The organism is Vibrio ishigakensis, from assembly GCF_024347675.1.
Taxonomy (GTDB): Bacteria; Pseudomonadota; Gammaproteobacteria; order Enterobacterales; family Vibrionaceae; genus Vibrio; species Vibrio ishigakensis.
In genome coordinates, this window is the sequence record NZ_AP024882.1 from 345,471 (window position 1) to 576,156 (window position 230,686).

Annotated in this window: 211 protein-coding genes and 4 riboswitches (2 of these 215 only partly in view); of the genes, 103 read left to right on the forward strand and 108 right to left on the reverse strand. The window is 46.2% G+C overall.

The window, feature by feature from the left end; genetic code table 11:
* A protein-coding gene (locus Pcarn_RS15440) for a type II secretion system protein (RefSeq protein WP_261836813.1) crosses the window boundary here: on the forward strand, positions 1-143 show its end. Its footprint begins 391 nt before the window's first position; 143 of the gene's 534 nt are visible here — the last part of the coding sequence; its start codon lies beyond the left edge, outside the window; its stop codon occupies positions 141-143.
* Positions 144-198: 55 nt separating this feature from the next.
* On the opposite strand, the gene Pcarn_RS15445 is transcribed toward Pcarn_RS15440, so the two are convergent.
* Positions 199-1,314 (reverse strand): hypothetical protein, encoded by a 1,116-nt coding sequence (locus tag Pcarn_RS15445; protein WP_261836814.1) that lies wholly within the window; start codon positions 1,312-1,314, stop codon positions 199-201.
* Between the two features lie 17 nt (positions 1,315-1,331).
* Positions 1,332-1,416, reverse strand: a riboswitch (cyclic di-GMP riboswitch).
* Between the two features lie 9 nt (positions 1,417-1,425).
* Positions 1,426-1,510: riboswitch (cyclic di-GMP riboswitch) on the reverse strand.
* Positions 1,511-1,785: 275 nt separating this feature from the next.
* Here Pcarn_RS15445 and Pcarn_RS15450 point away from each other — a divergent pair.
* The 6 genes from Pcarn_RS15450 to Pcarn_RS15475 all read left to right on the forward strand — a co-directional run bounded on the left by Pcarn_RS15450 (position 1,786) and on the right by Pcarn_RS15475 (position 7,194).
* On the forward strand, positions 1,786-2,151 hold the full coding sequence (locus tag Pcarn_RS15450; RefSeq protein ID WP_261836815.1) for a hypothetical protein: 366 nt from the start codon (positions 1,786-1,788) through the stop codon (positions 2,149-2,151).
* Between the two features lie 300 nt (positions 2,152-2,451).
* On the forward strand, positions 2,452-2,958 hold the full coding sequence (locus Pcarn_RS15455) for a hypothetical protein (protein ID WP_261836816.1): 507 nt from the start codon (positions 2,452-2,454) through the stop codon (positions 2,956-2,958).
* 128 nt (positions 2,959-3,086) lie between these two features.
* Positions 3,087-4,874, forward strand: a complete 1,788-nt coding sequence (gene secD / locus Pcarn_RS15460; RefSeq protein ID WP_261836817.1) for a protein translocase subunit SecD — start codon at positions 3,087-3,089, stop codon at positions 4,872-4,874.
* A gap of 2 nt (positions 4,875-4,876) precedes the next feature.
* Positions 4,877-5,779 carry a protein translocase subunit SecF gene (secF, locus tag Pcarn_RS15465; RefSeq protein ID WP_261836818.1) on the forward strand — a complete coding sequence of 301 codons (903 nt, stop codon included), beginning with the start codon at positions 4,877-4,879 and terminating at the stop codon, positions 5,777-5,779.
* Positions 5,776-6,867, forward strand: a complete 1,092-nt coding sequence (locus Pcarn_RS15470; protein WP_261836819.1) for a calcium:proton antiporter — start codon at positions 5,776-5,778, stop codon at positions 6,865-6,867. The genes secF and Pcarn_RS15470 overlap by 4 nt, the downstream gene beginning before the upstream one ends.
* A 3-nt stretch (positions 6,868-6,870) precedes the next feature.
* The gene (locus tag Pcarn_RS15475) at positions 6,871-7,194 is read left to right on the forward strand and encodes a hypothetical protein (RefSeq protein ID WP_261836820.1); all 324 of its coding nucleotides are present in this window, start codon (positions 6,871-6,873) and stop codon (positions 7,192-7,194) included.
* Between the two features lie 44 nt (positions 7,195-7,238).
* On the opposite strand, the gene Pcarn_RS15480 is transcribed toward Pcarn_RS15475, so the two are convergent.
* Complete coding sequence (locus Pcarn_RS15480; protein ID WP_261836821.1) at positions 7,239-7,937, reverse strand: SDR family oxidoreductase; 699 nt, start codon at positions 7,935-7,937, stop codon at positions 7,239-7,241.
* A 315-nt stretch (positions 7,938-8,252) separates the two neighbouring features.
* Here Pcarn_RS15480 and Pcarn_RS15485 point away from each other — a divergent pair, with 315 nt between their 5' ends.
* Positions 8,253-8,762 carry a hypothetical protein gene (locus Pcarn_RS15485; protein WP_261836822.1) on the forward strand — a complete coding sequence of 170 codons (510 nt, stop codon included), beginning with the start codon at positions 8,253-8,255 and terminating at the stop codon, positions 8,760-8,762.
* Positions 8,763-8,798: 36 nt separating this feature from the next.
* Here the strand turns inward: Pcarn_RS15485 and Pcarn_RS15490 are convergent, their stop codons facing one another.
* The 3 genes from Pcarn_RS15490 to Pcarn_RS15500 are packed head-to-tail and all read right to left on the reverse strand — an operon-like array spanning position 8,799 to position 11,016.
* Positions 8,799-9,170: an HPF/RaiA family ribosome-associated protein gene (locus tag Pcarn_RS15490; protein ID WP_261836823.1), complete on the reverse strand. Its 372-nt coding sequence runs from the start codon at positions 9,168-9,170 to the stop codon at positions 8,799-8,801.
* Positions 9,160-10,497: an outer membrane channel protein TolC gene (gene tolC, locus Pcarn_RS15495; protein WP_261836824.1), complete on the reverse strand. Its 1,338-nt coding sequence runs from the start codon at positions 10,495-10,497 to the stop codon at positions 9,160-9,162. Before tolC ends, Pcarn_RS15490 begins: the two co-directional genes overlap by 11 nt.
* 27 nt (positions 10,498-10,524) lie before the next feature.
* Positions 10,525-11,016 carry a sigma factor-like helix-turn-helix DNA-binding protein gene (locus tag Pcarn_RS15500; protein WP_261836825.1) on the reverse strand — a complete coding sequence of 164 codons (492 nt, stop codon included), beginning with the start codon at positions 11,014-11,016 and terminating at the stop codon, positions 10,525-10,527.
* A 290-nt stretch (positions 11,017-11,306) separates the two neighbouring features.
* Between Pcarn_RS15500 and Pcarn_RS15505 the strand changes: the two genes are divergently transcribed.
* The gene (locus Pcarn_RS15505; protein ID WP_261836826.1) at positions 11,307-11,711 is read left to right on the forward strand and encodes a glycine zipper family protein; all 405 of its coding nucleotides are present in this window, start codon (positions 11,307-11,309) and stop codon (positions 11,709-11,711) included.
* Between the two features lie 77 nt (positions 11,712-11,788).
* Here the strand turns inward: Pcarn_RS15505 and Pcarn_RS15510 are convergent, their stop codons facing one another.
* The 3 genes from Pcarn_RS15510 to Pcarn_RS15520 all read right to left on the reverse strand — a co-directional run bounded on the left by Pcarn_RS15510 (position 11,789) and on the right by Pcarn_RS15520 (position 15,384).
* Positions 11,789-13,351: a winged helix-turn-helix domain-containing protein gene (locus Pcarn_RS15510; RefSeq protein ID WP_261836827.1), complete on the reverse strand. Its 1,563-nt coding sequence runs from the start codon at positions 13,349-13,351 to the stop codon at positions 11,789-11,791.
* A 110-nt stretch (positions 13,352-13,461) separates the two neighbouring features.
* Complete coding sequence (locus Pcarn_RS15515; protein WP_261836828.1) at positions 13,462-15,060, reverse strand: bifunctional aspartate transaminase/aspartate 4-decarboxylase; 1,599 nt, start codon at positions 15,058-15,060, stop codon at positions 13,462-13,464.
* Between the two features lie 51 nt (positions 15,061-15,111).
* Entirely contained in the window at positions 15,112-15,384 is a 273-nt protein-coding gene (locus Pcarn_RS15520) for a hypothetical protein (RefSeq protein ID WP_261836829.1), read from the reverse strand.
* A 233-nt stretch (positions 15,385-15,617) separates the two neighbouring features.
* On the opposite strand from Pcarn_RS15520, the gene Pcarn_RS15525 reads away from it, so the two are divergent.
* From Pcarn_RS15525 to Pcarn_RS15535, 3 genes are read left to right on the forward strand one after another with little or no spacing between them, the layout of a single operon-like run.
* Positions 15,618-16,718: an efflux RND transporter periplasmic adaptor subunit gene (locus tag Pcarn_RS15525; RefSeq protein ID WP_261836830.1), complete on the forward strand. Its 1,101-nt coding sequence runs from the start codon at positions 15,618-15,620 to the stop codon at positions 16,716-16,718.
* Between the two features lie 12 nt (positions 16,719-16,730).
* A complete protein-coding gene (locus Pcarn_RS15530; RefSeq protein WP_261836831.1) occupies positions 16,731-19,775 on the forward strand; it encodes an efflux RND transporter permease subunit in 3,045 nt (1,014 codons plus the stop codon).
* Between the two features lie 4 nt (positions 19,776-19,779).
* On the forward strand, positions 19,780-20,445 hold the full coding sequence (locus tag Pcarn_RS15535) for a MaoC family dehydratase (RefSeq protein ID WP_261836832.1): 666 nt from the start codon (positions 19,780-19,782) through the stop codon (positions 20,443-20,445).
* A gap of 34 nt (positions 20,446-20,479) precedes the next feature.
* On the opposite strand, the gene Pcarn_RS15540 is transcribed toward Pcarn_RS15535, so the two are convergent.
* A complete protein-coding gene (locus Pcarn_RS15540; RefSeq protein WP_261836833.1) occupies positions 20,480-21,130 on the reverse strand; it encodes a potassium channel family protein in 651 nt (216 codons plus the stop codon).
* 115 nt (positions 21,131-21,245) lie between these two features.
* Here Pcarn_RS15540 and Pcarn_RS15545 point away from each other — a divergent pair, with 115 nt between their 5' ends.
* The 3 genes from Pcarn_RS15545 (at position 21,246) to Pcarn_RS15555 (ending at position 25,795) form a co-directional block, all read left to right on the forward strand.
* The gene (locus tag Pcarn_RS15545; RefSeq protein WP_261836834.1) at positions 21,246-22,463 is read left to right on the forward strand and encodes a patatin-like phospholipase family protein; all 1,218 of its coding nucleotides are present in this window, start codon (positions 21,246-21,248) and stop codon (positions 22,461-22,463) included.
* Positions 22,464-22,489: 26 nt separating this feature from the next.
* Positions 22,490-23,824 carry an MFS transporter gene (locus Pcarn_RS15550; protein ID WP_261836835.1) on the forward strand — a complete coding sequence of 445 codons (1,335 nt, stop codon included), beginning with the start codon at positions 22,490-22,492 and terminating at the stop codon, positions 23,822-23,824.
* Positions 23,825-24,034: 210 nt separating this feature from the next.
* Positions 24,035-25,795 (forward strand): ABC transporter ATP-binding protein/permease, encoded by a 1,761-nt coding sequence (locus tag Pcarn_RS15555; RefSeq protein WP_261836836.1) that lies wholly within the window; start codon positions 24,035-24,037, stop codon positions 25,793-25,795.
* Here Pcarn_RS15555 and Pcarn_RS15560 read toward each other — a convergent pair.
* Entirely contained in the window at positions 25,787-26,560 is a 774-nt protein-coding gene (locus tag Pcarn_RS15560; RefSeq protein ID WP_261836837.1) for a sulfite exporter TauE/SafE family protein, read from the reverse strand. The two genes, Pcarn_RS15555 and Pcarn_RS15560, sit on opposite strands and share 9 nt — an antisense overlap.
* Before the next feature lie 20 nt (positions 26,561-26,580).
* Positions 26,581-27,135 (reverse strand): GNAT family N-acetyltransferase, encoded by a 555-nt coding sequence (locus Pcarn_RS15565; protein ID WP_261836838.1) that lies wholly within the window; start codon positions 27,133-27,135, stop codon positions 26,581-26,583.
* Positions 27,136-27,327: 192 nt separating this feature from the next.
* Here Pcarn_RS15565 and Pcarn_RS15570 point away from each other — a divergent pair, with 192 nt between their 5' ends.
* The gene (locus tag Pcarn_RS15570; protein WP_261836839.1) at positions 27,328-27,579 is read left to right on the forward strand and encodes a DUF3081 domain-containing protein; all 252 of its coding nucleotides are present in this window, start codon (positions 27,328-27,330) and stop codon (positions 27,577-27,579) included.
* 78 nt (positions 27,580-27,657) lie between these two features.
* On the opposite strand, the gene pdxY is transcribed toward Pcarn_RS15570, so the two are convergent.
* From pdxY to Pcarn_RS15595, 5 genes are all read right to left on the reverse strand, one after another.
* Positions 27,658-28,515: a pyridoxal kinase PdxY gene (gene pdxY / locus Pcarn_RS15575; RefSeq protein ID WP_261836840.1), complete on the reverse strand. Its 858-nt coding sequence runs from the start codon at positions 28,513-28,515 to the stop codon at positions 27,658-27,660.
* A 29-nt stretch (positions 28,516-28,544) separates the two neighbouring features.
* Positions 28,545-29,528: a phospholipase A gene (locus Pcarn_RS15580; protein ID WP_261836841.1), complete on the reverse strand. Its 984-nt coding sequence runs from the start codon at positions 29,526-29,528 to the stop codon at positions 28,545-28,547.
* 10 nt (positions 29,529-29,538) lie between these two features.
* Positions 29,539-30,198, reverse strand: coding sequence for a DUF3313 domain-containing protein (locus tag Pcarn_RS15585; RefSeq protein WP_261836842.1), 660 nt, complete (start codon positions 30,196-30,198; stop codon positions 29,539-29,541).
* A 389-nt stretch (positions 30,199-30,587) separates the two neighbouring features.
* Positions 30,588-32,411, reverse strand: a complete 1,824-nt coding sequence (locus tag Pcarn_RS15590) for an FUSC family protein (RefSeq protein ID WP_261836843.1) — start codon at positions 32,409-32,411, stop codon at positions 30,588-30,590.
* The gene (locus tag Pcarn_RS15595) at positions 32,408-33,259 is read right to left on the reverse strand and encodes an efflux RND transporter periplasmic adaptor subunit (protein ID WP_261836844.1); all 852 of its coding nucleotides are present in this window, start codon (positions 33,257-33,259) and stop codon (positions 32,408-32,410) included. Before Pcarn_RS15595 ends, Pcarn_RS15590 begins: the two co-directional genes overlap by 4 nt.
* A gap of 902 nt (positions 33,260-34,161) precedes the next feature.
* Between Pcarn_RS15595 and Pcarn_RS15600 the strand changes: the two genes are divergently transcribed.
* The 4 genes from Pcarn_RS15600 (at position 34,162) to Pcarn_RS15615 (ending at position 39,557) form a co-directional block, all read left to right on the forward strand.
* Positions 34,162-35,547 (forward strand): glutamate decarboxylase, encoded by a 1,386-nt coding sequence (locus Pcarn_RS15600; protein WP_261836845.1) that lies wholly within the window; start codon positions 34,162-34,164, stop codon positions 35,545-35,547.
* A gap of 131 nt (positions 35,548-35,678) precedes the next feature.
* Positions 35,679-37,562, forward strand: coding sequence for an aspartate-alanine antiporter (gene aspT, locus Pcarn_RS15605; protein ID WP_261836846.1), 1,884 nt, complete (start codon positions 35,679-35,681; stop codon positions 37,560-37,562).
* Positions 37,563-38,184: 622 nt separating this feature from the next.
* Positions 38,185-38,796, forward strand: coding sequence for a hypothetical protein (locus Pcarn_RS15610; RefSeq protein WP_261836847.1), 612 nt, complete (start codon positions 38,185-38,187; stop codon positions 38,794-38,796).
* Between the two features lie 131 nt (positions 38,797-38,927).
* Positions 38,928-39,557, forward strand: coding sequence for a hypothetical protein (locus tag Pcarn_RS15615; protein ID WP_261836848.1), 630 nt, complete (start codon positions 38,928-38,930; stop codon positions 39,555-39,557).
* 232 nt (positions 39,558-39,789) lie between these two features.
* Here Pcarn_RS15615 and Pcarn_RS15620 read toward each other — a convergent pair whose 3' ends face one another.
* Entirely contained in the window at positions 39,790-40,365 is a 576-nt protein-coding gene (locus Pcarn_RS15620) for a sugar O-acetyltransferase (protein ID WP_261836849.1), read from the reverse strand.
* 155 nt (positions 40,366-40,520) lie between these two features.
* Here Pcarn_RS15620 and Pcarn_RS15625 point away from each other — a divergent pair, with 155 nt between their 5' ends.
* From Pcarn_RS15625 to Pcarn_RS15640, 4 genes are all read left to right on the forward strand, one after another.
* Positions 40,521-41,372, forward strand: a complete 852-nt coding sequence (locus Pcarn_RS15625) for a GNAT family N-acetyltransferase (protein ID WP_261836850.1) — start codon at positions 40,521-40,523, stop codon at positions 41,370-41,372.
* A gap of 100 nt (positions 41,373-41,472) precedes the next feature.
* The gene (locus Pcarn_RS15630) at positions 41,473-41,823 is read left to right on the forward strand and encodes a VF_A0006 family four-cysteine protein (RefSeq protein WP_261836851.1); all 351 of its coding nucleotides are present in this window, start codon (positions 41,473-41,475) and stop codon (positions 41,821-41,823) included.
* Positions 41,824-41,904: 81 nt separating this feature from the next.
* A complete protein-coding gene (locus Pcarn_RS15635) occupies positions 41,905-42,384 on the forward strand; it encodes a peroxiredoxin (protein WP_261836852.1) in 480 nt (159 codons plus the stop codon).
* Between the two features lie 239 nt (positions 42,385-42,623).
* Positions 42,624-43,463, forward strand: a complete 840-nt coding sequence (locus tag Pcarn_RS15640) for a class I SAM-dependent methyltransferase (protein WP_261836853.1) — start codon at positions 42,624-42,626, stop codon at positions 43,461-43,463.
* Between the two features lie 39 nt (positions 43,464-43,502).
* Here Pcarn_RS15640 and Pcarn_RS15645 read toward each other — a convergent pair whose 3' ends face one another.
* Positions 43,503-44,942 (reverse strand): PepSY-associated TM helix domain-containing protein, encoded by a 1,440-nt coding sequence (locus tag Pcarn_RS15645; RefSeq protein ID WP_261836854.1) that lies wholly within the window; start codon positions 44,940-44,942, stop codon positions 43,503-43,505.
* Positions 44,943-45,007: 65 nt separating this feature from the next.
* On the reverse strand, positions 45,008-45,334 hold the full coding sequence (locus tag Pcarn_RS15650; RefSeq protein WP_261837347.1) for a hypothetical protein: 327 nt from the start codon (positions 45,332-45,334) through the stop codon (positions 45,008-45,010).
* 255 nt (positions 45,335-45,589) lie between these two features.
* Between Pcarn_RS15650 and Pcarn_RS15655 the strand changes: the two genes are divergently transcribed.
* A complete protein-coding gene (locus tag Pcarn_RS15655) occupies positions 45,590-45,853 on the forward strand; it encodes a hypothetical protein (RefSeq protein ID WP_261836855.1) in 264 nt (87 codons plus the stop codon).
* A gap of 56 nt (positions 45,854-45,909) precedes the next feature.
* Here the strand turns inward: Pcarn_RS15655 and Pcarn_RS15660 are convergent, their stop codons facing one another.
* The 4 genes from Pcarn_RS15660 to Pcarn_RS15675 form a co-directional block, all read right to left on the reverse strand.
* The gene (locus Pcarn_RS15660; protein ID WP_261836856.1) at positions 45,910-48,357 is read right to left on the reverse strand and encodes a beta-N-acetylhexosaminidase; all 2,448 of its coding nucleotides are present in this window, start codon (positions 48,355-48,357) and stop codon (positions 45,910-45,912) included.
* A 114-nt stretch (positions 48,358-48,471) separates the two neighbouring features.
* Positions 48,472-49,977, reverse strand: a complete 1,506-nt coding sequence (locus tag Pcarn_RS15665) for a sodium:solute symporter family protein (RefSeq protein WP_261836857.1) — start codon at positions 49,975-49,977, stop codon at positions 48,472-48,474.
* A gap of 213 nt (positions 49,978-50,190) precedes the next feature.
* Positions 50,191-50,583, reverse strand: a complete 393-nt coding sequence (locus tag Pcarn_RS15670; protein ID WP_261836858.1) for a RidA family protein — start codon at positions 50,581-50,583, stop codon at positions 50,191-50,193.
* Positions 50,584-50,661: 78 nt separating this feature from the next.
* On the reverse strand, positions 50,662-52,095 hold the full coding sequence (locus Pcarn_RS15675; RefSeq protein ID WP_261836859.1) for an N-acyl-D-amino-acid deacylase family protein: 1,434 nt from the start codon (positions 52,093-52,095) through the stop codon (positions 50,662-50,664).
* Between the two features lie 177 nt (positions 52,096-52,272).
* On the opposite strand from Pcarn_RS15675, the gene Pcarn_RS15680 reads away from it, so the two are divergent.
* Both Pcarn_RS15680 and Pcarn_RS15685 read left to right on the forward strand, forming a co-directional pair.
* Positions 52,273-53,547: an amino acid deaminase gene (locus Pcarn_RS15680; protein WP_261836860.1), complete on the forward strand. Its 1,275-nt coding sequence runs from the start codon at positions 52,273-52,275 to the stop codon at positions 53,545-53,547.
* Positions 53,548-53,629: 82 nt separating this feature from the next.
* Entirely contained in the window at positions 53,630-54,493 is an 864-nt protein-coding gene (locus Pcarn_RS15685; RefSeq protein ID WP_261836861.1) for a MurR/RpiR family transcriptional regulator, read from the forward strand.
* 61 nt (positions 54,494-54,554) lie between these two features.
* On the opposite strand, the gene Pcarn_RS15690 is transcribed toward Pcarn_RS15685, so the two are convergent.
* Entirely contained in the window at positions 54,555-55,061 is a 507-nt protein-coding gene (locus Pcarn_RS15690; protein ID WP_261836862.1) for a DUF3087 domain-containing protein, read from the reverse strand.
* Positions 55,062-55,740: 679 nt separating this feature from the next.
* Here Pcarn_RS15690 and Pcarn_RS15695 point away from each other — a divergent pair.
* The 3 genes from Pcarn_RS15695 (at position 55,741) to Pcarn_RS15705 (ending at position 58,929) form a co-directional block, all read left to right on the forward strand.
* Entirely contained in the window at positions 55,741-56,262 is a 522-nt protein-coding gene (locus Pcarn_RS15695; protein WP_261836863.1) for a winged helix-turn-helix domain-containing protein, read from the forward strand.
* A 351-nt stretch (positions 56,263-56,613) separates the two neighbouring features.
* Positions 56,614-57,957 (forward strand): flavin monoamine oxidase family protein, encoded by a 1,344-nt coding sequence (locus tag Pcarn_RS15700; protein ID WP_261836864.1) that lies wholly within the window; start codon positions 56,614-56,616, stop codon positions 57,955-57,957.
* 78 nt (positions 57,958-58,035) lie between these two features.
* The gene (locus Pcarn_RS15705; protein ID WP_261836865.1) at positions 58,036-58,929 is read left to right on the forward strand and encodes a helix-turn-helix transcriptional regulator; all 894 of its coding nucleotides are present in this window, start codon (positions 58,036-58,038) and stop codon (positions 58,927-58,929) included.
* 288 nt (positions 58,930-59,217) lie between these two features.
* Here the strand turns inward: Pcarn_RS15705 and Pcarn_RS15710 are convergent, their stop codons facing one another.
* Positions 59,218-60,201, reverse strand: coding sequence for a hypothetical protein (locus Pcarn_RS15710; protein WP_261836866.1), 984 nt, complete (start codon positions 60,199-60,201; stop codon positions 59,218-59,220).
* 321 nt (positions 60,202-60,522) lie between these two features.
* Here Pcarn_RS15710 and Pcarn_RS15715 point away from each other — a divergent pair, with 321 nt between their 5' ends.
* Positions 60,523-61,461 carry a LacI family DNA-binding transcriptional regulator gene (locus tag Pcarn_RS15715; protein ID WP_261837348.1) on the forward strand — a complete coding sequence of 313 codons (939 nt, stop codon included), beginning with the start codon at positions 60,523-60,525 and terminating at the stop codon, positions 61,459-61,461.
* 41 nt (positions 61,462-61,502) lie between these two features.
* Here Pcarn_RS15715 and elbB read toward each other — a convergent pair whose 3' ends face one another.
* Entirely contained in the window at positions 61,503-62,153 is a 651-nt protein-coding gene (gene elbB, locus Pcarn_RS15720) for an isoprenoid biosynthesis glyoxalase ElbB (RefSeq protein ID WP_261836867.1), read from the reverse strand.
* Positions 62,154-62,695: 542 nt separating this feature from the next.
* On the opposite strand from elbB, the gene ascF reads away from it, so the two are divergent.
* The 5 genes from ascF (at position 62,696) to Pcarn_RS15745 (ending at position 68,320) form a co-directional block, all read left to right on the forward strand.
* A complete protein-coding gene (gene ascF, locus Pcarn_RS15725) occupies positions 62,696-64,186 on the forward strand; it encodes a PTS cellobiose/arbutin/salicin transporter subunit IIBC (RefSeq protein WP_261836868.1) in 1,491 nt (496 codons plus the stop codon).
* A gap of 58 nt (positions 64,187-64,244) precedes the next feature.
* Positions 64,245-65,675 (forward strand): 6-phospho-beta-glucosidase, encoded by a 1,431-nt coding sequence (gene ascB, locus Pcarn_RS15730; RefSeq protein WP_261836869.1) that lies wholly within the window; start codon positions 64,245-64,247, stop codon positions 65,673-65,675.
* Between the two features lie 59 nt (positions 65,676-65,734).
* Complete coding sequence (locus Pcarn_RS15735; RefSeq protein WP_261836870.1) at positions 65,735-66,256, forward strand: gluconokinase; 522 nt, start codon at positions 65,735-65,737, stop codon at positions 66,254-66,256.
* A 4-nt stretch (positions 66,257-66,260) separates the two neighbouring features.
* Positions 66,261-68,048, forward strand: coding sequence for a phosphogluconate dehydratase (gene edd, locus Pcarn_RS15740; protein WP_261836871.1), 1,788 nt, complete (start codon positions 66,261-66,263; stop codon positions 68,046-68,048).
* Between the two features lie 101 nt (positions 68,049-68,149).
* Positions 68,150-68,320 (forward strand): hypothetical protein, encoded by a 171-nt coding sequence (locus tag Pcarn_RS15745; protein ID WP_261836872.1) that lies wholly within the window; start codon positions 68,150-68,152, stop codon positions 68,318-68,320.
* 1 nt (position 68,321) lies between these two features.
* Here Pcarn_RS15745 and Pcarn_RS15750 read toward each other — a convergent pair whose 3' ends face one another.
* On the reverse strand, positions 68,322-69,674 hold the full coding sequence (locus Pcarn_RS15750; protein WP_261836873.1) for an MATE family efflux transporter: 1,353 nt from the start codon (positions 69,672-69,674) through the stop codon (positions 68,322-68,324).
* A gap of 76 nt (positions 69,675-69,750) precedes the next feature.
* Positions 69,751-70,599: a helix-turn-helix domain-containing protein gene (locus tag Pcarn_RS15755; protein ID WP_261836874.1), complete on the reverse strand. Its 849-nt coding sequence runs from the start codon at positions 70,597-70,599 to the stop codon at positions 69,751-69,753.
* A gap of 167 nt (positions 70,600-70,766) precedes the next feature.
* Between Pcarn_RS15755 and Pcarn_RS15760 the strand changes: the two genes are divergently transcribed.
* From Pcarn_RS15760 to Pcarn_RS15770, 3 genes are all read left to right on the forward strand, one after another.
* A complete protein-coding gene (locus Pcarn_RS15760) occupies positions 70,767-71,531 on the forward strand; it encodes a hydratase (RefSeq protein WP_261836875.1) in 765 nt (254 codons plus the stop codon).
* A 114-nt stretch (positions 71,532-71,645) separates the two neighbouring features.
* Positions 71,646-72,407 carry a DeoR/GlpR family DNA-binding transcription regulator gene (locus Pcarn_RS15765; protein WP_261836876.1) on the forward strand — a complete coding sequence of 254 codons (762 nt, stop codon included), beginning with the start codon at positions 71,646-71,648 and terminating at the stop codon, positions 72,405-72,407.
* Between the two features lie 87 nt (positions 72,408-72,494).
* Entirely contained in the window at positions 72,495-73,205 is a 711-nt protein-coding gene (locus Pcarn_RS15770; RefSeq protein WP_261836877.1) for a helix-turn-helix transcriptional regulator, read from the forward strand.
* Here the strand turns inward: Pcarn_RS15770 and Pcarn_RS15775 are convergent.
* Positions 73,202-73,825, reverse strand: coding sequence for a hypothetical protein (locus Pcarn_RS15775; RefSeq protein WP_261836878.1), 624 nt, complete (start codon positions 73,823-73,825; stop codon positions 73,202-73,204). The two genes, Pcarn_RS15770 and Pcarn_RS15775, sit on opposite strands and share 4 nt — an antisense overlap.
* A 211-nt stretch (positions 73,826-74,036) precedes the next feature.
* Between Pcarn_RS15775 and Pcarn_RS15780 the strand changes: the two genes are divergently transcribed.
* Positions 74,037-74,687 (forward strand): hypothetical protein, encoded by a 651-nt coding sequence (locus tag Pcarn_RS15780; RefSeq protein ID WP_261836879.1) that lies wholly within the window; start codon positions 74,037-74,039, stop codon positions 74,685-74,687.
* Here Pcarn_RS15780 and Pcarn_RS15785 read toward each other — a convergent pair.
* The 3 genes from Pcarn_RS15785 to Pcarn_RS15795 all read right to left on the reverse strand — a co-directional run bounded on the left by Pcarn_RS15785 (position 74,684) and on the right by Pcarn_RS15795 (position 76,473).
* Positions 74,684-75,499, reverse strand: coding sequence for a nickel transporter (locus Pcarn_RS15785; RefSeq protein ID WP_261836880.1), 816 nt, complete (start codon positions 75,497-75,499; stop codon positions 74,684-74,686). The genes Pcarn_RS15780 and Pcarn_RS15785 overlap by 4 nt on opposite strands.
* Complete coding sequence (locus Pcarn_RS15790; RefSeq protein ID WP_261836881.1) at positions 75,489-76,151, reverse strand: DUF1007 family protein; 663 nt, start codon at positions 76,149-76,151, stop codon at positions 75,489-75,491. The genes Pcarn_RS15785 and Pcarn_RS15790 overlap by 11 nt, the downstream gene beginning before the upstream one ends.
* A gap of 109 nt (positions 76,152-76,260) precedes the next feature.
* Complete coding sequence (locus Pcarn_RS15795; RefSeq protein ID WP_261836882.1) at positions 76,261-76,473, reverse strand: DUF7661 family protein; 213 nt, start codon at positions 76,471-76,473, stop codon at positions 76,261-76,263.
* A gap of 259 nt (positions 76,474-76,732) precedes the next feature.
* Between Pcarn_RS15795 and Pcarn_RS15800 the strand changes: the two genes are divergently transcribed.
* Together Pcarn_RS15800 and Pcarn_RS15805 are read left to right on the forward strand one after the other, a co-directional pair.
* Entirely contained in the window at positions 76,733-78,355 is a 1,623-nt protein-coding gene (locus Pcarn_RS15800) for a phosphoethanolamine transferase (protein WP_261836883.1), read from the forward strand.
* A 189-nt stretch (positions 78,356-78,544) separates the two neighbouring features.
* Positions 78,545-80,002, forward strand: a complete 1,458-nt coding sequence (locus Pcarn_RS15805) for a YfcC family protein (protein WP_261836884.1) — start codon at positions 78,545-78,547, stop codon at positions 80,000-80,002.
* 66 nt (positions 80,003-80,068) lie between these two features.
* On the opposite strand, the gene Pcarn_RS15810 is transcribed toward Pcarn_RS15805, so the two are convergent.
* The 3 genes from Pcarn_RS15810 to Pcarn_RS15820 form a co-directional block, all read right to left on the reverse strand.
* Positions 80,069-80,686: a glutathione S-transferase family protein gene (locus Pcarn_RS15810; protein WP_261836885.1), complete on the reverse strand. Its 618-nt coding sequence runs from the start codon at positions 80,684-80,686 to the stop codon at positions 80,069-80,071.
* Positions 80,687-80,695: 9 nt separating this feature from the next.
* Positions 80,696-81,727: an NADP-dependent oxidoreductase gene (locus tag Pcarn_RS15815; RefSeq protein ID WP_261836886.1), complete on the reverse strand. Its 1,032-nt coding sequence runs from the start codon at positions 81,725-81,727 to the stop codon at positions 80,696-80,698.
* Between the two features lie 80 nt (positions 81,728-81,807).
* Positions 81,808-82,392 carry a TetR/AcrR family transcriptional regulator gene (locus Pcarn_RS15820; RefSeq protein ID WP_261836887.1) on the reverse strand — a complete coding sequence of 195 codons (585 nt, stop codon included), beginning with the start codon at positions 82,390-82,392 and terminating at the stop codon, positions 81,808-81,810.
* Between the two features lie 161 nt (positions 82,393-82,553).
* Between Pcarn_RS15820 and Pcarn_RS15825 the strand changes: the two genes are divergently transcribed.
* A complete protein-coding gene (locus Pcarn_RS15825) occupies positions 82,554-82,850 on the forward strand; it encodes a Dabb family protein (protein ID WP_261836888.1) in 297 nt (98 codons plus the stop codon).
* Positions 82,851-82,967: 117 nt separating this feature from the next.
* Positions 82,968-83,228: a DUF5062 family protein gene (locus Pcarn_RS15830; protein ID WP_261836889.1), complete on the forward strand. Its 261-nt coding sequence runs from the start codon at positions 82,968-82,970 to the stop codon at positions 83,226-83,228.
* 39 nt (positions 83,229-83,267) lie between these two features.
* Here the strand turns inward: Pcarn_RS15830 and Pcarn_RS15835 are convergent, their stop codons facing one another.
* A complete protein-coding gene (locus tag Pcarn_RS15835; protein WP_261836890.1) occupies positions 83,268-84,296 on the reverse strand; it encodes a metal-dependent hydrolase in 1,029 nt (342 codons plus the stop codon).
* 219 nt (positions 84,297-84,515) lie between these two features.
* Between Pcarn_RS15835 and Pcarn_RS15840 the strand changes: the two genes are divergently transcribed.
* The 6 genes from Pcarn_RS15840 (at position 84,516) to Pcarn_RS15865 (ending at position 90,573) form a co-directional block, all read left to right on the forward strand.
* Positions 84,516-84,767, forward strand: coding sequence for a DUF6482 family protein (locus Pcarn_RS15840; RefSeq protein ID WP_261836891.1), 252 nt, complete (start codon positions 84,516-84,518; stop codon positions 84,765-84,767).
* 152 nt (positions 84,768-84,919) lie between these two features.
* Positions 84,920-86,812, forward strand: coding sequence for a BCCT family transporter (locus Pcarn_RS15845; RefSeq protein ID WP_261836892.1), 1,893 nt, complete (start codon positions 84,920-84,922; stop codon positions 86,810-86,812).
* Positions 86,813-86,895: 83 nt separating this feature from the next.
* Positions 86,896-87,408, forward strand: a complete 513-nt coding sequence (locus Pcarn_RS15850; RefSeq protein WP_261836893.1) for a TetR/AcrR family transcriptional regulator — start codon at positions 86,896-86,898, stop codon at positions 87,406-87,408.
* Positions 87,409-87,410: 2 nt separating this feature from the next.
* Entirely contained in the window at positions 87,411-88,457 is a 1,047-nt protein-coding gene (locus Pcarn_RS15855) for an alcohol dehydrogenase family protein (protein WP_261836894.1), read from the forward strand.
* Positions 88,458-88,576: 119 nt separating this feature from the next.
* A complete protein-coding gene (locus Pcarn_RS15860; protein ID WP_261836895.1) occupies positions 88,577-88,999 on the forward strand; it encodes an OsmC family protein in 423 nt (140 codons plus the stop codon).
* A 143-nt stretch (positions 89,000-89,142) separates the two neighbouring features.
* Positions 89,143-90,573, forward strand: coding sequence for an amidohydrolase family protein (locus tag Pcarn_RS15865; RefSeq protein WP_261836896.1), 1,431 nt, complete (start codon positions 89,143-89,145; stop codon positions 90,571-90,573).
* 63 nt (positions 90,574-90,636) lie between these two features.
* Here the strand turns inward: Pcarn_RS15865 and Pcarn_RS15870 are convergent, their stop codons facing one another.
* Entirely contained in the window at positions 90,637-91,776 is a 1,140-nt protein-coding gene (locus tag Pcarn_RS15870; protein WP_261836897.1) for a DUF3541 domain-containing protein, read from the reverse strand.
* Positions 91,777-92,226: 450 nt separating this feature from the next.
* Between Pcarn_RS15870 and Pcarn_RS15875 the strand changes: the two genes are divergently transcribed.
* On the forward strand, positions 92,227-94,383 hold the full coding sequence (locus tag Pcarn_RS15875; RefSeq protein WP_261836898.1) for a heavy metal translocating P-type ATPase: 2,157 nt from the start codon (positions 92,227-92,229) through the stop codon (positions 94,381-94,383).
* A gap of 188 nt (positions 94,384-94,571) precedes the next feature.
* Positions 94,572-96,041: a peptide MFS transporter gene (locus tag Pcarn_RS15880; RefSeq protein ID WP_261836899.1), complete on the forward strand. Its 1,470-nt coding sequence runs from the start codon at positions 94,572-94,574 to the stop codon at positions 96,039-96,041.
* Here Pcarn_RS15880 and Pcarn_RS15885 read toward each other — a convergent pair whose 3' ends face one another.
* Entirely contained in the window at positions 96,042-96,953 is a 912-nt protein-coding gene (locus Pcarn_RS15885) for a LysR family transcriptional regulator (protein WP_261836900.1), read from the reverse strand.
* Between the two features lie 99 nt (positions 96,954-97,052).
* Between Pcarn_RS15885 and Pcarn_RS15890 the strand changes: the two genes are divergently transcribed.
* Complete coding sequence (locus tag Pcarn_RS15890; protein WP_261836901.1) at positions 97,053-97,727, forward strand: type 1 glutamine amidotransferase domain-containing protein; 675 nt, start codon at positions 97,053-97,055, stop codon at positions 97,725-97,727.
* 36 nt (positions 97,728-97,763) lie between these two features.
* On the opposite strand, the gene Pcarn_RS15895 is transcribed toward Pcarn_RS15890, so the two are convergent.
* Positions 97,764-98,144 (reverse strand): nuclear transport factor 2 family protein, encoded by a 381-nt coding sequence (locus tag Pcarn_RS15895; protein WP_261836902.1) that lies wholly within the window; start codon positions 98,142-98,144, stop codon positions 97,764-97,766.
* A 235-nt stretch (positions 98,145-98,379) separates the two neighbouring features.
* Here Pcarn_RS15895 and Pcarn_RS15900 point away from each other — a divergent pair, with 235 nt between their 5' ends.
* Entirely contained in the window at positions 98,380-100,857 is a 2,478-nt protein-coding gene (locus tag Pcarn_RS15900) for a LamG-like jellyroll fold domain-containing protein (protein WP_261836903.1), read from the forward strand.
* Between the two features lie 40 nt (positions 100,858-100,897).
* Complete coding sequence (locus tag Pcarn_RS15905; protein ID WP_261836904.1) at positions 100,898-101,494, forward strand: HupE/UreJ family protein; 597 nt, start codon at positions 100,898-100,900, stop codon at positions 101,492-101,494.
* 61 nt (positions 101,495-101,555) lie between these two features.
* Here the strand turns inward: Pcarn_RS15905 and Pcarn_RS15910 are convergent, their stop codons facing one another.
* Both Pcarn_RS15910 and Pcarn_RS15915 read right to left on the reverse strand, forming a co-directional pair.
* Positions 101,556-101,894, reverse strand: coding sequence for a zinc ribbon domain-containing protein YjdM (locus Pcarn_RS15910; RefSeq protein WP_261836905.1), 339 nt, complete (start codon positions 101,892-101,894; stop codon positions 101,556-101,558).
* A 93-nt stretch (positions 101,895-101,987) separates the two neighbouring features.
* Positions 101,988-102,446, reverse strand: coding sequence for an Lrp/AsnC family transcriptional regulator (locus Pcarn_RS15915; protein WP_261836906.1), 459 nt, complete (start codon positions 102,444-102,446; stop codon positions 101,988-101,990).
* A gap of 142 nt (positions 102,447-102,588) precedes the next feature.
* Here Pcarn_RS15915 and Pcarn_RS15920 point away from each other — a divergent pair, with 142 nt between their 5' ends.
* Positions 102,589-103,188: a LysE family translocator gene (locus Pcarn_RS15920; RefSeq protein WP_261836907.1), complete on the forward strand. Its 600-nt coding sequence runs from the start codon at positions 102,589-102,591 to the stop codon at positions 103,186-103,188.
* Between the two features lie 38 nt (positions 103,189-103,226).
* On the opposite strand, the gene Pcarn_RS15925 is transcribed toward Pcarn_RS15920, so the two are convergent.
* The 6 genes from Pcarn_RS15925 to Pcarn_RS15950 are packed head-to-tail and all read right to left on the reverse strand — an operon-like array spanning position 103,227 to position 108,484.
* On the reverse strand, positions 103,227-103,973 hold the full coding sequence (locus Pcarn_RS15925) for a phosphatase (RefSeq protein ID WP_261836908.1): 747 nt from the start codon (positions 103,971-103,973) through the stop codon (positions 103,227-103,229).
* Between the two features lie 8 nt (positions 103,974-103,981).
* A complete protein-coding gene (locus tag Pcarn_RS15930) occupies positions 103,982-104,716 on the reverse strand; it encodes a nucleoside/nucleotide kinase family protein (protein WP_261836909.1) in 735 nt (244 codons plus the stop codon).
* 8 nt (positions 104,717-104,724) lie between these two features.
* Entirely contained in the window at positions 104,725-105,240 is a 516-nt protein-coding gene (locus Pcarn_RS15935; RefSeq protein WP_261836910.1) for an MltR family transcriptional regulator, read from the reverse strand.
* Positions 105,241-105,293: 53 nt separating this feature from the next.
* Positions 105,294-106,565 carry a zinc-binding dehydrogenase gene (locus Pcarn_RS15940; protein WP_261836911.1) on the reverse strand — a complete coding sequence of 424 codons (1,272 nt, stop codon included), beginning with the start codon at positions 106,563-106,565 and terminating at the stop codon, positions 105,294-105,296.
* Between the two features lie 53 nt (positions 106,566-106,618).
* Positions 106,619-108,013, reverse strand: coding sequence for a PTS mannitol transporter subunit IICB (locus tag Pcarn_RS15945; protein WP_261836912.1), 1,395 nt, complete (start codon positions 108,011-108,013; stop codon positions 106,619-106,621).
* A 27-nt stretch (positions 108,014-108,040) separates the two neighbouring features.
* Positions 108,041-108,484: a PTS sugar transporter subunit IIA gene (locus tag Pcarn_RS15950; protein WP_261836913.1), complete on the reverse strand. Its 444-nt coding sequence runs from the start codon at positions 108,482-108,484 to the stop codon at positions 108,041-108,043.
* Positions 108,485-108,991: 507 nt separating this feature from the next.
* Between Pcarn_RS15950 and Pcarn_RS15955 the strand changes: the two genes are divergently transcribed.
* Positions 108,992-109,195 (forward strand): hypothetical protein, encoded by a 204-nt coding sequence (locus Pcarn_RS15955; protein ID WP_261836914.1) that lies wholly within the window; start codon positions 108,992-108,994, stop codon positions 109,193-109,195.
* 326 nt (positions 109,196-109,521) lie between these two features.
* Here the strand turns inward: Pcarn_RS15955 and Pcarn_RS15960 are convergent, their stop codons facing one another.
* Positions 109,522-110,229, reverse strand: a complete 708-nt coding sequence (locus Pcarn_RS15960) for a M15 family metallopeptidase (protein WP_261836915.1) — start codon at positions 110,227-110,229, stop codon at positions 109,522-109,524.
* Between the two features lie 604 nt (positions 110,230-110,833).
* Here Pcarn_RS15960 and Pcarn_RS15965 point away from each other — a divergent pair.
* Positions 110,834-111,625, forward strand: a complete 792-nt coding sequence (locus Pcarn_RS15965; RefSeq protein ID WP_261836916.1) for an arylamine N-acetyltransferase family protein — start codon at positions 110,834-110,836, stop codon at positions 111,623-111,625.
* Positions 111,626-111,628: 3 nt separating this feature from the next.
* Here the strand turns inward: Pcarn_RS15965 and Pcarn_RS15970 are convergent, their stop codons facing one another.
* Together Pcarn_RS15970 and Pcarn_RS15975 are read right to left on the reverse strand one after the other, a co-directional pair.
* Positions 111,629-112,303 carry an SDR family oxidoreductase gene (locus Pcarn_RS15970; protein ID WP_261836917.1) on the reverse strand — a complete coding sequence of 225 codons (675 nt, stop codon included), beginning with the start codon at positions 112,301-112,303 and terminating at the stop codon, positions 111,629-111,631.
* A gap of 58 nt (positions 112,304-112,361) precedes the next feature.
* A complete protein-coding gene (locus Pcarn_RS15975) occupies positions 112,362-112,535 on the reverse strand; it encodes a hypothetical protein (RefSeq protein WP_261836918.1) in 174 nt (57 codons plus the stop codon).
* A gap of 141 nt (positions 112,536-112,676) precedes the next feature.
* On the opposite strand from Pcarn_RS15975, the gene Pcarn_RS15980 reads away from it, so the two are divergent.
* Positions 112,677-114,437, forward strand: coding sequence for an SgrR family transcriptional regulator (locus tag Pcarn_RS15980; RefSeq protein WP_261836919.1), 1,761 nt, complete (start codon positions 112,677-112,679; stop codon positions 114,435-114,437).
* Positions 114,438-114,561: 124 nt separating this feature from the next.
* Here the strand turns inward: Pcarn_RS15980 and Pcarn_RS15985 are convergent, their stop codons facing one another.
* The 4 genes from Pcarn_RS15985 to Pcarn_RS16000 form a co-directional block, all read right to left on the reverse strand.
* Positions 114,562-114,909, reverse strand: a complete 348-nt coding sequence (locus tag Pcarn_RS15985; RefSeq protein WP_261836920.1) for a DOPA 4,5-dioxygenase family protein — start codon at positions 114,907-114,909, stop codon at positions 114,562-114,564.
* Between the two features lie 77 nt (positions 114,910-114,986).
* Complete coding sequence (locus tag Pcarn_RS15990) at positions 114,987-116,270, reverse strand: diguanylate cyclase domain-containing protein (protein ID WP_261836921.1); 1,284 nt, start codon at positions 116,268-116,270, stop codon at positions 114,987-114,989.
* 27 nt (positions 116,271-116,297) lie between these two features.
* Complete coding sequence (locus Pcarn_RS15995; RefSeq protein WP_261836922.1) at positions 116,298-117,227, reverse strand: Gfo/Idh/MocA family protein; 930 nt, start codon at positions 117,225-117,227, stop codon at positions 116,298-116,300.
* Positions 117,228-118,056: 829 nt separating this feature from the next.
* Positions 118,057-120,711 (reverse strand): beta-N-acetylhexosaminidase, encoded by a 2,655-nt coding sequence (locus Pcarn_RS16000; protein ID WP_261836923.1) that lies wholly within the window; start codon positions 120,709-120,711, stop codon positions 118,057-118,059.
* 417 nt (positions 120,712-121,128) lie between these two features.
* Between Pcarn_RS16000 and Pcarn_RS16005 the strand changes: the two genes are divergently transcribed.
* The gene (locus Pcarn_RS16005; RefSeq protein ID WP_261836924.1) at positions 121,129-122,052 is read left to right on the forward strand and encodes a LysR family transcriptional regulator; all 924 of its coding nucleotides are present in this window, start codon (positions 121,129-121,131) and stop codon (positions 122,050-122,052) included.
* Positions 122,053-122,778: 726 nt separating this feature from the next.
* On the opposite strand, the gene Pcarn_RS16010 is transcribed toward Pcarn_RS16005, so the two are convergent.
* The 3 genes from Pcarn_RS16010 to Pcarn_RS16020 all read right to left on the reverse strand — a co-directional run bounded on the left by Pcarn_RS16010 (position 122,779) and on the right by Pcarn_RS16020 (position 125,507).
* The gene (locus tag Pcarn_RS16010; protein WP_261836925.1) at positions 122,779-123,279 is read right to left on the reverse strand and encodes a hypothetical protein; all 501 of its coding nucleotides are present in this window, start codon (positions 123,277-123,279) and stop codon (positions 122,779-122,781) included.
* 99 nt (positions 123,280-123,378) lie between these two features.
* Positions 123,379-124,542: a patatin-like phospholipase family protein gene (locus Pcarn_RS16015; RefSeq protein ID WP_261836926.1), complete on the reverse strand. Its 1,164-nt coding sequence runs from the start codon at positions 124,540-124,542 to the stop codon at positions 123,379-123,381.
* A gap of 257 nt (positions 124,543-124,799) precedes the next feature.
* Positions 124,800-125,507, reverse strand: a complete 708-nt coding sequence (locus tag Pcarn_RS16020; protein ID WP_261836927.1) for a GntR family transcriptional regulator — start codon at positions 125,505-125,507, stop codon at positions 124,800-124,802.
* A gap of 185 nt (positions 125,508-125,692) precedes the next feature.
* Between Pcarn_RS16020 and Pcarn_RS16025 the strand changes: the two genes are divergently transcribed.
* Positions 125,693-127,018 carry a 6-phospho-alpha-glucosidase gene (locus Pcarn_RS16025; RefSeq protein ID WP_261836928.1) on the forward strand — a complete coding sequence of 442 codons (1,326 nt, stop codon included), beginning with the start codon at positions 125,693-125,695 and terminating at the stop codon, positions 127,016-127,018.
* A gap of 61 nt (positions 127,019-127,079) precedes the next feature.
* Positions 127,080-128,627 carry an alpha-glucoside-specific PTS transporter subunit IIBC gene (locus Pcarn_RS16030; RefSeq protein ID WP_261836929.1) on the forward strand — a complete coding sequence of 516 codons (1,548 nt, stop codon included), beginning with the start codon at positions 127,080-127,082 and terminating at the stop codon, positions 128,625-128,627.
* Positions 128,628-128,672: 45 nt separating this feature from the next.
* Here the strand turns inward: Pcarn_RS16030 and Pcarn_RS16035 are convergent, their stop codons facing one another.
* Positions 128,673-129,542, reverse strand: a complete 870-nt coding sequence (locus Pcarn_RS16035; protein WP_261836930.1) for an AraC family transcriptional regulator — start codon at positions 129,540-129,542, stop codon at positions 128,673-128,675.
* A 163-nt stretch (positions 129,543-129,705) separates the two neighbouring features.
* Here Pcarn_RS16035 and Pcarn_RS16040 point away from each other — a divergent pair, with 163 nt between their 5' ends.
* Positions 129,706-130,671, forward strand: coding sequence for a phytanoyl-CoA dioxygenase family protein (locus tag Pcarn_RS16040; RefSeq protein ID WP_261836931.1), 966 nt, complete (start codon positions 129,706-129,708; stop codon positions 130,669-130,671).
* Between the two features lie 29 nt (positions 130,672-130,700).
* On the opposite strand, the gene Pcarn_RS16045 is transcribed toward Pcarn_RS16040, so the two are convergent.
* Positions 130,701-131,627: a LysR family transcriptional regulator gene (locus tag Pcarn_RS16045; protein ID WP_261836932.1), complete on the reverse strand. Its 927-nt coding sequence runs from the start codon at positions 131,625-131,627 to the stop codon at positions 130,701-130,703.
* Between the two features lie 154 nt (positions 131,628-131,781).
* On the opposite strand from Pcarn_RS16045, the gene Pcarn_RS16050 reads away from it, so the two are divergent.
* The 6 genes from Pcarn_RS16050 to Pcarn_RS16075 all read left to right on the forward strand — a co-directional run bounded on the left by Pcarn_RS16050 (position 131,782) and on the right by Pcarn_RS16075 (position 136,297).
* A complete protein-coding gene (locus Pcarn_RS16050) occupies positions 131,782-132,579 on the forward strand; it encodes a hypothetical protein (RefSeq protein ID WP_390904503.1) in 798 nt (265 codons plus the stop codon).
* A gap of 135 nt (positions 132,580-132,714) precedes the next feature.
* Positions 132,715-134,163, forward strand: coding sequence for a DUF1214 domain-containing protein (locus tag Pcarn_RS16055; protein ID WP_261837350.1), 1,449 nt, complete (start codon positions 132,715-132,717; stop codon positions 134,161-134,163).
* A gap of 423 nt (positions 134,164-134,586) precedes the next feature.
* Complete coding sequence (locus Pcarn_RS16060; RefSeq protein ID WP_261836933.1) at positions 134,587-134,943, forward strand: HdeA family protein; 357 nt, start codon at positions 134,587-134,589, stop codon at positions 134,941-134,943.
* A 9-nt stretch (positions 134,944-134,952) separates the two neighbouring features.
* Positions 134,953-135,450 (forward strand): general stress protein, encoded by a 498-nt coding sequence (locus Pcarn_RS16065; protein WP_261836934.1) that lies wholly within the window; start codon positions 134,953-134,955, stop codon positions 135,448-135,450.
* Positions 135,451-135,464: 14 nt separating this feature from the next.
* On the forward strand, positions 135,465-135,821 hold the full coding sequence (locus tag Pcarn_RS16070) for a hypothetical protein (RefSeq protein WP_261836935.1): 357 nt from the start codon (positions 135,465-135,467) through the stop codon (positions 135,819-135,821).
* A 44-nt stretch (positions 135,822-135,865) separates the two neighbouring features.
* Positions 135,866-136,297, forward strand: coding sequence for a hypothetical protein (locus tag Pcarn_RS16075; RefSeq protein ID WP_261836936.1), 432 nt, complete (start codon positions 135,866-135,868; stop codon positions 136,295-136,297).
* 86 nt (positions 136,298-136,383) lie between these two features.
* Here the strand turns inward: Pcarn_RS16075 and Pcarn_RS16080 are convergent, their stop codons facing one another.
* The 6 genes from Pcarn_RS16080 to Pcarn_RS16105 form a co-directional block, all read right to left on the reverse strand.
* The gene (locus Pcarn_RS16080) at positions 136,384-137,187 is read right to left on the reverse strand and encodes a hypothetical protein (protein ID WP_261836937.1); all 804 of its coding nucleotides are present in this window, start codon (positions 137,185-137,187) and stop codon (positions 136,384-136,386) included.
* Positions 137,188-137,536: 349 nt separating this feature from the next.
* On the reverse strand, positions 137,537-138,745 hold the full coding sequence (locus tag Pcarn_RS16085; RefSeq protein ID WP_261836938.1) for a NupC/NupG family nucleoside CNT transporter: 1,209 nt from the start codon (positions 138,743-138,745) through the stop codon (positions 137,537-137,539).
* 194 nt (positions 138,746-138,939) lie between these two features.
* Positions 138,940-139,878, reverse strand: coding sequence for a LysR family transcriptional regulator (locus tag Pcarn_RS16090; protein WP_261836939.1), 939 nt, complete (start codon positions 139,876-139,878; stop codon positions 138,940-138,942).
* A gap of 315 nt (positions 139,879-140,193) precedes the next feature.
* Entirely contained in the window at positions 140,194-141,285 is a 1,092-nt protein-coding gene (locus tag Pcarn_RS16095; protein WP_261836940.1) for a hypothetical protein, read from the reverse strand.
* An 862-nt stretch (positions 141,286-142,147) separates the two neighbouring features.
* Positions 142,148-142,924 (reverse strand): glycine betaine ABC transporter substrate-binding protein, encoded by a 777-nt coding sequence (locus Pcarn_RS16100; RefSeq protein WP_261836941.1) that lies wholly within the window; start codon positions 142,922-142,924, stop codon positions 142,148-142,150.
* An 87-nt stretch (positions 142,925-143,011) separates the two neighbouring features.
* Positions 143,012-143,302, reverse strand: coding sequence for a putative quinol monooxygenase (locus Pcarn_RS16105; RefSeq protein WP_261836942.1), 291 nt, complete (start codon positions 143,300-143,302; stop codon positions 143,012-143,014).
* A gap of 276 nt (positions 143,303-143,578) precedes the next feature.
* Here Pcarn_RS16105 and Pcarn_RS22145 point away from each other — a divergent pair, with 276 nt between their 5' ends.
* Both Pcarn_RS22145 and Pcarn_RS16115 read left to right on the forward strand, forming a co-directional pair.
* Positions 143,579-144,154, forward strand: coding sequence for a prepilin-type N-terminal cleavage/methylation domain-containing protein (locus Pcarn_RS22145; protein ID WP_315972697.1), 576 nt, complete (start codon positions 143,579-143,581; stop codon positions 144,152-144,154).
* Positions 144,155-144,285: 131 nt separating this feature from the next.
* Positions 144,286-145,236 (forward strand): ATP-grasp domain-containing protein, encoded by a 951-nt coding sequence (locus Pcarn_RS16115; protein WP_261836943.1) that lies wholly within the window; start codon positions 144,286-144,288, stop codon positions 145,234-145,236.
* A gap of 68 nt (positions 145,237-145,304) precedes the next feature.
* Here Pcarn_RS16115 and Pcarn_RS16120 read toward each other — a convergent pair whose 3' ends face one another.
* On the reverse strand, positions 145,305-146,312 hold the full coding sequence (locus Pcarn_RS16120; protein WP_261836944.1) for a linear amide C-N hydrolase: 1,008 nt from the start codon (positions 146,310-146,312) through the stop codon (positions 145,305-145,307).
* A 203-nt stretch (positions 146,313-146,515) separates the two neighbouring features.
* Positions 146,516-147,487, reverse strand: coding sequence for a helix-turn-helix domain-containing protein (locus Pcarn_RS16125; RefSeq protein WP_261836945.1), 972 nt, complete (start codon positions 147,485-147,487; stop codon positions 146,516-146,518).
* Positions 147,488-147,646: 159 nt separating this feature from the next.
* Here Pcarn_RS16125 and Pcarn_RS16130 point away from each other — a divergent pair, with 159 nt between their 5' ends.
* The 3 genes from Pcarn_RS16130 to Pcarn_RS16140 are packed head-to-tail and all read left to right on the forward strand — an operon-like array spanning position 147,647 to position 151,852.
* Complete coding sequence (locus Pcarn_RS16130; RefSeq protein WP_261836946.1) at positions 147,647-148,321, forward strand: ABC transporter ATP-binding protein; 675 nt, start codon at positions 147,647-147,649, stop codon at positions 148,319-148,321.
* A complete protein-coding gene (locus Pcarn_RS16135) occupies positions 148,308-150,779 on the forward strand; it encodes an ABC transporter permease (RefSeq protein ID WP_261836947.1) in 2,472 nt (823 codons plus the stop codon). Before Pcarn_RS16130 ends, Pcarn_RS16135 begins: the two co-directional genes overlap by 14 nt.
* The gene (locus Pcarn_RS16140; protein WP_261836948.1) at positions 150,779-151,852 is read left to right on the forward strand and encodes a lipocalin-like domain-containing protein; all 1,074 of its coding nucleotides are present in this window, start codon (positions 150,779-150,781) and stop codon (positions 151,850-151,852) included. Before Pcarn_RS16135 ends, Pcarn_RS16140 begins: the two co-directional genes overlap by 1 nt.
* Here the strand turns inward: Pcarn_RS16140 and Pcarn_RS16145 are convergent.
* Entirely contained in the window at positions 151,849-152,481 is a 633-nt protein-coding gene (locus tag Pcarn_RS16145; protein WP_261836949.1) for a hypothetical protein, read from the reverse strand. The two genes, Pcarn_RS16140 and Pcarn_RS16145, sit on opposite strands and share 4 nt — an antisense overlap.
* Positions 152,482-152,686: 205 nt before the next feature.
* On the opposite strand from Pcarn_RS16145, the gene Pcarn_RS16150 reads away from it, so the two are divergent.
* The 7 genes from Pcarn_RS16150 to Pcarn_RS16180 all read left to right on the forward strand — a co-directional run bounded on the left by Pcarn_RS16150 (position 152,687) and on the right by Pcarn_RS16180 (position 159,983).
* A complete protein-coding gene (locus tag Pcarn_RS16150; RefSeq protein WP_261836950.1) occupies positions 152,687-154,033 on the forward strand; it encodes a serine hydrolase domain-containing protein in 1,347 nt (448 codons plus the stop codon).
* Positions 154,034-154,037: 4 nt separating this feature from the next.
* On the forward strand, positions 154,038-155,147 hold the full coding sequence (locus Pcarn_RS16155) for a pyridoxal phosphate-dependent aminotransferase (RefSeq protein WP_261836951.1): 1,110 nt from the start codon (positions 154,038-154,040) through the stop codon (positions 155,145-155,147).
* A 406-nt stretch (positions 155,148-155,553) separates the two neighbouring features.
* Positions 155,554-156,132, forward strand: coding sequence for a hypothetical protein (locus Pcarn_RS16160; protein ID WP_261836952.1), 579 nt, complete (start codon positions 155,554-155,556; stop codon positions 156,130-156,132).
* An 87-nt stretch (positions 156,133-156,219) separates the two neighbouring features.
* Positions 156,220-156,585: a copper resistance protein gene (locus Pcarn_RS16165; RefSeq protein ID WP_261836953.1), complete on the forward strand. Its 366-nt coding sequence runs from the start codon at positions 156,220-156,222 to the stop codon at positions 156,583-156,585.
* Positions 156,586-156,637: 52 nt separating this feature from the next.
* Positions 156,638-158,737, forward strand: coding sequence for a protein-disulfide reductase DsbD family protein (locus tag Pcarn_RS16170; RefSeq protein ID WP_261836954.1), 2,100 nt, complete (start codon positions 156,638-156,640; stop codon positions 158,735-158,737).
* The gene (locus Pcarn_RS16175; RefSeq protein ID WP_261836955.1) at positions 158,730-159,236 is read left to right on the forward strand and encodes a protein disulfide oxidoreductase; all 507 of its coding nucleotides are present in this window, start codon (positions 158,730-158,732) and stop codon (positions 159,234-159,236) included. The genes Pcarn_RS16170 and Pcarn_RS16175 overlap by 8 nt, the downstream gene beginning before the upstream one ends.
* 12 nt (positions 159,237-159,248) lie before the next feature.
* Positions 159,249-159,983 (forward strand): DsbA family protein, encoded by a 735-nt coding sequence (locus tag Pcarn_RS16180; protein ID WP_261836956.1) that lies wholly within the window; start codon positions 159,249-159,251, stop codon positions 159,981-159,983.
* A gap of 43 nt (positions 159,984-160,026) precedes the next feature.
* On the opposite strand, the gene Pcarn_RS16185 is transcribed toward Pcarn_RS16180, so the two are convergent.
* Positions 160,027-161,394: a TrkH family potassium uptake protein gene (locus tag Pcarn_RS16185; RefSeq protein WP_261836957.1), complete on the reverse strand. Its 1,368-nt coding sequence runs from the start codon at positions 161,392-161,394 to the stop codon at positions 160,027-160,029.
* Positions 161,391-162,053, reverse strand: a complete 663-nt coding sequence (locus Pcarn_RS16190; protein ID WP_261836958.1) for a potassium channel family protein — start codon at positions 162,051-162,053, stop codon at positions 161,391-161,393. Before Pcarn_RS16190 ends, Pcarn_RS16185 begins: the two co-directional genes overlap by 4 nt.
* A 227-nt stretch (positions 162,054-162,280) precedes the next feature.
* Here Pcarn_RS16190 and Pcarn_RS16195 point away from each other — a divergent pair, with 227 nt between their 5' ends.
* The 4 genes from Pcarn_RS16195 (at position 162,281) to Pcarn_RS16210 (ending at position 165,115) form a co-directional block, all read left to right on the forward strand.
* The gene (locus Pcarn_RS16195; RefSeq protein WP_261836959.1) at positions 162,281-163,591 is read left to right on the forward strand and encodes an alpha/beta hydrolase; all 1,311 of its coding nucleotides are present in this window, start codon (positions 162,281-162,283) and stop codon (positions 163,589-163,591) included.
* A 274-nt stretch (positions 163,592-163,865) separates the two neighbouring features.
* Positions 163,866-164,423, forward strand: a complete 558-nt coding sequence (locus Pcarn_RS16200; RefSeq protein WP_261836960.1) for a VC2662 family protein — start codon at positions 163,866-163,868, stop codon at positions 164,421-164,423.
* A gap of 27 nt (positions 164,424-164,450) precedes the next feature.
* Positions 164,451-164,606 carry a hypothetical protein gene (locus tag Pcarn_RS16205; protein WP_261836961.1) on the forward strand — a complete coding sequence of 52 codons (156 nt, stop codon included), beginning with the start codon at positions 164,451-164,453 and terminating at the stop codon, positions 164,604-164,606.
* A 218-nt stretch (positions 164,607-164,824) separates the two neighbouring features.
* Positions 164,825-165,115: a hypothetical protein gene (locus Pcarn_RS16210; protein ID WP_261836962.1), complete on the forward strand. Its 291-nt coding sequence runs from the start codon at positions 164,825-164,827 to the stop codon at positions 165,113-165,115.
* A 14-nt stretch (positions 165,116-165,129) separates the two neighbouring features.
* Here the strand turns inward: Pcarn_RS16210 and Pcarn_RS16215 are convergent, their stop codons facing one another.
* Positions 165,130-165,354: a TIGR02450 family Trp-rich protein gene (locus Pcarn_RS16215; RefSeq protein ID WP_261836963.1), complete on the reverse strand. Its 225-nt coding sequence runs from the start codon at positions 165,352-165,354 to the stop codon at positions 165,130-165,132.
* A 124-nt stretch (positions 165,355-165,478) separates the two neighbouring features.
* Here Pcarn_RS16215 and napG point away from each other — a divergent pair, with 124 nt between their 5' ends.
* Complete coding sequence (gene napG / locus Pcarn_RS16220; protein ID WP_261836964.1) at positions 165,479-166,213, forward strand: ferredoxin-type protein NapG; 735 nt, start codon at positions 165,479-165,481, stop codon at positions 166,211-166,213.
* Positions 166,213-167,061: a quinol dehydrogenase ferredoxin subunit NapH gene (gene napH / locus Pcarn_RS16225; protein ID WP_261836965.1), complete on the forward strand. Its 849-nt coding sequence runs from the start codon at positions 166,213-166,215 to the stop codon at positions 167,059-167,061. The genes napG and napH overlap by 1 nt, the downstream gene beginning before the upstream one ends.
* Here the strand turns inward: napH and Pcarn_RS16230 are convergent.
* Together Pcarn_RS16230 and Pcarn_RS16235 are read right to left on the reverse strand one after the other, a co-directional pair.
* Positions 167,058-167,471: a DUF3429 domain-containing protein gene (locus tag Pcarn_RS16230; protein WP_261836966.1), complete on the reverse strand. Its 414-nt coding sequence runs from the start codon at positions 167,469-167,471 to the stop codon at positions 167,058-167,060. The genes napH and Pcarn_RS16230 overlap by 4 nt on opposite strands.
* A gap of 39 nt (positions 167,472-167,510) precedes the next feature.
* On the reverse strand, positions 167,511-168,389 hold the full coding sequence (locus Pcarn_RS16235) for a LysR substrate-binding domain-containing protein (RefSeq protein ID WP_261836967.1): 879 nt from the start codon (positions 168,387-168,389) through the stop codon (positions 167,511-167,513).
* Between the two features lie 122 nt (positions 168,390-168,511).
* Here Pcarn_RS16235 and Pcarn_RS16240 point away from each other — a divergent pair, with 122 nt between their 5' ends.
* The gene (locus Pcarn_RS16240; RefSeq protein ID WP_261836968.1) at positions 168,512-169,102 is read left to right on the forward strand and encodes a LysE family translocator; all 591 of its coding nucleotides are present in this window, start codon (positions 168,512-168,514) and stop codon (positions 169,100-169,102) included.
* A gap of 198 nt (positions 169,103-169,300) precedes the next feature.
* Here the strand turns inward: Pcarn_RS16240 and Pcarn_RS16245 are convergent, their stop codons facing one another.
* From Pcarn_RS16245 to Pcarn_RS16290, 10 genes are all read right to left on the reverse strand, one after another.
* Entirely contained in the window at positions 169,301-171,220 is a 1,920-nt protein-coding gene (locus Pcarn_RS16245) for an alpha-amylase family protein (RefSeq protein WP_261836969.1), read from the reverse strand.
* Complete coding sequence (locus tag Pcarn_RS16250) at positions 171,220-172,698, reverse strand: glycoside hydrolase family 32 protein (protein ID WP_261836970.1); 1,479 nt, start codon at positions 172,696-172,698, stop codon at positions 171,220-171,222. Before Pcarn_RS16250 ends, Pcarn_RS16245 begins: the two co-directional genes overlap by 1 nt.
* A 156-nt stretch (positions 172,699-172,854) precedes the next feature.
* A complete protein-coding gene (locus tag Pcarn_RS16255; protein WP_261836971.1) occupies positions 172,855-173,880 on the reverse strand; it encodes an OmpG porin family protein in 1,026 nt (341 codons plus the stop codon).
* A 183-nt stretch (positions 173,881-174,063) separates the two neighbouring features.
* Positions 174,064-175,197 (reverse strand): ABC transporter ATP-binding protein, encoded by a 1,134-nt coding sequence (locus tag Pcarn_RS16260; protein ID WP_261836972.1) that lies wholly within the window; start codon positions 175,195-175,197, stop codon positions 174,064-174,066.
* Positions 175,198-175,300: 103 nt separating this feature from the next.
* Positions 175,301-175,933 carry a beta-phosphoglucomutase gene (pgmB, locus tag Pcarn_RS16265; RefSeq protein WP_261836973.1) on the reverse strand — a complete coding sequence of 211 codons (633 nt, stop codon included), beginning with the start codon at positions 175,931-175,933 and terminating at the stop codon, positions 175,301-175,303.
* Positions 175,926-178,268, reverse strand: a complete 2,343-nt coding sequence (locus Pcarn_RS16270) for a glycoside hydrolase family 65 protein (RefSeq protein ID WP_261836974.1) — start codon at positions 178,266-178,268, stop codon at positions 175,926-175,928. The genes pgmB and Pcarn_RS16270 overlap by 8 nt, the downstream gene beginning before the upstream one ends.
* Before the next feature lie 17 nt (positions 178,269-178,285).
* Positions 178,286-179,704 (reverse strand): carbohydrate ABC transporter permease, encoded by a 1,419-nt coding sequence (locus Pcarn_RS16275; RefSeq protein WP_261836975.1) that lies wholly within the window; start codon positions 179,702-179,704, stop codon positions 178,286-178,288.
* Positions 179,697-180,791 carry a carbohydrate ABC transporter permease gene (locus tag Pcarn_RS16280; RefSeq protein ID WP_261836976.1) on the reverse strand — a complete coding sequence of 365 codons (1,095 nt, stop codon included), beginning with the start codon at positions 180,789-180,791 and terminating at the stop codon, positions 179,697-179,699. The genes Pcarn_RS16275 and Pcarn_RS16280 overlap by 8 nt, the downstream gene beginning before the upstream one ends.
* Positions 180,792-180,799: 8 nt before the next feature.
* Complete coding sequence (locus tag Pcarn_RS16285) at positions 180,800-182,035, reverse strand: extracellular solute-binding protein (RefSeq protein WP_261836977.1); 1,236 nt, start codon at positions 182,033-182,035, stop codon at positions 180,800-180,802.
* Positions 182,036-182,200: 165 nt separating this feature from the next.
* Entirely contained in the window at positions 182,201-183,178 is a 978-nt protein-coding gene (locus Pcarn_RS16290; protein WP_261836978.1) for a LacI family DNA-binding transcriptional regulator, read from the reverse strand.
* 268 nt (positions 183,179-183,446) lie between these two features.
* A riboswitch (purine riboswitch) is annotated at positions 183,447-183,547 on the forward strand.
* A gap of 98 nt (positions 183,548-183,645) precedes the next feature.
* Here Pcarn_RS16290 and Pcarn_RS16295 point away from each other — a divergent pair.
* Together Pcarn_RS16295 and Pcarn_RS16300 are read left to right on the forward strand one after the other, a co-directional pair.
* Positions 183,646-184,650 carry an adenosine deaminase gene (locus Pcarn_RS16295; protein WP_261836979.1) on the forward strand — a complete coding sequence of 335 codons (1,005 nt, stop codon included), beginning with the start codon at positions 183,646-183,648 and terminating at the stop codon, positions 184,648-184,650.
* A 118-nt stretch (positions 184,651-184,768) separates the two neighbouring features.
* The gene (locus Pcarn_RS16300; RefSeq protein WP_261836980.1) at positions 184,769-185,161 is read left to right on the forward strand and encodes a hypothetical protein; all 393 of its coding nucleotides are present in this window, start codon (positions 184,769-184,771) and stop codon (positions 185,159-185,161) included.
* Positions 185,162-185,210: 49 nt separating this feature from the next.
* Here the strand turns inward: Pcarn_RS16300 and leuO are convergent, their stop codons facing one another.
* The 5 genes from leuO to Pcarn_RS16325 all read right to left on the reverse strand — a co-directional run bounded on the left by leuO (position 185,211) and on the right by Pcarn_RS16325 (position 190,935).
* Positions 185,211-186,173 carry a transcriptional regulator LeuO gene (gene leuO, locus Pcarn_RS16305; RefSeq protein WP_261836981.1) on the reverse strand — a complete coding sequence of 321 codons (963 nt, stop codon included), beginning with the start codon at positions 186,171-186,173 and terminating at the stop codon, positions 185,211-185,213.
* 190 nt (positions 186,174-186,363) lie between these two features.
* On the reverse strand, positions 186,364-187,473 hold the full coding sequence (locus tag Pcarn_RS16310) for an ABC transporter permease (RefSeq protein ID WP_261836982.1): 1,110 nt from the start codon (positions 187,471-187,473) through the stop codon (positions 186,364-186,366).
* Positions 187,470-188,585, reverse strand: coding sequence for an ABC transporter permease (locus tag Pcarn_RS16315; RefSeq protein WP_261836983.1), 1,116 nt, complete (start codon positions 188,583-188,585; stop codon positions 187,470-187,472). Before Pcarn_RS16315 ends, Pcarn_RS16310 begins: the two co-directional genes overlap by 4 nt.
* Positions 188,586-188,588: 3 nt before the next feature.
* Positions 188,589-189,569 carry an HlyD family secretion protein gene (locus Pcarn_RS16320; protein ID WP_261836984.1) on the reverse strand — a complete coding sequence of 327 codons (981 nt, stop codon included), beginning with the start codon at positions 189,567-189,569 and terminating at the stop codon, positions 188,589-188,591.
* A 1-nt stretch (position 189,570) separates the two neighbouring features.
* Positions 189,571-190,935, reverse strand: coding sequence for a TolC family protein (locus tag Pcarn_RS16325; protein ID WP_261837292.1), 1,365 nt, complete (start codon positions 190,933-190,935; stop codon positions 189,571-189,573).
* A gap of 278 nt (positions 190,936-191,213) precedes the next feature.
* Between Pcarn_RS16325 and bluB the strand changes: the two genes are divergently transcribed.
* Positions 191,214-191,867, forward strand: coding sequence for a 5,6-dimethylbenzimidazole synthase (gene bluB / locus Pcarn_RS16330; protein WP_261836985.1), 654 nt, complete (start codon positions 191,214-191,216; stop codon positions 191,865-191,867).
* Here bluB and Pcarn_RS16335 read toward each other — a convergent pair.
* The 4 genes from Pcarn_RS16335 to Pcarn_RS16350 all read right to left on the reverse strand — a co-directional run bounded on the left by Pcarn_RS16335 (position 191,864) and on the right by Pcarn_RS16350 (position 194,934).
* Positions 191,864-192,571: a hypothetical protein gene (locus Pcarn_RS16335; protein WP_261836986.1), complete on the reverse strand. Its 708-nt coding sequence runs from the start codon at positions 192,569-192,571 to the stop codon at positions 191,864-191,866. The genes bluB and Pcarn_RS16335 overlap by 4 nt on opposite strands.
* Positions 192,572-192,640: 69 nt before the next feature.
* Positions 192,641-193,300 (reverse strand): hypothetical protein, encoded by a 660-nt coding sequence (locus Pcarn_RS16340; RefSeq protein WP_261836987.1) that lies wholly within the window; start codon positions 193,298-193,300, stop codon positions 192,641-192,643.
* Positions 193,301-193,448: 148 nt separating this feature from the next.
* Positions 193,449-193,850, reverse strand: a complete 402-nt coding sequence (locus Pcarn_RS16345) for a hypothetical protein (protein WP_261836988.1) — start codon at positions 193,848-193,850, stop codon at positions 193,449-193,451.
* Positions 193,837-194,934, reverse strand: a complete 1,098-nt coding sequence (locus Pcarn_RS16350) for an ankyrin repeat domain-containing protein (protein WP_261836989.1) — start codon at positions 194,932-194,934, stop codon at positions 193,837-193,839. Before Pcarn_RS16350 ends, Pcarn_RS16345 begins: the two co-directional genes overlap by 14 nt.
* A gap of 376 nt (positions 194,935-195,310) precedes the next feature.
* Between Pcarn_RS16350 and Pcarn_RS16355 the strand changes: the two genes are divergently transcribed.
* Positions 195,311-197,662: a fatty acid cis/trans isomerase gene (locus tag Pcarn_RS16355; protein WP_261836990.1), complete on the forward strand. Its 2,352-nt coding sequence runs from the start codon at positions 195,311-195,313 to the stop codon at positions 197,660-197,662.
* 82 nt (positions 197,663-197,744) lie between these two features.
* On the opposite strand, the gene Pcarn_RS16360 is transcribed toward Pcarn_RS16355, so the two are convergent.
* The 6 genes from Pcarn_RS16360 to Pcarn_RS16385 all read right to left on the reverse strand — a co-directional run bounded on the left by Pcarn_RS16360 (position 197,745) and on the right by Pcarn_RS16385 (position 201,754).
* The gene (locus tag Pcarn_RS16360; protein ID WP_261836991.1) at positions 197,745-198,059 is read right to left on the reverse strand and encodes a bactofilin family protein; all 315 of its coding nucleotides are present in this window, start codon (positions 198,057-198,059) and stop codon (positions 197,745-197,747) included.
* Positions 198,060-198,067: 8 nt separating this feature from the next.
* On the reverse strand, positions 198,068-199,015 hold the full coding sequence (locus Pcarn_RS16365; RefSeq protein ID WP_261836992.1) for a M23 family metallopeptidase: 948 nt from the start codon (positions 199,013-199,015) through the stop codon (positions 198,068-198,070).
* A 379-nt stretch (positions 199,016-199,394) separates the two neighbouring features.
* Positions 199,395-200,270, reverse strand: a complete 876-nt coding sequence (locus Pcarn_RS16370) for an NAD(P)-dependent oxidoreductase (RefSeq protein ID WP_261836993.1) — start codon at positions 200,268-200,270, stop codon at positions 199,395-199,397.
* A gap of 151 nt (positions 200,271-200,421) precedes the next feature.
* Positions 200,422-201,138, reverse strand: coding sequence for a YebC/PmpR family DNA-binding transcriptional regulator (locus Pcarn_RS16375; protein WP_261836994.1), 717 nt, complete (start codon positions 201,136-201,138; stop codon positions 200,422-200,424).
* Positions 201,139-201,198: 60 nt separating this feature from the next.
* Entirely contained in the window at positions 201,199-201,405 is a 207-nt protein-coding gene (locus Pcarn_RS16380) for a DUF3283 family protein (RefSeq protein ID WP_261836995.1), read from the reverse strand.
* A gap of 151 nt (positions 201,406-201,556) precedes the next feature.
* A complete protein-coding gene (locus Pcarn_RS16385; RefSeq protein ID WP_261836996.1) occupies positions 201,557-201,754 on the reverse strand; it encodes a PA3496 family putative envelope integrity protein in 198 nt (65 codons plus the stop codon).
* A 272-nt stretch (positions 201,755-202,026) separates the two neighbouring features.
* On the opposite strand from Pcarn_RS16385, the gene Pcarn_RS16390 reads away from it, so the two are divergent.
* On the forward strand, positions 202,027-202,515 hold the full coding sequence (locus tag Pcarn_RS16390) for a hypothetical protein (RefSeq protein WP_261836997.1): 489 nt from the start codon (positions 202,027-202,029) through the stop codon (positions 202,513-202,515).
* Here the strand turns inward: Pcarn_RS16390 and Pcarn_RS16395 are convergent, their stop codons facing one another.
* Positions 202,516-204,492 carry a replication initiator protein RctB domain-containing protein gene (locus Pcarn_RS16395; RefSeq protein ID WP_261836998.1) on the reverse strand — a complete coding sequence of 659 codons (1,977 nt, stop codon included), beginning with the start codon at positions 204,490-204,492 and terminating at the stop codon, positions 202,516-202,518.
* 1,406 nt (positions 204,493-205,898) lie between these two features.
* On the opposite strand from Pcarn_RS16395, the gene Pcarn_RS16400 reads away from it, so the two are divergent.
* The 3 genes from Pcarn_RS16400 (at position 205,899) to Pcarn_RS16410 (ending at position 210,263) form a co-directional block, all read left to right on the forward strand.
* Positions 205,899-207,119: an AAA family ATPase gene (locus tag Pcarn_RS16400; protein ID WP_261836999.1), complete on the forward strand. Its 1,221-nt coding sequence runs from the start codon at positions 205,899-205,901 to the stop codon at positions 207,117-207,119.
* Between the two features lie 6 nt (positions 207,120-207,125).
* On the forward strand, positions 207,126-208,100 hold the full coding sequence (locus tag Pcarn_RS16405; RefSeq protein WP_261837000.1) for a ParB/RepB/Spo0J family partition protein: 975 nt from the start codon (positions 207,126-207,128) through the stop codon (positions 208,098-208,100).
* Between the two features lie 129 nt (positions 208,101-208,229).
* Positions 208,230-210,263: a GNAT family N-acetyltransferase gene (locus tag Pcarn_RS16410; protein WP_261837001.1), complete on the forward strand. Its 2,034-nt coding sequence runs from the start codon at positions 208,230-208,232 to the stop codon at positions 210,261-210,263.
* A 632-nt stretch (positions 210,264-210,895) separates the two neighbouring features.
* Here Pcarn_RS16410 and Pcarn_RS16415 read toward each other — a convergent pair.
* Positions 210,896-213,013, reverse strand: coding sequence for a type I secretion system permease/ATPase (locus Pcarn_RS16415; protein ID WP_261837002.1), 2,118 nt, complete (start codon positions 213,011-213,013; stop codon positions 210,896-210,898).
* Between the two features lie 86 nt (positions 213,014-213,099).
* On the reverse strand, positions 213,100-214,491 hold the full coding sequence (locus tag Pcarn_RS16420) for an HlyD family type I secretion periplasmic adaptor subunit (RefSeq protein WP_261837003.1): 1,392 nt from the start codon (positions 214,489-214,491) through the stop codon (positions 213,100-213,102).
* A gap of 267 nt (positions 214,492-214,758) precedes the next feature.
* On the opposite strand from Pcarn_RS16420, the gene pdxH reads away from it, so the two are divergent.
* On the forward strand, positions 214,759-215,394 hold the full coding sequence (pdxH, locus tag Pcarn_RS16425; protein WP_261837004.1) for a pyridoxamine 5'-phosphate oxidase: 636 nt from the start codon (positions 214,759-214,761) through the stop codon (positions 215,392-215,394).
* 58 nt (positions 215,395-215,452) lie between these two features.
* On the opposite strand, the gene Pcarn_RS16430 is transcribed toward pdxH, so the two are convergent.
* Both Pcarn_RS16430 and Pcarn_RS16435 read right to left on the reverse strand, forming a co-directional pair.
* Positions 215,453-216,337: a LysR family transcriptional regulator gene (locus Pcarn_RS16430; protein WP_261837005.1), complete on the reverse strand. Its 885-nt coding sequence runs from the start codon at positions 216,335-216,337 to the stop codon at positions 215,453-215,455.
* Positions 216,338-216,672: 335 nt separating this feature from the next.
* Positions 216,673-218,505, reverse strand: a complete 1,833-nt coding sequence (locus Pcarn_RS16435) for a TonB-dependent receptor domain-containing protein (protein ID WP_261837006.1) — start codon at positions 218,503-218,505, stop codon at positions 216,673-216,675.
* Positions 218,506-218,546: 41 nt separating this feature from the next.
* Positions 218,547-218,744, reverse strand: a riboswitch (cobalamin riboswitch).
* A gap of 259 nt (positions 218,745-219,003) precedes the next feature.
* On the opposite strand from Pcarn_RS16435, the gene putA reads away from it, so the two are divergent.
* From putA to Pcarn_RS16460, 5 genes are all read left to right on the forward strand, one after another.
* Positions 219,004-222,165: a bifunctional proline dehydrogenase/L-glutamate gamma-semialdehyde dehydrogenase PutA gene (putA, locus tag Pcarn_RS16440; protein WP_261837007.1), complete on the forward strand. Its 3,162-nt coding sequence runs from the start codon at positions 219,004-219,006 to the stop codon at positions 222,163-222,165.
* Positions 222,166-222,176: 11 nt separating this feature from the next.
* On the forward strand, positions 222,177-222,872 hold the full coding sequence (locus tag Pcarn_RS16445) for a hypothetical protein (protein ID WP_261837008.1): 696 nt from the start codon (positions 222,177-222,179) through the stop codon (positions 222,870-222,872).
* 164 nt (positions 222,873-223,036) lie between these two features.
* Positions 223,037-224,236, forward strand: a complete 1,200-nt coding sequence (locus Pcarn_RS16450) for an MFS transporter (RefSeq protein WP_261837009.1) — start codon at positions 223,037-223,039, stop codon at positions 224,234-224,236.
* 475 nt (positions 224,237-224,711) lie between these two features.
* Positions 224,712-225,800, forward strand: a complete 1,089-nt coding sequence (locus tag Pcarn_RS16455; RefSeq protein WP_261837010.1) for a patatin-like phospholipase family protein — start codon at positions 224,712-224,714, stop codon at positions 225,798-225,800.
* A gap of 95 nt (positions 225,801-225,895) precedes the next feature.
* Positions 225,896-226,684 (forward strand): ABC transporter permease, encoded by a 789-nt coding sequence (locus tag Pcarn_RS16460; protein WP_261837011.1) that lies wholly within the window; start codon positions 225,896-225,898, stop codon positions 226,682-226,684.
* Here Pcarn_RS16460 and Pcarn_RS16465 read toward each other — a convergent pair.
* The 5 genes from Pcarn_RS16465 to Pcarn_RS16485 all read right to left on the reverse strand — a co-directional run bounded on the left by Pcarn_RS16465 (position 226,674) and on the right by Pcarn_RS16485 (position 230,357).
* Entirely contained in the window at positions 226,674-227,162 is a 489-nt protein-coding gene (locus tag Pcarn_RS16465; protein WP_261837012.1) for a hypothetical protein, read from the reverse strand. The two genes, Pcarn_RS16460 and Pcarn_RS16465, sit on opposite strands and share 11 nt — an antisense overlap.
* Positions 227,163-227,251: 89 nt before the next feature.
* Positions 227,252-227,581 (reverse strand): 2Fe-2S iron-sulfur cluster-binding protein, encoded by a 330-nt coding sequence (locus tag Pcarn_RS16470; RefSeq protein ID WP_261837013.1) that lies wholly within the window; start codon positions 227,579-227,581, stop codon positions 227,252-227,254.
* 122 nt (positions 227,582-227,703) lie between these two features.
* Positions 227,704-228,201 (reverse strand): hypothetical protein, encoded by a 498-nt coding sequence (locus tag Pcarn_RS16475; protein WP_261837014.1) that lies wholly within the window; start codon positions 228,199-228,201, stop codon positions 227,704-227,706.
* A gap of 128 nt (positions 228,202-228,329) precedes the next feature.
* Positions 228,330-229,397 (reverse strand): mechanosensitive ion channel family protein, encoded by a 1,068-nt coding sequence (locus tag Pcarn_RS16480; RefSeq protein ID WP_390904507.1) that lies wholly within the window; start codon positions 229,395-229,397, stop codon positions 228,330-228,332.
* A gap of 30 nt (positions 229,398-229,427) precedes the next feature.
* Positions 229,428-230,357, reverse strand: a complete 930-nt coding sequence (locus Pcarn_RS16485; protein WP_261837016.1) for a LysR family transcriptional regulator — start codon at positions 230,355-230,357, stop codon at positions 229,428-229,430.
* Between the two features lie 111 nt (positions 230,358-230,468).
* Between Pcarn_RS16485 and chrA the strand changes: the two genes are divergently transcribed.
* Positions 230,469-230,686, forward strand: partial view of a chromate efflux transporter gene (gene chrA / locus Pcarn_RS16490; protein ID WP_261837017.1) — the 5' end (the start) only. The gene runs 928 nt beyond the window's last position; only the first 218 of its 1,146 coding nucleotides appear in the window; the start codon lies at positions 230,469-230,471; the stop codon falls past the right edge of the window.

Below are 230,686 nucleotides of genomic sequence, written 5' to 3' on the forward strand. Positions count from 1 at the left end.
AAAACAATCAGAAATCATTTATTCAAGACAATGCTTTATCTCAAGAAGAATGTTATATTTCAATAAGTGTTAGAAAGCATCTGGCAGAACCATTAATTGAATTATCGTGTAAAGGAAATACTAGCGAGTGCTTGTGTCCTTGATTAATAAAGCCGATATTTAAAATATCGGCTTTTTATTTAGTAAATTTCAAATAACTTAACTAGGCGTTCCTGATAAAGCCATTGCAACGTCATTACCTGTAATCATAAGCGTATCCATAGTTGAACCCTTTGCTTTGATCTTCAAGGTGATGCTATCCGAACTCAAACCAACTACAGTCACGCCATCAATACCGTCTTTGGACATCACTTTGGTGATAAGTGTTTTCAACTCATTACCATTTTTGTGCAGCTCCAACTTATGGCCAAACATGCCTTTTAGGGCTGGATTTCCACCAGAGATAAAGATGCTGTTACGCTCATCTGTGTTCCAAATGGCAAATTTGCTCTGACCATCTCCAGTATCAAGAATGCTACCTGAGCCAGTTTCTGAGCCGGTCACTTTTGCAATCACATCCGCTACATAGTCACCCTTAAACAGGATACGCTCATAACGGCCCTCACCTTCGTTTATTGCAACCAAGAAGCTGTTTTTATTCAAGCCAAGTAAGGTAACGCCTTCAATCCCGGCTTGTCCCTTTTTAGGGAACAACAGTGCTTCGAGCAAAGGCTTAACTTCGTAACCTTGGATCTTGGAACCACCAGTAATATCAGCAAACTGCTGGGATACACGCTTAACTGAGTCGCTCTTACCTCCACCGATCCAGATTGAAGATTTGTCTTTAGTCGGATTAAACACTGCGAGGCGAGTTTTATTGTCTTTAATGTTGATATTAGAGCTAACAATGCCACCCATACCACCATCTAAGAGCGCGGTGACATCACTGCCATAAAAGACAACGGTATCTTCAATACCTGTATTCGCGTTTTTGAAAGCTAGGGTAAAAGAGGTGTCGGTTAAGCCTTTCAGAGTCACGCCTTCTACACCGTGCTCTTTAGACCAACCTTTATCAAATAAAACAGCTTCAAGAATCACAGGAATTGTGTGTTTCTTGAGACTGTCTTGACGGAATAGTTCAAAGAACTCTTGAGAGACAAGTCGTACGTTGTCAGCCCCGCCGAAAGCAATCTTGTACATATGGTTGTAATCAACAAACTGTACAGAGGCTGAATCATCCTTAACGTTTACAGAAATATTAGTCGCTGCCGAGGTGGAAAAAGAGATAGCAGAAACTGATGTGGCCACTAGCGCTGACAATAGTTTTAATTTCATTTATTGGAATTTCCATATTCTGCAACCCGGCTATCTCAATTGGCTAGTTTGAGACCCGTGGCTTTCCGTCCCTACCTCGCAATAGGTTTGGCGGGTTAAATTATTCATTTAATTTGCAACCCGGCTATCTCTAGCTCCTTGCCAGAGACCCGCAGCTTTCCGTCCCTATCTCACGACAGGTTTGGCCATTCCCGAATTTACACATTCATCAATTGAATAAATGAATATGCAACGACACGCATTTTAACTTTAACCGCACAAAAATACGTGAAACAGATCACAAAAGAGCAACTACTCTATTTTTATAACCTACTGAATTAAATGAATTATTTACTTTCAGGTACCAACCATAAGCCACAGATATCAAATGTCGCCTAATGACCTATTCAATTATCTAGACTCTGGTAAGCTAGCCCGCGACTGGGAAGTTGATTGACGAAAAGGACCTCAAGGCTCAATCGAGGACTAACAATGACGCTTTCAACCAAGACCAAACTTATCGGCTCACTTGTGTTTGCCACTGCACTCACCGGTTGCACCCAAACTAATGTTGTGCAAACTGCGCCAGCATCTTCTGTGCAAGTTCTTTACTCAGAGCCAAGCTCGCAGAACTATCAAGAGCTGGGACTGATCACTACTACCACCGGACAAACCATCTTCGCAAAGCGCAGCAGCGCCGACATCATTGCCAATATGCAGGGTCAAGCTTCTAAGCTTGGTGCTGACGCCATTATTGTGCGCTCGGTAGTCGAAGGAACTTGGGGTTTACAGGGCGAAGGCACAGGATTTAGCAAAGGATCTGGTGAAGCTCTAGCCATCAAATATCTAGCCGAATAATAAAGATACCCTTCTTACTTGAAGTTGCAAGGGTGTTGGCTGGCGCTCGCTCCCGGAAGGCCGGCCCCGCCCATCACATAGTTTACCTATGCTCAGGGGCTTCGCTCACTTGCCGCCTACCTGCAACTCCAATTACTTTGGGTATAAAAACTGCGATTTTTATTTTTCTTTAGTTTTCAATTAACAGCGACCTGATATGATTAGCTCGCTCTCATGGAAGACCTAACTCTCAAGGATTGAGTATTAAGTTGAGACGCTATTATCTTGAAACACTGGTACAAGCTACTTTTGCTACTGCTTATGTTTACTCACACCGTGAGTGCTGGGCTGTACCCGTTAGATAATGAGAAGTTCTGCTCTGCTCTGCCTCATCTAACCAACAGTGTGGTTACAAAGCACTTGTATTTGGCCGATGAGCCCGCTCAAGACGTGCTTGTCCAGGACGTGCTTGCTGAAAACACTCTTGTTCAAAATGAGCTAAGCAACGGAGCTGGTGAACTGGGCATTCCAGAGAACGAGGAAGGCTCAAGCCTAACCAACCATAGCTCTCACTACTTTATCTCTATCCAACGCAGGATCACCAGCATAGACAGGTGTGCCACCCAAGGGGTCGAGCCTACTTATCATCTGCTGGTCGCTTTTAACCCGCCGCCACTACTAGAACTGGCGATGCAACCCAAACGACCAGTGGCTCAGCAGCTGCATTGGACCAATCAATTAACCGCTCATTCGTCGCGGATATCAGGCTGGAAAGAGTCCAACCTGTTGTATTCGCACATACACGGAAAACCACAACCACTCTCTTAATTCAGTTCATTCCTACATGATTCTTTGCCAAGAATGATGCGCACCCGCTCGCCTTAAGAGCGTGATTCAAGCGCAAAATTTGGCTTGGAAGAGGTAGGCGTATCTAGCTTTTTTATGAGATTTAGGTTTTGAAAAGACCCGCGCCGCGACCAATCAATCGCTATGCCAAATGGAAATATATCGTCCTAATCATCAGTCTGTTGGTGATGACACTCAGCGCCCTGCCATCTGTATTTGGTGAGAAGGCTGCTTTACACATTAACCATAGGCAAAACATCACTTATGCCTCTGATATTCAGAGCTTTTTTAACAATCACAATATTCAGGTATCTAGTATTACCCAGACGGGCACTCAAACCGTCATTACCCTAGCTAACCCTGAGCAACAATTAGAAGCTCAAGCGCTTTTAAAAGAGCAGCTTGATAGCAGTAACACTGTCGCCCTTGCCATGGAGCCAGCCGCGCCTAAGTGGCTGCTCAAAGCGGGTTTCTCTCCTATAACTCTCGGGCTCGACCTAAGAGGTGGTGTTCAGTTCTTGCTGGATGTAGATATGGAGCCTGTCTATCAAGCGCATCGTCAAATGGCAGTCGATGAGATCACTAAGGCCATTGGTGCAGGACGAGCTCGCATCCAAGATGAGACTGTTCAGATAACCTTGCCGCGCAGCCAGGATATGCTCAAAGCCCGCTCTTTGCTTCGCACTCAGTTCGCGCAGTGGGACAGCCGAGTTCGCGACAATATGATCACCTTGAGTCTGCCTGATTCAGAAAAGAGCACCCTGAGAAACCTGACCCTATCGCAGAACATTCAGATCCTGCGCAGTCGTATTGGTGAGTTAGGGATTACTGAAGCGGTAGTGCAGCGTCAGGGCGAAAATCGTATCCGTATTGAGCTACCAGGTGTTCAAGACCCTGCTGCGGCTAAAGATGTAATCGGTGCCACCTCGTCCCTAGCATTTCATGCCATGTCAAACGGCAACATCAGACAAACCCTAACTGTGCCAGACCAGCATGGTCGCCCAGTGCAACTGGCACGCCGCGCTATTTTGGACGGTGAACACATCATAGATGCTCGAGCAGGTATCGGTGATATGGGCTCACCAGAGGTCAACATCTCCCTTGATGCCAATGGCGGTCGCAAGATGAGTGACTTTACCCGCAGCAATATTGGTCAGCCGATGGCAACCCTATATAGCGAGTACAGCCAAGATGAAAATGGCGCAACTCAGCAAAGTAGCGAAGTGATCAGCATAGCTACTATACAGTCGCCTCTGGGCAACCGCTTTCGCATCACGGGTGTGGGCAGTATGCAAGATGCACAAGAGCTAGCACTTCTGCTTCGAGCAGGCTCACTCACAGCGCCTATCTCAATTGTAGAAGAACGCACCATAGGCCCAACTCTCGGGGCAGAGAACGTTAAGAACGGATTTGCAGCCTTGGCCTTGGGGCTCGGTTTGACGCTGGTGTTTATCTCTATCTGGTACAGAAAACTTGGACTGGTGGCCAACCTAGCGCTTCTTGCCAACATGGTGTGCCTGTTTGGATTGATTGCTTTGTTGCCCGGAGCCGTGCTCACCCTACCAGGAATCGCCGGCATGGTACTGACCGTGGGTATGGCGGTGGATACCAATGTGCTTATCTTCGAGCGCATCCGAGACATGATGAAAGAAGGACGCTCCTTTGCTCAGAGTATCGATCGAGGCTTCCAAAGCGCATTCAGCTCTATTTTCGATGCCAACCTAACCACCATGATAGTAGCCATCGCCCTGTATACGCTGGGTAACGGCCCTATTCAAGGTTTTGCTGTGACTCTAGGCTTCGGCCTTCTCACCAGCATGTTTACTGGAATATTTCTCTCAAGAGCCCTGATTAATCTCATCTGGGGCCAAGACAAGAGACGCAATGTAAGGGTGTAATAATGAACATTTCGAACCTTCAACTCACTCGAACTCGGCTGGGAATGTCATTTGTCTCAGCACTGTTATTCGCCCTGTCCCTGATGGTCATCACCCTCAAGGGGTTCAATTGGGGACTGGATTTCACTGGCGGTGTAGTTGCCGAGGTAAGGCTAGAGCAATCACTCTCCCAAGCGGAGATCAAGTTGCATCTTGATCAGAGCATAGGCCAAGAGGTTTCTGTAAACGGCTCCACAGCCCCAGGACTATGGGAGATCCGCTACAACCCAACATACGATACTAACGTTTCTCTTCCCGAGACGCTGGAGTCCCTAGACGCAAGCTATCAGATGATAAGCAGTAGCATCATCGGCCCTCAGGTAGGCCAAGAGATGGTAGAGCAAGGCGGGTTAGCTATCTTAGTCTGTTTGCTCCTCACCATGCTCTACCTTAGCTACCGATTTGAATGGCGATTCGCCCTAGGTGCCTTGGTAGCGTTATTACACGATGTGGTTTTGGTACTCGGCCTGTTCTCTCTGATCCAGATGGAGTTTAACCTCACCATCTTGGCGGCAGTGCTCGCGGTGCTGGGATACTCGCTCAACGACTCCATCATCATTGCAGATAGAGCGCGTGAGCTGTTCAAAGCCAAGCCAAGAGACAAAGCAGACGAGCTGATCAACCAAGCGGTAAGAGCGACATTTTCTCGTACCTTAGTGACCTCAGGTACGACATTGGTAACCGTTTCAAGCCTATGGCTCCTTGGTGGTGCGGCGCTAGAAGGCTTTGCCATCGCCCTAGTGGTGGGCATCGTTTCCGGTACCTGGTCATCTATCTCGATGGGCGTCACCCTACCTCAGTTAGTCGGCGTCAGCCCTGAACATTACAAAGCCAACACACCTGTAGAAGGAGACGCACTTCCATGATGAAAATTGTTAAGAACGAGCTGGTACTTCTTATCGGCGTGTTCACCGTTATCTTATTCAAAGGCTTTGGTGACGGGATACTACTAGGTAATATGGGATCACCTGTCGGTATTTTGCTAACCCTAGTTCTATTTGCAGTGGTCATGAAGGCTATCTTCGCCGTGGTAAGACACTCAGATGCACTGGCGATCAACCTAGGCGACCCTTACGGCACCTTGATCCTGACTCTATCGGTGATCTTGCTTGAAGTGGTGATGATCTCTTCTGTCATGCTAACCGGTGATGAAAACCCTATGCTGGCTCGAGACACCATGTTTGCTGTGGTCATGACGGTAATGAATGGCCTAGTAGGTATCACACTGCTTGTGGGCGGGCTCAAATACCACACCCAAAAGTACAATCTTGATGGTATCAAGTCTTACCTAGTCGCAATTGTGCCTCTGGCATTGCTGTGTTTGGTATTGCCAAACTTTACCAGCGTCGATGCGTCAGGCTCTATGTCAATGGCCATGCTAGTGACTCTAGTGTTTGCGTCTGTGGTTTTGTATGGCCTGTTTCTGTTTATTCAAACTCGCAGTCATACCCACTTCTTTATTGATGAAGATAACGAGGACGAAGAGGAGTTTCACGGCCCTATTCGCAGTAACCTTTATCACTCACTGATGCTGGTAGGTTATCTAGGTGTGGTAATTCTGCTAGCTAAGAGCCTAGCTATTCCAATCGATGCCACGGTGAACCTATTTGGAGCTCCACCAGCATTGGGCGGCCTAATCGTAGCTATCTTGATCCTTGCACCAGAGGCAGTAGGAGCGCTAAAGGCAGCCCTCAACAATCAACTACAGCGCGCGATGAATCTTTTCTTTGGTTCTGTGCTCGCTACCATAGCCCTAACAGTACCTGCGGTTTTACTTATTTCTAACATTATTAACCAGCCACTTATATTAGGATTGGAACCCGCTGAAATGGTGCTACTTGGAACAACCTTATTAGTGGCAAGCGTGAGCTTTAGTAGCGGTCGTACCAACTCGTTAAACGGTGCTACCCACCTAATCCTGTTTATCGCCTATATCATATTGATGTTTGAGTAAGTTATGAAAAGAGTAAAACAACTGGTCGCAGTGGTTATCGCGTGCGCCCTTAGCCCAATCGCTTCTGCCTCTGTGCTTAACGATATTAGCAACGAACAATTGCTGTTCTGTGCCAACGTATCTGGGGTGCACGGAGCATCCATAGAGTCTCGTACCGCGTTTAGAAACTACCTAGTTAGCGAGCGTAGCTACAAGTACTCCAAACTGGTGGATTCAGAGCGGGCATATCTTTCAGGGATGACAGAAGAACAGCAAGAGCAAGCCAGAAAGGCTTATCAAAACCAGTGTGCAGACACGGGTAACCAACTGTTCTTTAAAGGTTATTAAAGGCTTGTAAAAACAGTGAGGCACGTAATAGCGTGCCTCTTTTGTTAGAAGTCGATAGCTTTGCCATCCCGAAAAAAGCCACCTGTCGGTCCATCTTGTGGCAAGGTTGCCGCCCAGACGATGCCTTTAGCACCCTCTTCTACTGGTCTACCACCTGAACCTCCCATATCCGTTGCTACCCAGCCCGGACAAACCGAATTCACCAGAATATTATCTCCCTTCAGTTGAGAAGCGAGCATCAGGGTAAGCGCATTAAGAGAGACCTTGGACAAACTATATGCTGGGGTATTGCCACTCATCGCGCTGAGCGCTCCGGCACCACTACTCACATTCACGATACGGCCATGTTCATTATTTTTTAGAAGAAGAAGAAAAGCCTGAACCATATGCCAAGCACCATAAACATTGGTCTCCATCGCCTCTCGAACAATATCCATATCCGCACTAATTGCACTCTGCCATGTGTCGTAATGAATCGCAGCATTGTTCACCAGTACATCTAAACGACCGAACTCGGTATCTATTTGCTTAGCTAAAGCCTGAATACTCGTTTCACTGGTTACATCAAGTTCCACTGGAAATAGATTCTTATCACCAAGCTCTAGAACTGTTTGCTCCGCACTCTCTTTGGAGCGGGCAGCGACCACCACCTTATAACCAAGACTCGCCAGCTGCGATGCGGTTTCTTTGCCTAATCCTCGATTGGCACCAGTAACTAGTGCTATAGATTGCGCTCTGCTCATTCTGCTAATTCCATCAAACCTTGTTAAGTAAAGATTAGGGGAAATATCGCACTAAAGATTGAATATTCCTGCTCTGACTTTGGCATAAAATTGCGCCTTATCATTACGCTATTCAAGTTTGAAACTTGACGAATATCAAGGTGTTGTAAATCAGCAGTACGTCATCCCCCAAAAGGGTGATGAAAAAATACCGCCTTAAATATTAGTGTGTTAATGAAAGATTGGATTGACACCGATAGTGCCCCCTAGCTCTCCCCTTCCGCTTGGGGGCACGCCCTAGAATTCCAACTAGCAACGTCAAAACTAGGAATAATAATGAAAATTAAAAGAAACGAATTGGCTCTTTATATTGTTGGGCTTGAAGATCGCATGGATGCTATCGCAGCCTGTTACACTGCTTCTGAGATCGCTTGTGGTACCCTTGAATTCTTGGGTATGTCCTTTCACCGTAAAGGCGTTAGAGCAGCCTTTATCAACCCTGAGCTCTCAGTAGATGAGATGCAGTTTGCATGCAAAAACCTGAAGATTAAATTACAGCTCGCTCTGCCAGCTGGAACAGCTGTAAAGTGCTTTGTGGCTCCGGATTATGGGAAAGATATGCAGTTTCCACTGGATATTTCAGAGGATGGGAAGCCTCTGGATAGCTTGCCAACGGCAAGACAACAGCTCCAAGACGGGTACAACGACATAACCCGCTGGGATTATGGCGACTATCTCGGAGCCAAGCCCCCACGTCGACACGGTATGCTTTGTCACAACATCATTAAAGAGCACAGCATACCTGCAGAGATCATCACAGGTGATATCCGTAGCATGGCATACTAAACACAAAACCGAGTCCAATTGGGCTCGGTTTTTCTATTAATAGTATCTAACTCGTTTCACCATTTTTGGGCTGGTCGGATTAAATAACATCCAAAATCGATCCAACTTCTCTCTAATGAATCCTAAGCGCAACTTGGCTTTATGCCTCATCATTTTCTCCTGAAGGCTCAAAAACGCTTCTTCAATAGCATCTTCAAGCTCCCAATCACAGCTGACTATTTTGAAGGTCTGGTCTTGCAGATACAAAGTAAGCGTCACCTGATAGGTATCTTGTGCCGCATCCAAGACCTCGATATCGCATTTCAGTAGCAGGATGAAAACATTGAAGCGATAAAGATACATATGTTCTTCTTGAATTATTGAGCGCAGCTTCGGCGACAAGTCTACGTTATGAGTATTAATCTGCATCTTGAACTCCAGCTGTTGTAATCAAACCCGAATCGATATCAAAGATATCTTGCTCGCTCAGTGTACCCAGCACTTGCTTGAGCTGAATCTGAGACAAGATGTATTGATAGCGCGCATCCGATAGATTCTTCTCCGCTTGGTATAGGTTTTGAGTGCTGTCTAAAACGTCAACAATGGTGCGGGTGCCAACAGCAAAGCCTTGCTCGGTTGCAGTAAGCGCTGATTTAGCCGAAACCACGGACTGCTTGTATGCATCAATGGAACCAATGGAAGAACGGATGTTGTTGTTATATGCCCTAACGTTCTTTTGAACGTCTCGAAAGGTCTCTTCCAACTCCTGACTCGCGACTATGTATTGAAACTCAGCTTGTTTGCCTTCAGAAGTAACACGGCCACCGGAATAGACCGGAAGATCGATACTGATACCCAGATTAAATAGGTTCTCGTCATCATCCATTTTTTGACCAGTCACTGGGTCATTGGGCATGTCATAGTTCTTTTGATAGCTGTAACCTGAAGTAAGGGAGATGGTCGGCAAGTGGCCCGCGTCCGCTAAGGTGATCTGCTCCTTGGCAATGTCCTTTTGGATGCGACCTGCCAGAAGTTGTAAGTTCTCTTTGCTTGCCTGCTGAACCAACTCAGTCGCCGATAGATAAGGCATGGAAGTAGAGAATCTCTCTATGTCCAACACAGAAAGGTCTGATACCTGCTGACCCGTTATGGCTCGCAACTCTTCATATTGGTTCTCTAGGTTATTTACCGCTTGGATCTCTTGAGCTAACACACTGTCATACTGAGCTTTGGCATCTTGCACATCTGTGATCGGCGCCGTACCAACCTCGAACATCTGCTCGGTTTGATGCAGTTGCTTCGCGACCGCCGCCTTCTCAGCGCGCACAAACTCAAGGTCATCACTGGCACGCAGAACGTTAAAGTAGGCTTCAGTTACCTGATAAATCACCGCCTGTTGCGTTGCAGCATAACTCGCATCAACCTGACGAGCATTTTTCTCAGAAATACTCAGTGCTACCCAGCTGCTTCGATCATAGATAGATTGATACAGACCGAGGCTGACATCCGTATTGCTACCGTCAGCTTCATGGCGGTCAGTGTCTTGATAGTTGTAGCCTGCAGTTAGGTCAATTTGAGGTAGCAAGTCGCTACGAGTCGAATTAATTGCCTCAAACGCACTATCACGCTGTGCGGCTGCTTGAAGTAATTGCGGATCGTTTTGCTTTGCTAGGTTATATACCTCACTCAATGAGTCTGCATATACATTTCCACTAATTAACAAAGCAAGTGGCATAAATTTAAGTGTGTTTTTCATTTCAATACCAATAAATATTAATGTTGTTTAAGCCAGGTTTGTTAACGGGACATGCCCTAATAAATTTCTTAATTTCTCGAGAGTACGAACCTCAATCTCATGAATAAATTCAGCATCTAGATTGTGTTTTTTTGACAGGGATTGAATGCTCTCTTTTTCATGGGTCAACCAGCGATGAAAGATGACATCCAGGCTCACGCTATCTAGTTTTTGCAGCGCCAATTTCAGCTCGTCTGAAAGGTAGTCCTTCCAGTTTTTGTCTTCGTGAAGTTCAGTAAATTCGTCTTGGAGAGAGTCCAACGCAACATCTTCTATGTAGCTATGTGAATCAAATTCATCGTCATAGCGATTCGACAATACAGACTCATCATTGAGCTCTGCACTTGAATCAATGAAGGCCTGATTACTAAGGTAATAGTCCTGCTCATTGTTGAAGGTGTTACTCTGATCTACAGCGCCAACGTAATATGAAAGGCTTTCGAAGGTCGCTGATTTATATAGGCACGTTGAAGCTGACATCTCTTCTCCCGTTTGCTCGGTTGCTTAAAAGTGGGGAGAAGTTTATGGGAGGGCGGAAGGTTTGTTATCAGCTGAGCCTAAAGCTACGCTACTCTTTATCTAACTCAATATATTCAATGAGTTACACTGCAATTTTATATTTATTTTATCTACGTTTTATCTGAAAGATAGCCTGTTTGATAAGCAATTTATTCATTGAAAAACTATTATCTAAGCTTTAGTGACACCTTATTACCTAGCTTCTGAATTCCCTTACTCTACCGTTAGTTACTCACACAACAGGTAAAGAAATGAAAAAGCTAACACTGACACTGCTCATGGGCGTAATCCTCGCACCGAGCGCACTTGCGCAAAACCTTATCATCGATACCAAGGGCCTCGACCAAGAGAAATACAGCGCCGATATGTATCAATGCGAACAGCTGAGCGACCAGGTTCAGATGCAACAAACACAGGGCACTGGCAGAACGACGGTAAGGCACATGGGAAGAGCTGCAGCGCTCGGTGCAGGCGCGGGTGCTATTACCGGTGGTTCTGGTACAAAAGGGGCTGAAATCGGCGCAGGGATCGGTCTGGTAACCGGGGTATTAGGAAGCTCTGCAGAGAAGCAAGCCGCAGTGCAAAATTACGATAATCAGAAAGACCAAGTAATGAGAAACTGCATGAAAGAGCGTGGTTATACCATTCTCAACTAATATTGGACACTCAATACAACTAATAAAAAAAGGGCGGAAAAGATTAATCTTTTCCGCCCTTATTTTATTTAAAACAATCAGAGACTACTGTCTTTGACCTTGCTCTTAATATCAGATAAGTCACTGTTAAAAAATAAGACTTCAGAGAGGTTTAACACTAAGGTTGATGACGCCTCAATAACCGCATTGTAGTAAAACTCTTCGGCTGAATCTCGGTTGCCACTCAGTTCAGCGGCTTTACCATTGAGAACATAGAAGAGCACTGTTTTTCTCTGGTGAGGAATTGTCTGCAAAATATTTTTGGCAAGTAAGGCATCATCTTTAGAAAGGGCCATCATCGCCATTGCTTCCATTACCTTTGGTGTGACCTTATTTTGGCTCTCCAGAACAGCAAATTTCTCTGCAGCTTCAGCATTAAGTTTGTTAATGGCTTCAGTGTTGTCGCCTTTGGGATGCAAATAGAGATAGGAAAGATTGTAAATGTAATTGGTTGCAATCACGTATGGATTGTCTGGCGAATGCATCTCCGCCTCTTGGATTAGCTCTAGGGCTCTGCCTTGCGTATGAGCGTGATAAGTAGACGCGTACGCCGTAACTATCGCTTCAATAGCTCCCTCTTCACTTGGTAATTCATCCACATGACTAGCTAGAATCTCTTTATCGATCTCAATATGAAGAGAGTCCAGCAGGTCATCGAGTGAACGCTTTAAAGACGATTTAATTGAGGGGCTGGTTATGTCATATTTTCTATCTAGATGCTTATGCCCAGAGATACGGTTCACGTATTCAATCTCAAGATAAGTCCTGTTTTGGCTAGTACTACTGGCAAATCTAATTTCATGAGCCGCGAATTTCGCTGCTGGACCATTGTATATAATGCGAACATCTTGATAGACCTTTAGTAGGTCTAAAAGTGTTTTTACAACACCTGTTTTAAAATCATCGTAAAGTACTTCTTGCTCAACGATAACATGCACATATCTTGGCTCTAGAGATAGATAACTGGTGGTAACTTCCGGCTCTTCGCTAGCACTGGCTTGCGGTGGTGCTTCATTGACCGCAGTATTTGAGCCTTGCAGATAAAAGCCAATCACAGCTATTAAGGCGAATACAGCAGCAAAACCGAACCATAACTTAGAGTTAGATTTCTTTTCTGGTGCCACTGGAGTTGGCGTCACAGGTGCAGGTGTGGCTTTGTCTTTTACTTCAGGTTCAACCTGAGCTTCTTGAACCGCTTCCGGCTCGGTCTCAACGCTATGAGGCTGTTCCTCTTCTTCGATGACACTCTCAACAGGGCCTTTAGCCGGTTCGATAATTCGTTCAACGGTGGCATCCAGCTTATAGCCACGCTTGGGCACAGTGACTATGTAACCATATGGATGGTTGCCATGTTGTTTTAGGATTTTGCGCAGTTCAAAGATGGCTTGGGTGATCACCTGATCAGAGAGGATAGAGCCATTCCAGACTTCGTTGATAAGCTCGTCTCTAGAAAAGACGATGTCTGGGTTTTCACACAAGAAGTGAAATAGCTTAGAAAGCCTGTTATCGATGACAATGGTCTCCCCATGAAGAATAAACTTATCTTCATAAGGAACGAACAGCCACTCGTCGATTCGAAATTGTACCTTTTGATTCTTCATATACAGCTTATAACCTATTGTATCTAATAAAGAAGTATTGGATAGGATTCAGGTAAATACAAAAAAAACCTCAACCGATTTCTCAGCTGAGGTTTTATCAATGAAATTGCTTATTTAGCGTTCAAAAATAGCTGATAGTAGCCTGCTAGAGTTGTATTTATTGCAGAGGAAATCTCAGCATAAGCCGACTCAGGAAGGTTAGCTAAGGATACGCGTAGTGACCACTCTGGCGCATCAAAACCACCGCCTGGCATCACCACGATGCCGCTCTCTTCAGCAAGACGCACCAAGAAATCCAGTGGCTCATACTCAGCCTTCATCCAGTTAAAGAACTCCTCGCCATGTGCAGAAGCCGCTAGATTCTGGATGTTGATCTCTACGTAATAGAAAGCGCCGCTATCATCGCCCTCTTTAATCGTTGGCTCAGTCAATGCGTTTTCCATTAATGTGCGATAGCGAGAACGAACGATACGCTTGGCGTTCTCTTGATAATCTTTACCGCCCTCTAGCAGTGCTAGTAGAGAGAACAGCGTCATCTGGATCTGCTGCGGTGTAGAGAGGCCCGCAGTGTGGTTTAGGGCAACCGCGCGACTGTCTGCCACGATACGGTCGATAAACTTGATGTTTGCTGGGTCTAAGCTGATACCGCTGTAGCGCTTACTCAGTCTCTCACGTGTATCCTCAGGAAGGTCAGCAATCATGCGATCGAAGTTGTTGTCTTCATTTATCGCAATTACGCCTAGTCGCCAGCCCGTTGCACCAAAGTATTTAGAGTACGAGTAAACCAAGATAGTGTTCTTAGGTGCTAGCATCGCCAGAGAGGTGAACTTGTCAGTAAATGTACCGTAAACATCGTCCGTCAGCAGGATAAGGTCTGGGCGTTCATTGGCGATATCCGCAATCTTCTGCAGTGTTTTATCGTTCAGCTTTACCGATGATGGGTTGCTTGGATTTACCAAGAAGAATGCCTTGATCTTAGGGTCTTTGAGCTTCTCTAACTCACTGTCAGGGATCTGCCAATAGCTTTCCTCTGTAGACATAATCTCAACCTTGTTCAGGTTATAATCTTCTAGCTCAGGCATCTCAAGGTATGGGGTAAATACAGGCGCGCCGATAGCGATTTCATCGCCGCTGTTAAGCAGACGGTTGGTCTTTAGGGTATTGAAGATATACACCATAGCAGCCGTGCCACCCTCAACTGCAAACAGGTTGAAGTGAGAATCCGGTAGATGAGATTTATGACCCATCTCTTGTTCGATGTATTTGCGGGAGATGATTTCGCTATATTTCAGCATGCGGTCAGGCACTGGGTAGTTGTCACCCAAAATACCCTCTACCCATTCATAGATAAGCTCATCAGCATCTAAAAACAGCTCTGTGGTGAGGTAGTTAAAAGCATTGAGTAGAAAACGGATGCCTTCTACCTGCTCGTTGTCTTCACAGAAAGAGAGGAAACGTGCAGAAATGCAATCTTGCTCGCTCACACCACCAAAACCTGGGTATGGAGAAAAGGTAGACTTTGACTCCTGCAATGCGAATAGACCCAGTTGGAAAAAGGCTTCACGAGGTTCAGTAGCTACCCAGTTAGGATTGCCACGACCAGCATTAATCATGGCGTGATCCTTGTTGCTCTGCGCAAGCTTCATCAGGGTGTCTTTCACTTCAAAAGGACTCAGGGTCTCGAGTTTCTTTTCGTCATTACGATTCATTATGTATTCCGGTTAATTGTATTGATTGGACAGTTCAGAAGTGTTCAGCAATTACTTGCTGCTCGTTTTATGGTGCAAACGAGAAGACTTTTTATGGCTGTGCTTTTTATCGTGATGATGCTTGTCATGGTGACCATCAGCATGGTGATTAATCAGGTGCTTATGACCTTCGTTCTTGCCACCGTGCTTTTGGTGTGGATGGGACTGCTGCTTATCTTCAAACTCCAAATGGTCTTTATTGTGTTTGTGTTCTACTTCAGTTCCGTAAACACGCTGCATCTTTTCTGCAGTCGCGTGCTTTGTTTTTTGCATATTGTTTGACATGGATATTGCTCCTCTTGAGTACCCGGATACTTTAAGAGTTCGCAAAATCAGATACATGAATTCCCCATCATAGTTTTATCTTTTATATCTTTATTAACACCTATAAATTACTGATTTTTATGGATTATATTTTCTTTATCGAATATTAGGGATTGATTAGCCAAGGGTTATAACTAAATGTTTGTCTGGCGTTAAATTAGCCGCACTTTTAACGCACACAGTAAGCAAAGGTTATGTCTAAGAAAGCAATATCAATAGTCCTGATACTGGTAATACTGATACTGGTATTCGTATTTGGATTTAACACATTTAAGAATCACATGATCGCCAAGAAACTAGGTGAATATAAAAAGCCACCTGTCGCGATCACCACAGTTATCTCCAAGCAAGAAGACTGGACTAAAACAGTTAAGGCTATTGGTCAGGTTTCATCAAAACAATCCACCCAGGTAACAAGCCAGATTTCGGGTCAGGTAAAAGAGATCCTATTTAAATCAGGACAGCTGGTATCTGAAGGTGATGTGATTGTTCAGCTAGATGACTCTCTATTGCAGGCAAAATACAAAAACCAACTTGCTAAGGTGAAGCTCGCCAAGATTGAACTAAAGAGACAACTAAAGCTTCTTGCAAGCAACAGCACGGCGAGAAACTCGGTAGACAAAGCTCAAGCTCAGTACGACGCACAATCTGCATCCCTTAAATACATTGCCTCTGAAATTAACTTCATGAGCATCAAGGCTCCATTTTCAGGCAAATTGGGCATTCGTACTCTCAACGTGGGTGATTACATCAACCCAGGTTCTCTTATCGTTGACCTAGAAAGCATCAACGACAACTACATAGATATCTCAGTATCAGAAGACTATCAGCCACTGCTGGCAGAAGGTCAAAAGGTCACTTTCAGCAATGACGCTTACCAAGGCAAAACCTTTAACGCGGTTGTGTCTGCTATTCAGCCTGCTTCGGATGAGCAGTCACACAACATCAATGTGCGCGCGAAGGTTCAAGGCGATGGTAACCAACTGGTTAGCGGCATGTATATCAATGCTGAAATCGAACTAAACCAGACAGTTTCAATCATCCCTGTACCGAAAGTAGCTATCTCTTTCTCTCTTTATGGTGACAGCGTTTTCGTTGTGACTAACAAAGATGGCGAGCAAGTAGTAGAGCAAAAACTGGTTGAAGTAGGTCCTCGAAAGGATGACCAAGTGGGCATTCTATCTGGCCTAAAAGCCGGCGATGAGATCGTTACCTCAAATCAACAGCAACTGAAAAAAGATACGGTAGTTAAGGTAAATAACGCTCGTCCTTTCTCAGCATCATTCAAGTCATAAATAGGCATATTCATGAACTTCACTGATATATTCATCAAACGACCGGTTCTGGCGACCGTACTCAGCTTGGTACTGCTTGTACTGGGAATAAAGGCATTTACTGGCCTACAAGTACGTCAATATCCGCAGATTGAAACCGGTGTGATTACAGTCACCACCAACTACCCTGGCGCAAGCTCCACCAGCGTGCAAGGTTATGTTACTCAGCCACTGCAGGCGCAGATCGCACAAGCAGAAGGCATCGATTACATGACCTCTGAGAGTAGCCTAGGTAAATCCCTTATCACGGTAAACCTTAAGCTAGATTATCCGACCGATAAGGCGCTGACAGAGATCCTATCGCTGGTGCAGCAAGTGAAATACCGACTGCCAGCAGGTACTCAAGACCCGAGCATCCTTAAGTCGACCTCACAGTCACCTATCCTCTACGTGTCCTTCTCTTCTGACTCGCTTAAGACTCAGCAGATCTCAGACTACGTGAGTCGTGTGGTTAAGCCAACTTTCTCCACTGTAGATGGTGTATCTAAGATCGACTTGCTGGGTCAGAGTGACTTTGCAATGCGTATCTGGCTGAACCCAACCAAGATGGCAGCTTATGGCATCACTGCATCAGATGTACAAAACGCAATTAAAGGCAGCAACGCAGTAAGTGCTGCGGGTAAGCTAAAGGCCGATTACATCGAGATTGATATCAATGCGCACACAGACGCAGCCTCGGTTGAAGAGTTTAAAAACATTGTACTTAAGAGTGCTAATGGTCAGCTGATCCACCTTGAAGATGTGTCTAACATCGAGCTTGGCGCAAACACCTACGACTCTCGCGTACTGTTTAATGGCGGCAGCTCAATTACGACTGCTATCAGCAACACCTCGACTTCAAACCCGCTGACTGTAGTAAAGGGTTTATATGAAGTGCTGCCATCAATTGTCGACAGCTTGCCACCAGGTATGAAAGCTGAGGTAGTGTATGATTCAACCAAGTTCATCAATAGCTCTATCGAAGAGGTAACTAAGACCCTAGTTGAAGCGGCAGTTATCGTTATCATCGTTATCCTAGCCTTCCTAGGCTCGATGCGCGCGATGATCATTCCGCTAGTAACTATCCCGCTATCGCTTATCGGCTCTATGTTCCTGATGATGGCGATGGGCTTTAGTATCAACCTATTGACCCTGCTAGCCATGGTATTGGCTATCTCGCTGGTAGTAGATGACGCCATCGTTGTGGTAGAGAACACCTTCCGTCATTTGGAAGAAGGTGCATCGCCAATCGACGCGGCAATCAACAGTGCTCGTGAGATTGCTGGTCCAGTTATCTCTATGACCATTACTCTAGCTGCGGTATACGCCCCGATCGGCTTTATGGGTGGCCTAACGGGCAAGCTATTTACTGAGTTTGCCTTTACTCTTGCTGGCTCGGTAATCATCTCTGGCTTTATCGCTCTAACGCTTACACCAATGATGACCTCTAAGATGCTGAACAAGCAGGTACTTGAGGGCGCACTGGTTAAGAAAATCGACAAAGTTATTGCTGGTGTTACTCACAAGTACGAGAAGCTTCTTGCGATCGTTCTAAATAACCGACTGCTAGTTTGGCCTTTGGTTGCAACCTTCTTGGTGTCACTGGTATTTATGTTCACTCACACAGCGAGCGAACTGGCACCTCAAGAAGACCAAGGCGTAGTAATCATGATGGGCCAAGGCCCTTCACAGGCAAACACTGACTATATTGGCCACTTTACCAAGCCACTTGAAGATACTATCCGCAGCTATCCAGAAACTGAGATGTCTCTGATGGTTAATGGCTATCAAAAAGACTCTAAGTTCTTTGGTCTAGGCGTATTGAAGGATTGGGAATCTCGTGATGCATCAGCAAAAGAGATGATGACTCGCTTCCAGAAAGACACCGTGGATTTCCCTGGATTGCAAGTATTCACCATCTCTCCACCGGATCTGCCTGGCACCTCTCAGGGCCTGCCGTTCCAGATGGTCATCAAGACACCCACTGGTAGCTATGAAGAGCTATACCAATATGCTGAGAAGCTAAAAGAGTATGCTGTTACTAGCGGTAAGTTTATCTATGTGCAGAACGATCTAGAGTTCAACAAGCCTCAGGTAGAGATCGCGGTAAACCGAGACAAAGCGGCTCTGATGAACGTGAATGCTCAAGAGGTAGGGAACGTACTGACTCGCTATGTGAGTGAAGGCTTTATCAACTACTTCGCGTTAAATGAGCGTAGCTATCAGGTAATTACTCAAGTAGAACGTGCGGATCGCAGCTCTTGGAATGACATCAACAACTACTATGTGCGCTCAAACAACGGCAAGATGGTACCTCTGTCATCGCTGATTGATATTACCCAAAGCGTACAGCCATCAGCGGTGGACCAATTCCAACAGCTCAACAGCGCAACCATCGAAGCTAAGATGATGCCTGGCGTGAGTATTGGTGAAGCCTATGAAGTGATGCAAAAAGGTGCCGAGCAGATCCTGCCTAGCTCTTACGCTATCGATTCATCAGGTCAGCTACGCCAATACGTGCAAGAAGGTGCATCTCTGGTTTCGACCTTTGCCCTAGCACTTATCATCATCTATCTAGTGTTGGCGGCTCAGTTCGAAAGCTTTAGAGACCCGCTGATAGTACTAACCAGTGTACCGCTTTCTATCTTTGGTGCCATGATCCCGCTGTATCTGGGTATCGATACGCTGAACATCTACACCGAGGTAGGTCTGGTAACCCTGATAGGCCTTATTAGTAAACACGGTATCTTGATTGTAGAGTTTGCCAACCAAATACAGCCTGAGTTTAACGGGGACAAGATTGCAGCGGTTAAGAAAGCGGCAGCTGAGCGTCTTCGTCCGGTACTTATGACTACGGCAGCTATGGTAATCGGCGTTGTACCTCTACTAACAGCCGCTGGTGCGGGCGCACAGAGCCGTTTCTCTATCGGTCTAGTTATCACTGTAGGCATGACAGTAGGTACCCTATTTACGCTATTTGTTGTACCAACCGTGTACACCTTCCTAGCGGATAACCACGCCAAAGCACTAGAGGATTAATAGAATGTTCAATCAACAGATCGCATCGCTAAAGTATTCTCAGTTCAATGCTGGAGTATCTACGCTACTGAAAGGTTATCGAGAAGAAAATGTAAATCACAGCTACTCACAGAGCCTATATCACTCTTGGAACAAGGTGTTTAATCAACCGGCGGTTAATGATGAGGTGGAATCACCGCAGCGCAACACAGTAGATATGAAGCCAGCGGCTAAAGCCTTATTTGACGAGCTCAAAGAGCAAATCGGTGAAGAAATCTTTGTGGGTGAATGGTTCTCTGTGGACCAAGAGCGTATTAACGCCTTTGCTGAGATAACCCAAGACATGCAGTGGATCCACACGGATCCGCAGCGTGCTGAGCAGGAGTCTCCATTTAAGTCGACTATAGCGCACGGTTTTCTAACCATGGCCCTTCTGCCCAAGTTGACCGAGGCAGTGGATCCGGATAAGCCACAATTTCCCACTGCAAAAGTAACGGTAAATATGGGCTTTAACAGTGTTCGCTTCCCATACCCTGTAAAGGTAGGAAGCAACATCCGAGGCAAGTGTAAATTGCTCAGCGTCACCCCAATCAAGAAAGGGTTAGAGATAACCCGTGAGATCAAGGTTGAGATTGAAGGCGTGCGCAGACCTGGCTGTGTGTCTGAGTCCGTGATTAGACTCTATTTCTAAAGCGACAACGGAGCTTAATTTAGCTCCGTTCAAACTACCTTTTGCGTGCGCTCACTAGGCTCGAAACCACAACCGCCATATAGAAAACGCCGGTTATTCCTTGTAGGTAAACCACCACTTGAGCAAGAGGCGTATTGGGGCTGAAGTCCCCATAACCTAAGGTGGTTTGGGTAACGAAGCTAAAGTAGGTCACCACAGAGAAATGCTCTCCCCAGTGGTCCTGCGCAACTATGCCTTTGATGGCTTCAGGGTTGTAGATAATGAGCAGTAAATAAATGGCAGCCCAACCAAGTCCCATAACTAGAAACAGGGCAACAGAGCCGATGAGTTTGTTGTTGTCGACTTGATCAGAAAGCAATATCTGGTGCGCCGTAGCTTGAAACACGCCAACGCAGAACGCCAGTATCAGCACCAACATGATAACACTCAGGTGAGTGTTGTCATAAAAGGAGTGAGCCAAGATAGCAATGGCCATCAACACACTCACTCCAACAAGGTAGATATACCAGCCTCGAGCAAATTTCATGCTCGCGAGGCAAATAATAAAGCTATTTAGGATAAGAGGTTTAAGGAGGAAGTTTAGATGCTCCCCTTCGACCTCTTTTGCCAATGCGCCCATCACAAAGATAAGGATGAGTGAGAGGGTGAAATAGATAAAGTTATTAGATTCGTTGATCGATGCCATGCGCGCTCCGGTCAGCACCTCTTGGGAAAACCTTGTTTATTTTCAAGAGATTAGTACTAAGAAAAGAAGACTTTGAATGCATGTTCAGAGTAGTCACAAATAGACGAGGTTTCCATTGTACAAGTCGTTTCTCTTTTTAATCGCTCTGCTGATGGTGGGTTGCTCGGGCACTCCCCATGATGCTGACACTCGAGTCAACGAATCTAACTATCTGAAGGTCGACATAGGTGTAGCTCAGGATGAAGACGATGAACCATTTCGTTTTTGGGGTGATCGCGTTCCAAAAAATCTAGCTCCGACTAATACAGATGAAAGCCATACCTTTGATCAGACAAAGATAAACCAAATAAAGCAGCAACCCTTTGCTCCTCGGGTCATGGGTGAGCAATTTAATATCTTGGTGCTATCTGGCGGAGGTCCTCGTGGCGCCTTTGGTGCCGGTGTCTTGCTAGGCCTACGTGATAAAGGCGAGCTGCCTGAATACTCAATGATCACAGGAGTCAGCGCAGGTGCCTTGATAGCGCCATTTGTGTTTGCTGGCGGCGATAAGCTGGATCAGCTAAAAGAGGTAATGCTGGGCTTAGATGATGAATCTATGCTAGGTGGCACTAGCTTTTTCCATTTTTTATTCGGCGATGCGCTCTCTGGCGGCGAAAGCTTTTATCAGCTAGTGCAACAAACCTATGACGATGATTTTATAAAGCAAATTGCAGCCCAGTATCGCGCAGGCAAGCGCCTATTTATCGGCACTACCCATTTTGATTCCGGCAGACAGATGATCTGGAATCTAGGGCGAATTGCCAACAGTGATCTGCCAAACAAAAACGACCTGATACATCAGATACTGACCGCGAGCTCATCAATCCCAGGGGTATTTCCACCTCAGTTTATACCGGTTTATTATCAGGGAACGCAGTTTGAAGAGATGCATGTAGATGGTGGACTTTCTAGTCAACTCTTCTTCGATCCTATAGGTTTTGACTATACTTCTTTCGTCAAATCATTAGGTTATGCCGATGCACCGCGTGTTTACACCATTCGAAATGGTCGTGTACAAACCGAGTTTGAGTTTGTGGAAGATGACACCATCAGTCTCGCTGCACGAAGCGTTGATAATCTCATCATGGCTCAAACAAGAGGTGATATCGCTCGAGAGCTCTACATCACCCGCAAAATAGGCGCTGAATTCTATCTCACCTATATTGATGATGATTTTGATAAAAAGCCTCCACAAGGCAAGGTATTCGACAAAGAGTATCTACAATTCCTGTATGAGTATGGCTATAACAAAGCACAACAAGACGATTTCTGGATAAAGGATTTGCCTCTATAACGAGAAGTCCAAAAACAAGGAAGTTCATGACGCTCAAAGAAATTCTAAACATACGTAATGTTCGCGGCTATCTGATCTTTAGAAGCAGTTACTTTGCGCGTTTTTACTATCCGGTATTCACCCTACTCTACCTAGATTACGGTCTGACCCTATCCCAGTTTGCCATGCTAAACGTGGTATGGGCGGCCACCATAGTAATTGCTGAGGTGCCCTCGGGTGCCTTTGCCGATACCTTGGGGCGTAAGAAACTGGTGGTGATGTCTTCCATCATCATGTTTATCGAGATAGCCATGATTGCCTTCGTGCCCACAAGCAATATGCACTTGGTATTTGTGGTCTTCTTAGTCAATCGAGTGCTCAGTGGTTTGGCGATGGCGCTAGCCAGTGGCGCGGATGAGGCGCTGGCCTACGATACCTTGAAAGAACAAGGAAAAGAGGATGTGTGGCCACAGGTTTTGCAGATCCAACTGCGTCTTGCTTCAAGTGTTGGCATCTTTGTCACCCTATTGGGTGCGGCGATGTACGACGTCGACTTTATGGGTAAGGTGTTCCAGTTCCTTGGATTTACTGCTCCAGAAACCACCCAAGACATCATGCGAATTCCTGTCTACGCCACTCTATTGGTAGCATTGGTCGCCATTTATGCGGCCTTTAGTATGGAGGAAGAGAGCAAAACCAAAGCCACAACTGGGGGCAAGGCCGCGAGCAGTATTGAGAGCCTAAAGCTCACCATGAATACTGCAAAATGGGTGCTCTCAACACCCTATGTTCTGTTTATTTTGCTCTACTACAGCTTATTCGAGCACACCTCTCGCATGTTCTTAACCATGAACAGCCAATACTATCGCGCTATCGAAATCCCGATCATCTACATAGGCTTTATCGGCGCTGGGATAAGCGTATTCCAGATCATATTCGCTGGACGAAGTCGTCGATTAGCCGAAAGCATGGCGCCTAGAAAATTCATTATGCTCATGGGTTTAGCCACTATAGTGACTTATTACTTAATAAGTCTTGGCTGGCCAATATTTGGCGTGATACCTGCGCTGATGCTCATCTTCATCATCATGACCATGAATATTTTTATCAGCTATCACCTCAACAAACAGACCGAATCGCACAACAGGGCAACCGTGCTCAGCTTTAAGGGATTGATGTTTAATATGGGCTACGGGCTGATAGGTGTGCTGTATGCCTATTACTACAAACTGGTCTCGCAGGGCTACACCGAAGAAGAAATAGAGCAAGGCATCGATTTTCTCGCTTCGCTGTCGGCATTTACCTATTACTTTGCTTTCTTGTTCATCGTGATCAGCGCTCTGTTCTATTTCAAAGACAGAAAGCGATATTTTAAAACCTAAGCTTGTTCGCCTAGAAATCAAGGCGAACACGTGAGTGCGCAGATTTCGCACAATGCGATGTGTAATGTCCGCAAGTCGCCGTGAAATCTTCCCTGATGGCTCCAGCACGGCTTCCATGCCGTTTAGGCTTGCTTCAGTTACACACAGCATTATGCTTAAAAAACGTTCACCATCTTACCCCGTCCTAGAAATAAGGTTTGTACCCCGTTCATGAGTAGTAAAAACAATAAGAACCTCAGTATCCTTCTTAAGCTCACCACCTTTGTTGCTCCCTACAAATGGCGAGTAGCTGCAGCCTTGTTTGCGCTAGTGGCAACCGCCAGCCTAACCTTATCCGTGGGATATGGGGTACGCATCTTGATTGATGAAGGGTTTGCTCAGCAATCTCTGGTTGAGCTCACCAACGCAATCCAATTTATTGTTGGAATTACCTTATGCATCGCAATCGGCACCTTCTTTCGCTTCTATCTCGTTTCATCGGTAGGCGAGCGAGTCAGTGCTGATATTCGGCTGGCGGTGTTTAACCATGTAATTTCCCTGCACCCTAGTTACTTCGAGACCAATAGCAGCGGCGATATTATGTCGCGCCTCACCACGGACACCACGCTGTTGCAAAGCATTATCGGCTCATCGTTTTCCATGGCGATGCGCAGCGCCCTGATGTGCATCGGCGCTATCATCATGTTGTTTGCCACCAACTTTAAGCTGACCCTGATTGTGCTCGCTTCTGTTCCTTTTGTACTTGTCCCTATCTTGGTTTACGGACGGCGTGTACGTGCCCTATCCCGCCAAAGCCAGGACTCTATGGCAGATGTAGGTAGCTATGCTGGTGAAGCGATAGAACACATTAAAACGGTGCAAAGCTTCAGCTCTGAACAGTTTGAGAAGTCCGCCTTCGCAGTAGAGGTAGAAAAAGCGTTTGAGGTGGGCAGGCAACGGGTCAAACAGCGAGCAATCTTAATATCGGGCGTTATCGTAATCGTGTTCAGCGCCATCGCCGGCATGCTTTGGGTTGGAGGCAGTGATGTTATCAAGGGCGAGATGTCAGCGGGTAACCTTGGGGCATTTGTGTTCTATGCCATAATGGTGGCCTCTTCGATGGCAACCATTTCAGAGGTGCTTGGTGAACTGCAAAGAGCTGCTGGCGCAACCGAGAGATTAGTGGAGATCCTGCAGGTAGAGAGCGATATCAGCGCACCAAGCAATCATAAAGATATCGATACAAACATGCCCGCAGAGGTGGTATTCAAAGGGGTTGATTTCAACTATCCATCTAGGCCAAATCAACCAGCTATCAAAGGTTTAGATCTAACCGCAGAACAAGGCAAGGTGTTAGCTCTGGTTGGCCCATCGGGTGCGGGTAAAACAACCCTATTCGAACTACTGCAACGCTTTTACGACCCTCAGCAGGGTCAGGTATTGTTTGCAGGAGAAGACGTTCGTCAGTTCGACCCAAAAGACCTTCGCAGGCAGATGGCCCTAGTCCCGCAACAGCCAGCCTTGTTCAGTCACGATGTGTTTCACAATATTCGTTACGGAAACCCTGAGGCGACCGATGAACAAGTTATTGAAGCGGCTAAAAAAGCCCATGCCCACGAGTTTATCGAAAAGCTGCCCGACGGCTATCATAGCTTTTTAGGGGAGCGTGGCGTGAGGCTCTCTGGTGGTCAGAAACAACGCATCGCCATTGCCCGCGCAATCTTGAAAGACCCTAAGATCCTACTTTTAGATGAGGCGACCAGTGCTCTGGATAGCGAGAGCGAACACCATGTCCAGCAAGCACTAGAGGCTTTAATGAAAGGACGCACAACGCTGATCATTGCCCATCGTCTATCCACCATTCAGCATGCTGACAAGATTGCGGTGCTCGACGGAGGTGAGCTGGTCGATATTGGCAACCACCAATCATTGATGCAAAGCTGTGAGCTCTATCAGCGATTAGTGGCATTGCAGTTTAAGCACCTAGATTAAATCGCTAATGGCTTGCACAAAGAAGTAAGCCGTTGTGCCTACGCTTATAACGATGACCACCTTACGAATGGTGGCTTGGGAGAGCCGAGTAGACAAGATTGCAGAATAATAGCCACCAACCAAGGCGCCAAGCATCACTACTGTGCCCTCATACCAGGCTATTAAATCGTTGGCGATAAAAATGGCGATAGCAATGATGGAAACAAAGCAAGAAACCAATAGCTTAAGCCCGTTCATCAGGTTGATATTGTTAAACCCAGCCAATACCAGATAGCTCAAGGTAATGATACCAAGGCCTGCATTGAAGAAACCTCCGTAGATGGCCACTAACAGGAATAACACACCTAAGAACGCCAACCACATGTACTCTGTCTTACTGCTTTTAGTGGATAACTTCTTCAGATACCCACCTATTTGGCTTCCATAGATAAACATCAAGGTCGCAAACAACATCAGCCAAGGGATAACATTATTGAACTCCCTCTCTTCAATATTAAGCAGCAGATAGGCACCTATGGAGCCACCAACTAAACTAGCGATTGCAATCAGAACGGCAGTTTTCTTATGGTTCGCCATCTCAGCACGAAAGGCGTAAGCACCACTTAAATAGCCTGCGAAGGATGAGAAGGTATTGGTGGCGTTGGCTGCTATCGGTGGTACGCCAGCAAACACCAGGGCAGGAAAGGTGATAAAGGTGCCGCCACCCGCGATTGAATTAAGCGCTCCGCCAAGAAGCCCGGCTATGAAAAGAAGAAGTATATCCATCGCAATCTATTCAGTGTTCCTTAAAGGACCTGTTCCCTTGTTTTGTTGACGGCAGAACATATGGCTTGCCACTCGGAGCGCAGAACCCCAAATTTCACCGAATCGTAGTAGTGGCCTCGATAGTAGCGAACCTTACGCAACCTCGCCTCTTGTTGAAAGCCAAGTTTAAGGGCTAAGGCCATCATTCGCGGGTTTCCAGACCAGGTAGTCATGCCCACTCGCTCAATAGCATGCGTATCAAACAGATAACTCACCCAAAGGCGAACGGCTCTCGCAGCCACACCTTTGCCCCAAACAGAGGAGTCATAGATAACAACGCCAGCTTCAAGCCAACGTGTCTCCTCACACTCCCAGTAACTGCTAACTGTACCTACAGGAACATCATCCAGTGTGACTAACTGGATATCTTTACCTGAGAGTAGCCTTTTGAAGGTAGAGTTCTTGAACTCATCTAGCGTTGGATGCTGGTAGGGGAAATACGGCCCGTTAAATTCGGTCCACTCTTGATTAGAGGTGACAAGATGATAGACCAGCTCTAGTTCGCTAGGGTGGGCCGGTCTGATTGCTACTGTCATTATGACGCTCTCCTTGTCACTTTGAATCACTGGCTGACATGGTGCCGTTTTTCACACAGCACTTCAATCTACAAGCACTCAAAGCGTGCCCGGCTTATTGTTCCATTCACCTCACAGAGTTTACCCGTCCAATTGGCGCAACTCTGGATTATTATCCATATTTAAAGTGTGGTTATTTGCGAGGGCATCAAGATGAAAAACGATCTAGATTCGAGCAAAGTATTGCAAGCCTATGAGTGTGTGATGAACAACGGCACACCAACAGAGCATGGCAAAATCTACGAAGGCGTTGAGGCGTTTTCTGATTACGACGGCTATAACGTGTTTTTACGAGGAAATGGGGTGGAGCTGAAAGTAGGTTTTCACAACACCTATCATTTGGAATACGACCAAGAACACCTAAGAGATAGCTTTCTGAAAAAAGTGGCGTTTCTCGCCAAGTAGCCTTTTTGCTTGCGGCGTTCAATAAAAAGGGTCTGACTAACATCAGACCCTCGGAAAGCTTGTTGCGTTAGAGAAAGATTAACTCACCTCTTGCACCGCATAGTTAGAGCTCGGCTCCACAAATTCGTCTTGAGCTTTGATGGTCTGAAGCTCCCAAGTTTGAGATTCGTGTGTAACCTTCAATACCCCATAAGCGGCGTTATGCGCATGCTCAAACGCCTGTTTTGGTGATTTACCCTTCACCAGACCTGCGGTGAACAAGCCTGAGATTAAGTCACCTACACCAACCGGTTGTTTAGCGAACTCTAGATGCGGACGCTGAGCTAAATAAACACCATCTTCTGTGGCTAGCATCATAGAGAAGCTTTCATCAGACAATGAGTGAAGATGCTTAACCAGTACCATTTTCGGGCCTTTACTGATGGCATGACGACAGGCAGCAATCGCATCTTCTAGGGTGTTAATTTCCATCCCAGTAAACTGAGTCAGCTCGAACTGATTTGGCACTATCACATCAGCTAGAGACATCAAGCCATTGACCAATTTATCGGTAACTTCCTCTGGCACGATGCAACCCTTTTTCGGGTCCCCCATCACAGGGTCACACACATACAAGGCATTCGGATTGCGCTCCTTTAATTTAGCCACGGCAGCAGCAACTGAGTCACATTGAGCGCCGCTACCTTGATAGCCAGAGACCAAAGCATCACAGTTGGCCAGTTGCTCAATCTTGTCGATGCCTGCAATCAAGTCCGTGATGTCTGAAGAGTCAAATGCACGACCACTCCAGCCCTGCTGATACTGGGTATGGTTAGAAAATTGCACCGTATGGATTGGCCATACTTCCACACCCATTCTCTGCATTGGAAAAACCGCAGAGCTGTTCCCTGCATGGCCAAATACAACATGGGATTGGATAGAGATGATATTCGTCATTGCCTGTTCTCTGTAAAAAGGTTCTTCAATTAAATAAAGTCTGTAAGGAGCACACCAACACCGATGCGCTGTATGTTGTAATTGTAATCAATCAAGCTCTCACCGTAGCCTTGGTAGTACTGCACATAACCTCGTACTTTTTTCAGGTATGGCAGTGGGAAGCTAACCCCCGCTTCAACGCCACCATAGCCAGTATCAAAGTTGTATCGAGCTAAACCGGTGAATTCGAACACACTTAGGTTGTACGCTGCGGTCAACTCATAGTGACCAAGATAGTCTTCAATATCTTTGTTAGCATGATCCATACCACCAGCGGTAATCCAAGGTTGTAGGTACACCATAAAGTCTTTTTCTTCGTAGCCGATACCCGCAAACAATCGGTTCCAGCTGCGACTTAGCTCTTCCGTACGACCGTTGGACTCATGCTCGAAGCCCACACGGGTAAACCAGACGCCCTCGCCCATATCAATAGGAAGCGTAGTCTCATAAAAGAATTCGGGGCGGTAGTTGATGTCACGAAATGGCGAAGAAATCTCTTCAGCATAAGCCTGCAAAAATGACTTCATAGTAAAGCCAAAGTAAATCTCATCATCCTCAAAGAAGACATCGTCAAACATGGAAATCTTAAAGCTGATCTGAAACTTGATCTCTTTGTTATCCAACTTGTCTGCACCATCACCAAACACATCGTCTGTGTACGGTGCCGTATTTATATGGTCCATGTTGGTAATAGGCAAGAAATAGTTTTGCCTATACGAAGTGATGACAAAAGGATTGTCCTCTGACTCCTTCTCCAATTCATGACGCACCGTAGTGTGATGAGTTTTTGTCTCCTGAAGACATGTTTGTTTAATTTCGTCGAGATTATCTTGCTCGACATCCATATGGATTTTACGAAGCAAACAGTTATCAAAAGATTGTTCTTGGCTAGTAGTTTCTTGCGCAAACGCTTGTGAAGCCCCTAAAGCAAGTACCAGCAATAAGGCTTTAGAATGGCGAGCAGATAATTTCATCATTCAGTCCTTACATATAGAGTGTATGAAGAATAAATTCAGCACCCTGCTGAGTAATTTTCTCTACGTCTTTGTCCAGCACCTTGCTGGTGATCTTTGAATGGTCGTTCTCAAGCACGCCATTGTTGTTGATAGCGAATACACGACGAGCCAAGAGATGACCGTCTGCTTTATCATTCACATCCACATCTACAATTAGGCGAACAGAGCGGTCGCGGGTACCAGCTGCTAGTTTCGCTAGGCCAATCGCAGCGCCAACAGGAATGAACTCTCGCACTCGGATATCTTCTTCTAGGTCTTCAACCTTGATGATATTTACATCTACCATTGCTTGTTTTTGGCTAGCGGTATCATGAGGGAACAGCTTGTTAGACTTCTCAGTAAGAGAGGCTTTGATCTCAGCCTCAAATCTTGCGACCACTTCTGGGCTGACTTTGTCTTTGATGCTCTGGCTTAGCTGGATTTTTACATCATCCACAATGACGTTTTGGTATTCGTCAATCTTGTAGTCATCTGATTTCCAAAAGAGACCTTGTTCATCAGATTTATAATCAAGTTCTTGGTATTTGTGGTTGCCATTAAGTAGAGCGAGTTCATCTTTCTCTGGTAGTGCGCTCGCACATCCAGCAAGTGCCGTCGCTATAGCTAGTAGAAGGATTTTGGTTTTCACGTCGATGTTTCCTATTTAGGTTGAGGTTGAAATCGACGGCAAGTATGCAGGGCAAATCTGATTAAGAAATAAACCAAATCACAAGCTTGAGTAACCTTTAAATCTTTTATTTATTGAGGTGGAAGCATGGGCAATAAACTTATAATAAATTTATAAAAACCCATTACTATCAGAGCCTTAATGTGTAGGTGTTGGATTTCTATATGTAATCAGAGTTTGAAAATAGGGCAGAGAAAAAAATACGAAACCAAGCTATCGAATGCGGTTTTAGCCGTTCATTATGTTTTGTATTAGGACAACTCAGTGGCAACCAGTAGCTTGTCTTCCCCAAGCAAACAATTGGAAAACAAAAAGACTCATCCTTTGCAGGATGAGCCATAAATATCAGGTCAAGCATGAAGTAATCTCGACAGAGCGAACCAGTTGTAGTTCACCTCTTCTTTACTCCCAGTTTTATGCTCAATTAAATCCACCAACTTCTGGTTAAGCTTGAGATTTGTCTTTCCATTGTCGATTGACGCGAGCAGCAGTTTACGTTGCTCTTGGTCCAACTCTTCTTCATCCAGAACCCGAGTAAGGGCCTTGGTGTATAAGAGCGTAAATACTGAGTCATCATCCGACTCATCTATTAAGAATGAGTACGATGAAAGAATAAGATTATTGATGTTAATCTTGGTTTTAGTGTTCTTATCTCCATGCTTTAGCCTTTTCACCAAGCGAGTCAGGCGCTTCTTGATTACATCCGCCGTTCTGCGAGATGGCAACACTTGATAAGAGGTCCAAAGAACAAGCAAGCCCACCAGATTCGCCACAACAGAATTTAGGAAATGGGCAAAGTCATAAGATGGTGACGCGGTCAGTGGCACCAAATTACTCCATGAGAATAGCGATACCATAAACACTATCTTCATCAGAGAGCGACTCTGCCAGAACCAGTAGGCCATTGTGTATACGCCGATAAAGCCAGTGATAAACAAGATCACGGGAGAGCCTATCGGCATGACAATGAAGTTAACCAAAAAGGCAAACGCCCCTGCCAAAAACTGAGCATAGATGTTGGTGCTAAATGCTCCCTCAGCCCCTGGCTGAGAGGCATACACCGAACTGATCATGCCCGCCATAATGATGGCACTCATTCCATCTTGCCATTGCAGTTCTATCCACATAAACGAAAGTAAAAAGAGTGCGAGCGTTGCTCTAGCCATATTACTGAGCACGAGGAAGCCATCAGTGAAATTGTTAATATCATCGACATACTTACTCTCGCTGTAATCGTACACAATCTCTTGTTGATTAAAGCTTTGCAGTTGAAGAGCAAAGTCAGCTGAACGCTCCTCAAACAGTTCAAGCAAAGGCCCTGGTGCCAGTTGCCATTTCTCTCGATATTCTGTGTCTAGCTTAAAGCCACTGTCTTCTAACTCCTGCCACGCTGACTGCGACATACCAACGGCATCACCCAGCTTCCTGTACTCAATCGCCTGTACGCCAATATTAATGCAGTCGTAAAAGGTAGCTCGGCTCTTTTCTTTCACACTTTTATCGCTGTGACTGCCATAGATTTCATCATCTACCGCCAGCCACTTCTTACCCACTAGGCTCAAGAATGTGCGTATTAGCTTGGTAACCTTTGAAGCCTCTGAACGGAACAGCTCGGAGATAAACTTTTCTGTTTGCGCCTTAACAAACAACAGCTCACGTTTATCATCCGCATAGGGAATGATGTAGCTCGCCACCATCGACATTAGGATGCCGAACGAAATCCCAATACATCTCAGCTGAACATGGTCAAACAGGTTGGTCATATCCGCTTCTGCTGCAATAGGAAAGCCCACCAGCGAGAGGGTGATACCCACCACGGCAAACATATAGGCTACACGGCGATGAAAGTAAGAAGCGATACCGAGACTAACCACTATGCCGAGGATAATAAAGGCGTTAAACAACCAAGCATCGATCATGGTGGCACTGGCCACGAACAAAACGTAAGCGCCGCCAATAAAGGTGCCAGCCAATCGCGCTACAGATTTTTTGATGCTTGCGCCACGTGTGCCGGTTATTTGGATGATGGCTGCAGTCATCATTGCGGTTCCTGTAGCCTGAGAATCAAACAACAGAGATATCATCCAAGTCAGCAGCACAGCTAAGCAAAAGCGAAATGCAAAGGTCATAGAGTCAGGGTTTGACCACTGTCGAATCCAAGTCATCAACATCATTTGATATCCACTGAAACGGTTGTACCAGCGATCAATCTCTCTCTCGCGATAACCTCTTTAGGGATGCTGATACGAACAGGGACACGCTGAGCCAAACGCACCCAAGGCACGGTTGGGTTAACATTAGAGATCAAGCCCGAACTGTCCGCACTTTGGTCAGAGATAGCACGCCCTACCCCCTCGATTGTTCCATAGAAAGACTCACCTGAAGAGAAAGGATGAACGGTCACTCTATGCCCTTCTTGGATATCTTTGATCTTGGTTTCAGTGAAGTAGGCTTGCACGTAATAGGTGTCACTTTCCACCAGTGCCACAAAGGTTTCACCGGTATTGATAAAATTTCCTTCGCGCTGATTAAGGTTGGTCACATAGCCATTTTTAGGTGCGTAAACCTTGGTTCGGCTTAGGTCTAACTCCGCCTTTTCAAGGTTCACTTTACTCTGCTGAAACTGAGCCTTGTTGGCCTCTACCTGCAGCTTTTCAGAGATAACCTGCTCTTGAGAGATAAGCTTTGCTGGAAGCAGTTTCGAATCTCGTCGATAGACGCTTTGTGATTGCTTAAGCTCTGCCTGTGCTTTTAGCATGGCAAATTTCGCCTGTGACAGGTTATTCCTGTAGTCCGCGTCGTCGATTACAAACAGCAAATCTCCTTCATTCACATACTGATTATCCTGCACCTTGATAGCGACAATCTCCCCCGATACCTTGGGTGAGATCTCTGCTATCTCAACATGGATTTTGGCATCTCGTGTCCATAAAGATTCAGTGTAAGCGGTATAAGATGAGTAACACGTTACGCCCGCACCTAGCACTAGAGCAGCTGGCAGAATAAATTTAAGAACATTCACTTTATTGCACCTGTAATATAAGCAGTTGCCCAGCAATAATTACCACCAGACATAATTCAATGAGAGATGGGTTTACAAAGTTATTTCTTCGTAACAACCCACCTAATAAAAACTTAACAACATATAGTGCAATCAAACTAACTATGACCCACACCATAAAAACTGGGATATACACATGGCCCAACAAAATATGATCACGCATTATTTAGACCTTATTTATTGATTGTTGGCTTTCAGCAGAATAAGTAAATACGTTCCCATCAGATACACTAACCAATATGGCCTGTATCGATAAAAAACTTACAGACAACAGCAATGAACAATTACTGTCTGAAAAAATATGCCCTTGCATGGTTCGACCTCGATATACACCCTGATAAGGAGTCCGCTTGCTTGTTGAGCTAGGCTGCCTCCCATGAAAATCTGCAGAAAATTGTATGCACCACGTCAGATAAAGTACTTAATCGAGCATCATTTATAGATAAAATGCGCTTAGCAAAAACAATCAAACCATTGATTTATTTACATTATATTTTCTTGATGACTGATTTCTGGCGAATGGGAGAGTTGAAGCAGTAGTTTCAATCAATGTGTAGCGAATTGTGTCCAACCCTATGTCTGTCGGGCTTTAGGGAGATGATACTTTGCTAATACTCTTGCAGTATCACAGACCACCACCCTCCCTTTTTCTGCGCGAAGTTCCCATCAAACCTTGGTATCAATCTAGATTTTATCGTTTTAATACAAGGGAATTAACTCATGTATTTTTAAATTATTAACTCTTTATTTTCTAATTATGGAATTGATTTCTAGCTCAGCAATAATTCGTCTCGTCCAAAGCGAGATTGCTTTTACAAACAAGTAATCGCATCTCATTCATTTAAATCATTGTGGAGCTACACATGCTACTTAACGACGTAAACCCTCAGTCAATTGATGATGTATTTGCAGATGAATTGCTAGATTCAACTGTTAATAAGACTACATTTCCTAGTAATGAGTCTAATCCAGATGCAGCTTATCAATTGGTATCTGACGAACTAATTTTAGATGGTAACTCTCGCCAGAACTTGGCTACTTTCTGCCAAACTTGGGTTGACGATAATATCCATAAGATCATGGACGAATGTATCGATAAAAACATGATCGATAAGGATGAATATCCTCAAACTGCTGAGATTGAAAACCGCTGCGTTCACATGCTGGCTGACCTTTGGAATTCACCAGACGCAGAAAACACTATGGGCTGTTCAACAACAGGCTCAAGTGAAGCAGCAATGCTAGGTGGCATGGCAATGAAATGGCGCTGGCGCGAGAAGCGTCGCAAAGAAGGCAAATCTACTGACAAGCCAAACCTTATCTGCGGCCCTGTTCAAGTATGTTGGCACAAGTTTGCTAAATACTGGGACGTTGAACTTCGTGAAATCCCTATGGAAGGCGACCGTCTGCTGATGACTCCTGAAGAGGTTTTAGCGCGCGTTGATGAAAACACCATCGGCGTAGTTCCAACTCTTGGCGTTACCTTTACTTGCCAGTACGAACCAGTAAAAGCAATCGCAGATGCTCTAGACAAGCTAGAAGCAGAAACTGGCCTAGATATCCCAATGCACGTAGATGGCGCGAGCGGCGCATTCATCGCACCCTTCGTTGACCCAGAGCTAGAGTGGGACTTCCGTATTCCTCGCGTTAAGTCTATCAACGCATCTGGTCACAAATATGGTCTAGCACCTCTTGGTGTGGGCTGGGTGGTATTCCGCGAAGCTCAAGACCTTCCAGAAGATCTTATCTTCCGCGTGAACTACCTAGGTGGCGACATGCCAACCTTCGCACTGAACTTCTCTCGCCCTGGTGGTCAGATCGTAGCTCAATACTACAACTTCCTGCGTCTTGGTAAAGAAGGTTACCGTCGTATCCATGAGGCTTGCTACCACTCGGCACAGTACCTATCTGACGAAGTAGAGAAAATGGGCCTATTCGACATCATCTATGACGGTCGTGGCGGTATCCCTGCGATGAGTTTCAGCCTTAAAAAAGATGTAGATGCGGGCTTTAACCTATTCGACCTAAGCGACGCTATCCGTGCTCGCGGCTGGCAAATTGCGGCTTACTCAATGCCGTCAAACCGTGAAGACCTAGTGATCATGCGCATCCTTATTCGTCACGGCGTAAGCCACGACATGGTTGACCTACTGGTTCAAGACCTAAAACGCACTATCGAAAAATTCCAGAAATTCCCGATAGTGAATTCTGTAGATGAAGAGAGCTCAAGCACCTTCAACCACGGTTAATCACATAAGGGGCTAGGTTCTCTAGCCCCACATTCAACTCAGTTAAGCACACCAAAGCCAGCTCGGGCAAAGCCCTGGAGTGAGGGACTTCTTTGGTTTGCAGAAAAGAAACAACTCACTCAGAGGTTAAAATGGCATTTCTTGCAAAGCTATCTCCTTCAAAGTATTTGAAGCAACTATTCTTGAGTTTGCTGGCAGTCTTCATGCTAGCGGGCAACGTCAACCTTGACGCACAACCATCTACTTCTTCTATCAGTTTGTTCAACACAGCTATGGCACAAGAGCAGGCGGTGGCGGATCAACACACGGACACTGCGGTAGTGAAAGCTCCTGCGAAAGCAGAGCCGATGTGGATCGTAAAAGTATTCCGCTCTCACCAAGCTCTGGCTATCTTCGTGACCTTGGGTATAGGTTACTGGCTTGGCGCACTTAAATTTGGCCACTTCAGCCTTGGCGCAGTAACAGGCACCCTAATTGCTGGTGTGCTTATTGGTCAGTTGGATATCTCCATCTCCTCACAGGTTAAATCTGTCTTCTTTACCATGTTCCTGTTTGCGGTGGGTTACGGCGTTGGTCCTCAGTTTGTTCGAGGTGTAGCTAAGAACGGTGCTCCACAGGCAATATTTGCAGTGCTGATTTCACTACTTTGCTTCGCGGTTACCTACGCAGGAGCAAAAATTGCGGGCTACGATGTGGGTCTAGCGGCAGGTCTATGGGCAGGCGCACAAACTATCTCGGCTTCTATTGGTCTTGCTACGGATGCGATTAACTCATCGGGTGCAAGCAATGCTAAAGAGCTTCTTGACCAAATCCCTGTGGCATACGCTATCTGCTACCTGTTCGGTACTATCGGTACTGGCATGATCTTGGCTTACGTAGGCCCAACTCTACTGGGTGTAAACCTAGAAGAAGCGTGTAAAGACTATGAAAAAGAGATGTCTCAAGGCACACCAGAAGAAGGTATCGGCCGTGTTTGGCACCGCACTGAGTCTCGCGTTTATCGAGTGAACGCAGACATCGCGGACTCAACCGTTGCTGAATTCGAGTTCCAACACGATGAAGAGCGTCTGTTTATCGAGAAGATAAAGCGCGACGGCGAGCTTATCGACTTCGATCCAAACACTAGACTGCAAACTCGAGACATCATCGCCCTAACCGGTCACTCAGATGCGCTGGTTCATGCTCAGCAGTATCTGACTGAAGTGGTAGACGAAGAGCTTGAGAATCTACCTCTAGAAACCGTTGACCTAGTGGTAACCAACAAGAAGTTTGCTAACCGTACATTGGTTTCTCTTGCAGAAGAACACTACGCACGTGGCGTATTCCTTAACAAAATCACTCGTGGCGCTGCTAGCCAAGAGGTGCCAATGCTGGCTCAAACTGAGATCCACCGTGGCGATATCCTAAGCATCACAGGTACTAAGACTCATACTGAACGTATGGAGAAAGAGGTTGGTCACGTAGACAGAACCACAACAGAAACCGATATGGTTTGGGTTGGTCTATTCATCGTGGTATTCGGTCTACTAGGTGCACTTGCAGTAAATGTAGATGGCGCGCCAGTAACTCTATCGGTATCCGGTGGCGTGCTAATCGGTGGTCTAGTACTAGGTTGGCTACGCTCAATCCACCCAACCTTTGCGCGACTACCTGAGCCAACACAATGGTTCATGAACTCAGTTGGTCTTAACGTATTCATCGCTATCGTAGGTATCTCAGCAGGCCCAGGTTTTGTGGCAGGCCTTAAGAGTGCAGGCCTAGGTCTGTTCGGCATCGGCGCTGCAGCAACCGCTATCCCAATGCTACTAGCACCACTGATCGGTAAATACATCTTCAAGTTCCACCCAGCAATCAACTTGGGTGTATGTGGCGGCGCCCGCACCAGTACAGCATCAGTTGCTATGGTGGGCGAGAAAGCAAACAGCAACATTCCAATGCTTGGCTACACAGTGCCTTACGCTGTATCCAACACACTGCTTACTCTGATGGGTATGTTTATGGTGTTGTTTTACTAACTGAACACCTTTATAGCTAGAAACAGAAAGGAGCTCATAACGAGCTCCTTTACTTTATTAGGCACCAGCGCTAGTCGAGGGCCGCGAGACAACCTAATTAGTCACCACTTAAACGGTGTTTAATGTAGGCAAAAACACCCACTACAGCCCAGATACAACCAAGCAAAATATACCAATGCGTTGTATCACTTGGCAGTGAAGACAGGAACCAATTCATAACACTTCCCCCAGAAATCTAATAAGACATCACCACAACGACACTGATCTATCGGTATGCTGAAATGAACTGCTTGATTTTAGGTTGTCTGCTCTGGTTTTCGCTTAGTGGTTATTTAGATTTCATGTAGCTTAGATGTTTATAGTGGTGCTTTGGGTGTGTATCCGTAAATCTTTATTTTCCCCAGTGTCTTTTCCTGTTCTAAAGGTAACGTATACGGTTAAAAAAGTGATAGCGGGTGGGCCCGTGTATATGTAAAGCAGGATGCGAAATATGACGTGTATGCTTTATTTTTTAGTAACTTATGGTAGCTTGATTAGATGTTAGGCAAGCCGAGAAGCAAGCAAGTTTGTTATTAAGGATGTTGTCGCTCTGGCTCCCACAATAGTCTATTGGAAGTAATTAATGGATATACATCAGATACTGACAACGGCCTTAAACAAACGCTCTATTTTTCATTCAGAGGCTGATTTTCAGCATCACTTTGCGTGGGAAATCCATAGAGCAGCTAATGCTGAGGTTGATATTCGCTTAGAATTTCCTTTATCGAGCGTTGGTTCAAATCGATGGGAATACTGTGATGTTCTGATTCGAGGCGCGTCAACTATTGGTATTGAACTTAAATATAAAACGAAGAAATTGAGTGTTGATGTTGATTGTGAGCTATTTGAATTAAAGCAACAGGGTGCTCAAGATCTGGGAAGATATGATTTTCTTAAAGATATTTGTCGTTTAGAGTCTTGGTGCGAGCAGCAAAAAATATCAAAAGGTTATGCAATACTGTTAACAAATGATCCAAGCTATTGGTCAATGCCACTGCGGACTAACACTGTCGATAAAGCTTTCCGTTTACATCGTGATGCTTTGCAAGGAGAGCTAAGATGGGACTCATCTGCCTCTAAAGGAACTACTCGAGGGCGAGAAACCAATTTAGTTTTAAAGAACCGCTATTCATTAACTTGGTTTGATACTCCTAGGTTGGGCTTTAGATATTTGTTGGTTGAAGTAGAGCGCTAACAATAAACTCAAACTGGTAGCTAAACCTTAGCATTTTTAGTCCTGTTAGCTTCAGTGTTTACGATGTCTTTGCTTAGTTGGGACGGTTGATTAGCTGCAACTTAGCAAGGAGTTATATATATTGGCTGACTATGAAAAAAAGATCTTCAGAACAGTATCTAGAAGCAATTCGCGAACTTGATAAACAACTTATAAAAACAGTAGGTAAAATAACTCGAGCTAACAATGGAGCTATATATCAAATGGATCTTCTTAGTTCGGCAGTAGTTAACCGATCCTTAGAGTTATCAAAAGGCTTTGAAAGTATGGTTAAAGCCAAGCTGTTTTTATGCGCTGCTCCATTGCTTAGATTACAACTGGATAACTTACTAAGATACTCGGCACTATGGTTAGTAGAAAATCCTGATGCAGTTTGTCTAGATGTACTTGGTGGTAAACCGATTAGAAGGATAAAGGACAAAAATGGTAAAAAGATGACAGACGCTCATCTTGTTTCTGTCCTGTCTAAAGAAACTGAATGGATCTCTTCAGTCTATGAGAAAACTTGTGGTTATGTACACTTTAGCGAAAGTCATTTCCACAAAACCTTATTATCTGCAAAGGGTGACAAAGTAGAAGTGGGTATCGGCGACAAAGCTAAATCAGTCCCTGATTCAGCGCTAGAGGAGGCCTGTGCTGCATATCAGGCTATAACTATCGAATTGTTAAGATATTTGGATGGATGGTTGCTCACGAAACAGTCATACGAACAGTATACCTAACAGAGCATTTAATAGTGGTTCCAGTGTTTAGTATTTTTTATTCCACCGTTGGTTTTTTAAGGTGGTGAAGCTGAGTTTTTTGGAAACATTGCCCGCACCTGATTGTGGCGCTATTTTCACATACTCTAGCCATGCCGTTATATTCTAATTACGTAATATAGTAAGTCAAAGCTTCGGATCGCTTTTGAACTCGTTCTAACCCCATAAGTCGAAAAAGCCAGTATATTTGTGCCTACTCCCTCACTTCCCCTCGCTCATTCTCAAGAATCCGACGAATCAACTTCGCGGGCGTTCCACCATATAAAGAGTCAGGCGGTACATCAGAATTCACCACCGAGTTTGCCGCAATCACTGAGCGCGCGCCTATGGTTACGCCTTGATTGATAACCACATTGCCACCGATCCAAACATCATCTTCCACTACGATAGGCTTGCAGAAGGTTTCCCATCTGCGGCGGGATTCAAAATTCAGAGAGTGGCTCGCGCAATAGAACTGGACGCTTGGGCCTACCAAGACGTTATTGCCGATTGAGATCTTGGCACCGTCTAGCATGACCACGTTCATGTTGAGGAATGTGTTTTCACCAATAAATATGGTCTTACCGAACTCACAGCTAAATGGGGAGCGGATAATGCTTGAGCTTGGCATTGAGCCCATCAGCTGTTGCAAGATGTCGGTGCGCTGTTGGCCATCTATGGTTTGATTTAACTGCTGAAGAAGAACCGCAGCGGTATCTCGGATCTCGTTGATACCTTTATCGCCACCATCAAAATCTTGTCCTTCGAGCATCTTTTCAAATTCGGTCATCTTACTTCCAGTCTTCCTACAAAATACGTCCTGAACTATACCTATAAAATTCCTCACTCAATAGCGATGATGACCCATATTTCATATTAACTCAGGTCTATACTGATATCGGAGACCACCATGGATAGGTCAATCTGACAGTTTAGGGAGAAACCATGAGCGAGCGAACTTACTCAATTCGAACCATGAATCGCGCGGAGATAGACACTGCGGTTGAGTGGGCTGCCAATGAAGGTTGGAACCCCGGGTTAAATGATGCCGATTGCTATTTCATTGCTGACGCCGAGGCTTTTCTCGTGGGTTATCTAGATGATGAACCCATCGCCGTCATCTCAGTGGTCAAATACGATGAGTCATTTGGCTTTCTTGGGTTTTATATCGTTAAGCCTGAGTATCGTGGACAGGGCTATGGGATACAGATCTGGGATGCAGGCATAAAGCGATTATCAGGACTGAATATTGGTCTTGATGGTGTGGTTGATCAGCAAGAGAACTACAAGAAATCTGGCTTTAAATTGGCTTACCGCAACATTCGCTATGAGGGAACGGGCGGTGGCTCAGTTCCTGATAATCCTAACATCGTGGAGCTTTCATCGATTCCCTTCGATACCTTAAATGCCTATGATCAGCCTTTCTTTCCTGCCAACCGAACTGAATTTACTAAGGCATGGATAAGCCAACCAGACAGCCACGCACTAGGTATCATGGCTGAAGACAAACTGGCGGGTTACGGCGTGATTCGACAGTGTCGAAATGGCTACAAGATTGGCCCTCTGTTTGCCGATTCTCCTGAACTCGCAGAACAGATTTTCTTAGCGCTCAAATCAAAGGTCACTGCCTCCAATGCCATCTTCCTTGATACACCAGAGGTCAATCCATCTGCGGTGGCATTGGCAGAGAAATACCAGATGACGAAATCCTTTGAAACGGCTCGTATGTACACTGGTGCGTTTCCAGATCTACCTCTAGAGTGGACCTTTGGCGTTGCTTCCTTTGAGATTGGCTAGGGTCTAATGATTCTGAATATAAGCAATTGCATTCATTTGACATTCAAGATGAAAAAAACAGCTACAAAATCGAATTAACAGTAAATATTAGGAACAGAAGATGCTTCAACTATCGAATATATTTTCTAGCGCAAATCTGTATTTAAAGCGTGTTGGTGTTTACGGACTACTTTCAATTGCCTTCGCACCGGGATTCGCCTATGCCGCAATAGATAAAGAGGCTTATCAGCAATGCATTACCGAAAGCGTTGCGCCCGCTGAAGATTGGTTTTCAGCACAGCCTATCAAGCGAGCCTGCACCGCTTTGTACGACAACTCTTCTATGCTGAGCGACGATGATATCGGTTATTACCAATGCATCATTCAGTACATGCCCACGGCAAACAATAAAGTGGCAGTGAAAGAAATTGAAGATGAGTGCAACGACCAGCACCGCAGCCTTTTCAATTAATCTCTCAATATTCAATTCAACCTAAGATGAATCCAACAATAAGCTAAACTCATCTGTACTAGACGAAACGGAGATTAAAAAATGATTCAGAAAGGACAAACAATTCCTGCGGCAACCCTAAGTGAACTCACTGATGCAGGCATGGTCAATCACAGCACAGATGACTTATTTGCCAATAAACGCGTGGTCCTGTTTGCTGTACCGGGAGCATTCACCCCAACCTGTTCAGAGGCTCACCTGCCAGGATTCGTTGTTCATGCCGATCAAATCAAAGCCGCGGGTATTGATACCATTGCTTGTGTTGCTGTGAACGATGCCTTCGTGATGCACGCATGGGGTGAGGCACAAAATGCCAGCGAGATACTCATGCTAGGTGACGGGGGTGCCAGTTTCACTAAAGCTCTGGGACTTGAGATGGATACGGCCAACTTCGGTGGCATCCGCTCTCAGCGCTATTCCATGGTGGTAGACAATGGTGTAGTCACCCATCTAAATGTCGAGAAGGGTGGTGAATTTGAAGTGAGTAACGCAGAAACCATACTGGGTGCGTTAAAGGCTTAAATAACTTCCAAGGGGTCAGCTTCTGCTGGCCCTTTTTATTTCTATATCCACTGTCCTTATTGCTCGCTTTTGCAATAGCTGATACCTTGCCCCCGATTTCAATTCATTACTAAGGAGGCATCTGCAATGATTCATTCTCAACAAGCTATTTCTACCAAGCGTCCTTACGGCATTTCAAAGAAATAACCTAAGCCGAAAGTAAGGACGACGAACCTAACTTATTGTCGGAATTACAAAAAATGTTCAAAAAAATCGACGAGGCTAGTGCAAAGCCTGTTGTTTGGTCTGCTTATACTGCTGATGTATTGTGGACTGATAGTCATATTGCAAAGCAGATGCTGGCGTTTCATTTAAATCCTGATCTTAGCCTCGCATCTCGCACCGCAGAGTTTATTGATGCATCTGTGGATTGGTTGGTTTCTGAGTTCAACCTGAGTGCAGAATCTAAAACCCTAGACTTCGGTTGCGGTCCTGGCCTTTATACTCAGCGCCTAAAATCTAAAGATGTTGGCACAGTGGTTGGTCTGGATTTCTCACAAAACTCCCTTGAGCACGCAATAGAGCAAGCCAAGGAATCAAAGCTTAATATCGAGTATCACTACGGGAACTACCTTGAGTACAGTGACACTCGTAAGTTCGATTTAATCACCCTGGTGATGTGTGACCTTTGCGCCCTAAACCCAGAGCAACGTGCCATCCTATTAGGCAAGTTCAAATTCCTGCTAGCGCCTAACGGCTCTATTGCACTGGATGTTTACACTACGACTCGCTTTGCCGCACAAACCGAATCTAGAAACATTGAGAAGAACGCCATGGGTGGTTTTTGGAGTGCAGAAGATTACTGGTGTCTGCAATCAAACTTCAAATACGAGCCTGAAATGGTGACCCTAGACAAATACGTCATCTTTGAAGATGAACGAGAGTGGACAGTCTATAACTGGTTACAGCACTTCGACTTAGAAATGCTGGCCAGTGAGCTAGAGCCACACGGCTTAGAGATCAAAGCTAAATATAGCGATCTTAAAGGCAGCCCATTTGCAGGTGGTGACGAGATGGCACTGATCATCGGCCACAAATAAAACAAACATATGGGGCGAACAATCGCCCCATTTTTTGGCTTAGCGAAAGGCCAAGCGTAGCCTCTCTACTCGACTGAACAGCAACCAATCAAGAAGTAGCGCGGCGATAATAGACAAGCCCGCTAACGGAAAAGCGACAGCAATAACTATTAATGTCACTAGACCTGTTTTCCATACTCCCGTTGATTGAAAACGAGGAGGCACGCCAAGTTTGGATGAGCCGCTCGGACGACGTATCCACCACATTACAAAGCCTGTTATCGAGATAACAATAAAGGCTAAGCAGAAGAACACATTCAAGGCTTTATTCCAGATACTCAAGTCGCCCTGATGAAGCGAAGTACCAGCCGCCATGAACTTGGCAAATAGGCTGTAGTCCTCCCAAGTTACATCCACCAGCAAACGTCCTGAATACTGGTCAAAGTGACTGGTTCTGTCTTGTCTTGGGTCGGTCACCTGCCCTGCCATAGAGTTTGCCGAGATAGTAAATACACCTGTCTCAGACTTAGGAAAAAACAGGCTGTATTGCTCAAATCCCATCTGGATTGCACGAACAATTAGCTGGTCGATATCTATGGAATAACTAGAGTTTGACTGAGCTTGCTCATGACCCATTTTACTGTGGTCGTGAGCCTCTTTATCCTCCGAGTGAGGCATTGGCGTTTGCTCTAGGTTCCACGGCATCTCTTCTTCAGCGCCATGATTTAGGCTGGCATGAGTCAGCACAGACTCTGGCTTGGCTCCATAAGCGTAGTAGGTCGGAAAGGTATTCCATGCTTGCACCAGTTTTGCTCCCCATACCCCAGTCCAGGCAAGACCAGAGATAAGAAAAAACAGAAGCACAATGGACAGTGCACCACCTAGGTTGGCATGCAGATCTCGCATCATTATACGAGAGCCACTGTTTAGTCGAACCATGAGAAAGCCTGCTTTAGAAGCATTATCTCGTGGAAGCCAGAGATAGATACCACTGACCAAAAGCAATATTCCCAAGCTGGCAGATACCTCTATCAGATAGTCTCCCCAGTCCCCGATTAGCAAGGTCGCGTGGATGTCGTTGGCTAGGTTATAGATACTGTCGCTTCTGTCTATGGTTCCGAGCACCTCCCCTGTATAAGGGTTTACCGTAGCGAACACTGAGTGACCATCAGGAGATTGGATGGAAAAGCGGTTTGCAAGGTTACTCTCTTTCGCCGGTACAAACTGCGTTACCGAGTGCTGTGGAAAAGCCTGTTTTACCTGATTTAGCTGCTCACTAATTGAGACCATTTTGTCACTTGGTTCTACCTGCAAAATGGATTGATAACGAGCCATTTCAATCTCATCATCAAACAGCATAACCAGCCCCGTAAGACTGAGCATCAACATAAATGGGATAACAAACAGACCAGCATAAAAGTGCCAACGCCAAGTCATGAAATAGAGGGATTTTGCGCGTGACTTATCGCTCACACGCGATGGTGTTGAGTCATTCAACATAGTAATTTCCTTTACCTAGAGATCGTTCTAGCACGACCTAATTCATTGTTATTAATAATTTTTAGTTAGGTAAAAAGAGATGGCGGCGCTCGCGGTGTATGCTGTTCAAACCTAACCGCTAGGCTTGGATGTGAATACTCGCCATCGACCACAAGAGACTGACTTTCCCTCGGAAGGGTTAATTTAAGCTTGTGTTGATGAAAAGATGAGAAATAACTAAACGGACACGGCTTGGCGTGTTGCTGGGTATGTGGATTCGCCTCTTCAATCTGAACTAGCTTGAAGCCGTTCAGGGTACACAGGGATGCCCACACTCCCGCGTTGCTTCCATGGGCATTGATAACAGGCATCAAGGTTACCAGCACCCAACTTAAGGCACTGATAAGCAACATAAATCGATGCTTTGAGTCTGTCAGTCGCACACGCAACACCCTGAAAACAAATTGCCCGCAACCTTAACACTAACTCAACAATTGCGTGTAGTTCTCATATCCATTTTTGTGACACGTAATTCACGTCAGAGAAGGTTGATTAGTCATTATTTTTCAATGAATTACTAGGCAGTGCTCACAATTCCATCAGGATGCATTTGAATACCGTATGCCTGTATGAAAAATTATTAAAGCAACGGTTTTCAGGAGGGAAGCATGGTTGAACAAGGAAACATCTTAGGCGACTTGATAGTCTCTGACAGGTACGAGCTACTTGGTATGTGCACGGGAAACGTGATAGTTCAGCGCAACAGTGTTCTCTACCTGTATGGCATAGTCTCTAAATCCATTACCTTAGAGCCGGGTTCCAAGGCCTTTATTCAAGGTATCGTTGGCGGGGATATTATCAACAATGGTGGGCATTACAGTATCACAGGTAGCGTACTTGGAAACATTATCGAGCCATCAGAGATCGAGTAATTCTGTAAAAGCAAAAAAGCCGAATGTGCAATACATTCGGCTCTGAGTTTTCTTTCTTACTTAAGCTGATTCAACAACTGCTCTGTCGGTCTAACAATCGCCACTATGGTCTCATCTAAGATGATAGCCGCAGCGTCAATCTGCGCTTGGTACGCCTTAGCGTCAGTTTCAGAAAGCTTGTCTCCTGCTTTAGCTACCTCTACTAACTTGAGGCCAAGCTCAGCAATCTCTTTCGCCTTCTCTGCCACTATCACCGTATCAACTGAAGATACGTTATCGGCAAAGATAGGCTTGGATGCGATGGCTGACATCTGTGCTTTTTGATAATGCATTTTGAGCTTATCTAATGCGCTCTCATCACCAGTACCATAAGCTTGAACAAGGTCTTGCATCTCATACACCGCCATACTCTCCACCGGAAGAGCATCTACAAAACGGTTCAGACGCTCATATTGGTTGTATAGCTCACCATGAGGTTCTGTAGAGATCCACTTCTCCCAGTTGCGGGCGTAATACTGAGCCGGCTCGATATAGTTTCCGAGAGTGCGTAGGTCGCCAATATTTTGTCCCTTAGCAATACGCTTAAGAAGCATATCCGCGTCCGCGTGATGACGAAGTCCTACCGAAACCTCAGACCAAGTGTCCATTACTTGCATACGCTTATACATACTGCGCTCATCGGTCAGATTTTGATCCGACCACAGGCGCTCTGCAATAGCGTAGCTACGAGGCCACAGATAGTTTTCAACCGTATAGCTGTCTTTGTTTTCAAGCCAGATGGTGATCTCGCCACCTAGGATAAGCTTCTCTTCATCCTTGTTCAGTACCGCCGGATAGCCGCCGTTTGGCTCAGGGATAACACTGCCTTTAATACTGCTGCTTGCAATCACCTCACCTGTGGTTGGCCAGCGTACATTACCGATTAGCTGATAACTGCCATCAGCAAAGCCTTTATCATCCAGCTTCAGGTTGAATTCGGTATAAGACATGAAGTTGTCGAAGTGGCCTACAAAGCTCTTACCCGGTACATACGACTTAATGAAGATCTCTTCACGAGACTTACCGTTATAGTCACTAAAGGCGCGGAAGCTACCATCTTTCGCTTCAATGATAGTAAGCGTTCCCTTACGTGGGCCACCCTTAGAGCGAGGCTTTAGCCATTGATAGGTAACGAACTTCTCGCCTTCATGCAGTTTGTCGTCTACCGTGATGCCCTTCGGCATAGGGTCATTACGATAGTGGTAGCTGGTCGGTTGAGGCTGATCTAGGTAGTAACCCGTTGAAAGAATACCTGGATATCCCTCTTTGGCTGCGCGACCAATACTGTCTTGGCCGCGCCAACTTTGAATGACGATGGAAGTCGGTAGGTCTTTGTGCCAGATTTCATCCCAGCCAGTCATCTTCTTGCCACGCTCTTCTAGCATCTTCTCGATCTTGACGTTCAAGTAAGATTGCAGACCGCGCTCACCGTCTAGGTTATTGTCTTTAATGAATTTTTGATGCTTTTCACTGTTTATCCATTGGGCGTAATTTGGCTCATCACCACCAATATGGAAGTACTCATCCGGGAATAGCTCTACCATTTCATCGAACACATCGCCCAGCATCTCATAAAGCTCTGGATTTAACGGGTCCATCAGCGGCTCGAATACCCCCCAACCACGCTCTTGCTCGTAGCTTTGCCCCTCACCACCAGACATCAGTCTTGGGTAAGCGTGAGCCACTGCTGAAGAGTGTCCTGGAAGAGAAACCTCTGGGATCACGCGGATACCTAAGTTTCTTGCATACTCTACCAAGTAACGTACTTGATCCTTGGTGTAGTAGTTGCCGTCCGAGGTTTCAGACCACAAACGAGTCCACGAATCCGTCTGAATGCGAATGCCTTGGTCGTCCCAGAAGTGCCAGTGGAAGACGTTCATTTTGGCAGATGCCATAGCGTCCAATTGCCTTAGCAGAACATCAAATTTGATAAAGTGGCGAGAGGTGTCATAAGAGATGCCACGCCAGCGAAAACGGGGTTCATCCACCACTGCAATCGCTGGAATGAAATAGCCGTCTGCTGTGGTGTTCACTAGCTGTAGTATGGTTTCGATACCATGGATAGCACCATATGGGCTAGGTGAGCTCAGGGTGATTTGATTGCCCTTGGTGGTGATCTTATACGACTCAACAGAGTCGATATTTTGAATCTCAGCCTTGGGTGCAGCCTCTATATCAATGATCAGGTTAGCATCTTTAGCATTGTCTACCTGCCAATCTAGGATAGGTACACCCGTTTGGCGCTCTAATCGCTCAATGAAGCGCTTGGCGGTGAACTCTACGCGGTCTGAGTTGAAGCCTTTGATAAATACCTTGAAGTTACCATCAACGGTTACTTGCCCCGATTCAAGCTCGACGCTTTGCGGATATGGCATAAGGTTTAAGTCTGTATTTGGTGCCATTGCAGAGGCCATTGGAGAGATTACTGCACCTGAGATTAGTAGAGATAAGAGTGTTTTTTTCATTATTTACCATCCTTAGGAAGCTACCCGCTCCGGTGAGGAGCACTTTGGGGGATGGAGCGAGTAGATATATAAAAATGGCTCTGGAATGCAGAGCCATTTGAGGGGGAAAGAAGATTAGTTAGCCGCAGCAGGACGCTGTGGTGCGCGCTCTTCAGCTTTCTCTTCAGAAACTTCCATTTCCATAGCCGCGCGCTCTTCATCAAGAATCGCTTTCGCTTGCTCTGGCGTTACTTGGTTAGCTGGAGTCACTAGGCTCACCACTACACCTGCTGTTAGCGCGAACAGGCAAGATGGGATTACAGGGTTACCCCAGAATGCGGTGAAGTCAGCGTTTAGCATTACAGTGAATGAAGCAACCGAAGCACCTACTAGCGTTGCGATAGCGCCTTGCCAGTTGTAACGCTTCCAGAAGCGACCCAACATACCGCACACGAACATGCCTGACATTACGGTTGAGATCATCTTAGTGATGTAGCCGATGATGTCGTTCGAAGTAAGAGCAAACAGTAGCGCCATGCCGATAACAATAACTAGAGCTAGACGAGAGTACTTCAGCATTGACTCTTTCGCTGGAACACGACCCGTGAACATTACGTATACGTCGCGCAGTAGGATAGATACGCCTGCGATAGCATCAGAGCTTGCGCTCGACATAGTTGCCGACAGACCTGCGATAAGAACAATCATGCCGATACCCACTGGCAGAACCGTTGCTGCAATGTATGGGAACGAGAAGTTCGGGTTAGTCAGTGTTGGGTCGATAGCGTGCGCTGCCATACCAATGATTGCTGGAATGATAGAGAAGAAAAGGTATAGAACACCAGAGCCAACGAACGAACGACGGATAGTCGATACGTCTTTACCTGAGTAGATACGCTGACGGAAAGACGGAGTCGCCAGTACGCCTACACCGATTACTACTGCTAGAGATACCGCAGGGATGATGCCCAGTTTTTCAATCGCTAGGAAGCTGGTCGCTGCTGGGTCCATCGCTGAATATAGGTTTTCCATACCGCCGATGTGTTGCACAGACAGCACAGCCATTAGAATGAAGCCAACAAAAAGGATGATAGCTTGAATGGTGTCAGTCCAAACAACCGCTGTGTAACCACCGATAACAACATAGATGGTAAAGGCTGCTGCAATGATGATCTTAGCAAGGTTAAGGTCGATGTCCGCAATCCACGCTAGGTACATACCACCACCTAGAATGTGCGCGCCAAGCCAGCCGATTGAAGCAACAAAGATTAGGATGCCTACTAGGTTCTTAACAATGCGATTCGCACCTACATAGTAAGCAAGCTCTTCACTCATGGTCATAAAGTTCATCTTACGAACTGGAGCGAACCATAGTGCGAGAAGTAGAATACCGATTGCACCGCCGATGCCGTAAAGCGCACCTGCCCAACCGTTAGCATAACCAAAGCCTACAGCGCCCATACTTGAGCCTGTACCCACCATGGTTGCTACTGTGGTACCAAGTACCAAGAATAGTGGAAGGCCGCGGCCACCCAACAAGAAATCTTCGCCTGATTTTTGGTTGCGGGATACAAACCACCCTAGCCAAATAAGAAAGCAGACGTAAACGCCAAATCCAGTTAAAAATAGCGTACTGTTCATGTAGCACCTCTCAGAGACATATTAAATCCATTTAAGAATTTTTTTCTATTTCGTTTTATATTTCAGTTAGTTACTTTATTATTAATACTGCGAAGTAACTTTTTTAATATGTAGGGTTGAGAGTATCCGGAGGATATTAACAATATCCCCTATTTCCAAATACTCTCTAGGTAAATTTTTGTGATATTAAATTGTGATCTATTCCGCGTTTTATTAACGACGGTCTTCGCGATAACAGGTCACATCAACTTCAACTTTTACATCTACCACTAGGTCACAAACCATGCAGATGCGCGCCGGTGGGTTTGCACCGAAGAACTCTTTAAATACCTTGTTAAAAGACTGGAAATAACGCGAGTCAGTAAGAACAACCTTCACATGAACCACGTCTTCAAGGCCGTAACCCGCTTCAGTCATAATGTCGACACAGTTTTGAATAGCTAGGCGAGATTGATCAATGATGCCACCTTCAACGACTTCACCGTCTGTCATTGGCGTTTGACCTGATACATATAGGAAACCACCTGCCTCTGTTGCGCGAGAAAATGGTAGGTGCTGACCACCTGTACCTGTACCACCTTCAACACCGTAACGCTTAATAGTCATTTTTAACTCCAGTTATTTACTTTAAATATTGATATTCTTACCAATATATTTTTTACAGTTAGCTTGGTTAATATTTATTTACTTGCGGTAAATAAACACACCAGAACGATTATTTTTAACTTCACCTTTTTGGTAAGTTAATTGTCCGTTTACAAAGACACTGATAATTCCATCTGCAACTGAAATAGGATTTTCAAAGGTTGCTGTGTCTTTAATACTTTTCGGGTCGAACAGAACTAAATCGGCAAATGCACCGCATTTGATTTCTCCTCGTCCAGATAGGTTGTAACGTTCAGCCGACATGCCCGTCATCTTGTGAATAGCTTCTGGAAGGTCGAACAGCTTTTCATCACGGCAGTAATGGCCTAACACCTTAGGGAAAGTGCCCCACAATCTTGGGTGTGGATGCGGGTCATTCGGCAGACCATCCGAGCCCACCATGGTTAGCTTGTACTTAAGCACACGCTTCACGTCGTCTTCATCCATGCAGTGATACACAGCACCGGCTGGTTGAAGTGCTTTAGCCGCCTCCATCAGTGGCAGGTTCAAATCATCAGCAATGGCTTTAAGTGTCTTGCCTGCATGCTCTGGCATAGACTTCGACCAAGTAATGAAGATGTCGAAGTCATCGGTCACCTGTTTGAGGTCTAAAGTCGAAGAGCTCGCCGAATACGGGTAGCAATCACAAGAAACGTCTTGATGCTTGGAGGTCTTATCCATCAGATCGAGCACCTCTACGGTACGCCCCCAATTGCCAGCACCAGCACATTTCAGGTGAGAGATAACAACAGGCACCTTGGCATACTGACCTGTTTCAAACGCCTCTTCCATCGCACTTAAAATCTCTTCAAACTCAGTGCGCATATGTGTGGTGTAGATACCGCCATGACCAGAAAGCACCTTAGCTAACTGCATCACCTCGTTGGCATTGGCTTGCTTAGCACTGGCATAAGCCAGACCTGAGCTCAAACCCAAAGCACCCTGCTCCATAGCCAGGTCTAGATTGGACTGCATCTTGGCAATCTCTTCTTCTGTCGCAGTGCGCTGCAGATCATCCATCACTTGGTTACGCAGGGTCGTATGCCCAACAAGAGCGGCCACGTTTACGGCAGGCTTAGCCTCTGCCACAGCTTCTGCGTATGCCTTAAAGGTTGGATATTTGAAATCTTCTTGATTACCCAACAGGTTCATCGGATCAGGTGGATCGCCCGCTAGAACCGTTGGTGATGCACTGATACCACAGTTGCCAACAATAACCGTGGTCACGCCTTGGCTTATCTTTGGTAGGCAGTCTGGGTAACGAATTACGTTAGTGTCATCGTGGGTATGTACATCGATAAAACCGGGCGCTAGCGCCATGCCAAAACCTTCAACTAGCTCTGCTGCTGATTCATGGTCGATATGGCCGATCTCAACGATTTTTCCATCTTGGATTGCTACATCAGCGTGAAACGATTGCTCACCTGTGCCATCAAACACTTCTACATTTTTGATTATGGTGTCGAACAACATTTTTCACTCTCTCAACCCGCTGTTTTGATGTGATTATGTTAGAAAAGTGAGCGTCGTTTTTTAGTGACAAAACACACAAACTATTTTAAATTGTGTGATAGTTTCTATCTTGAAACATATAAAAATAAAGCTTATATCATAAAAAACATACACTTAAGCTATGTTAGGAAACAAACAATGAACTCTGTTACTGCCCAAATCGATGTTACTAAGTATCATCAAGATAGTTTCTCACTACTACAAAAAGGCCAAAAAGGGAGAGCTGTTTCACAGTCTGAAAACCAGACTTACAGCCTACCTAAAGAAGAGGTTTCTTTACCCGTCGCGGTTATCAAGCAATCAGCGCTAACTAACAACCTAAATTGGATGCAAAGCTTCGCTGACCATCACCAAGTAAAACTGTGTCCGCACGGCAAAACTGCCATGACTCCTAGCTTCTTTAGTCAACAACTGGCTACTGGCGCATGGGGTATTACGGTTGCAACACCTGCTCAAGCTGAGGTTGCAGCAATGGCTGGCGCTAAACGCATCATCATGGCTAACCAACTGGTGGGTAAGGCCAACATGGCCATCATTGCTGAGCTTATTCGTGATTTTGATGCGGATTTCTACTGCTGCGTCGACTCCCTAGTGAACCTGCACCAACTTGATAGTTACTTCTCAAATTCCGAGCAACAGCTAAACGTACTAATTGAGTTTGGTGTGGAAGGCGGACGCTGTGGTGCACGCTCTGCATCAGAAGTGCTAGAGCTAGCAGAAGCTATTCAAAGCATGCCAGCACTCAAGCTAGGCGGTATCGAACTGTATGAAGGTGTAATTCATGGCGAAGGTGCCGAGCAGCGCATTCGTGATTTTCTTGGTCAGGCACTGAATCTGGTTGAGTCCTTGTCTATGGACGGGCTTATCCAAGGAGAGCCTATCCTTACCGGTGCTGGCTCTGCTTGGTATGACGTTGTAGCAGAATGCCTTTCAAACCTAACCCATTGTCTCGCAATTATTCGCCCAGGTTGCTACGCCATTCACGACACGGGCATCTACTGGGATGCTCAAAGTAAAGTAATGCAACGCGCGCAGGTAAACCAAGGCTATGCGTGCGAACTGGGTGGTGATCTTGAATCTGCACTAGAAGTTTGGGCCTATGTTATCTCTCGCCCTGAAGCCGGAAAGTTGGTTGTGGGCTTAGGTAAGCGTGATGTTGCATTTGATGCTGGATTGCCTATCGCAGAGCGTGGTTACAGAAGCGGCGAGCCTATCTCTGTGGAGGGTTTAGTATCGACTGCGGTGATGGACCAACACACCTTCGTTGAAGTGAATCCGAACAGTGATATTGAAGTGGGTGACATGATAGCATTTTCTACCTCACACCCATGCTTAACCTTTGATAAGTGGCGATATATTGCCATCTGCGATGATGAATATCAGATTACCAACTGGGTAGAAACCTGTTTCTAGACCTTTATAATAGCGTCAGATCTTGGGCTCACGATTTACAGTGTAAAGGTTGAGCCCTCCCTACCGATAAGGATCAGCAACCTTGAGTTTAGAAGTAGACATTATCTCCCAGATCACCGAGCGCTTCCCTGCACTGCGCGAGGCAGAAAAGAAAGTCGCTAAATTGATCGTGGATGATATTAACTTTGCCGCTAACGCCAGCATCACAGAGCTAGCTGAAAGTGCCCAAGTGAGTGAGGCAACCATTACCCGCTTTGCTAAGGCCGTGGGCTGTAGCAATGTTCGAGACATGAAGATAAAGCTGGCTCAAAGCCTAACCGTAGGTCAGCGTTTTATCCTAGAACCTGTCGACCAGACTGGCTATCAAGGCATCTATGAATCTATCAAGCAAAGCTTAGATATCAACCGAAAACTGTTTAAAGAACAAGACGTTGAAACTGCAGTTAGCTGGCTACACAACGCACGTCAGATAATAGCGGTAGGTATGGGTGGCGGCTCAACCATAGCCTCAAAAGAGCTTCAGCATCGCCTGTTCCGCTTGGGCTATCCGGTGGTTGCCTACAATGATGGTTTGCTATCACGCATGGTAGCGGCAACCGCTGATGCCAACGATGTGCTAGTAATGATCTCGGCAACCGGCTATACCCCTGTCATTACCGAAACCGCAGAACTTGCCAAGCAATATGGCATCAAGGTGATTGCAATTACCCCAGATGAAACACCGCTAGCCAAGATTGCGGATATCCTGTTACCAATCAAGCACATGGAAACGGACTTCATCTACAAGCCGTCTGCCTCTCGCTACGCCATGCTGGCTTTAGTGGATGTGATCTCTATGGGTCTAGCGGTAAATCATAAGAACCGCTCCAGAGATAAACTGCGTCGCCTTAAGGTCGCACTGGATTCACACCGTGGTGGCGGTGATCGTCAACCACTTGGGGATTAACACTAAAAAGGGCTCTAAATGAATTTAGAGCCCTTTTCGTAATGTCTGGTGCTGCTGTGCACTAAAACCCTTTCAAAATATCCGAGTGGTAAGCGGCAGTGTCCAACTGCACATCATACTTTTTTGCCCAATCATCCAACTTGTTCTGAGCTTGGTTTAGGCTACTCATAGTTAGGGTGTTATCGTCTAATTCCCAAAGCTGACGGGAACCCTCATAGCTAAATTGAAGTGCAAGCATTGCTTCAGCGTTGCCCTGCTCTGCTGCAGCAAGTAGCTTTCGGTTCTTACGATAAATGAGATTCAGCGCCTGCTTTAAATCCCACACATAAGCGACTTCTTTCATTTTTGGGTGGCTTTTAAACTTAATCAACACAGCAGCCAAAGCAATCGCACTCACGACTACGCCCAATAGGTTCCAGTGGAAGTGGCTTCCTGTTTCAGAAGGGAAAATGAGAATTAGCGACTGAGAAATGGCCAAACTGGCAATGGCAAGGCTAGCAATACAGCCGACAATAACGACCTTTAGGCGTGAACGGTATACTTGCTTGTCGATCTTCTGTAACTGCATCTTTGTCCTTTAGGGTAAAACATTGAGTCAATTGGCTTGAGTGTCAGGGATTATACATTCATCAACAGTCAGAATAAGGGGATGTTGCTGGAAAGCAGACTTTTGTCTGAGAAATTATGACGATCAGGAAAGGCGTGTTAGAGATTTAGGGGCTAAGGCCTGTAGCTCTCTGCTGTTTTTGAAGAGTCGACAGACCGAATTGAAACACGTTTTTGCCCCAAAGTGTGTTTGTCTTATTCAAAAGCTCTCTTTGTTAGTTAAGCAACACAGCTTAGGTTAGCTAATGTCTGTTACGGCTCCAAAAAGGGGACAACTCATGTTAACTAAACCTTGAAATATAAAGTCGACTTTAGGGTTGGTAACTACTCTTTTTCACTAAATCATCCAATACAGCTTTGTCTTCCAAATAACAGCAATTTGGGACACGGTATTTTTTCTTCATTGTTCAATACTAATGCCTGAAAGCGACTAGTTGGTCGCCCAATGTATCTCGTCGAGCGTGGGAGTGGTATATGAATCAGCCCAGATTTATACCGCTTATGGTGGTTGGATGTGTAGGTGGAAAATCAATAATGACGTGTAAGTGTAATGATGAACAGTATATGGAACGCGTTGAATGCTTCATTAATGAGTATGGTTATCCCGAATCGAATTGGTGGTTAAGCTCAGGATTAGAACCATGAAAATTAGATATAATATTGATGACAAATTTGTCTTTGTTCCACAAGATAACACTCTTATTAAAGTGGAGAATAAAAGTCAGCATCTCTCTCTTGGTACAAACGAGACTCGGCTACTTGAGTATTTTGTGGAGCATCGCAATACGACCATTTCACGACATGAGCTGGTCTCAGCACTTTGGAACAATCGAGACGTTTATGTGAACGAATCAAGTCTCAGGCAGTCTGTATCAACATTAAGAAAAGCTCTTGGCGATTCCACTAAGTTACCCAAGTTCATTAAAACCGTACCGAAGGTTGGGTATGAATTCATCGCTATCGCAAACCCTATTTCCTTTGTTTCAAACGAACACAGTTTATTCAGTAAAAATGAACCTAATTTTACTGACAACAGCGTGGTTAAAGGCACACTTACCCCCCCCTATTTAATGCATCATAAACAACTCATTAGAATTGAGGCCTTTGTTCTCTTACTGGTGCTTACTCTTTTAGCCGAGTTACTCTATTGGTTCTCGCAATAAAGAAGACCGCTCTATCACGTGTTGAATCAAATAAGGTTAGGCTCGTAACACATTTTAGTAATGCTGGTACGTGAGTCTAGCCACCCACTAATACACGCCGTGCAATAAGCTTTGCGAGCTTCTTTTCTTTCACATCCTAATGCAACCCATTTTGACAAATTGACTTGGTTTGCCAAAGAACAGCAATTTGGGACACGGTTTTTTTTCTACCTTGTTCAATACTAGTGCCCAAAAGCGACTAGCTGGTTGCCCAATGTATCTCGTCGATTGTAGGAGTCATAAATGAATAGACGCAGATTTTTGGCTCTCTTAGCGGCGAGCCCTTTAGCTGGATGTGTGAGTGCGAGACCAATGAGTGTAGAAAAGTATAATGGTTCAGAGGTGATTGTAATTGGAGCTGGGCTTTCTGGTCTGATAGCAGCAGTAAGACTAATCGAACATGGTGTCAGTGTCACACTGGTTGATAGTGAACCTCGAGTCGGTGGGCGTATTTACTCCGTACCTATCGGAGGTACTCATGCCAACCTTGGTGCGCAGTACGTTTTTGAAAGCGACAACGAATATATGAATAAATATGTGCGACGTGTCGACTGCTTCACTAATGAATACCCTAAGCTATTCGATCCCAATACGGGGAACCATGGCATCCTCTGGAATGGCCAGTTTGTCAAGGATCGCGGCGAGGGCGTTTTTCAGAAACTTCCAATAGGTCGAGAGTCTTTACTGCAATGGGATGAGTCTCTCAAACAAATGGCAAAACACCGTAAAGAGATAATGAAAAGTCGTAATTATGTTTTTGATAAAGAACCTCCTTCACAGCTTTGGTTGGCATTGGATCAAATGTCAGGCTCGGATTATCTGTCTAAATACAACCCAGATGTTGAGGACCTTTTTAATATGATGTTGACCCCTGAAGGAGGTGTTGGTACTTCAGAAACATCGGCCTTGTTGATGGCAGGTTGGTACGGTGGTGAAGAGAAAGGCATGAGTTATTTGGTTGAAGGGGGCAACCAAGAAATGGCAGAAGCCATTGCAAAAGATATCCGTGCCAAAGGTGGGAAAATATCACTCTCAACTAAGATTATCAGCGTGGAAAACGTGGAGGATAAGGTTATTGTGACAACAGAATCGGGGCAAAATTTGTCATCAGACTATGTCATTGTTACCACTCCTGCACCCATCACACGAGGCATTGTTAAAGGATTAAGTGCGGAAAAAGCACAAGCACTTGAAGCGGTAAGCTATGGTGCCAGCATGCAAGTTGCTTTGCATATCAAAGACTATACCAGTGATAAAAAACTCGCGTCTTGTCTTTTCCATAATGAGAAAGTGAATGCATATATGGATCAAACTAGAACACATGAAGACAATGAAACCGTAGTTAGCATAAACATTGCTGGCAGCGAAGCACAAGATTTAGATGACAGTGCTATTCTCAATCGAGTCGCTGAGCCTCTCTCAAAGATACATCCAAATTTTACTCTGGATAAGTCCGTCATTGATTACAAAATAAAGAAATGGCCGCTTGGCATAGCAAGGTTCCCTCCAGGCTTTCTAACCCAGAACATTGATCAAATTAGACTACCGGTTGGTCGTATATATTTCGCAGGTGACTATACCCACAGTCCAGAATTGTCCGGGGCTGCATGGTCTGGTGTCAGAGCCGCAAATGATATCTTGTCTGAGTTGAGCTAAAGGCTCAGGGTTGAAATTAACTGGCTAAGTATTCATAGTGGAATGCAAATAGATTTCGTTACTTTCACTGTGGATACCATGAAACATCCCACATTCAGCATTGTTCCCGAACAAACCCTGTTCGCTACATTGCCTCCTCATCTTCGTCAGCGTTTTGAGGTTGCGCTTGAGCTGATGCATGAGAAGTTGTACGAAAGTTTGTCATGGGAAATGGTTGCAGAAAAAAGTGCTATTTCTCCACACCACTTTCATCGCCAATTTAGCGAACTATTTCAAGAGACACCGGGACACTATTTAAGTCGAATACGGTTGCAGCAAGCGGTTCATCTACTGATGGCTAATAGTCAAACAAAGGTTATTGATATCGCACATAGTTCTGGATACTCGTCATCTCAAGCTCTAGCAAAGGTACTTAAAAGAGAGCTGGGGGTGACCGCAAATGAGATCCGTCTCGCGAGCGCTAATGCAACACCCGATCAAATCTGTGAAATGCTTGATAAGCTCTCACATCCTAGATGTGGCGATAGCTTTGAAAAACATCTGGCGATGTCTATGCCAACAGAGCTGGTTTGGTATGTTGAGCGCGGTGTTAAAGTGATAGAAGTCCAAAACTTTGATTGGGATACCGCATACGAGAAGCTGGGCGATCAAAGTAAAAGACTGCTAACTATAACCCCTATAAAAGGTATAGATAGAGAATGGCGCAATGCATCTATGACTGTGGCAGATTGGGGAGCCCCAACTTACCAACACAACGGTACGATTAAAGAGGGCTACTATCTGTGTTGCGAGGTACTTGTGCTTACTGATGTTGCTTATATCACAGCTATTAAGTCGTTGTTTGAACAGGCCAACAAGCTCAAGTATCAAGTTGATGAATCACGAGACTTGATTGAGATGATGCTCAATGTCCATCATGAGGGAAAAAAAGGGGCTACGTTCTCTTTTCAACTACCAGTTAAAATAGTGTAAGCAATTGGCTTTTTGACAGACTTGGCTGAGGTGCTTCTGAGGCTAAACAAACAGTTACTTTAGAAGAGACTCGATTGGAGTGCTTGCTATCTTTGAGTGCGACTATGGTAGAGTTCTGACTGACTTACAGTAATCCGTTAATTGCTAAATTAGCAAAGTCCATAACACGGAAATGTCCAAAAATGTGTTACTAAAGTAGAGAGATGATGGAAGTAACGACTTTGGAAAGACAAGCAACTATATCTATTTTGTTTAAACATAGTTGCTTGTTGATTTTAAAAATTGAAGTTATTTCACTTCATATCTCAGTAGAACTTCATTATCTAAAACAACATTGGTAGACCAGATAAAGTTTGCTCCTGCGCCGCTGAATTTCTCAATAAAATCCATATAAGACTTCTTATTGTCTACACCAATCTCATCTTCTGAATATTGGGTTGCTTGAGGCCATGAGTTGGAGTCGAAACTTTGCTTCATCCAATCGCTTGGGGTTTCCCAGTGAGCAGCGTACGCATTTTCTCCATTGTCTGTACCTTCAGTGGTGCAGGTTTCAGACAAACGTTTACCATCCACTTCACTCAGGCAGCTTAGGTCGTAGATAGGGGCTGTGTAGAATGTTTGTGCTTGCCAATCGGAGTTGGTTACGGTTCCATCGCTAAAGCTCGCGATAAACCCGCCATCACCAGGGTGAAATGCCTTTCCTCGATTATCTTCGGTACCCAGGCCTAGGTTTTCTTCCCAGTCAATGACCTTGACCGCAATGGTATAAGGCTTGTTAACCTTGAATTTTACGATACTAGAATTGAAGGGAGTGAAGGGAACTGTGTCTACCGCAACCAGTTGACCATTAATGTACAGCTCAAAGTAGTTATCAGCAAAGATATAGCCAGTGATCTCTTCTCCGTCAGCATCTACAACGGCTAAAGGGACTGAGTCTTCATCAACATCTGCAATACTTTGAGGGGTGATGTTGGAGCACTCTTCATACAAGTCCTTCGCTTTCGGCGCAGTAGTAAAGTGGTTATCAGCAGGAACCGTCCATACCTTGCCGTCAGAGCTAGTAATCTCGCCAACACCAGCAACACGACTTCTTCCATTCTCACACTGAAAAAGGTTTTCCTCGATTGTCTTAGCACGCCCTTGAGTGATGCTAGCTGAACCCTTGTAATCACTAATGCCAGTGCTAGCAACCGAGTCAGATGAAGGAGAGCACCCCGCTAAAAATAAGGTTACAGATGAAAGAGCGATAACTTGGCTGTTTTTGATAACCATTGGCGGAGATCCTGTTTGGGTAAGAAGTTTAAGCGTAGTTTTAACCAGAGAGAGGTCAATTCGACTCTCTAAATAAGGTGCGTATTCTGCCCATTAGACTGTAAACGAACGTAAACAGCACGCAATGTTGGGTAAACTTATGCTCTCATCTTGAGCAATTTTAGGAACAGATTCAAAACTACGACTCTCTGCTAGTTTCTGATTGCTATTCCTACCTCATTCGCTAATAATCGAGGCAATGTTACCGTAACACTTAGACGTACTGTGAAGAATAAAAGGACATCTCTGCAAGACATTGCCGACCAAGTTGGCGTAACCAAGATGACGGTGAGTCGCTACCTAAGGGACCCAGAAAAGGTATCGCAAAAGACTCGTGACAAGATTGAAAAGGTCATCACAGAAACCGGCTATATCCCCAATAAAGCCCCTGCTCTGCTCTCGAACTCCAAGAGTTTCGCTATCGGTGTTCTGGTTCCTTCACTCACCAACCAGGTATTCGCAGATGTTATTAGTGGTATCGAAGAGGTCACTGAACCCGCCGGCTATCAGGTGATGTTGGCCCACTACGGCTACTCTCCTGAAGTAGAAGAAAAGCACATCACCTCGCTGCTTTCATATCAAATCGACGGTCTGATCCTATCCGACTTCGAACACACCGAAAGAACGCTCGCCATGATTGAGATGGCAGGTATTCCAACTATTGAAATCATGGGCTCGAGTAAGACTCCTATCCATCAATCTGTCGGCTTTGATAACAAAAAAGCGGGCTATTTGATGACTAAGGCACTTCTAGAAAAGGGGTATAAGCATCCTGTTTATCTTGGTGCTCAGCTCGATAGACGAACCGAGCTAAAGCGCGAAGGCTATCGAGACGCCGTTGAAGAGTTTGGTGTTATGCCAATTGAGATGCTGACCGAAGAAGGCTCCTCTTTCTCTCTAGGACGTGAATTACTGACCAAGACGCTAGAGCAACATCCACAAGCCGACAGCTTCTTCTGCACCAATGACGATATCGCAACTGGGGTTGTGTTTGAGTGCCAGCATCAAGGGATCTCAATACCTGAGCAAATCGCAGTAGCCGGATTCCATGGTCTGGATGTAGGTCAATCACTAGTGCCAAGGCTTGCCAGTGTGGTTACCCCTCGTAAAGAGATAGGCGAAATCGCAGCAAAACAGCTACTACAAAGAATCGAAAGTAAATCGAAGAAAACCGACAACATCTGCCTAGATGTAGAGTTAGATTTTGGAGAAAGCGTCTAGCGTTAACAGGGTCTATAACGGCTTATAGACCCATCTCAATTTTAAAGCTTTTTAGACAAAACACTCAGCGCGCCACTAATACCGGTTTCTAGTTCAACCAGATTGCTTGCCAGCATATAAGCTGGAGTGGTGATCACCTTATTCTCTTCATCCACATGATGCTCAACTGCAGAGCAAGCAATATGCTTAACGCCTGTCGGCTCAAGTGCCTGGATGGTATCGGCATCACTGCCAATGGTCAGAGATACGTTTGGTAGGGATTTGGCCACCAACACAGGAGCGATACACATCGCCAATACCCATTTTCCTTGTCCATGGAAATCGTTGATTGCTTGGCTGATCTCAGGAAGCACACCGTACTCAGCGCCTTTCACTGCAAAATCAGAGAGGTTCTTGGCGGCACCGAAGCCACCCACAAACACCAAGGCATCGAAGTCACTTTGGTTGAGCTTAGCAAGTGACTGGGTATTGCCGCGGCTAACTCTGTTGGATTCTGCCAATACATTACGTTGCTCAGATTCAAACACCTCACCAGTTTGGTGATTTACGACATGAAGTTGAGTGATATCCGGAGCAAATGTTTGGTACTCAATGCCGAGCTTTTCTAATGAGAGCATAGTAATCACACTTTCGTGAAGCTCCGAGCCATCAAATACACCCGAACCTGACAGTACAACTGCGACCTTAGCCATAATGCGTTTCCTTATCTTGTTGTTGGTTTATTCCAATATATGCCTGCTGATAAGAAACATAAATTTTCGATGTGACAATCTGACTGCTGAATAGAGAGTAAACCTCACAATTGTGATCCACTTAAACCTGCGCTACTCATCTCCATTTGCTTTCATTTTTTTAGATATATATGCATCACTCTAACTAAGCTTGAAAACTCGATAAAATACATATCCTGTAACAGTACGCATCCCCTTAAAGCCTTTGTATAGCCTCGTTTTAACGATCCAGATCTCAATTTTTAGATGAATCTCAAAATCCGCTTTATTTTACAAATGTTACTGGTAACTTGTTACCCGTAACTTAGAGCATAACAATCCAACTCTAAGAAAAACTATCGCGAGGTCTCCCCCGAGTCTGGCGAATACAAACAGAAGAAGAATGTCGCCACATGAGTGGCGGTGCGTGAACTCAAAAGTCGGCTATCTGGCTGTGATAGACCGCAAAATGACTTGGCTACAAACGACTTAGCCAACCTCTGCACACTTAGGAGTGATAAAAAATGTCCAACAATTTCAGCGCCCTAGCCAATTCGGTAGTGGAGAAGATGGGTGGAGCGAGCAATGTGATTGCCCTTACCCACTGTATGACCCGCCTGCGTTTTGTTACCAAAGACGAAGCGGGGATCGATGCCGATGCGCTTAAGAAGATCAAGGGTGTTATGGGCGTTGTGCAAAACGGTGACAAGTGCCAGGTTATCGTGGGTAACAATGTGGCTGCGGCATACAAAGAGGTGATGAAACTGCTTAACCTTGATGGTAGTGCAGCAGATGACGCTCCAGCTCCTAAAGTGAAACTGACTCCTAAGGTTATCGGCGCCAAGATGCTTGATGCACTTGTGGGCACCATGTCACCGCTTATCCCTGCCATCATCGGTGGCTCTATGGTTAAGCTTGCGGCCATGCTTCTGCTGATGTTCAACGTTTACGAAGCTGACCACTCGACCATCATCCTACTGAACACCATAGGTGACGGTGCCTTCTTCTTCCTACCTATCATGGTAGCGGCATCGGCAGCGATTAAATTCAAAACCAATATGTCATTGGCCATCGGTATTGCCGGCGTCTTGGTTCACCCTAACTTTATTGACCTGATGGCTCAGGCGGCCGAAGGTAAGCATGTTGACCTATTTGGTATCCCAGTAGAGTCTGTGCGCTACACCTACACCGTTATTCCTGTGCTTATCATGACTTGGATTCAGTCATACATTGAGCGCTGGGTAGATAGCATTACTCCTACCGTGACTAAGAACTTCCTTAAGCCAATGCTTATCGTTCTAATCGCAGCGCCAATCGGCATCCTTCTGGTAGGCCCTATGGGTATCTGGATTGGTACGGCTATCTCTACTCTGGTTTACACCATCCACGGCACTCTAGGCTGGCTAGCAGTAGCTATCATGGGCGCACTATGGCCACTACTTGTACTGACTGGTATGCACCGTGTGTTTACACCAACCATCATCCAAACCATCGCTGAAACTGGTACCGAAGGCATGGTAATGCCATCTGAAATCGGTGCAAACATAGGTATGGGTGGCGCATGTCTAGCGGTAGCTTGGAAGACTCGTAACATCGCTCTTAAACAAACCTCTATGGCAGCAGGTGCATCAGCCCTAATGGCGGGTATCTCAGAGCCAGCACTATACGGCGTATTGGTTCGCTTGAAGCGACCACTCATCGCGACCCTAATCACAGGCTTTATCGTAGGTGGCCTAGCAGGCTATGCGGGCATCGCCAGCCACTCAATGGCCGCACCTAGCCTATTCACCAGCGTGCAGTTTATCGACGTAAACGACCCAATGAGCTTGGTGTGGGTACTTGGCCTAATGGCACTGTCGGTAGTTCTTTCGTTCGTCCTAACCCTAATGCTTGGCTTTGACGATATCCCTAACGAGGAAGAAGACGACATGAACAAGTCTCACAAGAAAGAAGCGGATAAAAAAGAAGAACCAAAGCTTACTGAAGCTCCAGTAGCTGCCAAAGCCACCGCTTAAACATCAAATTATTTAGCCACCTCAGCTTGGGGTGGCTACAAAAAATTAAAGGCACAGCATGTCCAAAACTACATTTCCATCAGATTTCCTTTGGGGTGGCGCAATTGCCGCTAACCAATCAGAGGGTGGCTACCGAGAGGGTGGCAAAGGATTAACCACAGTAGATATGATCCCTTACGGTGAAAACCGCATGCCTATCAAGCTTGGTCAAGTGGACTCGGTTGAGCTAGACCCAAGTGAATACTATCCAAGCCATAACGCTATCGATTTCTATAATCGCTACAAAGAAGACATTGCTCTTCTGGCTGAGATGGGGTTCAAAACCTTCCGTATTTCAATCGCTTGGGCTCGCATCTTCCCGAAAGGTGATGAAGAAACACCAAACCAAGAAGGCATCGACTTCTACCGCTCAGTATTTGAAGAGTGCAAGAAATACGGCATCGAGCCGCTGGTAACCCTGTGCCATTTCGATGTGCCAATGCACCTAGTGAACGAATATGGTTCATGGCGCAGCCGCGAAATGATCACCTTCTTTGAGCGTTATGCCCGTACCTGTTTCGAGGCCTTTGATGGCTTGGTTAAGTACTGGCTAACCTTTAACGAAATCAATATTTTACTGGCTAGCCCATTCTCGGGCGCGGGAATACTCTTCCAAGAGGGCGAGAACCAAGACCAAGTGAAATACCAAGCAGCGCACCATGAACTGGTCGCTAGCGCCTTGGTAACTAAGTTGGCTCATGAGATCAACCCTGAAAACCAAGTGGGCTGTATGCTGGCCGGCGGTAACTTCTACCCATACTCCTGCAAGCCTGAAGATGTTTTCACAGCAATGCAGAAGGACCGTGAGAACCTGTTCTTTATCGATGTTCAGTCACGTGGTTACTACCCTTCTTACGCTCAGCGTGTATTCGATGAGAAAGGTGTCGTTCTCGACATTCGCGAAGAAGACCACGAGATCTTGAAAAATACCGTAGATTTCGTCTCATTTAGCTACTACGCATCTCGCTGCGCATCAGCAGATATGAACGAAGGCAACACCAGCGCTGCTAACGTAGTGAAATCCATAAAGAACCCACACTTGGAAGCAAGTGACTGGGGTTGGGTTATCGACCCATTAGGTCTGCGTATCACGATGAACACCCTGTATGACCGCTACCAGAAGCCTCTGTTCCTGGTTGAAAACGGCCTAGGTGCAAAGGATGTATTGGATGAAAGCGGTCAGGTAAATGATGACTATCGCATCGACTATCTGCGTGCTCACGTACAAGCAATGAAAGAAGCCATCAAGGATGGCGTGCCTCTAATGGGCTTCACGCCTTGGGGCTGTATCGACCTTGTGGCTGCCTCTACCGGTGAAATGAGCAAGCGCTACGGCTTCATCTATGTGGATAGAGACAACCTAGGCAACGGCACCTTAAACCGTATCCCGAAGAAGTCATTCTACTGGTACAAAAAGGTCATCGAGAGCAACGGCGAAGATCTCGATTAATACCGACTATAAGTGCGGCAGAAGCCGCACAATTATTATAAAAATCTCATGAGGGGTTTATGAATAACAACACCGCAGTTTTTATCATTATGGGTGTTTCAAGCACCGGTAAATCGACTGTTGGCGAGATGTTCGCACAGGAGATCCGCGCTAAGTTTATCGATGGCGACGATCTGCATCCTAAAGCGAACGTTCTAAAAATGTCTCAGGGTGAAGCGCTAAACGATCAAGACCGCAATCCTTGGCTAGAAAGAATCCGTGATGCTGCATTTAGCATGGAGATGAAGAACGAGCGTGGCGTGATTGTCTGTTCAGCGCTCAAGAAATGCTACCGCGATAAAATCCGTGAAGGGAACCAAAACGTTATCTTCCTGCACCTTCACGCCGACAAAGCAATCATCGCAGAGCGTATGCAAAATCGTGAAGGGCACTTTATGCCACTGTCACTGCTTGATGATCAGTACGCGACCATGGAAATGCCGACTGATTTAGAGACTAAAACCCATCAGGTGGATGTGTCTAACGACCTCTACGAAGTGGTTTCTGAATGTGTCACCTTAGCGAAGCAATATCTGGATTGAAAGAATGAACAACACAGTTATTCAAGTTACCCTCGACATCATTGAAAGAAGCAAACAGCGTCGTGAAGACTATGTTCAGCGCATGCAAAAACAAGCACAGCACGGACCAAACAGAGGTTCTCTTTCATGCAGTAACATGGCACACACTGTGTCGATCTGTGGTGACCAGCAGCGCGATAAAGTACTTGATTTCACTAAGATTAATCTGGGTATCGTAACGGCATACAACGATATGTTAAGCGCCCACCAGCCTTATGAAACCTATCCTGAACTCATCAAAGAGGTGATGTCTAAGATGGGTCACAGCGCTATGGTTGCGGGTGCCACGCCTGCAATGTGCGACGGTGTTACTCAAGGGCAAGAGGGCATGGATATCTCCATGTACTCACGCGACCTTATCGCCCAGTCCACGGCGGTTGCTCTAAGCCACAATACCTTCGATTGTACGGCGCTTTTGAGCATCTGCGACAAAATTGCACCAGGCCAGTTGATGGGTGCTCTCTCTTTTGGTCACCTGCCTACTTCATTTATTCCAGCCGGCCCAATGTCCTCTGGCATTTCTAATGCTGAAAAGGTCAAAGCAAGACAACAACACGTTGCGGGCGAAATTAATGATAGAGAGCTTCTAGAGAAAGAGTGTGGAGCGTACCACTCACCAGGTACTTGTACCTTCTTTGGCACAGCCAATACCAACCAATTGGTGTTTGAAGCCATGGGTCTAATGCTACCAGGCTCAGCCTTCGTGCCAGTTGGTAGCGAACTCAGACACGCACTGAATATCGCCTCTATCAAGAACATGGTTGCCATCTCTGGTGGTCAAGGGCGTCCGCTGTACAAAGTGGTAGACGAAAAATCTATCGTTAATTCACTGGTGGCTCTTATTGCGTCAGGCGGCAGTACCAATCACACCATTCATATGATAGCGGTAGCCAGAGCGGCGGGTTTGATAGTGACTTGGGATGATCTCGATGCCCTATCAAGCGTCGTACCACTACTGGCACGTGTTTATCCAAACGGCCCCGCTGATATCAACTATTTTGAGCGCGCGGGCGGTGTTCCAGCACTACTGAAAAACCTTTCTGAGCGTGGCTTGATCCATATGGATGCGACGCCGGTGTACGGCACCATGCAGGATTATCTGAAGACGCCAAATCTGGAGAACGGCAAACTGGTTTACTTGCCAATCCACGATAGCCAAGACTCGGATGTGATTGCTCCGCTAGGTAAAAGCTTCAGCGAACAAGGTGGCCTTAAGGTACTGGCCGGTAACCTAGGCCGTGGGGTGATGAAGATCAGCGCGGTTGCTGAAGAGAATCATGTAATCCAAGCACCTGCATTGGTGTTTCATAGCCAACATGATGTGAAGCGTGCCTATGAGGCGGGAGAGCTGGATAGAGACGCAATCGTAGTGGTGAGACATAATGGCCCTGCGGCCAACGGTATGCCTGAGCTTCACATGCTGATGCCAGTTCTTGGCAATGTAATGAAAAAAGGCTTCAAGACAGCGCTTTTGACCGATGGTCGTCTTTCAGGGGCATCAGGTAAGGTACCTGCACTTATTCATATGACACCTGAAGCGCAGCACGGTGGACCTCTATCTAAGGTAGAGAATGGCGACATCATCACCATCAATGGTCAAACCGGTGAAGTAAACGTCGAGCAAGACATCCAGCATAGGGAACAGACTGAGTTTGATCTCGCTTCCCAACACTTCGGTTCTGGTAGAGAGTTGTTCAGCATCTTTAGGCACAATATCTCCAGCGCAGAAGCAGGAGCCACCATCCTAGAGTAACAAAACGCACTTCACTCGAAATAATACGGCGGCGTATAGGGTCTTTATGTTCCATATACGCCGTTTTTGCGTATGAGAGATAAGTTGCCAAGGAGGTAGTTATGAAGTGGATGTTAATAGCTCTAGCAATGGCATTCTCAGGCTCTGTTTTTGCAGGATACGGCACAGGTGGTGTCCCGTCGGTACCCTGCTACATAGACGGAAAATACGAAGGCACCATCCCTATTAACGAGTGCCATCGCATTGGCGGTAAGGTGCCCGGAGAGAAATGACCTAGCCTGCCTTCACCAAATTCAGCGGTTCATCTAGCACCCTGCTTTTATACCCACGAAGCATTACCAAGCTGATAACCGCTGTCACCGTTTCTGCAAACAATATACTCCCCCAAATGCCATTTTCTGGAAAGAAGTATGGCAACACTAGTATGCCCAATGCCACAAACACGAATCCTCGACTTAGCGATATCATGGTCGCCTGTCTAGGGCTAGCCACCGCTTGAAACAGGTTGGCAATAACCATATTCAGCCCCATCAAAGGCACACCAAAGAAGTAGAAAGTAAGGGCTGTTGCAGCCAAGCCCGTCAACTGAGAATTATCACCCAAATAAAGGTTCGCTATCTGAGGAGCTATCAACCAAACAAGGCTCATAAAAACCAAGCCACAACCAATCGCTGACTTAAGCCCGAGCTTTAAAATACTTTGGATGCGTCTAGGCTTACCTGCCCCATGGTTAAAACTAACGATAGGCTGGCACGCTTGCGCTATTCCCACCATGACAAAGAGGGCAAATACACCAATATTAGAAGTCAAACCATACGCTATGATGTAGCTCTCACCGTAATGGTGAAGCAAGGTATAGTTGAACATGAAAATAGTCATTGCCGAGGTGATTTCGATAAAGAAGATAGGTGTGCCTATCCTCAAGATGTCACGACTGCGACCTAGGCCCATCCCCTTAAATGAAAGCTCGAGATTACCCTTTTTATACACGAAGTGGCTTAGCAAAATCAGAGCAATCACTACCTGTGAAATTACCGTCGCATAGGCGGCACCCTTCATACCCCAACCAAACTTGAGTACAAAGAAGTAATCCATAACCAGGTTGCTGATGGCGCCTACAGACATGGCAATAGTGGCAAGTTTAGGGTTGGTGTCGTTGCGCACAAAGCAAGACAGAACCCATGCAAGGGAGTAAAGCACGAACATTTTCAGCAGTACCGAAAGGTACTCATGTGCTAAGGTTGCAATGTTCCCTGTAGCTCCAACCATGCCAATGATTTCATCCAGCCAAAACAAGGCTAGGGTTACAGCAATGGTGGTGAGGATGGCCGTCAGTAGCATTGACTGATTAAACAGTACTTGCCCGGCTTTTTTATTACCCTTGCCTACCTCGATGGACATCATGGCAGCACCACCAATACCCACCATCATAGAAATAGCGGTAAAAATAGAAAAAGCAGGAATGGTGATAGCGATAGCACCCAAGCCATCCGCACCGACACCTTGCCCAATAAACCAAGCATCTCCCATGATATAGAGAGACTTGATCACCATGCCTGTCAGCGCTGGCCAAAGGTACTGGAAAAATGATTTAGATACGGGATCAGTTTTTAGATTAATGCTCATAGTAGAGACTTATCCGCAATAGATTGAATACGGGTATTATCAATACATCGGAAAGCCTAAGTAAGGGATAAACTGCCTATTGTATGGCACTATCTGCACATCGCTCGCGAAACTCCGCCGGAGTCTCTTGCATCTGGCCACGATAAAAGCGGCTAAAATAGGAAGGGTCTTCAAAACCAAGTTCGAACGCTATGGTCTTAATTGTTTTGTTTGAAAAAATCAGATCGCGATTAGCCTCTAGTATCACCCTATCATGAATAAGCTGTGTGACAGTTTTACCCCGTTCGGCTTTGCAGAGCTCATTAAGGCGCTTACTGGTCAATGCCAGAGCATCGGCATAGAACTGGCTTTTTTTCTCTAGCTTATAGTTATCCTCTATCAGCCCTACGAGCTTAGATACCCTAGCATCACGCTCTTCACCAACACCCTGTGAGGGAATACTAAAGCGCACTATATAACGCAAAAAACTGATAATAAGGGATTCGACTAAGTCCCAATCGGACTCTTGTCGCTCACACTCCTCTTTGAGCAAGCCAAATATGGATTCAAGGTGCGTGCTCTGTTCAAGGTAGCAATCAAGATAGGGTACACGGTTATCATGGGTAGCAAATACGCTCTCCACCAACTGAACATTCCTCGGGTTTGCCATCAGAAATCCCGGAGAAAATACCAGTAAACGTACATCCTTTCCCATATAAGCCGAGTTGTGAACCTGGCCAGGAGCTATGGTGAAAAAACGATGGTTCTTGTTCTCATATTCCACAAAATCAATGCTTTGGCTGCCAGAATCATCAAGACACCAAAGTATCTCCCAATACTCATGACGATGAGGTTCTAGAAAGGCTTCATCAGCCTCTTCATGTATCTCTTTAGCCTTGCAAGGCTTTCCCTTCGACAGGTGAACATGCTTAATAAGGTGTTTCATGGGATATTCTTGCTTTTCTCTTTAATGCGCTTTGGAACTACTTGCGAGTCATCAAATCTCACTAACAATAATAGTCTGTTGCTACGGGTCTCAAAAGCACGTGTAGCAGTTTCCCTTATCAATTAATTCTTATATTATCTGGGCAGTTACGATAAAGGTATTACAATATGACTATAGAATTCGCACAAGCTGCTACCGAGCTACTTTCTCGTCGTGTAGCAGGTACTAAAGCCCCTCGCCTAGCAACCGAACAACGTCCAACCAACATTGAACAAGCGCTTCAAGTGCAAGCTGAAATGATCGCTCAGCGTACTGATGTAGTTACGGGCTGGAAATGTCTACAGCCTCTAGCAGAAGACAAGTTCGTGGTAGCGCCTATCTTTGCAGATAGCATCCAAAAAGGCGAAAGCTGCGAGCTATTCAAAGACAACGGCAAGGCCCGCGTTGAGCCTGAAATTGCTTTCATTCTAGGTAAAGACCTGCCAGCAAAAGCAGAGGGTTACACAGAAGCTGAAATCAACGAAGCTATCGGTGCAACTCACATGGCTCTTGAGCTAATGCAAGCACGCTTTGCAGACGACAGCGGCGCTGAGTTCTATGAGAAACTGGCTGACTGCCTAGTAAACCAAGGAATGTTCATTGGTCCAGAGATCGACCGTGAAGTGGCATTCGCTGCCTCTAAAATCGACATCACAGTATCTCAAGGCGAAGCAGTACAGACCTTTGCCGGTGAACACCCAAACACTATGCCAGCTAGCCCAATCTACTGGCTGATTGACTTCATGTCTCGCCGTGGCACGAGCTTCAAAGCAGGTGAAGCCATCATTACTGGCTCATACTGTGGCATCGTTGAGGTAGATTTCGATAAAGCTACCGACATCAAATACACCGGTATTGGTGAGTATCAAGTTACCTTCAACGAGAAGAAGTAGCGGAAACATAAAGAGGGGCTAAAAGCTCCTCTTATTCTTCTAGCACACCCTTTCATTTCCTAATCATAGCTGTTAACGTTTTGTCACTAGTTTGAGATACACCAAAGCACAGCCATGATTCCTTCACAACGCCAATACGAAATGATGAAGCTTATCGATGAGAAAGAGTTCATCAGCATCTCTGAGCTCACCGAGCGTTTCGAAGTATCACATATGACTATCCGTCGCGATATCGAGAAGCTTGAAGCAGAGAGCTTAGTGGAGTCTGTAGTTGGCGGTGTAAAAAAGAGTATGCCAAGTGCCAGTGAGCCACTTCGTCATCAAAAAGAGAAGATTCGCCGCGAGCAAAAGCAAGCTATCGCTCGAGCTGCAGAACCTCTAATCGATACAGCAAAAGTGATTTATCTGGACGCTGGCAGTACCTCTGCTCAGTTGGCGTATCGACTAAAGACTCGCGATGACCTCACTATCCTAACTAACGATCTCGCTATTCTAGAATTCTTCATGACCCATGGCTTGAGTGAGGTCTACAGCACAGGCGGAAAGCTTGATAGAGAGAATGGCTCTTTTGTTGGTCAGCGCGCGGCAGATAGTATCAATCAGTTCAATATCGATCTCGCCTTCATCTCAACTTCTTCTTTCAACAGTAAAGGCCTTGCTACTTCTAACGAGGGGAAAGTAGCTGTTAAACGCGCCGTAGCCGACGTAGCCAATCGCTGTATTCTTCTTGCGGATTCGGATAAATATGGCAATGCTTCGGCTCATCGATGCCTTCCACTGACCACCTTCGAGACCATCATCACCGACTGTGACCTGACAGATACAGACAAAGAAGAGATGGAGATGCACTGCTCTACCGTTATTAGAGCAGAATAATCCTACACTTATTGATCTGAGTGCATATCAAATACATTCACCAAGCTGATAGAATTAAATCAATCAGAAACAATTGGTTACATATGGATGTACCTAGATCAGAAAGGGAAAGACTTTCCACAACTCTCAGTTACCTCACCTATTTGGATTCAAAAAACGATAGAGGCGAGCCTACGCTTCTATGGTGTTGAGCAGGTTGCTTTTTATATCTTCGATGAAGATGAGAACATACAACACGAAATTATCGAGGTGATTGGTACAAATCTCGACATTAGCCCTTGGATACACAATCAAGGCAGCAAGATGCTCGGTTACTTTAAGCATCAAACTCAGCAAGAGATAATAGAATCTCCACAGCGCTGCCGAGTTCTCTCGCATGATCTCAGCCTATATACCGGCGTTGCTGACCTTTGCTACGGTGCTCGAGCAGGTTTCTGTTTGTACTCTATCCTGCCACTAACCAAAACTGCCTTGATGAATATTCAGCAAAGCTGGAAGCTGATCCAAAGTTGGGCAAACTCTTGGGTGTCTCACTATCAGATGCTAGAGCATTGGGAGGCGCTGTATAACAAGAACCATCAAGACAGTCAGTTAACGCGCACCGAGAGCGATATCCTTGAGCTTCTAGTATCTGGACTAAACGGCCCTGAAATAGCCAATCTAAGGTCTGTTTCCAAAGAGACCATTAAAAGCCAGATCAAGAGCATTCTGCATAAGACCCAATGCCGACATCAGAACGAACTAGTAAGTCGATTCTGCTTTGGGCACTGGGTAGCGAGACCTAAACTGGAAAGCTAAGACGCACACTCGCAACTTTCTAAACACTGTGCTTGCTTGGCTCTGTGCTTGAGCGCTTTGGTGCGCACAATCAAAATAGCAAACACTAGGAAATTCACGCCCGTCATAGCGACGGTAAATGACGCCGTCTCTACCGATATAGTATTGAGCACTGCAGTTGCTGCGCCAAAGCGAATACCGTTTAGTAGCCAAGTTGATGGAGTCTCATGACTTGGGTTTATCCAAGCATTTCGAATAGTCGGAATCGAGGCGATAACATTGATGGTAGCGGCCATAAGCGCTGCCACAGCACCACTAGTGAAATACCAGACTGGAATCGCCATCAAGCTAGCTGTAAGGAAAACCTTGTCGCTCTTGGTAGCGTCGGAGGCATTCTTAAAGGTAGAGATTGCGATGATCAGTGCGGACACCGCCCCTATCGCAATCGGAATTAAGCCAATGCCTCCGTGACCCAGCGCCGCAATGGTAATGGAAATACCGCCAATAAGCGCCCAGATAAGCCAGGTATAGAAGTGTGGCTTGATGTTACCGCGCACAGTGTTGAGCACATAGGGAACATAGCTATACACAGTAATAGCGGTAATGATTGCAGTAACGGAGAGCTTGATTGCCGGAGTCATGGTTATTAATTCGGTAAATGAGACCTGCCAAGGTTAACCAAAGCTCAGAAAAAACGCGATAAAGATCACATAGATTCATAACAATCAAAGATTGCATGCATGATCTCAGCTGCTTATTTCCACGCAACATATCAGCTATAGATAGTATTCATTATCTGAACACTATCTAACCCATTACCCTAGGCACACGCTCCACGCTTAGGGTAAATCTATGTCTCGGTTTCTTGTAACCACCTTAATTGCTTCTAGTTTTTGGGTTTCATCTGGCCACGCGTTGGCTAAAAACGACAAACAGACACCAGACATGGCTGATCCAACTGCAGTCTACTCTAGCGTTGGAGCGCACCTCTACACCAATGGTGACCTTGACCTATCCGCAGGCTTCGCATGGGGCAAAAATTTGCTCGGTGTGGAATCTAAAGGCGGATTCGATGCGCTTAACTTTCGCTATGCACACATGAACCTGTGGAACAATCTAGGTGTCTACGCTGAATCCACGATTCAAATGGAAGAGGACTTCGGCTCCACCGCGACTGTCGGAGCAATATCCACACTCAAACTTGGTGACAGGCTAACCTTCTATCCAATACTAACTCTGGGCGGTCTAGAAGTTCGAGAGGATAAATGGATAACCACCACTACATTCGGTGCCTACACCCGCTTCAAATTAGAAAAAGGCTTTTCACTGGGCTTAGATCCTTTTGTCACCTATGGTGAATCGGACTACAACAGCCTGAGTACTGACGTGTTCATAAACTACCAATATAGAAACCATCAAGTCCGACTGGGCTATACAGGCTCGAGTGTGGAGTCGTCGAACTTCGATGGCGAAGGCTACCTTGAGTACAAGATGGCGTTCTAGTTCACTAAGTTAAGTGTCGAGACATCAGCAAACTTAAACAGTACTATGCCTGATGCGATTAGAAGAGCAGACAACAGAAGGGAAACCGACCTTGGCAATTCTTGATGCTCTTGTTCCTGAATAAAAGCCTTGGTCGCCAGCGCCTTATACACGAGAAGTGAGTTAGTGGTCGCCGTCCCAACCGCCATAGTGTATGCACTTACTACACCCAACAGCTCGGCATGGAAAGTATTGGCAAAGAAAAGGACTAAGATCGCACCGGTACAAGGTCTCATGCCGACTAGCAACAACGGCTTCCACGATCCTTTGCTTATTTTTTGCGACAACTTAGAGCTGAACTGCACTAACGCCTGCTTTATCCCAACCAAAATAATCAAGGTAGCGCACGCTTGAGTCAGCACCTTAACGTTATTGGAAAGGCTTAAGGATAATATCTCGGAGAGATAGGTCGCACCAAACACCAACACACATGCCGATGTGGCCTGCAGGGCAGCGACCAGAAGCACCAGCTGTAAACTCTTAAACCGAGAATAGCCGTTAACTAGGCTCATACTGACGATCATCGTCTTACCATGACCGGGGGCTATGGAATGAATCAGTCCGTAGAGAAACGTGGCTAAAAGCAATCCAAATATATAACTCCAGCGGCCTTGTCCTGCATAGAAGAGCGAGGTACTGATGTGTTCCACCAACTCGCGCTGCGCGCTAGACATCTGCATCCACAGCATTGGAAAGTTCTTCCATACTAAGATGCCCAAGATCAGAACTATACCGCCCAATAAGGCTTTTCTGTTTACTCGTTTATTTATCACAGTCAATCACAGCCTTCTGCGTAAATAGTTTGCCTAGTTCATCATCTGGGTCACTATCGACAGCTAGAGACATGGCATAAGCGATCTGCTCCGAGGTAGGCTTAGGCTCAATCACCTTAATATGGCAATTACCCTGATAGTTATCACTGAAGCTCACCTCTGCTCGCTTATCCCAGCTCATATCTATGTAATAGGTTGGATCGAAGATAAACAGGCTCAAATCTGGGGTGTCTAGGCTGACGGGTTCGGCAAGTTCTAACTCGAATTGCAGTCTCATCCTTGGACCTATCATGGAGATCTCACCAATATCTACCTGCTTATAACGAATGGGCTCATCCTTGGTGTAGAAATAGGTGAAGTAGTGCTTATAGAGCAGGTTCTCTAGGATATCCCCTTGCAGCTTGTGAAATACCTCTTTCCGGTTTTGAGGAGTGATTCTCTGCCCTGCAAAGGTATATGCCGTAGTCATAGGGTCGAAAGACCAATCCATGCTGATGGAGACTATTTTGCCGTCTTTAACGTTCAATACACTGTTAGTTGAAACCCAAGAGTGTGGATGGGCAAAGCTTGATGTTGAGAAGACAAGAGCGCATAAAATAGATGCATACCCAATAAACCGGATATGCATCTTACTGAATTTAATAAGAAACATGTTTCAAATGATATAGTGTAACATTACGGTAATTAGTAACCTATTCCGCACTAAAGTTCACTTATTTCTTATCTTGGAGCGGGATTGACTGTTACATAAGTTTGCGAACTTAACTCACCTTAATCACGTTTGGATGCTTAGCAGTAGCCATTTCATGATAGATATCGTCCAGATATCCAGCGAGTTGATCCTCAGTCAATTCTTCAGGGATCACCACATCGTAGACTCGCACTGCCATCCCAACATCGCTGTCGCGAAACAACTGCCATTCGCCCGACTTTCGCAGAACCTTCATTGGGGTGCCAAATACGTTGAATCTCATTGATGATCTCCTTTTTTGCTGAGCTCTTTGAACCTTCTAATAAGCTACTCATATCCCAAAACATATGCAACGCATTGATTTTACAATCAAACCACTAATGCGCTATTTACGACTAAACTTATAGCCCAAGCTCAAAAAACGAACAAACTCATAATAATTTCAATCTAATATTTACTCAGCCACAACCCTGTAGAGAACTGCTACGTTCCCCGCACTTTCAGAGTTGTCACTATCCAAAAACGTTTGGAAAGGGGGGAAAATGCAGTTCTTATTTCGCATGATCACTGGGCAATACCGCTTAGTTTGGATCGTGTCTTTCGTCTACTCAGCACTATTTAACTTTGCCTTTTTTCGAGACTTTACCACCGCTTTTCCGCTAGATGCCGGAAACTGGGGCTTTTTCATCAGCGTTTGCTTCTTCCTTTTTGCTGTTCACATCTTTGTTTTCTCACTTCTTGCTGGACGCCTATTCACTAAGCTCGTGTTGAGTTTGGGTTTCCTAATTGGAGCAAGTGCTGCCTACTTTTCATGGACCTACGGCATAGTGATCGACACCGTTATGCTACAAAACATCCTTGAAACAGATACTGGAGAGGCATTCGGACTCTTTTCCATTGAGCTTGTGGCCGCCATGATTATTGGTGCTCTGCTTCCTATCTATCTGGTTTGGAAAGCACCAGTGGGCTACCAAAACTTCTGGCGAGAGAGCCGTGCGAAACTCTTCTCCATGACCTTTGCACTGCTTATCATTGCCATTGCATTAGTTCCATTTAGCGCTAACTACGCCTCTTTTTTCCGAGAATATAAGCACGTTCGCTACTATTCAGCACCACTTTTCCCTGTTTACTCAGCCGGGAAATACATCGCTAAGGCCAATGCTAAGCCGCACCCGACCGAAGATCAGATGGAAGTAGTCGCGGCTGATGCCAAGGTGGTTCATCCAGATAAAAAGCATGACCTTATTGTCCTTATCGTAGGTGAAACAGGGCGTTGGGATCACTTTGGATTAAACGGATATGAGCGAGATACCAATCCTCGTCTAAGCAAACGTAAGGGCGTCATTAGTTTCACCCATATGACCAGCTGCGGAACTTCAACAGCCGTTTCAGTACCCTGCATGTTCTCATCCGATCCTCGTAGTGACTTTAATGGTGACTCCATCTACTACAAACTGAATGCTCTAGATACCCTAAAGGAGAACAATGTTGCTGTGCTTTGGCGTGATAACAATTCCTCTTCAAAAGGCGTAGCAGAACGCGTTGATTATCAATCATTTAGGTCATCAGATATCAATACCGTCTGTGATCCAGAATGCCGTGACACTGGCATGTTAGTAGGTCTGGATGACTATGTAGAGCAGCACCCAGACCAAGACGTAGTAGTCGTACTCCACGCTTTAGGCAGTCACGGCCCTGAGTATTACAAGCGCTACCCTGCGGCATTTGAGAAGTTCAAGCCAGTGTGTAAAAGCAACCAACTCGCCAGTTGTAGTCATGAAGAGATAGTTAATGCCTATGACAACACCATGCTGTTCAACGACTTCTTTATCGATAAAAGTATCGCTTGGCTGGAGAACTACTCAACTGACTATCACACCGCCCTTTTCTATGTAGCTGACCATGGTGAGTCTCTGGGTGAAAATGATGTTTACCTTCACGGAATGCCTTTCGCTTTCGCGCCAGAAAGCCAAAAGCACGTTGGAGCGATTGCTTGGGTAAATGAAGGTTCAGAGTACAAATATGAGGATGTGGTGAAAAACAAAGACGTTCCTTTCTCACAGGACAACTTCTACTGTTCCGTGCTTTCTTTATTGGACGTTGAAACCAGTATCTGCGGTCACGAACAGTCGGTTTTCTACCCACATACCGAACAAGATCAGTAGTTTATAAGCGAATCAGGCGCCTCAAATAAAAGAGGCGCCTTTTTTACAAATATAGAGAGAATTTCGTACCGTATTTGCACACTTACATCTCGATTAGCTCTTTTTTTGGAATATTTCCTATAGTTCTAGCCATAAATGTGCACTTGGTTGCACCACATTCCCTAAAAATTCATCACTAAAGGAACGAGTATGAGCACCAAAACATCTCGGTTTAAGCTACCCACGGTTTACACCATACTGTTTTTAATCATCGCCCTAGTCGCGGCTATGACTTGGGTAATCCCAGCAGGTAAATACGACTACAAAACCGCAGATACCGGTCAACTTATCAAGGCTGCAGATGTTGCCGACTATTCCGGTGGCGAACGTCTACTACCCGTTCCGGGGTCATACACTGAGCTTGAGTCTTCTCCGCAAGGCGTCGGTGATGTGCTATTAGCACCTATCAAAGGCTTCCACGAATCGGTTGATGTCGCACTTTTCGTTATCATCATTGGTGGCTTCCTAGCTGTGACTATGAGCACAGGTGCCATGGATGCCGGCGTTGCCGCCGTGGTAGATAGATTCAAGGGTCGAGAACAATTTTTAATCCCAATTCTAATGACCCTGTTTGCTATTGGTGGCACCTCATTTGGTATGGCTGAAGAGACAGTCGCCTTTTGGGCCCTGATCATGCCGGTGATGAGCGCTGCAGGGTACGACCGTATGGTTACGGCTGGTGTTATCCTGCTTGGCTCAGGTGTGGGCGTGCTGGCCTCAACGGTAAACCCTTTTGCTACAGGGATCGCATCCCGATTTGCAGGCTTGCCTATCGGTGAGGGCGTAGTGCTCCGCCTTATTATCTGGGCAACGCTGTTGCTTATCGCTATCGTATATGTGATGCGTTACGCCAAGAAAACCAAGGCAGACAAGTCTCAATCTATTCTTGCAGGCATCGAGTTTGATGATGAGTTCAGTAAAGAGCCTCAAACCTTAGAGTTCACTCCAATCCGCAAGCTCACCATGAGTGTGTTCTTCGGTACTTTCTTGGTTATGATCTACGGCGTGATCCCTTGGTCTGATATGGGTATTGAGTTTATCCCAACCCTAGGTTGGTGGTTCGATGAGCTTTCTACCTTGTTCTTCACCGCATCTATCATCATCGCACTGATCAACCGCATGCCTGAGGCGAAATACATAGAGAAGTTTATCGAGGGTGCTCGTGACCTTATCGGTGTTGCACTAGTAGTAGCGGTTGCTCGTGGTATCTATGTGGTTATGGGCGATGGCCAGATCATCGATTCAATCCTGAACTGGTCTGAAGGCATGGTACAGGGGCTAAACGGCGGCGTATTTACCGTGGTGGCTTATGTAGTACACATAGTGCTGGCTTTCTTTATCCCATCCACTTCAGGTCTAGCAACCGTGTCTATGCCACTGATGGGCCCGTTAGCAGATTTCTCAAACGTAAGCCGTGATGTAATGGTAACCGCCTATCAATCGGCATCGGGTTGGATCAACCTATTCGCTCCAACTGCAGGCCACTTAGTCGCGGGGCTTGCTCTAGCAAAAATCCCTTACGACAAATTCCTCAAGTGGGTAATGCCGTTTATCGTTATCGCTTTCTTGGTGACCGCAACACTGCTGTTTGTCGGTGCAACGCTTTAACACTGACCTAAAAAAAGGTGCTCTTATGAGCACCTTTAATTCACCAAGACCTTGTTTCAACAGCGCTTAGCCATACTGCTGTTCAAGCTTTTCTGCTGCGCGATATGCCTCATGGGTGGCCAACTGTTTAGCGTATCTGGCTATATTCTCGTAGCGTTCTAGGATGCCAAAGTTAGCTAGGATATCGATAATAAAGGAGAGCATGATATCCGCACCCGTTAGCTTATCAGCAACCAGATATCGTTTTCCCTCTAGCCTTTGATTCACATAGCTCATGACTTTGTCTATCTCAGCTTCAGCGTAGTCTCCCAGAAAGTTGGTTTCTGCCCCATCTTTGGCCACAAAAAGCTTGAGTAGTAACGGTAGTGCTGCTGAACTCTCTGCAAAATGTAGCCACTGCAAATAATCTAGGTAGTCATCACTTCCTGCCTCAGGAGCCAATGTCTGCGCACCATATTTACTAATCAAGTACTCGGTAATAGCACCAGACTCTGTAATCACCTTGCCATCTTCTTCAACGACAGGTGACTTGCCCAATGGATGCACCGATTTTAACTCTGGCGGAGCGAGAAAAGAGACACTGTCGCGCTGATAAGGACGGATGGTGTATTCAACACCCAGTTCTTCTAGCAGCCAAATAATGCGCTTAGAGCGAGATTGATTTAAGTGATGCAGTGTAATCATGATGAACTCCTATTTAGGCTCATTGGTTTTAATAACCAATTTGCCGAAGTTCTTACCTTCCAACAGTCCAATAAAGGCCTCTGGAGCATTCTCCAGTCCTTCGATTAGGTGCTCACGATAATGGATTTTGCCCTCTGCTAGCCACTTCGACATGTCCGCTGCAAATTCACCATATCTATGTGCGTAATCATCGAAGATAATGAAGCCCTGCATCTTGATACGCTTGATCAGCAATTGCCCCATTAGCATGGATAGGCGATCCGGCCCCTCTGGTAATGACGTCGCATTGTATTGTGAAATCAAACCACATAGAGGAATGCGTGCCCCAGTATTGAGCAGTGGCATCACGGCATCAAACACCTTACCGCCCACATTCTCAAAATAGATATCGATACCTTTATCGCAGGCTTGCGCTAATTGCTGTGCAAAATCATCAGCGGTATGGTCAATACATTCATCAAATCCAAGCTGGTCTTTGGCGTATTGACATTTTTCAGTACCACCAGCTACACCAATGACTCGACAACCTTTCAGCTTACCGATTTGGCCAACCATAGAACCCACAGCGCCAGTTGCAGCTGCAACCACAAGGGTATCTCCTTCCTTTGGCTGACCAATATCAAGAAGTCCCATATAGGCAGTAAAACCAGGCATCCCCATCACACCTAGTGCATAAGAAGGGTATTCAGGTTTTTTACCTAACTTAATCAGTCCCTCACCCGTTGAGATACCGTAATCTTGCCAACCACTGTACGCTAATACCCATTCACCCACTTCAAACTCAGAGTTATTCGATTCGACTACTTGGCAAACCGTTCCTCCCACCATCACTTCATCGATAGCAACTGGATCGGCATAGGATTTCGCATCATTCATACGTCCGCGCATATACGGGTCAAGAGAAAGGTAAACACTGCGAAGCAGTATCTCGCCTTGTTCCGGAGACGGCTGCTCGGCCTCTTCCAAGCGGAAATTAGCTGGCACAGGCGCCCCAACCGGGCGAGAGGCAAGTACAATACGGCGATTAATGGAGTCAGTCATGATAGTCCCTTCAATAAAATTAGACCGGTCGTCTAGTGTGTATTTCAAAAAATCCCGTCTGTATCAAGACGGGAATAAAATCAGTCGCTTAGCAGTGCCTCTGTCACTTCCAAGCAATGTTCTAGGTTTGAGCAATCTTGCGCTAGTTTGTTCAGCAAACTGGCACCCAACCATTGTTGATAGAGTTGACGTGCTAGGGCATCGGCACTCTTAGTACGGATAGAGCCTTCTTGCATGCCTTTCACAATCTGCTGTGACAGTTGTGTAACGATACGCTCTGTACCTTTTGCTAAGGTCATTCGCATAGGCTCGGAAAGATCCGCCACCTCTGCACTCAACTTAACAACAAGACACTTGTTGGCATTGCAAACCCCGTTTTCAGTTTCCAGCCATCGAGAAAAGTACCGAAGCACCTTGTTTCTGCTGCCCAGATTGGGATCAGAAAAAAGGGTATCAACACGCTTCATATAGTTTGAGAAGTACTCACCGATCAGCGCTTCACCAAATTGCTCCTTGGATGCGAAGTAATGATAGAAGGAGCCTTTAGGTACGTCCGCTGCTCTCAACAGCTCAGATAAGCCAACAGCGGTAAAGCCCTTGTTGATGACCAATTGGTAACCAACTTCGAGAATATGCTGTCTTGTGTCTTTAGTTTTTGCATTCATGGAGCAAAGATAAATAAAATTAGACCAGTCGTCTAGTGAATATCATTGCTACTTTAATCAGCACTCTCAGAGACAGCACTCGTCTGCCTTGCGAGCTAGTTGGAACTTGATACTACCGCGTAGTCTGGTGCACAGTAGGCACATATAACAAGGAGAGCACCATGATTCGTCATATTCTACTGATTAAATTTAAAGACCAAACCAGTGAACCGGACATCTCGGAACTTAAAGCTCTATTCGAAGCTATTCCAAGCAAGATAGAGGGTGTTGTGGCGGTGGAATGGGGAGTTAACGATAGCCCCGAGGGTAAAAATAAAGGCTTCACCCACAGTGTTTTGATGACCTTCGCCGATGAGGCCGCTCGCCAACGCTACTTGCCTCACCCTGAACACGACGCCCTAAAAGTTGTGTTTCGTCCTATTCTTGAAGACTTAATTGTGTTGGATTATCAGTTCTAACCTAAAACGCCTGACTGACAAATAGAAGCTTTGTGCCTAAATTGAGACACCTGCCCCCGTGCGATTTTTGTCCCTTGATATACTCAAGAAACATTCTCAAAAGGTGATGGTGACTCAATGTCAAAAACCAACAAGCTCCACAATGAAGATAAGCTGGTCAAGCGAGCCATAGAGGTCGTTTTCAAGTTGGCCAAGATGCAGGGCATAGACCTTCCAGATAGTACAATGCCACTCAAGGTTAAATCAGCTTATCTTTTCTTGGTAGAAGTAAACCAGATCCCACCACTACCAGAGAGCAAGCATGATGGAGCGAGCCTTAAGCACCGCCTCGCGCTTTGGATGCACAGTGCATTGCCAGATGGCGATCCACTGAAATAGAAGATAAAAGTAAGGGGTAGATTCATCTACCCCTTTTCATTATTGGTTATAACTAAGCTCGAGCCGTTGCAGGTTGGCATCAATGCTTTGGTCGCCCTTCAAGCGCTCCCATAATGCACTCAGATGCTCTAAGCCTCGCTCACTTGGATAACGCCAGGTAGAGTCGAGCAATTCCCATTCACCTTTATCGTCTTTCTCCGCAAGAACAAACTGGAACGATAGGCTATCTGCCATACCCAGTCTCAAGTCGGTCACTATCAGAGCATCGTTTTCTTCACGATATTTTAGATAGTTGTGAGAAAAGGCTTTCAAACCTTGTAGGGTTTCAGGCTTTTCCTCCAATGGCCAACTTCCAGTCGGGCGAGAGACGAAATCAATACGGTCGTCTTTGTCTAAGATTGAAGCCAAACCCTCCCAGTATTTACCCTCATCCATGACTACCACCCGCCACAATACGGTATTGAAAGGCGTCGGCATTACGATAACATTCTCACTTGGAAGGTTCTGCGCAGCCAGATTCTCTTGCACTCGCTCAGTAACGCTCTGTTGGGCTGCATACCCCCATACCAAGTACAGAGTAGAGATAAGCACTACCGCCTGGCACCAGCGCCCTCCTCGGCTCCTAGAAAACAGCGCCACACCAATGGCTATAAGCAGAGGTAAAGTGTAGAGGGGGTCAATGATGAAAATATTCCTAAGCTCAAAGTAGCCCTCAAACGGCCACAGCAACTGGGTTCCGTAGGTGGTCATAGCATCGAGTAAGGTGTGTGTGACCAACACGCTGATGGTCAAAAAGAAGACTCGACCCAAAGTCCAAAACGCATCTGGACGAAAGCGACAGTAGATCCAAGAAAGGAGCAGAGCAAAGGGTGGCATTAGTAGCAAGGAATGGGTGAAACCACGATGCTTGATGGTGTTGCTCACCGCATCGCCGTAATCCAACATCACATCTAGATCTGGCAAGGTACCAAGGGCTGCGCCCACGGCTAGCACTTTAGCGTTGCATCGCTTTCCTGCTATCGCACCGGCAACGGTGGCACCCAGTGCTGCTTGAGTAATGGAATCCATATCTGAACTACTTTTGCTCTTTCTCTATGTAAACAAGCTCATAAAAATAAGTGTGAATAATAAGCGCGTCAATCGGTTAACGCCCCTTATCGACCATCTTTACTTTGTTTTACGCTTTGCCTCTTCCGAAAATCCAATTCAAACAAAATTCTAATTTTTGTGATCTCTGATTTATGTAAAGCGTAATAACAAAGGTTTGGAACAATAGAGGAACGAGCCATGGAACTGCTAGTTGAATCATTGGAAGGGGATATCTATCTTGCTTACCAAGTGCAAGGCGATTCAAAGACGCCATTTCTCGACCACAACAGCAAGCCAATGCGCTTTCACAGCCTAGAGCAGATTCGGTCACATTGTGAGGGCACCACCTTTCAGTCTGCATCCTTGAGACAAAACACCGCCTATGACGAAATGTGTGGCTCCAACTCTATGGGTTCCAACATCATGGTAATAGACCTTAACTGGTACTAACCGCATCCTTTGCGTTCTTAGTGTCTGTTTGACGAGTCCCCTGCGACTCGTCTTTTTTTGGTTTGTATTTATCCTCACGACAAAAAAGTAGATTTGTTGTTGGCAACCCAAATCTCCATATTGAGCTCAGATTAATTATTGAGCTCTTTTATATGCAAAAGCACTTCTCACTGATAGACAAGCCAACCTTTTTTGGCGCTCTATTCTTGTTACTTAGCGTGGTCTTTCCCCTCGTGCTGTTCCCAGAGCAGGGGGCAGAGTGGATCAGCGTGGGTAAGACCTTTATGACCGACAAACTCGGGGTTCTGTACCTGTCTCTAGGTATCGCTGCCATCTTGTTTATGCTGTATGTCATCTTTAGTGATATGGGGCAGATCAAGCTGGGTGAAATTGATGAAGAGCCTGAATTTAATACCTCCTCTTGGGCTGCCATGCTGTTCTGTGGTGGTATCGGTGCCAGCATCCTGTATTGGGGTGGCATCGAGTGGGCTTACTATTATCAGTCGCCTCCGTTCCAACTAGAGCCTGGCAGTGAAGAAGCGATCCGCTGGGCGGCAACCTATGGTCTATTCCATTGGGGGCCTATCGCTTGGTCTATCTACCTAGTACCTGCACTTCCAATTGCCTATTTCTACTATGTGCGCAAACAACCTGTGCTGAAAATCTCGAGCGCCCTTATGCCGGTGCTTGGTGAGAAACGTGCTAGTGGCGGTATGGGTAAGTTCGTCGATGTGTTGTTTGTGTTTGGTATGCTGGGCGGCGCTGCCACCAGCCTTGGCTTGGCTGCACCTCTTATCAACGGTGGCTTACACCATATCTTCGGTATCCCAAACAACACCTTAAGTCAGGTAGGTGTACTGCTATTGTGTACCGCGATATTCGGCTATTCCGCCTACGCTGGTCTGGAAAAAGGCATCAAGTTTCTCAGTAACATCAACTTCTGGGGAGCCATGGGGTTGCTTGCGTTTGTGTTTTGCGCAGGGCCGAGCGTATTCATGCTAGAGACTGGCCTCGACTCTATTGGCCGTATGCTGTCGAACTTCTTTGTGATGGCGACATGGGCTGAACCTTTCGGTGGTTATGGGGAGTTCACAGACACCCATTTCCCACAAGACTGGACCATCTTCTATTGGGCATGGTGGCTAGTGTTCGCTCCATGTATGGGGCTATTCGTAGCTCGTATTTCTCGCGGACGAACCATAAAGCAAATGGTGGTGGGCTCTATTTTTTATGGCTCACTAGGGTGTTTCATGTTCTTCATCATCCTTGGCAACTATGGCCTGTCGCTGCAGTTAACAGGAGAGCTTGATGTTATCAGCATATTGAATGCGCAAGGTGCGCCGACAGCCATCTTCGCTATCTTGGATACCCTACCTATGAGCACTATCGTGGTAGGCGTGTTCACTCTGCTGTGCATCATTTTCACCGCAACATCGTTTGACTCCATCTCCTACATCTTGGCGTCTGTGGTGCAAAACAATGTTAGTGAGGAACCGATGCGCTGGAACCGTTTGTTCTGGGCATTCACCCTTTCCTTCCTACCGACAGTGTTGATGTTTGTAGGCGGATTATCGACCTTGCAAACCGCAGCCATCGTCGGTGGTCTTCCACTGTTGATTATCTCGGTAATGCTGATGGTTTCGTTTGTGCGTGCGGCAAGTTTGGATATTCGTCATCAGAAAGAGTATGAAGAGCCAACGATCAATATAGAGGAACTGCCTGATATCGACCCTTGGTCAGCAGAAGGCATGGCCTTTGCCAAGTTTGAACGCTTCAAAGACTTGGCTCAGCAAGCGGCGGAAGAAGAGCGTGAAGCCATGAGTGCGCTGATGTCTCTGCGTAAAGAGATACGCGCTTTTGCCCTAGAACATAAAGATGAGGCAGAGATGGCGGTCAAATTATTGCCGGAAGATCTGCAACTAGAACTGCAACGACTGACCGAGGCTCTGCTTGCAGCGAAAGAGAAAAAGGTAACGCTTTCAGATCAGGTTCAGGAATCTCGAGCCGAGTTTGATAGCTTGATGCTGGCAATAGCGGCAAGCTAACAGCTTTATAGTTTGATATTGACTAGGTAGAACAAACGCTCTACCCTAAAAAGTAGAATGAACGCTCTACCTGGTTAATGTCTATGCTAAAACAACAAATCGCCTCTCGTCTCGAGGTGGCTTTCAGCCAATACGGCTTCGCTGAAGCCAGTGTCGCTCAGCTAAAAAACGCCAGTGAAGTGAGCTTGCGCACCCTATACAAGCACTACCCCTCCAAGGAAGAGATGATCGTTGGCGCCCTAGAGCACCGACATCAGAGATACCTAGATTTCTTGCTGGATGGTTCTCCCGAAAAAGGGCTAGATGCGGTTTTGCACATCTTCGAAAAGCTGGATCATTGGATGGCAGAGTTTGCGCCCCACGGGTGCCTGTCTATCAACGCTATCTCGGCTTATCCAGACAACCTAGAGATCAACCAAGCGGTGCATAAACACAAGCTTGAGGTAAGAGAACTACTCGGTGAGCAAAGTGGTAAACCTGAGCTCGCCACTGCCCTATTCTTGATACACGAAGGTGTGTCCAACGCCTGGCCTGTACTAGGCAAAGAAGCCTCAGACAGTGCCAAGCAAACCCTAATTCAACTACTAGAGAAATAACCATGACTGCTATCCCAAGTAAGATGAAAGGTGTTCAACTTATCGGACACGGCGGCCCAGAGATGCTTGAGTATCGCGAGGATATCGCAGTGCCAACACCGAGTGCTAATCAAGTACTGATCCGTGTATCAGCCGCTGGTGTGAACAACACGGACATCAATACCCGCATCGGCTGGTATTCAAAGGGTGACGCCGACAGCGAAGATGCTTCTTGGTCCGGTGTAGCGCTCAAATTTCCACGCATCCAAGGTGCGGATGTGTGTGGCACTATCGTGGCCGTGGGTAAAGATGTTGATTCCGCACGCATCGGTCAGCGTGTGATCATCGAGCCAAGCATGAGTGAATATGGCGAACAGCCTCTAACCTCACCTTGGTATTTCGGGTCTGAGTGCGACGGTGGTTTTGCGGAATACACGGTAGTGGCGTCGAAGCATGCCTTTAGTCTAGATACTGACCTAACCGATATCGAACTTGCTTCTCTCCCTTGCTCATACTCAACCGCAGAAAACATGCTCACTCGTGCCGGTGTCAATGCCAACGACAAAGTGCTTATCTCAGGTGCGTCTGGTGGTGTTGGCTCTGCAGCTGTGCAACTGGCTAAAGCCCGAGGCGCTTATGTCATCGCCATCACTAGCCCTAGCAAAAATCAGGAACTGCTAGCTCTTGGTGCGGACGAGGTGGTTGCTCGCGATGCAAACCTAGTTAAAGCAATTGGTACAAACAGCGTCAACGTGGTGATCGACCTAGTAGCCGGTGATGCATGGCCTCAATTTCTAGAAGTACTTAAGCCTAAAGGTCGCTACGCGGTATCCGGTGCTATCGGCGGAGCTATGGTGGAATTAGATGTGAGAACCCTTTATCTGAAAGACCTCAGCTTCTTTGGCTGTACCGTGCTTGAAGAGGGCGTATTCCAAAGCCTGATCAACTGGATTGAGACAGGTAAGGTAAAACCTATCGTAGCTAAGAGCCTACCTCTTAAAGAAATCAACACCATGCAGGAGCTGTTTCAACAGAAGAAGCACACAGGCAAGTTGGTGCTTGAGGTATAACTCATAAGTCATTGGTCTTTATGTGGATTGCCCATCTATGCAATCATTCTTTTTGTCCCTTTAAAAGAGTTGTTGCTCAGATTAAATAGAGCACTGAAGTTGTAAATTAAGGAAAGGTAATGCCACATAAAAAAATTGAAGTAAGCACCAAGATGAGCAAAGGCTGGAAGGTAACTGCACAGGTGCGCGAGCATTCGCTTGTTATCGACCAGCCAAGCGGTGGCAATGAAGGTGCGAACCCACTTGAGACCTTTGTTTTCTCATTGGCTGGCTGTATTTCTACAATCGCTAAGATGGTTGCTAGAGAACAGAAGATCGAGCTTAAGGGTATCGAGGTAGACATCTCTGCTGACATCAATACCGATGGCCTTATCGGCAAACAGAGCGATGACCCTGTGGGCTTCAAGAGTATAGATATCAAGGCCAACATCGATGCGCCACTGACAGACGAAGAGAAACAAGCCTTCCTAGACCTTGTCTGTCACCGTTGCCCTATCCACGAGAACCTACTTCGTCCAACGGTAGTGACTCACTCAGCTTAAGATTTTCTAAGGTCTGGTTTTCCAGGCCTTTTTTATTTTCGAACTTTCGCTCTCAACTGTCATCAAATGGCAATCCAACTTAATAATTAATCATTAATATCTCTCTCGAATCCAACGCAATCCAAGCTAAGAGAGAATATTACATGTTCAAGAAATCAGTTATTGCTGCATCCCTAGCACTAGTTTCTGCAACCGCTTTTGCGGCTCCTGCTCCAGCGCCTGCTAAGCCACCGGTTGCAGTTGAAGCACCTCAAGTTGTTGTGTTCAAGAACGTAAATATCTTCAACGGAACTGAAAACAAACTTTATAAAAACCATACTGTAATCGTGACTGGCAACAAGATCACCGCTATCCAAGCAGGTGACGCAGAAGCGCCAGCTGACGCTAAGATCATCGACGGTGAAGGTCGTACGCTAATGCCAGCACTTATCGATGCGCACATGCACCTGACCCTACCGAAAGGCCTGCTTGGTACCAATGATATGCGTTGGACCGAGATTGCTATTCACGGCCAAAAGTTCGCTGAAATGTATTTAGACATGGGCTTCGGTACTGTGCGTGATGTAGGTGGCGCTGATGGTTCATGGACTAACATGGAGCAAACTGGCTACCTAGAAGAAGTACCGCGTATCTACGCATCAGGTGCTCCAATTGCACCAATCGGCTCACACGCTGATGTAGGTCTACAGTCTCGTCGCCTAACTGACTCTCCTCAAAACCTAGAGATCCTGAATATCATGACTAATGCCAACGGCGCAGAAGATATTAAGGAGCAGGCTCGCTATCAATATCGTCAAGGAGCTCAGTTCACTAAGATTTTCCAGAGCGGTGGTGTTTCTTCTAAGTTTGACCCATGGCAGTACACCTCTTACCTAGACGACGAGCTGCGCGCTGCAGTAGCTGTGGCAGATACTTATGGTTCTTACGTAGCAACGCACGTTTACTCATACACCGCGATGCATGATGCACTCGACGCTGGCGTGAAATCACTAGAGCACGGCTTCATGTTCCACGAAGATATGGTGCCTAAATTTAACCAAAATGGCGCATTCATCGCGACTAACCTAACAGCATTCTCACCAGAGCTTGCAAAGGTTCCAGCAGTGCAAGACCCACTGATTCAAGCAAAGCTAAGAAGTGCACAAAAAGCGTTTGATAACTACGTACCACGCATGAAGAAAGCGGAAGAAAATGGCTTTGACCGTCGTGCCTTTAATGTGGACTGTATCGGTGACACTAACACCTGTGCCAAGCAGATTGCACATGAAATCTATCTAAACGCTGAATTCTTTGGTAACTACTCTGCGCTACGTGCAATGACCTCAACCGCAGGCCGAATCTCAGCTGAGTTGATGCAAGACTGGATCAACCCATACTCTGATGGCAAGCTAGGTGTTATTGAAGTTGGTGCGTATGCAGATATCCTGCTAATCGATGGTAACCCACTAGAAGACATCACCCTAATCGGTGGTCGTGAAGATTGGTTTACCAACAATGCTAAGCCAGACGGTTCTCACCTAACTGAAATGGACCTTATCATGAAAGACGGTAAGATCTTTAAGAACACGCTTTAATCTAAATAATCACTTTCGAGCCCAGCAATATGCTGGGCTCAATGTTTTTAGCGTTTAGAAACGTTATTGAGGCACTAACCCATAAGGAAGATTTGAAAACATCTTTGGTTCACCTTGTATAGTCGGAACCGCTTTTACCCCTTGCCAATCAAGTAGCATAATGGCCAACACATTTCGGTGCTCACCATCTTTAAGGTTTGTCGTACCATCTACGGCTGGAACCATACCTGCTTCACGATTAATCGACTGCTGAATCGCCTTGCGCATCTTCTCTACCACAGGGTCATCATCCAAACCTGCGAGCAAGAAATTGATGCCCACTTCCGCTAACACATCTTCTTTTGAACGCTCTAGAATCATGTCGGCGTTTTTGCGGTAGTAGTCGTAAATCCATTGAAAATCAGCCTCGTTGACTGAGTGCTGATAGTACTCAGCGGCAGCAAAAATAATATGAGTCATGCCATAGACCTTGTTCATAAATTGCTGGTCACTTAGCTGCTCATCTTCACTATCTGGATAGGTTTCTCTAAAGGCTTGAGTAAACTCGGCAACCACATCTTGCTCACCCAACTGTTTTAGCCAGTAAACCTGATTTGCCAGTTGTGCAGCCCAAGCACGAATCAAGCCTTTATCGGTGGCGAACTCTTTAAAGTCGTAGCGACGGATTATCTGACGCAATTTCTCATCTTCACGATGCTTAAGGCCATACTCATTCGTGCGAGCCATGGAGCCTAGAAGGTCGATACCAAGATAAGGATACTCTTTTTGATCTATGGTCTCGTTGTAACGCAGTAAGCTGCGTTCATCCTTGTGTTTGTCATAGTTCGCCATGCGCTCATCTGAATAAGCCTTAATTTGCTCTGGGGTATGCACTTCGGTAGCAAACTCATTCAAGCGACTGGCAACGCGCGCCATATCAGCCCATACCGCCGCTTGATACTTGCTATCCTGAGTTTGACGGTACATGCGCAGCCCGTAATGACCCATTTTAAAAGCTGGCAATGTGTAAAGCTGAGTTTCAAAGGTGTGCTTAATCAGGTCTGCATCCTGTTTATAGCTAGGTAATGCATCAAGGTTAACTTGATTATCGATAGTTTCCGCAAAAGCAGGAGTTATAGAAGCAGCCGCCACGGGCAATAGAGCCACGGAAAAAAACAAACCTAACGAAAACACGTAGTTCCGTTTCTCATTACTCAATAACATTGCGCAGATCCCTTCAACTGATAGATACAAAAAATGATTCGCACATGATAAACAAAGTTGAAATTTAATCGAGCGTTCAGTTTTACCCTTATTCCTTTGAGCGACCGAAGCATACCGGGCTTCGCCACAGCCAAGATAAAGATTCACTGCACTTATCTCTCGGCTATCGGCTCAACCAATCCATAATTCATACTGCTTAAACCTATATCCATCAAGCCAGCACTAGTTACTTTTTACTCGTTGTGCGATTGACGGAATACCCATTATTACTGGTATCCATCACTTAACCGGTTTAATTTTCACCAACAGATATAATTGGGCGAGATAAGCAACAGCTTGAAACAACTTTCATGCACAATTCACATGATTGTCGTGAAAAGGCAATTTAATCTGCCTACCTTCTGATAAATTTTCTCCCTATATAGACCTACACCAATTAAAGGCAGACACATGAGTCATTCCCACGATTGCAGCCACTCTCATTCGACTTGCTGCTCTTCTCATAAAAAGTCACCTAAAACGCTGGAAGCGGTGGGTAAAAGATTAAGCTGGCAACTAGAGGGAATGGATTGTCCTAGTTGTGCAGCAAAGGTAGAGCGCGCGGTTGAGCAGGTTACTGGCGTAACTGCTGCTCGCGTTGCTTTCTCAACACAGAGGCTTATCATCTCAGCCACTGCTGAACTAAACGCCGATGATATTAAGGCAACCATTAAGGATGCCGGCTTTGCTGTAGTTGAAGAATCTAAGGATTCTAAGCAACCCGAGTCTGGCCTGACTGGATTCCTTACCCAGAACTCAAAGCTTGTTATCACGGCCATACTCTTTTCATTGGCTATGATTGCAGGCCACTTCAACCCTGCTCTTAAACAAGGTCTACTGTACGCAGTAACCATCTTCGCTCTTATCCCTTTGGCTAAAAAAGCCTTCTCTTTGATGCGAAATGGTACGCCTTTCTCTATCGAAACCCTGATGTCGGTTGCGGTAGTGGGCGCCATGATCCTAGGCGAAACGGTAGAAGCGGCTATGGTGCTTCTGCTATTTATGCTTGGTGAAAAACTAGAGGGTATCGCTGCTAACCGTGCTCGCAGTGGCGTGCAAAAGCTGATGTCTTTGACTCCTGATACCGTTCGCCACGTTAAGGCTAACGGTGAGGTCGAGACCGTTTCGGTTAATTCCATCCTAGTGGGTGACGAGATTGAGGTATTGCCGGGTGAGCGTCTATCGGTGGATGGTCAACTCCTAAACTGCCATGGCGTTTTCGATCAAAGCGCAATAACGGGTGAACCGCTACCTGTCACTCTAAAGTCAAAAGCCAAAATCATGGCTGGTAGCATGGTGGTTGAAAAAACCGTGCGCCTAAAAGTCACCTCTGAGCAAGGCGACAGTGCCGTTGACCGTATTATCCGCTTGATTGAAGAAGCGGAAGAAAAGAAGGCACCGGTTGAGCGTTTTATCGATAAATTCAGCCGATGGTATACGCCGCTGATGATGGTTATCGCCCTATTTGTCGCGGTTCTGCCACCACTATTTTTGGGCGCGTCATGGCAAGAGTGGATCTACAAAGCACTGGCTCTACTGCTGATTGCTTGCCCTTGTGCACTGGTTATCTCTACCCCAGCAGCTATCACCTCAGCACTGGCGAACGCTACACGTCGTGGCGCGCTAGTAAAAGGCGGTATGGCACTGGAGCAGCTTGGCACTATCGATAAGATCGTGTTCGATAAAACAGGCACCCTAACCCAAGGCAAACCTCAGGTAACCGAGTTTTATGGTGACGAGAAATTCCTAACCCTAGCCGCATCTGTTGAGGCTAAATCTACTCATCCACTGGCAACGGCTATTGTGGCTGAGGCTAAGCGCCGCAAGCTTGATATGCCGACTGCTGAAAACACTATGAGCATTTCTGGTGTGGGTGCGTCAGGTGTAGTGGAAGGTCACTCAATTCAAGTGCTGGCTCCGCGTCATATTGAAGAGCTATCGGCAGAATTTAAGAGCCTAGTCGCTAACTTTGAGTCTAACGGTCAAACCGTTGTTGTGGTGACACTAGATGAAGAGCCAAAGGCACTGATTGCCCTACATGATGTGCTTCGTGAAGATGCGGCTTCGGCTATCGAAACATTGAGTGAGCTTGGCATTCAAAGCGTTATGATGACAGGTGACAACCAACGCGTTGCCGCTTCAATCGCTTCGAAACTAGGTATGGATTATAAAGCCGAGTTGATGCCAGAAGATAAGCTCAACAACCTAAAAGCGCTAAATGGCTCGGTGGCTATGGTAGGTGACGGCATCAATGACGCACCAGCACTTAAAGCGGCTAGCGTAGGCATCGCTATGGGCAACGGTACAGATGTGGCGCTTGAGACCGCAGATTGCGCCCTCACCCACGACCGACTTCACTCTATCGCAGGTCTTATCAAGCTATCTCGCAAGACCATGAGCATCATTCGCCAAAACGTAGCCCTAGCTATCGGCAGTAAGGTGTTCTTCTTGGTTACTACCCTGCTTGGCGTGACCGGTCTTTGGGCGGCGGTGCTAGCCGATACTGGCGCAACGGCTTTGGTTACACTAAATGCACTTCGTCTGCTTCGAGAGAAGATAGACGTATAGTAGCCAACTACTCAAACTTCCAAAGCCCCGAATCTCGGGGCTTTTTGCTGTCTAACGATCCACTTTAATACAGTGCTCACAAGTTGGTAGGATCCGATCCTCTACTCGTGATTCCCCATGCCTCTCACAAATCGTTACATTCCCTCCATCGTGGGCTAGTCCCTACTTCTGTATATCGAGATCCAATCATGTGGAATAAACTGAATAAATCCATGATGCTGTGCCAGATGCTATTTGGCCTGTCATTTTATGGCGTGCTAGTGAGCCTAACTCGCTTCTTCTTAGAGGAGCTCAACTATAGCGAAGCGGACACCATGATGGTGGTCGGCGCCTTTGCCGCTATCGGGCCTTTGTTTGCCATCGCCGGTGGCTTCATCGCTGACAAGCTTCTCGGGGCCTATCGCGCTCTCACCATCAGCTACTTTGCTTTCACCTTGGGTTACATACTGCTAGTGCTTGGCGCAACCTCACTACACGTACCTACGGCTATGGCAGGTATCGCACTTGCTAGCTATGGTCGCGGTTTGATGTCACCTTCTTATCCGAGCCTGTACAAACGCACTTTCGCTACCCATAAAGACTTTGAAAAAGGCTTCCCAATCAACTATTCAGTGAACAATATCGGGGCATTCTTAGGGCAATATCTGTTCCCTATCTTAACAGTGTATATTGGGTTCAGTGGTGGTTTTACCCTATCGGCGATAATGGCAAGCCTTGGCTTGTTAACCCTGCTTGTGCTGAAAAAGCCATTTTCTCCACTAGGTAAAACAATCGATACCCAGCCAATATCAGCTAAAACATGGGGCATCTTTGTGGCTGTCTCTGTGGCAATGATTGCATTGGTGTTCTTCATGTTCTCCAATATGGATGTGGGTCAGAACATCGTTTATGCCATAGGCCTTATCGCCATCGGATATTTCATCTCACTAATGTTTAAGGCTGAGGGGGCTGAGAAGTACCGCATGGGTACCATACTTATCGCCACCTTCTTAACCACCTGCTTCTTTGTCTATTATGGCCAGATGATGACCTCGATGAATATCGTAGCAATCAACACCTTACAGGGTGACCTATTTGGTTTTATTCCACTCGAGCCGGAAGCAGCCATGGCGATGAACCCACTGTGGTGCATGGTCGGCGGCCCTATCGTTGCGCTTGGCTTTAGTACCCTTGAAAAGAAAGGCCTCCATCTTACTACTGCCACCAAGATCGCATGGGCCTTCGTATTGACCACCTTTGCCTTTGGCACCTTGACCTACTTCATCAATACCGTAGGGCCTGATGTGGCAATAAGACCAGAAGTCTTCCTTGTGGTGCACTTCTTCCAAGCTATGGCTGAGGTAGTGGTCGGCTCTATGGTGGTGGCGTTTATCCTTTCGGTAGCGCCGCATCATATCGAGAATTTCTCGGTGAGCCTGTTCTCGGTTGCGATCGCTTTGAGTGGTATCGTGGGCGCGGCTCTTTCGACCAATATTGCCTTGGAGAAAGGCGAGGTTCTGACCCAAGAGCTGGCACACACTGTCTACGGTGATTACTTTCTATTCTTGACCATACTCGCAGTCAACATGGTAGGTGTCGCCTTGATAGCCTCAAAAGCCATTAGTGTGATGCTCAAGAAAGCGGAGCAATGCGAAAAGCTTGAAGGCAAGCTCGCCTAATTACACTCGAGAGAGTAGCTCAGATACCTGCTCTCTCAACCATTTACGTAGGGGATCCACATGGGTCCTCTCGTGCCAAAACTGCATGATATCTACTTTGGGCATTACAAACGGCAGTGGGTGTTTGACCAAGCCCGAGTCCAAAGCAATAGCTTGGTCTGCTATCGACTCGAGGCAGGTTACCAGCATATCGCTATTGCGGATAATGGACGGTGGCGACAAGAAACTAGAAAAGCCTGCCACTACCGAGCGAGATAGCCCTCGCTCTTTTAATATCAAATCTATCTTCCCGTCTAAGTCACCGCTTAGGGTTGTGAGTATATGCTCACACTCAAGGTAGTCCTTTAGCTCCAGACGCTCGTCGATAACGCTGTTTTGTTTCGACGCCAAAACTACAAATCTTTCTTCACTGATCCGCTGCTGTCTCATGGTCTTGGGTAAATCTGAATAGAAACCTGCAATAGCTAGGTCACAGCGACCATCCTCTAGCTCGGTGCTTGGCAGTTTGCCACGAGTATCATGGGCCACCAGCACCAGATTAGGTGCCTTCTTCCGCACCAAGGGCAACAGGTGTGGAAACAGACGCTGCTCCATATAGTCGGTGGTGTAGATATTGATACGATCCGGTCTTGTGAGAAAATCTTCCTCTGACTGGGACAAATAAAAGCTCTCTATCCCCTTAATCATGTTGCCAACATGCTCGGCAATACTGTGGGCTTTAGGGGTTGGGGTGAGCCCGCGAGGCGCTTTGATAAAAAGAGGGTCACCGAGCTCATTTCTAAGTTTATTCAGCTTATGGCTGAGTGCAGGCTGGCTCAGTTCAAGACGCTCTGCCGCCTTAGAGATGTTTTTTTCCTGATAAATAATGTGGAAGATCTTCAATAGATTCAGGTCTTTATCTCTAATATTCATTTTTTCGATATCTGAAATTGGTTTCGCTTTATTTCAGAATAGCAGGAGCACTCCTAAGATAAAACGACAACCAAGCAATAGTCAGTCAAAGGAAAAACAATGAAAGTATTAATGGTGCTCACCTCACACGATAAGCTAGGCGATAGCGGACATGCTACAGGCTTCTGGCTAGAAGAATTCACCACTCCTTACTACACATTTCTAGATGCAGGCGCAGACATCACACTCGCCTCTCCAAAAGGCGGTTTGCCACCTATCGACCCGAACAGCACACAAGAAGACGCACAAACTGAAACCACCAAGCGCTACGATGCTGACCAAGACCTTAAGAGTAAGCTTGCCAATACCCTTGAGCTTTCTGGTGTATCTGCCGATGACTTCGATGCCATCTTCTACCCTGGTGGTCACGGACCACTGTGGGATCTGAGCGAAGACAAAGACTCTATCGCTTTGATTGAAGCCTTCTCTGCTCAAGCAAAACCTGTAGGTGCGGTATGTCATGGCCCTGCTGTATTGCGTCATCCTAAGGGCACGGATGGTAAGCCTCTAGTATCAGGCAAGCAGGTAACAGGTTTCTCGAATGAGGAAGAAGAGGCGGTTGGTCTAACCCAAGTGGTGCCTTTCCTAATTGAAGATATGTTTGCACAGACCGGAGCAACCTATAGTCGCGGTGACACTTGGCAAAGCCATGTAGTAACAGATGGTTTGTTGGTAACAGGACAAAACCCGGCTTCTTCGGATGCTTCAGCCAAGGCAGTACTGGCACTACTTTAACCTATCAATGCGCCGATGCTCTGTCGGCGCATTTCACTAATCAGATTGGATCTCCACCCACTGACTTCTCCACTCCTGAGCTTTCATCGGATCAGGCCAAAACTCTCTTTGTTTTGAGATAAGTCCATCTTTGACTATATGAAAGGTAATAGCCGTGTCATCGAGTTTTCCATCGCTCACTGCTACCTCGGTGACCACGCTGTCACCCTCGGATACAACTGAACGCACCTCAAATTGCCACTTACCCTCAGCAGGGTAGCAAGAGTTTAGGGCGATAAATTTGTCTCTGCCTAGGATGAGCTCCTTGGATTGAGGCCAATAGCACTCAAAGTCTGGGTTCAGCCATTCACTCGCTTTAGCAAAATCATTACTCTGCATAGCCTGCCAATAAGCCAATACAACTTCTTTTGGGCTCATACTATTCCTCCCTGAAAATGAGCAAACCCTTGTTATCAGCAGATAATCTAAACCTAATTCCCGCGAAATCAAAGACATAACACCCCTGTTAGATGACTGGTTTATGACAATTTATGCACGAATATGAATATTCAATGAATTACATATTCGGTTAATCAATGTGAAATCTTCAATTTTTATCCTCTTATTTATCTGGTCTATATCAGATTTATTTACATGGATTTTTGGAGATAAAATGAAACCCCTTAATTTAAAGGCGATAGCGGTTAGCGTTACGCTAGCTTTAGCCATGACAGGCTGTAACTCGAGCTCGAGCAACAACTCTCAAGATGGCTCAGGTATTCCGTTTGACCCAAGTGATTACGTGCATATCAACGACCCGTATTTGATGTCGGCTCAGGACGACAGCATAGTGGTTAGCTGGCGTACCGATGCTGGTAGCGAATCAAAAGTGCTATTTGGCCCTAAACCTGGTCTATACACCAATGAAGCCTATGGCGATTCACAGCGTCTTGGCTACCAATATCACTACCACACAACCACTATCGAAGGCCTAACTCCAGGCACGACCTACTACTATCGCGTTATTACGGATAACACAACTTCAGAAGAATTTAGCTTTGTAGCAGCGCCAAGCGAAGCCAAGGAAGGTAACCTACGTTTCCTTGTCATTGGTGACCACCAGTACGCTGAAGATGACCGTATCGACCGCCTAGTGAAAGGTGCTCGCTACGTGTTGGAAACTGAGTATCCAGAAGAAGGGGTTCATGCTGCCTCTTTGGTACTGAACAACGGTGATCAAGTCGACAGAAGTACCCTACAGGACTACCAAGATACCCACTTTGGCAAGATGAAATACCTGTCCGGTGAACTGCCTTTCTATACTGCTCTTGGCAACCACGAATATTATCAAGATCCTACTGCTTCACTTTATTTTGCGCACTTTAAGTACGATCATCTAGATTACCAAGGCATTCAGCCTCTTCCTGACCATGTCGAGGAGTATTACGCATTCAAGAAAGGGCGCGTGCTGTTCGTAATGCTTAACACCGAAGTGAAGCTGAACAATATGACTGGTGATGAAATGGTTCGTCAGGGTCAATGGGTGAAAGAGCTAGTTGAAACGGCAGACCAAGATGACTCTATCGATTGGATCTTTGCTGTAGGGCACCACCCACTTCGCTCCGAGCTTGGCCAAGGTGATGAAGAAGAGCTGGTAGAACGCGTATACACCGCAGAGCTGAACAAGTCTGAGAAATTCGCTATGTATATCGGTGCCCATACCCACAACTATGCGCGCGGTACCTTCCGTGACCACAGTGGTTATCACATAATCAGTGGTGGTGCATCGTTTGACGAATACTGGACCAAACGTTCCAACACACCATGGGACTACGATTCTCTCGTTTCTCACGGTTCAGTAAATGACTACCCTGACGTGTCTCGAACCCAGCAACTGCATAACTTCCAGTTGGTTGATATTGACCTAGAAACAGACGAAGTAGTTATCCAGACCTGGTCTACAGGCAATGTAGTAAACCCTCTACCTAAGCCAATTCTGATGGATGAGTTCCGCCTGAATAAGAGTGGCATCCTACCAGACAAACCATCTGTAGCCGTTTCGACTACCCAGCTTGATATGGAGTATGACACCCTAGAGCTGTCTCTATCTGATTACTACAGCAGTTCAGGTGCTGAGATGTTCAGTACTGAGTTTGTTATCGGTAAACCAAACCCATACACCAACAAGTGTGAAATCAATACCGCCGAGCTAAACGTGAAGCGCGATATTGAGAACATCTTCGGCGCAGAAAGTGATGCTGACCTAGAAGGTATCGACCGAAACAAAGACCAGGACATCTCCAAGCTTTATATTGGTACAGACCACGACTTCTATGTTGATTATGAACTGCCTGACGGCAACTACTGTGCAATCGGTCGTTACCGTGATGAACTGCAGCGCTGGTCGGCTTGGTCAGAGCCTACATCATTCGACGTTTACAACAGTGATGTTGAACCTAAGCACTTCGAGGCGACTATCGCACTTCCTTTGAAAGAAGACCTAGAGCCATCTTTCGCTAGAGACCTGCTGACTTACTTTGTTGAGGGTGACTATGAGTTCGTTCAAGACCCTGAGCGTGGCTCAGTGTTACACACCGGCTACAACCAAGAAACCAAGATCTCATACGTACCTCTTGCCCCTGATCTGGACACGCCAAACAAGTGGCTAGGTGATGATCAAATCACCTTCTCTGTATGGCTAAAACCAGACTCTATCGGTGATTGGGGCTGCTACATGGGTAACGGCCTAAGAACTAAGAGCGGTTTCTGCTTGGGTTCTCGCCAGCGCACCATGTGGGCTACCGGCATCGCAGCAGAGCGCGCTGAATCAGGCGACCATGAGGGTTTCACCTATCTTCGTGCTACCGAATATGCCGCTGATACAAACGTTTGGTCTCACCTAATCACCACCTACGACAACCGTATGGTTCGCCTATATCTGAACGGTGAGTTGATCGCTGAAGAAGAGAAAGGTGCCGCCTTGAAATGGGATGTTGGTAACAACGGAAACCAGTTCAACATTGCATCTGGCTGGTCTGATAGCAGCAACAACAATGAGCGTTACTTCCAAGGCTATATGTCTGATGCCATGGTTTGGGATCGCGCATTGAGCGAAGCTGAAATCAAAGCCATTCACAATCAACAAAAGTAAAAAAGGAGATGGCTACTGCGCTGTGCAGTAGCCAATTTACATGAAGATCTTAGCTGTTTTATTGATGCTGGCCTCAGCGCCTGCTTATGCCCATATCCGTATCATGGATGCAGGTTTCTTTGAGGGAATCCTGCACCCAGTAGTGGGTGTTGATCACTTGATGGCCATGCTTTCTGTCGGAATTGTGAGTGCCAGACTAGGTGGTAAGTACGTCTGGACTATTCCTGCTTGTTTTATGCTAGCTATGGTATGTGGTGCGGGCTTTGCACTGAATGGCGTGCGTTTGATTCTGTCTGAGTTTGCTATTGCGCTATCGGTATTGGTGTTGGGTATTGCCATCTTCACCAGCTACAGACCTGCGATCATCATTGGCATTATCGGTACTGGCTTCTTTGGTATTTTCCATGGCTATGCCCATGGTTCAGAACTACCTCGATTAGCTAACCCTGAGCTATTTGCATCCGGCTTTCTCGTTGGAACAGCCCTCATCCACCTAGCCGGTGTAATGCTTGGAAAACTGGCCGAGAGACGAGAGCAATTCACTCAGTATCTCAACTATGCAGGAGCAGCGTTTGCGGGTATTGGTGGATATCTGGTGACAGAGTATCTGCCTCTGCTGATGCTTACCTATCGATAACTTCGTAGCTAAAAGCAAGCAAATGTATTTAAGAGTTAGCCTTGCAAAAGGCTAGCCCTTGCTATGCTTTCTTCACGTACTTAGCCGTGATTAGCACTTCACCCCAGCCCTCAACCTTGCAATCTAGCTGATGGTCTTTGGCGACAGTCACACGCTTAATAACGGCCTTTGCGCCAATCTTAACCACAGATGAACTCCCTTTAACTTTAAGGTCCTTGATAATAGTGACCTTGTCGCCCTGCTCTAGCTTGTTGCCGTTGATATCACGCACCGCATTCGCTTCAGCTTCGATGGCGTCTTGAGTCGGGTTCCACTCATAAGCACACTCAGGACAAACTAGGTTGTCTTGGTCTTGATACACGTATTCTGAATTGCAATTCGGGCAAGGAGGAAGAGACATCTATAGGTTCCGTTATTCTATTAATTGACGCAATGGTACTGAGAGCACAGGCTGGATGCGAGGGATCTAGTGCAAATTTTATGAAAGAGATATTTAGCTCAATGGCATCTGAGTGCCACTCTTTATCTCTTTCACCGAGATATTAGACTGTAGCCCACTCACCCCTTTGATGCGCCTTAAGCTACTAATGCGCTCAAAGAACTCATCCATGTCTTTTGCCACTAAGTGCACCATGTAATCAGCACCACCAGATATGCAATGACACATCACAATCCACTCGGTTTCTTTGGCAAACTCTTCAAAAGGTAGGGTCGACTCTTCTTCATGATTACCCATGGTAATTAGAGTAAAGCTGGAGATCTGAATGCCGAGTTTCTTGCGATTGAGCAGTGCTCGATAGCCATCGATATAACCCGCCTCTTCAAGCCTTTTCCAACGGCGCCAGCACGGTGTTTCGCTTAGATTCACCTTTTCAGCGAGCTTACTATTATTGATGCGCGCATCGTTTTGGATATGCCTCAAAATGGCTAGATCTATGTCGTCGAGGGTCATGTTAGGGGATTCTTTCTAAATAAACATCAGTATAGAAATATTCTGCTCAACTGGAAGCAAATGGCAACTCAAAAAGCAAATTAATTTCTGGATAAGTATTTAGACTTGTCTCCCTATCGCATATCAAACGGACCCTAAGTTAATGAGCTTCGAGCTGGCCATCGCCTTCATTTTGTTTTCTATTTCAATATCCATCACACCAGGCGCCGGCAACATCGCCTTGCTAGGTATATCTAGTCGCCATGGTTTCAACGCAGGTATCCCATTTGTACTTGGAAATGCACTGGGGATAATCGTTATTATGGTGGCTGCCAGTGCAGGATTAGTTAGCGTGTTAAGTCTCTACCCTGATCTTTACTTCGCAATGAAGTTAGCAGGTGTGGCCTACCTCCTATACATGGCTTGGGGTATAGCGACAGCCAAAATGGATGGGGACATAGAATCCAATCACTCTGGGGTTGTATCTGGAGTATTGATCCAGCTCCTGAACCCAAAAGGCTGGGTGGCATCACTGACCGTTTTTACTCAGTTTATTAACCCAGCCAATGATTATGTATCTCAAGTCGCCACCATCATCTCAGTCATGGTGGGTATAGGTGTTTTGTGTATGCTGGTATGGGCTTATTTTGGCACCATGTTGCAAAAGCTGTTGCAGTCGCCAAAACAGATGAGAGTGATAAATGGCTGTCTAGGTGGAAGCTTAGCTATAGTGGCAGTAATGATGCTGGGACAAGCCGGATAAAGTATCGAGCATGGCGCTATACCATGCTCGGATAGGTATTAGTAAAGCTCAGCAAACTCGGCGATTGGCGACTTGCCACGAAGTAGCAGAAAGTTTAGAAAGCGTGATGTTGAGGTGGTAAGGATCTTTTCTTCTTCAACACCGTGATGCTTCAGAAGCTCTTTAGCTAGATCGAGTCGCGCGATCTCCTCACAGAAATGAGCATCAGATCCTGTGGTAAAGAAAACACCCAAACGCTTACCTACTTTCACTATCTCTGAACAGCGCACATCACTACCTTTTCGGCTCTTGCCAGTAAGAGAAGTGTTGTTCACCTCGATCGCCACATTGTGCTCTTTAGCACAGCTCAGCACTGCCTCGATATCAAACTCATAGTTTGGATTACCAAGGTGACCCAGTACATCCACTCGTCCATTCTTAATCACATTAATCAGCGCACGAGTATGCACCTCAGGCGTCGATGGAGTGAATACTGGTTCATGAAAGCTAGCAATCACCCAATCTAGATGCTGATAGGACGATGGTGGTAAATCCAGTTCTCCCTCCGTATTCAAGGTATTCGCTTCCACTCCACGCAGTATGCCTACCCCATGTAAGAAACGAGGCAAGATACGCTGGTTATTGAAAAACCAGTAGTGCGGAGCACCCGGCATCTCTGGTGCATGGTCAGTTGAACAAAGAAGCTTGAGCCCTTTCTCTTTCGACGCCTGAGCATTCTCTATGATAGTGCTATATGCGTGCCCGCTGGCAAGGGTATGGGTATGGCTGTCGACAACTATCTGCATAGCCCCTCCTAGTTGATCTGCAGTGAACCATCTTGGTTCATATACAGGGTGAGATCCGCAGCTACCGAATGTTTCAGTACTTTCTCAACGTTCTTTGAATCTGAGTTGTTATAGAACTCCAGCGCATCCTCTGGGCTAGTGCCACCGCGTACCTTGCGGTCCACCAAGCGCTGCTTAAGAAAATCAGCTTCGGTATCGATAAAAATGGTGAAGTCTGCCAGCTCTTTAAGCCCCCTCCAGATTGGCTCATCTAGCAGTAACCAGTTGCCCTCGATAACCACCACATCTTTATCGACAGTAATCGCATCGTCTACTGGGTCATGCAGATTACGGTCATAATAAGGCCACTTAGGGTCTTTCACGCGCAGCTGTTTAAGCTTCTCGATAAGCTCGGTCAGATTAAAGGTCTCATAGGAGCCTTTAATACTGCGTAATGTGATCTGCTCGCCATCACGCTCGGTGTAATTTGAATCTAGAATTTCATTTGGATAGTGGAAGCCATCGAAAGGCAGAACCTGTACGGACTCTAAACCTTCATCTTGCTCAGACAGATGTTCCCAAAAAGCGGCTAAGGTGGATTTACCACTGCCTGGAGGCGCACATAGGAAGATAACCGTACGCTCATTAGTTTGCTGATGTATCTTGGTGAACTTTTCCACCAGCGGCTTATGAATTTGGATGATGTCTTGGTCGGGAAAGGTTGCTTCTGATTCGAAGCCACTGACATTTAATGAGACTTTCATGCTTAGCCTTATCCTAAAATCTCTCTTTCAACCTTCTCCAGTAGACTCTCACAAGAGAGCTTAAGTACTGATTTAACAAGGCTTTCGTAGCGCTCTTTAGAGAAAGCATCGAAAGAGGAAAACTTAAGTTTGTTTATGGATTGGAGATAGAAATTGTCATCTTGCTTACCCAGCACCGACTGATTGGAGATAAAGTCATACACTAGGTCATCATCAAAAAGGATCTTCTCCGTTTGCTGATTAGCAAAGTCGTGCATCTGCTCGAAGAGTCCGATATCTGCATAGGTCTCAAGAGAGATCTTACCCATTGCAAACATCAGCTTGGAAACCACATCGGTCTCTACAAGCGGGCCGTCTTCTTTCAGTAGCGGCGTCACCGCATACTCCATCACCAAGGCATCTTGGATAAACACCTTAGGTAACAGTTCTTTAAGCTTTAAATTGATTAGCTTATTGGAAACCTGCAGGAAGCAAGTGGCGTTCTCGCATCTGTCTATGGCGTCCAATAATTCTTCTAACGACAAGATGTTTCTATTCTCCGTAGAAGGTGCAGCAATAGCTGCACCCAACTTCACTATTAAATTGTCAGACTCACATCATAAAACTCAAGAAGAGCTTTTTCTGCTTGTTCGTTCCAAACGTAGTTATTCGCTTTCAAAATTGCGTCCAACTCGACAAAAAATGGGTCCACATCCGCTAGGGTATGGAACTCATCGATTGGAGTCAGAGGCAAATTGATATGCGGATAGATAAGTTTCTTACCACCTGGGATATCAAGTTGATTCAAGATGGTATGAGGCGCTGCTTCTAGACCACCTACGTGGGTTACCATGAAAGATGGGTTGATCTTTCCTGACTCAGAAAGCTCAATAGATTCAATCATATCGCCAGTAGAACCGCCAGATGTGCCCACAATATGCGTTGCTTCATAGTGTACGTTGTAGAAGTTAAACGGCACCTTAAATTGCTTATCTGTAGGGCCAGCAAAGAAGTTCAAACAACCGTCATTACCAAGCAGGTCATCCGCTTGCTCAAGTACTTGGCTTACCGCTGCATACACCATTACATCATCAAAGCCTCTACCCTCGTTGAGCGCTTTGAGGTGCTCAACAGGATTCTCAACCTTAGCCGTGTTCACGTAGAACAATTCGATACCGTTTTCTTTTGCCTTTGATACTGGGATCAGGCTCTCAGCGCGTGCAAGACGAGTTTCATCGATATCTGTCACCACAATGCGGCTCGGTTTCACTGGACCGTTGATAGCGTAATCGATAGCACCGATACCCATAGGACCCGCGCAAGCCAGCAGTGCAAGCGAGCCACCTTCTTTGATACCCATCTCGTGCTCATACACATAAGGCGTTGTGTGGTAGCTAGCGTGGAAAGCGCCGATGATGCAAGACATAGGTTCAGCTAGAGATGCATTGGCATAGTAAGTGCTCTTATATGGCAGTACACAGCCTAGGTCGATAGCCACTTTCGGGATGATAGAGTAAGTTGCATTACCACCGAAGGTTTCGTAGCTATAGCCTGGTGAATAACCCGTTGGTAGGCCCATAGCAGGTTGCAGTACAAATGGTTCTCCAGATTTGTATTTATCACGTAAGTTAGCGCCAACTTCTACGATAACACCTGCGTATTCGTGACCCGTCATTACTGGCACTTCATCGATGTTCTCTGGAACACGCTTATGTTTACTGCCAAGTAGCGCCGCCTTGTAAGTCGATAGGCAGATGCTGTTTGAGATGTTTTTAACTAGTAGCTCGTCATCAGAAATTTGCGGAAGATCGAAGGTTCTTAAACGAACGTCTTTTTCACCACAGATTACGGCAGCAGTTGTTTGAAGCATGGGAATTCTCTCCGAAATGTGGGGCCAAGCTCTGGCCCCAAATATTATGTTTATTAAGCTTGTTGACCGATGGTATCTAGTAGGTCATCTAGAGCTGGGTCGTGCATGAAGTTCTTGATGGTCACCACAGGCAGGCCTGTTGCTTTCACCGCCCTTGTCTCAAGGCTTTCGTGGGTTACCACCACATCCGCATCACTTGGGACTTTCTCGATAGCAAAGTTCTTCACCTCAACCTCATAGCCCGCTTTCTGCAGTTTGCGTTTGAAGGTTGATGCACCCATGGCACTCGAACCCATACCCGCATCGCATGCAAAGGCTACAAATTTGATATTCTTGGCTTCAGTTGTAGCTTGAGCTGTGTTGATTGCGCCTTCCGCTTTCATGTCTTTCATGTCAGATACAGATTTCTCGAACTCTTCTTCTGACTCTTCTTTCTTGCTCATCTTAAGGATTGCGCTTGCTACGATGAACGAAGCGATAGTTGCTGTTGTCACACCTGCGATGGTTGCTAGGAAGCCGCCTTTTGGTGTTAGAGCTAGGTAAGAGAAGATAGAACCTGGTGATGGACCCGCTACCAAACCTGCATCAAGTAGGTTGAAGGTTGCGATACCCGTTGCGCCACCAGCAATCATTGCCAGAATCATGGTTGGCTTCATCAGCACGTATGGGAAGTACAGCTCATGGATACCACCGAAGAAGTGAATGATGATTGCACTTGGTGCAGAACGCTTACTCAGACCTTGACCAAACTTAGCGTAAGCCAGCAGCATACCCAGACCTGGACCTGGGTTTGACGCCACCATGAAGAAGATAGATTTGCCTGTTTCAGCGGCCGCTTGTAGGCCAAGTGGGTAGTATATACCTTGGTCGATAGCGTTATTTAGGAACAGTACTTTCGCTGGTTCGTTGATAATAGCTAGCAGAGGTAAGAAACCTGTCGCAACTAGTGCCTCGATGCCAGTTTGAACGAACATGTTTGCTGCACTTACCGCTGGACCTACGATTGCGTAAGCAAACAGACACATCAGCATACCGAAAATGCCGAGAGAGAAGTTGTTTACCACCATCTCGAAGCCTGATGGAATACGGTCTTGGATGCGCTTATCGATTTGAACAATCACCCAGCCACTCAATGGACCCATGATCATTGCGCCCACAAACATTGGGATTTCAGCTCCAGCGATAACACCCATGGTACCGATAGCACCAGCAACGGCACCACGCTTGTCACCAACAATCTGACCACCGGTATAACCAATAAGTAGCGGTAGCAAATAGGTGATCATAGGACCAACCAATTCACCAAAATATTCGTTAGGGATCCATCCAGTTGGGATAAATAAAGCGGTAATAAAGCCCCAAGCAATAAAGGCTCCAATATTTGGCAACACCATCGCCGTCAAATGACCGCCGAAGGCTTGAACCTTAGCTCTCACATTTGTAGTCACGTTATTTTCCTTATTCTGTGGTTTTTATTAGTAGTTTTTTATAATATTCAGAACGTCATTCTTGGTATTGGCAGCGGCTAGCTTTTCAATATTGATTTCGTCACACAGCATTTCGCTCAAGGCTTGAATAACCTCTATATGGGTGTCGGAATCTTTAGCTGCTAGAGTAAGAAGAACGTTTGCTGGACCTAGGTCTGAGCCAAAGTCCACAGGCTTAGGGAATACATGAATACCTAAACCTGTTTTGATAACACCAGCCTCTGGGCGGGCATGAGGCATTGCTATGCCTGGGCATAGAACGTAGTAAGGACCATTTTCTTCCGTAGACTCAATGATGGCATTTGCGTAGTCAGTGGTGACATAGCCTTTATCTTCCAGATAGCGAGTGGTCTCTCGAACGGCGTCTTCCCACTGATAATCAGTATCGGCAATAACATCAATTAGGTCGTGATCGATGTGGTCGTAAAGCATAATGTTCCTCGGTGCTTCTATGCGTTGTTGATGTAACCATTATCGATACAAATATTTATTTGAAAAACGCGAGCATTTCGTGATGATTATCACGTAGAATATGAGGTCAATTGGTTTATTTGACGCTAGATCACAAATCATCTAAGTAATAAAATTACAATTTTTATATTTCACACAAGTCAACAAGCTAAATTTGACTAATGTCTAAATATTTGAATTTTAATAAATGAACACAAATGTGATTTGAGTCTTATTTCAATAATTGACACCTTTAATGTGTGACAAGAAGTACATTTATATTTAACGTCTCTGCGTGCGGTATCCACAAATAGAGTGATCCAGATCTCTTCTGAAAGTTTCTCTGCAGAATAATGTAACTCTTACACAACAAGTTATTCGTATTTAGGCCCTTTATTACTTCAATATTTTTAACGAAGCTACTGTCAGAGCTCTATCGATGTCAGTGCTAGTCTTACGTCGTAATCTAATCAATCGGGAAACTGTGTAATGTATGGAAGTGAGAAAACCCGCGCATTTTGTTGTAATTGCAAAGAACTGACTCTGCACCATTTCACCATGTTTAGTAGCCAGAAAACCAAATCTCCGAGACAGATGGGCTTGTTAGAACGATTATTCTCAGCGGGGAACTCCGGAGATTACAAGTGCTCAAGGTGTGGCACCTACCTGCACACACCTGACCATTTAGATTAGCCTCCAGACAAAATAAATAGGTGCTCAACTGAGGTTTTGCACCCAAAGTGCAAACGCAAATGCTGGTCTGTATACAATGCACTGCAGAACGAGTTTGGGCTTCTTTATCAACAGCTATGACCAGTAGTTTATTTTAGAGTTAGGCACCGCTTTGTTTATGGTCTTGACCTCTAGCCACTCACCCTCTGGCACGAAGTCACTTGCACGTGTAGACAGTATTGGCTTAGTGGTGCCGCGACTTGAAGCACTCACTTCCTATAGCTCAACTTTTTGTGGGTGTGACAAGGACTCGGAGCGGCTGCGTACAGGGGACGTACGCAGTTATCTCATATACTACTGTCTTCAGAAGCCGAGACGCATTCTAAAAAACCAACCACGCTACCGTAAATAGCCTGTGGTTGCTCTGTCATAAAAGCCCAGTACTGGTCGCCATACGAGAAATGCCACCATTCTCGCGAGTAATTCACGAACCCCGCTTCAGACATCACCTGCAACAACATAGCCCTGTTTTCTATGGCCTCTCTTGATAAGCCTGAAGCATTCATAGCGCACAATTCAGGAGAGACGCTGTTCCAATCTTTGAGCTCCATTCCAAAGTCTATAACTTGTCCTTTTCGGTCAACTATCTCAATGTCCACCGCACCACCGGTGCTATGTGGTGGATATAGTGTTTCGCCTGTGAGCGTTCTCGTCGGCGCTACGAGTTGGGAGGCAATATGATAGGCATCTTCATCTGACGAATGAGCCTTGCGTTGTAAAACACGCTCTAGTTGCTGCTCAAATAACTTCTCTTGGAACTCTGGAGAGCGATAACCTTCGTACAGACGAAAGCTCAAACCATCCGGTAGCGATTCCTCAGCACGCTGTAGCCTATCTAGCACACCTTGACGCACATAGTGATAACAGGCTTTGGTTTCCGGGCTCTCCGGTGGAGTGCCACATTTTATTTTTCCCTTTGCAGAGACCAACTTCTCGCCACACTCATGAACGGGTGTTGAAACCACTTCAGTGGCGGAGATGTCTATGTGCCCCATGTATTCAGTTCCTTTAAACCAGCAGTCTTTCAAGCATCTTGCACTGGCATGAGCGAGAACTCAAACACGATTGAAAAGGCATCTAGACATGAGAGGCAGAATTGGAGGCGCACCACCTTGTACCCCGACAACAACACGGTTGAGACGAGGCTATAGGTCTAATACAAAGAGCTGACTAGTGAAATCTATCTAAGGGATCATGCTGCCTGCCATTCATAACCCTCAGTTCTTTTTTTACTTCTAGATGGTTTTTAATCGCTTTTACCACTAGCGACCCAAATACTACACACGTCCAACCGATGAAGATCCACATAATGACATCTAGCATGGATTCCGCCATCGGAAGGAACATGTTCTCCATGCCTTCCGCGTTCATATTTTAAGCCTTGTTTTTTTATTTTTTGCCTGACGTTGCACGTTAAATATATGCCTAAACGCACAGCGTTTGGTTAAATTTTACACAAAGAGAATTTAGGTCACGTTTCTTGCTGATTTCCTATGAAACACAGCTCAACTATGAGGCAGTTTGCGAAAAATCTGCTTATCCATAAAATCCATGTCAAGGTGTGCTAACGTGCCACTATCTCGAGAAAGGATGCACCTAATGACACCAGAACAACTTAAGCAGTATTTAAATCGAGTCGGACTCAACGACGCACCTCAGGTTTCAGAGTCAGGGCTGACAACACTGCAAAATGCTCAACACAGACGTATTCCATTTGAGAACATGGATGTAGCAGTAGGCAAGAAGATTGAACTTAGTGAGCAAGCGATATTTGAAAAACTCATCACCAACAATCGCGGAGGCTACTGCTTTGAGGTAAATAGTCTGATGCTCAGAGCATTAGAGGCTTTCGGCTTTGAGGCTAAACCGCTTCTCGGAAGAGTACATTTAGCTGAGCAACCCTCTGGTCGCAGTCATCAAGTAAGCTTGGTTACATTAGATGGCAAAGAGTGGATCGTGGATGTTGGCTTCGGTTCCCAGACTCCGAGACAGCCCCTTCCTGTTGTGCTCAACACTGAGTTAGTAACGGATATGCAGACTTTCCGCCTCATTGAGGATGCACAGTTTGGCATTATGCTCCAGATTAAAGAGCAAGATGCTTGGCTCAACTTGTATAGTCTAGATATGGCCCATGTCTGTTCAGGTGATATCGAGATGGGCAACCACTATACCTGTACTAGCCCAAACTCTGTCTTCACCTATAACTGCACTGCGGCCATGCCAAACGACAAAGGCATAGTGACCTTGCTAAATAGCACCCTCAAGATCAAAACTCAGCATGAGGTACGAGAGATCACCCTTGAGGATGAAGCGTCTTACCTTAATGCCCTTAAAGTCCACTTTGGTATAGAGTTAGATGTGGACTTCAAGGACCTTGCGAGACATTTCTAGAGACTATTCAATCTCTACAGGTGGCCTAAATAGCATCTCATGCATCACAACATCATCAGGCAGCGACAGGATCGCTGCTATGGTTTTGGCCACACTCTCTGGGCTCATATATTGTGGTCTCGATTGCTCTCTAAAGTTAGTATCTGTGCCACCGGGGAATAGGGTTGAAACCTTGATTCCATGAGGCTGTGCCTCTTTCATCAAGATGCTGCTGAATCCCGCAAAACCTTGCTTCATAGCGGTATAAACACTCATGGATTCATTGGCGCGTTTGGCAACCGTGCTCACCACGTTGATGATGGTGCCGCTCTCGTTTGGTTTCATTACCTTAAGAGCCTTTTGACAAAGAAGCGCTGGGGCTCTTAAGTTGACCGCATATTGAAAGTCGAACTCCTCCAAAGAGAACTCATCGATCATCGCCTTTCTGGTGTTGAGTCCAGCGTTATTGATCAATACATCAAGGTGACCAAGTTGATGCACAGCCAGCTCAAACATGTCATCCAGTTCATTCGTATTAGCCAGATCTGCTGCTATCACTAAGCATTGATGCTCATTCTCTAGCTGTTGTAGTTTATCTCTGTTTCGACCCGTCGCCACAACCTTATGGCCCTGCTTACTGAGCAGTTTCGCGAGCTCGAACCCAATACCACTGGTTGCCCCAGTCACTAGAATATTCAAACCATTCGTCTCTTAATTATTGGAAAGCTTCATCCTCGCACAAATGTAACTGCAAAACTCAGCTACGCCCGTGCTTAGCGCTGTTTTCCTGAGAACTATCCCCATTTATGTTTAACAAGTTGTAAACGGTCAGAATGAGATTCACTTCCCATTCAGACTTGGCGTGCAGCAAGCGCTGCTGATAATAATGACCTAGTGCGTGTGAATTGTTCGCTGTTAGTACCTTGTTCATTTGCTTAGCCTCTTTGTTTAACCCATGAAAATTATTACGCTAAAGTAAGAAGACAAAAACAGAGAACATTACCAACTATTCTTCCTCTATTAGGCATATAATGGCGTTAATACGCTAAAAAGTGTCCAAAGCAGGAAGACGATGAAGTACGAACATCCCAGTTTACTCGAGATAAGACGACTACCTTATTTCTCTCGCATTGCAGCCTTGGGCAGTCATTTAGAGCTCAAAGTCACCCTGCCTGAAGTGGCAGAACTGATGATCACCAGCCCTCGTAATGCTCGAACCTTGCTCAAGCAAATGGCAGAGTCAGGATGGTTAGAGTGGACGCCAGCAATAGGCCGAAATAAACGTTCTTCGCTTTATCTCAACTACTCACAAGAAGAGCTCTCTCATCACCTCGCTAGAACACAGATGGCATTGGGAGAGTATCAAACCGCTTTGGAGCTAGTGGATAACGATAGAAGCGTGTTTGAGAAGCTGTTGGTGACCACATCAGGGGCTCAGATGCGCGAAGACGCAGTGCATATCCAGTTGACCTACGAGCGCAGATTCTCGCGCCTGCTTCCTCATAAACCTCAGCGCAATGGCGAACGTTTCCTACTCAGACAGATCTATAGCTGTTTAACCAAGTGCGATAGCAATGGCTTTATCAGCCCAGATCTCGCTCATCACTGGAGCTACGACGAAGCTAATCTGTCATGGACCTTTTTCCTAAGGCCAGGGCTTACTTTCCATGATGGGCAGGAGATAGATGCAGCTCAAGTGGCCGAGCTATTCGAAAATCTCAAGGCAGAATCTTGGTATCAAGATGAGCTGAAGCATCTGGACTCGGTCACAGCGAAAGGAAAAACCTGTTTGGTGTTCAAACTAACCAAGCCAGACCTCGGCTTACCTGGTCTAGTCTCAGGCATCAAGTATTCGATACAGCCTGCTAAACAGCTCACCAATCCAGAAAGCATAAACGGCAGTGGCATCTTTAAGATCAAAGAGCACTCACAACACGCGCTCACTCTGGAGGCTTATGAAAACTTCCACGGTTTTCGAGCTCTGCCAGAGACCGTCACCATCTGGTACACCCCAGAGCAAAACATTCCTTACCTACTAGAGAAGCTACGAAGTCCAGATGAAACCTCAGAGCAAGTAGCAACGGATACCAACAACCAAGAGAAAAGCATCGCTCGTATTGAAGATGGTTGCTTGGTTACCCTCTACAATGGCACAAGCAACAAGCTATCCGATGGACAGAAATCAACCTTGAACCAGTTGATTGCGGCGGTCAGAGAACCGATGCGCGAGGGGCTAAAACGAACCACACCACCGAATCGAAAACCGCCTTCAGATGCGTTTAACCTTCTACCGAGTTGGACTCGGGTATCTAAGCTAGGTTCGACGGATGAATTACTGCCAAGAGAGCTATCCATCGCCTACTTCACTCATAAAGGATTGAAGGTTTGTGCCGAGCAAATAGCCGAGATACTGGAGAAATCCGGTACCCGATGTACGATAAATGAGTTCTCTCATGCTGAGTTGTATCAATTGGTTGAATCCGGAGAGCTTAAAGATGATCTGCTACTAACTAGCCTTAATTTTGATGACAATCGCCCTTCTTCTATTTTCAGCTGGATGAGCTCAGACCCCTTATTGTTGGCAAGCTTAACCGAACAAGAAAAGGTATGGATACTTGAGGAATTAGATAACCTGCGCGCGCACAAAAGCTATCCGGAATACCTTAAAGGGCTAGAGTCTATCTCCACCAGCCTGATCTCATCGTTCAAGCTATTGCCACTTTTTCATCACACCCAAACTATTCAGTTTGAAGAGATCTTCAAGGGGGTGAGTATCAATGCATGGGGTTGGCCTAGCCTGCAAGACATCTGGTATTTCGAGCCTAAAAACTAGGGTCTGTTGACCATTTGAGTTTGTTTTTGTAGCGAATTGTTGGGTATTTATACAAGGCAGGTACTTTTAGGTGTAGTGGTTCTACATGAAAAGTGCCTAACTCAGTAGAAAGGGCAAACAAACGCTAGAAACGGCTTAAATCCAGTTCAATTGCATCTCCTAGCCAATAGGCGTGTTCGGTATGATCCTTAAGATCATCACCGGTTACGCCATGCACCAGCACAGATAAGCCATCTCTTTCACTATCTAGCCAAGGGATCACAGCGTCAAAATCGTCTTTGGTGAAGATAAGCTGACAGCTCCATTTGGTATGGGGTCCTACGTTTCTTTGGTGCACTCGCCCTATCTGTAAGCCAAACTTATCTCCCGCTTGATGGCAGAGTTTAGTAGCGAAATCTAGGCTAATTGCATCGAAATAGACGTGAGCGTGATAGTTGACGTGTGCATTGATGGGTCTTTTCGGATTTTCCATATCGATTCTTTTCCTTGATAGAAAAACAGGCTCGAAGATAACTCCGAGCCTGTTTAGTGTAGTTAGATTAACTAAGACTAAGCTTGTTCTAACACAAAGTGTTCAACTTTGCCCTGTTTAGACTGTTTTGAGCGATACATAGCCTTGTCTGCATTATCTACGAGTTGCAGGGCATCGACAGTATCTCGAGGTGCTACAGAAACACCGGTACTGAACCTAACCTGGAGTTGATGCCCTTTGTATAAAATTGGCTCTCGAATGCTCTCGACTAGATTTTGAACCACCTTTTCGACATCCTTTTCTGAGCGCACGGATTGAAGCAATACGATAAACTCATCACCGCCAAAGCGATAAACCTCATCGGTAGCTCGAAGCAAAGATTTTAGCCTCTGGGCGACGGTCTGAAGCAAGACATCCCCATACTCATGCCCAAGCTGGTCGTTGATCTGCTTGAAGCCATCCATATCGATAAAACAGAGGCCAACGTACTTTCCTTCCGCCTGACTCACCTCTATAGAGTTTTCAATATCGGTATACAGGGTAATGCGGTTCTTCACCTTAGTCAGCTCATCGGTGTGAGCCTTGATATGCAGATCTTCATGTCTGCGATGCACACTCTCACTCATCTTATAGAAGCGCCCCATCAGATAACCAATCTCATCCTTCGGTAGGTAGTCCACTACATCCTGTCGCTTACCTTGCTCCACCTTCTGCGTCGCATCCACCAACTTGGTGAGTGGGCTAAACAAAGCACGGTTAATGGTGATCAAAGTAAACAGAGCAAGGAAGACCATGATCAAGCCCTCGATGACTATCATCATAGTGATATAAGCCCGGGCCTCGCGGTAGTCGCCATTACGCTGTTCGAGCAGTCGTTTCTCTTCACCATCAAAGGAAGAAAGGTAAGCGCGAATGTTGTCCATATACTGCTTACCCGCGTTGGAACGAACCACAGCAAGGGCCTGAGACGGCTCGATGTTATACATCTCTATGGTTTGAGCCAGTTCTTCTAGCTTGTAATCAATATCGACAATCAGCTCATCTAGAAGCTCTTGCTGACCGGGGTTATCTGAAGTGAGTGACTTGAGCTCTGCCCAGATCTTCTTAATCTCATCGCGAGAGCGGAAATAAGGTTCTAGATAGTAGTTTTGCCCTGTAAGCAGGTAACCCCTCTGTCCCGTTTCTGTATCTGAGATAGCGTTTAGCAGTTCTCCAGATTTCTGCAGAACCTGATTAGTATGCACTACCCACTGCAGCTTATTTTCACTGCGAGATTCGAGCACATATACAAAGCCAATATTGGCAATGGAAAAGAAGAACAGCGTCCCAAGTAGGAGCCTAAGTTTGGTTTTTATGGTCACGAAATCAATCCTTTGCAGTTCGCATTATTATTCGAGTGCGGCTTCCAGCCTACGACAAATATTATCCGCTAATCGGTGACTAGCAATATTTCGCTCGATCACAGATGAATCTATGTGATTAGAATCAACAACTTGTAGCCAATCCGTCATCATTGAGTGAAAGCCCTTGCTCGCTAACATAGGCGTCCAATCCTTAAGGTTTAATTGCTGAACTGAATTGTTCTGCAAGTATTTACCAGAGACGAAAGAATCAAACTCATAGGCGCGATTTTGATAACAGGCAGACACGGTTTCTCGGGTAATACCAAATTGACGATTCATGCTCGCTTGCAACAAGGTGTTGCCCGTCTGCCATTGCACATCGATTCGACCCAGCTTATCACCCACCTTTTGGGTAAAGATTTCAACGCCTTCTAGACTCGATTGTGCATTGAGGTTGATGCTATCTAGGGGATGAATAAAGTCGTCAAAAATGAAGGTGCGAATATCGCCGGGAAGATCGAACCTATGCTTCTCCCATCGAAGAGACAGGAGATCCCCAACCTTACCGTTAGCCAGTTCAGTTACATGCTGGTTGTAAAGGGGAATATGGCGGCGATTAAAGCCCACATACAGAGGGACGCCTTTGCTAATCGCCAGTTCGTAAAGCACATCCACATCATCGGCGTTGTCGGCCAAAGGCTTATCGACAAAGGTTGGGACACCTTTTTCTAGAAAGAACTTTGCCAATTGAACGTGCGCAGAAGTTGCGGCATGTATCATAACTGCGTCGACACCAGACTTAAGTAGCTCTCGGTAGTCCGAGCAAACTTCAGAGATTCGATACTGCTGTGCCAGTGACTTCATCACCTCTGAAGATCGAGTGCTAAATACAAGCTCTACGCCTGCTAATTGAGTGATATAAGGGAGATACGCTTTCTGCGCAATATCGCCTAAACCAATGATTCCTAACTTCATTTTCTTCCGTACCTTGAGGGAGCAGGCTTCAATATAGCAAACAGAGCAGCCGATTAAGATCGACAGGTATACATATTTGCACTTAATTGATCATCGGGACGATCCTCCCTACTTCTTGTGCGAGATCTCTTACAAAGAAGTCAGCGATCTGACAGATATTTCATGGCAATCTCCCGAAAATAAAGTTAAGTCATTGTTTTTAATGAATAAGTTATTTTTCACTCACAGGTAAACAGATAAAAATACGCCATACATGATTGTTACAGCCCGCTATACAGACGATACTAACCATGTCGACAGGAAGTTGGCAGGAAAAGGAACAAACCCTAACGGATTAGGTATCTTCAGGAAGAAGATTTGATAACTAAGGATTCGGTTATCAGCAAGGAAGTGAAGCTCTAGGATAGAGTTCGCCCGTCAGGATGACAGGCTAGGATGGACACCGCTAGGATGGCGACGACATGGAACTAGGTTAACGGATTTTAACCACTATCAAGGAAAGATGCAGGGAGCACTTTTAGTAGCCGGATTGCTGCGAAAGAGAATAGACCCCATCAGGTTCGCCTGGTGGGGTTTTATTTTGTCCGTAGTTTATGAACCCCTTATCTCCTATCGAGAATAGACTTCCACTTCGATTAGGTTCGCCTTGTCAGGTTATATTTTTTCTTCAATTTGAAACCCTTACCCTCCACCGATAATAGACTTCCACTTCAATTAGGGTAAAACCAGTTGGGGTTTTATTTTGCCTGCAATTTGAGCTATCAGCTATCAGCTATCAGCTATCAGCTTAAAAATGATAAAGCCCCATTCAAAGAATGAGGCTTGGTTTTTATTTAGCGGCTAATAAGGTCACGCGACTGCTTCTTTGTCCCGAAGGAGAAACACTGCGGATAAGAACGACTCCGCTAACCTCAGGCTTTTTCTCATCAAAGTAGGTCTGCCAGCTTTCACCCATATTGGTTGAATACTCCATAGCGATACCCGGATAAGACACGTTCATGACCAGCTTTCCTTCTTTAACTTCAGCACCTGGTACAGGTAATCTGAAGTGAAGGTCTCGCAGTTCAGCCTTGGCCAGTTCTCGCTGACCCAAGATATTGACAAATCGACTCCAATCTCTATTAAGTGCATTCAAATCAGTGTGTTTGGTTGATGAGGAATACTCAGTATTAGCCTCATACTCCTGCTCCCAATCTCCTGTATTCCAGCTTCTCTCTGCAACCGCAAACAGACGTGGGAAGGTCATATATTCGTATTGATCGTCGGTACGAATAGTCTCTGACCAAAGCGCCGCTGATATGCCATATACCTTAGGTGCAGCTGCATCTGGGGAGTTCGCAACGTACTTTTTACCTTCACGGTCAACGGTCAGTTCTGCATTCTGGGCTAGGTTTTCTGGCACAAATGAGAAGGCTTTCTTGGTATCGGTAGCTCGAGTCGCCCAATAGTATCCGCGCTCGTGCTTATCTACTTCATAAGGCATATCAAAGTAGACAAAGTCAGGGTTCGACAATACCAACTCGTAGCCATCATTCACCAGTTGGTTAGCCTTTGCTGGCGCGCCCAAAGCAACGGTATCCCACAGGTTCACCCGTACATTTTCGGTGGCAAACTCTTCACTGCCCTTGTTGTATTTCAAGCCATCCGACCAAATCTGGAAGGTAGGGATATGGTTAGCCTCAACAATCTCAGATACCTCTCCTGAAAAGTAAGTGAGTAGACCATTAGCATCAGAAATACCCTCTGCCTGCATCATATCCACACATCGAGGAGAGAGCTCATAAGGTTTATTCTCCTTGGATAGGTCGATGCTACCTTTACCCTCAAGCGATGCTTCTGAATGGTCTTGGAAACCCGAGCCTAACTTAATGTTTTTGGCTTCATCACCACCGTAATGCCAAGCGTTGAGAGGCATGTCCGCTTCTTTATGCATGGCTTTCACCTCAGAGATAACCTTAGCCACAAAGCGCTTTGATGAGGTCAAACAAGGGTTAATAAAGCTCTGACGATCGTAAAACTGAACCGTAGTGACATTGGATAAATCCTGTGGATCTATCAGTCGATATTCTTCCGCTTTTTCTTGTTCACCCTGCTCCATGTAGTGCTGATATCTTGCTTCCATAGATACAACAGCCGCTCGCGAGTGAGCTGGCATGTCAATCTCAGGGATTACCTCGATATGGCGAGCCTTAGCGTACTTTAGAATCTCGACATAGTCTTCTCGGCTAAAATAGCCTGATCCAAAGTTATTGCTGTCTGCTCCCGAGCCTAGCTGCGGTAGCAAGCACGTACGCTCACTCGGGTCGAAGCAGCGGTTGCCACCCACTTCAGTCAACTCAGGAAGACCAGGGATCTCAAGTCGCCAACCTTCATCTTCACTGAGATGCAGATGAAGTTTATTCATCTTGATTGCTGACATCTGATCCAGCGTTTTCAAGATAGACTCTTTTGAATGGAAGTTGCGCGCCACATCAACCATATAACCGCGATATTCCATGCGTGGGTGGTCGATAACCTTCATGGTCGGTATGGCGTGCGAACTCATAGGGTCAATCAAGCTAAGTACTGACTGCAGAGCATAGAAGACACCGGTATCATTGTGTGCTTCTATTAAGATTTCATCCTCTGTGATTTCTAAACGATATCCTTCCGCACTCTCTACTTGTGAGCGAGAGTCAAAGCGCACCTTCACAGGGATACCAGAATTGCTGACCTCTACCCCCAGAAGCTCAAATTGGCCAACAAGTGCCTGACGAGAGGCTTTCGCGAGAGGCAGACTTGATAGATCAATACCTGTTTCTAGGCTCAACTCACTGCCAGTTACTTCAACACTCTTAGGTGTTGGTAGTATCTCCTTGGCTACATCAAGGTGTTGTGTGTTTTTGTGTTTCTTAAAGCGACTGCTTGCAGTTGCTCTTTCATTGTTATCGAGCTCTGAAAAGTAAACCTGCTTGCCCGACAAACCCTCAACAAACTCACTCGAGTCCTCGGTATTAGTGGACTCTAAATTGCGCGCTTCGGCATTAGGCGCAGTGATGAATGCTCTTGGCATAAAGTCGGTATTAGTGGCATACCAAGATTCGGCAACTAAAGGAATTTCAAAGGTTTTCTGTTGCTCGAAACCGGTAAATTTTTCGGTAGGTTCAATCTTATGCAGGTCACCTGTGATATGAGTGACTTTGAAGGCATCATTATCTGAAGAGAGGATAGGACGTATACTGTGGAAATAAATCTGCCATTCTTTAATGTCGATATCTCGACCTAGATTAGTCAATACTAGATTGATTCTATTGCAGGCCGCATAGTCTGCTCCGAGTTCGCCGCACTCAACACCCTGGCTGTTACCATGATTGGTGACTATCTCGAAGTTCATATCAAGGGAACTGGCCAGAAAATCGACTTCTTGTTGGGTGGACGGAGCCTTAGGTGCACATGCCGACAAACCTAAAACCAAAGCACTAGCGATAACTGTTTTCTTAAACATTTGGACCTAACTAGGAATAAAAAACGCGAGCTAACCGTCCGTAGAGCTCGCGTAAAGGCATCTATAGCGACGGGAAGGGACAAGGAAATAAACCCTTCAAACGCCAGAGCCAAATTGGACAAGGAGTGAGTCCATCAGCACTCCAAAATGAAACTTGACGAGCCCTTAAATCTTCAGCGTTAAGACATTGATTTAATTAGGCCCTATTTGAGGTGAATGCCATATCAAGCAGAAAAAACCACGCACGAAATAAGCGCAGCTATCGATAAGGCCACAAGCACCTTTTTCAATAGTTTTCCTCCAGAAGAGTCAAATATTTCAAAAAGTTAATTTTCGGCACAATTTAAGTGATTCCCTTGAACCTGAATAATGAAATATCTAACATCTAGATATTCTAAAGTGGAATATCATAAACTCATGAATTACGAAGAAATCGCCAAAATTGACCTTAACTTGCTCAAGATCCTCAAAGTGCTAGGAGAGGAAAGAAACACTCGCCGAACTGCCGAGCGTATGTTCGTAGGGCAATCAACAATTAGTAAGGCTCTGAAGAAACTGCGTGAACTATTTGAAGATGAGATGTTTGTGCGTAAGGCTCATGGGCTGAGTCCAACCCCGAAGTGTGAAGCCGTTCTAATGCAACTCCCAGTCGTGTTTGAGGCTATTGACGGTATGTTTAATCCATTCTGGGAATTCAATCCAAATACCTATCAAGGGGACATCACAGTAGCGGTCAATTCCTCATTTCTTCAACCGATAATGAAGCGTCTCTATCCCAAACTCCGTGCTCAAGCACCTTTGGCAGAATTAAAATTGATCAATTGGACGTGGGACACCGAAGCTAAACTTCAGCAAGGTCAAGTGGATATTGGGGTTAACTTCTCTATCCTAGACACCTCGATAAAAGTGCGTAATGAACCCATATGCAAAGCAAAATACGGGGTATGTTGCTTAGCAGATTCAGAATTTGCCCAAGCCGAAATAACCGTAGATGCTTTATCACAACAGAATATAGTTCTCATGCTTATGCCAGATTTTGCTGACCGAACAAGCTTTATCGAGCGAGTGTTAGCTCAGGCACAGTTAAGCTCACAGGTTGTCTTCCGCAGCGATCAACTAATCACATGTCTCGAAGCCATCAAACATGAAAACGCCATCATGCCAGCATCTACTCTGGTTAGGTCAGCTCTGCCTAAAGAAATGACTATGCGCCCTCTACCTAAAGAGATACCGACTCCGGGAGGAGAGATTTCCCTCTATTACTCCAACATTAATCGACAAAATCCTAAGCTAACTTGGCTACGAGAACTGCTCTCTGAAACCCTGTTGGAGATGGAATAACCAATCGTCACCTTGAAGTAGAATGGTACTTTGAGACGATCTTCCCGAGCCTTTGTAAGAGATCTCTCACAAACGAGTCAGCGATCTGACTAAAGTTTCATAACAGTCATGAATGCAGCTCTGTAAGCCACTGTTTATATTAGACTTGTTATTTTTTGTTCAGATGTAAACTACTAAAAATACGCCATACATGATTGTTCTAAAGCACCAGAAAGAAGATACTAACCACGTCGACAGGATGTTGGCAGGAAAAGGAACAAACCCTAACGGATTAGGTATCTTCAGGATGAAGATTTGATAACTTAGGATTAGTTATCAGCAAGGAAGTGAAGCTCTAGGATAGAGTTCGCCCGTCAGGATGACAGGCTAGAATGGACACCGCTAGGATGGCGACGACATGGAACTAGGTTAACGGATTTTAACCACTATCAAGGAAAGATGCAGGGAGCACTTTTAGTAGCCGGATTGCTGCGAAAGAGAATAGGCCCCAGCTGATGCAAATCAGTTGGGGCTTTATTTTAAGCTCAATTTGAGCGTTTCAGACGCTCTGACTCACATAGCTCGCTCTAGCAGACACTTTCTTCATTCCTGACCAAAGTCTTACTTTTCCTCTACTTGTCAGTGTGTTACTTGTCATACAGTAAGCAAAAGCCTGTCCAGCATTGAAGAATAACTATAACAACGTCAGTTGGAGCAAACCCCAGAGCAGATCGCCTGGGGTTTTTTTTATTCAGAGTCAGCTTCTGCCGCTGTCATCCCCGGCATAAGATCATCAATAGTCGCGATATAACGCTCGATTACTGGATGTTCAAGCTGCTCTTCTTCACGCAGTATCCATCGCTGTTCAAGTTTCAGGTCGGTATAGGTGCCGTCTTTAAACTCACCACGCCAACGAACCTTAAATCTCACTTCGTATTTGCCATTGGCGAGAAACAGTACCTCAAGCTTATCGATGTCATGGTCATCAGATACCAGCAAGCCGTGAATCCAACGATGCCATTCCAAAAACTCCTCGCGAGAGCGGATCTTGTAATCAGGAAAATCTACATGAATATCGCTAGCTACTAGCTCGGAAAACGCCTCAGCTGGAACAAGCTCTTTCCCTACCGTTGCGCGCTCGTACATAGCGAACACCTTATAAACAAAGCTCTTGATGTCGTTGAGTGTGAACTTTCGCTGTTGAAACTCGTTGATAAGGGAGTCATAGGAAGTGGTTTTGTATTGCATACTTGGCTCCTGATGCTTAATGGCTTTAGCATACGCCATTAGGCAGTTCGTAGAAGTCTAGGTTTAGCTAATTGATTATTAGATAAAAACTAACAGCCACTATTCCACGCTAGGTGGAACCTCTGTCCAAAGCTTATGCTCAAGCTTCAACTGATAGCCATGCTTGTAAAGGTCTTGCATATAAGCTTCCTCTGACTGCTCTCGATTTGGCTCAAAATCCGAGTCAATATAGGCCAGTTTGAAGTTAAACTCATGCTCTTGTGAGAAGTGATACAGAAACTCCACATCTCCTACTCCTTGGTTACGAATAAGCGCTGACAATGAGCGAGAAGATATATCCGCAAACTCGTAAGGAACCGGCTGATAGGTAGGTTTCAGACGACTATTGCGAATCACGTAGATATTTTGCTCACGTCCAAAATTTGGTATGTCATGACGCGCCCACTGTGGCACCAGAAATACTTGCCTTGAGACACCGCCGTCAACGTGCATCTCATCATAAGAATGCACACCGTCGTCTATGGTGATTAGCTTGGCAGGAAAGGCTCCTGGAATCGTGCTACTGGCGATAATCACCTCTTGGATGAGGGTTCGCGCATCGTCGTTGCCCACCTGCGCTATCTTGCCGATATCCCAGATAGCCATCTTCTCGTTATCTAGGTTAGTAGTACCCACTAATAAGACGCGGCTTTTGCTCCTCTCTTCGGCGAGCTTTTTCATCATCTCATCGGTAATGGCATCACGAACCTTACTCTCAAAGCCTTGTGTGTCCAGCAAGGCTCTTTGCGAAAACATTGAGAATATGGAGTTAAGACGAAACATCTCATCAAGAGGCGTAGCGGTATAGTAGTTCTTGAGTTCATCATCATAGTCTTCACCTAGGTAGGCAAATACCGAGACCAGTGCACCGGTAGAAACACCCGTCACTACATCAAACTCTGGTCTTTCACCGCTTTCGCTCCATGCATTCAAGACACCCGCGGAGAAGGCACCATCAACACCGCCACCAGAAAGCGCTAGGTAATTGAATGCCTCGCCCTCGGGTTTATCCTCGGCCATTTTTGCAAAGCCTGAACTAGGGTCATAGCCAGTGATGTTGGTACTCACGCCATCCCACACCCGCAAGCCTTCCACGCCTAGCGGGTGAATAAACTGAGAATCCATAGAGACATTGCGCTCAGGGGCAGAACTGCAAGCCACCAGCAAACCGGAGAGAGCCACAACCATAAAGTGGCGCTTAAATTTGCAGGTGTTGTTGTTCATGCTCTGTCTCTTGGTCTAACTGCTGCGGTGCCATGTTCGAAAAAACATGATAATGAATTCATCTTTCCTTGATTAGTGGCCATCAGCGAGATTGATTGTCACAAAAATTGTGTCGATACCTTTTAGTATCAAATCAGACAGTGCTAACTCCATCCAGTAGCCATTAACCTTTGATAACAGTTTATAGAATGAAGTATTAAATAAGTGAACTGGAAGTGCACTTGCCTCAACAGGAGGCAAGCGGATCTGTAATTTCCTTATCGGTAGGCGATGTAGTCAAAGCTGTATTGGTTCACTCTGAAATAGTGAATGGTGTATTCGAACACCTCACCGCTAGCAAGCTCACCTACAGAATCAACCCTAATAACAGGTTGCGATACCTCAATATTGAGTTCGTTTGCGGTGGCTATATCTAAAATCTGCGGCTTAATAGATTGTCGAGATAGCTTAATCTGAAGTCCTTTTGTTTTCTCGATATAGTCATATTTAGAGCTTCGCATCGCACTGATGCTGAGGTCTGGAAACAGGGCTACAGGCAAAAACGTGTGTTCTAAAACTTCGGGTTCATCATCGATAAGTCTCAAACGGCGTATAGAATAAACCTCTTCACCCAAATCCAGTTCAAGCTTTTCCGCCACCAACTCGTCACACTCAATCAACTCAAAGGTAATGATCTTAGAGCTCGGTGTTTTACCTTGTGCTGAAACCTCTTCAACAAAGCCACTTAGCTGCAAAGCATTATGTTGGGCCTTAGGCGCTTTTACGTAGGTACCACTACCACGCTGCCTGAATAGCAGGTCCTTTTCCACCAGCTTTTGCATCGCCTTTCTGATGGTAACTCGACTGACATCAAACTCCTGTTGAAGCTCTCCCTCGGTAGGCAACATTGAACCTGCTGGCAGTTCTCCACTACTGATTCTCTCAATCAAAATATCAGCAATCTGCAAGTATCTTGGCTTATTCATGGTTACTCCTCTATGACGGACACATGCTACCCACAAAACGTGACAAATAATACATTAATAGTACTTTTCTTTGTTTTTACCGTGATCCCTGTAATACGAAGCAACTAAAGTATCCCAAATGTATTGCCTACCATAATACTTTTGAGATACTTTTATCCCATCAGATACACATTGGGATATCAAAGATGAAAAAACAAAATCTAACCGTAGTAGGTGCCGGCAGTACCTATACCCTGGGCATGATGAACAGCCTAATCGCAGAAAAAGAGACCTTTCCGCTAAAACGCGTTGTGTTCTATGACATTGACGCTGAGCGCCAAGAGTCGAATGCAAAAGCTACTGAGATCCTGTTCAGAGAACACTATCCAGAGGTTGAAGAGTTTATCTACACCACAGATAAAGAAACGGCATTCTCTGGCTCAGACTTCTTCTTTATTCAAATTCGTACTGGTGGCTTACAAGCACGCGAACGAGATGAGCAAATACCGCTATCTCATGGATGTGTAGGTCAGGAGACATGCGGTGCAGGCGGTATGGCTTATGGCCTGAGATCGATCGGAGATATGATCCAACTGATCAACGAGATTCGTTGTTACAGCCCTGAAGCCTGGATCCTTAACTACACCAACCCTGCAGCCATAGTTGCAGAGGCTTTGAATAGAGAGTTTCCTGAAGACAAACGCATCTTGAACATCTGTGATATGCCGGCCGCTATCATGGTGAGCTATGCAAACTTACTAGGATGCGAGTTCTGGGATCTGGTTCCGGAGTACTTCGGTCTTAACCACTACGGCTGGTTTACCAAGATCAAAAACAAGCAAGGCCAAGATCTTACTGACGAGATTAAAAATATCATTTTGAATCAGGGTATTAGTGCTATCGACCCTGAAATTGCAGACGATCCATCTTGGCAGGCGACCTTCAAAAACATGCAAACCATGTTGGCAGATAACCCAGAATATCTACCTAACACCTACCTGCAGTACTACTTGTACCCTGAAAAGATGGTAGCGAAAGAGGACATCAACAACACTCGTGCCCGTCAGGTAATCAATGGTCGTGAGAAGCGTGTATTCGAACTAAACCAACGCATTATCGATGCGGGTACCACCGCGAATGAAGAACTGCATGCCGACATCCATGGCCGCTATATGGTGCGTGTTGCTGCATCACTGGCTTACAACATGGGTGATACCTATCTGGTCATAGTGCAGAACAACGGCATCATCGAAAACCTGCAGAATGACGCCATGGTAGAAGTACCTTGTGCTCTAACCAACGACGGACCTAAAGCCTTCTCTGTTGGACAAATTCCAACATTCCAAAAGGCCATGATTGAGAGCCAACTCGGCTATGAAAAGCTGGTCGTTGACGCATGGTACGAAGGTAACAAACAAAAACTTATAAATGCTCTAACCCTCAACCGTACCGTTATCAATATCCCTACAGCAAAAGCCATCGTCGATGAGCTATTAGAAGAAAATAAAATCTACCTACCACAATTTTTTTAATAACTGAAACAACCACTTAGATGGAGTCTTCTCTATCTAAGTGGCCTTTATTGGGGTCACTATGAAAGACATGATACAAAGATTTGGAGCGGCCATGTTCGTTCCTGTTTTGCTCTTCCCTGCCGCAGGTATGCTCCTCGGCTTTACCGTAATGCTACTCAACCAAGACCTTTTCCCTTGGGCTGTCGAGGGCTCGACCTGGCATAGCATCTCGACTATCTTGCTACAGGCATCCCTAGCCGTGTTCAAAAACATGTCGCTAGTGTTTGCACTCGGTCTGCCTATTGCCCTAGCAAAATCGGCTTCTGGTCGAGCTGTTCTGGCTACTCTCGTTTCTTATATCACCTTCAACTATGTAGTAGGTGGCATCCTACAATTTTGGGGAGCAGATCTAGGCGTTAACTATGTGGCGGGTGAGCGCGGTCTAACAGAAATTGGCGGAATCCTAACACTGGACACCAATCTTCTTGGCTCCATTGTCATCGCGAGCATCTCTGTGTGGGTGCACAATAAATACTTCGACCATAAACTGCCTGACTGGGCTTCTGTTTTTAACGGCACACCATTAGTTGTCATCATCAGTTTCCCTATCATGGTCTCTATTGCTGTTATCACCTGTTTTGTTTGGCCAACCATCCAAGATGGCATCAACGGCCTACAGACCTTCTTGGTAAACGCAGGAGCATTTGGCGTTTGGGCATTCACACTGCTTGAGCGTTTATTGATCCCAACCGGCCTACATCACTTCGTTTATGGCCCAGTTTTCTACGGTCCTGTGGCGGTCGATGGCGGTACAGTTGCTTACTGGATTCAACACATTCAAGACTTCGCCGCAAACAGCGCACCACTGACAGAGCAGTTCCCACAAGGTGGTCTAATGCTTACCGGTATGGGTAAGGTGTTTGGTTGCACAGGTATTGCACTTGCGCTCTACTCAACTGCAAAACCAGAGAAGAAAAAGATGGTCTTGGGTCTGGTACTAGGTGCAGCAATCACTGCAATCCTGACCGGTATCACTGAGCCGATTGAATTCACCTTCCTATTTATCGCCCCTGCGCTGTTTGCTTTGCATGCAGTATTGTCGGCGACTATGGCGACTATCGCATACATGCTGGGTGTTTCAGGTAACTTCCAAACAGGTCTTATCGACTTTGTTTTCCAAAACTGGCTACCTCTTGGTTCCAACCACATGGGCACCTATCTGATTCAGATTGCTCTTGGTCTAACCTTCACTGCAATCTACTTCTTTACCTTCCGTGCCATCATTCTTAAATACGACCTTAAAACCCCTGGTCGCAATGATGCTGAAGTTAAACTGGTTTCAAAAGCAGATTATAAAGCGGCTAAATCAGGAAATGGCGCTATGGAAGATAGCCAAGCAAACGCCTTTATCCAAGGACTGGGCGGCGCAAGCAACATCGAACTTTTAACCAACTGTGCAACTCGACTGCGCGTGAAAGTCAAAGATGCATCTCAGGTTCAGCCTACTGAGTATTTCCAACAGCAGGGTGCTGTGAATGTAGTAAGAAATGGAGACAGTTTTCAGATAATCGTCGGTCTGACCGTACCCCAAGTGCGGGAAGAGATGAGTCAACTGATCCAAGCATAAGCCTTTAACCTCTCAATCAAAGCCTTTGTCTATGACAAAGGCTTTTTAGTTCGCATCAACAAACCTTGCCCTAAACTCCTTAGGCGTCATCTGTTTATACTTTAAAAACAGACGATTAAAGTTCGAAAGGTTATTGAACCCTGAAAGCTCTGCCACCAGAGAAATAGGTTTGTCGGTTTGAATCAGCAATGAGCATGCCTTTCCTAACCTCACTTGGTTAATGTATGCATTTACGCTCTGCCCCATCATTTTCTTAAAAAAGCGCCCTAAAGTGCTCTCACTCATGCCAACCTTTTGAGACAACTCATTCAACGAGATAGCTTGCGTATAGTTGTCATGAATCGCCTCTAAAAGCACACCAAGCAGGCGTTGTTCACGCTTATCTGAATCGTGGCTCCCCAGTGCTTGTTCCACTGAAATAAAGTCATACTCAGCCGAACTGCTAATCGCATCTAGGATCTGTAACATCAGGGCGAGACGCTGCGTAGGGTTGGCTAAATCTAGGGATTCAAACAGAGGTAGAGAGGTTTTCGCTAACGCCTTGGGAAAGACGATGCCTCGCTGAGCCTGTTCTAACAGGGGCAAAACGCTACGGCACTCAGGAAACAATCGAGCCACTTCCTGAATCCATTGCATATCAAACCACAGCACATAAACGCGCTGTTCCAAACCAGAGTCCAAGCTGGTTCTCGACTGCCAAGTGTGGGGAATATTGGGGCCAAGCAGAACCAAATCATAGTCACCATATTCGGAGATGGTATCACCAATGTAGCGCTCACCCGCACTGTTCAAGGTTAGAGTAAGTTCGAACTCAGGATGAAAGTGCCACTCAAACGGAATTGACTCTAATCTACGGATAAGCAGCTGCCACGAGCTATCCTGTGCGTACTCTACCTTTTCAAACTGCGCCTTCATAACCTAATACTTAGCCGCCCATTAAAAACCACTCAATGACCGAAAAGTATCATCAATTGCTGTTTTTGTATCACTTGAGGATGTTATTTGTTGCCAGAATGTGACCAAAGCAAAGAGCCTGGCTAAGACCAAGGCTCACCAACACCCTACACAAGGAAACCTCATGAAGAACAAATATGGCTTTGGTGACAACGCACCGGGAAACAACAGCGTTTCAAACATCAACTCAGCTCAGCTAAAAGACATCCGTAAAAGTCTGCCACTGAAGAAACTGACCCAAGAGCAGTTCGACTTCTGGCAGCACAATGGGTATCTGGTGATCCCGCAGATCATCTCCCCTGAGGCAGTTAAGCGCTCTCAAGATTTCCTATGGGAATTCCAAGAAATGGACCCGAAAGATTCACAAACCTGGTATCAAGCCCAGCGTCGTGACCATGCCATGGTGGAATTGAATAACTCCGGAATGGTTGAGTGCTATAACAACCAGGTGCTGTGGGACAACCGCCAAAACCCAGATGTGTATAACGCCTTTGTAGATATCTGGGATCAAGAGGAATTGTGGGTGACCATAGACAGAGCCAACCTTAACCCGCCTAACAAATTAGGACGTGAGTTCAGTGGCTTTGTTCATTGGGATGCGGACACCTCACTAGACCCACTACCAGTGAACGTTCAAGGTGTATTAGCCCTGTCAGATACCAATGAAGAAACCGGTGGTTTTCAGTGTGTGCCTGAGCTTTATCGTCAGCTAGAGGTGTGGCGTGAAACCCAACCTGAAGATCGTGACCCATTTGTGCCAGACCTTGAGGGTTTCAAGGTAGATTTTATCGAGATGAAGGCCGGTGACCTGCTTATCTTTAACAGCCTGCTTCCACATGGTATTCGACCAAACCAGTCGGACCAAGTTCGAATGGCGCAGTATATCTCTATGGTTCCTGCGGAAGAGAGCAACACCACCATTCGCGACTGGCGCATTAACTCATGGAAAGAGCGTCTAGCGCCTGAGGGCTTCGCTTTCCCTGGAGACCCAAGAAACTGGGAGCAGGTGAAGTACCCACAAGCGAAACTCACACCTCTTGGTGAGAAGCTACTTGGTCTAAAAGACTGGAAAATAGCAGAACCTGTTTAAATTAAATGGCCTGAGATACTCAGGCTTTTTTATTCACTTTGAGACAATCTCTCAAAAGCGTCTTCTATCAAAGAAATAAACCACTTGTACTTAGCGGACTCCAGATTCTTGCGATGAATAAAGATAAACAGCTCCATGCTCCCTATATCTTCGACATCGGGTATATGAACCTGCTTCAGATTGCCGTGATAAGACTTGGCTACTGGTGCAAAGCAAGGTGCAACCAAGTCGGTTGTTGCCACGGTATCCAATAACCCCATAACCGAGGTGGTACGCATAGCCACCTGAATAGGCTTACCTAGGTTTTTCATTTTATCTTCGAGGCGTGAGCGCTTAGTTGGATCCCAATAGGCTAAGTCAATGTGAGCAATAAGCAGTTCGCTGAGCTCATCTAGGCTGATCTCAGTTTTATCAAGCCAGTGTTCCTCCCTCATTGCCAGCACGAAAGGCAGTCGAGTCAAAGGCAGGGCCACAATCTCACTCGGAAGCTTGTCGGTTTCAAAATGGATGGCGATATCTATTTCATCATCACACAGCGCTCTTAAGGTGCTGGACGATATGGAATGGGTAACCAGGGTTGACTTGGGACTCTGCTCTATCAGTCCTATGAGCAAAGCAGGGGTTAGCCAAGGCAAGACATGAGGATTTAGGTCAACCCTGAAGCTCTCTTTAATGTTAGAAGGTTCAAACTGTCTGCCCTCCTCTAGTGCCGAGGCAAGACCATCAAGTAAGGGAGAAACCCTTTGATATAAGGCATCAGAATAAGGGGTAGGAACAAACTTTCGACCGGAAAGTACAAATAACTCTTCACCTAGTGACTCTTTCAACTTCTTAATATTCTGACTCACCGCTGGAGTTGTCACGAATAGCTTTTCACTGGCACGGCTTAGGCTTTTTTCCCGATACACAGCCACAAAAACCTTCAGAAGATTTAGGTCAATTCTATCGATATTCACTGCTACCCCACTCTATAAATCATCACTTTGCAGTTAAGCAATGCTTAACATTATCTTTAATCGATATAAATATTCTTAATCATACAACCTATATATATTGGCCACAAATCAGTTCCGCCCGCCCTTTAGGGGCTTAATACAATTAGAGAACCCAATGGCTAAATACCTACGTAACTTAACCTGCACAGCCCTATTCTCCATGACTCTACCTATGACAGCAGCAGCTGAAGAGTCCGAGGTTCAAGATATGTCTGATCCGCTCGCCGTCTATACCCAAGCCGGTCTCGGATACACAGACAAAGGTATCAATGTAAAGGTGGGCCAAACCTACGACACCGGCAGTGATACCAGCATGGGAATGAACGTTCTGGAGATAAAGGGTTTTGCAGGAGAGGCATTAGGCTGGAATGGCCGTGGTGCCGATGACAGTATCGACTCTATTCGTTTTCGAAACTTCACCGTTGACCTCACCAACGGTCGCGGTGGTCAGGTAGATATCTCATGGGATTTCGACTCAAACCAAGGTTCTGCTTCATACAGCTTTATTCAAGCGCTACCGAAAATAGGTATGTTTAACTTCTACCCACTCGCTGGACTTGGGGTAGCTGCAGGAGAAGAGCTAGTACCAGGAACCGGTGGTGACCTAGATGCTGACCAAGTTCGCGATCGCTACAACCTGCATGGCTCCTTCTATGTCGCTGGGATGTACAGCAAGATGCAGCTAACGGACAACTTCTGGCTGAACTACAACCCTATGTATATGGGTTCTATCTCTGGTTCATCCACATTCAAGGACTTTGGATTTGAGGGAGATAGCTCGGTATTTGCCCACGAGTTTGCAGCCAGCTATCAACTTACGCCTCGCGCCAATATCCGTTACTTCGCTAACTGGACCGAAAACACCGACTTTGCCGACGGTGACCACCGTATCGAGTTCAATTACCAGTTTTAATCCCAATAGGCCTTTTCCACTTTGGTGACTCACCAGCGATGCCCAGGGGCGGGCATCGCCTTTTTTTGACCACCGAGAAAGGCACTAAAGATTCCTTTTCCATATAAACCCTATGGTGACCCTATGAAAAAACTCATGTTACTTTCAGCTCTAACACTTGCCGGTTGTGCAACCGCAGAGCATCAACCAAACCAAGAAACCATTTCCACACGCTCTGGTCAATTTACCTTTGAAAACAGTTTTGTTCACGGTATTCCGACAGAGCAAAGCTCCCAGGCTATCTTCGATACTATCGACTATCAGCGCGCATCGCAGGCTTACATCTGGTCAGTACCACTAGTATCCAACTATGCGTGGAAAGCAGCATATGAAGAAATGGGCGCAGAAGACGGTCAGATCACCTATGTGGAGTCTCATAAATCTAAGCTAGGTGGCCTTACCTACAACACCTCAACACCGTATGCGATCACTTGGTTCAATGTTGAAAAAGAGCCGGTTGTTATCAAGATCCCAACCGATGAGCTGCGCGGTGCAGTGCACACTATGTGGCAGATTGGCATCTCTCAGATGACCAAGCCTGGCACTTACGTTGTGAAGGCTTCAGGTAGCGAAACCCCAGACAACCTGCCTGAAGGTGCTGTTGTACTGGAATCGGATACTAACTATGTGTTCTTCGGTGTACGTCTAATGGCGAAGACAGAAGAGCAACGTATGCAAGACCTTGAAAACCTAAAGATCACTCACCTTGACGGTACGCCACTGAGTGACAAAGGTGTGAACTTCCCTGCGCTGGGTCTTGATGCTAAACACCCACGTGGCATGGATTTCTGGAAGACCCTAGACGAGGCTATCCAATCTGAGCCAGTTGCAGAGCGCGACCGCATGATGCACGACATGCTGCGCCCGCTAGGAGTCGAGAAAGGTCAGCCGTTCAATCCTGACCAACGACAAACCGAGATCCTAGAGCAAGCGGTTGTTATGGGTGAAGCCATGGTTAAAAACATCGACTTCAACAAGACCGAGCGCTTGCCTCAGTCGGCTTACGGCCCGAAAGGTAACAGCTGGGAGGTCGCCACAGCCTCGACTCCAAAGCAAAACCGCGATTTTGGTATCGACCTAGATGGACGCGCGGCTTGGTTCTATGAAGCGGTAACTAACGACATTGCAATGCACGGCTTCGAGAACGGCGGTTGGGGTCAAATCTACCTAGATAACTATCGTGATAACGACGGTCACGGTCTAAACGGTAGCGAGCACTACACCCTAACTCTGGATGGTGATGCTAACTATGCGGATCTGTTCTGGACCATCACGGTTTACAACGTTGAGAACCGCGCAATTATCGACAACAGCATCGAGCGTGCTGATGTGGGTTCAAATATCCCAGGCACCAAGAAAGATGAGAACGGCAACTACACCTTCCATTTCTCACCGACAAAACCTGAGGGTGTCAACGAAGCAAACTGGGTTGAAACCCGTCCAAATGAAAACTGGTTTGTTTACTTCCGTGCTTACTCACCGAGCAAAGAATTTGTTGCTCAAGAAGCACAAACTATCTTGCCAAACTTCGTACATGTTAAGTAAGTAAAACGGCAATCAACAAAGCTCATCCCCCGCAGTCTGCGGGGGATTTTTTTACCTATTGTTTCCCGAAATCTTTACTCACTTTTCGTCAAAAAAATGCCTCATTACCCCAAGCGGGTCTATTTCCGATTCGTTTAGGTTTATTCATATCTAAAGCCGATTCTGCTCAGATAATAAAAATAAAATAACCATAAAAATTTCCTATCAAGCTATTGATAGTTAAAAGTTTATTTTTCCGTTAGAGCAAGATAAGCGCGGTTTTATGTATCTCTACCCTTCTCTCCATAAACTTCTTCCCATCAACACTCAGCCGTCCCAACACAAGTAATTTTGCTTAGGGAGGCTAGTGAATCCGCGGTTGCTGCAAGGGTTAATTTTCCCGTGTAAACAGCCACAACTATTCATCGAAAGTTTGAGAGAAAAATGAAGAAATCTATCGCTTTGTCCACCCTACTTTTAGCCTGCATGAGTGCGAGCTCATTTGCTGATACTGGGACTACGACCGACATCCAAACCACCCAAAACGTTGACCAAATTACCTGTGGTCAGTTTCTGGAACTAGGCGAAGAAGTGATGCCTGTAACAGTAGGTTATCTGTACGCAGTAAACAGCCAAGATAGCCAAGTGGACATCATTCAGGTGCAAGATCTAGTAAACGTCGAAGTCGATTCTATCGTCGAAGAGTGCATCACCAATCCTGACATCTTGGCCTCTGATGCGATCGTTCATCAAGTATCTGAAAAGGCCAAGATTGCCAAAGACGTTGAACTGGCGATGTAAGAGGTCGTGATGAAAACAGACAAAATAGTGGCAGTGGTCGACACGCACAAACAAGCAGAGAAAACGGTTAGCGAATTGGTTAATGGTGGATTCGATATCAACCACCTCTCTATCGTAGGTAAAGGTTACCAAACCGAAGAACACGCTACCGGCTTCTACAACCTCAGTGATCGCGTTAAATCTTGGGGAAAGGCAGGAGCTCTATGGGGTGGAATATGGGGAGCACTTCTAGGCTCTGGCATGTTCTGGATCCCAACCTTTGGCGCACTGTTCGTAGCAGGCCCACTGGTTACCACCATAGTCGGTGCCATTGAAGGGGCTGCAGTTACCGGTGGCGCGGGTGCTCTTGGCGGTGCTTTAGCCAGCATAGGCGTACCTAAAGACAGCATCATCAAATATGAAAGCGACATCAAAGCCGACAAATACCTGATTGTTCTCGACCTAGATAAAAGCGAGATCGAGCTTGCGAAATCCATCTTGGCTGAACACAAAACCGAGATGCACTAAGGAGCATCATCAGAATGAAAATGAAATGCGTATTGATGGGCTTATTGGCAAGTACTGCTCTAATGGGATGCAGCACAACCCAAGATTTCCTGAATGACAATCAGATAACCGCTACTCAAGCAGCCCAGAACCGCGGCAAGTTTGAATTTAGCTGTGATGCAGTCACCACCACGGTACTGAACCGTAAGACTATCGACCTATACAGAATACAGGTCCCTCAGTATCAAATCGGTGTAGCAGGTTGTGGCAAGAAAGCCGTCTATATCGTCAATTGCAATGCTGAAAATGGGTGCATGGTTTATGACAGCCAGCACGACTTTTTAGAGCAAACCGATACCGGCACTAAAGCCACTTTAAACAACATTGAATAGTGTCTAAACAGGCACACCTAACCAACTAAATTTGAGACATAACCATGAAACTATCTAAGAAAATTCTTCCACTTGTAGCGGTATGTTCAACCCTAGCTTTCGCTCAAGGCGTGAGTGCAAAGACAATGGAAAAAGACCAAAATTTCGTTGACCAAATGCAGCAGATTGAGGAAGTTGCCGATTCTCAAGTCTACTTTGCTACTGAAGCGACCTTTACCTCATCAGACACTATCCTCGAAGTTCAAAATGACATGCGTGATGTGTATGTAACCAAAGAAGAAGCCGAAGAGCTTGGCCTAACCGAGTCAGTTTCTTTCCGTGTTTACAGCAACATCGATGTGCAACAGATCAGCGACACCATTGCAAAAATGGTTCATCGCGACGATCCAGCTTACTTCTCTGTAGAACTTTTTGAAAACAAGATGGGCCGCTCAGACATGTACGAATACGTGGCTAAAGTGACTGAATACAATTAAGCCTTTGAACTCACACCTCTGCACAGGGGTTTAGTTTGGGTTCCCTTCCCCATTAGCTCGATCACCGGCTAATGGGGCTTTTTGGTTTAGCTTCGTGGCAATAGGATGTATAAATTCAGGTTCAGCGTAACGCCCTCTGGGTCATACTCCCCAGATTCAGCCCAATATTTGATACCACCACCCGCTAGCATAGGCACATCGCCTAGCTGAAAATATTGCGACGCCGTTAGGGAAACAGGAACAGACCATTCATCACCCTGCCACTCATAGGAAGTCTCAGAAGTCAGCTCAAAAGTAGTGCCCCAAGTAGTGGTGTAATCGATAAACGGCTGAACAAAGGTGGTGCTGTAGGTATCACCCACACCCTTTTCTACCGAATAAGTGTGACTGGCTAGAAAACCCACAGTCCAAGGTCCTTGAACGGTAAGACCCACATAAGATAAGCCCACACCAGTTTCACCAGAACCCAGAGCCTCATCCGAAGCGGAATCAAAATTGACCGTTGGTCCAAAGCCATGGGTCCATTGACCACCTACAGCTTCATCAGGTGAAAAGAAAAAGGTCGCGTTGATATCACCGATACCGCTCTCAGACTCACCATCAGCAGTCACATCAGACTGAGAGATGACAGGGATAATAGTACGCGTGATCAGGTTCCAGTCTTCAGAAATCTCAAAGGGGATAATTGGCTGGATGTTAGTGGTGTGTCGGGTGCCATCATTGGGTCCTACATCTTCACTGAATTCGTATTGGATTGGTATCCAATAGCTTGTGGTCAATGGGTTAACCGCTTCCTGCGCTACCTGCTGCTCCTTAGTCTTAGTACCACTTTCTGCGAGTGCCATTGCTGGCATACAAAGCAGAGAGACTAGGGGTAATACTCTTTTCATGTAAGAGACTCTGGATTAAAAAAACAGTCAATCTAAGGAAGAACAGAGATAAGTACCAATCATTGGTTTTGATAAATGATATGTGCTTGAGGCATAAAAAAAGCGCCGATGATTGTCCAATTCAAAGGCGCGTAAATAGGATTAACAATGAGTTAATCAACACTTCGACGAGGTGCTCTATACCTCAGGGCGAAATCTATCATTGCTGAGTAAATAAACAGAGTGACTTTCATGCCTATCAGATATGACAGAAATTGATAGAGGTAAAAACAAAAAAGGGCGCTCCCCATCGCGTCGTTGAGCCTGATACTTCACGACAGGGAGCGCCACTTATTCTTTTAAAATGCGGTTACAGGGAAAGAATGATGCCTGCGACGGATGCACTCATTAGGTTTGCCAACACGCCAGCAGCAATAGCCCTAAAGCCCATCTTTGAGATAAAGGTTCTGCGCTCTGGCACTAGACTACCTAGGCCACCGATAAGCATTGCCATAGTTGAGATATTGGCAAAACCACACAGCGCAAAGGTCACAATGGCAAGAGAGTGCGGGCTAAGCTGATCTTGTACCTGCATCATCTGGATAAAGGCCACAAACTCATTAACCACTACCTTGTTACCAATAAGAGACCCCGCCGTTAGCGCTTCGTTCCATGGGATACCGATAAGGTAAGCAACAGGGGCGAACAGATAGCCAAGAATCATCTCAAAGCTGAGGTTCTCAAAACCAAACAGTCCGCCTAGGTTGCCCAGAAGGCCGTTTAGAAGTGCAATCACACTAATAAAAGCAACCAGAGTCGTACCCACTGCCACAGCAATACGCAGACCAGACATGGCGCCATCCGCCAGAGCTTCAACCACGTTGGTAGCACGAGGAAGTTCCACTGAGGTGATCTCTTGGGCTGAGTTCTCATCGCCTGATGCTGGCATCATGATCTTGGCCATCAGAAGACCAGCAGGCGCTGACATAAATGCCGCCGCAATCAAGAAGTTAAGGTCTACGCCGAGAGACGCATAACCAACTAAGGTGCCACCTGCTACCGATGCCAAACCGCAGGTCATTACAGCGAAGAACTGCGAATCGCTCATGTTCTTCAGGTACGGCTTAACCACTAGTGGCGCTTCCACCATGCCCACAAAGATGTTGGCCGTAGCAGATAGAGATTCAGCGCGACCAGTACCAAGCAAGCGTTGCAAACCACCACCTAGGGTGTTGATCACCTTAGGCATGATGCCAATATGATACAGGGCAGAGATAAGTGCAGAGAAGAAGATGATGATGCCCAGAACATTGATGGCGAACACGAAGCCGACCTTACCCTTTGCAAGGTCACCAAATAGGAAGCCGATACCCTCTTGGCCATAATCGATCACGCTAGAAACCCCTTGAGTAAAGGTGTTCAGCGCTTCTTTACCCGCTGGCACATAAAGCACAAGCAGTGCGAAGGTGATCTGCAAACCAAAGGCAAGGCCCACAGTTCTGAGGTTGATTTTCTTTCGGTCCGTCGATAGTAGGTAGGCAAAAATAAATATGGCAACAACGCCAAGTATCGAGTTCATTGAGGGTGGCCTTCAAAGTCTTGGTAATGAAGGCGCGCATTCTAATCACAGTGACTTACATCACAAGTTGGAGATGTTAAGGGTCAGTTAACTCAATCGCGCAACCGTTTGCTAGAACTCAGTATTTACTGAGGATTACAGACTTATTATTTCTCTTAGGAAAAAGTGATTGCCTGTATGTGGAAAATATATGCCTAGATTTTCACATATGGACGCAAGGCTTTATCCCAATATGTAGGGTTGCCAATATGCTGCTTAAAGAAGTCGATAACCGCGCTGATCTTTTTTGGTAAGTGTTTACGCTTTGGGTAAACCGCATAGAAAGGCATGGTTTGGCTCGCCTTCCAATCTGGGAGCAGTTGAATGAGCTTTCCCTTTTGGAACTCGTCGGTAAGCAGGTAGCTTGCAAGATAGGCCACGCCCCAACCTGAAACGGCAGCATCACGCACCGCCTCTGCTAAGTCCACCTTGTAATTGCCCGAGACTCCAACGGTCAGCGACTTACCCTTTTTGGTAAACGCCCAGCGACTGTAGTCCCTGGCTAAACTTCGATACACAAGACAGTTATGTTGCTCTAAGTCTTCTGGTTTAGTTGGTGCTTGATGCTGGGTGAGATAATCAGGAGAAGCCGCCACCACGAACTTAGATTCAGCTAAGCGTTGAGCCACATAACCCTCTGGAAGGTCTTCATAGTTAGTGATCCAGAGATCGATTCCCTCCCCTAGCATGTCTGCTCTATGGTCGAACAGACTCAGCTCCACCTGAAGGTCCGGGTAAAGGGCACGCAATTGGTCGATGGCTGGCAAGATATGCATGGTACCGAAGGATTGAGCAATACCTATCTTGATTCGACCAGCCACATCATCGCGGTCAGTATCGATAGTGCTGCGAGCCTCTTTGATGGCGTTCACCACTTGCTCGGCGTATTCGAAATAGTGCTGTCCCGCTTCAGTCAAACTCAAGCTTCGGGTGGTGCGTTGTAGAAGCTGAATATTGAGTTCAGTTTCTAAAAGCGAGAGCTGCTTGCTGACATAAGAGGTTGAAACATCGAGCCTTTTGGCGGCTTTGGTAAAGCTACCTGCCACCACTAAAGTATGGAACACCACCATCTGTCCGGCTCTTTCATGAATCACTAATAACGTCCTTATGCTTTAGACTGTGCTGGAACTCTTATCAGCACAACAGGTTACTGCAACTGTAATAAAGATAATAGCCAAAACGCAGGCTCAATGAGTAGCAAAAAAGTTCAGATAAAATGCTTGGTGGGTTCGAGATGATGATATAAGCCGATTCTACTCAAGAAAATGTAATAACAATTCCAAAGTAAAAAATAAATGAACCCAGTTTTATACTACTAGTGCGTAATATCGGTGATAAATATACACTTTATTTTATAATAAAACCGCCTTCAGAGAGGCGGTTTATTTGCGTGGGAATTAGCAAATTAATTATCGAGAAAGAACTACTTTTTCAATGGCGCTTTCAACAGTTGCACCTTTAAGCAAGATTGTTTCCTTACCAGGTCCACTAGAGTCTAACTCTATTGCAAATGAATCTTGAGTAATACCTAGAAGTTTCACGCCAGCAACGCCGCCATTTTTATGCTTGGTAAGTGCAGACAGTAATTTCTCAGCTTCATCAGCTTTTAAGGTTTTACCAACCAGAGTTTTAAACTCTGGAGAAACACTCTCAACCGCACCGCCCATAAATACAGAATGCTGATCATTTAAAATAGCAAACTGTGAGTCAGGGTCTTTAGTGTTAACGAACTTTTCATCAGATTTCGATACTGCAGCCTGCGCATGTTCACCACTAAATAGTATTCGTTCAACACTTGGACCATTACCGTTTATTTCAGCTACGAAACCAGAAGTAGATAGACCTAATACAGAGACATTTTCAACGCCTTTGTAACCATTCCAACCACCGGTTTTATCGTTGACTAGGTTATAGAACAAGTCTTTAACCTCTTGCTTGCCGCGGCGTTCAGCATATATACGAGAGCCTCCAACAATATCAGAAAACTCTTGTGATACGATCTTGCGAGCATCTGATGCACCACCACCTATCCAGATGCTGTTCATCTCATCCGTATTGTAATGGCCAAAGTCAGATTTGTTGTCCTTGATATTGATGTTTGCACGCGCATTATCTGCAATCACCTCTGCAACTTCGTGACCAATAAAGAGTACAGTCTCGGTCGTACTCGATGCACCAGGGTATGAGATGCTGAACGACTCAGGTGTAACGAAGTTAAGGGTAACATTCTTCAAACCATGCTCGGCATTCCAACCTTTACCACCAACAAGAGCATTAAATATGCCGTTGATTTGATGGTTATGGATCTTGCCACCGCCAACTAGATCTGCGAACTCATCAGAAACGAGAGCTCTAATGTTGGAATTACCACCACCAATGTAAACATTTGAACTGGTATCAGTATTAAATACCATGAAGTCATTGCTACTATCTTTTATATTTGCAAATGCAGAACTTGAAAGTACTGCTGTTACTGCTAACGTTGCCAAACTAAGACGCATAAATATACCTTTAACTGAATTAATATACTATCAATGTGTTTATATGTTATTAAAAAACACAGTTAATATGGCTTTTAGTATTTAATAAATACTATTTATAACCCTATCATTAGGTATTAATCTCATTTATTGAACGCGATCAAATAATCTTCACGAAATATTTATTCATGCGAACGTTGTTTTTTACACATTCGGCATAATTAATTATAGCTATTGAATACATGCGATTGGTTTTATTCTAAATTGGCTATCTAATTAAAAAATAATGCAGATAATTATCTCAGAATAGATTTATAAGCATATCGATTAAAGGTACTTTAGTTATCAAGAAACACTCTGACAACCGATCCAAAAACTTCTCAGACTGAGATAACAGAAAACATCACAGATAAGACTGGAGAATAATTATTGGCAACTGAAGACAGTCAGGATACTCTGAAGATTACTTCAGCAGTTGGGTGCGTGGACGATTTTCTTTTCAAAAGCCATCGGTTTTAGTTAAAACTGCGAACGGTTTGATGCCTTTTCGTATCTTTAGCACCAACCTTTCTTCAAAGAGGGTTACTGTGACTCTTGGTGATTCTCAGCACGTAATCGAAAGATTTCAATAGTGCGCGGATCGTTTTTCTGCTCAAAAGCTTGTTGTTCTCGGAGCAAGTTGAGTTGCTTTGTGATTTTGGACAATAGCCAGGCACGAACTGGCAGCAGTAGCCATTAAGCCAAGTATTAGAGCGCCTATAAAATAGATGTTCATTTACATGTTAGCGTTCAAAGCACAAATATTAAAACGTTTTAATATACTTCGCAAAGCCTGATCCAATGCGCAATAATTCGGCTTTCATTCAGTTTTAATCTCTGTTGGCTATCGTTCCTCAAGCCACTCGCGGGTTACTGCATCTAGCTCCTGCACTTCACGGCAAACCTTATAATCCAACTCAGCGATAATCTCATTGGAAAACCTTAGACTATCCAGTTTCGCTAGTTGCTCCGAGGTGAACTGTTTAGATCTGTCTTCACGAAGTAGCAATACGGCTCTATCTACAATGCCTAATAAGCCTTTTGGCTCAATCACTTCGCGGATTTTGTATTTGTGATGCAAAAACTGCGGCTTCCACAACGGCACCACTAGCCATTCTTTATTCTCAACTGCACGTTCGAATGCACCAAAGCAACCTTCTTCGCTGCCGGTATGGAAGCGATAGCCCGCCTCACTTAAACCATACTCTTCCATCATTTTGATAGAGAATCGAGTAATGCCTGCTCCTGGGTTGATGCCTTGAATATCTTTGTTCATTCGAGCTAGCACGTCTGATTTCAATAGGTCGCTGACTTCGCTCACGGCTTCCACTGGAACATAGTCCGGCACGCCCCAATGAGCAAAAGGCTCATAGTGCAAACCAAGCTCAAGCAGAGGCTCTACCTCTTCCACATCTGACTTATAGATACCATGGCTAGATGGCAACCAAGCCGATGAAAGCATATCGACCTCGCCTGACTTTAACTTAGCGAAGTTCTCTTGATGAGGTGAGTAGATTCGATTTACCTCGAAGCCCATATCAGTTAAGACATGGCTCACGATAGATGCAGTAACACGATGGAAGGAGAGGTCAGTGACCCCAAGATTGATTTGCTGTGACATAGTCATACTCGCTTATTGTATTGCAGTGGCGATGGTCGTCCTGCGAGTAGATAAAAGGGCAGTGAATACTGCCCTTTTTAGAGTGGGTTACGCGATGTGAGTCATCTCATTCACGGTAAAGGTCTCAACGGCACCTTCGGTCGCTGTCATGTAGTCAGCTAGGTGAGTATTGCCCATGTGCACTTGCCAAAGCTCACGTGAAGTCCAGTTTTCATAGAAGGTGAAGTGCGCTGGATTCTCGTTGTCTTGGTGCAGGTCGTAGTTGATGCAACCTTCTTCCGCACGAGTGATATCGATTAGCTTCAGAAGCTCTGCTTTTACTAGTTCGATTTTGTCTGCTTTAGCTACGATGTTTGCAACGATAGTTAGTTTAGTCATGGTTCTGCTCTCTTATGTTTGCTGCCATTGAAGCGACTGTCTCCTTGGTATGGGTACATAATAGGAGTGATAACCAATGTGATAAACAGGCTAATATTTGAATTATTATCAAATTATTTTTGATAATAATCTCATGTCACCTAATGGCAATTCAGAGTTATCCGGCTCGAATAGAATAGGCGCCTCGGTAATATCAGATCTTACCGAGAGTCATTAGGCACCCATCAGCTCTGCTGATAGTGTCGCTGTTTATTTATTAGCCGGAGAGTCAGTAACATGAAAAAGCGTATTGATGGTTTCACACTACTTGAATTAGTGGTGGTTATTGTCGTTTTAGGCGTATTGGCCGTTACTGCTCTTCCTAAATATCTGAATCTGCAAAGAGATGCGCGTGTTGCGGCTGTGCATGGGGCTGCGGGAGCTTTGCATGATGCGGCTAAATTGGCTTATTCGAAAGCTGCGATAGATGGTGTTGAACAACTTGAGCGCTCTCAGCCCAACAATACCCCTGAGGTTCCATACTCCAAAACCAATCTCGGCGACCTTGAGCTGAAATACGGCTACCCAGAAGCACATGGTGAGAACGGTGGTATTGGAATAATTCAATTAGCTGACTTCGGTGGACCGATAGACAAATATGGCAGTTCAGAACAAGCTGACTGGGATATTTGCTATGCGGCTAACGATGGGGATTGCTTCCCAACAGGCCGGGGCGGCAATGCAGAAGTAAGGGTCGGCTTTGGTATTATTGAAGACGAAAGCAAACTCTGTCGTCCACGCTATATTGAGCCAGATGATGATCTAGACCAACCAAACGAGTACCAAATCATCATAGAAACCCAAGACTGCTAAACCTTGCGCCTTACAGTTATAAGCTAGATCGATTTCATCTAGCTATAACGAGGTTTCAACTGGCTTTCGGCTCTATGTTTGGCAATATCTACTCTGTTAAGGAAAAATTACAGATGTATTAAGGAGTAGGTATGAAACCCATCTATATTTTGCACGAGAACGAAGAGTGGATTGTTCCCCTTCGCGAGGCATTCGATAAGTTGAACGTACCTGCCAAAGAGTGGTTTGTGAACGAAGGTCACATCGAGTTCGATACGGTTCCTGAAAATGCGGTCTACTACAACCGCATGAGCGCCTCTTCCCACACTCGTGGTCACCGCTACGCACCAGAATTAACCCGCGTTATCGATAAATGGCTTGGCCTACACGACGTCACCCTAGTTAACGGCAACGGCGTTATTGACCTCGAAGTATGTAAGATCTCCCAATATGCGGCCCTGCAAAAAGCGGGTATCGCTACTCCGAAAACCCAAGCTGTGGTCGGCAGTGAGCTCATCGTATCCGCAGCTGAAAAATTCAATACTTGGCCTCTTATCATCAAGCCAAACCGTGGTGGTAAAGGCTTAGGTGTTGAGAAGTTTGACTCGATCAATGAGGTGAAACTCGCTGTTCGCAGACTCAACGAAGATGCACCGCTAGATGGTATCTGGCTACTGCAAGAGTATGTGAAATCTGACGAGCCTTATATCGTTCGCTGTGAGTACGTAGGCGGTAAATTCCTATACGCGGTGAAGGTATCCACCGAAGGTGGCTTTGAACTTTGCCCAGCTGATGGTTGTTCTATTGAAAATGCCTTCTGCCCTGCGTTTGAAGAGGATGAACCGCAAGAGAAAGAGAAGTTCGAGATCACCACAATGCTGGATGACTCTCCTCTTATCAAACTGCATGAGAAATTCTTGGCTGAAAACAATATCAATATCGCAGGTATCGAGGTTATCCGCGATGCAAGTGGCACTTGGTATTCCTATGATGTGAACACCAATACCAACTACAACTCGAAGGCAGAAATTAAGGCGGGTGTACCTAAATCAGGTATGCAGGCGATCGCTGAATACTTGGTTGAACTAGCCGAGAAAGCATAACCTTCCCAAAATTGGAAAGGCTCTCAGTATGACTGAGAGCCTTTTTTAATGCACTTTGGATGAGGGTATTAGTCTACTTTAAGTGCTGACATCTCGTTGTTAGACAAAGGCTTACGGAACTTTTTACCCATCAGGTCATACACATTGTATTGAACCGTATTCCAGCTATCGTCGAAGTTGTATTCAAACACAACGTCTCCCGTTTCTAAGCTTGAAGTCATGGTCCACTCGGTCGCATAGCCATCAACACCTCGGCCAGTACCAAAGTCCTTATATGGCGCGTCTGCAGCTACACGGAATGGCACTGTAGAAAGCTTCATCATGCCGTTGCGTGTTGAGGTTGGTTGCTCAAGCTTACTCAGAAAATAGCCTGCGTGAAGGAAGCGGCTAGTTGAGTTACCGTTGCCGATAGAGCCGTAGTCAGTGTCTCGAGTCGCGTCTGCCCAAGAATCAACAACCTTCGCTTTGCTCTCTAGTTGCTGTGCTAGAGATGGGTCATTAGTCATCACCATAGCTTCTTCGCCGCGATACATCTTTAGACCATCTTCATCCATCTGTACCACTAGTCGATCACCCGACTTATCGGTAATTGACCAGTGCAGATTCATCTCCATAGGCATGCCCGCCATTTTTACCCGAGCCAGATTCAGCTTTGGAATTGCGTAATAGGCTTCTTGAACAGAGGCATAGTTCGCCAGTACATATTCAGCAAAAGTAAATTGCGTCACCTCACCGCCTGTCACTGAGTCTTTCATGGTCATATCTGGGTAGAACAAGGCGTTCACCTGAAGCCCTTTTTCGTTGATACCGTCTGCCACCAACTCGCCATAGGCTAGTGTCGCAACCATGTTGTACTTAACCGTGTAGGTATCACCCATGCCGTTACCTTGGATAGAGCGAACCTCACCCTTGTTGATATTGCCAAGTACAGGCTTGGTACTCTCAACCCAGTCCATAGTCCTAGATGTCAGTGTGCCGTAATCATCAGTATTCCAAGCTACTGAAGTACAAGCAAAACCTACAGAAGTAGTAGCAGCGAAGGTTGCTAAAGCTAGAGCGATACTTTTCATTTTCATAACGATTGTCTCTTAAAAAGTGAGGGATAACTTAGCCAACGCTGACACTGGTTTTCAGGAGCTTGGCGATTGCGTTGGGGGTATATTAGCTCGATAGAGACAATCAAATAACTGCAATATGACGGACACCATCCGTCTTTAAAGTTAAGCGTCACAACAAGAAAAAGCCCTATCGGGTGTTAGGGCTGATAAAGGTGATGGAGCTACTTCTTCTCGTTTCGATAGTTGGGTGCAGTTAACCCTGTCCAGCGCTTGAAGGCTCGATTGAAGTTACTAAGGTCGGTATAACCTACTTGATAACTGATTTCTTGAACTGAGAGATTTGTGTCAAGCAGATACTGTTTAGCTCGCCCCATTCTTGCCTTATCTTTCGCCTCTTTAAAAGTGATGCCAGCATTCTTGAGGTTTCTTTGCAGGGTTCGCTTGGTCATACCCAGCATTTCGGCAAACCAGTCGATATTGAACCAAGGGAGAATAGCGTAAGTATCTATCAACCTGTCTACCGCTTGATGCCAAACTAGGTCGACTTGCTTCGCGGGAACGGCTTGGTATGACTCAGGAAGCGGAATAGCAATAGCTCCGTAGCTTTGTTCGAAGAGAAGCTCAGTATTGTGGAAGTGCTTGGGAAGTCTGTGGGCGTTGGTACCAGCAGATATAAATTTCGCGCTTTCTGGTTGCCATTTCTTTCCGAGAAATAGCTTACAAAACTGGATAGCGTTAAGGGTTCTACTCCATTCAGCTTGTTCGAAGCCCAGCGTGGAGGGACGATATCCACTGCGGTGACACAGCCACCAGCGACCATCTCGAAACTCGGTCCAGAACACCACATGGTTGTTAAATTTGGGCATCTCAGAAATGATTAGCTGAATACCTTCACCAAAGCTCTTACACGCCTTTAGTTTGCGGTCTAGCTCCGGAGACAGTTGGGAGAACTTAGTGTTACGTCCAACCTCCACAGAAACTAGATACCCATACTTCATCTCTAGTTTGTGCAAAAACACCATCAGGTCGTTGGTCGGAAGCCACTCCCCTTCGAGCATAAGCTCTACAGGTATGCCGCACTCTTTGGCAACCGAGCGCCAGTCTAGACCCTTGGCATCACAATATTCAACATAGGGCACTACGTTCCGGGTCGAGGTCACCAAAAGGCTTAAAGTGTTAGATGAAGCTTTCAATAGTTTTACTGAGTATTTAGACGATATTAAAGATCTTAGCACACAGCTTGTATCGCTTTGTTTTTGCTACACAAATAGAAACACTCTTAAACCCAACCTGAGCTATTTTTAGAAGAGCACGTAAAAACCAACAGCATTCGCCACCAAACTGGAGATGAAATGGACACCTCACTGGTTCACTTGCAAGGAGCAACCAAGAACTTTATCGACGGTAAAGAGACGCATAACGTATTGAAGGATATGGACTTCTCTTTAGGCAAAGGTGACAGCATTGCGCTAACTGGTGCCAGCGGCAGTGGTAAAAGCACCCTGCTCAATATCATTGCGGGGTTTGAACACCTCACCCACGGCACCCTTGCCTTAAACGGCGCTAATGTGAGTAATTGGAAAGACGATGAATGGAGCCAGTTTCGCCATCAATCCCTCGGGGTCGTATTTCAGCAGTTCAACCTGCTGACCCCATTTACGGTTAAACAGAACATAGCCTTCCCCCTCAGTCTCAATGGTGAGCGTTGGAACATGTGGTGTGATCATCTGGTAGAGACCCTAGAAATCGATGCCCTACTCAACAGACACGTAGCATCCCTTTCGGGTGGACAGCAGCAGCGTGTTGCCATTGCCAGAGCCTTAGCCCACAAACCCTCGTTACTGTTGGCCGATGAGCCTACGGGTAACCTAGACCAAAAATCTGGCCTAGAGGTGATGAAGCTTCTCACCGAAATCGCAGCAGAAGGTAATACCTCAATTTTACTGGTAACGCACAGCCTTGAATGTGCCGAGTTTATGCATTCTCGCTTTCACTTAGCCAATGGACAGCTCAATGCATCGACGTAACCGACAGCACGTCGCCCAGGCCATCAAGCTATTCCTCGCACACTACAAGCAAGCCCCATTGCAGGCGGCGGCCATACTAATAGGTATTATCTTAGCAGTAACCTTGTTTGTGGCAGTGCAGGCCATCAACCTTAATGCCAAGCGCAGCTATGCGGAATCAACAGAGCAGCTCAGCGCCCAAGCCAAGGTTTTGGTTATACCCTCAGCCGGTCAAAACTATCTGAATGAATCCCTGTACTTTTCATTGAGACAAGCAGGCCTGAGTGATGCCTTACCCATTATTGAAGGACGAGTGAGGGACCAAGACGGAGACAGATGGAACATCCAAGGTAGTGAGCTCATTGCGGCCATCACCTCAAGATTAAAGTACTCAAACGATGAGCGAGGCATATCCCTTTTTACCTCTCGGCTCCCCCTAGCGGAGCTGCTTCAAGGTGAGCCTCTGGTGCTGATGAGTGAATCTCAGCATCAGCGAACAGGCAATCACACCATCATGACCTTGGATGATATCGAGACTAAGGTGGTGGTGGTCCCCGACGAGTGGCAACTTGGCAGCCGCATGTTGATGGACATAGGTTTTGCTCAGCGGTTGTTGGGAAAAGAGCAGCAACTTAGCTATGTCGCGGTATTTGATTCGAGTAACCCAGAGCGCTGGCAGAACATAATTGCAGACAAAGGTCAGTGGATCAGTAACACCCAGAGCACCGACCTTGGTGCTCTTACTGACAGCTTTCACCTTAATCTCACCGCCATGAGCTTACTGGCCTTTGTGGTGGGGCTATTCATCGCCTACAACGGCGTGAAATACAGTTTATTGAAGCGTAATCGGCTGTTGGTTCAAGTTCAGCAAGCAGGGATGACACCCAAGGCAGTGTTTGTTGGACTTCTGATTGAGCTGCTGGTGCTGGTCTTTATTGGGGCGAGTGTGGGTTTCGTGCTGGGCATGCAACTGAGCCACTGGTTGCATCCCACCGTTGCCCTCACCTTAGAGCAGCTCTACGGTGCCACTCTCCTTCCGGGCACTTGGCAGTGGTTGTGGTGGGCGCAGGCACTGCTGCTAACCCTTGCTGCTACCTTGGTTGCTTGTTGGCAGCACTTTAAGCAGAGGATCAATCAGCCCCTCTCTTCTCATGGTGGGTTCTATCAGGCACCGGAAAGTGCCAATGAAAACCAACTGTTCTTTGTTGGGTTAGCACTTACTGTCGCCGCACTCCTTGGCTTATGGCTCAGTGAGCACCACAGATTCACTATGGCTTGGCTGAGTGTACTGGTGATATCCATTCCCCTCTATCTCCCTAAAACCCTCAATGCCCTTGCTAACCTATTTGAGAATCGTAACGAATCGGGACTGTTTCAATATCTGTTTGCTGAGCTAAAAGAGCTTATCTCTCCCCTCTCCCTTGCCATGATGGCGCTGCTACTCGCGGTCACCGCCAACATAGGTATGAACACCTTAGTGGGCAGTTTCGAATACACGTTGAAACAGTGGCTAGAGCAACGACTGCATGCCGATATTTATATCAGCCCAGCACAGAGTGAAATGGCAAAGGTGGAAGTCGCCCTACAACAATTCCCCCAAGTCGAGACCGTCTACAAGCAGTTTTATGTGGATGAAAACATGCAAGGTCTGCCAATACAGCTTGGCACCAAAGACAAAGCAACTCTAGAGCAAACCATGGTGTTCCAGTCACAAGTAGCGGACTTCTGGGACAAGTTCTACTCAGGGAAAGTGACCGCTATCAGTGAGCCTACAGCTGTAAAACTAGGGCTCGGTCTAGATGATAAGCTCGAGCTCGACGCTCTGAAGTCTGAACTCACCATAGGCGCTATCTTTCACGATTATGGCTCTCCAAATGGCGAGGTATTGATCTCACCTGAGCTCTGGCAACAGGAAGGCTTTACCAGCCTGCCCACCAGCCTTGGCATCGAGGTCTCCGGAGACAAAGATGACATGTATCAGACCTTGTTAGATGAGCTCAGCCTAAACCCGAATCAGCTCTATGATCATGCAGATATTAAAGAGATCGCTCTGAACATCTTCTCTCAAACCTTCGCCATTACACGAGCCCTAAATGGTGTCACCTTGCTGGTGGCTGTCATCGGCCTGTTTACGGCCTGTTTTATGTTGCTCGATGCAAGAAAAGCGGCAATTGCTAGGCTTTATGCCTTAGGGGTAAATCGCAAAAAACTCATGCTTATGGTGATAGGACAGATCGCATCTCTGGTTGCCTTTACCCTAGTCATAGCCCTGCCTCTTGGAGCGCTTGTGGGCTATGTGCTCACCGACATTGTCACACTGCGCGCGTTTGGCTGGAGCCTCACCTATCTGTGGAGTTGGAGTGATGCCGCGAGCGTATCTCTAATCACCGTACTCGTGGCTATCGTCGCCACCCTAATGCCACTGTGGCGATTGGTGAACAAGCCGGTGGTTAGCAGTTTGCAAAGTGAGGTGTTGTGATGAGGAATTTGGTTGTTACCATTTTGCTTCTCGCACTACTTGGCTGTGAGAAAAAAACAGAATCCAATATGGGGCGCTGGCTCGGAGAAAGCGAGAGCAGCTATACCCAAGTTGTTCCCAGTGTGGATATCGAGTTTCCACAGGACCACAAGGCACACTCCAGCTTTAGACATGAGTGGTGGTATCTCACTGCTAATCTAACCGACCAAGATGGTGAGCCACTTGGCATGCAGTGGACGCAATTTCGCGTAGCCATAGACCCAGAGACTCAAACTCCAGCGCAATCATGGCACAGCCAGCAACTGTATATGGCACACAGTGCGGTCACCACATCCAAGATTCACTATGCCGATGAAAAATGGTCTCGCGCCCACCCCAAGTTAGCAGGAGTCGAGACCTCTCCATTTAGGGTTTTTCTCGATGATTGGCAATGGAAATCACAAACCTCGGATATGTTCCCTGCAACCCTAGAGGCCCAATCCGAGACCTTTGGTTATTCACTCAAACTCGAAAGTTCAGCTCCCTACCAAAAACAGGGCAAAGATGGCTATAGCGAGAAAAGCGCAGACGGCGCAGTGGCCTCTTACTATTACAGCCAGCCCTTTATCGAAGTTAGTGGCGAGGTGACCATAGACGGAAAGATTCACTCAGTTGCAGGCAAAGGCTGGATAGACAGGGAATGGAGCTCGCAATTTCTATTAGACTCCCAACAGGGCTGGGATTGGTTCGCATTAAGGCTCGATGAAGACCTGAGTTTGGTTCTGTTCCAGCTAAGGGATTCACAAACTGGAAAAGCCAGCTATTCCCACGGTCGTATTATGCAAAGAGATGGCTTAGGAATCCCTTTAGATCCTGATCAGATTACCCTCAGCCCAATACAATACACAGATATCGAAGCCAGCTCTTATCCAACCGCATGGCAAATCAGCGTACCTAAATATGACATCAATCTAGAGGTATCAGCGATTAATCCTAGCGCCAAGATGCCGCTTACGGTTCCGTATTGGGAGGGGCCGGTATCCATAAGCGGTAGTCATCAGGGAGAAGGCTATATGGAGCTAACCGGTTATTAGTCCTCTTCCGCCGGCCCAACAACCTGATTCTTTAGCCCTGCACCTGTGTCTCTTAGGAGATCCACAGGGCTAAGTATTACCCCTTTAACCGCTCCCTGAGAGGCCTTCTTGCCTAGGTCGTGGCTCTTATCCAAGATGTCATCCACGCTTGCTAACACCACGGGCACCTCGGCTCTCAAGGCTTCAGATTCTTTGATCACAGCAGGAATAGTTTGCACTCGATACTGTTTTGACTCGACTAGTAAGGGCGGGATCACCTGCTCGCGATAGGCTTTAAGCTCTTTTTGGGTTTGAGGGATCACCGTTTCTCGATACAGGGTCAACTCTTGCTGAATCTGAGGGATCTTCTGATTAATAGACTCGATAGCCTTGTTGGTATCGGCAATCACTACAACGGCGTTGTCCGCCACTTCCGTGATCTTTGGTAGCTGATTGTTGAACGTTTCTGTAGTCGCTAACCAATCATCTATCTTAAGCTGACTCGCTAGCTGATTCATCTCGGTTAGGATCACCGGGTAATGTTCTATCACCTCATCAATCTTGCTAGTGACCGAGTGAATGGCGTATCCCAAATAAAATATGGATACCGCTAAAACCGCCTGTACCCCAGTTGCTATCTTACTTTTCATTGCCTCTCCCTTTGCAACGCTATAAGTCTTTCTCTCCTATTTACTGGATTTTTACGCGCCTGTCTAACTCTAGGTATCAAGCCTGCTACTTGACACCAAATCGCTAGAACCTACACGTTCAACAAAAGAACAAATGTCACCAAATGACCTATTTGAACCTAAATGGAAACTAGATAATCCGCCCAGTCCAATTAGGAGAACAATAATGAAACTTAAGTCCCTAGCTCTGCTTATCCCTGTACTTTCTGCACCTGCGTTTGCCAATCCTGTTGAAGAAGCACTGAAAAAAGACGGTGCTCAGGTAAACCTCTTGATCAAGACCGCTAAAGAGGCGCCGAGTCCAGAATTTATCGACTCTGCTCGAAACAGTTTTGATAACTTTCATTGGCAGATGGGGGGCGATCATGCGATGTATTACAACTCTCACATGAATGAGTTTCTGACTACAGCTATCTCTTCTCCAAATGCAGAATATAAGCCTCTCGAGCGTGCTATCAATAGCGACTTAGATGAGCTCAAGGTAGAGACCACCAAGGGTAGCTTTACCATGGCTGATTACCTAGCTGACCCACATTTTCGTACCCAGGGCTTTATGCTGATCCATGAAGGTAAGGTGGTGTATGAGGCCTATCCTGGTATGAAGCCAACCGACCGCCATATCTGGGCATCTTCCTCTAAAACCACGGTTGGGCTTATCATTGCTCAGTTGGTGGAAGAAGGAAAAATCGATACTGACAAGCCAGTGACTACTTACATGCCTGAGCTAAAAGGCACGGTATGGGAAGAGGTCGAGGTAATCCACCTTCTAAACCACACCACAGGCTTAGATAACGAAGAGAACCTAGAATCTATCCTAAACCCAGACTCTTCTGTGGTTCGTTTGTTTGCATCTGTTCTGGGCTCACCTCGTCAATCAACCGGTGAACTAGAGACCTGGATGCAGGTAGCCAAAGATACCCAGCCGCTAAAGAACGAATCCACAGGTGAGCACTTCCGCTACGCCTCGATGAACACCATCATCCTAACCAAGATGATCGAGCATATCGAAGGCAAGCAGTGGAACAAGGTGTTTGAAGAGCGTGTGTGGGGCAAGATGACTGCACGCCAGCCTGCGCTGTTTAACCAAACGCCAGATGGCACAGCTCTGGCACTTGGTCTAATGCTAACAACACTAGAAGACATGGGGCGTTTTGGAACCCTATGGACACCGAGTTGGAGCGCAGTAGCGGTTGAGCCTGTAGTTTCACCTAAAACCCTTGACCGCATTTACACCAATGGTAACCCTGAGTCCTACATCGGCTCAGCTAAAAAGGCTAGCTCTGTGGGCGCATTCAATGAAAAGGCGTCCTTCCAGTCATATCATTTCGACTTTATCTATGATGATGGCGCTATGGCTAAGAGCGGCAATCTAGGCCAGATGATCTACATCGACCCTGCTCGTGATTTTGTTGGAGTGATGTTCTCAACCAACCCATACCACTCTGGCTATGGCGAGAACAAGGGCCCTGCATTGATGCGCTCAGCAGCCAAAGCTTTGGCAGATGAAGGCTGATCTGATGAAGCTAAATCCACAACTAGAAACCGAGCTGGCCACCTATGTCTCCAGCCTCTACCCAATCGACTGTGCACTTGGCACTAACCCGTTTGGACCACCTAACCTCGGCTTTGAGGCGATATCTGGGCTGATGACAGGAATGGGCGAATACTACAGCTACAGTCACTTGGCTGAACTTGCTTCTGAGGTGAGTAAGTACGCCATCGTCAACGCCGAGCAGATAACCTTTACCAACGGCTCTATGGGTGCTCTGGAGCTTATCTTTAATAAGGTTCTCAGCAATGATAAGAAGTCCATGCTGGGTATCGGCCCGCAATTTGTTGAAGCAGTTTCTGAGTTCAAAGTAAGCGGTGGCAGCTATTCATCGCTAAACATGTTCGACTATGCCGATGAGGAGAGCCTGTTTCTGGCTCTACAATCTGAGATTCGCAAGCAGAAGCCAACCTTAGTTTATATCGATAACCCGAATAATCCGACTGGACGCATCTATGCAAGGCAGCACCTAGTTAATGTGTGCAAAGTGTGCCGAGAGGTCGGTGCTATCCTGCTCGTAGACGAAGCCTATGGCGAATTCATAGAGCATGAAGAGTCTATGCTATTCGAAGCGGCTAAATGCGATAATCTACTGGTTCTTAGAAGCTTCTCAAAAGGTATGGGATTGGCAGGGATCAGACTTGGCTACGTTGTTTCATCGCCTTCACTGTCTAAATACTTGCACAGCTCGGTAGTACCCTTTGGACCATCATTAGCATCCATAAAGATTGCCAAAGCGATTCTGCCAGACATCGAAGCCTATCTAGCCAAGAGCAAATTTCGCACCCGCCACTACAAGCTAGCGATGATGCGCCAACTCGAAGAGTGTGGCTTCGAAGTGATGGAAACCTCTCCGAAAACTCCTATCTTGTTGGTCAAGAAGTCGTTTGTGAATCTAGCTAAGTTACTCGATGACAACGGCATAATGGTCGCTAGCGGCAGTCACTTTAAAGAAACTAACCCACAAATGGATGAGCAATATGCTCGTATCCGTATCGTGGGGAATGACCAAGACCTTTGGCAATTTCAGTATCGATTAAGACAGTTTGCTCGAGTACCAGAATCCACAACTCCATAGCTCTCACCAGCTTAGTTTTGCTCTTACTGAACTAGCCATATTCATATAACGGTTCAGGCTTGCCCCGCTCCATCGGGGCTTTTTTTTAGGTTTGTCGCAGATAACGGGAACAATTGCTACTTCAGGTTCGTGTGCTCACTCCGCCAGTGATACATGGCAAGCCGCCGTAAATACCTCCCTGTAGGCTTGGTTTCGGCATCCATGCCTCAAACACTTGCCCTGCACCACAGCCTGCCACTCACACTCTATTTTCCATAGTCAGCCTTTCAAAAATGAAACAGATTCATTAGCTACTAACCACATATGGAATATAACTTACCAGACCAATAATCATACAAATCATTGTATATGAGCCTCTGCTTCTGCATCATTTATCACCAAGGCACCCGCAACCCGAAGTAGATAAATGAGATTTTGGCTAATCACTTTAATGGCATTGACGCTATCAGCATGCAACACAACCAAGGATCAAGACGATGATATCCTGACCTTTGTTTGTGCCATGCAGGCGTCTACTCAAAGCGGAACCATAAATCTGGCCAAAATATTTAAAGGAACACTGGATCAAGGTTGGTTCGAGATCCCGATGAAGTATTGCAACCGAGGTGCCGGGCAGTTGCTGATTAAAGATAACGGCGACAGCATTGCTTTTAGAAGTAAGTTCGAAGATGACACAGGTACGCACAACTACTACTCGAAAGCGGTGAATCAACAGCAAACTGAAAACGACTGGTTCTACGTTAAATACAAAGGGCCTTTAAGCAACAATCACACCGTGATTGCGAAGAAAGACGCAAATCAAAACGCCTATGAGATTACCGTTCAAGACGATCAGAACGGAAAAGCGAAAGCATCAGCAACGGCTGCGCCTGTAATGGTAAGCAAGGCTGAACTCACCAGAAATTATCCATACTTGAGCTCTAACACGCGTGTAAAAACAGGCACTGAGCTGAATGAGATCTATCAGCTTTACCTAAACCACTAATAAGCCAAACACAAATACCTCATAGAACGGAACTCTACCCAGCTATCTATGTCATAATGGGGTTCAACTCTATCTATGGCTTAAAGCATGAATCGAAACCTCAACAAACTCACTAAATGGTCGTTACTGATCGTGTGGTGGGTTATTGCTGTTTGCTTGGCCAAGAACATAGGGCTGTTGGACTCCTATGCGGTCAAGTATTCGTCCGAGCAACAAAGCGTGCAACTGGTTAAAAAGCCTAGCGAGGGATTCGGTGAGAAATGCCACCTCTCTGAGCATTTAGTCAGCTTCGATCACTGTCAGGTGCACGATCATGCCATCATGGTGCAGGTATTTACCTTAGGTTTGATCCTGTGGCTACTGTGCGCTCCGGTTAGCTCTCTCAACTTTACCGAGCCTATTTCCCGTAAACGGCGACGGCTCCACCTCAAATTATGTGTCTTTAGAGAATAAAGCTTGGATTGTTTCTCAAACATCCAAATTAATTTCTTTAAGGAACAACTAGATGCAACAAACTAAACGCTATCTGCGAACGGTCAAGGTATGGCTGTTTGCGATGCTGTGCGCCTTTAGCGCAACTAGCCTGCACGCCCAAACTCAAGACACGGGTTGGCTCATCAATGAGCAACATACGCCAATCCAGACTCGTTTTGTGGTTACAGGCCAAGCCAATAAAGCGGAAAAGACCCTAGCCGGCTACCTTGAGGTAAAGCTTTCTGGCGACTGGAAAACCTATTGGCGCAGCCCAGGTGAAGGCGGGATTGCCCCAAGCCTGACGTGGGAAGACTCGCACAATATTACCCATATGGATTGGCATTGGCCCTATCCACAACGCTTTGAGCTATTGGGTATCAAGACACTAGGCTACAAGCACGATGTGGTCTTTCCTATGACCTTGCACGTGGAGGATATGTCTAAGCCTACAGTGCTGGATGTGAAGCTTACGCTATCGTCATGCACCAGTATCTGTGTACTGACCGAGTATCCAATACACCTCGAGTTTACTCCAAACGACCTGACTCTATTAGATGACGGGATGCGCGTGTATGCCCAAGGTATGAGCCTAGTACCTAAGCCATCACCGACCATCTCGGATGTAAAAGCAGTGTGGGATCAGAGCAAATCTCAGCTTCAAGTAACAGCGGTGAATAGCCTAGGTTGGAGCCACCCAGACGTAATCGTCGATGGCCCAAGTGATGAGATGCAGGATGCGGATTTTTCACTTCCTAGAATCTCCACTGAAGGAAACACGCTTACTGCGACTTATGATGTCAGCAGCTGGATGGGTACACCTGAGCTAGACGGTGAAAACATTCGTGTGACACTCAAAAGTGGTGAGCTCACAGCAGAGCACGGGGCTGATGTCAGTGCTGGTAGCATTAGCCATACAGCGTCTGACACCTCTCTAGCTCAAATGCTACTGTTTGCCCTACTTGGCGGTTTAATTCTGAATGTCATGCCTTGTGTGTTCCCTGTTTTAGGGATGAAGTTGAGCGGTATCGTCTCTGCACAAGGATTAGAAAAACGTCAGATTAAACTGCAATTCCTATCATCGGCGGCAGGCATCTTGGCTTCATTCTGGCTAATCGCTGGCTTCCTTACTGTGCTTAAGCTTTCAGGCAGTGCTATCGGTTGGGGCATCCAGTTCCAGAGCGGTTGGTTTATTGGCGTGATGTTCTTAGTGACCGCGCTGTTTGGTGCCAATATGCTCGGGTTATTTGAAATCCAACTCTCTTCAAATACCTCTACCTGGCTTGCCTCGAAGGGCAGTAACTCGCACAAAGGACACTTTGTACAGGGTATGTTTGCCACCCTGCTGGCAACCCCATGCTCAGCGCCTTTCCTTGGCACTGCGGTAGCGTTCGCCCTTGGAACCAACATTCCTACCCTATTCGGTATCTTCACCGCCCTTGCACTTGGTATGGCTCTGCCATGGCTATTGGTTGCGCTGTTCCCATCCATCGCTAAGGCCTTGCCTAAGGCAGGCCCTTGGATGAACAAGGTGAAGTATCTGTTCGCCATCATGATGCTGACTACCAGCATCTGGCTACTTTCATTGTTATCTGTGCATGTGTCAGCAACGACGCTTTACATTGTGGCTGGGGTGTTTGCTCTATTGCTGATGGTACAAACATTCAGAATCCACAATGCCAAGTTCACTGCTATTATCGCTGTTGTGCTGAGTGCGCTAGTTGGTATTGGCGCGTTTGCTTCAAACAGCAGTACAAGCCAAGTTCTCACCGCTGAGCCCGACTGGCAACCTCTATCCGTTGAGGCAATCCATCAATATGTGGATGAAGACAAGGTGGTGTTTGTAGATGTCACTGCTGACTGGTGCGTCACTTGTAAAGCCAACAAGGTCGGCGTTCTGCTACAAGAGCCTGTTTACAGCACCCTCACTAATGGCGAGATAATTCCTATGCAAGGTGACTGGACCAAACCAAACGCCACCATCACGGACTATCTACAAAGCCATGACCGATTCGGCGTACCGTTTAACGTGGTTTATGGTCCTGGAGCCCCCGAGGGCATTGAGCTTCCTGTGATATTGAGCTCAGATGCGGTCATGCAAGCAATCAAGAAAGCAGGAGCCCACAATGGCTAAAAAAGGGTTTAAGAAATGGGGAAAGGAGATCCTCATCTATTTGGCTCTAGGCACGGCTTTAACTATAGGAATGGACTTTTGGCGCACCAAGGATATGCCTTTAGAGCAGGCCGCTCCAATAGCAGGCCAGAGCGTCGATGGCGCACCGCTTGATGTGATGGCAATGAGCGATGAACAACCTGTCATCGTCTATTTCTGGGCGACCTGGTGCGGCGCGTGTAAGTTTGTCAGCCCAACTGTGAACTGGTTTAGCGATAGCTACTCTGTAGTCGGGGTTTCCCTCAGTTCAGGAAGCGATGAACGAGTGTCTCGCTACCTAGAAGCCCATGAGTATCAGTTCCAGAATATCAATGACACTAGCGGCGCTATCTCAAGAGATTGGGGCATCTCAGTCACCCCAACCATAGCCATCATCAAAGACGGCAAAGTAGAAACAATTACAACCGGCGTAACCACCCCTGTGGGTTTATTCGCGCGCCTGTTGCTATCAAAAATTTAAGAAGAATTTCCAATGAAACCTAATACAGCACTACTATTTTCAGTTATCGCATCCTTGATGTTTTCACCATTGAGCTTGGCCCAAGATAAAGCCAACACCAATTTAGAAAAACTAGACGCTATCCACGACATGCTAGAGGCCAACCCTAGCCTTATCGACCCGCTATACAACAACCTGCTGACCTACGTAGGCCAGCATCAACATCTATCTCAGATGCTAGAGAAGTATCACGACTACATCTACAACAACCCTGAGCAACCATACTTCGGTGCAAAAGACCCTAAGCTGACCATAGTCGCACTTACCGACCTAAGCTGCCCTTGGTGTAAGAAGCTAGACCCGGTTCTGCATCGCATAGCCAAAGAACACCCAGACGAGATTAAGGTAATCAACATCTATGTGCCTCTAAAGGAACACGCAAGCCGCACCAACTCCGCCACATACGCCCTAAACGTATGGAAAGGCGCGCCTGAGAAGTATGAAGAAGTAAGCGAGTTGATGGTAAGCAAGCCAGGCGTGCACAACCTGCGCTCAATTATGAAGGTGGCTAAGGCGACAGACTCAACCGAGTATGTAACCACCAATGAAGAAGCCCTACAGATCACCGACAAGAACTATCAGATGTTTCAAGATTTAGGTGTTCAGGGAACACCAGCCATTCTAATCGATGGTCAAATCATTCCGGGATATGTGCCTTACGAAAAGCTTAACCCTATGATTGAAGAATTGTTGGCTGAAGCTCAGTAATAGATACAAAAAAGCCTCCCGTTTGGGAGGCTTAGTTTTAGTTTTAACCCGTAAACACAGGCTCTTCTGGATGTCGGATCAAGCTCTTTTCAGGCCTTGCCAACATATAGGCTAGGGTCAATGGGCCGATACGACCTATCACCATCACCACTACCATGATCAGCTTCCCCGGCTCGGAGAGCTCAGCGGTTAGGCCTGCACTCACGCCCACGGTTGCAAAAGCTGAGATGGTTTCGAACACGATCACGTTAAATGGCGCTTTTTCGGTGATCATCAGCGCAAACATAGCCACGAACAGGATAAGTCCGCTCACCACAATTATGGCCAGAGCCTTAGTCACTGTTTGATTGCCTATGGTGCGGCGGAACAACACGATATGGTTCTTCTGGCGCAGGAAGCTATAAGTAGCGGCAGCAGCCACCACAAAGGTAGAAACCTTGATACCACCGCCGGTTGAGGTCGAGCCTGCACCTATCAGCATCAAAAGAATCATAAACAGCAGCGAAGCCGATGACATCTGCGCAAGGTCGATACTGTTAAAGCCCGCGGTACGTGCGGTAGCCGACTGGAAGAAAGCCGCTAACCATTGATCGCCTGCCGATAACGCACCTAGAGTGGCAATGTTGTTTCGCTCCAATAGCCAAAACATCAGAGTACCGACAATCAATAGCGTTGGCGTTGCCACCAACATGATCTTGGTATGAAGCTGAAGATGTTTGCGCTCACCACTGAGCTTATGGGTAACATCCCCAATAACGGTAAAACCAAGGCCACCTAAGATAAACAGAGCAGACAAGCTAAAGATCACCAGCGGGTCACCCACAAAGCCAACCATGCTGTCTGAGAACAGAGAGAAACCTGCATTGTTAAATGCCGAGATAGCGTGGAACAATGCGTAAAACAGGCCAGTCCCCCAACCCATCTCGGGTACCCAACGGAAACTCAGAATCACGAAGCCAATGAACTCAGCGATAAGGGCGAAATAGATGATACGTTTAACTAGGCGTCTTAGGTTGATTCGTCTTTCCTGTCCTAGCGCCTCTTTAGCAAGAGCCTGCTGCTGCAGTGACAGTCTCACACCGAACATATAAAGGAGTACCGCAGAAAGGGTCATCTGCCCCAGGCCGCCAATCTGCATCAGTATCATAAGCAGGATTTTGCCACTCAGGGTAAAGTGCGTGCCGGTATCTACCACGCCTAGGCCCGTCACACTGATGGCAGAGGTTGCAGTAAACAGCGCATCGGTAATGCTAAGGCCTGAAACAGAAAAAACGGGCAGAGTCAGCAACACAGCACAGGGGAGCAAGATAAGCAAAAAGGTGGCCATTATGATTTGAGGCTCACGCCCTTTGCCACCCTTGCGCTCGTGAGCGGGTGTATAGACTCGGCTTTGGTGAAAACGCGGGATCATAGCAGTTTAAGTTTCTGTGCCAGTTCGACTTCAGGGCCAACTAAAATAATGACGTCCCCTATCTCTAGGCTCTTATCAAAGCTTGGTGAGGTGATCACCTCAGGACCACGTTTAAGGGCAATAACCTTAATGCCCTCAGTCTGACATACAGCGAAGTCTTTTAGGCTTTTACCCAGAAGTGATGCACTTACTACTACCTCAGTAATGCCAAGACCACTGCCTAGCGGATGGAAGTCTTTAACGCGCTTATCCAGCATCTGACTGGCAATACGCATGCCCATCTCACGCTCAGGCATAATGACGCGGTCAGCACCTACCTTTTGCAGGATCTTGGCGTGGAATTTGTCGTTTGCTTTTACCCATACGGTTTTACAGTGTGCTTCTTTAAGCACAAGCGTGGTGAGAATACTGGCGTTGATGTCGCTACCAATGGAGACCATGACCAGGTCATATTCATCTAGCTTGAGTTCAGAAACTGCATCTTCTTGGGTGCAATCAGCAACAATAGACTCGGAGGCGAACTCCATAGAGCTCTTCACATTATCTTCATTGATGTCTATTGCGAGTACCTGTGAGCCTGCTGCGGAAAGCTCCTGACATACAGACTTACCAAATCGACCAAGGCCAATCACGGCATACTGCTTCTTGGCTGACTTCATCCTATTCTCCATTCGGTTTCATGTAACTGATTGAGTATAGGGTGAAAAAATCAGAACTAAATAATGAAAAGCTGAAGATTACTTCTCAGCAATGAACATAAGATAAGCGCTGAGGCTAGATTTACACTGTAAAGCGTGAATCCATTCGCTTATTTAGTTGAACGCCTAATAAGGTCGCCAGAACAGTGATATGTTATGAGCTCCACAACTAAAAACGAACAAATAAGATGCAAGGACAACAGTTTTCAGATAGCGGACGTCGCTTTATCTCACACACATTTTCAGTACCTTTAGACTACCAAGCACCCGAGGGTGAAAAAATCACTGTGTTTGCACGCGAAATCACCACAGGGTCAGAGCAAAAACCTTGGTTGGTGTACTTTCAAGGAGGCCCTGGCTTCCAATCACCGCGCCCAAACAATGATTTGGCTTGGGTAGACAAAGCACTAGAGCGCTATCGCGTACTTCTGCTCGATCAGCGCGGTACAGGGCATAGCACTCCTATCAATCATCAAACTTTGGCTGGATTACGTGCCGAGCAACAAGCTGAATACCTATCACTGTTTCGCGCTGACAACATCATCCGTGATGCGGAAGAGATCCGTAAGCAAATAGGCATCGACCAGTGGGCTATCCTAGGCCAAAGCTTTGGTGGCTTCTGCTCACTGACTTATCTGTCCATGTTTCCTGAGAGCCTCCTTCGTAGCTATATCACTGGCGGAATACCTTCTATCAGCGCTCATCCTGACGTGGTGTATGAGGCAACCTTTAAGCGTACTCGTGATAAGAATAAAGCCTTCTTTGAGCAATTCCCGCAAGCGCAGGCTCAGTGTCAAAAAATAGCTAACCATCTGCTCAATAACGAAGAGTTCCTTCCTAATGGTCAAAGGTTTACTGTTGAGCAATTCCAACAGCTTGGTATTAACTTTGGTATGAGCAACACCTTCCTAGCTATCTACTACTTGTTAGAAAGTGCATTTATCGAAGTGAATGGCAAGGAAGTTTTGAACTATACGTTTTTAAACGAGATGCTTGCTCAACAGTCTTTTCAAACCAATCCGCTCTATGCATTGTTACACGAGCCATGTTATTGCCAGAACTTTGCATCTGACTGGAGTGCCCATAGAGTTCGTCAACAAAACCCAGAATTTAACTATCAGCAAGGTAATGAATTCCTGTTTACTGGAGAAATGGTATTCCCATTTATGTTTGAGCAATACAACAACCTACAACCTCTCAAAGATGCCGCAGAAATCCTCGCCAAGAAGAGCGACTGGGAGCCTTTATATAACGCAGAAGTTCTGTCCAACAACAAGGTGCCTGTAACTTGCGCTGTGTACGCGGACGATATGTTTGTTGAAATGGACTTAAGTCGAGAGACCCTTTCTAAGATTCCGAATAGCCGAGCTTGGATCACCAATGAATACGAGCACAATGGCATTCGTGCTGATGGCGGAAGGGTTTTAGGAAAACTGTTCGAAATGAGTGATGCTATTGCTGAAAATATAGCGAATAAAAAGCATATAAAACTCAATTGATATAAAAACGAAATTTCAATTTAAATAATAAGGAACAGTTATATAAATACTGTTCCTTTTTTATTTTCTCTTACCAAAAACACCACCAAAATAACAATTAAATCACTGAATTTATTGATCTTTATAATTATTTTTTATTTTTCTCTCGCTTGAATTAATCGTCACTTATACTGTTAAACCTTACATTCCATTTTTTGTACTTATTTTGTCCAATTCTATTACCTAATATGAATTCACACGAACAACATCTTGTTTTTATATACGGGTAAGAAAAATGAAAAAACTAGTATTAACTGCAGTGGCGGCAGCATCGTTAGCATCTTCAATGGCATTTGCACAAACTCCAGCCATGTTCTCAACTATCGACACTAATGCGCCTCAAGACAACTCTGTACAGGGTGTTCGCCTTTCTGTTCTACACGGTAAAACCTCTAGCGTGAAAGGTGTGGACGTCTCAGTGCTTGGTATGTCTGAATCTGACCGTACTACCGGCCTTAACATTGGCTTCTTATTTGGTGGTAACAAGGTGAACCAAGAGATGAAAGGTGTTTCCCTTGGTCTATTCAACTGGAACACAGGTCAAGCGACAGGTGTAAACTGGGGTCTTGCTAACATCACCCACAACGTTGAAGGTCTGAACCTGTCATACGTGAACTACTCAGACGGCAATACCATGGCGGATGTTGGTCTAGTCAGTCTTTCAAACAAATCAAATGTGCAGGTTGGCTTCTTTAACCACACCCACGCTATCGATGGTGTTCAGATCGGCCTAATCAACTGTGCCGATAACGGCTTCTTGAAGTGCTTCCCTATCGTTAACTTCGCGAAGTAAGCAAAACCATGCCCTAAGTAGTTGGAGATGCTGGTAGGCGGCCAACGAGCCAAGCGTCTGAGCATAGATAAACTATGTGATGGCGCGGCGCTGGCCTTCCAGTGGGGAGTGCCAGCCAACACCCCAGCATCTTCAAGTTCGACGGGAATGAATTGGTCCGGCTGGGGTTATCTTCCGAGGTAACTCTGGCTTCCCTATATCTGCAAGATTGCATAAACCTTCAGCAAGATCGTTAAAAATGCACTCATATGTAACAAGTATCTAACAATCAGTCTCTGTAAATCTCTTTCACGCTAGTGTCTAACCCGTCACGAATTTGGGCTCGAATTGTCATTATTCGTTGTCAAAGTCCCCCACCCTTTTTACTCTGCTCCTGACTCCAGAACTAAGGTAAAAAGAGTATGAATCCCTATTCAAGTCGATTCGAAACCCTTAGCTTGAGCCAGCAGGATTTGGCACAAAAGCGTAAACAATTTATGGACAACTACCTTTTAGAAACGCCGGCCAATCGCTTCTTGCACCCGGATGACTGGGACGGATTTTGCGAACGTCACTGTCAGGAAGTGGGCATCCCACAACCGAAAAGAGAAGAGTTTGCCAAGTGGTGTCTCGACTTTAAGATCTGGCAAGGCGACCTGTTTGTTTTGAGCTCTGTCTACCAAGATGTGAAGCAAAACGACCGCTTGCAATAAGGTTACGGGCTGGACTATTTCCAGCCTTGTTTCCACTTGGATGCCTGTTTTAGGTCTCGCCATTCGATTGCATATTCATTCCGAGTCATAATCGCTTGGATAATGCACTCAGTGACGCTCCCCTCTTCATCGTAATCCACCTTTATCACCGCGAAGTGAAGTTCCTTGCGCTTCGGCTCTACAGCAGTCCATTTTGAACTAAGCAACTTCTTTGGATTTACTGGGTTCGTCCCACTCATTTTCTGCCTCCTGCACCCTTGAGCTGTATCAAGCTTTTACACGTAAACAGCTTACTATTCGACCAAATGCGCCATACTTGATTAAGAGCTTCGGCTCACCGAATCACATGCTTGGGGTTTAGCTATGAAAGATTCAGATAAGAAGTTGAATTCGAGTCGACGTCGATTCCTGCGTGATGCTACGCGCACCGCCGTGGGTGTGGGGTCGTTGGCAACCTTCCTCGGTATTCAATCCAAGCAAAGTAATGCCCAAGACACAGGTGTGCCTATTCGCCCGCCAGGCGCGTTGAAAGCCGGTGACTTTGAATCCGCATGTCTACGATGTGGTCTGTGTGTACAAGCCTGCCCCTATGACACACTAAAGCTCGCCACCCTTCTTTCTAAATCCGCTGCAGGTACACCCTATTTTACCGCTCGAGATATCCCCTGTGAGATGTGTGAAGACATACCTTGTGTAGTAGCCTGTCCCAGTGGCGCTCTAGACCACTCGCTGACCAACATCGATGATGCGCGCATGGGTACGGCAGTGCTAATAGACCATGAAACCTGCCTTAACTATCAGGGGCTACGTTGCGATGTCTGCTACCGTGTCTGTCCACTTATCGATAAAGCAATTACCCTCGAATACGTGCGCAACAACCGTACTGGCTATCACGCTAAGATGATTCCCGTCGTTCACTCCGACTCCTGTACTGGTTGCGGTAAGTGTGAAGAGGGTTGTGTGCTGGATGTTGCGGCTATCAAGGTCGTGCCAACAGAACTTGCTAAAGGCGCGTTAGGTGAGTTTTATCAGCTTGGCTGGGAGGGCGATACCACAACCCCAGTACCTAGCCTAGATGAGATGCGAGGTAAGAAATAATGGCGAAGAATCTTGCAAAGGACGCAGGCAAAGAGGCCATTGAAAAACTAGGTTGGTGGCCGACCCACAAGTTCCTCATTCTTAGGCGCTTATGCCAGCTTTCCATTATCGGCCTATTTATAGTTGGGCCAACAGCAGGCATTTTAAAAGGAAACCTCTCCTCAAGCATGCTGTTGGATACGGTGCCTCTCAGTGACCCACTTCTAGTGATGCAGACATTAGTAGCAGGTCATCTTCCAGAAACCACGGCACTGCTTGGTGCGGGGATAGTCATCATCTTCTACGCCATCCTCGCTCCAAGGGCCTTTTGTGCTTGGGTATGCCCACTCAACATGGTGACCGACCTTGCCGCCTGGCTTCGACGTAAGATGAACCTCAAGTTCAGCTACAGCTGGCCTAGATCCATCCGTTACTTTCTGATCCCTACCATTCTGCTCGGAAGTTTCTTCGCTGGTAATGCCCTATGGGCTTGGATCGATCCCGTTGCCACACTTCATCGAGGACTGGTATTTGGTATGGGAGCGGGTTGGATCTTGATCCTTTTGGTCTTTCTTCTCGATCTCGTATTAGTGGAGCACGGCTGGTGTGGTCACCTCTGCCCGCTGGGCGCAACCTACGGCGTGATTGGCAGTAAAAGTGCGCTACGTATACGTGCAGTAAAACGTGAGGCATGTACCCACTGTATGGACTGCTTCAACGTCTGCCCAGAAGCAGACATCTTAAAACAGCCTTTGAAAGAGGGAGATCGCAACGTCATGAGCCGCGATTGCATCAGTTGCGGGCGCTGCATAGAGGTTTGCCCAGAGAAGGTGTTTGAGTTTAAGGTGCGTAGTAGCAAACAGGACTAGCGCATCACTAGAAGCGCAAGCATCGCCAAATGCGACACCAACACAACGGTGGTGAGAATGATCCTAAGTTTCTGATATTTAGCGTTTTCTCGCTTGGCTTCGAAGACTAGATTGAGGCCGTGTGCAATACCAATCCCGACAATTAGAGCTGGGAAGCTGTAGAAGACAAACAAACAAAGGCCAATGACCGCTAAGGTAATTAAATTGGAAGTGGCGAGCACTAGCTTGCTTGGCTCATCCATATCTACCGTTCTACCCCAGTTGGCACCCGCCATAAAAATAGCTATACCGGCGCTATAGCCGACGAATGAAATCAGGATATGAAACGCACCAAATCCACCAGCAACAGCCATTGCTAGCGGAAGTAGGATGAAAGGGATTAAACCCATGTAACCGAGAACATAAATCATGAGCATGCTTACGTGTCAGTGTTAACTTAGATCAGCCTTTTACAGTCGCGACTGCTTAATAAACTCGATAAACGCTTTAATCCTAGCAGGAAGCAGCTCTCTACTGTGGTAGAGAAGAAAAACGGGTCTTGTGGGTACTTCGACCTCTGACAACAGTCCTACCAAGGCACCACTGTCTATGTCCTCTCTGAGCATCGAGTAGGGCTGAAGTGCTATTCCTGAACCTTGAATAGCCAAAATGCGCAGGCTATTACCATTGTTGCTCACTAGCTTCGAGTGCCCCAAATTCAGACTTGCAAGGTCAAATTCCTTTCCGAAAGATGAACCGCTAAACCAAGGTGTGAAGCCTAGCACTTTGTGACTCTGAAGTTGGTCCAAAGAGGTCGGCTCACCAAATTGCTTCAAATAGGTGGGGGATGCCGCAAACACCATCTTCTGCTGAGCCACTTGGATGGCAATAAGCTCAGAATCAGGCAATTGCCCTACTCGAAAATAGAAGTCGAATCTATCCTGAATCACGTCCGAGACTTGATCGGAAAGCTCTAACTCTATTCGAATGTCCGAGTGCGCTTTTGAAAACTCACTAAGCAGAGGGGCTAGTACATAGCTACCAAAATTGGTTGGCGCTGAGATACGGATTTGTCCCTCGGCTGAAATTGCTAAGGACTCGAGTTTTTTTTCGGTTGCCTCAAGATCACTCAAAAGCTCACGGCAACTTTTCAGATAAAGCTCACCAGCTTGGGTCAGGCTCTGCTTGCGAGTGTTGCGGTTGAGTATCTTTAGCTTGAGTTGCTGCTCAAGCGCCGCAATGCTCTTACTCACCATAGTCACTGAAATATCGAGCTTGTCTGCAGCCTTGGTAAAACTGCCTTGGTCGCACACAGCGACAAAGGTTTCTATTGCCTTGAACTTATCCATGTCAGCCCACTTATCCCTAAATCACTATAAACCCTAGGTTAAAAGTGCCTAAACCTAAAGCCAGTTAATACTGAGCTTATATGGCCCTAATCTGATCCCATTAAATCTTGAGGGTAACAAATATGGGGTCATTTCTAAGCTACTACATCATATCTGCGTTGACGGTTGCAAGCCCAGGCTCAGCAGTCATCTTCACCATCACCAATACCATTACCAAAGGTCGGCTAGCAGCGGTGCGAGGCTTTATTGGGGTTGCCTTGGGAATTCTTATTGTAGGGTATGTCTCTCACGAGATATTAGTGCACATAGGTAAACAATTCTCACAGGGTTTGGCCTGGGTGAGTCTGTTTGGCGGAGCTTATTTTCTATGGCAGGCCATCGGTCTTTTTCGAGACAAGCCGAAGAAACAAGGCAGTAATAAAGTCGTATCGACTGAATTAATAAGCAGGGTAATGATCAGTCTTTCCAATCCAAAGGCACTGCTGTTCTTTACCTCAGTGTTTCCACTCTACTTCAACAGCGAGATTCACTATTCGGTGTTTATCATTGCCTTTGCAGTGAACGTATTGCTGATTCATAGCTTGTATTGCTTAGGGGCGAGTCGATTTAAAACAGGGGCTTCTCATCAAGACAGAGTTTGGAAAGGCATTACCATTGCCTTATACCTATTCCTCTCTGTTGCCTGTTTCCTAAATTCCATGAACCAGCTTTAGGTAGGGTAGTGAGTGATTTAGTAAGCAAAGTGTCGCTGGCAGGGAGCCAGTGCCAAGCCCGATGTATCTACGGCGTCTTTGCATCTAAACACTCACTACTTTATCAACCAGAGTAAGCCCAATGAAATCGGCCGTACATCGACCAAATCGCATAAATTCAAACAAAAAAAAGCCGGAGCGAAAGCTCCGGCAACGGGGTTAAAACACCTGCAACCATAGGACGTCATAGGAGTTTAATGAAATCTCACTTCCAGTGATCTTTTTTCCAGAAAGCAGGTCAGTAACCTTGCCATTTCCAAGTACATCACAGATAGAAGCTGGAATAGTTTGTGAGTGCTCACTGAAGTTACAGATAGCCAATAGCTTGTCACCGTTCTCATGCTCACGGCAGTAAGCAAACAGATTATCGCGATAAGTACTCAGCACTGTGGTTTTCGCTTCACCGAATACTGGCATCGACTGGCGAAGTTCAATCATAGAGCGAAGTTCGCTGGATACACGGTGTTGGTAAGAGCTTGGGTCTTGCGCTAGTGCTACTGCTTCTTCAGTCACCTCTGGACGGTTAACCCAGCGCGCATCATCACGCTTAAACTCGTCTGCAAGATAAGAGTGGTCGTTAAGAATGCCTAGCTCATCACCTTGGTAGATTAGCGGGATACCACCGATGCTCAGGTTGATAGAGTTCAGAAGACGGATACGCTTGATAGCCCACTCAATCTGCACCTTATCACCAGATTCAATTGCTTTTTCTAGACCAGCGAGAGAGGCTAGCGAACCACATACACGGCAGTCGCCCGTGGTTGGGTTAGCTTGGAAAGGCACACCCTTAGCAAACGAACCATCAAATTGGTCAGTGTAGAACTGGTTTAGAAAACGGCGGTGATCATAGCCATTGATGCCACGCTGATCGGCAACCGCATCATCGAAGGTCCAACCGATATCATCGTGACAACGGATGTAATTCACCCAGCTACAATCCGGTGAGATTTCGAAGCTCTTCTGTAGCGATGAGGTTAGAAGACCAGTTTGGCGTGTAGCTAGGCCCTCCCACATTAGTGCCATTAGCAATGGGTTGTAGGATAGTTGGCACTCACTTTTATCTATGTATTGAGCCACCTCATCTGGGTGCACGATGGCCTCAGATTTGAATAGTACCGATGGTGCAACGATCTGTAGGCAGTCATTGAAACATTGGATCAGGGTGTGCGCCTGAGGCAAGCTCTCGCACTGAGTCCACTTCTGTTTCCAGATGAATGCTAGCGCGTCTAGACGAAGACCTTCACAACCGATGTTTGCTAGGAATAGCATCTCATCGGTGATGGCATTGAACACTGCAGGGTTTGAGTAGTTTAGGTCCCACTGGAAGCTGTTAAACGTAGTCCATACCCACTTCTGCTGCTCTTCAAGGAAGGTGAAGCTACCACGACGTACCGTCGGGAAGATCTCGCGGCAGGTCTGATTGTAGTCATCCACTTCTTGCTTGTCGGTGAAGAAGTAGTAGTAGCCTTCCATCTCAGTATCGCCTGCTTTCGCGCCTTCTGCCCACACATGCTCGTCTGAGGTGTGGTTAAACACAAAGTCCAAAACTAGGCTGATGTCTTCGTCTGCTAGCGCGTCGGCAAGCGCAACTAGGTCTTTCTCCGTTCCCAGTTTAGGATCTACGGTGCGATAGTCAGAAACCGCGTAGCCACCGTCACTGTCACCCTCTGGACTCTTGTACAGTGGCATCAGGTGCAGGTAGTTAATACCTAGGCTCTTTAGGTATGGAATCTTCTCTTTGAGACCCTTAAGGTCGCCTGCGAATAGGTCTACATATACCGCCATACCTAGCATCTTTTCACTGCGATACCAAGTTGGGTTCTTTAAGCGAAGTTCATCACGGTTCTTTAGCTTTCGCTTACGGCTAGCAAACGCATTTGCAAGAGTAAGCACTAACTTCTGTAGGTGGAAAAAGAAGTCATACTGCTCACCATAAAGTTGGTGTAGCTTGCTTACCAGCGATGGGAAGGTCTGCTCGAGACGCTTCTCGAATACCTGCTGATCTTTCTTAGTCAGCTTAGGTAGGGTTACCGACTCAAGAACCTGAGTCAGTGCGCGTTGTGCTTGTGTCGGATTCATTATTCTTCTTCTCCAGCCAAACTTTTGGTTGTTAGATTTTGTAGGTGTAATTCGCCTTGGTTGACTTCAAAAAGGCAACTCGCTTCAGTGTCTTGGGCAAAAGCTAGGTTGGTGAAGCTAAATTCACCTCGGTTGATCAAAAACTCCACTGAGCCAGCATCAACCAGAATTTCTAGATGCAGTTCACCGCTTGCTGGTACTACTACACGATAATCATGCGGATAGTGCTCATCGATACGCGCTGAGCCAAACTGCCCTTTACGAATCGAGCGTACCTCGATGCCTTTTTTAACCTGTGTCAGCTCAAACTGGATTTCTGCATCTTTGAACAGAGAAATGGTAAGGGTCTGTTCATCTGCCAGCATTACATCCATAGACGCCTTCAGCACCGAGCCTTGAGCGAACAGTTGCATGCCTTGCGCCTTGGTTTGCTCTAGGTGCTGAGTATCTAACTGAAGTGCACTGTCGAGCTCGGCTACCAAGCGCTGCCCTACCCTCAAACCAGCAGTGGATTCAAATAGGAACAGTTCTCTTGGCATAGCCATTGAGCTGCGGAATTCTTTGGTTGGCAGTTCCAATGAGTACTGGTGGTTACTCATCCAAGTACTGACGATACGACGGCCATCTTCTGCAGGGATATCTGAGAAAGACTGAGTGGCGTAATAGTCGCGACCAAAGTCCAACCACAGCACCTCTTCTGGGTGGTTATGGTTAGTAAAGCGCTCGCCATCGAAATCACCAATGAAGTACTGAGTGCCTGCGCCACCGCAGTGTGCGCCCTCGCCAATACCAACCACTAGGATCCAACGAGATTCATCTTTGCCTTCCACATTAAGCTCAAACAGATCTGGGCACTCCCAAGGGCCCTTACTGTGCGCGCCATGGCGATAGCCAAACTCAGAGACCAGAGTCCAGTCGATAAGATTAGTAGAGCGATAAAATTCGATATGCTGACCGCAAGACACCACCATCACATAAGCCTGAGAAGCTTCATGCCACAGCACCTTAGGATCACGAAAGTCTGGGTTACCGCGCGCTGGGATAATTGGCGCACCGTTATTGTATTTAGTCCAGTTGATGCCATCTTGACTGTAAGCCAGAGACTGCTGCTGGATTGGGTCTTCCACTTCAGTGCCGTCTGCAAGAGTCACCTTCGGCTGAAGAAAGCTGGTGTAGAAGGCCAGTAGACCCGGTTTACCAGCTACAAATAGACCCAAAACGTTATCGGTATCTACGATGGCGCTGCCAGAGAAACACATACCTGACTCATCCGGATACAGTGCAGGTTCTAGCTCCTGCCAATGGATAAGGTCAGTACTTACCTTATGTCCCCAGTGCATCGGTCCCCACACGGTATCTTGCGGGTAGTATTGATAAAACTGGTGGTATTGGCCGCCAAAATAGACCAAACCGTTGGGATCGTTCATCCAACCAGAGTCTGGTGTCATGTGCAGGTGTGGGCGGTATTTCTCAAGCATAACTTCACTCTTTTGCATTGATATACATCTAGGGTTAGGCAGGCAAATTTCCCCCTTCTGATGTAGGTCACACATCAAAAATTTGCCTACCCAAGCCTAGAGGTACAGTGCTAGGTCGGGCCCTCATCGGGGGGAGGGCCCTAGCTTCAGAAGCGATTAGAAGCTGTAGTTGATACCTAGGATAAATAGCGGGATGTAGCCGTCATATTTTTCCTTAGCAGTGTCAGTAAATTCGATCTTCTTGTAGCTAACTTCGGTGAATACACGCCAGCTGTTGGTGATCGGGTAGTTCGCAGAGATACCTAGCTTGCTGTAGTCTTCTGCCCACTCGTGTTGACCAGTGATGTCGTTCTCTTTCTCAAATGAACCAAACTCACCCCATAGAGATGCAGACAGTTTGCCCCAGCTGTACCAGATACCCGGTTTGATGATGGTTTCGGTTTCAGTTAGACGAGCGCCGTCTTTGCCCTTCCACTCACCTACTTGATAACGGAAATTCAGCCACGCACCTGCGTTGTCAGAGATCTTGTAGCCGAAGCCTGGCTCAAGCTCGTAGTAAGGGAACTCACCCGCGTCACGCTTGTATTCAACGTGATAAAGAGCATAACCGTGCACCTCTAGATTGTCGGTTAGCTGGTAGCTACCAAATACCTTACCGCCCGGAGTTAGACGCTTATCGATACTCTCAGCTGCCAGTTTTACCCCCCAACCCACAGAACCACGGTCAAACCCATAAGCCTTGTTCGCGTAAACTTCTTGGATAGCGTTCACATCGCCATAATCAGCATGCTTTAGGTTGCCTTGGAACAACTCTTCACGGCCTGAATAGAAACCGAAGTCCCAGCCTGGTAGGTCATCGTGGCGGAAGTTACCCTGCGCTAGGGTGTACTTAACCTTACCTGAGTTGCCACCACGGTCATCAACTACACGCTCAATCTCGATGTTGGTGCCAAGTACGCCATGTAGACGACCTTCTTCTTTCTCTTGTGTGTTGGTTACTGTAAGAAGTTCCGCGGTAGAAACCTCTTCTTTAACCGCAACAAGCTGACCTTTTGATTGATTAGCTTCTTTGCCTTGAACTTCCGCAGTTTCGGTTGCTTGAGTTTCGCCTTCTTCCGCTAAAACTGGAGTCATATAAAGGGATGCAAGCGCGATAGAAGTCGCTAATACTGTTTTTTTCACGGTGGTTACCTTATTATTTTCCTTGTCGTAAAGGTTCTCGCGCCAACGAGAACCACTTCATTGCCTGCGCCAACAGGCATTTTCTCGCTCAAATGACTGATTTTTATGAATTTTGAGCGTAGAAATCCTAAGCCCGCCGCCAAGCGGGCTTTTTTTATTCGGTAATTTTTGTAGGGTTGAGCTTTAGCCAGCCATGCTTACTTGTGGCGGTAGAGTGATTAGCTCGTCCATGGTCATGCCACGTTCGAAAGCCTTTCCTTTGCTATCAAACAGGTGACATTTTTCTGCTGGGATACGGATATTTAGGCGCTGTCCCACTTCCACATGTACTGTTCCAGGTACACGTACAAGCACTTCCTGACCACCTTTAACTAGGGTGGTGTAAAGCAGGGATTCAGTGCCCAGTCTTTCAAGGCCCTCAACAACAACACCTACACCCTCTTCTGCAAGGTGGATATCTTCAGGACGGATACCTAGGGTCATTAGAGCGCCCTCCGTAGCCAGAGAGGCATCAACATCAGCAGCGAAGGTGTAGTCACCCACTTCTACAGATGCTTGAGAGTCGGTTGCACTCTTAAGAGTGGCTGGCAGTAGGTTCATCTTTGGTGAGCCAATGAAGCCTGCAACGAACAGAGTTTTCGGGAAGTAGTAGAGATCCAGAGGAGAACCAACTTGTTCGATGTTGCCACTGCGAAGTACAACGATCTTGTCTGCTAGAGTCATAGCTTCTACCTGATCATGGGTCACGTAGATAACGGTCGACTTGAGCTTTTGGTGATACTCCGCTAGCTGTAGGCGCATGCGCACACGTAGCGAGGCATCGAGATTTGATAGGGGCTCATCAAGCAAGAACAGCTTAGGGTGACGAACGATAGCACGGCCGATTGCCACACGCTGACGCTGACCACCAGATAGCTGGCTTGGTTTCTGCTGAAGAAGGTTAGTTAGCTCGAGCATCTCAGCCACTTCGCGCACAGATACTTCGATCTCTTGCTTAGGCTTCTTCGCTAGCTGTAGACCGAATGCGATGTTCTCGTACACCGTCATGTGTGGGTAAAGGGCGTAAGACTGAAATACCATGCCGATGCCACGGTCGGTTGGAGATAGGTTGTTTACTACCTCGCCGTCTAGGCACATGTCACCTGAGGAGATCTCTTCAAGGCCAGCCACCATACGTAGCATGGTTGATTTACCACAGCCCGATGGTCCAACAAACACAGTGAACTCACCATCTTCGATGGTTAAGTTGGCATCCTTAATGATATGTGCACCGTCAGGATAAATTTTATTGATGTTTTTCAGTTCTAAACGAGCCATTTTCTTACCTAATGTTTCTAAATTCTTGCTGTAAGCCACCAGCGGTAGGGGGTTGCGCACATCCTTAAAAGGACAAATAGGATGTGCGCAAGTGAAGCGATTTTTACAGAACTTCGCTCAGGTTCAGTTTGCCGGTGTCAGCCACACACCAAGTCGCGTGACCTACGCGATCTTGTGGACCGATACCGATAACGCGCATGCCCGCTTCTTTAGCTGCATCCACGCCCGCTTCTGCGTCTTCAACAACGATACACTCATCAGCGTTCACACCTACTTGGCCTGCCGCGTGGATGAATACGTCTGGAGCTGGCTTAGAGCGAGTTACAGACCAACCGTCACCGATAGCATCAAACAGAGGCGTTAGGCCCAGTTTGTGTAGGATAGGACGCGCATTCTTGCTTGCAGACGCTAGTGCTACCTTGATGCCACGAGCGTTAAGCTCAAGTAGGAACTGCTCGATACCTGGCAGTACGTCTTCTGCAGAGATGGTGTCTAGCAATTGAACGTAGTAGTCGTTCTTGCGAGTCATTAGCTCTGCAAACTTCTCTTCAGAGATCTCTGCACCATTCAGGATGATGTTTAGAGACGCTTGACGAGATACACCACGTAGCTGCTCGTTGATCTCACGGTCGAAGTGGTAGCCTTCTTCGTCTGCCATGCGTTGCCACGCTTGGTAGTGAAGCTCAGCGGTATCTGTGATAACGCCGTCTAGGTCGAAGATAAATGCCTTACACATTGAAAGTAACCTCTGCAGTTTCGATAGTGCGTGGCTCGTTTGCCACTTCAATTTCTAGTGCTGCGCCGTTGAAATCAGGACGCTTGATAGTGATGGTTTCTTTGTTTAGAGAAACCTCTAGACGCTCGCCTTTCCAGAAGATTGGGAAGTTTAGACCGTTCCACTGCTCTGGTAGGTTCGGGTTGATGCGAAGGTTGCCACCTAGCATACGAACGCCGCCGAAGCCGTAAACCACACACTGCCACATGCCGCCGATAGACGCCGCGTGAATACCGTGGTCAGAACTCTTCATGTTTTGGCCGATATCGATAGACGCTGCTTGTTGGAACAGGTCGTAAGATAGCTCAGGGTTACCTACATCAGACGCTAGTACTGAGTGAGTAGAAAGACTTAGCGATGAATCGTGCAGAGTCTTAGGCTCGTAGTAGTTCCAGTTCGCGATCTTAGTTTCTAGGTCAAACTTATCTTCTTGCTGTAGGAACAGCACCATGATGTCAGCCTGCTTAGAAACCTGCATCTCGTTAACCTGCTCTAGGTTGTAGTCTTGGAACAGACCACCAACGAACGGCTGCTCTTTGTACTTAGTCAGGTCGATGATTTCTTTCTGTAGGTAAGTGTCGTCCTGTGGGATAACCTTGTCTTCAGCGCGAGGCGTTGGAAGATAGATGCTATCTACACGCTCTAGCCACATCTTACGTGCTTCAACTAGGTTCAGCTTGTCAGACAGTTTCGCTAGAAGCTCAGGGTTAGACTGCTCTAGGTCTTCGTAGTAACGGATAGCAAGCTTGATGTTTTCAACAGCCATGTAGTTAGTAAAGGCGTTGTTATCGATGTGCTCTTTGTACTCATCAGGACCGATTACGTTGCAGATACCCCACATGTTGCGGTCTTCTAGCCACTCTAGACGGCTTGTCCAGAACGTCGCTGTATCGAACATGATCTCGTAGCCCATGTCATCCATGAACTTCTGGTCGCCAGTGATTTGGTAGTACTGCCAAAGAGCGTAAGTGATGTCACATGTGATGTGCTGCTCGATGAAGCCAGACCAGATCTTAGTAGACTTACCAGTGATGATGTCTACCGCACCCCATACAGGCGTTACTTCTTCACCGGTTAGTGCAGATTCCCATGGGAACTGAGCACCTTGGTAGCCGTTGTCTGCCGCTTTCTTACGTGCACCACCAAGAGTCTTGAAGCGGTACTCAAGTAGGTTACGCGCTACTTCTGGCATGGTGTAGATGAAGAATGGCAGCATGAATACTTCAGTATCCCAGAATGAGTGACCTTTGTAGCCCTCACCTGACAGACCTTTCGCGCCGATACCGAAGCGAGAGTCGTGCATTGGCGTGAAGATGTTTAGCTGGTATTGAGCAAAACGAATCGCTAGCTGATCGAACTCAGAGCCTTCGATAGAGATGCTCATGTTCGCCCAACGCTCGTCCCATACTTTTGCAGATTCACCTAGTAGCTCGTCAAAGCTGCGGTCAGCGTTTTGCTTAAGGTTAGTCAGTGCGTGGTCGCGTAGGTCTTGCAGCTGGTATTCAGCGTGGTCGAACTGCTTGTCGCGAGAGGTGTGAACCACACCAACTTTCTCAACGCCGAAGGTTTGACCAACAGACACGTCTTGATTGATGTTTAGCCATACTTTACGACGGTCCATTTGTAGACCTGGGTCGATGTCAGCTTGCTGACCATCAACGAAATAACGGTGAGACGTTAGGAATACGAAATCAACGTTGCTTTCAGTTGTGCGCTGTAGAAGCTCGATATAACGCTTGTCATAGATGCGCTTCTCACCTTCGTGGAAGTGCTGTGCACCTGAGTTAGAAAGCTGAGCATCAACACCAGAGCGGATTTCAACTTTTGCGTCTGCGTTTAGTGCAGTCACATTTACGTCGAACGCCATTAGGTGAAGGTTTGCTTGAGAGATAAAGCGACGGAAACGCATCGCAAAGCTCTTGCCTTCAGTGTTAGTCCAAACGAATTCACGGGTCAGTTCACCGTTCTTCACGTTTAGACGACGTGAGTAATCTTTTACCTCACCAGATTCTAGGTGGAAACGACGACCATCGATGAAGATCTCGATAGCACTCATGTCCGCCGCGTTTGGCAACTCTGTAACTTCGTCTTGGTCAAACTTGTTGAACGTACCTGACACAAACAGGTTACGAGTTTGACCTACGTATTTTTCCTCAGTAGCAGAACGTGCTCCCATGTAGCCATTACCTTGGCTCATTACAACTTCACATTTTCCTTGAAGAGCAGAATCAAACGCTGTTTCCTCAACGATCCAGTTTTTAAGCTCGCCAGTACCAGCGCTATAGTTCATGTACATTTTGTGTAATCTCCGAATTAACCTTTAACAGCGGAAGAAATATCGTTACCAACGAAGTAACGTTGAAAAATAATAAATACCAGTAGGACAGGAATCGTGGAGAGGAATGCCCCCGCCAGGATTAGGTTCCAATCCCCTGCAACACCATATGCGTTACGTAAGCTCAATAGACCGACAGGAAGTGTGTAGGCATCTACTGGGCTGTTAATAACAACTAATGGCCAGAAGAAATCGTTCCACGCACCTTGGAAACCCAAGATAGTGACCGACATGATGGCGGGCTTAGCCAGAGGCATGAACACGCGCCACAGAATCACGGCAGGGGACGCACCATCAATGATGGCCGCTTCTTCAAGCTCTTTTGGTATGCTCTCGAAGAACTGCTTCATGATCAGCACCTGACCCGACGCTACGATGGCGGTGATGACAGCCCAAGGGGTGTTCAACAAACCAATGTCGCGGTAAATCAGATAGTTAGAAATAAATGTCACCTGCCCCGGAATCATCATGCTGAACAACATGAAGGCAAACACTGCGCGAGCACCGGTAAACTTAAGTCGTGCTAGGGCGTAGCCTGCAGTACATGCGAAGAACAGTGTCAGCAGTACCTTGCCAAAGGCGATAACGAATGAGTTGATGGTCCAGCTCATGAACAGGCTCTTACCTGTATCTAGGCTCACCGACTCGGTGTAGACACGCACATAAGACTTAAACACATAGCCAATCACACCTGGTGCTGCGTTATCCCATGCTGCCACGCGACCACGACGCTCCATACGACTCGGTGCAAGTGTGCTGTCTACTAGCACCTGACCACGTGGAACCTCTACAGTTACCGGTAGGGTCGCAACCTCTGGGCCGTCACCTTGATACTTGATGGTGAACTTCCAAGTCTTGCTGTGGCCTTGTTTCTCAGTCTCACGGCGACCGCGCTTCTCGATAAAGGTCACTTGCTTGCCTTCATCCACCAACACAGGCTCGCTCACGGTAGCGTAGTCAGATGCAAACTCAGTGGTGATAGCCGCAGCCATACCTGTACCAGGGCGACGACGTGGCACCTCGATGATTGGAGTCGCAAGCTCTTTGCCCTCTTCCACCGCATAGGTCACTTCAAACTCAATCTCAGCGCCCGGTGCGAAGCCACCAAACATAGGTGCGTTGTTACCTTGCTTACCAAGGTCATAAGCCGCACTCCAGTTACTTGGCTGAACCTGAGCAAAGTTAAACTTAAATGGTTGTTCAAGGGGGTTGTCTTTCAAGCTAGCTAGGAAAGCTACTACGAAGGTACCTAGCATCACGGTTGCGATAAGTAGTAGTGAGCTGTATACCCAAGCTACCTTCGCCCAGCGACGGCGTGCTTGAAACTTAGCTACCTCTTCCATTGACGGTTGAGGCTTCTCATCCGTACTCATAATTTGGGACGTCATGTTAGCCATCTGCTTTCTCCTTCACGCCAAAGAACTTCTGCAGATAAACCACTGCCAATGTGATGAATGCCAATACCAGTGCCGCTGCGCTCGCCATACCGATTTGTGGCGTGCCACCCGGTGGGAATGCGTTGTGGTACACGTAGTAAGCTAGCGTGATACGAGACTCAAGCGGTGCTGCCGAACCTAGCAGTGCTACCTGGTCGAACATCTGCAGTGTGCCGATGATAGAGAAGGTCACTACCACGAAGGTTACCGGTGCAAGCTGAGGAATTGTGATGTTCCAGTGCTGTTGCCACTTGTTTGCGCCATCGATGTGCGCCGCTTCATAAAGCTCACCTGGGATGCCTTGTAGGCCCGCTAGGAACAGCAGCATGAAGGTTGGAATAGTGGTGTAGATGTTCTGGATAACGATCGCCCACAGCGTTAGAGGCATAGGACCTACGTTGTCGCGAGTGTTTAGCCAGTTCACCTCAATGATTTCATTGGCACCTTCAATCCAGCCGAACGATGATGCAACTAGGGTTACCAGAGCCGCAACGATAGTCGACATGATGGCCCACGCAGGATCAAACCAGCCCACAGGAAGACCTTTAACACGGTCTCTTAGAACCAGCAGTACCTGACACACAACCGCTACTGCGAAGAAACAGCTGATGTATGGGTAGTTGTTAACTAGGTCTGTGATAAAGCCGTTTAGGTAACCGTTCTTCTGATAGAACCAGATGAAAATCAGGGTAACCGCAGCACTCGATAGAATACTTGGCAGATAGAAAGCCGTTCTAAAGAAGCTCTTACCGCGGATCTTAGAGTTAACCAAGATTGCCAGACCCAGTGCCAATACAGTTTGCACGCCCGTTACTATCAGTGAGAACCAGATGGTGTTTGCCAGTGATAGTAGGAATAGGTCATCGCTAAGAAGCGCTTTAAAGTTTGATAGTCCAACCCAAACTGCGTCGCTGAATAGGTCGTAATCAGTGAAACTGAAGTAGACCGTACGTACCAAAGCGTAAAGGAAGAACACTAACAGGGTCAGTACAAATGGCCCTGCTAAGAGCCATCCATAAACCTGTTGACGAAGACGTAACGAGTTCATTGCTTATCCTACTTCGTCATCGAGTCGTATTTTTTCTGCGCAATCTTAAGCGCTTCGTCTTGGCTCATTTGGCCAAGCAATACAGAGTTCAATGCTTCGTTGATTGGAGTCATCCAAGCTGCGCCGTATTGGCGGAAAGCGAATGGTTCAACGTGGCCGGTACGCGCACCATCGAACACTTGCTTAGCCAGCACGCTTTCAGAGTCGGTTTGCTCGAAGAATTCAGATTTAGATAGACCTTCACGGCTTGGAAGTGCTAGACCTGCATCCAGAACCCACTCTTGGGCTTTCTTGCTGGTTAGGATCTCAACCGCTTTTTGGGTTGCTTCAACGTTCTTGCCGTCAGCATTTACTGCCCAAGCAACGGTGAATAGAAGGTTGCCACGCTCACCAGTTTTAGGGTCAGTTGGCATTAGGGTTGTGCCGTAAGGAAGGTTTGGCGCCTTATCACGTAGGTAACCGCTGATCCAGTTACCTTCTAGTGCTACTGCCGTCTCTTCGGTACCGAAGCAGCCGCCGCCCCAACCTTGACCAAGGTCAGTGGCTAGGATACCTACTTCATCTTTAGTCACTAGGTTGGTGTAGAACTCAAACGCACGCTTGAAGTTGTCATCCAGTACGGTTTTGCCTTGTTCGTTGAAAGGCTTCCAACCGGTTGCTAGCGCAAAAGGACCGAAACGAGCGTAGTCAGGCATCACGCAGATACCCGCAACTTCGTCACCCAGTACTTCTTTTACTTCTACTAGCTTTTTACGTAAATCGTCCCAGCTGTCTTGGTTAGTTGGGTATTCCACTTCCGCGTCATCAAAAATGTCTTTGTTGTACTGAAGCGCGATAGTGTTGAAATCTTTTGCCAGTCCGTACTGCTCACCATTTGCTTCGAACGCTGTGTTCAAGCTTGGGATCATTGACTGAGAAACGTTGCTTAGATTTGCAGAGTTAGCTTGAACCTTGCCAGAGTTGATAAAGGTGTTGGCGAATGCCACGTCCATGTAAAAAGCGTCTGGTGCTGTACCTGCTGAAAGGGCGTTGGTGATGTATTGTGAGAAATCACCTTCTACTGCGCGGTATTTGATCTCGATACCCGCTTTCTTGAAGTCATCTACTAGAACTTCATTAACCAGTTTGTTTAGAACAACAACGTCGTTACCACCCCAACCGGCGATAGTAACTTCTGTGTTGGCTAGTGCTGAAGTCGATAGGCCAGCAGCGAGTAGGGATGCTGCTAAAAGTGACTTTTTCATATTGCCCTCAAATCTTTGTTTACGTTCGAATTGAGGTGCATTATGCACGCTTTACGTAAGCGCTTACGTTACGAAGATCACATTACGCTTTTATTTCGTCGACTTATAAAAAAAGCATGACCTAAGTCATGCTTTTTCATTCATATGCAATATATTTGTTAACAACTAGGTGGTTTCACCTAACTTTAACGTAACAGGAACGACCGATCCTACTGGCTGTTCGCCCACCATAGCTTGCTCTAGCATTTGCGCTACGCGGTTTGCGATAAGGTCAGTGTCTTGCACTATTGTCGTCAACTCTTTAGAGATACCCGGTAGGCCATCGTAACCCACAACAGAGAAGTCTTTGGGAAGCTTATAGCCTCTGTCTTTTAGTGCAGCGATAACACCTAATGCCGTCTCATCACATTCACACACAAAGCCTTGATAAGACTCCAGTTGTTTCTGGTCAAGATTGATGAAATAACGGTATGCAGCTATCTCTCCCAGAGGCTCGGCTCCGGTACGTAACTCCCTGACAGGTAAGGCATTTCCTGCCATTACTGACATATAACCCTGATGTCTAAACTGATAGCCATCACCATAGGTAGTAGGAGTCACAAAGCAGATATCGGTTAGACCTTTATCTACCAAGTGTTGCGTCGCTTCACGGGCACCATTGAAGTCGTCCGGAGCTACCCAGAAAGAGCCTTCATTCATGCCAATACATACGAAGGGTACGTTCTTCTCACGGCACATCTCTACCCTAAGGTCATTAGTAGTCATGCCCAGTAGAATAGCACCGCCTACTTTGGTTAAGTCCACCTCACCAAAGCTCACAGGAAGTAAATTACGTCCTGATTTACGTATTGCAGCAGACAATGATGGCCACAGCACGCCCAAATAACGGGATGCGAAGATATCGTGTGGGCCTAACGAAATAGCGATAGTATTGTTATGACTTCCAGACAATTCACGTGCAGAAGTACTAGGAACGTAGCCTAGGTCCTTACATATAGTTAAAATTTTCTGGCGGGTTTTCTCACTAATACCCGGCTTATTATTTAGGGCTCTACTAACAGAAGCTATTGATACGCCTGCAATTTTTGCGGCCTCATGTATCGTAGCCTTCTTCAGCTCTGCCTCTGATTTACTCTCACTCAAGGTGAATCCCCTAGCAAACTACGTAAAATTTACGTCAATTATTCTGTATATAGCGTAAAAAAGCAACGAGAGTTTACGTCATCTGAGAAACAAAAAATGTGATAAACCCACGTTATATATGAAAAAAGTTGCAATCGACACGATAAATGTAAGTAGGCATTAACGACGAAGTTCTACGCAAAATCTACGTAAATCAAGGCATTAATCAAGCATAAGCATATATACCACTAACCATTAAGGGGTAAGGTTGCAACGTAAATGCCCTCATGTATACTGAGCGCGATTGCTTCGTATAACCCCACTAATAAGGTTTGGGGGTCTCTACCAGTTCCCGTAATAGAGCTGATTACGAAGAGTTAGAATCCTCCCGACCGTCTTAGACATCGGACCGTTTACGGTATTCTTACTCTTTGTACTGGCATTTTCCTACACTTGAGTAAGTTTACCTTTGAAGCAATAGGTAGTTTATGAACTCATTTATCCAAGACCTGCCAAAAGTCGAACTTCATCTGCATATCGAAGGCACACTCGAGCCTGAACTTCTGTTCGACCTAGCCAAGCGCAACCAAATCCAGATCCCTTTCTCTTCCCCAGAAGAGTTAAGAGAGGCGTATCAATTCAGCGACCTGCAATCTTTCTTAGATATCTATTACCAAGGTGCCAACGTTCTGCAAACCGAGCAAGACTTCTATGACCTGACCTGGGCTTATCTTTTAAGATGCCAGCAAGACAAGGTTATCCATACCGAGATTTTCTTCGACCCACAGACTCACACTGAGCGCGGTATTGCCTTTGAGACAGTAATTAATGGCATCCATAGCGCCCTTTTAGACGCTAAACAGCAACTGGGCATCACCTCAGAGCTGATCATGTGCTTTCTACGCCACCTAAGCGAAGAAGACGCCTTTAAAACACTGGAGCAAGCCCTACCGTTTAAAGACAAGATCATCGCTGTGGGCTTGGATTCTTCCGAAACTGGTCACCCGCCAGAGAAGTTCGCCCGAGTGTTTACCAAAGCAATCGAAGAAGGTTTCTTAACCGTGGCACATGCCGGTGAAGAGGGACCTGCGCAGAACATCCATGACGCGCTAGAGATGCTTAAGGTATCGCGAGTAGACCACGGCGTGCGCTGTGTAGAGGACCCTGCGCTAGTAGAAAAGCTGATTGAGACCAAGATGCCTCTTACGGTATGCCCACTGTCTAACATCAAGCTGTGCGTGTTTGATGAGATGAGTGAGCACAATATCACCGAGCTTCTACGTAAGGGCGTAGCGGTAACCATCAATTCAGACGATCCGGCTTACTTCGGTGGTTATATGACTGATAACTTTATTGCGGTAAACGAGGCTCATCCGATGAAGCCCGATGAGCTGGCGCAGTTTACCCTAAATGCTATCGAGGCGAGTTTTATCTCAAACGAGCTTAAGTCTGAGTACCGTGAAAAGGTTGCTCAGTACCTGACAAGAAGCTAGGTCAACAGACCCTAGTGAACAGCTAGTTACAAACTGGCGCAACAAGTGTCGCCAAATGACCTATTGTGCCAGTCAAACTCCACTTACATTACTGTCATCGCCCACTACGGAGACGCCTATGTTTGGAGTACTAGACCACAAGCTTAAGAAAGCCACTAAGCTACACCTAATCGAATACAAACAGAACAACTCCTACGCCAATTCTATTCTAAACAAGGTTCATGGCTCTACTTGGGATATCCTAGATGAGTGCTTGGATTCGTGTCGCACCATTGAAGAGAAAGCGATGTTTGGTTGGTTACTTATCCTCGAATGGGAGCGTCGCTACGCGATGAATACCTACGACTTGCTTACCGCGGACTCCATAGAAGGCTTGCAAGAAAGTCATGATGATGCGCTGCACAATGCTGGTTTGAAGGGCTCTGTGACCAACAAGATATTCGACAGTACGCTAAAGCAGCTTCAGAAATATAAGCTCAATCCTTTCTCAACCTGTTTTGAGCCTATTTAAAAATAAAAAGGCATGGTACTAGACCATGCCTTTCTTCTATCTGGCTAACTTAAACCGTCATCACCATCTGCTTGTTAAATACATGTTGGAACTGATCACGCATCCACACGTGGCCCGCGTCTCGGTCTTTATCTGTATGCCAGCTCAAGTAAGTCTTAATTGTGCTGTCTTTGATTGGGCACGGTACGATGTTGATGTCTAGGGTTAGATTCGCCAGCTCAGCGGCTCTGCGAGGCACGATAGAGACAAGCTGAGTGTTCGCTACTATGGTCACCAAATCTTGAATAGAGTGGCATACGTGCGCGCCACGGCCTACACACTCTTCACCCTCAGACTTCGCCACCATATCAAGGATCGCTGGGTGCAGTACAAACTGCTCTCCCATCATGTCGCTTAGGTTCAGTGATGAGAAACAAGAAAGGCGAGAATGGGCGGTGCTAGAGATCACCACCAGCTCATCACTGCTTAGCAAGGTATTGCGATAGCCTTTCATCAAGATTGGAGAAAAGTCTACGTAGAAGTCTTTCTTCTTGATGGTTTTATCTACCATAAAGCTCAGCTCTTGGTCGTGAAGCATAGAAATATTCAGGCTCACGTTCGGCGCAAGCAGGCTAACGTCACGCACCAGTCGTGTGGTCGATTCACTCTGCAACGTGGCTCGCATGCTCACAGAATAGTTGCGAGTAGAGCTCTCTGGGGTGAAAGGGACATTAGGCAGTTCATCACGTACTAGATTCAGTGCGTTATTAATAGAACTAAACAGCACTTCAGCACGAGAGGTCGGTTGGATCCCGCGGCCATGGCGGATAAACAACTCATCGTTAAACACGTCTTTTAGACGCGCGATGGCATTACTCACCGCAGGCTGAGACATGCCGAGCACCTTAGCTGCTCGGGTCATGTTTCTCTCTTGCATTACCACTTCAAAGATAGTCAGTAGGTTTAGGTCTACACCGCGTAGGATGCTAGAAACAGAATTGGTTTCTTGTGGAACGATTGTATTGTCGATCATGTCTATGAGCCTCAACAACAGCTATATCTCAACCTCAATCCGTTTGTAACTGCTTATGACTGTATCCGGTGTCACACATACTGGTGTAGATATTAACTGGCTAAATTAAAAATCGACCGGAATTGTAATGTTTCCAAATAGTTAATTTGGAATATGAATTATGACTGACTAATCATACAATTGACTAACCCTACTCTGACACTCCCCTGACTTTTAGGCCTATCACAACCAACAACCAGAATAAACTTTGAGCAAGCAGCGTGAAATATTGTCTTACAATTTGGCTGAACTCAGCACCCATCTGGTTAACACTTAAGAAACCTTGGATAGCGGGCGTGCTCGGGAATAGGTTGGAAAGCCAGACTAACGGCTGTGGTAAGCTCTCTAGCGGCCAGATAAATCCAGCACTAAACACCAACGGCATAGAGCTCATCAAAACCAACACCGTCACCCACTCTCTGCGCGGCACCCATAAACCTATACAGATGCCCAAAAACGATGCCGAGAGCAAAAATGGCATTGCAAACATAAACAGCTCAAACACATTCGCATGGGTTTCTACTCCATACAGATGAAAGCTCCAACCAAAGTAATAGCCCATCAGAAATAGGTAGATCAGCATAAACAAGGCAATACGCACAATAAGCTGTTTTGCACTGTGGCGAGCTTTATTGGTCGCACCAACGACACCGATACCAATGAGCAGGGTTTGCTGAAGAATAAGCACAAACACAGCAGGCACTACATAGTTAATATAACCCATACCCGCGTTAAATACTGGCTTCATCATGGTATCTATAGAGTGATAGTGATTAGCGGCAGCTTCTATAGGCTGCCCCTCCATTACTAACCGCGCAACCTTGGCCTCGGCCGCCAAGGTGCCACCAGCACGCGCTAAGCCTTCCACTATAGTGCCGTAGACCAAGAAGAAAGAGGCATCCCCAGCGTAGGCTAGGGTTGGCGCCTTACCCAGCAGAAGGTCACGATAGAAATGCTCTGGGATTACAAAGATGCCACTCACCTCACCCTTAAGAAACTGCTGCTTTGCTTCTTCCACTGAATGAGCACGATTTACTAGATGCACCTGAGGCGCAGCGTTCACCATACGCTCTAGGTCAAAGCTCACCTTGCTCTTGTCGAGGTTCACCACAGTGACCTTCTGCTCAAGGGGGATCTGATTAGCGTACGGCAATGGATACAGAATAGAGTAAAAGAAGACGCCGCCAAATACGGTCAGCATCACCACTGGATTGCTGATGATAGCCTTGAACTCTTCGACTAGGATTTCACGCCAGCTCATTGCGCCACCTTCTTAGGAACAACTCGATACAGAAGCACAGCCACCAGCAGGTAAGCCAGCATAGGAGTTAGGTGTGAGATAGAGGTAATGGCATCCGCACCGTATGAAACCTGACTTATCTGCATCTCAATATAGTGACTTATAGGAAGCAAACTACGCCAAATAAGCGCCAGATGGTTCATGTCCGTTGCCGGGAAGGTCACCCCCATAAAGGCGAAACTCGGTGCTGTTAAGGCAGCTGCAAGGCTCATGGCACGGGCAGGATCCATAGTGACAAAGAAGAACAGTGCTGCCACCAGCATACAGGCGATAACGGTAATCAACTGTCCCAGCGTCAACACCAAAAAACTGCCCTGCATCGGCCAGCCAAGTACTCCATACATCCACAGCAGGAAGGCCACGCCTAAACCAAGAAATATCGGCACATAGCAAGCTAAGATCGGGAATAACTGTTTAGCTGTGAAGTCTCGACTAAAGGTACCGAGACGCTGATGCATTCCTAAAGCCAGTATCGTGCTGACAAAGATGGTGATCTGCCAAATGGCTGGCACTATTGCCGAAACCAAGAACTGGGCGTAGTTGCTATTGAGGTTAAACAGCGGCGTGATCTGGGTTTGTACCGATACCGCCTGGCCCAAAGCGCTCTTGGTTAAAGCGTTGCCTTTAGATAGATTCTTACCGGTCTCGACCATGACATCGAAGGTGCCTGTAGCCTTCAACACTGCAGAATTGATCAGCTTACCCACCAAGATAAATTGACTGTTATACAGCACCGATACCTGTGGAGGATTGGAGAGATATACGTCTCGGTCAAAATCTAGGGGGATCGAAACGTAGGCATAGATATCCCCGCCTCGCAGAGCCTTTGCTGCTTCTTGCTCACTAGGGTAATAGCCACTCACGGTCAAGGTGTCGGTCGCATCTAGAAAACGTACAAATTCGGCTGACATAGCACTGGACTCATGGTCTACGATGCCTACAGGTAGGTCTCGAGCAATACTGCTAGAGAAGATCCACCACACTAACCCCACCACCAGAATCGGTGCCCAAGTAAGTGAGGCGAACAGCCATTTATCTTGCCAGGCTCTTCGCCATTCAGAGAACAATCCCATGCTTTACTCGGCCGCATCCAGAGTCACAGCAACACTCATACCGATACGATACTCATTGTCTTGATCCATAGGTCTTGCTTCTACCTCAAAGGTGCGAAGGTCGAAGCCTTGACTGCTATCGGTGGCGCGCCAGGTGGCAAAATCACCCATCACAGATTGATGCACTACGCGGAAACGCACGTTTTTATCCAGTGCAGGAACAAAGGCTTCAAACTCGGCGCCCTTTTCAAAGTGCTTTAGAAGATCCTCACGAACATTAAACACAGCCCATGTATCGGCCGTATCGATAACGGTTACCACAGGGAAGCCTTGTGGAGCTAGCTCACCGCTATGAAGTAATACCTGAGATACCTCACCATCAAACCAGCTCTCTATCTGAGTATCCGCAGCATAGGCTTCCACCTCAGCTACCGCGCCGGCTGCCATACGTGCTTTTTCGCTAGCCGCTTTCTTGGTTTCCTCTCGAGCCCCCTCTTGAGCAAGAAGGAACATCTGATAAGCCGCACTCTCTGTATATTTGGCTGCTTGCCACTGGGTGAAGGCCTCATCGCGTTTCTGTTCTGCCACTACGCCGTCTTTGTAAAGGCTATCTACTCGGCGGAAGGTCTTCTCCATCAACTGCGCTGCGGATTGTGCTTTCTTCCATTGATCTCTAGCCGCGGCAATCTGCTGATCACGAGCGCCTTTTTCAGCTTCTTGAGCAAGGGCTCCCGCTGCCTCTTGACCCGCTTTGGCTTGCTCTAGCTTGGCATCAATCTCCGGGCTATAAATGGTAAAGATAAGGTCACCCTTTTTAACCAGATCGCCCTTCTTCACGTTAATGGTGTCGATACGCCCCGGCACCTTAGAGGAGATGCTGTATTGCTGTGCGGTGATCTGTCCGTGAACTCTAATTGGCTCTGGTTTATATGCTTGATACACCCCAAAACCGATAAGACCCGCAACAGCTAAGAATGCGATTGCGAACGGCGCTTTTGATTTCATTTTATTCTCCATTGGAAGCCGCTCCTGTTTGTACCACTTTACGATTTTCGTACTGCTCAAAGGTGTTCATCTTTCCGCTAAGAGCGAGCAACTTATTTAAAGAAATCAGATAATTAAACTCAGCTACATGTTGCTGAGTCTGAATGCTGGCTAGATACAACTCGGCATCCACCACATCCAAAGAATTGGATAAGCCCTGACTAAAGGCTTTCTTACGAAGACGCAGGTTCTCTTGGGCAAGCTCAATACTGGCATTGAGACCCTCTACCTCTTCTCGAGACTGCTCCGCCTCTAAATAGGTCTTTTGCACTAACACTGACAGGTCTTGTTTTGCCTGTGCGCGCAGGTGAGAGATCTGTAAAACAGCACTGTGCGCCGCCTCTAGATTACTTGAGCGACCGCTATTTTCTAGAAGTGGCACATTCACCCCGATGCCCACAAACCAGTCAGGCCTTAACTGCGCAGCCAAAGAGTCGTCTTCATACAGGCTGTAGTCACCATAGAGATAGACATCTGGGTAATACTTGCCCTTCTCCACCTTGGTCAGCCCTTTTGCCTGACGCTCTTTGGCATCAAGAATCGAAAGCCCAGGGTAGGTGGTTAAGGTTTCATCGGTAAAGGCACTCAACGGAGGCAAGGTGTCGTTAGTAAACAGCTCAGTGGAAGGTGTCACGGTTTGAGATTGATTCAAGATCTGAGTTAGGGCGCTGGTGGCGATCTCTAAATCGCGTTCGGCTTTCTTTCTATCCACGCGCGCTTTAGCAAGAGAAGCATCCGCCTGCAGTCTCTCAACTCGGGCTATTTGGCCCTGCTGTTGGAGCTTGGCGGCAAACTCTGCATGTTGCTCTAACCCCTTTTCTACAGAGGCATAGGTCTGTACCACCTGTTTTGACAGCACCACTCCAAAATAATACTTGGCAAGATCTTCATATTTGGCCTGACGATCCATTTCCAGTTGCGCTCTTGCCTCATCGGTTTGCGCTTCTGCGATGGATTGCGCGGAGATGATCTTACCACCGGTGAAGATCGGCCATACCGCACGGATAGAAGAGGTGAATACATCCTTCTCAGCTATGGTCGAGACGATCCCTCCTAGAAGAGGCTGAAGTGCTGCAGGTGCGGTATTACCTGTACTCTCAACAATCTGATTGCCATCTAGAGTGACATCATCATCGAGGCGAGTGTAATTAGCACTCAAGGTGACCGAGGGCAGGTTGAGGCTTTTCTTGCCCGCCTGCAGGTTTTGATAGCGGGAGACGTTTGCTTGGCTAGCGGCCAGGCCATTATTGTCCGACTGCACCATCTGCCAGGCTTGGCTAAAGGTCACCGACTCTGCACTGACAGGCAAGGCGAGCACAGCACACATGGCTGAGGTTAGGATTCTGAGTTTCAATTTCTATCTTCCGTGAAACACCATTTTTAGAGCATATACTCTAAAATATAAGTTTATTGAAAACAATGCGTTAATAGCTATTACGTGCGTCTTGTTAGTGTAGCCTCAAAATTGAACATAGCGATCAAACTCCTTCCACTGCTGTGTCTAAAAATGGACATGGAAATAGGCTACAATCGCGCTTCAATCACAGAGCGAGCAATTCAGACTCGATTTGCTCAAAGCCATCAACAGAGAATTTGCAGAAAACCGTGAAGATTAGTGATGCTGAAAGGGATGCACTGTATAAAGTGATCCACTCGCGCAGAGACGTACGCAACGACTTTACCCAACAGCCAATACCAGAAGATGTCTTGCAGCGAATCCTGCTGGCAGCACACCACGCCCCCAGCGTTGGATTCATGCAGCCTTGGGACTTTATCTTGGTTACTGAAGAAGAGACTAAGGCTGAGATAAAGAAAGGATATGAGGCTGCGCGCTTGGAGTCGGCTGAGCAGTTCTCTAAAGATAAACAAGGGCAATACAAGAGCTTTAAGCTCGAAGGGATCATGGAAGCGCCCCTCGGTATTTGTGTAACCTGCGACAAAGAGCGAAATGGACCGATCGTTATCGGACGTACCATAAAGCCGGAAATGGATGTCTACAGCACGGTTTGTGCCATCCAAAATATGTGGCTGGCGGCTCGTGCAGAAAACATTGGCTTGGGCTGGGTGAGTATCATCCACGATGATGTCCTGCGTCTTACTCTAAACATCCCTGAAGAGCTGGAGATCATCGGCTATCTCTGTCTTGGCTATGTGACCAAATTTAAAGATAAACCTGAACTTGAAGACTTCGGTTGGCTTCCTCGAGAGAACCTAGACCAGCTGATCCACAAAGAAAAGTGGTCTAAGAAAAGGGACTAGAAATTGAAGTAGAAGCCGAACTCCACATAGCTCGAATCCTGCACCGGCTCATTAGGACGAGCGCGGTACTCACCCTTGGTGTAGCTCACATATGGGGTGACATAAGGAAGGTTCAGGCTTGCAGAGACGTCGTAGCTGGTGCGCAGGTCACTCTGAAAGTCATTCTCACCCACTAATGAGTCTAGGTTTACACTAGCTCCTAGGCTCAGCCAATCTATCGGTGTGTAATCGATAGAAAAACTGTTGTACCACTCAACTTGGTTCTCTTTTCTATCTTTGTTTATGTGCTCAGAATCGAAGCCATATTCAGCGCTTCGGTGCTGAAGATAGGTATCAAAGTAGAAAAGAACCTGTTCTGATAGCGGTTTCGCCACCAGCATACCGAGATCGATATTCTGCGATTGATAGGTAAACTCTCCATCTTGCTCGGTGGAGTAGTTCTGCTCTTGGCCAATACCATAGCGGGTGTAACCCTCCATATACCAAGAGCCGACGACGGAGCCGTATGATGCCCCAACTTCTAGGTATTTGTCTGTGTCGATATCTACATAGGCGGATAGCTTGTCGGTAAACTCATAACCTACTCCCACAACACCAAGCAAGTGATCGTCGTATTGGCTCGCCTGAAGATTTAGATCCCAGTTTGCCGATACCATGCTTGAAGAAAACAAGCCCAAAAGTGCTATGCCGTGAGTAAGTTTCATCGAAGTCTCCAATTCTAGATAAAGAAAAGGCTCTGAAGATCAGAGCCTTGAGTCTGAATAGTGGGGAGATTAGCCAGCCATGCGCTTAGCCTTAACCGCTTGCTTAACCTTGTTTACCTTCTGCTTCAGCTCTGCCTTATCCATACCCTCAAGTTTGTGTTTGAACTCACCATCTAGCTCGAATGGGCGACCGTTGATCACTACATAGTCGTTACCTTCAACCACCTCAACGTGATAAGCACTGTGCTCATCTAGATCGGCCTTGGTCACGTAAGCCACTACTTTTGGCTCTCTGATATTGTCAGGATCGTTCATAGTGATAGTGCCAGTGCCGTCGGTCTTCATCTCTACCTCTGCGAAACGTACACCATTTTTATAGATGCCATAGATCTTGGTGCCATCATCCTCAACACGCTCCAATTCACCTCTCAGGTTTACTTCTGGATTTGATTTAGGGATCCCATTCTCGAAATCAGCATCTTGAGAGGCGATATAGCCCTTCACTGCCGCGACTGCTTGTTTAACCTCATCGATCTTTTCAGTATCTCGGATAGGGTTCTCTGTATCTGGAAGCGGTGCTTCATTACCGTACTCAGGATCAAAGCCATATTTCTCAACCGCTTGCTCAACGGTCTCACGCGCTTGCTCACGGCGAGTTGGCTCAGAAGAAGAACAACCAGCAAGAACAACAACAGAAGCCAAACCAAGGATTAATGCAGACTTTTTCATTTCAATTTCCAATCATGTTTCAAGATGTGTCTATTGTTAAGTCGATTAGAGATTAAAAAAACAGCGCAAAAGATATACCTGATATTTCCAAAATAAATGTATAAGACCAAATAAAAGGGAGAGCACAATAACTCTTCCTCTGTTTTCGTTAGCTTAGCGGCGTCACTTGATAACTTAATATCCTAAATTGCCCTGAGATATTGCGGACTAGCCATTGCTCAGAAACTTGATGTTCAAATCGCTCTCCCTCTTTGGACTCAGCTTTGAATTCCAGTAGAAAGCTCACCTGAATAAGTCCATTTTCTAAGGCGTCGAAGCTAAAGCTGTGACTGTGGTGAAGTAAACTTCCATGGCTAAAGAAGGCACGATTCTCACCCATCCACTGCTTGAAGCCCTCGTGGCCATAATACTCTTGGCCGTGTATGGATAGATACACATCGTCATCGAGAAAAGGCATGAAGAAACAGTCCTTCTCAAGGCGATCAAAGGCTCTGAACAAGCCCTTTATCCAATCTTCAAGTTGACCCTGTGTTCGATTACTTAGCTTCATCAATAAGCTCAACGATATCTTGATAGCCAAACTGCTGTGCTAGATCTTTTGGAGTCAAACCATCATAGGCCACTATGCTAGTGTCAGCGCCTGCTTCAATAAGCACCTTTGCAGCTTCGGTATGACCGTGCCAGATTGCATCATGCAAAGGGGTGTAGCCGTTATTTGGGCCCATAGCATCTTTAACCTCATCAAAACCTTCATACTGAGAAAGAAGCTTCAGCATATCCGCACGACCGAAGTAAGCTGCTTTGTGCAAAGGAATTGCCGCCATGTAGTTACCCGGAATGGTTTGATCGGCACCTGCATCGAGAAGTGCTTTGGCAATCTCGTAGTTCCCGTTTCTTGCCGCTACCAATAGCGCAGTATGGAAGTCACTCCCTACTTTAAGTACAGGCGATACCGCATTTACATCTGAGCCTGACTCAATGAGCAGTTTAATTTTCTCTAGTTTTTGTTTATCGCTCGACTCTGTATCCAAAACCAGCGCCGAGAAGATGGCGCTATCTGTGGCGGCTTGTTGATTAATACGCTCGGTGCGTTCATCAAATAGACGATTGATCTCAGCGATATCAGCTATGGCAGCTTTATCCTCTGGATTTGGGCCAAAGTCATTAAAATCTTGCGCCGACATACCAAATGCCGCAATTAGCGAGGTATCTGTATCAGGAAGGCTAAGCAGATACTCTACGCCTTCAATGTTTCTGTACCACACCGCTAACATCAGAGGTGATGCACCTAAACGAACCGATTGCAGGTTCACGAACGCGCCATTCTCAACCAAGAGTTTTAACATAGGTAGGTTATGAGCCTGCGCAGCAAAGTGGATTGGGGCGTTACCCATTAGAGGATCAAGCGCATTCACATCTGCACCTTCAGCTAATAGCTTTTTCACTTCTTCCATATCGCCATTAACCACAGCAAGATGGATCGCCGTCAGGTTTCGATAAACATCATGCTCTACAACCGGTTGGTAAAGGGCTCCTAGCTTGCTTGTGCTGTTTTCTGTAGCCAAAGCAGGTTGGGCTGTAACCAGTAAGCCAATAGATAGTGCAGAGGTTAGAAGTGGCTTTAGAACTCTCATGGGATGTTTCCTATATGTCTAGTTCAATCAGTGTTCATACTCCTTCAGGCGATGCTCCCTCAGAAGATGAAGACATTGTTATGCATCCGATTGAATCGCACAATTAACCCACAGTTACCTTGGTGAAAACCTAAGGTTTATGACCTGACATCCTTTTATATTTCATACCCTTAGAGATAATAATCTGCTCGTATACCTCCTATTTAGGTCCTATAAAAAAATCAAACCGCCTCTTTACCCTAGTTTTCATTTCCCAAGGGTTATCCCCGGAATTAACTAAACCAAATCAGTTATTAAGTCGATGATTACACGACAATTTTGACTATTTCCCGACTCCTTACCATGCTTGATGTATCGCAAATGGAGTTGTTACAAAATGAAGAATTATTTAGCTGGGGCACTGTTTCTGATCTTATCGGGTTGTGCCACCTATGCCGGACTCAACTTTGAGAAGTTATTCGGTCCAGAAGAGGTTCAAGAGCGCATCGTTGCCCACGATTTCTCACAAGCAAGATACTTCGAAGAACAGGTGCAACCTGTGTTGGATAAGCGGTGTGTGGTGTGTCACGCCTGCTACGATGCCCCCTGTCAGTTAAAGCTGACCTCACCTGAAGGCATCGACCGTGGGGCAAGCAAGGCGCTGGTGTATCAAGGAGCCAGATTAAGAGCCACCGCCCCTACCCGCTTATATGAAGACGCTGTTAGCACGGGTGAATGGCGAGAGCATGGCTTCTACCCTGTTCTTAACGAACGCCTACAGCGCGCCGATGCAAATATCGAAGCTGGGGTGATGGCTCAACTGTTGATCCAAAAACAGCAGTTCCCACTACCTCAAGAAACCATCCTAGATGACGATGATTTTGACTTCAGTCTCGACCGTAGCTTCTTCTGTCCAACCTCAGACAATGTTCACTCATATATGGAAGAGAACCCGTTGTGGGGTATGCCTTATGGCCTGCCTGCTCTTGCTAATGATGAGCAGCAGATCCTGCTTGGTTGGCTGAGACAAGGTGCGACCATGTCAGCACCTGTGCCCCTTAGCGATGATATGGTGAAGCGCATTGATAAATGGGAAAACTATCTTAACCAAGATTCCTTAAAACAGCAGATTAGCAGTCGCTATATCTACGAACACTTGTTCTTGTCTCATTTCTATTTCTCTGATGTTGAAGAGAAGCAGTTCTTCAACCTAGTAAGATCCTCTACCCCACCGGGTGAACCGGTGAAAAGGATCGCCACTCGCAGACCTTATGAAGATCCAGGTATAGACCGTGTCTACTATCGCTTGATCCCAGAGCGTGAAACCATAGTCGACAAAACCCATATGCCGTTTGCACTAAATGATCAACGCATGCAGAAGTGGAAAGAGTGGTTTGTGGATGCCGATTACAAGGTAGAGAAATTGCCGAGCTATGAGGCACATGTGGCCTCAAACCCAATTCTGGCGTTTGCGGATATTCCAGTGCGTTCACGCTACAAATTCCTGTTAGAAGAAGCTCAAAACACCATCATGGCCTATATCAAAGGGCCCGTATGTCGTGGTCAGTTAGCACTGAATGTTATCAATGATCATTTCTGGGTATTCTTTGTCGATCCAGACAAATCAGGCACTCAGGAAACCAATGACTTCTTCCGCTCCCAAGCAGAAAATATGCGACTGCCTGGGGAACTGGACAGTAACACTACCCCGCTGCTTAACTGGGTAGCTTTCTCAAAGAGTCAGTCCAAATTCATGACAGAGAAAGCCAACTACATGAATGCCCACTTTAAGAATGGCGAGCATCTAGACCTAGGTATTATCTGGGATGGAGATGGCACCAATGACAACGCAGCACTGACCATATTTAGACACTTTGACAGTGCTACCGTTGTTAAAGGGCTTGTAGGCAATCAGCCGAAAACAGCTTGGGTTATCGACTACTCGCTGATGGAGCGCATTCACTACTTGCTGGTAGCTGGCTTTGATATCTATGGCAACTTTGGCCACCAGCTTATCACCCGCATGTATATGGACCTGCTGCGTATCGAAGGAGAGACTAACTTTATCGCCTTCCTGCCTAAAGAGTCCCGACACCAAACCCTATCTAGCTGGTATGAAGGGCAATCTATCGAGTTTAGCGACTACCTAACCCGTAACGCCGAACCCTTCAATCAAGAGAGTGGCATCACCTATCGCTCTGATGACCCTAAAGAAGAGTTACTGACCCTACTAACAGAGAAAGTCTCACCTGTTCTGAACACCCGCTATGAGATTAAAGATACGCCACTCAAGCGCGACAGCGAGTTGCTGCTGCAACAGATTCATGAACTAAAAGGTGGAGGTATCGAGGAATTCCCGCAGATACTAATGATCAATATCGAGGCCGATAGCGGTAAAGAGCAGCTGTTTACCCTAGTGCACAACAATGCCCACACCAACATCTCTAGCCTATTTAACGAAGAGGATAACCGCTTACCTGAGGAAGATACCCTCACCCTAGTTACCGGCGTTTTAGGAAGCTATCCAGCGGCCTTCTTAAGCCTGCAGGAGCGAGAGATACCCGAGCTAGTGTTGCGTATACGTCAACTGGACGACGATGACGACTACGAAGAGCTATTGGATCGCTTTGCCATCAGACGCACCGACGTTCGATTCTGGCCTTTCAGCGACAAGATCCACAGCTGGTATCAGAAAGACCAACCCATCGAATACGGCCTATTGGATTACAACCGATTCGGAAATCGATAGCTGATAGCTTTACAGTGTAAATCCAGAAACAAAAAAGCGAGCCCTGATAACAGTGGCTCGCTTTTTTAATCTGTTAAGAAGATTAAGCCGTTTTGCGCTCTTTCTTCTCAGCTTTTGTTTCTTTGTCCGCAAGCTCTACCACTTGCTCTTTCTTGGCATCTTTAATGTCGCCATTAAATTTACCACCGCGCTCGATGCTTAGATCATCTGTATAGATGGTGCCTTGCACTCGACCGTTCTCTAGGATTTCCACTGAGTTTGCATGACAGGTCCCTTCGATGATGCCGTTAACAATCACCTTACCCGCATAGATATCACCTACCACACGGCCAGATTGGCTGACAATCAGTGATTGGTCCACGGTAATTTGACCAACTACGGTACCATCAACATGCATATCGCTCTCTAGCTTGAGCTGTCCTTCGACGTGGCAGCCGGTTGCGATGAGAGTTGTAGCTGATTGCTTGCTCGGCTTTCTATCTTTTTGACCAAAGAGTCCCATCTAACACCTCGTTCTTTCTCAAATAATGACTCAAAATTATCGACATTCCACTCGTGAAACGCCATTGGATCTAGCGCCCGCCCTACGAAGCGGATCTCATAATGTAAGTGTGGACCTGTCGAAAATCCGGTGTTGCCAGAGTATGCAATCAATTGGCCCTTCTCAACAAACTCACCCGATTTCACTTCGAACTTTTGTAAGTGAGAGTAAGAGCTTGAAAAGCCATATGAATGTTGCAGTCTTAAGAAGTTTCCTGAGCCTGTTTTACTCGGTCTGGTTACCTCAACCACGCCATCCGCAGGAGCGTAAATAGGTGCACCTGTATTCACGGCGTAGTCCATACCACGGTGCAGAGTCTTACGCCCTGTCTTAGGGTGGATACGATAACCATAGTGAGAAGAAACACGGGCTTCACCAACCGGTGAGCCGTTAGGTATGTTGTTTAGCATGTAGAGACGCACCGAGGAGGTCAACGCGGCCGTGTCGATACGGTTCTCGATCTCTCCGTCAGCCTCACTAACTCCAAGAACAGTCTCGAGATCGCCAAGGCGATCTGAAACGCGCTGCAGGCGTTCTTCACGGTTAGTAAGGTCATTTTCCAGCTCATGCTTGAGGTCTTGAAGCTCTTGCACCTCTACGCTGAGCTCAGTTGTACGACTTTCCGATTCATGCTGCTTTAATAGTGCTAGATCCACCTCATTGTTGAGATAGTAGATCACACCGCCAGCGGTTAGAACCGACGCCAATGACAGGTAGCCGATACCCTTTAAGCACTTCTGTAACCATTTCCCTAGTTGATAATGACGCGTACCATCCACGGTGGACACGGTTACGATGACATGCTCTTTCATTGACCCCAAACAACTGATTAAAAATTAGACACGCGCGCATTGTACTTAAAAGTAGCTATGAGGCAAGTCTCATACTAAAACAAGGCTCTTAAAATGATTTAGCAACCAAAGCTCTGAAACTTTAGTTTTTCGACAGAACCATACAAAAAGATTATGGATTCTAAACAGTTTCGTTCGAAGATTCAGAAACTTAGTGTAAAAAACCGACATAGGTTGCAAATTGTATATCAACTAGGTGGCGTCGATATATCACAGGGAGTTCTCATATTACGCCAATTAAAAATAGTTTTGTTGACGTTTAGGTGGGATTTTGATGTGAAGATGAGATGAATAGATAGAGATAAAAGATACCCAACATCAAAGCTGGGTATCTAGGGAATTAGGATTCAGCCTTCTCGCGAATTGCCTTGATCAACACTGAGGTATCCATGCGACCGTCGCCTTTCTGCGAAAGCGCTTTGTAGGAATCAAAGCTCTCTTGAGTCAGAGGCAGTTTCAGGTCATGACGCTGCGCCTCATCTAGGCAGAAGCCAAGGTCTTTGATCATCCAGTCGATGGCAAAGCCAAAATCGAACTTATCTTGAGCCATAGTATTAGCGCGGTTTTCCATCTGCCAGGAGCCAGCAGCGCCGTGTTTTAGGCAGTCCACTACAGTGGCGATATCCAAACCTGACTTCTCAGCGAGTAGAAGACCTTCAGAAAGACCACTTAGAACACCCGCGATACAGATCTGATTAACCATCTTAGCACGTTGACCTTGACCCGCCTCGCCCATCAGAACGCTCGACTTAGCATAAGCGTCGAATACTGGCTGCATCGCATCGAAGTCTTGGGTCGCGCCGCCACACATAACCGTCAGCACGCCGTTTTCAGCGCCGGCCTGACCGCCTGATACCGGAGCATCCATAAAGCGCACATCTGCGCGCAGTGCCGCAGCTAGGAGCTCTTCCGCTAGAGTCGCAGAAGTGGTCGTATGGTCAACTAAGATAGCGCCCGGCTTCATGTTGGCGATAGCGCCGTTGTCAGCTGTTACGACACTTCTTACATCGTCATCGTTACCCACGCATACCAATACCACGTCAGCACCGTCTACAGCCTCTGCAACCGTCTCAACAGCCGTTCCTTGATACTCTTGCGCCCAGTTAAGTGCTTTCTCATAAGTACGGTTGTAAACAGTAACCGCAAATCCAGCCTTGGTCAGGTGACCCGCCATCGGATAGCCCATTACACCCAATCCAAGAAAACTTACCTTCATCTGTTACTCCGTTTTATTAATCCATTTGAAATCAGCATATCACGCTGACTGAGCCGCAAAATAACCAAATCTGAAAAGAATGATTTGTTGGCTCAAATACAAAAAAACCGAGCACTCTCATGCTCGGTTTTCATAATAGTTTCGCTTACGATTACAGCTCAGCGTTGTGGTAAACCTGCTGAACGTCATCACAGTCATCTAGAAGGTCTTGGAACTTCTGGAATTTCTCAGCATCTTCACCCGTTACTGGAGTGTGAGTCTGAGGAACAAAAGTGATCTCTTCAACGTCCATAGTTAGGTCTGGGAATGCAGCGTTTAGTGCAGTCTTAGTTTTGAAGAACTCAGTGTGTGGAGCGAAAACAGTAACAACACCGTCTTCTACCTCAACGTCTGTCACGTCCACGTCTTCCATCATAAGAGCTTCTAGAATCACTTCATCGTCATCACCCTTGAACTGGAATACAGCTTGGTGATCGAACATGTGAGAAACAGAACCCTCAACACCGATCTTAGCGCCTACTTTAACGAAGCATTGGCGTACGTCTTGGAAGGTACGGTTTCCGTTATCTGTTAGGCAGTCAACGATTACGCTTGTGCCGCCAGGGCCAAAGCCTTCATAACGTGCTGGTTGGTAGTCTTCACCACCGCCGCCGTTCGCTTTGTCGATCGCTTTATCGATAACGTGTGCTGGAACTTGGTCTTTCTTCGCTTTAGCGATCAAGTGCTTTAGAGACAGGTTCATGTCTGGGTCTGAACCACCGTTCTTAGCACACATGTAAATTTCTTTACCGTATTTAGAATAAACTTTAATTTTTGCGCCAGCGGTTTTAGCCATTGAGGCCTTGCGCACTTCAAAACTTCTTCCCATCGGGATCTACTCTCTAAATTCTATTAATCAAAGAAATTGCTGTCATTGCATGACGGCATGCTACACGCCCATCATTTGTCGATACTTAGCCAAAGACTCATCGAACCAAGCAATATGCTGCTCTGAAGTCAGCTTCATGCGCTGTTCAGAGATTTCGATTTCAGTGCCCTGTGAGTTTTTCACTTTCCAAACCAAGTAAGAAGCTTGTTTGTCCAATTCAACTCGGTACTTTTCCTCTGCAGGAAGATTAGAAAGGTTTATCGACATGAGGGTGTGTTTGCAAAAAATCAGTGCGCGTAATATAGCACATTTCAGCGGGATTCAAAAAATTCGGCTTTACAGTGTAAATTGAACGGCTTAATCGAAAAATGGTCGACTACGCATAGTCGACCATTTGAAAATTAGTTGGGATTAAAAATCAGTGAAGTAAGCCGAGCTCTCTCGCTTCTTCAAGGGTTAAACCACTCTCACGGATCTCACGCATTTGCTCAATTCGACGTCGAGCTTCTGCAGATTTCAATTGCTTATTCGTCGTCGGTGCGGGCGTAGCGTTCAATTCATCCCACGAACCGGCGAGATCTTTCATCTCTTCATGGCTGATAGAATTAATAGACATTACTTGCTCCTAAAATACTCTTACAAAACAATTATTTAACGTTAAATATCACATTATTTACTAAGAGAAAAAGTCACAAAAGTCCGTCAGCAACCCTTTCCCTCTGACAGAAGTATAGATAGCAATGGACAAGGTGTGTGTTAAGAGATTTTGAAGGGTTTTGTGACCTAGGTTTCGCACTGCAGATCCTTTTGTGGGACAAGTCGTCATTTGGTCACAATTTCACCATTTCCCATCTAAACTTAGATTGATAAAAACGGGGGAAATGAGTTGTGACGTCGCTAACACAATGGCAACAACAGGTGTCGAATTGGCATAATCATCGGAAGCATGATCAAGTAGATGAATTGGAGAAACTGGTGAATGAGGCTCCAGAGGATATCTGGGGACCTGAGCTTTCGCTTGAGCAGAGCCAGGCCCTTGGTTGCTGGCTAGACAGCTGTGCACGCATGTATAAGCACTACCTAGAGCAAGGTGAAGAAGAACAGGCTTATGGATATCTGTGTTTAGCACAGGCGCGATTACAGCATGTGGTGAGTCGAGCAGAAGTGGATCAAAACATTCGTATGTGTTGCTGTCGCAAGTTAGAGCAGATTACCGTGTTGATCATCGAGTTTTGTCAGGCGAGATCCGATCTACATTGGAAGCGAGAGCTCAGCGATCAGATCGAATCCCATGTGAAGTTCTTAACCCTTTTCCCATTAAACGAGGCTCCAATCCCAGTGCTGAAGCCTTGTTCTAAGAAAAATACGGAAGCATGATCAAGAGCCTGATGCGATCCCTCTAAGCACTCGCATCACCGTCTCATCATAGTGTCCCTCGAAGATCTGACGGCAAACCTTACGTCTTACAGCAAGACCCAAGATCAAACGTTCGATAGAGAGATGCGTTCCATCGGTCTGCTCGTTATACAGCTCGATCGTGCGGCTTAAGATCTCATAACCTACAACCTTGTCCCCTACCCTCAGCCAGTCGAGCTTCTCTATGAGCTCGTCGCACTCCTCTTTGAGTGAAGCTGGAGAATGTCCAGTCATAGCAGACAAAGCCGTTATACTGCGTTCTAGAGCCTCTGGAGAGGTATATTTAGTGAGACTTATGGTTATCTCTTCCGCGTTGATCTCAACCAGATGTTTACGCAGCTTCACGCGGCGACCAAGATTACCTCTAGGCGAGCTCTTCTTACGCTGTATCGGCTCAAACTCACCGTCGATGATCTCAGCCAGCTCTTCGAGCTTCTGCTTGGACACCATTTCATGGCGGAGCGGGTTCGGTAGGGTTGGCGCCATATTGCGCTTACCGGCGTTGGTGGTGCGGGCGCGAGAGAACTTCAGCACCTCTTCGGCGTTACACTTGATATCGACCTGGTAGTCCTTGATCTTGCCTTGAGGCTCAAGAGCGGTAAGCGTCAGGTGATAACCCCATAGGTTCACCGCAAACAGCTCATCGTCCCCCTTCCCTTTCGATAGCTTCTTTAGCTCACGAAGCAGATCCATGGAGAAGCGACGCCATTCGATGTTGCGTGCAAGCTTCTGGTTCAGCTCGGTAAGCAGCATGGTATCTGTCATGCGACGCGACATACGGCTACGGAAATAGGAGTACAGCTGGAACACCAAGGTGTGCTGACGCAGGATCTCTGGCGGGAACAGGAAGAAGTAGTCTTTGGTAAGCAATTCTTCATAAAATCCTGGCTCCCAAACCAAGATATACAGGTTTGGCTTGATCTTGATCTCGCCAGCTTCGTTCTCTGTAGGCGCCTCTTCCGATGCAGTGATGGTTCGAGCTAGGAAGCGAAAGCGATCACTCTTGAAACCCTCAGGCATGTTGTCGCTGAGCCACTGCCCTGTAAGCTCGTGCAGTTGAAAGTCGGTATATTCGATACGATCAATGCTGTCACGGATAGAGTCACGTGCCGGACCACTGTCTTTTTTACCACGCAATGAGAGGATGTCAGTGATATACAGCGGTGTCTTGTTTGGCGCGATCTGAGCATTGATATGATAATCATCTTGATGATGGTCGTGATACTGAACCGTTAGGGTAAACAGCGCGAACAAGGTCATCAGATCATCAACCGTCATAATGTTCTTAGAAGAACGAGTCTCAATGATGGCTCGGGTTCCTGAGATAGAAACCATAGACTTTTGGTAGTTTTTACGTGTGCGAGGTGGCGCAAGCGCTTGGTCAATAATACCAGCCCAGTTAGTTGGAGAGACTACGAACTGCTCTTCCTCGGAAAGCATAGCTGGTGGCGTGTTCAGCCCATGTTCGGTAAGTAGCTGCTTGTTTACATTCGATTGAGCAAGGGCTTGAGTCTTTTTCTGCTTAGCGGACTTCTTAGTAGTCTCAGTCATTAGACTGCCTGTACCAAGCGCTGTAACTAGTTGAGCAGGATTAACAAAGCTGTGAAGCATGGTTTTCCCAGCAAGCCCGGTTTCAAACTTCACCGGTGTTTGGCTAAACAAGCCAATATTTACCGCTGATCTTAGTCTTTGTTGAATTGCAGCTCGAGTAACCTTGCCATCAGTGGCATCGATTAGCTCTGTTGTGGATACCAAGCCATCCTTGCTTGTCATGCCTTTTAAAGAAATGAGATTAAGCAGTTCTACTATGCTTTTGGTTACGCCTTTAAAGTGTTGGTATTGCTCGATCCATTCGATCGCAGCTTCGTTTACTGTAAAGAGATGTCCATCTTTATGGCTTCTAGGCTGCTTGATTAAGATCTTTTCATCACTGCTCATTAATTAATCCATTTACTTTAAAGCGTAATTTCATCATTGTTCCGCCTAGCTTAAAAAAGAATGATTGAAAAATAAAGAAAAAATCTTGTTGCTCTTAAAAACTGATCTTTATGATTAAAACTGATCTTATTGATATAGTGATCTTATGATCTGAGTGTAATTTTGCTTTTAAGTCACTGATTTAAAATAAGTATTTTTTTTGCCTTTGGAAAGCATGATCAAGACACTTTCGAAACCATGATCAATGTAGCTCCGAGAGCATGATCAAAACTATTCGAAACTATGATCAACGTCAGATAGAACGCATGATCAAATGAAATACGAAAGCATGATCATCAATCCCTAACATCTTATCCACAGGCCGTTTTTTCCATATTTTGACGATCTTAGGAAATTGAGCGAATTTGCATCCTATTTGGTGATCCGTAAGCATGATCAAGGAATGCTATTTCCCATAGTTCCGAAGCTTTGTGTTTAGATTCAAATCCAATTCTGCATTTGAATGTTTTGCACGACCAATGCTAGTGAATTGTCGTTTTTATTGGAAATATTGGAAGCATGATCAAGAGCGATGTAAAACACATGCTTCCCAAGCCCTCGTTACTTCAATCTAAACCTGTTTATAAGCGAATTAACCCAATCACTAGAGTCTATCTGGGCTTAACCGTAATCTAGTCGGATATTTACATGCTTCCGAAGAAAGAAGTTACTTGATCATTGATCCGAAAAAGATCCTTGAACCACAGATTTCAATTACTGTTTTATTTTAACGAATATTAGATCAATATATCTTGATCATAGTTCCGTAATCTTAAACAGATCAGAGTAACGAGCTAATATGGTTTCGGAAAGATGATCAAGGTATTCCCTTGATCATGCTTCTGTCGTTTTATCTGGATCGTATCAGGGCTGTAACTATTGTGTTTTCATACAGTTATTGAGTTGTCTTAGTCCGTAAATTAGCCAGCTATTCCCATCGTTCCGTGACTAAGCCACTGTTTTATTTGATTTGTTGCACTGTCACTAGCAGTTCAGACATTACGTTGACCAAGTTCTTAGCCCAAATAGATAAGATAAATTCAATGTCAGTTCTTTTGTTATTGTCTGAGACCTTGCCCATTTAGTTTGGCTATCAGCTATCAGCTATCAGCTATCAGCTATCAGCTATCAGTATCTACTGTTGCCCTTTTGAGCAGTAAACCTGTTTACAATGTAAATAAGTGACTCCTGTAACTTTTTAAATCTTTAACTGTAAACAGCATAATCAGAGGCAGAAAATAGACAATAAAATAGGAATATGGCAGGCAATTTATGTGATTCAACACATTAATTATTGTTCAGCTATTTATTGCTGTTTTAACTAATAGCTGTACAATGAACTTAGTCTTACTTTTATGGGAAGAGTCATGAATAGGGAATCTACAATAGATAATCTTTACCAATTAGCTGAGTCAACAAAACAAGTTCAAGCTGATCGCATCGAAATCGTTCTTGAAGAAAGAAATGAAGAACATTTCCCACCGATGTCGAAGGCTATGATGGAGACTCGCTCTGGTCTTACGCGTCGTAAATTGGATGACGCGATCACTAAGATGGAAGCTAACGGCCATCAGTTCACCAAAAACAACGCTAATCACTATTCAATCTCTCTAGATGAAGCCCATCAATTGATGGAGTTTGCTGGCGTTGAGAAGTTTCACCAGCGTAAGCGTAATCAAGGCAACAAACCATGGGTTGTAAACGTACAGAACCAGAAGGGTGGTACGGGTAAATCTATGTCTGCGGTACACCTAGCTGCGTGTATGGCACTTAACCTAGATAAGCGTTATCGCATCTGTCTTATTGACCTTGACCCTCAGGGCTCACTTCGTCTGTTTCTGAATCCTCAAATCAGTATTAGTGATCACGAGAATATCTACTCAGCAGTAGATATCATGCTGGATAACGTGCCGGATGAAGAAGAGGTAGATATCGAGTTTCTTCGCAAGAATGTTTTGCTACCGACTCAGTATCCAAACCTAAAGACTATATCGGCTTTCCCAGAAGATGCCATGTTCAACGCTGAAGCGTGGCAGTCACTGTCTCAAGATCAGTCGCTAGATATCGTTAAGCTGTTGAAAGAGAAGCTCATCGACAAGATTGCTGATGACTTCGACCTTATTATGATAGATACAGGTCCTCACGTTGACCCACTAGTATGGAACGCAATGTACGCATCTAACGCGCTATTGATTCCATGTGCGGCGAAGCGTCTTGACTGGGCTGCTACAGTAAACTTCTTCCAGCATCTACCAACGGTTTACGAGATGTTCCCAGAGGATTGGCACGGACTGGAGTTTATCCGTCTAATGCCAACTATGTTTGAGGACGACAACAAGAAGCAAGTTTCTGTTCTGACAGAGATGAACTATCTTCTTCAAGACCAGGTGATGATGGCGACTATTCCACGTAGCCGAGCATTTGAGACCTGTGCAGACACCTACAGCACTGTATTCGACCTGACTCCAGGTGATTTCGAAGGTGGTAAAAAGACTCTGGCTGTGGCGCAAGATGCGGTACAGAAGAGTGCATTAGAGTTAGAACGCGTATTGCACAGTAACTGGGCTTCGCTGAATCAGGAGGATTAATAATTTATGGCCATCAAAACTTCCGATCTAAACGCCAAATTATTCGGTAAAGCCAACAAACGACGCGCGACTACGCCAACTGAAGCGCAAGAAGCGGCAAAAGAGAATGCTCAGGTTATTGAACTTGCTGTTGCCGGTGAAGATACGGTTTCGTTTGAATTACGTCGTATCCCTGCGAAGGATGTAGAGAAAAAGACAGTCGTTTTTGCTGAGAATGCCCGTGAGCAGTCTTTTTTAAACGAGCACGCTCTTGCTGATATCCTAGTTACGCTAAAAGAGCGTGGTCAGCAGTATCCAGCCGTTGGTCGAATGACAAAAGACGGCAAGATTGAGGTTCTAGACGGTAGTCGTCGTCGCAAATCTTGTATCTTGGCTGAGCAAGACTTCCTTATCTATGTGGCTGAGAACATTGATACTCAGCATGCTAAGTTCCTTTCTGATGTGGCTAACGCACACAAGCCCCTTTCTCTGTATGAGAAGGGCAGGGAGATGCAGGCTAAGCTAGATTCAGGTGAGATTACTGATCAGAAAGGCCTAGCAAGCTTATTCCAGTGCAGTGAAGCGCTCGTAAGTGGTGCCCTAAAGGCAGCTTCACTGCCACTTCCGCTGCTTCAGGCATATCCTAATGTGACTGAGCTTGGTCGCCCGACAATCGTTAAGCTCCACAAGCAGTTCTTCGGATTGAGTGATAAAGCTAAGCAGACCATCTTGGATAAATGCCAAGCGGATGGTGCCTTTGTATGGCAGCGTTTCAGTGAAATGGGTGAAGCGCAGATCACTAAGCAGGTGTCTGCAGAGATTGAGAACTGGATTGCGGAACTGCAAGGTGCCCCTAAAGCGACTGCTACTAAAGCGGTTGACCTAGTTAAGGGCCGTGCTAGCTACACTCGCAAAGGTCAGTCTTTGGCGCTGAACCTGAAGAAAGTAGACGATGTGTTAGCGCAAGAAATCCTTCAGTTTATCGAAGGTAAGCTTAAATAAGCTTGATTGATTTGACGAAAGCCCCGAGAAATCGGGGCTTTTTTTATGTCTGAGGTTTGTAAGTTAGAAAAGGGGTAGGGGAGTTTGCTATGCTAACCAGCGCCCCCTTAACTAATTTGGATTAATTCCTTGTCTTATCTCGATTCTGCACAGCAACTCTTGTCTCTGATAGAAACCGCCAAACAGCGATTCCATCGTTTTGGGGTGGTGTTACGGGGTAGTGATGAGTGGCAACAAGCAACACTAGAACAGCTAGGCTCGCTTACTGGGTTTGAAAGAGTTATAGAACTGGGCAGTAAGACAGTCAGCTTTGCTGAGTCTCTGTCTTTCAAACAGGCAAGGACAGTACTCGGACAAGAGTCTGACCTTATCGTTGCTGACCTGAATGCAGAATTTGATGCTGATGGCCTGACCGCCGCTTGTGGCACCTTAAAAGGCGGTGGTTTGCTACTGTTGAAACCAAAGCTATCCCTAGATACTCCTTTTGATAATTGGCTTTCTAACGCTATGGAGTCACTGGTAGAACTCTCAGAAGCTGGAATAACAAACCCTACGCCTTACAGATGCCTAGATAAGGTTGACCCGTATGCTGAGCAGAAAGAGGCGATACAAGCGGTTCACAAAGTCCTGAACGGGCATAGAAAGCGTCCCTTGGTAATTACTGCAGATAGGGGAAGAGGAAAGTCTTCTGCTCTTGGTATCGCTTCTGCAGAGATAATTAGAGACAACGATAAGCGAATCTTAGTGACGGCTCCGAACAAGTCGGCGGTTGCTACCTTGTTTGAGCGAGCTGGCGTTGAGCTGGATAAGCCCGTGTCAGGTTCTAAATTAGAATCTGCCTCTGGTGGCAGTATTGAGTATATTGCACCAGATGAATTGCTTCGCTCGTTACCCAACTGCGACCTATTGTTGGTCGATGAAGCGTCTGCCATTCCTTTACCACTGCTAAAACAGATAGTGACCAACTATCACAGGGTCTGTTTCTCTACGACTGTTCATGGTTATGAAGGCTGTGGAAGAGGTTTCTCTCTTAAGTTTGAACCTTGGCTCGAATCTAATAGACCTGGTTGGAAGGCGATTAGACTCTCTCAGCCTATCCGTTGGAACCCAGAAGATTCACTGGAAGCATGGTTATTTGATGCGTTCTTACTCGATGCGGAGGTTGGATCTGCACCCATAAAAAGTCAGTCGTCATTAGAGTTCAGTAAATTGATGACAGAAGGTTTTCTGAATAGTAGGGCTTTGTTGTCTGATTGCTTCGGTCTTCTGGTCAATGCTCATTACCAAACTGCGCCAAATGACCTTGTTCAACTTTTAAATGACTCAAAGGTATCTGTGTATCAAGCTACACAAGATTCTGTTTGTGTCGGTGTAGTGTTGGCAGTTGAAGAGGGTGGGTTGGATTCAGACACCATCAGAAACGTCCAGTTAGGAAAACGTCGACCTGTTGGTCACTTAGTCCCTGTATCTCTTGCCAATCATCTTGCTACTGCAGAGCCTGCAACTCAAAAGAGTCTTCGTGTTATGCGTATTGCAGTGCATCCTGAGCTCCAAGGTAAGGGGGTAGGGAGTGCTCTGCTTGAGTACTTATCTAGTCAGGCCCATAACTTCAGCTATCTTTCCACCAGCTTTGGCGCTACCGCAGAGCTATTTGATTTCTGGAATCAGAATAAATTTGTGTGTGTGCGTCTTGGAGTGAAGCAAGACCAAGCGAGTGGCTGTTTTTCTACGATCTTGGTGAAGCCGTTGCTTAGCCATTTAGATTGGCTTGCAGAAGCAAAAGAGTTTGTTACTCAAAGCCTATTGGATACTGCACCAGATTATCATCTGCGACTGCAGAACGATTTATTGTTTAGATTGTTACAGCAACAAGGTCATACGACTTCTACACGAGATAGAAACCTGATCTCTAATTACGCAAATGGCGGTAATAGCTTTGAAACCTGCCGCTCGGCTATCGCGTCTGCTATGGCGAATCTTTTGTCTAACGGGAATGAGTTCAGCTTTGATATGAACTGGGGCTTGCTGATTTCTGCTGGTATTAAAAAAATGAGCTGGGGAGAGCTTGCACAGGAGTTTGGTTTTACAGGGAAGAAGCAGGTGGAAAAGGCGTTACGTGTAGCTGTGTCAGATAGGATTATCAGGAATTTACAGTGTAAATAGCGGGGGCTAATTTACACTGTAAATTGATAGGGACTTAGATTTACAGTGTAAATCGTTATCTCCCAAATGGGTGTTTATAGATGACCCTTTGCAGGTCGTCCACACACCACCACTTATCTACTGTACCTCCTTTAGAATCTATAATCCTTACCAAGGCCTTTGGCCGCATCTCAGTAAATATTGCGTAACCAACCACCTCACCTTGATATCCATGGGCGATTACAGTGACTGTATGCCCAAGCTCAATTTTTCTAATCATCGACTTAATCTAGGTTGAGTAAACTAGCCTCAGATTGATTAATTGCTTCCAGCACTCAAACGTTGAAAATGTGTTGAGTGGCTTTGTTGAGATTGGAAGCAAACACCAATCACAGTAAGCATTTCTATCTTGGGGTATTAGATAGAATTCGCTTTGCCCTACCTTCAATTTCTTAAAGTTGGCTAAGACTAATCAGAATGTGAGTCTTGAAAAACCGGTGTACTATATGGTGCGCCGTACGTCCGATGTGCGAAGAAAATTATCACTTAGTTGAATAAAAATCAAAATAAATGATATGTATGATTATATTAAAATCAGATACTTAGAAGGGAAAATAGGGCAGTGATGCAAGCTGCATCACTGCGTAGAGTGGTTATTCGTTGACGCTCTTTAAGTTTCCGCGCTGAAGTTCTTTCAGTACTTTATCTTTCGGACCATCAGCTACAACGTTGCCTGCGTGCATTACGACAAGGCGGTCGACAACTTCTAGCATAGAGGTCTTGTGAGTGATTAGAACCAGAGTTTGTTCTGGGGTGAGGCGCTTTAGTTCATTCTTAAAAAGAGCCTCAGCACGGTTGTCCATAGCGCTGGTAGGTTCATCTAGAAGAAGAATAGGTGGCTTGCCTAGGAATGCTCTAGCTATAGCGACGGCTTGGCGTTGACCGCCAGAAAGTAACTGACCACCTTCACCTACTTGTCTCTCAAGGCCTGCAGGGTCTTTCATCGTAAACTCGGTAACACCTGCACGCTTGGCTGCCAACATGACTTCATTGTCGTCAGCCAGCGGATTTCCAAGCGTAATGTTGTCGCGAATAGAACCGTAGAACAAGGTGATATCTTGTGGCACACAGCCAATGTTGTTGCGTACATCTACATGATGGAGTTGCTGAATGTCGGTATCATCGATACGGATGTGACCTTGCGTTGGTTGGTACAGCCCCATTATTAAACGCTCTAGTGTCGTCTTGCCTGAACCTACACGGCCGATGATTGCTACCTTCTCACCAGGACGAATAGTAAGGCTCATGTCTCTTATAGAAGATACAGGCGCTTCAGGATAGTTAAAGGTCACCTTGTCTAATTCGATCTTGCCCTGAAGCACAGGGCGGTGCACATAGCGTTTATCTTCTTCTTGCTCGTCAGGCATGCTCATCACCTGTTCGATAATGGTCATAGAAGACTTAGCCTGATTGTAACGTGTTGAAAGCAAAGCGATTTGAACCATAGGTCCGATAGCGCGGCCACTTAGCATGGTTGCTGCGATCAAGCCACCCATGGTGAGCTCGCCCTCTGCAATCAGGTAAACACCAAAGATAAGCATGCCTACGTTTGATGCCTGCTGAAGGAAGCCAGCAGAGTTCTGCACACCATCTGTGATTCGGCGACTCTTGATGTTCCAGTTGGCCATATGGGCCACCGCCTCTTCCCAGCGATACTGGAACTGGCTTTGTGCACCGTACATTTTTAGGGTTTCTAACCCGGACAGGCTCTCAATAAGGTTGGCGTATTTTTGCGAAGCAAGACGCGAGCCCTCTTCGATACTGTTGCGCAGTGGTTTCTGGATCAGCAAAGAATGGATAATCAAGATGCTGACGAAGATGATAGGGATGATGACGACGTTGCCGGCGATAAGCCATATCACTAGTAAAAACAGCAGAGCAAATGGAAGGTCGATTAGCGCGGCTACAGTAGCTGAGGTGAAGAATTCTCGAATAGATTCAAACTCTTGCAGATGCTTAGCGAATGCGCCAACTGATGGTGGGCGGGCTTCCATACGTATGCCCATCACCTTGCTAAACAGTTTTGATGAAATAAGAATGTCTGATTTTTTACCTGCTACGTCGATGAAATAGCTACGAAGGGATTTGAGTAATAGGTCGAAGATGAATATCACACCTATACCACTTGCAAGAACCCAAAGAGATTCGAATGCTAAGTTTGGCACGACCTTGTCGTAAACGATACGAGTAAACAAAGGTGTAGCGACAGCAAAGATATTGATCAGAATCGAGGCTATGAGCACATCACGATAGATAGAGCGAGACTGTACTAAGGTGCTCCAAAACCAGTGTCCTTTGCGAGTTTTTAATATCTCAGGAGAGCGTTGGTCGTAACGAAACTGCTTTTTAATCAAGAAGTAACGGCCACTGTACTCTTCTTTGAGCTCGCTTAGCTCGATTGTAGTTGCGATAAACCCCGAGCTTGGGCTGATGATTTCTGCTTGCCCTTTCTCTTGGTCGATACTGAGAAGTACACAGGCCTCATCATGACCGGTTAACAAGATAGCTGGTAGGGTAAGTTCAGAAACCTTTTCTAGAGGTGCGTTTTTTTCTTTTGCTACTAAGCCCGCGCGCTCAGCAGCTCGCGGAAGGAGTAGGGGAGTCAGTTTACCCTCAGGTAGGGGAAGACCATTGACCAACGCCTCGGGAGAGTTTGAGAGCCCATAGTAGCGACTGACGTAAGTTAATGAATGTAATAATGAATCTTTCACAAGTTGCTATCCTTAGCATCCTTAAAACCCTGAAAGTTCAGGATAATTGTAATTATAGTCCCTTGATCATACTTCCATGATCTGGGTTATTCGCGCAGTGCGCTGCCCTTGGCTCTGAGCACAGGCTTCAATAGATAATCGAGAACAGTTTGTTTACCGGTAATGATGTCTACTGATGCTGTCATACCTGGGATGATTGGCAATTGACCTTCTGCTCCAAACTCGGTCTGTTCCGTACGAACGCGTACTAGGTAGAAGCTGTTGCCTTCTTCGTCTTGGATAGTATCGGCGCTGATGTGCTCTAGGATGCCTGTCAGGCCACCGTATTTAGTAAAGTCATAGGCGCTGAATTTAACTACCGCAGGAAGACCAGGGCGCAGGAAAGCGATATCTTGCGGCGCAATCTCAGCTTCAACGAGTAGGGTATCTTCGGTAGGAACGATTTCTACTAGGTCCATGCCAGGTTGGATTACGCCGCCTACGGTATTGATGTGCAGTTTCTTAATGGTGCCCGTTACAGGAGATGTCACTACAGTACGGGTCACTCTGTCTTCAAGGCCTACACGGCTCTGATTCAATGCAGAAAGCTCATCCTGGGCTTGGTTTAGCTTTTCTTGTTGTTCTGATTGAAAGTCCAGTGCTGCATCGACACGGCTTAGTTGAGCTTCTTTAATCGCGGCATTGAGTGCAGGGATACGAGCGCGCGCTGAGTCGAGCTCACGTTTGGTGTCGTTCACTTGACGCTTTAGCTTAATGAACTCTACCTGAGGTACTATGCCCTCAGCAGCAAGCGGTGCCATAAGGTCTGTTTCTTTCTTGGCAAAATCATAGCTTTGTTGGAGGTTTCGTACTCGCCCACGTATCTCATTAAGGTCCTGTGACTTTTGTTCAACTTGTTGGTCGAGCACTCTTATTTGGTTGCGAAGGTTGTTGAGATCTTGGCGATACTCGGAGCGTTGACGTGATGCCAGTCTTGGCTGCTCTTCTTCAAAACGATCTGGATAGATGAGTTTGTCGAACGAGATAACGACGCTGTCTTTCCAGTTTCGAGCTGTCACTTCCTGTTGCACCTCTACACTGACTATCGAAGCGGTTAGTTGAAGTACTTTAGCGGTAAGGTTCAGAACCTGCTGTTCACGCTCCATGAAGTCCGATTTGAACTGGGTATCATCGATGAGTAGCAGTTGCTGACCCTTTTGGATCTGTTGACCCTCGCGAATGAGTATTTGTTTAACTAGGCCACCCTCAAGGTTCTGCACCACTTGCAGTTGGCTCGATGGAATCACCTTGCCACTGCCGACTGTCACCTTGTCTAGTTCAGCCCAATAAGCCCAACCGACGGCGGAACCGAAGAAAAGCAGAATCAGCCACAGCAACACTCTGGCGTTTGAAGGTGTATTGAGAAGCAGAGCGGCCGTCTTATCATCGACGTACTCTAATTCTGTTCTGTCTAGTTTTTTAAGTTTGTCCTGACTCATAGGCCATCCATTTGCGCTTGAGTAGAAGAGGGTTACGGCACCTTCTGTGCCGCGTTATTGCAACCCTAGTTCCTTTGGTCGCACATAGTTAAATATTATTCCATGATCAGCCGAAATGTTAAGCAAATGTGTGAATAGCAATTAAACAATTTTTAAAATTCGGGTCTATAACTCAGTACGGCAAAAAACAGCGAAGAATTCATGCTTGTTTTATTCTTTAGAGACGAGCAAAATTTAGCGCAAACAAAAAGTTAGAAAGGACAACACATGAAACTCACGGACATACGTCGTGATTACACCCAAGGTGGTTTGCGTCGCGCGAATTTGAAAGACAACCCAGTTGATCAGTTCAATCTTTGGCTAGAGCAGGCGATGGAAGCAGGTCTGACAGATCCAACTGCGATGACAGTTGCAACTGTCGATGAAAATGGCCAGCCGTTTCAGCGTATCGTTCTTTTGAAAGGCGTAGATGAAAGAGGTTTTGTTTTTTACACCAACCTAGGCAGTCGTAAGGCTCAGCAACTGCAGGAAAATAATCGTATTAGTTTACATTTCCCATGGCATCCACTTGAGCGTCAGGTTCATGTTACAGGTGTTGCAGAAAAACTGACTGCAGCGGAAAACTTTAAGTACTTCACTTCTCGACCTAAAGACAGTCAATTGGCGGCTATAGCGAGTCGTCAGAGTTCTCGCATTTCTGCGCGTGGCGTTTTAGAAGGTAAGTTTCTTGAGCTAAAACAAAAGTTTGCACAAGGAGAGATCCCGATGCCTTCTTTCTGGGGTGGCTTTCGCGTGAACTTTGATTCGGTTGAGTTCTGGCAGGGTGGTGCAAATCGACTTCATGACAGATTTATCTATACCCGTGCTGAACAAGGTTGGGATATCGACCGACTCGCACCATAAGCCGATTTACACTGTAAAGCGCTGAAATTACCAAGATACCCGCCCAGTGTGGGTATTTTTAAAGGTTCAATCTAGGTTGAATGAAGTCGATAAAAGCACTTAGCTTTTTCGCGGGAGATGAAGAACGATAATACACTGCGCTCACTTGCTCGCGTCCTGTATTAGTAAGTTTATGCTCTTCTAATATAGGTATGAGTCTGCCTTGCTCAATGTCTTTGTTCACCATGAATCCAGACAAACAGGCGATGCCGTTTCCTTGTAGCGCTAACTGACGCACCGTCTCACCATTGCTGGAAGTGATGCTTGGGCTGATCAGGTTATCTCCAGAAAATGGCCATTTATTCAATACCTTAACTCCTGAAAACCCTATTAGGTCATGTTGCTTTAGTTCCCAAGGCTCAACGGGTATTCCACGCTTTTCTAGATAGCTAGGAGCTGCCACCATATACAGCAGGCTTTTGCCAAGGGGTTTGGCGTGTAGGGTTGAGTCGCTTAATTTCCCTATTCGAATTGCGATATCTGTGCGTTTTTCAATTAGATCTACAAAACCCTCGTTGGAGGTGATTTCCAGATCGATATCTGGGTAGAGGCTCTTGAACTCGCTCACTAGTGGCACAAGTTGGTGAAATACAAATGGGCTCGCTGCATCTACCCGTAAATGCCCCTTGGGTAGTTCACCTCGAGTAATCACTTCTTCTTCCGCCTGTTGGATAACCTTAATACCGTTTCGTACCGTTTCAACAAAATCACGACCTTCATCGGTCAGTTCAATGCGGCGCGTGGTTCGGTTGAGTAGTGTCGCACCCAATTGCTTTTCTATCTTGCTCACCGCTCGTGAGACTTTTGCTACTTGGATATTGAGGGTTTCAGCCGCAGCAGAGAAGCTACCGCTGTCTACAACGGCGATTAATATCTGTAAGTCATCGGAACGTGTTAAGAGCATTTTTGTATTTACTAAAGGTTAAGAGTGGTGATTCTTTTATTTTTAGCAAAAAAAGCGTGGGATAGGTAGTTTGGATTGGTTGAGAAGTTTACTTGGTTAGAATTTGGGTAGGTAGTAGTGTGAATTGGTTGTTGAAAAGATCCCGGCTAAAAGGCAGCCGGGATGACGTGCTGATTAGTTAAGCCTTTGTTAAGGCGCTAATTTTTCTGGCATCCCGGAACGCCGGCCCAGCGGAATGCGAGAGCATATCCGGGATCTTCTTATCACTGAGAGGTGAGGCATACAGACAAGCCCATCAGTTTTTCTTTAGGCTTATCCCCTGATATGACGACCTCTTAGAATCGGTAATCTATACCAGCATAGAAACTGCGCTCAGGACCAACAAAGTCAAAGCCACCCCAGCCTTCTGAGGTTTCATAGTCCTCATCCAGAAGGTTTAGAACCTTAAACTTAGCGTCTAAGTTTTCTGTAAACGCATACTTGGCAGCTAGGTCTACAGTGATGTAGCTGTCTAGAGTCTTGGTCGCGTCAGGTCTTTCGCCGGTGTAGATGGTGGTCAGGCTTAGGTCTAGGTCGTTCTGCGAGTAACCCACCAGCCACTTGTAGTTCTGCTTGGCTCTTCGGATTAGCTGTGTTCCAGTCGTTTTATCCTGCGGATCTTTCCAGTCACCTACTAGGGTGTGGCGGATTGGGCCTGTGTCGAAATCTACGGTTAATTCAATACCCTTGATTTCAGCTTCATTAACGTTTTCAAGACTTCCCGTAAATGGACCGCTAGGAACCCAGATGATCAAGTTGTCGATATCGTTCTGATAAGCCACCAAGTTCCAAGTTGCCCATGAGTGATAGCCAGAGATACCAAACTCATAAGACTTTGACTCTTCAGGCTTCAGGTCTTTGTTGCCTCCAAACCCATATAGATCAAAGAAGCTCGGTGCTTTGAATGCAGTGCCGTAGTTAGCGGTTAGTTGGATTTCTTTAGTCACAAACCAACCAATTCCCGCACCCCAAGTAGTATTGCCACCATACACACTGTTTTCATCGTGTCTTAGGTTTGCCTCGAGGGAAACTGGGTTTAGGTTTACGTGCGCACCTACAAATCCCGCAGTGTTGTTTCTGGTATTTTCACTAAAGTCAGATGCGGTGCCGCCATTGTGCGCCTCTTCATAGGAGTAATCGATACCTGCAAGTAGGTCGGTATTTTCGATACCCTTGTAGTGGTTTAGCCACAGAACAGAGCTACGCTTTGACTCAATAATCGTTTGATCAGCATTGGTTTGATCCAAACCATCAAACTGCTTTTCCTGAGAAAAGTTAGCTTGTAGCGAAGATTCGAATTTTTCTACGCTGTATGCCACCGTACCAGTAATGTTGTAAGCATCAGTTTCTTGCTTGTTTGGTGTGTCGGTGGGCATGTTGCTTACGTACTGGTTTTCATAGGTTTGATACATACCGTTGAAGCCAGCCGACCAGTTGTTGTTGATTTGGGTGTTTACGCCACCGTTAAAAAACTGAGATTTGTAGCCAAAGTTATTGCTCGTTGGCTGACTGGTGATGTTATAGCCTTCGCTACCTTCGTTGCTCAGTAAGAAATGACCAGTTGTGGTGTCCGAAATATCACCGGATGAACGCCACCCTTCTTGGTGATATTTATTTGACCCACCATTTAAAGTTAGCTCATGAACTGAACCGCTTTGAGGCTTAGTCGTAATGCTGATTACACCACCAATAGCGTCAGAACCGTAGACGGCAGCTCTTGGACCGCGAATTACTTCGATGCGCTCAATGGCAAATGCTGGAATCAAACCAAGCGTGTTTGTGGTTGCGCCAGCAGCAGTATTCAGACGAACGCCATCCAAAAGTACCAAGGTTTGGTTGCTGTTGGAGCCCCGGATAAAAATGCTATTCGATGACGCTTTAGTACCTTGAGGTACAACCTGAACACCTGGAAGGGTACGCAGAACATCATAAGCACTATCAGCTTGGATCTGTTCAATCTGCTCACGTTCAACAACGCTTACAGAGGCTAGGGCAGAAGATTGGGTTTGTTCGAATCGGTTTGCTGTGACGACGATAGTTTCATCAACCTTGGTTGAATCCGCTTCTTGGGCAAAAAGAGAGGGAGCGTACAGCGAAACAAGTGCTGTCGCTAAAACTGTTTTTTTCATTGTAAATCCTAAATACGCGTAGTAAATCAAACGCTTATATATGCGTTTTGTACTTACTGGCAGGTATTCGGACTTATGAGCACTGTAGGTTTTGCACCTACAACCTAGCGTCCCACTTCCCACTTTTGCAGTGTGTGGCAATAGCCTTAGACGTTCGTTCTCAAATACCGCTGCGCGTCAGTTTTGGATTCACACCAAATTCCCTTTTAAGCCTGAAAGCCAATACCCTCAAAGGAGGAGTTTTGAGTTCGAGACACCAGCGGTAAAGGAGTCTATAGAGTGTTAGATCTGATGTAAAGTTCCACAGAAATATTGTTAAATGTCACAAAATGTATTGTTAAGGAACCGTAATCACATTTCTTTTGATCATTGATCCGTATTCTTTGATCTAGCGCAATCTCACGAGGTAGGATGAGCCAATTATGCTCAACTGCAGTAGAACAAGGTACGTTTTCTGTCAAGTTGGGTTGGTCTCTGATGTCGAGCTGAGGAAGAGAAATGTTTACAGCATCTAGAGTTTTCGACTCCGAATTTATCAACCAGCCTAAAGAAACCCTATGGGCTGAGATATCACCTATGTATATGGTGGATGAGTCTGCATGGCTCAAGGAGTTACTGCCACTGGCTAAGCCAACCGCTGAAGAGAAGCATCGTATTGAGCGTCAAACCACTCAATTGATCGAGGCTATTCGTGCGGACAAACGTTCTATTCAAATGATTGATGCCCTGCTACTTGAGTACAGTCTTGATACTCAGGAAGGTATCCTTCTTATGTGTCTTGCTGAAGCACTTATGCGTATCCCAGATACGGAAACAGCAGATGCACTTATCAAGGACAAGCTAACGGTAGCGGATTGGAAATCTCACCTAAGCCAGTCAGACTCTGTATTTGTAAACGCCTCTACTTGGGGCCTAATGCTGACCGGTAAGGTTGTTGGCATTAACAATGAAGAGAAGACCAGCCCAAGCTCTGCGATTTCTAAGCTAGTTAACAAGATGTCTGAGCCGGTTATCCGTAAGGCAATGCATCAGGCGATGAAGATTATGGGACATCAGTTTGTTCTAGGTCGAAACATCGTTGAGGCGCAAAAGAATGGTGCACCGCTTCGCAAGAAGGGCTTTACCCACTCTTTCGATATGCTAGGTGAAGCTGCGCTGACTACTGCAGACGCGCACAAGTACTTTAAAGATTACCTTTCTGCTATTGAATCTGTTGGTCAGCACAGCGTGGGTAAAGATGACAGCCCTGCGCCATCGGTTTCTATCAAACTTTCTGCTCTGCACCCTCGTTATGAAGTAGCGAACAAAGATCGCGTAATGAGCGAGCTTTACGATGTGTTGATGCAACTTCTTAAGCGTGCAGTGGAACTGGACGTTGCTATAACTATCGATGCGGAAGAAGCGGATCGTCTAGAGCTTTCTCTTGAACTATTTGAGAAGGTTTACAACAGCGAACTCGTTAAAGGCTGGGGCAAGTTTGGTCTTGTGATCCAAGCTTATTCGAAGCGTTGTCTACCTGTATTAGTATGGGTGAATGCTCTTGCTCGTGAGCAAGGCGACCTGATCCCTCTTCGTCTAGTTAAGGGTGCTTACTGGGATAGCGAGATCAAATGGTCTCAAACCGCTGGCTATGACAATTATCCAGTGTATACCCGCAAAGAAGCGACCGATACCTCTTACCTAGCCTGTGCACGCTTCCTACTAAGTGAAGGCGTGCGTGGCAATATCTATCCTCAGTTTGCTAGCCATAACGCACATACCGTAACGGCTATCGCTGAGATGGCAGAACACAGTGACTATGAGTTCCAGCGCCTGCACGGCATGGGTGAGTCTCTATATCACCATGTAATGGACAAATACGGTCAGTCAGTTCGTATTTATGCCCCTGTAGGTAGTCATAAAGATCTACTTCCTTACTTGGTTCGTCGCCTGCTAGAGAACGGCGCAAACAGTTCTTTCGTTCACCGCTTAGTGGATGCACGCTGCCCAGTTGATACGCTGACTCAGCACCCAGTTGATACGCTTTTGGCGAACGAGACTCTGCATAACAACCATATTCCATTGCCAACTGAGATCTTCGGTAGCCGCAAAAACTCCATCGGTGTGAATATCGACGTTGAGAGCGAAGCTAAGCCATTTGAAGATCAGGTAAATGCCTTCCTAAGCAAGCAATGGGTAGGTGCTCCGATCCTTGGTGGTCAAATGAAAACTGGAAGCATGATCAAGGCAGAAGCAGTGATCGCTCCGTTTGATCACTCCATCCAAGTGGGTGAGATCAAGTATGCATCCCTTGATCATGTTTCCGAAGCCATCGCTATTGCTCAGTCTGGCCTTGAGAAGTGGCGCAGTGCCCCAATCGCAACGCGCACTGAGTGTCTGCTTAACCTAGCGGACAAGATGGAAGAGAACCTCGCTGAACTTGTGGCACTTTGTCACATGGAAGCGGGTAAGACTATCCACGATAGCATCGATGAAGTGCGTGAAGCGGTAGACTTCTGTCGATTCTATGCAGACAACGCAACCTTGCTAGGTCCTGAGTCTATTAAAGATTTCGACGGTAACTTGCAGTGGTGTGAGCGCTCTGGTCGCGGTGTGTTTGTATGTATCAGCCCATGGAACTTCCCTCTTGCTATCTTCCTTGGTCAGGTAACTGCTGCCCTTGTTGCAGGTAACACGGTTATCGCCAAGCCTGCAGAGCAAACCAGCCTAATCGCGGTGCGAGCGGTTGAGATGATGCTAGATGCGGGCTTCCCTGCGGACGTTATCCAGCTTCTTCCTGGTCGTGGTGCAGAGATTGGTTCTGCCCTAACTAGCCATGAAGCGATTGCGGGTGTTGCCTTTACTGGCTCTACCGCAACCGCGCAGCGTATCAATCAGACCCTAGCAGAGCGTGACTGTAACCCAGTGCCGTTTATTGCTGAAACTGGTGGTCAAAACGCGATGATCGTGGACTCCACAGCACTACCAGAGCAGGTTGTGCGCGACGTCGTTCGCAGTGCGTTTGCATCGGCAGGGCAACGCTGCTCAGCACTTCGTGTGTTGTTCGTGCAAAAAGATATCGCGCCACGTATCACTAGTTTGATCAAGGGTGCAATGGAAGAGCTTCGTGTAGGTAAACCGCACCTTCACAGCACGGACGTAGGTCCTGTTATCGATCAAACGGCGCAAGCTAAGCTTCTGCAGCATATTGAGAAGATGCGTAATTCACAGAAAGTGGTTGCTGAAGTGAAGCTTGATGAAGAGTGCAACCAAGGCACCTTCGTTGCACCAACCGCAATCGAGATCAGCGATATCTCTATTCTAGAAGAAGAGCAGTTTGGTCCTATTCTGCATATTGTTACTTTCAAAGCGAATGAGTTGGCTTCTGTTATCGAGAAAATCAACGCAACGGGCTTCGGTCTAACCATGGGTGTCCACTCTCGTAACGAGACAACTTACCGCTGGATCGAGCAGAACGCCCGTGTGGGTAACTGCTATATCAACCGCGACCAAGTGGGTGCGGTAGTAGGTGTTCAGCCATTTGGTGGTCAAGGTCTATCAGGCACAGGCCCTAAAGCGGGTGGTCCAAACTACCTATACCGTTTCACTAACCACGTATGCCGTGAGCGCCAGATCCAGTCTAGCGCTGATGTAGCAAGCGCTGAAATGACAGATGCATAAGGAGTAGTAACATGAAATCAGCATCGATTCGTTTTTCTGAGGCCCAACAGGTATGGTCTGTTTGGAATCAGGTTCCTTTTGCAGCGCGTCTTGAGCTTCTTGAAACGGCGGCGACTAAGCTAGCACTAACTTCACTTAAGAAGCCTCTAGCGTTCCACAAAGCGCACAGTGAGCAGCTTCTTTCTGAGCCAGAGCTTATGCCAGGCCCTACAGGTGAAACCAATGAGCTGTACACAGCTGGTCGTGGTGTGGCTCTTATCATTGCCGATGACAGCCTAACTGCAGACAACGCTAGCGCTTTCTTTGCTCAGCTGTCTGTGGCTCTGCTTGCTGGTAACTGCGTGCTTGCATGTGTGCAGGATAGCGAAGTAGCGAAGCAGGTTCAGTCTCTTATCGAGAAAGCCGCTTTCCCAACAGGCGTACTAAGCCTTGTTGAGTATGACCAATACTCTCAAGTGCTAGAGAATGATGTGCGTGTGGTTACCGCTATCGCTGAAGATAAGCTAGTTCAAGGCATTAACCGTCAGCTAGCTGAGAAGCGTGGTGTGATTGCTCCTCTCGTGGTTGAAACTGATCTTAAGAGAATGCCAGTGGCGCTAGACCCTAAACTGGTTCTTCGCTACATCACAGAGCGCACACGTACCATCAACATCACAGCTGTAGGTGGTAACGCAACGCTACTAGAGCTAGGTGCAGCAGAGCACTAATCTTCGTAGCGATCAGCGATCAGGCGTAACCTCTGACAGCTGATCGCTTACGGCTTATAGCTAAAAAACTCGGATATCATCCGAGTTTTTTTCTTTCTAGCTCTTTACCTCTACTTAAGTTGAGGTTTTACAGTAATAACTGTGAATCAACATGGAGCTTTCAAATGGACAAACGAACCTTTCCTTATCTTACTGCCCGATTCTTTGATGGCATCTCATCTGGGCTTTTCATGATGGCCTTGCCATGGATCATGCTACAAAGCCCTAATATGGGGCCGTTTGTGGCTATGGTCGCCCTTGCTTGTACTGGGATTTCATTCTTCTGCACTCCTTTCTTTTCGACGCTTACAGATAGGCATTCTCGCAAGCTTATCTTGGTGATAGTGCAAGCTCTGCAAGCCTCAACCGCTAGCTTGGTATTTGTTGCCTATTGGTTTGATTTGGGCTCGCATTGGCTGTTGGCGTTCGCTCAATTGGCATTTTGGATCTCTAGTAATCTTGCTTGGACCACCAATAATGCCTTCACTCAAGAAAACTATGATCCCCATGAGTATGCTTCTATCTCTGGAAAGCAAGAGGTGATCATGCAAGGGACGACTCTAGGTGCAGGTGCGCTGGGTGTGGTACTTCTCGAGGTGTGGGGAATGTTGGAGTTTGCTGCCTTTGCGGCAGTTGCTTCGGGCATTGCCACTCTCTGTTATATCTATACGCCTTATCGTCGTAAGCTTCGCATCAACAATGCCATGCCTTTCCTCGCTCAGCTAAAAGAGAGCAAGCAACTCATCGTCAATGAGCCACGCTTTTATCTGTTCTTAATGCTTTCTGCGCTGTCATATCCAGTATTAACCTACCTAGGTAAGCTAGTTCCGATCTGGTTTGCAGAGAGCGGAATATCGGGTGAGTGGTTGGCTGGGTACAACCTTGCGTTTGGCCTAGGTTCTCTTATCACAGGCTTGTTTGTGGCTAGGTTACTGGGACTCTTTTCCGCGCAAAATACCATGCTCAGCACCATGGCGATCTGTGGATTTACTGTGGTTGGAATGAGTGTCTCACCGCATCCTATTTATCTACTATTGTTCACTCTGATCTTTGGTTTCTTCAACGCTATGAATCGCATAGCTAGAACCAATTGGATGCACGTTTCTGTGGAGGTGGGGAGCCGAGGTCGCGCAGACGGAATACTGCAGATGTTTGCTACTTTAGTACAGAGCGTCAGCTACGTGGCTATCGCATTGCTGAGTCATTATCAGGTTACCCAGTTTGGTTTTGTACTAGCGGCCATGGTCATGCTTTTGGCATCGTTTAGCATGTATTTATTGAGCAAGAAGCCTCTCAAACATGCTGGAGTCATAGAGGCGTGCTGATATCACGATTTGCCTTTATAAACCATGAACAGATTGAGCTTAACTCGTATCCTTTCCGGTCTCTGTTGTTCGATATTCTGAAATATCACCTGAAGCATAGAGTGAGAGAGGGCGTGACCATAGAGCGTATACAGCAGCTAGTTGATATAGATAACTTGGATCCTGTGACTTTGAGTTATTTGGACTACCAAGCATTTAGCTTTCAAAACTACCTTGTGAGATGCAAGAAAAAGAAAACAGTGAGTGGTGATAACCGAATCTATTTCGAACTGGAAGACCTTGAGGGTAGGGTCGTGATACGCGGGTGTAGCATTACTAAGTTGGACTTAATCGCTGGGTTTGAAGAGTTTCATTCCGCACAGAAACGGCGTTAGTTGAGCTAAGCCTCTATCTTCTCCGAAGTCGATTTACAATGTAAATCCTACACGCTATGTTGTTGAGAATACGAAGTAATTTTCAATGAGGGAAGCCGTAGATGAGATGGGAAGATCAGCAAAAGTACGCCTTAGTGGTTCAAGGCGGGGGCCAAAAAGGAGCCTTTGCTGCTGGTGTGCTAGATGCCTTTAACTCAGCCGAGTTTGACCCCTTTTCTCTTTATCTTGGTACCTCCGCTGGGGCACTAAATGTCTCCTCCTTTGTTACCAAGCAGAGAGGGCTTGGGCTCGACTTTATCCTCAACTACACCACCAAAAACCGCTTCTTTGACTTCAACAAGCTAGTGAAGAAACAGCAACCTATGGACTTAGATTGGGCGTTTCAGTTTGTACACAGTGGCGAGTTTCCACTGGATATGAATAAGGGGGCTGAATTTCTCGGAACTGAGCGTGAAGCGCTTGCTTGTGTGACTAACGTTGAGGATATGCAGGATCACTACTTTCCCATCTTCTCTGAAAACTGGTTCGATGTACTGAAAGCGACCTGCGCTATCCCACTTCTCTATTACCATGACATAGAGATCGATGGCGCTAAATGGGTCGACGGTGGTGTTTCGGCAACCATACCCGTTCAAGAGGCGTATCGCCGTGGCATCTCGCATATGGTGGTGATAACCACCGAGCCAGTGATTGGTGAACACGCGACTAGCTTTATGCCGGTGGCGGCAGAGCCTTTTGAAAAGCTCAAGGGGGAGTGGAGTAAGGGGATCGACAGTTACCTGCAACGTATGGCGCCAGTGACCAAGAACGAATCTCTCAAACAATTTGGTGACCTTATCTCTGAGCGTGTAAATCAGATGAAAGAGGATCATCAGTGGCCAAGGTTTGACTCTATTCCCAAGACTTGGTTGCCAAACAAAGACAAACTCACAGAGCTTCTGACTCAGCAATCACAGAAGTGGCGTACCCATACGCCGCGCACCATGGAGATGCTGTTTGCTCACTATACCAATCACATGAGTGTGACTGAGTTTATGAACTGTCCGCCTGAGGGGGTTGTGATTCATGAGCTAGCTCCACCTAAGCCACTAAGTAGTACTGGCTTGATGAGTGGCAAGGATGACATCCTAGTGGATTATGAAACTGGCATCATGGTAGGTAAAGACTTCTTGAAGCGATTGAAGCTATAAATCTACATCCTGCATACATTCTATCCATACTATTAATTGGATTCATAAAACAGACGGGCGTACTCTAAGCTGAGTAATTGTCTCTGAGCGTGTGTATGCAATCTTCAATCGATATCGACTGGTGGCTTCTAGCCCTTTTCTCTCTAACTCTAATCGTGCCGTTTTCCATCAATAGGCATTTTCAGCTGAGTTTAGGCAAAGATATCGTGCTCTCTGTGATGCGTATGACTGCTCAGCTGATACTGATCGGTCTCTATCTTGAGTATCTTTTTGATCTAAATAACCTTTGGGTCAACGTGGCATGGATAACCATCATGATTGGCGTTGGTGCCAGCGCCATCATAGGTAAGGCAAAACTGCCGAAGAAGTCGCTTTTGATGCCCGTATCCACCGGCTTGCTGGTGGGTTTAGCGCCAGTATTGTTCTTGCTCTGCTGGATGGTAATTCAGCCGGAGCCTTTTCATAGTGCTCAATATGTTATCCCGCTTGCTGGGATGCTGCTCGGCAATAGCTTGAGTGCCAATATAGTAGCACTGCAGAATCTCTACACCGCCTTCGAAGAGCGCAGGCACGAGTATGAAGCAGCAATTGCTCTAGCCGCTCCTTCTATGTATGCCACGCGTCCGTTTGTTCAAGCTGCGATGCAGAAATCATTCGCGCCAACATTGGCCTCTATGTCGACCATGGGCTTGGTCACCTTACCGGGTATGATGACTGGTCAAATCTTGGGTGGCGCTTCACCTATGGTGGCAATCAAATATCAGCTGATGATCATGATAGCCATCTTCGTGGTGATGAATATCTCAGTAACTCTGTCACTGCAGTTGAGTCTTCGAAACACCATCACCAAAGAGGGAAGAGTTACAGTTAGCTTTAAAAAGTAACGCCCATTTTAAAACGCACCACCTCTTCTTCGGTTTGTGCGCGATAGCTTGAGTCGTAATCGTCGTAGCTGTTGATGCGAATGTCGCCGTATTGCAGGTCAGTAAATAAATAGCCGATAGCGCCTTTAAATCCCCAACCGTATTGATAGGCATCGTCTACGTAGTAACCCTGTGGGTCTGTGCCGTTAAACACCACTTTGCCTATGTAAAGGTATGGTTTTACTTGGAAAGGGCCTGCAGAAAACTTGTACCCGGCTTCTAGGTTCACATCCCATATCGGCCCACCTTTAAATTTTGCATTGCTGCGTAGGTTAGTGTGGTTTATATCAACGCCTATGATTTTGCCGCTATAGCCTCCACCAATACTGACCCCTTGTAGGTTATCTGAATTGGTGACCCCCATATTCACATGCCATGGCTTGTCTGAAGCCCACACGGGTGAGCTTATGAGCAGGGCGAGTATGCCAATTTTCGTCATTGTTCTTGCATATCAGGAAGTAATACGCGGAGGGTAACACTTTGTTATTTATGGTAAAAAGTGTCGGGTTGCATATCGGAAGCCCAGATTTAGCAAGAACAATTACAGGCAGTGGTATTGCCCGATTTGACGTTTTGTTTGTATTCCTTGATAGAAGCCTTACGAATCGCATCCAGCTCTTTGGTGCGAACTGTCACTTCCATCCCTGACTTAGGTCTTGTAGAGCAGGCGAAATCGCGCTTGCCATCAACCTCCACTAAGCATGCCTTGCAACAACCATCACGGCGTCCATTCTTAAGACAAGGGGCAGGGATATTGATTTTAAGTCTTTGGGCAACCTCAACTAGGTTGGAATCGTCTGGCTTTAGGGAGCCAGTCTGGCCGTCTATCTCTATGCTGGAAAAGGAAAAACTGTTCATATTATTGTGCTTGGTTGAGTGTCTTTATTATAAGACGTCGGGGGTGCTAAAAAGACGAAATTAATTTCCTTCTAGAAAGTCCCCCTTTGTTTGACAGCACACAGGCAAATAACAGCAGTGATTTAGAAAGTCACACCTAAATGAAATTGCACATACTCTTCGTTGATATCACCACGGTTGTTGGCGTTGGTTGGGTCATAGGTATTGATGTTTAGATTGTTGTATCTAAGGTCGGCATAGATGAGGCCCAAGTTACCCTTGATACCCGCGCCATACTGATAGGCGTCGTCAAAGCGCTGTCCTTGGACGTTGGGACCGTTGAGAATGCTCTTGCCGATGAAGACATAGGGCTTGAACTGCAGGCGGTTAAGTTTGATCTTGTAGCCTGCTTCCACATTGAATTCATACATGCCGTTGGCATCGAATTTAGCGCCATCATCTAGGATGTGATAGTTAAACTCTGCACCAAAGATATCACCACTGTAACCTGCGCCTACGATCACCCCTTCTACCTGTGAAGAGTCACTGAGACCAGTATGGATATGCCAATTATATTCTTTGGTTTCTTCGGCTTGAATAGCAGTACTGAATAGAGCGAGAAGTAGGAGTGAGCGCTTCATTTATTATGATTCCATTATGAAAGAAAGCGCAATGTAACAGATTGTTATTTATGAAAAAAGCAGCAAGCTTGAACAAATTTTTAGGTTACTAGCTTGCTATTTTTAGCTTGAATGTGTGCTACTTAAAACTATAGATTTAGCATCTGTTTTTCAGCGCTTTCTACTGCTGGGTCGACCTTGAGTGTTTGTGTTGGGAAGGCGATGTCTGCTTCATTTTCGTGAATGATATTGATGATTTGAAGCATCACATCCTGCTTCACCTCATGGAATCTCACCCAGTTCACCGTCTTGGTAAAGGTATACACGAAGAAGTCTAGTGATGACTTACCAAAGGCATTGAAGTTGACTATCAGGGTTTGTGTGGCGTCGATCTCCGGATGCTCTTTTAGCATGGCGTGTACATCTGCGATGATCTTGTCCATCTTGGCGGAATCTTGGTAACGCAAGCCTATGGTCTCGTAGATACGACGGTTGGTCATGCGCGATGGGTTTTCAACCACTATATTACTGAAGACCGAGTTCGGTACGTATAGCGGGCGTTTATCGAAGGTACGGATCATGGTCATGCGCCAACCGATACGCTCTACCGTACCCTCAATGTTTCTATCTGGGGAGCGGATCCAATCACCCACCTTAAACGGACGGTCGAAGTAGATCATCATGCCACCGAAGAAGTTGGACAACAGATCTTTTGCCGCCAGACCAGCGATAAGACCACCGACACCACCGAAGGTAAGCAGACCTGATAGGCTAAGCCCAAGGGTCTGCATCACGGTCAATACACCTAGGATAATCACCGCGAGGCGCACTACCTTAGAGACGGCCTGTACTGTGGTTGGATCGCGCTCTGGGTGAGAGAGAACCTCGGCTTCGAAATTGGAGACGATTCGATAAAGAGCCCAGACAGCCACAAAGATCAGCAAAATTAGCTTTAGGGTAGCGAGCCAATCCAGTGAATGGTTGAGGTTGTCTTCGAGCACTAGCCCTAGGGATACAGTGGCAGGCCAACACCAGATTAAAACACTGATTGGGGCACGAATACCGTGAATAACTGCGTTGTCCCAAGTTACCTTGGTTTTTTCAGCGAGACTTTCCAGCCTGCCGAGCACCACGCGCCAGACACCCCAAGCAATCAAGCTGAAGGTGGTGATAAAAATCACCTCGTTGAGAATAAGGCTCTCTGTCAGTTGGAACATTTCAAGCCATGTTGAGGTTTCAGACATTATCTAATCCTTGGTTGAGAAATCTGGGTTGATGACACTGGCAACACAGCCTTGTAGCCAATGTTGTTTATCTTTGTTCGAGGGATTGCTGCGCCACAACATGCTGATGGTGAAATCACTCACCGGAATAGGTGGCTGGCTACGCGTTAACCCTTCAGCAATAAAAGGGATCATAGACATCAGCTTAGGTACTATGCATACAAGGTCGCGACCTTTTATCAGCTGGCCTATGGTCAAGAAGTTGCGGGATAGTACCTGCACATGGCGACTTTTATCCTGCTCTTGCAGGCTCTTATCGACATTGGTCACCCAGTTTCCATCTGGGCTAACTAAGGCGTGTGGAAGCTGACAAAACTGCTCAATTGAAAGCGGTGGTGTCAGTCCGGTTTTATTGGCATCGAATAGGCACACGTGGCTTTCTTGATAGAGAGGCTGGGTTTGATAGCGATCAGGTAGCGATGGGAAGCTACCTATTGCTAGATCTAAGCGCTCTTTTTCCATCACCTCTAAAACGTTGTGGCGATTGACGTTAATAAAGCTGATCTTGGCATTCGGTGCTTCAGCGCTTAATCGATCAAAGATCTGAGGGGCAAACACAAACTCCGCATAGTCGGTGAGGCCGATCTTAAAGGCCTCTTGGTATTTCTCGGGTGCAAAGCTTTCTTGGCTAAGAATGTTGTTGGTTACCACGCCAATCACGAGATCTACGTCTCGTGCAAGTTGCATAGCCTTTTCGGTGGGCTCCATCTTGTGGCCCTGACGATGGAAAAGGGGATCACCTAGCATCTGTCTTAGCCTTGCCAAGCTGTGGCTCATTGCTGACTGGCTTATATGAAGCTCATTGGCGGCAAGGGAAACACTGCGTGCTTTATACAGTGCCTGAAAGGCGACCAGCAGATTGAGGTCTATCCCTTTCCAGTTAATATCTGCCAAATTGGGTTCCTACATCTATCCTGTTCATATAGATTATCAATTCTATCAATTTGAATCATATAAAGGCATAGCATAGTTTATGCCTAACTTTTTTATTGAGGTATTACCTTAATGTTTTCCATTTTTAAGATCTTTTTCGCACTAGGCTGGGTTTGTTTTGGTGGCCCTGCTGCCCATATAGGCTACTTTCGTAAAACCTTCGTTGAGCAGAAGAAATGGCTCAGTGATGACGAATACGCGCAGCTTGTTGCCCTTAGCCAGTTTCTTCCAGGTCCAGGCTCTAGCCAAGTGGGCTTCGCCCTTGGCTACAAAAAAGGTGGCTTGGGCGG

Excerpts from the sequence above, each read along its gene's own strand:
- Pcarn_RS15880 (WP_261836899.1), top strand. The coding sequence starts at position 94,572 with ATGTGGAATAAACTGAATAAATCCATGATGCTGTGCCAGATGCTATTT.
- Pcarn_RS15950 (WP_261836913.1), bottom strand. The coding sequence starts at position 108,484 with ATGCTTTACGACCACATCGATCACGACCTAATTGATGTTATTGCCGAT.
- Pcarn_RS15600 (WP_261836845.1), top strand. The coding sequence starts at position 34,162 with ATGCTACTTAACGACGTAAACCCTCAGTCAATTGATGATGTATTTGCA.
- Pcarn_RS16105 (WP_261836942.1), bottom strand. The coding sequence starts at position 143,302 with ATGACTAAACTAACTATCGTTGCAAACATCGTAGCTAAAGCAGACAAA.
- Pcarn_RS15805 (WP_261836884.1), top strand. The coding sequence starts at position 78,545 with ATGAGCACCAAAACATCTCGGTTTAAGCTACCCACGGTTTACACCATA.
- Pcarn_RS16430 (WP_261837005.1), bottom strand. The coding sequence starts at position 216,337 with ATGCTCTTAACACGTTCCGATGACTTACAGATATTAATCGCCGTTGTA.
- Pcarn_RS15750 (WP_261836873.1), bottom strand. The coding sequence starts at position 69,674 with ATGAGCATTAATCTAAAAACTGATCCCGTATCTAAATCATTTTTCCAG.
- Pcarn_RS16080 (WP_261836937.1), bottom strand. The coding sequence starts at position 137,187 with ATGAAAAGAGTATTACCCCTAGTCTCTCTGCTTTGTATGCCAGCAATG.
- Pcarn_RS15555 (WP_261836836.1), top strand. The coding sequence starts at position 24,035 with ATGAGTAGTAAAAACAATAAGAACCTCAGTATCCTTCTTAAGCTCACC.
- Pcarn_RS16185 (WP_261836957.1), bottom strand. The coding sequence starts at position 161,394 with ATGATCCCGCGTTTTCACCAAAGCCGAGTCTATACACCCGCTCACGAG.
- Pcarn_RS15875 (WP_261836898.1), top strand. The coding sequence starts at position 92,227 with ATGAGTCATTCCCACGATTGCAGCCACTCTCATTCGACTTGCTGCTCT.
- Pcarn_RS15505 (WP_261836826.1), top strand. The coding sequence starts at position 11,307 with ATGAAAAAGCTAACACTGACACTGCTCATGGGCGTAATCCTCGCACCG.
- Pcarn_RS15915 (WP_261836906.1), bottom strand. The coding sequence starts at position 102,446 with ATGACCCTCGACGACATAGATCTAGCCATTTTGAGGCATATCCAAAAC.
- ascB (WP_261836869.1), top strand. The coding sequence starts at position 64,245 with ATGTCCAAAACTACATTTCCATCAGATTTCCTTTGGGGTGGCGCAATT.
- napH (WP_261836965.1), top strand. The coding sequence starts at position 166,213 with ATGGCGAAGAATCTTGCAAAGGACGCAGGCAAAGAGGCCATTGAAAAA.
- Pcarn_RS16075 (WP_261836936.1), top strand. The coding sequence starts at position 135,866 with ATGAAACTATCTAAGAAAATTCTTCCACTTGTAGCGGTATGTTCAACC.
- Pcarn_RS15655 (WP_261836855.1), top strand. The coding sequence starts at position 45,590 with ATGGTTGAACAAGGAAACATCTTAGGCGACTTGATAGTCTCTGACAGG.
- Pcarn_RS16025 (WP_261836928.1), top strand. The coding sequence starts at position 125,693 with ATGAAAAAACAAAATCTAACCGTAGTAGGTGCCGGCAGTACCTATACC.
- Pcarn_RS16060 (WP_261836933.1), top strand. The coding sequence starts at position 134,587 with ATGAAGAAATCTATCGCTTTGTCCACCCTACTTTTAGCCTGCATGAGT.
- Pcarn_RS15480 (WP_261836821.1), bottom strand. The coding sequence starts at position 7,937 with ATGAGCAGAGCGCAATCTATAGCACTAGTTACTGGTGCCAATCGAGGA.
- Pcarn_RS16030 (WP_261836929.1), top strand. The coding sequence starts at position 127,080 with ATGAAAGACATGATACAAAGATTTGGAGCGGCCATGTTCGTTCCTGTT.
- Pcarn_RS16360 (WP_261836991.1), bottom strand. The coding sequence starts at position 198,059 with ATGCATGTTGATGGTACCGTAGTTGGTCAAATTACCGTGGACCAATCA.
- Pcarn_RS15525 (WP_261836830.1), top strand. The coding sequence starts at position 15,618 with ATGTCTAAGAAAGCAATATCAATAGTCCTGATACTGGTAATACTGATA.
- Pcarn_RS15930 (WP_261836909.1), bottom strand. The coding sequence starts at position 104,716 with ATGAAAGTCTCATTAAATGTCAGTGGCTTCGAATCAGAAGCAACCTTT.
- Pcarn_RS15810 (WP_261836885.1), bottom strand. The coding sequence starts at position 80,686 with ATGATTACACTGCATCACTTAAATCAATCTCGCTCTAAGCGCATTATT.
- Pcarn_RS16325 (WP_261837292.1), bottom strand. The coding sequence starts at position 190,935 with ATGTGTGCTGTGCTCGCCTTGCCTGTCAGTGCAGAGTCGGTGACCTTT.
- Pcarn_RS16160 (WP_261836952.1), top strand. The coding sequence starts at position 155,554 with ATGAGATTTTGGCTAATCACTTTAATGGCATTGACGCTATCAGCATGC.
- Pcarn_RS15835 (WP_261836890.1), bottom strand. The coding sequence starts at position 84,296 with ATGGATTCCATTACTCAAGCAGCACTGGGTGCCACCGTTGCCGGTGCG.
- Pcarn_RS15455 (WP_261836816.1), top strand. The coding sequence starts at position 2,452 with ATGTTTACTCACACCGTGAGTGCTGGGCTGTACCCGTTAGATAATGAG.
- Pcarn_RS16400 (WP_261836999.1), top strand. The coding sequence starts at position 205,899 with ATGAATAGGGAATCTACAATAGATAATCTTTACCAATTAGCTGAGTCA.
- Pcarn_RS16085 (WP_261836938.1), bottom strand. The coding sequence starts at position 138,745 with ATGAACTCGATACTTGGCGTTGTTGCCATATTTATTTTTGCCTACCTA.
- Pcarn_RS15865 (WP_261836896.1), top strand. The coding sequence starts at position 89,143 with ATGTTCAAGAAATCAGTTATTGCTGCATCCCTAGCACTAGTTTCTGCA.
- Pcarn_RS15800 (WP_261836883.1), top strand. The coding sequence starts at position 76,733 with ATGCAGTTCTTATTTCGCATGATCACTGGGCAATACCGCTTAGTTTGG.
- Pcarn_RS16245 (WP_261836969.1), bottom strand. The coding sequence starts at position 171,220 with ATGAATCCGACACAAGCACAACGCGCACTGACTCAGGTTCTTGAGTCG.
- Pcarn_RS15940 (WP_261836911.1), bottom strand. The coding sequence starts at position 106,565 with ATGCTTCAAACAACTGCTGCCGTAATCTGTGGTGAAAAAGACGTTCGT.
- Pcarn_RS15710 (WP_261836866.1), bottom strand. The coding sequence starts at position 60,201 with ATGGTTATCAAAAACAGCCAAGTTATCGCTCTTTCATCTGTAACCTTA.
- Pcarn_RS16355 (WP_261836990.1), top strand. The coding sequence starts at position 195,311 with ATGAAGAATTATTTAGCTGGGGCACTGTTTCTGATCTTATCGGGTTGT.
- Pcarn_RS15850 (WP_261836893.1), top strand. The coding sequence starts at position 86,896 with ATGCTAAAACAACAAATCGCCTCTCGTCTCGAGGTGGCTTTCAGCCAA.
- Pcarn_RS16200 (WP_261836960.1), top strand. The coding sequence starts at position 163,866 with ATGAAAAAACTAGTATTAACTGCAGTGGCGGCAGCATCGTTAGCATCT.
- Pcarn_RS16380 (WP_261836995.1), bottom strand. The coding sequence starts at position 201,405 with ATGTCGATAAACCTTTCTAATCTTCCTGCAGAGGAAAAGTACCGAGTT.
- Pcarn_RS16470 (WP_261837013.1), bottom strand. The coding sequence starts at position 227,581 with ATGAACAGTTTTTCCTTTTCCAGCATAGAGATAGACGGCCAGACTGGC.
- Pcarn_RS16350 (WP_261836989.1), bottom strand. The coding sequence starts at position 194,934 with ATGAGAGTTCTAAAGCCACTTCTAACCTCTGCACTATCTATTGGCTTA.
- Pcarn_RS15535 (WP_261836832.1), top strand. The coding sequence starts at position 19,780 with ATGTTCAATCAACAGATCGCATCGCTAAAGTATTCTCAGTTCAATGCT.
- Pcarn_RS16175 (WP_261836955.1), top strand. The coding sequence starts at position 158,730 with ATGGCTAAAAAAGGGTTTAAGAAATGGGGAAAGGAGATCCTCATCTAT.
- Pcarn_RS16395 (WP_261836998.1), bottom strand. The coding sequence starts at position 204,492 with ATGAGCAGTGATGAAAAGATCTTAATCAAGCAGCCTAGAAGCCATAAA.
- Pcarn_RS15670 (WP_261836858.1), bottom strand. The coding sequence starts at position 50,583 with ATGACTATTAAGCGTTACGGTGTTGAAGGTGGTACAGGTACAGGTGGT.
- Pcarn_RS16420 (WP_261837003.1), bottom strand. The coding sequence starts at position 214,491 with ATGAGTCAGGACAAACTTAAAAAACTAGACAGAACAGAATTAGAGTAC.
- Pcarn_RS15640 (WP_261836853.1), top strand. The coding sequence starts at position 42,624 with ATGTTCAAAAAAATCGACGAGGCTAGTGCAAAGCCTGTTGTTTGGTCT.
- Pcarn_RS16150 (WP_261836950.1), top strand. The coding sequence starts at position 152,687 with ATGAAACTTAAGTCCCTAGCTCTGCTTATCCCTGTACTTTCTGCACCT.
- Pcarn_RS16445 (WP_261837008.1), top strand. The coding sequence starts at position 222,177 with ATGAAATCAGCATCGATTCGTTTTTCTGAGGCCCAACAGGTATGGTCT.
- Pcarn_RS15820 (WP_261836887.1), bottom strand. The coding sequence starts at position 82,392 with ATGAATGCAAAAACTAAAGACACAAGACAGCATATTCTCGAAGTTGGT.
- aspT (WP_261836846.1), top strand. The coding sequence starts at position 35,679 with ATGGCATTTCTTGCAAAGCTATCTCCTTCAAAGTATTTGAAGCAACTA.
- Pcarn_RS15855 (WP_261836894.1), top strand. The coding sequence starts at position 87,411 with ATGACTGCTATCCCAAGTAAGATGAAAGGTGTTCAACTTATCGGACAC.
- Pcarn_RS15965 (WP_261836916.1), top strand. The coding sequence starts at position 110,834 with ATGACACCAGAACAACTTAAGCAGTATTTAAATCGAGTCGGACTCAAC.
- Pcarn_RS15790 (WP_261836881.1), bottom strand. The coding sequence starts at position 76,151 with ATGTTTCTTATTAAATTCAGTAAGATGCATATCCGGTTTATTGGGTAT.
- Pcarn_RS15765 (WP_261836876.1), top strand. The coding sequence starts at position 71,646 with ATGATTCCTTCACAACGCCAATACGAAATGATGAAGCTTATCGATGAG.
- Pcarn_RS16475 (WP_261837014.1), bottom strand. The coding sequence starts at position 228,201 with ATGAAGCGCTCACTCCTACTTCTCGCTCTATTCAGTACTGCTATTCAA.
- Pcarn_RS15665 (WP_261836857.1), bottom strand. The coding sequence starts at position 49,977 with ATGAACAGTACGCTATTTTTAACTGGATTTGGCGTTTACGTCTGCTTT.
- Pcarn_RS15735 (WP_261836870.1), top strand. The coding sequence starts at position 65,735 with ATGAATAACAACACCGCAGTTTTTATCATTATGGGTGTTTCAAGCACC.
- edd (WP_261836871.1), top strand. The coding sequence starts at position 66,261 with ATGAACAACACAGTTATTCAAGTTACCCTCGACATCATTGAAAGAAGC.
- Pcarn_RS15610 (WP_261836847.1), top strand. The coding sequence starts at position 38,185 with ATGGATATACATCAGATACTGACAACGGCCTTAAACAAACGCTCTATT.
- pdxH (WP_261837004.1), top strand. The coding sequence starts at position 214,759 with ATGAAACTCACGGACATACGTCGTGATTACACCCAAGGTGGTTTGCGT.
- Pcarn_RS15840 (WP_261836891.1), top strand. The coding sequence starts at position 84,516 with ATGGAACTGCTAGTTGAATCATTGGAAGGGGATATCTATCTTGCTTAC.
- Pcarn_RS16155 (WP_261836951.1), top strand. The coding sequence starts at position 154,038 with ATGAAGCTAAATCCACAACTAGAAACCGAGCTGGCCACCTATGTCTCC.
- Pcarn_RS15530 (WP_261836831.1), top strand. The coding sequence starts at position 16,731 with ATGAACTTCACTGATATATTCATCAAACGACCGGTTCTGGCGACCGTA.
- tolC (WP_261836824.1), bottom strand. The coding sequence starts at position 10,497 with ATGAAAAACACACTTAAATTTATGCCACTTGCTTTGTTAATTAGTGGA.
- Pcarn_RS15890 (WP_261836901.1), top strand. The coding sequence starts at position 97,053 with ATGAAAGTATTAATGGTGCTCACCTCACACGATAAGCTAGGCGATAGC.
- Pcarn_RS15825 (WP_261836888.1), top strand. The coding sequence starts at position 82,554 with ATGATTCGTCATATTCTACTGATTAAATTTAAAGACCAAACCAGTGAA.
- Pcarn_RS15500 (WP_261836825.1), bottom strand. The coding sequence starts at position 11,016 with ATGTCAGCTTCAACGTGCCTATATAAATCAGCGACCTTCGAAAGCCTT.
- Pcarn_RS16205 (WP_261836961.1), top strand. The coding sequence starts at position 164,451 with ATGCTGGTAGGCGGCCAACGAGCCAAGCGTCTGAGCATAGATAAACTA.
- Pcarn_RS16285 (WP_261836977.1), bottom strand. The coding sequence starts at position 182,035 with ATGAAAAAGTCACTTTTAGCAGCATCCCTACTCGCTGCTGGCCTATCG.
- Pcarn_RS15615 (WP_261836848.1), top strand. The coding sequence starts at position 38,928 with ATGAAAAAAAGATCTTCAGAACAGTATCTAGAAGCAATTCGCGAACTT.
- Pcarn_RS16035 (WP_261836930.1), bottom strand. The coding sequence starts at position 129,542 with ATGAAGGCGCAGTTTGAAAAGGTAGAGTACGCACAGGATAGCTCGTGG.
- Pcarn_RS15570 (WP_261836839.1), top strand. The coding sequence starts at position 27,328 with ATGAAAAACGATCTAGATTCGAGCAAAGTATTGCAAGCCTATGAGTGT.
- Pcarn_RS16130 (WP_261836946.1), top strand. The coding sequence starts at position 147,647 with ATGGACACCTCACTGGTTCACTTGCAAGGAGCAACCAAGAACTTTATC.
- Pcarn_RS15760 (WP_261836875.1), top strand. The coding sequence starts at position 70,767 with ATGACTATAGAATTCGCACAAGCTGCTACCGAGCTACTTTCTCGTCGT.
- Pcarn_RS15975 (WP_261836918.1), bottom strand. The coding sequence starts at position 112,535 with ATGAACAAGGTACTAACAGCGAACAATTCACACGCACTAGGTCATTAT.
- Pcarn_RS15450 (WP_261836815.1), top strand. The coding sequence starts at position 1,786 with ATGACGCTTTCAACCAAGACCAAACTTATCGGCTCACTTGTGTTTGCC.
- Pcarn_RS16450 (WP_261837009.1), top strand. The coding sequence starts at position 223,037 with ATGGACAAACGAACCTTTCCTTATCTTACTGCCCGATTCTTTGATGGC.
- Pcarn_RS15675 (WP_261836859.1), bottom strand. The coding sequence starts at position 52,095 with ATGTTGTTCGACACCATAATCAAAAATGTAGAAGTGTTTGATGGCACA.
- Pcarn_RS15490 (WP_261836823.1), bottom strand. The coding sequence starts at position 9,170 with ATGCAGATTAATACTCATAACGTAGACTTGTCGCCGAAGCTGCGCTCA.
- Pcarn_RS16195 (WP_261836959.1), top strand. The coding sequence starts at position 162,281 with ATGCAAGGACAACAGTTTTCAGATAGCGGACGTCGCTTTATCTCACAC.
- Pcarn_RS16230 (WP_261836966.1), bottom strand. The coding sequence starts at position 167,471 with ATGATTTATGTTCTCGGTTACATGGGTTTAATCCCTTTCATCCTACTT.
- Pcarn_RS16375 (WP_261836994.1), bottom strand. The coding sequence starts at position 201,138 with ATGGGAAGAAGTTTTGAAGTGCGCAAGGCCTCAATGGCTAAAACCGCT.
- Pcarn_RS16065 (WP_261836934.1), top strand. The coding sequence starts at position 134,953 with ATGAAAACAGACAAAATAGTGGCAGTGGTCGACACGCACAAACAAGCA.
- leuO (WP_261836981.1), bottom strand. The coding sequence starts at position 186,173 with ATGATCGACAATACAATCGTTCCACAAGAAACCAATTCTGTTTCTAGC.
- Pcarn_RS15470 (WP_261836819.1), top strand. The coding sequence starts at position 5,776 with ATGATGAAAATTGTTAAGAACGAGCTGGTACTTCTTATCGGCGTGTTC.
- Pcarn_RS16250 (WP_261836970.1), bottom strand. The coding sequence starts at position 172,698 with ATGCTTGAGAAATACCGCCCACACCTGCACATGACACCAGACTCTGGT.
- Pcarn_RS15680 (WP_261836860.1), top strand. The coding sequence starts at position 52,273 with ATGAACTCTGTTACTGCCCAAATCGATGTTACTAAGTATCATCAAGAT.
- Pcarn_RS16300 (WP_261836980.1), top strand. The coding sequence starts at position 184,769 with ATGTTTGGAGTACTAGACCACAAGCTTAAGAAAGCCACTAAGCTACAC.
- Pcarn_RS16315 (WP_261836983.1), bottom strand. The coding sequence starts at position 188,585 with ATGGGATTGTTCTCTGAATGGCGAAGAGCCTGGCAAGATAAATGGCTG.
- ascF (WP_261836868.1), top strand. The coding sequence starts at position 62,696 with ATGTCCAACAATTTCAGCGCCCTAGCCAATTCGGTAGTGGAGAAGATG.
- Pcarn_RS16235 (WP_261836967.1), bottom strand. The coding sequence starts at position 168,389 with ATGGATAAGTTCAAGGCAATAGAAACCTTTGTCGCTGTGTGCGACCAA.
- Pcarn_RS16405 (WP_261837000.1), top strand. The coding sequence starts at position 207,126 with ATGGCCATCAAAACTTCCGATCTAAACGCCAAATTATTCGGTAAAGCC.
- Pcarn_RS15660 (WP_261836856.1), bottom strand. The coding sequence starts at position 48,357 with ATGAAAAAAACACTCTTATCTCTACTAATCTCAGGTGCAGTAATCTCT.
- Pcarn_RS15690 (WP_261836862.1), bottom strand. The coding sequence starts at position 55,061 with ATGCAGTTACAGAAGATCGACAAGCAAGTATACCGTTCACGCCTAAAG.
- Pcarn_RS16040 (WP_261836931.1), top strand. The coding sequence starts at position 129,706 with ATGAAGAACAAATATGGCTTTGGTGACAACGCACCGGGAAACAACAGC.
- Pcarn_RS15510 (WP_261836827.1), bottom strand. The coding sequence starts at position 13,351 with ATGAAGAATCAAAAGGTACAATTTCGAATCGACGAGTGGCTGTTCGTT.
- pgmB (WP_261836973.1), bottom strand. The coding sequence starts at position 175,933 with ATGTGTAAGGCATTTATCTTCGACCTAGACGGCGTTATCACAGATACC.
- Pcarn_RS15780 (WP_261836879.1), top strand. The coding sequence starts at position 74,037 with ATGTCTCGGTTTCTTGTAACCACCTTAATTGCTTCTAGTTTTTGGGTT.
- Pcarn_RS16385 (WP_261836996.1), bottom strand. The coding sequence starts at position 201,754 with ATGTCTATTAATTCTATCAGCCATGAAGAGATGAAAGATCTCGCCGGT.
- Pcarn_RS15755 (WP_261836874.1), bottom strand. The coding sequence starts at position 70,599 with ATGAAACACCTTATTAAGCATGTTCACCTGTCGAAGGGAAAGCCTTGC.
- Pcarn_RS15625 (WP_261836850.1), top strand. The coding sequence starts at position 40,521 with ATGAGCGAGCGAACTTACTCAATTCGAACCATGAATCGCGCGGAGATA.
- Pcarn_RS16465 (WP_261837012.1), bottom strand. The coding sequence starts at position 227,162 with ATGACGAAAATTGGCATACTCGCCCTGCTCATAAGCTCACCCGTGTGG.
- Pcarn_RS16170 (WP_261836954.1), top strand. The coding sequence starts at position 156,638 with ATGCAACAAACTAAACGCTATCTGCGAACGGTCAAGGTATGGCTGTTT.
- Pcarn_RS15795 (WP_261836882.1), bottom strand. The coding sequence starts at position 76,473 with ATGAGATTCAACGTATTTGGCACCCCAATGAAGGTTCTGCGAAAGTCG.
- Pcarn_RS16145 (WP_261836949.1), bottom strand. The coding sequence starts at position 152,481 with ATGAAAAGTAAGATAGCAACTGGGGTACAGGCGGTTTTAGCGGTATCC.
- Pcarn_RS16000 (WP_261836923.1), bottom strand. The coding sequence starts at position 120,711 with ATGTTTAAGAAAACAGTTATCGCTAGTGCTTTGGTTTTAGGTTTGTCG.
- Pcarn_RS15630 (WP_261836851.1), top strand. The coding sequence starts at position 41,473 with ATGCTTCAACTATCGAATATATTTTCTAGCGCAAATCTGTATTTAAAG.
- Pcarn_RS15905 (WP_261836904.1), top strand. The coding sequence starts at position 100,898 with ATGAAGATCTTAGCTGTTTTATTGATGCTGGCCTCAGCGCCTGCTTAT.
- Pcarn_RS16210 (WP_261836962.1), top strand. The coding sequence starts at position 164,825 with ATGAATCCCTATTCAAGTCGATTCGAAACCCTTAGCTTGAGCCAGCAG.
- Pcarn_RS16480 (WP_390904507.1), bottom strand. The coding sequence starts at position 229,397 with ATGTTCCAACTGACAGAGAGCCTTATTCTCAACGAGGTGATTTTTATC.
- Pcarn_RS16055 (WP_261837350.1), top strand. The coding sequence starts at position 132,715 with ATGTTACTTTCAGCTCTAACACTTGCCGGTTGTGCAACCGCAGAGCAT.
- Pcarn_RS15590 (WP_261836843.1), bottom strand. The coding sequence starts at position 32,411 with ATGATGTTGATGACTTGGATTCGACAGTGGTCAAACCCTGACTCTATG.
- elbB (WP_261836867.1), bottom strand. The coding sequence starts at position 62,153 with ATGGCTAAGGTCGCAGTTGTACTGTCAGGTTCGGGTGTATTTGATGGC.
- Pcarn_RS16260 (WP_261836972.1), bottom strand. The coding sequence starts at position 175,197 with ATGGCTCGTTTAGAACTGAAAAACATCAATAAAATTTATCCTGACGGT.
- Pcarn_RS16370 (WP_261836993.1), bottom strand. The coding sequence starts at position 200,270 with ATGAAGGTAAGTTTTCTTGGATTGGGTGTAATGGGCTATCCGATGGCG.
- Pcarn_RS15775 (WP_261836878.1), bottom strand. The coding sequence starts at position 73,825 with ATGACTCCGGCAATCAAGCTCTCCGTTACTGCAATCATTACCGCTATT.
- Pcarn_RS16165 (WP_261836953.1), top strand. The coding sequence starts at position 156,220 with ATGAATCGAAACCTCAACAAACTCACTAAATGGTCGTTACTGATCGTG.
- Pcarn_RS16280 (WP_261836976.1), bottom strand. The coding sequence starts at position 180,791 with ATGAACTCGTTACGTCTTCGTCAACAGGTTTATGGATGGCTCTTAGCA.
- Pcarn_RS15700 (WP_261836864.1), top strand. The coding sequence starts at position 56,614 with ATGAGTGTAGAAAAGTATAATGGTTCAGAGGTGATTGTAATTGGAGCT.
- Pcarn_RS16275 (WP_261836975.1), bottom strand. The coding sequence starts at position 179,704 with ATGGCTAACATGACGTCCCAAATTATGAGTACGGATGAGAAGCCTCAA.
- Pcarn_RS16120 (WP_261836944.1), bottom strand. The coding sequence starts at position 146,312 with ATGAAAATGAAAAGTATCGCTCTAGCTTTAGCAACCTTCGCTGCTACT.
- Pcarn_RS15635 (WP_261836852.1), top strand. The coding sequence starts at position 41,905 with ATGATTCAGAAAGGACAAACAATTCCTGCGGCAACCCTAAGTGAACTC.
- Pcarn_RS15745 (WP_261836872.1), top strand. The coding sequence starts at position 68,150 with ATGAAGTGGATGTTAATAGCTCTAGCAATGGCATTCTCAGGCTCTGTT.
- Pcarn_RS16095 (WP_261836940.1), bottom strand. The coding sequence starts at position 141,285 with ATGCGTCTTAGTTTGGCAACGTTAGCAGTAACAGCAGTACTTTCAAGT.
- Pcarn_RS16435 (WP_261837006.1), bottom strand. The coding sequence starts at position 218,505 with ATGAAAAAAACAGTTTTAGCGACAGCACTTGTTTCGCTGTACGCTCCC.
- Pcarn_RS16115 (WP_261836943.1), top strand. The coding sequence starts at position 144,286 with ATGAAACCCATCTATATTTTGCACGAGAACGAAGAGTGGATTGTTCCC.
- Pcarn_RS16100 (WP_261836941.1), bottom strand. The coding sequence starts at position 142,924 with ATGTCACAGCAAATCAATCTTGGGGTCACTGACCTCTCCTTCCATCGT.
- Pcarn_RS15520 (WP_261836829.1), bottom strand. The coding sequence starts at position 15,384 with ATGTCAAACAATATGCAAAAAACAAAGCACGCGACTGCAGAAAAGATG.
- Pcarn_RS16240 (WP_261836968.1), top strand. The coding sequence starts at position 168,512 with ATGGGGTCATTTCTAAGCTACTACATCATATCTGCGTTGACGGTTGCA.
- Pcarn_RS15770 (WP_261836877.1), top strand. The coding sequence starts at position 72,495 with ATGTACCTAGATCAGAAAGGGAAAGACTTTCCACAACTCTCAGTTACC.
- Pcarn_RS16270 (WP_261836974.1), bottom strand. The coding sequence starts at position 178,268 with ATGTACATGAACTATAGCGCTGGTACTGGCGAGCTTAAAAACTGGATC.
- Pcarn_RS16180 (WP_261836956.1), top strand. The coding sequence starts at position 159,249 with ATGAAACCTAATACAGCACTACTATTTTCAGTTATCGCATCCTTGATG.
- Pcarn_RS16135 (WP_261836947.1), top strand. The coding sequence starts at position 148,308 with ATGCATCGACGTAACCGACAGCACGTCGCCCAGGCCATCAAGCTATTC.
- pdxY (WP_261836840.1), bottom strand. The coding sequence starts at position 28,515 with ATGACGAATATCATCTCTATCCAATCCCATGTTGTATTTGGCCATGCA.
- Pcarn_RS15995 (WP_261836922.1), bottom strand. The coding sequence starts at position 117,227 with ATGAAGTTAGGAATCATTGGTTTAGGCGATATTGCGCAGAAAGCGTAT.
- Pcarn_RS16455 (WP_261837010.1), top strand. The coding sequence starts at position 224,712 with ATGAGATGGGAAGATCAGCAAAAGTACGCCTTAGTGGTTCAAGGCGGG.
- Pcarn_RS15695 (WP_261836863.1), top strand. The coding sequence starts at position 55,741 with ATGAAAATTAGATATAATATTGATGACAAATTTGTCTTTGTTCCACAA.
- Pcarn_RS15620 (WP_261836849.1), bottom strand. The coding sequence starts at position 40,365 with ATGACCGAATTTGAAAAGATGCTCGAAGGACAAGATTTTGATGGTGGC.
- Pcarn_RS16460 (WP_261837011.1), top strand. The coding sequence starts at position 225,896 with ATGCAATCTTCAATCGATATCGACTGGTGGCTTCTAGCCCTTTTCTCT.
- Pcarn_RS16365 (WP_261836992.1), bottom strand. The coding sequence starts at position 199,015 with ATGAAAGAGCATGTCATCGTAACCGTGTCCACCGTGGATGGTACGCGT.
- Pcarn_RS15910 (WP_261836905.1), bottom strand. The coding sequence starts at position 101,894 with ATGTCTCTTCCTCCTTGCCCGAATTGCAATTCAGAATACGTGTATCAA.
- Pcarn_RS15895 (WP_261836902.1), bottom strand. The coding sequence starts at position 98,144 with ATGAGCCCAAAAGAAGTTGTATTGGCTTATTGGCAGGCTATGCAGAGT.
- Pcarn_RS16005 (WP_261836924.1), top strand. The coding sequence starts at position 121,129 with ATGAATTACGAAGAAATCGCCAAAATTGACCTTAACTTGCTCAAGATC.
- Pcarn_RS15925 (WP_261836908.1), bottom strand. The coding sequence starts at position 103,973 with ATGCAGATAGTTGTCGACAGCCATACCCATACCCTTGCCAGCGGGCAC.
- Pcarn_RS16295 (WP_261836979.1), top strand. The coding sequence starts at position 183,646 with ATGAACTCATTTATCCAAGACCTGCCAAAAGTCGAACTTCATCTGCAT.
- Pcarn_RS16190 (WP_261836958.1), bottom strand. The coding sequence starts at position 162,053 with ATGAAGTCAGCCAAGAAGCAGTATGCCGTGATTGGCCTTGGTCGATTT.
- Pcarn_RS15830 (WP_261836889.1), top strand. The coding sequence starts at position 82,968 with ATGTCAAAAACCAACAAGCTCCACAATGAAGATAAGCTGGTCAAGCGA.
- Pcarn_RS15515 (WP_261836828.1), bottom strand. The coding sequence starts at position 15,060 with ATGAATCGTAATGACGAAAAGAAACTCGAGACCCTGAGTCCTTTTGAA.
- Pcarn_RS15900 (WP_261836903.1), top strand. The coding sequence starts at position 98,380 with ATGAAACCCCTTAATTTAAAGGCGATAGCGGTTAGCGTTACGCTAGCT.
- Pcarn_RS16340 (WP_261836987.1), bottom strand. The coding sequence starts at position 193,300 with ATGAAAAAGTCTGCATTAATCCTTGGTTTGGCTTCTGTTGTTGTTCTT.
- Pcarn_RS15985 (WP_261836920.1), bottom strand. The coding sequence starts at position 114,909 with ATGGAAAATCCGAAAAGACCCATCAATGCACACGTCAACTATCACGCT.
- Pcarn_RS15955 (WP_261836914.1), top strand. The coding sequence starts at position 108,992 with ATGTATGGAAGTGAGAAAACCCGCGCATTTTGTTGTAATTGCAAAGAA.
- Pcarn_RS16335 (WP_261836986.1), bottom strand. The coding sequence starts at position 192,571 with ATGAAACTTACTCACGGCATAGCACTTTTGGGCTTGTTTTCTTCAAGC.
- Pcarn_RS15445 (WP_261836814.1), bottom strand. The coding sequence starts at position 1,314 with ATGAAATTAAAACTATTGTCAGCGCTAGTGGCCACATCAGTTTCTGCT.
- Pcarn_RS15650 (WP_261837347.1), bottom strand. The coding sequence starts at position 45,334 with ATGTTGCTTATCAGTGCCTTAAGTTGGGTGCTGGTAACCTTGATGCCT.
- Pcarn_RS15845 (WP_261836892.1), top strand. The coding sequence starts at position 84,920 with ATGCAAAAGCACTTCTCACTGATAGACAAGCCAACCTTTTTTGGCGCT.
- putA (WP_261837007.1), top strand. The coding sequence starts at position 219,004 with ATGTTTACAGCATCTAGAGTTTTCGACTCCGAATTTATCAACCAGCCT.
- Pcarn_RS16345 (WP_261836988.1), bottom strand. The coding sequence starts at position 193,850 with ATGAAGCTAAGTAATCGAACACAGGGTCAACTTGAAGATTGGATAAAG.
- Pcarn_RS15885 (WP_261836900.1), bottom strand. The coding sequence starts at position 96,953 with ATGAATATTAGAGATAAAGACCTGAATCTATTGAAGATCTTCCACATT.
- Pcarn_RS15980 (WP_261836919.1), top strand. The coding sequence starts at position 112,677 with ATGAAGTACGAACATCCCAGTTTACTCGAGATAAGACGACTACCTTAT.
- Pcarn_RS16140 (WP_261836948.1), top strand. The coding sequence starts at position 150,779 with ATGAGGAATTTGGTTGTTACCATTTTGCTTCTCGCACTACTTGGCTGT.
- Pcarn_RS15815 (WP_261836886.1), bottom strand. The coding sequence starts at position 81,727 with ATGACTGACTCCATTAATCGCCGTATTGTACTTGCCTCTCGCCCGGTT.
- Pcarn_RS16015 (WP_261836926.1), bottom strand. The coding sequence starts at position 124,542 with ATGAACAACAACACCTGCAAATTTAAGCGCCACTTTATGGTTGTGGCT.
- Pcarn_RS15475 (WP_261836820.1), top strand. The coding sequence starts at position 6,871 with ATGAAAAGAGTAAAACAACTGGTCGCAGTGGTTATCGCGTGCGCCCTT.
- Pcarn_RS15540 (WP_261836833.1), bottom strand. The coding sequence starts at position 21,130 with ATGGCATCGATCAACGAATCTAATAACTTTATCTATTTCACCCTCTCA.
- Pcarn_RS15645 (WP_261836854.1), bottom strand. The coding sequence starts at position 44,942 with ATGTTGAATGACTCAACACCATCGCGTGTGAGCGATAAGTCACGCGCA.
- Pcarn_RS16010 (WP_261836925.1), bottom strand. The coding sequence starts at position 123,279 with ATGCAATACAAAACCACTTCCTATGACTCCCTTATCAACGAGTTTCAA.
- Pcarn_RS15550 (WP_261836835.1), top strand. The coding sequence starts at position 22,490 with ATGACGCTCAAAGAAATTCTAAACATACGTAATGTTCGCGGCTATCTG.
- napG (WP_261836964.1), top strand. The coding sequence starts at position 165,479 with ATGAAAGATTCAGATAAGAAGTTGAATTCGAGTCGACGTCGATTCCTG.
- Pcarn_RS15860 (WP_261836895.1), top strand. The coding sequence starts at position 88,577 with ATGCCACATAAAAAAATTGAAGTAAGCACCAAGATGAGCAAAGGCTGG.
- Pcarn_RS15960 (WP_261836915.1), bottom strand. The coding sequence starts at position 110,229 with ATGGGGCACATAGACATCTCCGCCACTGAAGTGGTTTCAACACCCGTT.
- Pcarn_RS16050 (WP_390904503.1), top strand. The coding sequence starts at position 131,782 with ATGGCTAAATACCTACGTAACTTAACCTGCACAGCCCTATTCTCCATG.
- Pcarn_RS16020 (WP_261836927.1), bottom strand. The coding sequence starts at position 125,507 with ATGAATAAGCCAAGATACTTGCAGATTGCTGATATTTTGATTGAGAGA.
- Pcarn_RS15485 (WP_261836822.1), top strand. The coding sequence starts at position 8,253 with ATGAAAATTAAAAGAAACGAATTGGCTCTTTATATTGTTGGGCTTGAA.
- Pcarn_RS16320 (WP_261836984.1), bottom strand. The coding sequence starts at position 189,569 with ATGAAATCAAAAGCGCCGTTCGCAATCGCATTCTTAGCTGTTGCGGGT.
- Pcarn_RS15920 (WP_261836907.1), top strand. The coding sequence starts at position 102,589 with ATGAGCTTCGAGCTGGCCATCGCCTTCATTTTGTTTTCTATTTCAATA.
- Pcarn_RS15565 (WP_261836838.1), bottom strand. The coding sequence starts at position 27,135 with ATGACAGTAGCAATCAGACCGGCCCACCCTAGCGAACTAGAGCTGGTC.
- Pcarn_RS15560 (WP_261836837.1), bottom strand. The coding sequence starts at position 26,560 with ATGGATATACTTCTTCTTTTCATAGCCGGGCTTCTTGGCGGAGCGCTT.
- Pcarn_RS22145 (WP_315972697.1), top strand. The coding sequence starts at position 143,579 with ATGAAAAAGCGTATTGATGGTTTCACACTACTTGAATTAGTGGTGGTT.
- Pcarn_RS16310 (WP_261836982.1), bottom strand. The coding sequence starts at position 187,473 with ATGAGCTGGCGTGAAATCCTAGTCGAAGAGTTCAAGGCTATCATCAGC.
- Pcarn_RS16215 (WP_261836963.1), bottom strand. The coding sequence starts at position 165,354 with ATGAGTGGGACGAACCCAGTAAATCCAAAGAAGTTGCTTAGTTCAAAA.
- secF (WP_261836818.1), top strand. The coding sequence starts at position 4,877 with ATGAACATTTCGAACCTTCAACTCACTCGAACTCGGCTGGGAATGTCA.
- Pcarn_RS16070 (WP_261836935.1), top strand. The coding sequence starts at position 135,465 with ATGAAAATGAAATGCGTATTGATGGGCTTATTGGCAAGTACTGCTCTA.
- Pcarn_RS15705 (WP_261836865.1), top strand. The coding sequence starts at position 58,036 with ATGAAACATCCCACATTCAGCATTGTTCCCGAACAAACCCTGTTCGCT.
- Pcarn_RS15715 (WP_261837348.1), top strand. The coding sequence starts at position 60,523 with ATGACGGTGAGTCGCTACCTAAGGGACCCAGAAAAGGTATCGCAAAAG.
- Pcarn_RS15870 (WP_261836897.1), bottom strand. The coding sequence starts at position 91,776 with ATGTTATTGAGTAATGAGAAACGGAACTACGTGTTTTCGTTAGGTTTG.
- Pcarn_RS15580 (WP_261836841.1), bottom strand. The coding sequence starts at position 29,528 with ATGAAATTATCTGCTCGCCATTCTAAAGCCTTATTGCTGGTACTTGCT.